This window comes from Kitasatospora atroaurantiaca, assembly GCF_007828955.1.
GTDB classification, from domain to species: domain Bacteria; phylum Actinomycetota; class Actinomycetes; order Streptomycetales; family Streptomycetaceae; genus Kitasatospora; species Kitasatospora atroaurantiaca.
This window is the reverse complement of the sequence record NZ_VIVR01000001.1, coordinates 1,141,396-1,372,081: the sequence shown is the minus strand read 5'-3', so window position 1 is coordinate 1,372,081 and position 230,686 is coordinate 1,141,396. Positions and strand designations below refer to the sequence as shown.

Genomic DNA, 230,686 nt, shown 5'->3' with positions numbered 1-230,686 from the left:
GACGATCGTCGTGCCGGACCCGGGCCCGGGCGAGGCGGTGGTCCGCGTACAGGCCTGCGGGGTGTGCCACACCGACCTGCACTACCGCGAGGGCGGTATCAACGACGAGTTCCCGTTCCTGCTCGGCCACGAGGCGGCCGGGATCGTCGAGACCGTCGGCGCCGGGGTCACCGAGATCGCGCCGGGGGATTTCGTCATTCTCAACTGGCGTGCGGTGTGCGGGCAGTGCCGGGCCTGTCGGCGCGGCCGGCCGCAGTACTGCTTCGACACCCACAACGCGAAGCAGCGGATGACCCTGCTCGACGGCACCGAGCTGTCCCCGGCGCTGGGCATCGGCGCGTTCGCGGAGAAGACCCTGGTCGCGGCGGGGCAGTGCACCAAGGTCGACCCGGCGGCCGCGCCGGAGGTCGCCGGGCTGCTGGGTTGCGGGGTGATGGCCGGGCTGGGCGCGGCGATGAACACCGGCGGGGTCGGCAGGGGTGACTCGGTCGCGGTGATCGGCTGCGGCGGGGTCGGCGGGGCGGCGGTGACGGGCTCGCGGCTGGCGGGTGCGGCCCGGATCATCGCGGTGGACATCGACGACCGCAAACTCGACACCGCCCGCCGTCTGGGCGCCACCCACACCGTCAACTCCCGTACCACCGACCCGGTCGAGGCGATCCGCGAACTCACCGGCGGCCACGGCGCCGACGTGGTGATCGAGGCGGTGGGGCGGCCGGAGACGTACCGGCAGGCCTTCTACGCCCGCGACCTGGCGGGGACGGTGGTGCTGGTCGGGGTGCCCACGCCGGAGATGACGCTGGAGATCCCGCTGCTCGACGTCTTCGGCCGCGGCGGCGCCCTCAAGTCCTCCTGGTACGGGGACTGCCTGCCCTCACGGGACTTCCCGATGCTGATCGACCTCTACCTGCAGGGCCGTCTCGACCTCGGGGCGTTCGTCAGCGAGACCATCCGGCTGGACGGTGTGGAGGAGGCGTTCGCGCGCATGCAGCACGGCGACGTACTCCGCTCGGTGGTGCTGCTGTGACAGTGCGGCGGTTCAGGGCAGCGGCTCGGCGTGGACCGGTGTCTGGGGTGACTGGTGCCCGCCGCTGGCCAGCATCCGGACCTCGCCGAGGTCGCTGATCTCGGCGACCACGATGCCGGAGGCGTCCGCATACACAGGGTGACCGCCCGGACCGCTGGCTCCGGTGGCCTCCACGACCACCACGTCCTGCGGTGCGTGCGCACCGGGAGAGCCGGGAAATGTCAGCGCGTAGCGCCGCCCTCGGGTCATTGAGCAGCCTCCTCACCGATCCCCCGACCCATCCTAGGCACGTGCCGGGCCGGAGTCCCACCCGGCGTCCGGCGTCCGGTGGACACCTGGGACCGTACGCGCGTTCCGCGCCGCGGGCGGGACGACGCGCAGGACGGTCTCTGAGCCGGCCGGACGAAGCGGGGACGGCGTGGCCGGGGCGGACACCTGGAACTCGATCGGCGGGTCGGTCGGATCAGGCGGAGGGCTGCCCGACGGACCCGAACCGCCGGCTCCAGAGCTGCACCTCCTCGTCGCCGATCTTGGCGAAGAGCACCGGCGGCACGGTGAAGCCGGTCCCGGCGGGCACGAAGTCCAGGGCCCGCGCCTGCTCGGCGTCGACCCAGGTCCCCGTCCTGCCGCCCGGCGCGAAGACGTCTCGCATGGCCCGGCTGCCGGCCGGGATGAAGGGCTCGGAGACGACCGAGTAGAGGTGGATGAGGTTCATCGCGGTGCGCAGCGTGCGGGCTGCTCCCTCGGGGTCGGTCCTGACCTCCGTCCAGGGGGCCTTGGCGTCCAGATAGGAGTTGCCGGCGCTCCACAGCGCGCGCAGGCTCTGCGCGGCCTTGCGGAAGCTGAGGGCGTCCAGGTGACTCTCGTACTCGGCGAGGAGCTCGGCGATCTGCTCGCCCAGCCGTGCCTCGGCCGCGCCCGCCGGGCGGCCGGCGGGGACCTGTTCGCCGAAGCGTCTGCGGCTGAAGGACAGCACCCGGTTGACGAAGTTGCCGAGGGTGTCGGCGAGGTCCTTGTTGACGACCGAGGCGAAGAGCTCCCAGGTGAAGCTGGAGTCGTCGGACTCCGGGGCGTTCGCGATCAGGAAGTAGCGCCAGTAGTCGGCGGGCAGCAGTTCGAGCGCGGCGTCGGTGAAGATGCCCCGGCGCCGGCTGGTGGAGAACTTCCCGCCGTAGTACGTCAGCCAGTTGAAGGCCTTGACGTGGTCGACCTTCTTCCAGGGCTGCCGGGAACCGATGATCGTCGCCGGGAACATCACGGTGTGGAACGGGACGTTGTCCTTCGCCATGAACTGCGTGTAGCGGACGTCCTCGGCCTGGTACCACCAGGACCTCCAGTCACGCACGTCGCCCGCCGCCGCGGCGTCCGCCCACTCCTTCGTCGCGCCGATGTACTCGATCGGGGCGTCGAACCAGACGTAGAAGACCTTGCCCTCGGCGGCCAGCTTCGGCCACACGTCCGCCGGGACGGGCACACCCCAGTCCAGGTCGCGGGTGATCGAGCGGTCGCGCAGGCCTTCGGCGAGCCACTTGCGGGCGATCGAGGAGGCGAGGACGGGCCACTGGCCGGCGGTGGCGTCGAGCCACTCCTCGACCTCGGGGGTCAGCCTGGACTGCAGCAGGAACAGGTGCTCGGTGTCGCGGACCTCCAGGTCCGAGCTGCCGCTGATCGCCGAGCGGGCGTCGATCAGGTCGGTGGGGTCGAGGACCCGGGTGCAGTTCTCGCACTGGTCGCCGCGGGCCTGGTCGTAGCCGCAGTGCGGGCAGGTCCCGATGATGTAGCGGTCGGGGAGGAAACGCCCGTCGGCGGGCGAGTAGACCTGGCGTACCGTCCGTTCCTCGATGAAGCCGTGCGCGTGCAGCGCGCGGGCGATGTCCTGGGTGATCTCGCGGTTCTGCGCGGAGCTGCTGCGGCCGAAGTGGTCGAAGGACAGCTCGAAGCCCTCGTACACGGCCCTCTGCCGGCGGTGGGCGTCGGCGCAGAAGTCGGCGACCGGCTGACCGGCCTCCTGGGCGGCGAGCTCCGCCGGGGTGCCGTGCTCGTCCGTGGCGCAGATGTACAGGACCTCGTGGCCGCGCCCGCGCAGGTAGCGGGCGTAGACGTCCGCCGGGAGCATCGAGCCGACCATGTTGCCCAGGTGCTTGATCCCGTTGATGTACGGGAGGGCGCTGGTGATCAGGTGCCGAGCCAATCCCTCCTCCTTTCCTGACCCTCTGAAACGATCTCCACGGCGACGATGGCGGCGTCGTCGCCCAGCCGGCCGCCCGCATGGGCGAGCAGGTCGCGTTGCAGGTGCTGCAGCAGCCCGGCGGGGCGCTGGTCGGCCCAGGCGGTGATCCGCTCGGTGAGCGGATAGAACTCCCGCGCGGCGTTACGGGCCTCGATGACGCCGTCGGTGTAGATCAGCAGCCGGTCTCCCGGCTCGAAGGCGAACACGTCGACGTGGTAGTCCGGCGTCACCAGCGCGCCCAGGCCGAGCGGCGGCGCCGGCCGCAGGGCGTCCATGGCGGTGACCTGGCCGTCGCGCAGCAGCAGCGGCGGCGGGTGTCCGCAGTTGACCACCTGCGCCTTGAGGCCGGTGTCCGGGATGTCCAGGATCACCGCGGTGATGAACGACTCCGTGGCGGCCTCCCCGTTGGTCAGTCCGGCGAAGTCCCAGCTGACGCTGCCGTCCAGATAGGCGGTGAGCTCGGGCAGCGAGGCCTGCAGGTGGGCGGCCGCGCGGAAGGCCCCCAGCAGCAGGGCGGCGTCGCCGAGCGAGGTCAGGCCCTTGCCCCGGACGTCACCGACGATCAGCCGGGTGCCGGTGGCGGTCCGGGCGGCCGCGTAGAGGTCGCCGCCGATCTGGGCCTCGTCCTCGGCGGCCAGATAGACCGAGGCGACCTGCAGGGCGCCGATGCGCTCAGGCAGCGGTCTCAGCAGTACGCGCTGCGCAGCCTCCGACACCGAGCGGACCTGGAGCAGCTCCTGCGCATGCCTGTCCCGGACGGCGCAGAAGAGCACCACGAGCGTGGAGACCACGACCAGGGCGGCGATCTGCGCCTCGTGGTTGGAGTTGGTGAGCCCGTGGCGCAGGGCACCGATCACCGTCAGGGCCGCCACCGAGAGCAGGCCGACCAGTGCCGTGAGCCGGGCCCCGGCGAAGGAGGCGGTGATCGCGGGCGCCACCACGAGCAGCGGGCCCAGATGGATCTGCGGCGGCGCCAGCAGGTCGATCACGGTGATCGCGACGATCAGGCCGAGCGGCAGCGCCACCATCGCGCGTCCGGGCCGCCACGACCGGTGGATGTCTGCCAAACGCCGCCTGAGCGCCACTCCTACTCTCTACACCCCGACCGGTCGTGCCGCACCGCAGGCGCCACGACCGTCGGCCGAGGTGTTTCCACTCGGATTCCGCGCGCCGGTTCCGCCCCGTCGGGCGCCGCGCGGAGGGGATGTTCACCCAGCCGCCGGTTGATGCTCACGCGAGAGAGGGGCGGGCCATCGCCCGGGCCTCCTACCGTTCGGGCATCAGGGCCGCCAGGTTCTCCCATCCTCCATCAGCGGCCGGTGCCGTCGGCGATGCGACGGTCAGGCGCGCCTCGTCGAGCGGACGACAGATGAACGTTCTCGACCATGTCTCCCCGGACTCCCTCCCACGCGTCGGTGCAGCGCGATCGCACCCCGCTGCGCCGACCCGGCCGCTGCGCGCGCTCGTGATCACGGGCAGTGTCGGCGCCGGCCACAACGGCGCCGCCTCCGAGCTGGTACGGCGGCTGGAGGCACGTGGCCTGGAAGCCACCTACCGCGACTATCTGGACGCTCTGCCGCGTCGCTACCAGCGCCTGCTTCGGGACGGGTACGCCTTCAGCGCGGGCCGCGCCCCGGGCGTGTTCGACTGGTTGTTCCGCAGCGAGGAGCGCGACTCGGTGGTGCGCTCGCTCACCATGCGCCTGTGCCGACTGGCCTGCCGGGAGCTGGCGGAGTGGGTCGGCCAGGACTACGACGTCGTGGTGACCACCTTTCCCTTCGCCGCCCAGAGCCTGGGCATGCTGAAGCAGGACGGTGTCCTCACCGCCCCCGCGGTCTGCTACCTCACCGACCCGGCGCCGCACCGGCTCTGGGTGCACCCCGGCGTCGACGTGCACCTGACCGTCACCCAGGCCACCGCCGCAGAGGGCACCGAACGCTACGGGGTGCCGATGACCGCGGCCGGCCCGTTGGCGCCCGCCGCCTTCGCGGAGCCGGTCGACACGGCGAGGCGGCAGGCGCTGCGTACGGGCCTCGGTGTGCCGCCGGGGCGCCGGATGGCCCTGCTGGTGACGGGTTCGATGGGGCTCGGCGATGTGATGGCCGGTGTCCGTGCGCTGCGGGCGGTGGACGGCACCGTACCCGTCGTGCTCTGCGGGCGGAACGAGCGCCTGCGGCGGCGGATCGCGCGGCTGCCCGGAGTCGTGGCCCTGGGCTGGCGTGACGACGTGCCGGCGCTGATGGCCGCCGCCGACGTGCTCGTGCACAACGCCGGCGGGCTGTCCCTCACCGAGGCGCTGGTCGCGGGGCTGCCGGCGGTGAGCTACGAGGTGCTGTCCGGGCACGGGCGGGCGAACGCGGCCACCCTGGCCCGCTCCGGGCTCGCCCCGTGGCCCCGGACCCCGGCCACGCTCGCGGAGGCACTGGAGCAGCAGGCCGCCCGGGGCCGGGTGCACCTGCCGGAACTGCCCGAGCACCAGCAGGCGGCGAACGTCGTGGACGCTCTGGCGCGCCGTCGGCGTGCCGAGGAGACCGCGGGCCCCGAAGTACGGGCGGCCTGACGACTGACGACACGTCAGGTCAGGACGCCCTCGGCGCGGGCTCCGGCTCCGGCTCCACCGCCTCGCGCTCGATCTCGTGCTCCCGGACCAGCCACAGGGCCAGGGCCGCGCCGGCGAAACTGAGCAGGGCGCCGAGCATCAGCACCGTGTTGAGGCCCGAGAGGAACCCCTCGCGGGCCGCGTCCGAGACCGCCTGCCGGGACTGCGGGGCGACCGTGGCGAGCACCTGCCCCAGGTTGCCCGACGAGGCGGCCTCGGCGAGCTCGCGCGGGTGCGAGCCGGTCGCGGACGGAGTCCCGGCCGTCAGCTCGCGGATCTTGTCGGTGCCGCTGCCGATGAGGATCGCCCCCCAGACGGCGATGCCCACGGCGATGCCGACCTGCCGGAAGGTGTCGTTGATGCCGGCCGCCATGCCGCTGTTCTCCTTGGGCACCACGCTCACGGCCACGTCCGCGATCACCGGGTTGATCAGCCCGACCCCCGCGCCCGCGATCAGGAATCCACCGAGCAGGGTCGTCCAGTCGGAGCTCGCCTCGATGCCACTCATGAGGAGCAGCCCGAGACCGATCGCCGCGAGGCCGATGCTGAGCATCACCCGCGCCTGCACCCGCGACAGGAGCACGCCGGCGATCGGCGCCACGACGAAGCTGAGCACGGTGATCGGCAGGTAGCGCACGCCGGCCTGGAAGGGGGAGAGACCGAGGTAGTTCTGCAGGTACAGCGTCAGATAGAGGAACAGCGCGAAGAGCGAGCTCGAGACCGCGAAAGCGGCGAGCTGGACGCCGGTGAACGCGCGCCGCCTGAACAGTCCCAGGGGAAGCATCGGCTCGGAGACGACCTGCTCGACCACGATGAACGCGACCATCAGGACCGCGGAGCCGACGAACAACGACACGATCAGGGCGCTGCCCCAGCCCTCCGCGTTGCCCCGGACCAGCGCCAGCACCAGCAGGAAGAGCGAGATGCTGAACGTCGCGACGCCGGCCCAGTCGACGTGGGTCGCGTTCGGGTCGCGGCTCTCGCGCAGCTTCAGGTAGGTGACGACCATCGCGGCCGCGCCGATCGGCACGTTGAGATAGAAGATCGACTCCCAGCCCAGCGAGTCGGTGAGCGCTCCGCCGATGAGCGGGCCGACCGCCACGGCGACCCCGATCGTCGCGCCGTACATGCCCATCGCCATGCCACGCTCGCGCCCGGCCGCGAACTCCTGAGCGACCAGGGCCAGCGACACCGCGAACATCACCGCGCCGCCCACGCCCTGGACGGCGCGCGCCAGATTGAGGAAGGTCGGGTTCGGCGCCACCGCGCAGAGCAGTGACGCGAGGGAGAAGATCGCCAGACCGGCGGCGAAGGTCCGACGGCGTCCCAGCCGGTCGGCGAGCGAGCCGGCCGTCAGCACCAGCGCGGCGAGCGTCAGCGTGTAGGCGTCGAACACCCACTGAAGGTCGGTGAAGCTGGCGTTGAGATCCTTGCGGATCGACGGCAGCGCCACGTTGACGACCGTGATGTCGAGCAGAAGCATGAAGGTCGCCACCGAGACGGCGATCAGGGTCCACCACTTGCGTTCCACGGAAGCCCGATCTCTGTGTCACACCTGCTGGGTTGCGTTGGTCACTGCTCCGACGGTACGCAACGGTGCCGCGGGATCGGTGGACGAACACGGCTCAGTCGTCCGCGTGCAGCTCCGCGGGTGTGGCGATGAGGTCGACCAGCGCCTCGGCGCGCAGCGCGGTCAGCGCGAGCGGTCGCCCGATCGCGTCCGCCAGCATCAGCCGTTGCAGCGCCTGGGCGCTGGTCATCGGCTCGCCGGCGGCGGTGAGCAGCAGGTCGCCGGGGCGCAGGCCGGCCCGGTCGGCAGGGCCGGCGGGGACGATCTCGACGATGCGCAGGCCGGTGCCCTGGCCGGTGCGTTCGCGGACGGCGGGCGGCAGCGTGGTGGGCACGCCGGCCAGGCCGAGGTAGGCGCGGCGGATGCGCCCGTCGGACAGCAGGGTGGCGATGATCTGACGGCTGGTGGCATTGATCGGGATGGCCAGGCCGACCCCGTTCCCGGCCACCGCCGTGGTGATGCCGACCACCTCGCCGGCGGCGGTGGCGAGCGCCCCGCCGGAGTTGCCGGGGTTCAGTGCCGCGTCGGTCTGGATCACGTCGTCGATCACCCGCACGGCGGTGCCGGCCCTCGCCGGGAGGGAACGGCCGAGGGCGCTGACGACGCCCGCGGTGACGGTGCCGGCCAGCCCCAGCGGGTTGCCGACGGCGACCACCAGCTGCCCGACGCGCAGCCCGTTGGCCTCGCCCAGGCGTACCGGCGGCGGTGTCGGGGCGTCGGCCCGCAGCACGGCCAGGTCCGACAGCGGATCGGTCCCGATCGCGTGGAACGGCGCGGTGGTGCCGTCTCCGAACGAGAGCGTCCCGGCGTCGGCATGCCCCACCACGTGCGCGTTGGTGAGCAGGAAGCCGTCGTCGGTGAAGACCACGGCGGAGCCGGTCCCGGTCGTGAACCACCCGCGGCGGCCTCTGCGGACGACCTGCAGGGCGGCCACGCGCGGGGTCAGCTCCTCGGCCACCGTCGTGACGATCCGGGAGTAGGAGTCGAGCGCGGCGCGCTCCCCGGGAGAGCGGTCGGGCTCGGAGAGTGTCTCGGACACCGCTCGGCCCTTCTGGTTGCTGTTACAGGCCCTCACCAGTAACAACGCTCTGCCTGCCAGACTTCCTGCGCGTGCCCCACCCGGCCACCCGGTGGGACGGACCGGGGTGCAGGGGCGGTGACCAGGTGGCAGCGTGGCTCGGAAGAACCCCCCCACCGGAGGCGCGCATGTCCACGAAACCCGTACCCGAGGGCTATCCCTGGCTGATGCCGTACCTGTACGTCGACGGTGCGGCTGCCGCGATCGACTTCTACCGCTCGGTGTTCGGGGCCACCGAACGCTTGCGCTTCGCCGCGCCGGGCGGCAAGGTCGGGCACGCCGAGCTGCAGATCGGTGATTCGGTGCTGATGCTCGCGGACGAGTCCCGGGAGATGGGCGCGCTCGGGCCGAAGACGGTCGGCGGTACGGCCATGTCGATCGTGATCTACGTCGCCGACGTCGACGCGGCCGTCGCGCAGGCCGTTGCCCTGGGCGCCAAGGTGCTCCAGCCGGTGGAGAACAAGTTCTACGGCGACCGCACGGGCCAGATCGAGGACCCGTTCGGCCACAAGTGGGACGTCTCCACCCACGTCGAGGACGTCCCGCCCGAGGAGCTGGCCAGACGGGCGGCGGAGATGATGTCGGGCGGCTGATCACCCCCGGGGGGTGCCTGCGCCCTGCCACTGCCAGCCGGCGAGCATCACGTCCAGATCCCGTAGCCGGTCCGGCCAGTCGAGCTGCGGTGCCGAGAGGCCGACGAGCAGTTGCCGGGTGCCGTTCTCGATCAGGACGAACCGGACGCGGTCCTCTCCCGGGCCCTGTCCGTCGAGCACCAGGGCCCGATGCCCGGCCACGGCGATCTCCCGGCCTCCCTTCGCCAGGATCTTCGCCTTGCTCTCCTCGAACGGGAACTGCTCCGTCGGCCGGGTCACCGACAGCTGCGCCCGTATGAGGGAGCCCTCCGGGCGGGCCCGCAGCTCTGCCCCGGAGTCGTCCGGCTGGGAGCTGACGTCGAACCAGCCGAGGGCCAGCCGGAAGCGGTAGTCCGCTGCTCCCACCCAGCCCTGGTCGCCGATCGAGGCCCCGGCCATCGCCGGCGGGTGTGCGCTCTCGTGCGCCACCGTGTGGCCGGTCAGGAAGAGGCCTGCGAGCACCGGCAAGCCCGCCGCCAGCGTGAGCACGCGGCCCCGAAGCGCCCACGGCCGGACGGGTGACGGGAGCCGGCCCGCCACCCGTCGGCGCAGGCCGAGCCACGCCGGCAGCAGGAGTACGCAGAGCACGCCCGTCACTCCCGGCACGAGCGTCAGCATGACGGTGTCGGAGGCGGGCGCGGTCAGGCACCCCCTGCTGGACGGGCGCAGCGCGAAGGCGCCGACACAGCGGCCGAGGACGGGCTGAACCGTCAGGGCGATCGCCCCCGCGGCCGCACACACCAGCGCCGCCACACCTCCGCGGACCAGTCCCGTACGGGGCGATCGCCCGGCCGCCAGCAGGCCGGTCAGCAGCGCGATCACATCGACGACCGCGATCAGCAGGAACTGGAAGCGGATGACGAATTCATTGCCCCACCGGTCCAGCAGCGGCAGCCGGTGCGCCTGCCAGGCCGCCAGCAGGACCAGTACCAGGACGGCGGCACCCGCGACGAGCCCCGCCCGCAGTCCTGACCGGAGCGCGGACCTCATCCCGTCGGCTCGTGGTGCCCGGACCTCGGTGCGGTGCCGCGCCCTCAACCGTCCGGCTGCCCAGGCACACGTGGCGCCGACGGCCAGCACACCGACGCAGCCCAGCAGAGTCGTCACCGCTGCGGAGTTGTAGGCCACCCCGGCCAGGACGAGGGGTTCCGTGAGATTGGACAGCGCGGCCTGCGGGCCTTCCCCGGAGAGCGGAGCAGTCGTCAGGAACCCCAGGTCGACCAGGCGCAGCACCACCGTGTAGGCGGCGGCCGCGAGCGCGACCGCCGCCAGATGGACGGCAGGCCTTCCGCGCGCCGCCTGTGCCGCTGCGGTGGTCCCACGGACCACCCAGCAGGTCACGGGCGCGGTGACGGCGACCACGAGCAAGGTCCAGACGGCCATCCACACCGGCAGACCGAGCGCGCTGACGGGTCTGAAGGCCGTCTCCAGGGAGAGCAGCGATCCGATCGTCAGGCCGACGGACAGCCCCGTGCTGAACGGCCACACCCGGCCGTCATCGGACAGCGCGTCAGGACCGGACTCGAGTCTCCAGCGCCCGCCCACGACGACCGCGGCCACCAGCACGGCCATACCCGCGTTCGCCCAGACGGCCCGGTGCGGATCCGGTTCCTGCAGCCAAGCCGCCCTGTTCAGACCGGACAGCCCGACCATGGCGATCAGGCCGATGCCCAGACCGCCCGGGAAGTCCTGCCCGAACAGTGGCGCGGACCCGCGCAGTGCTGCCAACCGCAGGGCCGGCGCCGGATGCAGTCTCGGGCGGGCCCTCCGTACCGGGGACGGCATGCCCGCGAGGACCCTCGGCAGGGCATCCCCGTCCGCGCCCCAGGCGGCGAGTCGCGCATCGGCCTGGAACTCCCTGGCCCGGACCAGCGCCGCCAGCAGCACCCCGGTCACCGCCAGCAGGCCGAGCGTCCGTAGGACGAACCCCGCTGTCAACCCTGGATCGATGGCGATGTGCGCGCAGAGCCAGACCGCCGCTCCGCCGACGACCAGGGTGAACGCGCCGGTCAGTGCCAGCGCGGCGTACGTCAGATCGACATCCCGGTTGCGCACGTGCGCGAGTTCGTGCAGGACGGTGGCCCGGAACGCCGCCGGGTCGGTGTGGAAGCGCACCACGAGACCGGCGCTGAGTACGACCGCTCGTCTCCCGGGCGGCCCGTGGACGAAGGCCGAGGGCACCGGGTCGAAGGGGCGGCTGAGGAACCGCACCCGCCCGGTACCGGCGACGCGCCGCAGCCGCTCCAGCTCGGCAAGGAGGAGCGCGGCGTCCGAGGGGTCGAAGCTCCGTAGCCGGTAGCGCCGGTGCAGCACCCAGGGATGCGCCGCGTACAGCAGGGCCGCCACCGCCAGCACGATGAGCAGGCCACCGACGAGCCAGCGCAGGAGGTCGGACTGCGCGGGAGCCACGCAGGCCTCCAGCGCCCCGAGGTCGGCACGGGAGGACGACGCCCACTCCGCGACGGAGGGGAGATCGGTGAGGCGGTCGGGCGGGGCGTTCAGCAGGTGGTCGGTGAGGCACTGACCCCACAACCGGGCCCAGTGCCTGCCCTGGGGGGTGAGCGCGAAGAGCCCTCGGAAGACGATCAGGGTCGATACCGCCACCTGCAGCGAGAGCAGCCCGAACAGAACGGACGTGACGGCGCGTCCGGTCGGCCGGAGCCCGGCCCTCACCTCACTCTCCGGGCGCAGCGGCGGGCGCGGGCGCGGCCAGAGCGCCGACGATGGCATCGGCGAGCAGGCGCTGCTGACCCTCGGTCAGGTCGAGGTCGGCCGCGCACCTGGCGGCCTCGGCGCGTACGAGAGCCAGCTCCTCGGCGGTGAACTCCACGGGGGCGGCCGGCTCCCGCCCCTCACCCCTGCCGAGGCGCAGGCGGATCCGGTGCAGCAGGTCCTTGGCTCCCTCGGCCGCCTTCTCCGCGGCCTTGGCGCTCAGTGCCGCCCACAGCTGGTGGCACGCCTCCAGCACCACCGGCGTCAGCAGGACGACGGCGGCGTCCAGGCCGAAGCCCAGCAGCGGATCCCGGTCGGCGCGGTCGAGCCGGACGCCACGTGCGAAGTACTCCTCGCTGAGCTGGGTGTACAGGGGCATCTCCCCGGGGGCGACGCCCCGCACCCCGGCCCTGCCCAGCGCCGCCACCAACTCCTTGTCCGACGACCGTTGCACTGCGCCCCCCAGGCGTGACAGTCAATAATCGTCCGATCGTATCCATCTCGGTGGGCCCCGGCAGGCGTTTCGTGAACCACCGCCACCTGCCCGCACGGCCCGGCCGCGCCCGCGCCGGGGCGCCGTCTACCCGCGTCGACCTGTGCCCGCCCCGGTGAAGACTGACGTGACCATGGCCGCTATAGTCTGGCCAGCCTCCCTCCTCCGGGCGGGAAGCTGTCTCACCGGAGCGGGGCCGGTGGGGTGCTGTCGGCGCGGTCCGCCGCCATGTCCCGAACCCCGGCACTGTGCGTCGACCACCCGGGAGAAATCGAAGATGACCCCCTCCACCAGCCGCCGCTGCGGCGCCATAGCCGCCGTCACCAGTGGTGTTCTTCTGCTGAGCGCCTGCGGCGCGGGCGATGGCAAGGCCTCACTGCGCGACCAGCTGCCCGAGGCGATCCGCAAGGCCGGGGTGATCCGGGTGGGCGCCTCGTTCACGGCGGCCCCGATGATCTTCCGTAACCCGCAGGGACAGCCGGACGGCCTCGACCCCGATCTCGCCGCGGCCCTGGAGAAGGTGCTCGACGTCAGATTCGAGTTCCAGGACGTCGGCCCCTTCGCGAACGTGCTCCCCGGGCTCCTGGACAAGAAGTACGACATCGGGATGTCGGGCATCACCGACACCCGCGAGCGCGAGCAGGGTGTCGACAAGAACAACAAGCAGGTCAACGACGGCGTCGACTTCGTGGACTACTTCATGGCCGGCTTCGGGATGGCGGTCGCCAAGGGGAACCCCGAGAAGATCTCCAAGCTCGACGACCTCTGCGGCAAGTCCCTCGTGGTGAAGAAGGGCACCATCCACGAGGATCTCGCGACCCGCCAGCAGAAGGCGTGCGAGCACCTGGGCAAGCCCCTCAGGATCCTGCCGGCGAACGCCGACGTGGAGGCCGTGGCCGATCTGCACGGCGGCCAGGTGGACGCATACCTCACCGACTACCCGAAGGCGCTGTACAACGTCCAGACCGTCGACGGCGGGCAGGCCTTCGACATCGCCGGTCCCCAGTTCCAGCCGCGGCCCTACGGGATCGCCGTCCGCAAGGGCGACAGCGTGCTGCGGGACGTCCTGACGAAGGCGATGAACTCGCTGGTCAGGGACAGTACGTACGCCGGCATCCTCGAGAAGCGGCAGCTGACTGCCGGCGCGATCCAGAACTCCGTCGTCAACGGGAGCAGCTGAACCACCCGCAGCACCTCGTCCGGCCGGTCGAACACCCGCTGGTTGGTGGACCCGGCCGCGACGTGCCCGTAGTGGTGGTCACATCTCCCGGAGCTGGGTGAGACGGATGTTGTTGCCGGACGGGTCGCGGAACCCGCAGTCGCGGCCGTAGGGCCGGTCGGTCGGCTCCTCGTTGAACTCGACGCCGCGTGCCGAGAGCTCCGCGTAGGCGGCGTCGCAGTCGTCGGTGGTCAGGAAGACGGTGCCGGCCGCGCCCTTGGCGGTCAGCTCGCGCACCTGGGCCTCGGTCTCGGCGTCGAGCACCGGAGGGCCGGGGATCGCCATCAGCACGATGGCCACGTCCTCCTGCCCGGCCGGGCTGACGGTGAGCCAGCGGAAGTTCCCCATCTCGGGGAGGGTGACGTCGGACCTGACCTCCAGACCGACGCTCTTGGTGTAGAAGGCGAGCGCTTCCTCCTGGTCGTGGACCCAGAGCTGCGCGGTGGCGATTCTGATCATCGGATCCTCCCGGTACGCGTTCTTTTCGGCGGTACCGTCACGCTATTCCGGGGCCCTGGGCACCGTCTTCTCGAAACGTGCGGTGTTGCGGGCGCCCGTAGGCGCGCAGCACGCAGCCCGGGACGATCGCGTGCGCGGCGGCCGGCGGGAACGCGGCCCGGTAGGCGGCGGGAGTCAGCCCGAACATCCGCGTGAAGCTGGTGGTGAACGACCCGAGGCTGTTCAGCCCCACGTCGAAGCAGATGGTGGCGATCGCCCGGTCGGTGGTCCGCAGCAGCGTGGCCGCCCGCTCCAGCCGCCGGGTCAGCAGGTACACATGCGGTGACTCCCCGAACGCACGCCGGAACTGGCGGCTGAAGTGCGCCCGGGACAGACCGGCCGCCGCCGCGAGCTCGGCGACCGTGAGCGGCTCGGCGTACCGGGCGTCGGCGAGGTCCTTGGCACGCAGCAGATGGCGGGCGGGGGGATGCGGGGCCACGAGGCCCCAGGGTAGTCAGCGCGAGGCCGGGTCCGTAGCGACGCTCGTCGTAAACCGGGTCGCCAGGTCGGGTCGGTCAGTGGCGGGCGTGCATCCGCGACCTACGGTGGAGCGATGCGACTCGTTCCCTGGTGGGCCCTGCTCTCATCCGCCGGCGCGCCCGTCGTTCTGATCGGTGGCTGGACGTTGGCGGACCTCCTCCGAGGGCCCGGCTACGACCCCGTCACCCAGACGATCAGCTCTCTGGCGGCCCAGGGAGCTCCCGGGCGCTGGCTGATGGTGGGCGCGCTGGCCGGGCTCGGAGCCTGTCACTTCGTCACCGCTCTCGGGCTGCGCGCTGCCTCGCTCGTCGGCCGGGCGGCGCTGGCCGGCGGGGGAGTGGCCTCGATCCTGGTGGCGCTGTTCCCGCAGCCGCAAGGTGGAGGCTCGCTACGGCACGGTGCGGCGGTGGGAGTGGGCTTCGCGCTCCTGTCGGTATGGCCGTGTCTGGCCGTGGACCGCAGCCGCTTCGCGCCCTGGGGGCTCAAGCCGGCCCCCTCGGTCCTGGTGACCGCGTCGATGCTGGCCGGAGCGATGTGGTTCATGCTCGCACTGCGCGATCACGGTGCGGCAGGCGTGGCCGAACGCGTGGTGACAGCCGCTCAGTCGTTCTGGCCGTTCATCGTCGCGGTCTCCTGCGTGCTCCACGCTTCCGCAATAGCGGCGGCAGCGGCAGCAGCCGGGCCGCGCCCGTCGGAAGCGGAGAACCATCGCCGCCCCTGGAGGCGGTGAGCGGGAGGGGCAAGGTCGCGCCGCGGCCCGGTCCCATGACGGGACGGCCGAGTGCTCGTCCCTCCTGACGGTGGGTCACCTGACCGGCAGAGGCCGGACGATCCGTCCGGCTGGATGACGGCGGTCGGCGCGGCTCGCGTCCGGAGCGCGGGCCGGTCCGGGGCGTTGAAGACTGGTGACGACACCGCCCGCCGCCCACGAACCCGCTGAGGACTCATGCTGCTCGGACTGTCCGCCACCCTGGTGGCGACCCTCTGCTACGGGCTGGCCTCCGTGTTCCAGGCCCGTGGAGCCAGGGCCGCGAGCGGTGAAGGCGGTCCGCGCCGACGGAGGCTGGCAGCGGTGTTCCGCTCGCGGTGGTTCCTGCTGGGTACGGCGCTGGACATCGCGGGCTTCGTGATGGTCGTGATCGCGCTGCGCCGGCTGCCCCTCTTCGTCGTCCAGGCGGTCACCGGGGCCAGCCTCGCGGTGACCGCGCTGGCGGCGATGTGGCTGCTCGGAATCAGCCTCGGCCGCCGCGACACCGCCGGTCTGTTCGCGGTCTGCGTCGGCCTCGTCCTCCTCGGCCTGGGCTCCGGCCCGGAAGGACACGCGGACGGCGGGACGGCCTTCCAGCTGGGGCTGCTCGCCGGGGCGGTCGGGACGGTCGCGGTCGGTCTGCTGCTGACGCGCGGGCGCGGCACCCCCGTCGCGGCGGCGCTCGGCTTTCTCGCGGGCATGGGCTTCGGCGTGGTCAGCCTGGCGGTCCGGGTGCTCTCGCCGGGCACCCCGCTCGGCGTGTTCACCGAGGCCGCCGCGTACGCCCTGGCGATCGGCGGTACCGCCGCGTACCTGTGGTACGCCCTGGCGCTCCAGCGGGGAGCGATGACGGCGGTGATCGCGGCGGTGATCGTGGGGGAGACCGTCGTCCCCGGGCTGATCGGCGTGGCCGTTCTGGGGGACCGGCCCCGGCCCGGCTACACGTGGGCGGCGGTGGCGGGCTTCGTCCTCGCCGTCGGCGGGACCTTCGCCCTCGCGCGCTTCGGAGAGCTGGAGTCCTGACCGTCAGCGGACCGCCTGCCCCCGGTTCCCCGCCCGAGGCGACGGGCGGCTCCGGCCGGGGCGTGCGATGGTGGCCGAAGGGGCACAGAGCGTGATCCGCCGACAGGGAGCGCAGGTGGGCGAAGTGAACGAGGGACTGTCGGGAACGCCCGCCGGCAGCTCGTCAGGCTCCGGGCGGGCGGTTCTCGGGACGCCCGGTCCTGCCGCCAGGATCACGACGGAACTGCCGGTCGCGCTGGTCACCGGCGCCTCCTCGGGCATCGGCCGCGCCACCGCCCTGCGGCTCGCCGCCCTCGGCTGGTACCCGCTGCTCTCCGGCACCGACCCCGAACGGCTCACGGAGATCGCCCGCCTCACCGGGGGCCACGCGATGGCCGGCGACCTGTGCCGTCCGGACGGTCCCGACCGGCTCGCCTCGTGGGCCCAGGCCGCCACCGGCCGGGTGGACGTGCTGATCGCCAACGCCGGCGTGGGCTGGCGCGGGCCCTTCGCCGGGATGCCGCCGGACGTACTGGAGCGGATGATCACGCTGAATCTGATCGCACCCCTCCAGCTGGCCCGGCTGCTGCTCCCCGGCATGACCGCCCGAGGGTCCGGCCGGATCGTTCTGGTGGGGTCCATCGCCGGCGCGGTCGGGGTCGGGGAGGAGGCCGTCTACACGGCGACCAAGGCCGCGCTGGGCATGTTCGCCGAGAGCCTGCGGTACGAGCTGCGGGGCACCGGGGTGCGGGTCAGCGTGGTCCTGCCCGGGGTGGTGGACACGCCGTTCTTCCGCCGACGCGGCAGCCCGTACGACCGCGCGTGGCCACGCGCGGTGACGCCCGAGCGGGTCGCCGACACGATCGTCGCCGGGATCACGGGACGCCGTGACCGGCTCTTCGTCCCGTGGTGGCTTCGGGTGCCGGAACGCGTCCACGGCGTCGCGCCCGGTCTGTTCGAGCGGCTGGCCGCGAGGTTCGGCTGATGCCGATGGGCCGCCCACCGACCCGGGTGCGGTTCACACCGATGGCCCCCGTGCTGCTCGCCGCCTCCGCCGTGGAGGCGGTCCATCTGGCACCGGCGGTGAGCCGGCTCGCGCCGGTCCGGAGGCTCGCCTGCCGCGAGCTGGCCGGGTACGGCCGGCCGACCCATGTGGCGCTGACCTTCGACGACGGCCCGGACCCCGAGGGCACCCCCCGGTTCCTGAAGCTGCTCGACCAGCTGGACGTCCGGGCCACCTTCTTCCTGCTCGGCAGCGAGCTGGAGCGGTCACCGGACCTGGGCCGGGAGTTGGTCGCCCGCGGGCACGAGGTGGCCGTTCACGGCTGGTACCACCGGGTGCCCTGGCGGCCGGCGGCCCGGCGCGACCTGGCCGAACTGACCCGCGCCGCCGATCTGATCGCCACGGTCTGCAGGCAGCCACCGCGCTGGTACCGGCCGCCGTACGGGGTGCTCACCCGCGGTCTGCGCGCCGCCGCGCGGCAGCTGGAGCTGCGGCCGGTGCTGTGGACCGCCTGGGGCCGGGAGTGGACGGCGGGGGCGTCCCCGGCCTCGGTCCACGCGACCCTCCTGCCGGAGCTGCGCGCTGGCGCGACCGTGCTGCTGCACGACTCGGACTGCACCTCGCCGCCCGGCTCGTGGCGCACTGCGCTCGGCGCCCTGCCGCGGGCGGTGGAGCGGTGCCGGGAACTCGGCCTGGAGGTCGGCCCACTGCGGGACCACGGGCTTCGCTGACCTGGACAGCCGGCGGCAAGCTGCCTCCGTCAGGCGAGACCCACCCGGGCCAGCGCGTCCGAGAACGCCTTCTCCCAGCCCGCCCGAGTCGGTGTGGCCGGAGCGGAGACACCCGCCCGGGTCAGGGCGGCCAGCGCGTTCCGAACCACCTCGTGCGGGCGGGCCGACGACACCTCCGCGTGGCCGAGTTCCAGCTCGTGCTGGAGGTTGTCCCGGCCATGGCCCTGGACCACGTCCAGCAGGAGCAGGGGGCGGCCGAGCGCCCGGGCCTCGCTGCAGGTGTCGCCCGAGCTGGTGACGACCAGGTCGGCGGCCGCCATCAGGGACGGGACGCGGTCGGTGAGACCGAAGGCGTGCACCCGGTGCTGTCGGCGCTCGAGATCCCGCAGCCGGGCCTCGAGGGCACGGTTGCGGCCCGCGACGGCGAGCACGTGCGGCCCGGCGGCGGCGAGCGCCTCGGCGGCCTCGGCCACCGGGCCGAGCCCCCAGGCACCCGACATCAGCAGGACGCATTCGGCGTCGTCGGGGATCCCGAACTCGGCCCGGGCCGCGGCGCGGGTGGGCGGGGTGTAGAAACCGGCTCGCAGGGGCGGCGGGACGACGGCGATCTCGGCGTCCGGCCGGTAGCGACGGACCCCGCAGGCGGCGACCTCCGAGGTGACCAGGAACATGTCGGTCTCCTCGTGCACCCACAGCCGATGCGGCGTCACATCCGTGCAGAAGACCATATGAACGGGGGCCGGACCGCGGCCGGCCCGGACCTGATTGACCGCCGAGGCGGCCGTGGCGAACACCGAGACCACGAGGTCGGCGGGCTCCTCGTCGAGCAGTCGGCGCAGCCGCGGAGCCAGTCGGCGGCGTGCGGCGGAGTCGGCGAGCAGGGCGAGCTGGTTCCCCGGTCGCAGCGCGGAGAAGTGGAAGGCGTCGTAGACGCCGGGCACGGCGAGCATCCGCCGGAACACGCCCTCGCCGGCGGCCCCGGCCGTCCGGCCCAGCAGCCGCATTGCGTCCCGGGTGCCGGTGGTCCAGCCTCGTTGGCTCAACGAGTCGGCGCAGGCCAGGGCCATCACGTCATGGCCCTGGCCGAGCGAGCCGGAGAGCAGCAGCGCGTGGGGCACGGAGTCTCCTCGGACGGTCCGTCAGTTGCTTCCGGGCTTTCCGGCCGGGGACCGGTACCACTCCAGGTAGCGCCGGACGCCCTCCTCGAAGGTGGTGGTCGGCGACCAGTCGAGCAGTCGCTTGGCCTTCGCGTTCGAGACCCGGCGGCCGTTGTGGTAGTCGGCGGTGCGGGCCGGGATGTGCTCGATCGTGGCCGTACCCAACAGCGACTGCACGGTGTCGGCGATCTCCCGGACCGAGACGGCGGTGTTGCCCTCCAGCGCGAAGGTCTGGTCCTGGGCCTCCGGGGACAGCGCGCGGACGTGTGCCTCGGCGAGGTCCTCGACGTAGACGTAGTTCCGGGTCTGGCGCCCGTCGCCGGCGATGGTGATCGGCTTTCCGGTCAGGGCGGCCTGAACGAAGCGGGCGACGACCAGTTCGTCGCGCATCCGCGGACCGTACGGGACGCCGTAGCGCAGGACGGTGAAGTGCTGGCCGTAGGTCTCGCGGTAGCTGTGCGCGATCAGTTCGGCGGACAGCTTGCCGGAGAGGTAGAGATGGCCGCCGCGGCTGAGGTCGATCGGGGCGTCCTCGGTCAGCTCGGCCTCGTCGCGGTCGGCCGCCGCGTGGACGGCGTCGTAGACCCAGACGGAGCTGGCCAGCACCACCCGGCTGGCGCCGCAGCGCCGAGCCGCCTCAAGGACGGAGGCGGTGCCCTCGACGTTGGCCCGCACGGCCTCGACCGGGGTCGCGACCAGCTGGTCCACATCGGCCATCGCGGCCAGGTGGAACACCACCTCACTGTCCGCCAGCGCGGCCGTCAGGCCGGGCAGGTCGAGGATGTCCACCCGGGCGTACTCGGCGTCCGGCCCGGCCCGGCGAGCCGCCGTGTCCACGACCACCACCTGGTGTCCGGCCGCCAGCAACCGGTCGACGACATGGGAGCCGATGAACCCGCAGCCCCCGGTGACAGCAATCCTCATGACGCCTCTCTCAGCCGGCTACGGCCGCGTATGCGGCAGACACGGCGGTCAGTACCTGGTCGACTTCGTCGTCGTGCATGTCGGAGTGGATCGGCAGGCAGACGTGCCGTGCGCAGACGTCCTCCGCCACCGGCAGCGGGCCGTCGGCGTACTCGGTGAGTACGGGTTGGTGATGCAGCGGCAGGTCGTAGACCTCGCCGGACAGCCGGACGCCGGATTCGGCGACGGCGGTCTTGAACCGCGTCCGGTCCACGCCGTGCGGCAGCAGGGCGATGTACTTGTAGAAGTTGCCGCGGCACTTCTCCGGCTCGGTCAGCGGTCGCAGGCCGTCCAGGCCCGCCAGCTCGGCGGTGTAGGTCCGGGCGACCCGGCGGCGGGCCTCGACGAAGTCCTCCAGGTGCCGCAGATGGACCTCGCCCACCGCGGCGTTCAGCTCGCTGAGCCGCCAGGCCGAGCCGTGCCGCACATGGTGGTTGGCGGAGAAGCTGCCCTTGCCCTGGTCGCGGTAGAGCCGGGCCTCGTCGCGGAACTGCTCGGACGAGGTGAGCAGCATCCCGCCCTCACCGCTGGTGGTCACCTTGGTGGGGTAGAACGAGAAGGCCCCGACCTGGCCGAAGGAGCCGGCGAACCTGCCGTCGTACGTGCAGCCGTGGGCGTGGGCGGCGTCCTCGATGAGCGCGATGCCCTGCTCGTCGCAGAGCCGGCGCAGCTCGTCGGTCTCCGGGGTGATCAGCCCGCCGATGTGGACCAGCACGACGGCCGCCGTCGACGGGGTGAGCGCCGCCTTGAGACCGGCCGCGCTCAGCGCGAAGGTCGAGGCCGACACATCGGCGAAGACCGGACGGCCGCCGGCGTGGATCACCGCCGCGGCGGTGGCGTAGAAGGTGTTGGCGGGGACGACCACGTCCCGGCCGGAGACCCCGACGATCCGGAGCGCGATCTCCAGCGCCGCCGTCCCGCTGGAGACGGCCACCGCGTGCGGTGCCCGATGCGCGGCGGCGAACGACGACTCGAACCGCTCGGTGTACGGCCCCAGGGTCAGTGCCCCACTGGTCAGGATCTCCGTGACGGCATCGGCGACCGCGGCCCGGTCCTGTGGCCCGAACACGATTCGTGCGGCGGGAACAGCCACACAGCACCTCCGACATCGAGCGGATATAACTGCCCAAAGCGGGCATACGGCTCGACGCTACCGCGATCACGGCGGGATTTCCGGGACGCTGAGAGAGAAGGACCCGCCTGGAGCAGCCGCCGGGCCGTCCAGGGCGTGCCCGAGACCGGACGAGATCGCCGGGGCCGTCCGTGGCACGCGCCCGACGCGCCCGACGCGCCCGACGCGCCCGACGCGCCCGACGCGCCCGACGCGCAGGCGACCATGCCCACGACGCGAAAAGGCGGACCGTGACCGGGGAGTCACGACCCGCAGATTTCGAACTGCACCACACCTGCATGCCGGCGTTGCCCGAACGAGCGCCGGCCGTAGGTCAGGCCTTCTTGACCACGCTCGACTTGAGCTGCATGGCGCCGAACCCGTCGATCTTGCAGTCGATGTCGTGGCCGTCGACTCCGTCGACCAGGCGGATATTGCGCACCTTGGTCCCCGCCTTGATTCCCGAGGGGCTTCCCTTGACCTTGAGGGCCTTGACGACGGTCACGGTGTCGCCGTCGCTCAGCACATTGCCGACGGAGTCCTTGACCACCCGTTCTCCGGAGCCACTCGCGTCATCCGCGGCGCCCTCGGCGGAAACCCATTCATTGCCGCACTCCGGGCACACCATCAGAGCGTTCATCTCGTAGGTGTACTCGCTGGAGCACTTCGGGCACGGGGGCAGGTTCTCACTCATTCCGCCAGGATATCCGAACTCCGGTACGGAGCCCTGCCGCGTGCACGGGTGACAACGGTGGGTTATGGCCGGTTTCACGAGAGAAGACCACCGGCCGATATCCAGCCCAATGGCGCGGGGCTGGCGCTTTGCCGGTAGTTGGAGCTCGAGTTCCGCCTGCCATTCTTCCCCTGCGAAATCCAGGGACTGTTCGGCAGGGCGAACAATGGCGTCCTTGGCCGGAGGCCGCCAAGAAGGACGAGCGCCGAAGCAGCGCGGCGAGGCGGCGTCCCGGGCGAGCGGAACGCCGCGGCCGGTCCGTCTGATCTGAGTACCCTGGCGCGGTGATGAGTGCCGACCTCCTGCTGCGGGCCCTGCACGACAAGGCCGAGCCGCCGCTGCGTCCGCTGCCGGAAGGAGTGGCCGAGCTGCTGCAGAGCCTGGAGGCTCCACCACGGCTTGCGGCCCACCTACGAGCCGTCCACGACGTGGCGCACCAACTCGTCGACTGGACAGGGCAGCGCCACCCAGGGCTGACCTTCGACCGCGAGGCGGTGCTGTTCGGGGCGGCCACGCACGACGTGGGCAAGGCGGTGCACGTTGCCGAGCTGTCCGGTGGCGGCTCGGCGCACGAGGAGGCCGGGCGTGAACTCCTGCTGGCCCGCGGCGTCACGTGCCGGGCCGGCCAACGCCCGGTCGGCGCGCCCTGCTCACTGGCGGGGCCGGTGAGCAGGGCGCGCAGGTGATCAGTGGTGTCCGGGCCGGCTCAGCAGGAGAGGTTGCTCCCGGTCGGGACGCCCAGGATCGAGGTGAAGTTCTGGTACGAGTTGATCCGGCTCTGCACCTGAGCGGGGTTGCCGCCGTTGCACTCCAGCGAGCCGTTGATGCTGCGGATCGTCTCACCGAAGCCGTACCCGTTGACCATCGCGTTGTGCGCGGTCATGGTGCCCGGGCCGTTCTGGGTGTTCCAGTACCAGAGGCCGGTCTTCCAGGCGACTGCGGCGTCGGTCTGCACCAGGTTGGGGTTGTTGAGCAGGTTGATGCCGAGTGCGTCGCCGGCGGCCTTGTAGTTGAAGTTCCAGCTCAGCTGGATCGGGCCGCGGCCGTAGTAGGCGGACTGGCCGGCCGGGCAGCCGTACGACTGCGACGTGTCGCAGTAGTGCGAGTAGTTGGCGGTGTTCTGCTCGACGATGTAGACCAGCCCGCCGGTCTCGTGGCTGACGTTGGCGAGGAACGCCGCCGCCTCCTGCTTCTTGACGGTGTCGGAGCCGGTGTTCGCGAAGCCGGGATAGGCGCTCAGTGCGGCGGTCAGGCCGGCGTAGGTGTAGAAGGAGTTCCGGTTCGGGAACATCTGGTTGAACTGCGCCTCGGAGACCACGAATCCGCCGGGGGCGGGCGGGGTCGTGGTGCTGCCGCCGGAGCAGCTGTACGGGTCCCAGTACCAGGTGCTGATGACCGGGTCGTAGCCCGGGTTGTCGTGCTCCGCTATGTAGAGGTTGCCGTCGGTGTAGCGCACGATGCTGCCGGTGGTGTACGTCTGGCCGGCCACCCAGGCGGGGTAGGTGCAGGACCCGGCGGGCGGGGTAGGCGTCGGGCTCGGCGTGCCGCCGCCGCAGCCGCCCTGGTCGGCCCAGACGCCCGAGCCGCCGGTGCTCGGCGTCTCGCCCTGGGTCCACCACTTCGCGGACCAGTTGTGGCCGCCGTAGGAGGCGCTCATGCCTCCGGTGTAGACGGCGGAGGCCGTCCAGGGCGACGCGCAGGTCGCCGCGAACGCGGACGAGGCCATCGGCAGGAAGGTCGCCAGGCCGACCGCGGCCGCGACGGCGGCCAGGAAGGCGATGATCCGCTGTTTGGAGCTGGTGCTCCGGTGCTTCGACACGTGCCACTCCTCGTGTGGGGGTTGCGAGCGGGGGTCGTGCCAGCACTCAATCGAAGTGGTCGATACCTGTCAATAGGTCTAGACCTTAAGTCATCCTTATCTGATGAACCGTCAGTAAAGTGTCTTCGCAGAGCCATTGGCCATTCGTTCGGATCTCTCCAGGACTTCCTACGCTCCGCGCGGTGGCCAAGGCCCAGCGGGCCGGTATGGGTGGGGCGCAACCGCTGCCGGAACAGGGACGTGCCGGAGTGACGTGGCTCAGGCCGGGAAGCCGTAGCGTCCGATCAGGCGGACGAACCTGGCCCAGGTGAGGACCTGCCGGTGTTCCAGCCCCGCGGCGGTGCGTCGGAAGGACACGACCTGCTCCTGGCCGCCCGGTCCGATGGGCTGCACCAGGCGGCCGCTGAGCCGAAGCTGCTCGACCAGCGGCGGAGGGACTTCGAGGAAGGCGGCCGAGACGATGACGGCGTCGTACGGGGCTCGCTCCGGCACGCCGCAACTGCCGTCCCCGGCGCGCAGCTCCACGTTGCGAATGCCCTGGTGGGCGAGATTCTGCCGCGCCTGTCGAACCAGGTCCGGCCACATCTCGATGCTCACGACGTCTGCGGCCAGACGGGCGAGCAGGGCGGTCTGGAAGGCCAGGCCGGTCCCGATTTCGAGGACATGTTCCGTCCCGGTGAGTTCCAGGCCTTCGATCATCCTCGCCGAGAGCGAGGGCTGCGTGGTCACCTGTCCGTGGGGGATCGGGATGGGCGTGTCGGTGTAGGCGAGTGCGACGTGGTGGGCGGGGACGAATCCCGCGCGGGGCGTCGCCCGCAAGGCGTCGAGCACGCGCTCATCGCTGATGCCGGCTCGCCGGACGGCCTGGACGAGGTCTTCGGGAGCGAGAGGGAGGTCTCGGGTCACGTCCGCTTCCCTTATGTCCGCCGGAGAGTCGGCACGCCGTCCGAACCAAGATCGATTCGGGTGCCGAAGCTGCGACTGACCCGGTCGAGAACCTCCTGTTCCCACTGGGAGTCTCCGTGCGAGGCGTGCTCAAGGCGCATCTTCCGTGCCTGTACGGGCACCATTCGTGCGCTGATCAGTTCTCCCGTGTCCGGCTCCACCGAGATGAAGTACAGCAGCCGCAGGTCGTCCCGGTACTGCTCGTAGCCGGAGATGCCCTCGTAGTCGTCGATGAAGTCGCCACAGCCGTAGAGGACGAGCCGTCCGCGGTAGACCTCGACGGGGCGGGGATGGTGCGAGGAGTGCCCATACACCACGTCGACACCGCGGTCGATCAGTGCATGCGCGAAGCGGATCTGAGCTCGGGAGACGCTGTAGCCCCAGTTGGACCCCCAGTGGATCGAGGCGACGACGACGTCGCCCGGCTGCTTGACCTGCTCCACTCGATCGACGATTTCGGCCGCGTCGGCGTCCGATGCCTCGGATACGACGTAGACGCCGGCCCGATCCTCGGCAGCGGCCCACGTCGACGGAATCCCGCTGGACGCCGTCCCGAACGCGAAGACCACCACCCGCCTGCCGCCGTCGACCGGGACGATCGCGGGTTGCCGTGCCGTACCGGCGTCCCTTCCCGCCCCCACCGTCTGCAGCCCCGCACTCGCCAAGACGCCGAGCGTCTCTTCGAGCCCGAGGTGGCCGAAGTCCAGTACGTGGTTGTTCGCCAGTACACAGACGTCGGGCCGGGCCGCTTCCAGGCACGGCAGGTTGGCCGGGGTCATCCGGTAGTGCACTTCCTTGCCCGGTGCGAAGTCGTCGCTCCGGGTGACGGACGTTTCCAGATTCAGCACCCGGACCTCGGGCGCGGCCTCGTCGAGCAGTCGCAGGGCCTCGCCCCAGGGCCAGGAGAAGTCGACCGGACAAGGGATCGGGCCGTTCGCAGTCTCCGCCGACTCGACGTAGTACCGCGCATCCCGGACGTACGGCTCCCGCAGCGTCGGGTCACCCGGGTGCGGCAGGATCTGGTCGATGCCGCGGCCGAGCATCACGTCGCCGCAGAGAAACAGGCTCACCGGGCCGGTGCTCATGGTTCAACGCTAGGCCCACCTCGGACCTGCTCGGGGTCAGCAGACGGCGGTGAGTGAGTCGACGAGGATGCCGAGTCCGTCCCTGGCCTCGTCCTCGCTCAGGGTGAGCGGGGGAGCCATCCGCAGGGTGTGGCCGTAGAGACCGCCCTTGCCGATGAGCAGGCCCCGCTCCTTCGACTCCTCCATCACCCGGCCGGCCAGCGAAGGGCTCGGGGCTCCCGTGTCAGGGTCGACCAGGTCGACGGCGAACATCAGGCCCTTGCCTCGGACGTCTCCCGCGACCGGAAGCCGTTCCGCCGCGGCCCGCAGGCCGTCGATCAGCATGCGGCCGATCCGGTGCGCGTGGGCCTGGAGGTCGTGGGCGAGCAGGTAGTCGAGGGTGGCCTTGGCCGCCGCCGTCGCGATCGGGTTGCCGCCGAAGGTGGAGATGCCGTAGGCGGGAAGGGCGTCCATCAGCCTGCCGTCGGCGACGACACCGCCGATGGCGAAGCCGTTCCCCAGGCCCTTGGCAAAGGTCATGATGTCGGGTGTCACGCCATGGGCCTGAATGCCCCAGAAGTGCTCTCCGGTACGGCCCCAGCCGGTCTGCACCTCGTCCGAGACCAGCAGGATCCCGTGCTGGTCCAGGATCTCCCGGTACGCGGTGAAGAGTCCGTCGGGTGCGGCGGTGAATCCGCCGACGCCCTGGACGGGCTCCGCGATCAGGCAGGCGACGTCGGTGGCGGTGGCCGTGTCGAGGACGTGCCGCAGATCGTCCGCGCAGAAGGCAAGGAAGGCCTCGTCCGACAGGTGCGGGAAGCGCGCGCGGTCGGTGCCGTGCAGATAGTGCACGTTGACGGGCGAGAGCGAGGAGTTCTTCCAACTCCGATTGCCCGTGACGGCCATGGCCCCGTACGAGCGTCCGTGGTAACTGTTGCGCATGGCAAGCACCTGGTCGGACCGGCGGGCGTTGGTGGCGAGCAGGAGCGCCGTCTCGGTTGCCTCGGTGCCGGAGTTGGTGAAGAACACCTTGGCGTTCGCGATGCCCGACAGCTCCGCGATCTTCTCGGCCAACTCCACCTGGGAGCGGATGAGATACAGCGTGGAGGTGTGCGCGACCCCGGTGCGCAGCTGCCGCTCGACGGCTTCCCGTACCTCGGGCACGTCGTACCCGAGCATGTTGGTGAGGATGCCGGCGAAGAAGTCGAGATAACTCCGCCCGTCGGAGTCCGTGACGCGGCACCCCTTGCCACTCACGATCTCGATCGGCTCGTCGTAGTAGAGCGACACCCACGACGGCATGACCGCACGATGACGGCTGAGCAGGTTCGACATGCGAGGCTCTCACTTTCCTTGCGACAGCGTCGACTTCGCGCCGGTCGAGCAGCCAGAACACCGAGCGGCCGGAACGCACGGACGCCTTCAGGCAAGCTACCCCAGACCCGGCCCGTACGACGGTCAATCGGGGCCGACACGGGGTCCCCGATACCCTCTGCGACCTGCGGTGACTCCGGAGCCACCCACGCCGGTCCGACGCGACTTCTGGTCATGCTCAACCGAGGACAGGCGTCGTGGCAGGGACGGGCACGCCGCAGGCCCGGGAGGGCTGGTGCTCTGCCCCGGACCTGCGGCGTGTGCTTCCGGCCTGCGGTCAGGCCGCCGAGTACCAGACCTGTGCGCCGGTGCCGTTGCAGGTCCACAGGTTCAGGGGGGTGCCCGGGACGGCGGTGGACCTCGGGTCGTCCAGGCACTTGCCGGACGGGGGGTTCAGCAGGTAGCCGGTCGGCGACAGCAGCCACTGCTGCGCCGTCGTTCCCGAGCACGGGGCGAGTTGGACCGTAGTGCCGTTGGTGCCGGCGGTGCCCGCGTCCAGGCAGGCGCCGGTGGAGGTGCGGAGGGTGCCGTCGTTGACGAGTTCCCAGTTCTGGGGCGGGGTGGGGGTGGTGCTGCAGGTGTGGAGGCTGACCGAGGTGGCGTTCTCGACTCCGCCGCTCAGGCAGTAGTTGGTCGCCTTGTTGGTGAAGGCGCTCCAGATCGGCTGCCCGCCGTACGGGTACCGCCAGTCCTGTCCGCTCGCGCCGCAGGTCCAGAGGATCAGCTGGGTGCCGTTGGTGGTCGAGGCGGCGGGGTCGGCCAGGCAGAGGCCGGACTGCGGGTTCATCAGACCCTTGGCGTTCTGCGTCCACACCTGTGCGCCGGTGCCGTTGCAGGGGTAGAGCTGGATCGGGGTCCGGTTGGTGAGCCCGCCGTTGGTGACGTCGAGGCATTTGCCGAGGGCCTTGACGGTGCCGTCGTTGCCGACGGTCCAGGTCTGGCCCGGCGTTGCGGCGCAGTCCCAGATGTCCGCGGGCATGCTGTAGTCGGCGGGGTTGGGTGCGTTGTTCCCGATGTCGAGGCACTTGCCGGGAAGGCCGGACGTCACGTTGCCGGTCGGGAGACCGGCGGCGGGCTGGTAGGAGAAGGAGGTGGCGGCCAGCCCCGTGCCACCGTTCCAGATCTCGAAGCCCGCCTGCACGGAGCAGAGTTCGCCGTTGCCGGGGACGTATCCGCGGACCACTGCGTCGGAGGTGATCGTCCGCAGGTTCAGGTCATAGACGGAGTTGGTCGGACTGGACATCAGGTAGCTGATCACCTGCTTGCCGCTGATGGCGTCCTGCCACTGGTAGACCTGGTAGGCCCGGCCGCCGAGGGTGACCTGCTGGGTGGCGCTGCCCAGCGGGACCGGGCCGCCCTGCCGGTTGAGCCAGATCATCAGCTCGTGCGAGGTCGTCGGGCCGCACCCGGCGCCGGCGTCCGCGTACCAGAGGTCGTACGCCACGTTGTACTGCCCGGCGGCGCCGGTGGTGGTCCGCCAGCTGGTCAGGGTGTCACCCATCGTGGCCACCGGCATGGGGAGCTCACCGGCCCGCGGCACGTACTCGATGCGCGTGTACGCGCCCGGCGCCCCGGGCCTGGTGTTGGTGGCGTTGGTGAGCGCGCTGCTGGTGACGGTGAAGTTCGCACCGCCGTCGCTGCTCATGCACACCTCGGCCGAGGAGTTCCACTCGTCGGGCATGATCCGGTACCGGCCGCCGCCCACGGTTGCCGAGCCGAACGGCCCGTTGACGGAGGTGCACAGCGATACCGCCGGGTCCGCCAACGCCGCTCCGGCCAGTCCGCCCTGCAGCCCGCCGACCAGTGCAAGCGTCACGACGACGGAACGCGCCCGTCGCCAGAGCGAGCGCCTGCCCGGGCGACGAAGATGGTGATGAAGCCTCAAGTCTGTTTCCCCCTAGGAGAGACGGTTCTGTCTCGACGGAGTCAGACACTAGTGCGAGGGGCTTCGGCAGCAGATGCAGGTCGGGGCCGCAGCCGTGGTCGTCGGTCGAGGCGGCAGCCGAGGGATGGTGGTACATGGCGCTCTCGGCCGGGGGCCTGGCACCTGACGGTCACGCAGGTTCCAGGACCCCCGACCCCCGGCCCGGCGGGAGCCGCTGCCTCTTTCAGACGGCGTCGGCGAGGGCGGGGGCGCCGTTCATGTTGATGGCGTCTGCGAGGGCGGGGGAGCCGTTCATGTTGATGGCGTCTGCGAGGGCGGGGGAGCCGTTCATGTTGATGGCGTCGGCGAGGGCCGGGGCGCCGTTCATGTTGATGGCAGCTGCGCCGGCGGGAACGGCCGTCACGACTGTGAGTGCGGTGAGTGCTGCGGCGATGGCAACGGCGGCGAGCTTGCGCATGGTGGTGCCCTTCGTCTGGGGTTGGTGGTTCGAGCCTTGCTCTACCGGGTTATGGCAGGGCGTCAGTGTGGTGGTCGCCTGCTGGTGGGCGTGTGCCGGGCGGTTCACTTTTCCTCGACCCGGTCGACCGTGCCGGTCTCCACGTCGTAGACGAGGCCGGCCAAGCGCATGTCGGTGGGGATGAGCGGTGTGTTGCGAAGGAGGTGAAGGTCTGCTCGCACCGCGGCGACCGGGTCCGTGAGGTGCTTGGCGTCGAGCTCGTCCTCGCTGACGCCGAAGATCTGTGCGGCGAGGGCGGCGTGCTCCGGTCGGGCAAGGCGGGAGGTGCCGCAGTCGGTGTGGTGCATGACGATGATCTCGATGTCCAGGTCCAGGTTCTCGACGAGGGCCACGGTGGCGAGGGTCGTCAGCGTCCGTAGCACGTCCGGTGTGACCCGGCCGCCCTCGTTGCGGATCACCACGGCCTCGTCGAGTCGCAGCCCCAGCACGTGGGCGGGGTCGACCCGGTGGTCGCAGCAGGTGATCAGAACGGTCTGGAGCGACGGCACCATGGACGAGGCGCGCCGGGGGTGGTGCTCGGCGTGTACCTGGTTCCGCTTCAGCAGTTCGCCGGTGACGGTCATGGGGATGTCCTCCTCGGTGATGGGCCGGCGAAAAGTGCCGTCCTCCGAGAGAGATCGTCTCCCGCGCTCACGTTTCTGCCGAGGGGCGGGATCGCCCTCTTCCGGGGGTAATCTCGCCATATGAATCACGTACCGTACCGAATCGGCGTCCTGGCCTTCAACGGGTGCTTCGCCTCGGAGGCGTTCGGATTCGCCGACCTGATGACGGTGGCGAACCAGGTTGCCGGGCACCTCCACGGCGACACGGCGCCCAGGTTCGAGGTCGCGATCGTGGCCGCCCGCCGCCGGGTGACCGCCTCCGGCGGTGTCCCCGTCGGCGTGGTCGCCGTGCCCACCTCGCTCGACCTCCTGGTCGTACCGGGCTTCGAGCTGCTCCCGGCCCAGGATCTGGATGCTCGGATGGGCGCCCTTGGCAGAGAGGTCGATGTGATCGGGCAGCTCGCCGGGCGCGGGGTGCCGATCGCGTCGATCTGTCTCGGGGCGTTCCTCCTCGGGGAGGCCGGGCTGCTCGACGGGCGCCGGGCGACGACCGCCTGGCTGTTCGCCCGGGCCCTGGCCGCTCGCTACCCGCAGGCGACGGTGGACGAGAAGGCCCTCATCGTGGACGACGCGGGGATCACCACCACCGGGGCCTTCAGCGCCGCTTTCGACCTCGCCATGCGGGTGATCACCCGTTCGTTGGGGGACGAGATCGCCCGGGTGACCGCCAGGGTCACCCTCGTACCCGACGGTCGCACCAGCCAGGCGCCCTACGTGGACGATGCGATCTCGGCCGTGCCCGGCCAGCAGTTCTCCGGCGAGGTGAAACGGTGGCTCGAGGCTCGGAGCTCGCAGCCCTACAGCCTGTCCGAGCTGGCGGCGGCCTTCCATGTGAGCACCAGGACGATGCTGCGGCGGTTCGCGGCCGAGACCGGCGAAAGCCCGCTCGGCCACCTCCAGCGTGTGCGCATCGGCATGGCGAAGGCACTCCTCGAGACCTCCGAGCTGCGCCTTGCGGACGTCATGGCGAAGGTCGGCTACCTCGACAAGGGCACGTTCCGGCGCCTCTTCACCTCGCACACGGGCATGAGCCCGGCCGAGTACCGCCGCCAGTTCCGCCGAGGCCCCGGTCGTGAACAGGCAGCAGGCCGTCGCCAACCTGAAGATCACGTCACAGAGCTTCGCCAGGCACCCGGTCCGGCCGACGGCGTTGGTTGATTGATCCGGCAGGTTCGATCGTCAAACTGTGTTCGATACCGGTACGGTGACGCCCTGTCAGATGGGCAGGCGAGGGGAGCGTGCTGGGTATGGAGCCATTGGCGGCGGATGATCCCGGGCAAATCGGTGACTACCGGTTGCTGCGTCGGCTCGGCGCGGGTGGGATGGGGCGGGTCTACCTCGGGCGGACGGCCGGTGGCCGGACGGTCGCCGTCAAGGTGGTGCACGCCGACTTCGCCGCCGACGCCGAGTTCCGGGCCCGATTCCGCCAGGAGGTCGCGGCAGCCCGGCTGGTGGGCGGTCAGTGGACGGCCCCCGTGCTGGACGCCGACACCGACAGCGAGCGCCCCTGGGTCGCCACCGGCTACGTTGCCGGGCCCGCACTCGCCGAGGCTGTACGGGAGACGATCGGCCATTCCACGGGTACCGTCGACAACCTCGGCGTCCAGTGTGCAGGCGCAGACGTCCTGTTCTCCACGTCGACCAGATCGATCACGGTGACCGAGTCGTCGGTCAGTACCGATCCCCTGTGTACCGCTCGACCGGTGCAGGTGACCTTCAGGCTGAACACCAGCGGCAGCCTGCAGGCGACCGCGCCGGGGCTCAACGGCGAGCTCATCAAGCAGGGCTAGCGCACCGAGCGTTCAAGCCGGACCACGATGCCCTTCGACGTCGGCGTGTTGCTGGTGTCGGCCACGCTGTCCAGCGGCACCAGGACATTGGTCTCGGGGTAGTACGCGGCAGCACAGCCGCGCGCGGTCGGGTAGGAGACCACACGGAGTCTCTCCGCACGGCGCTCCAGCCCGTCGTGCCAGACTCCCACCAGGTCCACCTGGTCGCCCGCGGACAGCCCGAGCGCGTCCAGGTCGAGGGGGTTCACGAGCACGATCCGGCGCCCGCCGTGGATTCCGCGGTAGCGGTCGTCCATGGCGTACGGGATGGTGTTCCACTGGTCGTGGGAGCGCAGGGTCTGCAGCAGGAGGTGCCCCTCGGGCGCGTGCAGCATCTCGAACCTGTTGCGGGTGAAGAGCGCCTTGCCGGTCGGGGTGTGGAACACCCCGTCGTTGACCGGGTTCGGAAGCCGGAACCCGCCCGGCGTGGCCACTCGTGCGTTGAAGTCCTCGAACCCCGGGACCACGCGGGCGATCCGGTCCCGGATCGTTCCGTAGTCCTCCTCGAACTGCTCCCACGGGATGGGCGGGCTCTCGCCGAGGGTCCGGCGTGCCAGCCGGCACAGGATCGCCACCTCGCTGAGCAGCTTCCCGGACGTCGGCTCAAGTCGCCCGCGGGAGGCATGCACCGTACTCATCGAGTCCTCGACGGTGACGAACTGCTCGCCGCCGACCTGGATGTCCCTGTCGCTCCGTCCCAGCGTGGGCAGGATCAGCGCGGTCTCACCGCAGACCGTGTGGGAGCGGTTCAGCTTGGTCGAGACGTGTGCGGTGAGCCGGCACTGCCGCATCGCCTTCTCGGTGACCTGGCTGTCGGGCGTGGCCCTGGCGAAGTTGCCCGCGACGCCGAGGAAGACCTTGGCGCGGCCCTCGAGCATGGCCTTGATGGACTGCACGGTGTCCCAGCCGTGTTTCGCGGGCGGGGTGAAGGCGAACTCGCGCTCCAGCGCGTCCAGGAACACCTGCGGCATCCGCTCCCAGATGCCCATGGTGCGGTCGCCCTGCACGTTGCTGTGGCCGCGCACGGGGCACACACCCGCCCCGGCCTTCCCGATGTTCCCGCGCAGCAGGAGGAAGTTGACGATCTCACGGATGGTGGCGACCCCGTGCTTCTGCTGGGTCAGCCCCATCGCCCAGCAGACGATGATCCGGTCGCTCGCCAGGACCCGATCGCGCAGTTCCTCGGTCTCGGCGCGAGACAGCCCGGTCGAGGTGAGCACGTCCTGCCAGGACAGGCTGCGGACGTGCTCGGCGAACTCGGTGAATCCGCTGGTCGAGGTCTCGATGAAGTCGTGGTCGAGGACGGTTCCCGGGGCGGCCTCTTCGGCCTCCAGCAGCAACAGGTTCAGCGCCTGGAACAGGGCGAGGTCACCGCCGAGGCGGATCTGCAGGAACTGATCGGCGATCCGAGTACCCCGGCCGATCAGGCCGCCGGGCTTCTGCGGGTTCTTGAACCGCAGAAGCCCGGCCTCGGGCAGCGGGTTCACGGCGACGATGCGGCCGCCGTTCCGCTTGGTCTCCTCCAGTGCGGAGAGCATCCGCGGGTGGTTGCTGCCAGGGTTCTGGCCGACGACGAGAACCAGGTCGGCGTGGTGGATGTCCTGCAGGCTCACGCTGCCCTTGCCGATGCCCAGCGTCTCGTTCAGCGCGGCGCCGCTGGACTCGTGGCACATGTTGCTGCAGTCGGGCAGGTTGTTGGTGCCGAACGCCCGGGCGAAGAGCTGAAGGAGGAACGCCGCCTCGTTGCTGACCCGGCCCGAGGTGTAGAACAGGGCCTCGTCGGGGGAGTCCAGCCGGCCCAGCTCCTCGGCGAGCAGACCGAGCGCGTCGTGCCAGCTGATCGGTTCGTAGTGATCCGAGCCGGGCCGTTTGACCATCGGTTCGGTGAGCCGGCCCTGCTGGTTGAGCCAATGGTCGGACCTCCGGCCGAGCTCGGAGACGGAGTGCTGCCGGAAGAAGTCGGCGGTGATCCGGCGTGAGGTCGCCTCGTCGTTGATGTGCTTGGCGCCGTTCTCGCAGTACTCGTTCCTGTGCCGTTGGTCCGGGCCCGGCTCCGGCCAGGCGCAGCCCGGGCAGTCCATACCCGCCGCCTGATTGAGGTTCAGCAACGTCAGCGCGGTCCGCCGGACCGACGTCTGCTCAAGCGAGTACGCGAGCGCATGCCGCACGGCCGGCACACCGGCCGCCCACGACTTGGGCGGGGTGACGGTCAGGCCTTCCTCGGTCTGCTCTTCGATCGGCGGCTTCTGCAAGGGGCTCACCTCGACGCTGAACAGCGGCTCTGCTCCCGCCGACGCGCTGCCGACCGGAGTCCGGTCGCCAACCTACCCGTGGAGGGAGCGGAGCGCCCCTCGCAGCGCTGCCCGGTGGGTGCTCAACCGCAGGGCCAGGTCGGGACCCGCGGGCGCGGTTGAGCTGCGCGGGGACGGACGTGCCCGCCGTGAATGGTGCCGCGCCAGGCCCCGGTCTCCCGTTCCCGCCCCTCGACGAACTCCTTGAACCGCTCCAGGTCGCCCTGGACCCGGCGGCGGACGACGCCGAGCACGTCACCGGCCCGCTCCGCGACACCCTTCGGCTCGAAGTCCACCCGCAGGGCGACCCAGCAGCGATCCACGTCCAGAGGCCGGAATGTCACCGTGCCCGCCTGACGAGGCCCGTCCAGACTCCGCCAGACCACGCACTCGTCCGGGCGCTGCTCGACGATCTCCGCATCGAACTCGCGGCTGAGCACGGCGAATCTCGTCACCCAGTGGGTCAGTGCCGATCCCAGCTGATCGACACGCTTCACCCCGTCCATGAACTGGGGAAAGCTCTCGAACTGGGTCCATTGGTTGTAGGCGCTGCGGACCGGGACGTTGACGTCGATCGACTCCCTGATGGTGGTCACGGCAGACCTGCCCCTCTCGGCCCCGCACGACATGTCACCGATTCTCGTGGGTTACCGATCGACCGGCCACCGGGGCATCATCCGGGTTGTACCGGTTTGCCGGGGGCGAGATGCTGAAAGCACGTTCCGCGGCAGTCTTCACCGGAAGAAGGTTGAGTGCGATGACATTTATCCAGCTCATTGAATACGACACCACGCAGAAGGCTCGGGTGGACGAGCTGATGGACGAGTGGCTGGCGACCACCGAGGGTAAGCGAACCGCCTCTCACGAGATGCTGGGCCAGGACCGCGACAAGCCGTCGCACTTTGTGAACATCGTCGAATTCCCCAGCTACGAAAGGGCCATGGCCAACAGCAACCTCCCGGAAACCCAGCACATAGCCGAGGAGCTGGCCAGCCTCTGCGACGGCTCACCGCGCTTCGTGAACTTGGACGTGATCAGGGAGGAACGGCTGTAGCGGCTGTTCGGCCGACGAGGGAGTTCAGGCCTTTCCCCGCCGGCCGGCGAGCGCAAGCAACGGGGCGCGGAGCTCGTGGACGCCGAACAACCACGCCGTGGTTCCGAAGACCACTACCGTCACTGAGCCGACGAGCAGGACGACGGGGAGGGGGTCAGGCCCGGCGAAGTGGGCGGCGCAGAGTGCCGCGCCTGTTGCGCACGCAGCTGCGGCGCACAGGCGGCTCAGCCGAGCGGCGACGCGGGTCAGCGTGACCGGGATGCCCCGGGCCCTGAGACCGCCGAGCAGCAGCGCGGCCGTCAAGGTGATCCCTACTGCGTTGCCTGCGGCGAGGCCGGGTGCCCCGTACCTGGGCGCGGTGAGCAGGCTGACGGCGGCCGTGACGGCGAGTCCGAGTCCCATCGCTGCCGTCGGGATCCATCCGCTGAGGTTCGTGCCCTGGCCCCCGGCCGGGGTGCTGTCGGCGAAGCGGGCCATGGGGCGGGCCGAGAAGAACGGGCGGGCCGTTGCCCCGACCAGGGCCTGGCCGAGGAGGCCGAGGCTGAAGATCCGCATCACTGCCGCGCTGGCGGAGGTGTCGGCCGCGTCGAAGGCACCGTGCTGGAAGAGGAGGGCCAGGATCTGCGGGGCGCAGGCGACCAGAAAGGCGGTTGCGGCCAGCGTGATCGCGCTCACCAGAACGAGGTCCTTCTCGACCTGGTCCCGTGCGCGCTCGGTGTCGCCCTCGGCCATGGCCCGGGCGATCAGGGGGAGCGTGATCGTACTGATCATCACCGCGATCGCCATGGGCATCTGGGCGACCTTCTCCGCATAGTTGAGGTGCGAGATGGTGCCCGAGGGTAGGCCGGAGCCCAGGTAGCGCTCGATGTAGACCTGGGACTGGCGGGTGAGGGCGAACGCCACCACCGGTACCAGTGCCTGGAGGCTCAGCGTGACCGCCGCAAGGGACCGGTCGGCACCGGGGCGCCGTTTGAGGGATGTCAACCGGCAGCAGCGTCGATGGAACGCGGGCAGGACGGTCACGACCATGAGGAGGCTGCCGACGGCCACCCCGAGGGCCGCAGCGCGAATACCGAGGCTGCCGTGGGTCAGGACCACCGTGATCAGGATGCCGGTGTTGTAAGCGGTGTAGACAGCGGCGGGGGCGGTGAAGTGCTGGTGGGCGCGTAGGCCGGCCGAGAGGTACCCGGCGAGACCGAAGAAGAACACGGTCGTTGCGGTGAACCGGGTGCACGTGACGGCGAGAGCCGGATCGTGGAGGCCCGGGGCGAGCAGCGCAACCACGGAGGGGGCACCGAGCCAGGTGACCGAGGACAGCAAGGTCAGGAGCAGGCACAGGCGTGGCAGGGTTGCCAGGACCAGGGCAGGGACGGGGTCCACAGGGCCTGCGGCCGTGACGGATTGCGGGTCGTGGGGGAGCGCCGGATGAGGATCCGGGCCTACCGGAGAGCGCCGCGAGGCGAGCGCGGCGCTGAAGGCGGGCAGCATCAGGAGAGGCATGGCACTGTCGATCAGCAGCGGTGCCGCCGTCTCCGGCACACTCCAGGCGACCAGGAAAGCGTCGGTTTCCCGGCCCGCGCCGAAATACCGGGCCAGCACCAGATCGCGAGCAAGTCCGAGCAAGGAACCGGCCACGCTCAGGACGGCGGTGATGCCGAAGGCGCGGGCGAGAGTCCGGGAGGGGTGCCCCGAAGCAGCCGGGGGCGGGGGCGCCGCGTCGGGTACAGGGTCGGGTTCGGGCGCTGCCGCGTCGCGTGACACCGGGGAGAGTGTCATCGGCGCTCTCCCGAGGCACTCGGGTCTTGGGGCGGACAAGGGGAAGGCTTACGCTCCGGAGCCACGATGCCGCGGGGGCAGCCCCTGCTGAGCCGGGACTCAGCGGTCTCATGCACCTGCGGTGGTCCTTCCGTCCTCGGTCGACTGTGCGTCAGGGTGCGCGGTGAAGCTGCGTCAGGGTGGTTGCGACGCTCGGCAGGCTTGACGGCGGACCGGCCTGCGGCCCGCCCCGCCAAGGTCAGGTTCGGCGCGGTGCGCGGAGATTGCGTAGCTGGGAGCGGACCTCTGCCAGCCACGGCAGGTGGGCGCGGGCGTGCCGCAGCGCGGCAGCGCGTAGCCGGACCGCGCTGCCGTAGACAGCGATCGCAGCTGTGCCGCCGAGGAGCAGGCGATCGTTGCGGGTCTTGCTGGGGCGCCACCGCTGTTTGTACGGTTCGGTACCGCGGAGCAGGTTGACTTCTGTTCGTCCGGTCTGTGTCGCAAGAGCCGCGCACTCACCCAGGAGCATGCCGGAGATGTCGAGGCGTTCGCGCGCCTTCGGGTGGACGCCGTACAGGTAGAGGCCGATCAAGCTGGGGCTGAGTACGGTGAGGTGACACGCGATCAGTTCGCCGTCCAGCAGGAACTCGTGCACCGCGACACGGTCGGCTGCCGCCATGGTCGTGGCGGCACGGGTCAGGTGCCCTGCAAACCGTTCGCGCAGATGCTCGGGTGTGGCTCCGCGGCCGCGCCACTGCAGCTCGTGCAGGCGCAACATGTCGGCGATGGCGCGCGGCATCTCCTCGGGCGGGGTGTGCCGTACGACGACTCCCTCGGAAGCGTTCCGACGGAGCTTGCGCCGGGTACGTTTGGCGGTCTGGGTGGACATGCGCTGCAGCACTTCTTCCATCGGCACGCCCGGCAGGTGCTGGCACAGCGAGTCGGGCAGCCGCTGCCGAGCACCCGGCCAATGAGTGACGAGTCGCTGGGTGGCTGCGGTGGGGCGGACCTCGCGCATGTCCAGCAGGGACCACGGACGGTGGATGGGAAGAGCGCGGACGAGCGCGGCGGCGGCTTCGTCGGCACAGGTGTCGTCGAGGAGGATGTCACCGAAGTCGCTGAGTCCGGCCCCGACGGGGACCAGGACAGGCAGCGGGCGCAGCATCAGCATCAGCGCTGCGGCAGCGACCAGCCGGCCTCGATGTCTTACCAGCACCAGGCGCAGGCGTCCTGGGCGACCGTAGGTCCGCCACCAGGAATCCAGCCAGGCGTGGCACTGGAAGGGGGTGGCCGTGGAGCAGCGGTCCAGCAGGTCGTCCCACTCCGTGGCCAGGTCGGTAAGGGCTTGGCCGTCCCGGCAGACCGAGACCGACCATTCCTGCGGGCCGGCCGGCGAGGGGAGGCGGTGAGCCGACGACGCGGTGGTCGGCGTGGCGGGGTCCGCGGGCTCCGATGTTCCGGCCGAGGGGGGTGCGGGGTACGCCGTCGGCTGGGAAGGGGCGGGCGGGGGCGACGGTGAAGCGGGGGCTGAGGGGCGGTGCGTCATGCAGAACTCCTGCCGGTCGGGCTCCGGGGCGTGAACAGTGGCTCGTCGGGAAGCCCCCCGCCGGGGAGGGCGGGATCGTCGGTGTCGGGTTGCCGCGTTCCGTCGTCGCGGTGGGACAGCTTCGCCAGGCGAAGGTCCCGCGCTACGTGACGGGCCTGCTTGGCACGCAGCCGCCAGCCGCCGTCGCGGTCCCCGACGTAGCAGCGGGGCAGCGCCCAGCAGCTGGTGAGGGCGGAGTGATCGATGGCGCAGGCGTGGTGGTAGCCCGCCGCACGGACGGCTGAGACCGCTGCGGCGTCCACTGCACCGTACGGGTAGCAGAAGCTGTTCACCGGGCGACCTGTGATCTCCTCGAGGATCTCCCGGCTCCGGACGGTCTCGTCGGCCAGCTCGGCGGCGCCGAGTCCCGTCATACGGACGTGGTTGAGGCTGTGCGAGCCGATCTCCACCCCCGCGTCAGCCAGTGACTTGACCTCCTCGCCGGTGATCAGCTCCTTGCGTGGCAAGTCCGCGTCCCAGGCGTTGTGCCCGCCGATGAGGCCGGCGACCACGTACACCGTGGCGCTGAAGCCCCGCGCGTCGAGAATCGGCAGGACATGCCGGGCGAAGTCCTGATAGCCGTCGTCGAAGGTGAGACCCACCAGGGAGCCGGCCTTTCCCTGAGCGCGGGCGCGCAGCAGCTCGGCCACGCCGACGCCACGCAGTCCGCGTCGGTGCAGCCATTCCATCTGCCGGGCGAACCGCTCGGGGCGGACCGTCAGCAGAGCCGGGTCCTCCTCGTAGGCGTCCACCGAGTGATACATCAGCACCCATGAGTTCCGTGGCGCATGAACCCGCGGGACATGCACCTTCCCATCGAGTGGCTCAGTGACCATCGCGGTCGTCTCCTCTTCCGGCGCGGGCCGACGGGTCTGGCGAGTGCCTCGACCACCCCCACATGGCTGGCGGTTCAAACGAGCGGTGGGGAGCCACGCCCCTGGTCGGTACGGTCAGGTCGGTGCGTGCTGCCCGGCGCGCGGCCACGTCAAGCTACCGCCGGGGCGGTCGACGGTTCACGTCCTTGCCGGGTGGCTCACTCCTGAGGAGGGAACTCTCACTCATTCGGGCCCCTGCGGGGCCTGTTGCCTCATCGATCTGACCGCCCTTCCTCCCATGGCCCGGCGGTCGGCGGGTCGTAACGGCAATCTCAAAAGCCGTCGACGGTCGGAGCGTTCCTGAGCGCCATCCTGCCGACCGTCGCCGGCAGCCTGCGCCGGCCGGTGGCCGAAACGACGCTGTTGTGCGTGGGCCTGGAGCGCGGCCACACTTGGCGTCGGCCACAACCCGGGTGAAGGCTGGGGGACATGGAGGCACCGCTGTTCGAGATGCTCGCCTGGCACGAGCTGGTCGAGGCGGAGCGGCAGCAGCCTGGTGGACGACTGTTCATCTCCGACTACAACGGCGGGCACCCGTTCGTGGAGGAGTACCTCGGCGAACTGGCTCGTACCCCGCCGTACCGGCTGGCCGACGTCACCCGCTACGCGGGCATCGACGAGGACTCCGCGCTCCGGTCGAAGATCGCCGAACTGCACCGGCGTCATGACGGCGTCGAGTACTCGCCCGGGCAGGTCATTCCGGCTGCCGGGTCCAGCGGCCTGCTCGGCACGTTCAGCCTCTGGCTCACGCTCTCCGGCATCAAGCGGGTGCACTACCTGCCGCCGGTGTACTACAAACTCGCCTATTTCTTCAGGACGTTCGGCATCGAGCCGGTGAAGGCCGCGCACCGTCACGCGCACCAGCCTGATCCGGATCTGAGGCTGCCCGATGAACGCACTGTGCTGATCATGACCGACCCTGTCTGGTACGCCGGACGGCGGGTGCCCCGACACCTGCTGGAGTACATCGGAGACTGGCAGCGCGACACGGGCTCGCTCGTGTTCGTCGACGGCACCTTCCAGTACATGCGCTGGGACGGCGAGTTGCGCGAGGACTCCGCACTGCTGCCGGCCGAGCAGACGCTGCGCCTGGTATGCCCGACCAAGTACCTGTCCATCCACGGCTACCGCTGCGCGCGCAACGACGCCGTGCCGCCGTCGAGCAGCCGCCACGGCTCGGGGTCGCTGTCCCACGCGGCGGTGTTCGCGTACTGTCCGCCCGCCACTGAAGCGAACCGGTTGACCACCGGCACCGTAGCGTCAAGATCCAGGCCGCTGCGGTACAGGGCAGCCAGCACCGAGACCTTCATCGTGCTGGCGGCGTCGTGCAGCGTATCCGCGTTCCGCAGCACCACCGGCTCGCCCTCGAGCGGTCCCGCGGCCACCGACAGTGTGCTCAACCCGGGCCTCCCATAGGACATGGTGCCGACGCGTACCGGCACCACCAGCACCACCGGCATCCGTACCCGCCGCACCGACCGCAAACCGGACGAGCCGACCCGGTCACCGTTGCCCATGGATCAACGAGGCCCGCATCCAGCAGGTCACCCCCGCTGACGGACAGACAGATCGAGGCATTGGCCACTGGGCTTGGCGATCTCGGCGACAGACCGCTCCGGGCCGAACTCGAGCGGAAGGCGCCGATCTACTACCCAACGAAGTATCCGAGGGGCGTATCGACCCATACGCACACGCCGCCGCTGCTGCGCGGGGAGTTGGTGCTGCGACAGTAGTTCGCCAGCACCAGTTGCCACCGCCCGCGGGCCGGTCACCCCGGCGGCCGGGCCGGTTCGGTCAGTCCCAGAGCCTGTCTAGGTCGAGGTGCAGCGCGCCCGTTCCGGTCCGTCCACCGAGAACGGCCAGGCCGTCCCCCGTCAGGGCCAGCGCGTCGATGTCACTCAGCAGCGGGACGCTTGTCATCCGGCCCTCGAACACCTGCCACAGGTGAAGCCTCCGGTCGGACTATACGACGGCCAGCACCAGTCCGTGCTTTCCGGTGTCGGCCACGGCGACCGCGGTCGGCACTGCCCTGCGCTGCTCCACCGGCACCCGCACCAGCGTACGTCTGGCACCGGCCGGCACGTCTGGCAGACCGGCGCGGAGGCGTTCGCCGAGGCACTTCCCTGGATGTCCCAGCAACTCGGCCTGCAAGGCACGCACCCGTGATGCGCTGAACCCCAGCGTTGCCCTGCTTCCGCCGCCCCGCCCTGTGGTTCGGGCCGTGGGCCGCCCGGTTGGCGATCAGTGAGACGGTGTCGCGCCCAGTCGAGCCAGGCGAGGTCCCGGAACTCGATGCCACCGCGGCCGAGCTCGGTGTACTCGGCGTGTTCCGCATCCTGGCGCCGTACTCGGGGTGGTCGGCCGGCGAGGTGTAGGTGTCGAAGTCAAGGTCGAGCACCCCGGCGAGGTCGGCGAGGTACACGTCGGGGCCGGGGTACATCACGGCGACGGGCGGAGGGCCGTCGATGTCGGTGACCGGAACCGGGTACTCGCCGGTCGAGTCGGGCCGGCCCAGGTGGAGCAGGCGGCGCGAATCGCCGCCGCCGACGAGCGGGAGGCACGGTCCGGGCAGCTTCTCGAGCTGGGCGCCTGACCAGAGCCTGCCGGTCGACCCTCGCCGCCGCGAGGTCGCACCGCATCGGTGGCCCCGAACCGCGCCCCACATCTGCACCGGGAGTGCGATCGCCGGACTGCGACATCCTTGCTCCCGTTCTGGTGATCATTCGTACGGTAGGGGCGGGAGCAGGGGCATGGAGTCGCTGAGAACGGCGCAGGCGGTCGCGGGTGTGCTGGTGTCGCTGCTCGGGGTGGCCGTCGCCGTAGGCTCCGTCCGCTGGGCGAGGCGGCATCGGCATGTGCTCACGACCGGGCTCGAGGCGCAGGCGGTGTGCCTGAACACCTACGTCGATGACGATTCGTCGCCGAGCCCGCACGCGATCCTGTCGTTCCGTACGCACGACGGCGCCGAGATCAGGGCGGCCGACAAGTCCGGACAGGCGCGCACCACCGGCGACGTGGTAACCGTGCGCTACCTGCCCACGGACCCGATGCGCGCGTACCCGGTGGACGCCGGTACCCGCGACACCGCCATCTCCTTGGTGGCCATCCTGGCGATCGCCGCGCTGTTCACGGCCGGCGGCATCGCCCTCTCGGTGGCCAGCCTCCACACCGGTTGAGCCCGTCCGAAGAGACAGCTGCTACTAGCGCCCGTCCAGCGCGGCCAGGTGCCGCTCGACCGACTCCACCTTGGCCGTCAGCCCGCCCGTGACCCCCGCCCGGTCGTCGATCTTGATCACCGTGCTGACCCGGTTGCTGTACGCCTTGACCGCGTCGATCGCCGCCCGGACCACGGGCATCACTTCGTCCCAGTCGCCCTCGATGCTGGTGAACATGGCGTCCGTCCGGCTCGGCAGGCCGCTCGCCCGCACCACCTTCACCGCGGCGGCCACCGCCTCCCCGACGTCCTCGCCGATCCCCAGCGGCGTCACCGAAAACGCGACGATCATTCCAGCCCTCACTCCCGAAACCCGGCCCTGACCCTGGATCAGCCCACTGTACGGGCAGCTCACTCCCTCTCGGTTCACATGGCGAGCGCGGCGTCGCGGACGTCCGCCCAGGGGGGCCGGCGCAGGGCGTGCAGTTCGGCCTTCCAGACATCGGGCTGGCCGAGCAGGGCACCGTTGGCGGTGATCAGCGCGGCGGCGAACAGACCGGGGGCGAGTTGCCCGTCGGCGGACAGCCGGCGGGCGGCGGCCAGGGTGTGCTCCGGCGCACCAGCCGCCTGCCATGGCGAAGGGCTGGGCAGCCGCTCTCGGCGACCACGCGGTCGCCCCGGCCCTGGCCGCCATTCACGAGGACTTGTCCGCCCAGTGGACCGTCGAGTCGCTGGCCGACCGGCTGGGCCTGTCCCGTGCGGCCTTCGCCCGCCGCTTCACCGCGCTCGTCGGCGGACCGCCCTTGGCCTACCTCACCCGCTGACGCATGACCACCGCCGCCAGGCTCCTGCGCGAGTCCGAGGTCCCGCTCACCACCGTTGCCGACCGCACCGGATAAGGCTCCGAGGACGCCTTCACCAAGGCCTTCAAACGCGAGTGCGGCCAAGCCCCCCGGCACCTACCGCCGCCATACCCCGCGCCGCCTGAACACCGCGCCCCGGCTTTGCCGCCGGCCGTCCCGTCGACGGCTGGACGGAAGGCCCCACCTCGACGGGTTGACGACCTGTCGGGAGCGAGCCCCGAGGCCGAACGGGCCAGGTGTTTCCCTTCCGTCGGACCGTTCGACCTACGGCGCCCATGGGTCGGGCATGGCAAGAGAGGCAGGGAAGGACGGGATGACCGGTGCGACGCTCCGGTGGCTGGAGACCTGCGGCGCGGACGGCGGCCGCCCGCCAATCGGACGGCAATCGGACGTCAAGTCGCACCGGTCATGCTCGTTCCCACCGGCGGAGGCGCCGGCGGGGACGAGGAGGACGCCATGACGGGTGACAGCAGTAGGGGCGGTCACGCGGTCGTCGCGGGGGCGGGGATCGGGGGGCTGCTGGCGGCCCGGGTGCTGTCGGAGACGTACCCGCGGGTCACGGTGGTCGAGCGGGACGCGCTGCCGAAGGGCGGGGTGCCGCGCCGCGGAGTGCCGCAGAGCCACCACGCGCACGGGGTGCTGTCCCGGGGCTTCGAGGTGCTGGAGGAGCTGTTCCCGGGCCTCGGCGAGGACTTGGTCGCCGAGGGCGCGTTGGTCCGGGACGCGCAGGCGGACGTGCGGTGGTTCAACGACGGGTACGAGCTGCGCCGGGCGCACTCCGGCCTGCCCTGCCTGATGGTGAGTCGACCCGCGCTGGAGCGGTACCTGCGCTCGAGGGTGGCGGCGCTACCGGGGGTGGAGATCCACGACCGGTCCGAGGTGCTGGAACCGGTGGCGGACGGGGACGGCACCCGCGTCACCGGGGTAAGGCTGCTGCGGGTCAACACCGAGCCCGAGACGTTGCCCGCCGACCTGTTCGTGGACTCGACCGGGCGCGGCAACCGCGGCGCGACCTGGCTGCGGGCCCTGGGCTACGAGCCGCCGGGGGAGGAGCGGGTCGACTCCCGGGTGGTGTACGTCTCCCGCGAGTACCGGCGCCGGCCGGGCGACGCCGAGGCGGACGCGTACGTGGTCGGCGCCTCGGCAGCGGCTCCGCGCGGCGGGGTCGCGCTCAGCGGCGAGGGGGACCGCTGGCTGGTGACCCTTTTCGGGATGAACGGCGACGACCCGCCGGTCGACCCGGAGGGCTACCACCGGTTCGCGGAGCGGCTGCCGGTGCCCGACCTGCACCGGCTCCTGGTGCGGCTGGAGCCGCTGACCGAGCCGCGGCTGATGCGCATCCCGGTGTCGATCCGGCGGCGCTACGACAGGCTCGACCGGTTCCCGCAGGGCTACCTGGTGTTCGGCGACGCGCTCTGCCAGTTCAACCCGTCCTATGGGCAGGGCATGACGGTCGCGGCCTGCGAGGCGGTCGCGCTGCGCGAGTGCCTGGCGCAGGGGAACGGCGACGCGGCGGCCCGGCGGTTCTTCCGGCGGGCCGCCGAGGCGGCCGACGTGCCGTGGGACATGTCGGTCGGAGGCGACCTGCGCTTCCCGTTCGTGGAGGGCCGGCGCACCCTGCGTGTGAAGCTCCTCAACCGGTACGTGGCCCGGCTGCACCAGGCGGCGGCCGAGGACTCGGAGGTCGGACGGGCCTTCCTGTGGGTGGCCAACCTGAAGTCGCCGCCGCAGCGGCTGTTCGCGCCGGGAGTGCTGAGCAGGGTGCTCCGGCGGCCGTCCGCCGCGGCGGCGCCGCCGCCGGCGCGGATGCCGGCGGAGTCGCGGTAACACGGGAAGCGATGGTGTCCGCGCCGTCCTGGGGGGGCTCACCGAGCAGCGGAGCCGACCCGATGTCAACCGCTCGTGCCCACGCGGGCGGCGAGTCCGGCACGAAATCGGGATCGTCCTCGTCCCACGACCGGGCTGCCCGCTGCCGAGGGAGCAGACCCACCACCGTCCGGCACGGTGGTCGTGTGCTCGGCCAGGGTGTCTGCCCGTCGGTCAGCACCACGATGACGTCCGGTCGGGGCCGCGCTCGTTCGCCGCTCGCGCCCCCCTTCTCGCCCCACCCCGCGGCCGTCGGACCGCTCCGACACCTCACCTCCACCCGCACCACCCGGCGGCTCGGTTCCGCTACCGAACTGCTCGGTGGCGGGGCCGGGCGGCACCTCCCGGCCACTCCGAGGGGGCTGCCAGGCTCCCCGTCCCACGCTCCGTGACTGTCGGGCTGTCTGCTTGCCTTTCGGCGAGGGTGGTTCGATCGCGTTGGTGAGGATCCGTGTTTTCGCCCGTGCGGTGGTCTGGTTCCCCGTACGTAACGTGACGTCACGAGCGAAATCGGCTCATAACGGGCGGGTCTTCTCGGGCCCGGATGACGGGCCGGTGCGGGGTGTGGGGTTGGGTGGGGTGGATGGTTGCGGGTGGGGGTGTTGGCGGTTCAGTGGGGGGTGGCTTGCCGGCTGGGCCTTGGCAGTGCTGTTCAGGGGGGCGGGGGTGGGGGTGTCATGGCCCAGCGGATGGTGGCGGTGAGGGCGTGGCCGGCGAGGGGGATGGCGGTGTGCTCGAGGAGGGGTAGCCGGGGCAGGCCGAGTTGGCGGCGGGCCCAGGTGGGTAGCAGGGTGACGGCGTTCGCCGCGAGAGCGGTGTACGGGGGGAGGGCGACCAGTGGTACTGGCGGGTGGAAGAGGATGAAGCGGGCGGCGTCGAGCGCTTCGGGGGTGGCGTGCAACTCGGGCCGGTAGGCCTGGAGTCGGGCGGCGAGCTCGGCCTGGGTGCGGGGTGGATCGAGTACGCCGAGGGCCGTGGCGACGGTGGCGGCGTCCGCGAGGTAGCCGTCGTAGCCGGCGTCGTCCAACGGGTGGGCGCCGTACGCGCGATGGGCGCGCAGGAAGCTGTCGACCTCGGCCGCGTGCACCCAGCCCAGCAGGTGCGGATCGGCCGCGTGGTACGGCTCGCCGCCGGCGGTCACACCGCGGATCTGCTGGTGTACCGCCCGTACGTGGTCGACCGCGTGCTGGGCGTCCTCGGCCGTGCCGAAGGTGGTCACGGCGAGGAAGGTGCTGGTTCGCTGGAGCCGGCCCCAGGGGTCGCCGCGGTATCCGGAGTGGCCGGCCACGGCGGCCATGGCCAGTGGGTGCAGGGACTGAAGGAGCAGGGCGCGCAGGCCGCCGATGAACATCGAGGCGTCGCTGTGGACGGTGCGGATCGGCCGGGTGGGGTCGAACCAGCGGGGGCCGGGCGTTTCGTGGATCCTGCGGCGCGCGGCCGGGCCCTGCTCACCTGCGACCCGCGCGAGGAGCTCCGCTCCCAGCCTGCGCCGCATCGCGGCGAGGCCGGGGATCTCGGGCTGGTGAGCGGTCACGCCTTGCACTGTAGGCCCGGCGGCGGCGGAGGGACAGAGCCCCCGTCCGGGTGGCAGTCAGGGGTCGAGTGCCGTGTTGGGGGCGTCGGTCTTACCGACGGACTGCTGCGCGCCGCGCCAGAACGGAAGGTGCCGCACTACGAGGCTTTCGGACTTGATGTGGTGTACCACGTGAGAAAGCGGACCGTGACGGCTGAATACCCATCGCTGACCCATGCCCTGGTGGAGGCGCTCGTGGACCTTGCTTGGTTCATCGAGAGCATGGACGACGAATAGATAGGTCCGGATGATGCCGTGAAGGCTTTGGAGGGCGTGGCCGCGGTGGTGGATCGAATGTCGGACGCCCAGCGTGCTGAGTTCCAGCAGGTGATTGAGGCAATGACTGCGACCGAGGCCGCCTCCGGGCGGCGCGAGTTCCTTGAAGCGTTCCCGGAGGGCTTCGGGCTCGTGGAATAGCCGACCCTGCCGCGCGGGACCACGGTGCCGTGTGGCCGCGCTGGCCCGGGGCCGGTGGACTCCCCGGCCGTGGGGCCCGATCATTCCGGCCCGCCGGTGATTGCCCGGGGTCGACCAAACCTGTTGGCCCCGACCGCCGGGCCCGCCATACTCGCGTGCCTGTGCGAACAGGGGGAGGGTCTATGGACACGTTCGCATGTGGGCGCTGCGGCGCCGTGCTGACCGCACCGGTGTCACGGGTCGCGCTTCCCGCGTACGCCCGCCTCACGTACGGCAACGGCCGGCACATGCCGGTGCTGATGGAATCGGGGACATACGCCGTCGATCCGGAGCCGTTCGGGCCGCCGTGGCGGCAGTGGAGCGAGATCTACGAGGGCGAGGCGGAGGCCCGCGGGGTGTTTGCGCCCGTCTACGCCCTGTCCTTCGGGGCACCCGGGCACATCGTTCTGGCCCCGGGCGACGCCCACGGCACCGTCCTGATCCCCGAGCGCAATGAAGGCTTCTGCTGTGGCCTCGACGGCCGCGACGGCCCGAACCTCGCCTGCGCCTGCTGCGGGCAGGAGGTGGCGACCCGGATCGACGACTGCTCCCTCTGGCAGGCGACCTGGCTCGAACCGACCGCCGCACGCCGCGTCCCCGCCGGCCCCGCCCGCCCGATCTTGGCCTGGCAGACCTTGGCGGAGGAACGGCGCAGCACCTCGCCGGTCGAGGCGAACGGGTCGTGGAGCCCCCGCTGGGAGACGGCGGCCTCGGTGACGCTGGCCCGCCTGGTGGCCGCCTCGGACGGCTCACCGGTCACCGTACCCGGCGGTCTCCTCGCGGACATCTTCCGCCGCTCCCTCGACGCCCTGCTCCCGCCGGGCGCGCCCGCCAGCGCGCAGCCCTGGCTGGACCGGGACTACCCGCTGCCGATCCCTCCCCGGACATCGCCGTGGTCCCGCAGCACCCGCAGACCGGCGAGCCATGGCCCACGCCCCCCGGCGTCGCCGCCGCGCCGCTCGCGGCGGACGTGTGGATGTACCTCGCCTTCCACAACGAACGCCTGCTCGTCCCCGCCACAGGCAAACTGCCTTCCAGCATCGAGCGCGACGACCCGCTACCACCGCACCCCTGGCGGCGGCTGTGGCCCGTCGAGCAGGTCTTCTTTCACACCCTGGCCCGCCTGCCCGCCGTCCGCCAACCGTGGCTGCGCGCCATCCACGACAGCGGCTCAGCACTGTTCCGCCCGCGCTGACAGCCGCGCCGCACGGCCGATTTCGAACTCACGTGCCGGGTATGTCTCCAGGGCTGGCCGGGGGCCGGTCGAGTAGTGACCGGCCGCCGCTTATGGATCCCCGGGCGCACCCCACCGTGCCCCCGGGGGACCTGCGCCCGCTTCAGGATGGAATTAGCTCATGGGAGGCAGCGCTGAAGCAGGATGGTGGCGTCGAGGACGGCGGCGGCGTCGCCGAGCTGACCGGGCTGAACACCCGCGCCGGCTGCCCGGCATGCGTGTTATCGACAGGTCGAACGAGGTTCTGAATCAAGGTGTTTGACCGTGATGGTGAGTAACGGATCTCGTCTCCTCCTCGGTCATGTAGATCGACTGAAATAGCCGAAACGGGTTCCGCGCGGCTGACAGTCGGCGGCCATATTGCAACCGTGCTCTCTGTGCCGGGAGTTGCTGTTCCCGTCGTTGTCGGAGGTGGCGGCTGTCCAGGTCGAAATAGGCCGGCTCCGAGGTCAGGGTGGAAGCGCGGTCGACCGTCGCCGGCGCCAGGTGCCCCGGCTGAGGCACCTGGTCGAGTCGGGTGCATGGCTCCTACCTGCGGTTCCCCGGCCGATCCGCCGAGTGCGGGACGGCGGGTCGTGCTCGCGCTGCGGGTGCGCCGGTTCGCCTGCCCGGATCGGTCGTGTCCGCGGCGGACGTTCGTCGAGCAGATCGAGGGCCTGACGCGCCGACAGAGGCGAAGCCTCTTCTACGATCAGCAGTCGTACCGGTGGACGGTGGGCAGGTCCGGGCAGGTGCGGCAGATGAAGACGTAGACGCCTCCCATGTCGCCCATGCACATCCCGTGGCTGTCCTCCTCCTTCGCGGGGTCGGGGGAGTGCTCCCAGCCGGAGCCCGGGCGGATGCGTTCCTCGACGGGGAGCCAGCGGCCGCATGATTCGCTCGCCGAGATGGTCAGCAGATGCTCCATCCGCCGACCGCAGGTGCAGTCAGGCCATCGCGGTGGCTGCGTCCAGCCCGGGTAACCGCCGACCTTGCTCTGGTTGGTGGTGAAAGCGTCGTAGTAGGAGATGCCGCAGGATTCCTCCATCTCGTCGCTCCACTCACCGACCCGATCCGAGAGCAATTCGGGCATGTCCCAGTTCGGGTACTCGATCGCCTCGGCGGGGTGCACGACACAAGGCCTGGGCACGTACTCATCGTCGAACTCGTACGGCCGAGGCACCTTGTCCAGCAGCGGCCGGGCGGCTGTCTCGGTGTCGGACCGCCAGAACAGCACCGGTACCGGCGACCACTGGTCGTGCTCGGAATGGATCAGCGGGCACCAGAGCACCTGGAGCAGATCGGTACCCGGCGGGAAGGCGAGTGCCGGGACGTCACGAGCGAGTAGCTGCAGCACGGGCACCATGGCAACAGCCTCCGGGCCGACCACCGCACAGCCGCGGGCAGGGTTGTAGTGATCAGGCGCGGCGCACGTCGGCCACGACTCGTCCGCCGGCCACAGCAGCGGTCCGCCGAGCGAGCTCTCCTCCCGAACGGGGGCACCGGCACGCGGGTAGAGCAGGGTGGTGCGCCGCGCGTGCGGGACGAGCTCTGGGAAGTGCTCCGCGATCTCGAGTGGAGCCGGTGGAACGGTAAGGCCCATGATCCCCTCCAGGTGGAAGCCGCATCGTAGCTTGAGTGGCAGACAGGCACTGGCGGGGTCAGCTACGGGTCGGCATGCCGCAGCGGTTCGACCCGAACGATCGATGCCCATTCCTTGACCCGACGGCTGGGTCTGATCATGCGACGACAGGAGAACGTCTCGGAACCCGTCTCGGGCGGTGTTCGCCGTGGCACCCGACGGTGAGACCGAAGAACTCCATCACGCAGCGTTTCTGGTCGAATTTCACCCTTTCATGCTGATAGATCCAGGTGATCCTCGCAGCGTGGCATTGCTGTGGTCATGCTCGGGTGTGCGACGTCCAACGAGAAGCCCAGGGGAGGAGGTGCCAGCCGTGGCGATCAGCCCTACAACGAGCGGAGATGTGCCCGCCACTTCGGATGGCGCGTCAGGCGGTCTGGCTTCGTGGATCCGCGAGAGCGGCGGGTTGGACCAGGCGATGACACGCGAATTGAGTGGGCTGCGGTTCGCGTTCTACGGCCGGGTCTCCACCGAGGACCAGCAGGACCCCGCCACCTCGCGTGCCTGGCAGCTGCTACGCGCCGAGTCCCTGGTCTCCGGCCACGGCCGGGTTGTCACGGAGTTCTTCGATGTCGGCCACAGCCGCTCCCTGCCCTGGGCCCGCTGGCCCGAGGCCGCCGCGCTCCTCGCAGCCCTCACCGATCCGGACCGGGGTTTCGACGCCATCGTCATCGGCTCCAGCGAACGCGCCTTCCACGGCAACCAGTTCACTGTCATAGCCCCGCTGTTCGAGCACTACGGGGTTGCCGTGTTGATCCCGGAACTGGGCGGCGCGGCCGATCCGGCGATCGCCGGCCACGAGGAACTGATGGTCCTGCTGGGCATCCTCGCCAAGCGCGAGGTCACTCGCGCTCGGATACGGGTCCGCTCCGCCATGACGGTTCAGGCACGCGACCAGGGTCGCTATCTGGGGGGACGGCCACCGTACGGGTATCGGCTGGTCGACGCGGGGCCCCACCCGAACCGGGCATGGGCTCTGCGTGGGGTGCGCATCCGGCGTCTGGATGTCGACCCGGAGTGCGGGCCGATCGTGAGGTGGATCTTCATTCAGCGCCTGGGAGGCCACAGCATCGCCCGGATCGCCAGGGCCCTCAACGACACGGCCATCCCGGGCCCTTCGGCTGCCGATCGCGACCGCACCCTCACCGGAGCGGCGAGCGGTGGAATGTGACCACGGTGCGGTCTGTGCTGGCAAACCCCCGTTACGCCGGCCGTCAGGTCTGGAATCGCCAGCGCACCGACCATGAGCTGATCAACCCGGACAACACCACCCTCGGCACCCGGGACGTCATGCGCTGGAACAGGCCCGAGGACTGGGCCATCTCCAGCCACCAGGAACACCCCGCGCTGGTGACCGAGGCCGACTTCGTCGCCATCCAGCACATCCGCGCCGCCCGCGAGACCGCGCCGGGCCGCACCTACCAACTGGCCGGAATCCTGCGTTGCGGTCTGTGCGGTCGGCGTATGGACTCCCACTGGGCGCATGAGCGCCCCCGCTACCGCTGCCGGCATGGTCACACCAGTGCCACCGCCGATCGAGGCCGACCACGCAATGCCTACCTTCGCGAGGACCGGGTCCTGGCCCACCTGCCCGCTCTTCTCCTCCGGCTCGCGATTGGCTCCCACGACCCGGACGCGACGCCCGCATCGCCGGGCAGCGGCCAGGTGGCTTCTGCCTCCGGCGCCGTCGAGCAGCTACGCGCCAGCGCCCTCACGCTGACCTACGACCCGGTGGGCAGGACCCTGACCGCCGACACCGAACAAGCAGAAAGGATTCTGATCGGCTGACAGCCCGCCCAGACGAAACGATGAGCTGAGGACGCTGCGGAACGACGAACGCCCGCACCCGGCCGAAGGCCGGGAACGGGCGCCGATCCACGCTGCCCGGAAACCGAGCACCGTGGGATAAGAGTGTGTCCGAGCTGTGTTGACCCATGCGCACATGCCGCTGCTGCGCGGGCAACGGGCACTGCCATAGCGGACTCGTTGCGGCCAGCCACAGTCCCACTACAGGCATGGTGCCCGCGTGGCAGGCGACGGGCAATGGGGGCAGCTCGGTTTCACCCGTTCGAGTGGGCTGGACGGGTCGCTGACCACCCGGCAATTGGCCTCACTTCCTGGCGGCGGTTGTATCAGCCACGGGAGGAGGGCTCGCGGCGGGAGGCGACGGTGTTCAGGGGGCCACAAGCGTGGTTTGTCATGGCGTCGGCTCAGCCGTCAGGATGTTCGGACATAGCGCAGAGCGGGAGGAACGTGCCCGGTATGGCCCGAGTGACAGTCAAGGTGCCGAGGCAACGAGCCCTGCCGCCGCTGGCACCTCCGGAGGCTGTCTCGTGGACTACAGGGCTGTTCGATGGTGGTTGGGCCGCCGTCTTCCTGCCCGAGGAAGTGGCCCGTCATGGACGGTTGTTCCTGTGGCGGCCCGCCGGCGCCCAGGCCGCTGCGGCGTCGCGGCCCGCGGTCGGCGTCGACGCACGCTCGGTCGAGCTGGTACTGCCGCATGGGCGTTCGGTGCGCCGCCGTGCCGTCCCGGGCTTCGCGGTCGAGGTCGCCGTGGCGCTGCCCGCGCTGCTGACCGCCGACCCCGGTCACCGTCACCCCTCCGTCGGCGCGTGGGCGGGCGCCGCGCGTTTCGCCCTGGCACTGCTCGGCGATGGCCGCCTCTATCCGGGGCTCAGCTCCGAGGGGTACGACACGTGGCGGGCCGGACCGTATGAGGCCGGGCACCGCCGGGCCCTAGACGAGTTGGTCGCATCCTTCCCCCCGCACGCCCACTGTCTGCCGCAGCCGGGGCCCGCGCCGCTGCGCATCGCCGAGCCGGCCCCGATGCTGCGGGCATTCTGCGACGCGGTGGCCGACACGCTGGCCCGCACGCCTGCCGCGCCGCTCGCGGTCGGTGAACTCCCCTATGTCTGGCGGGAAGTCCGCCCGCTGCCCCAACTGCGCTCCTGGGCCGAGGAGCTGGAGGCCTCGCTCGCCGCCGATGTCTCTGTGTCGCTCCGGGTGGACCCACCCGAGGGCCGCCGAAAGCAGTTCCGTGCCGTGCTCCAGCTCCACACCGCACAGGACCCCGCCCTGGTGGTCGAAGCGGGCCAGGCATGGGCCGATCCTTCGGCGGCCCAGCGGCTGCTCGGCCCGCGCGCCGAGACCGAGATGCTGCTGGCGCTGCGGCGCGGCGCCCGCGCCTGGGAGCCGCTGGGCCGGCTGCTCCGGGACGCCGCTCCCGACCAGTTGCGGTTGACCGACGACGAGGCGCTTGAGCTGCTGGGCGATGCCACCGACACGCTGGGCGCGGTCGGCATCGCCGTGCACTGGCCGCGCGAGCTGGTGAAGGCACTCACCGCGCAGGCGGTGATCGGGCAGCACACCGCCCCGGGCAGCACGGTCGGCGGTCTGCTCGACGCGGACTCGCTGCTCGAGTTCAGCTGGCAGATCTCGCTGGGTGGCGAGGAGTTGACCGAGGCCGAGATGGACGCCCTGGCCGAGGCGCGCCGTCCGCTGATCCGGCTGCGCGACCAGTGGGTGGTCGCCGATCCGCGCCTGGTGGCCCGCGCGAAGCGCCGGCGGATGGAACCGCTCAGCCCGATGGATGCGCTCACCGCCGCCCTGACCGGGGAAGTCGAGCACGAGGGCGAGCCCGTTCCCTGCGCGGCGGTCGGCGCGCTGGGCGAGCTGGTGGCCCGAATCCGCGACCCCGAGTCCAGGGCGCCGGTCGCGCAGCCACCCGCACTCAGGGCCACGTTGCGCGACTACCAGCGCCGGGGTCTGGCCTGGCTTGCGCAGATGTGCGAGATCGGGCTGGGCGGCTGCCTCGCCGATGACATGGGGCTCGGCAAGACCATCACCCTCCTCGCCCTGCACCTGCACCGCCAGGCCGACCCGGGGACGGCCGGACCTACCCTGGTGGTCTGCCCGGCCTCCCTGCTCGGCAACTGGCAACGCGAGGCCGAGAAGTTCGCACCCGGCACCCCCGTGCGCCGGTACTACGGCGGCGGACGGCACCTGGAGGACCTGGCCGGCGGCGAGATCGTGCTGGTGACGTACGGGGTGCTGCGCCGGGACCGGGAACGGCTGGCCGCGGCCGACTGGTCCCTGGTCGCCGCCGACGAGGCCCAGCACGTCAAGAACCCCTACAGCACCACCGCCCGCCAACTGCGCGCCCTGCCGACCAGAGCCCGCGTCGCGCTCACCGGTACCCCGGTCGAGAACAACCTCTCCGAGCTGTGGGCGCTGCTGGACTGGACCACGCCGGGGCTGCTCGGCTCGCTGCCGGCTTTCCGCGAACGCCACGCACGGCCGGTGGAGTCCGGCGAGGACGCAGGAGCAGCTGAGCGGCTCTCCCGCCTGGTGCGGCCCTTCCTGCTGCGCCGCAAGAAGACCGACCCCGGCATCGCCCCCGAGCTGCCGGCGAAGACCGAGACCGAGCGGATCGTCCAGCTCAGCACCGAACAGGCCTCGCTGTACGAGGCCATGGTGCGCGAGACCATGGAGCGCATCCGCGAGAGCGAAGGCATCGCGCGCCGCGGCCTGGTGCTCAAGCTGCTCACCGGACTAAAGCAGATCTGCAACCATCCCGCGCAGTACCTGCGCCAGGCCGGACCGCTCAACGGGCGCTCCGGCAAGCTGGACATCCTCGACGAACTGCTCGACACGATCCTCGCCGAGGGCGAGTCGGTACTGGTCTTCACCCAGTACACGCAGATGGCGATGCTGATCGAACGCCACCTGACGGACCGCGGGATGACGCCGCTGTACCTGCACGGCGGTACCCCGGTGGCCCGGCGCGAGGAGATGGTGGCCGCGTTCCAGGCCGGCGAGAACCCGGTCTTCCTGCTGTCGCTCAAGGCGGCCGGTACCGGGCTCAACCTCACCCGCGCGACCCATGTGGTGCACTACGACCGCTGGTGGAACCCGGCGGTCGAGGACCAGGCCACCGACCGCGCCTACCGGATCGGACAGGACCGTCCGGTGCAGGTCCACAAGCTGGTTGCCGAGGGCACCGTGGAGGACAAGGTGGCCCGGCTGCTGGAGGGCAAGCGCGCTCTGGCCGAGGCCGTGGTCGGCTCCGACGAGGTGGCGCTGACCGAGCTCGGCGACGATGACCTGGCCGAACTGGTGACCTTGAGGAGGCAGCCATGACGTCGGCCCGCCGAGCACCCACCCGCGGCGCCCGCGCGTTCGCGGCCACCTGGTGGGGCCAGGCGTGGGTGACCGCGCTGGAGGACTCCACCTTGGACTCCGGCCGCCTGGCCCGAGGCCGCACCTACGCCCGCAAGGGCATGGTCGGCGCGGTCGTGGTCGCACCCGGGCAGATGAAGGCCCCGGTGCAGGGCAGCCGTCCCAAGCCGTACCGCTCTTCCGTGCACGTTCCCGTACTGACGGACGGTCAGTGGGACACCCTGCTCGCCGCGATCGCCGCGCGGGCCGGGCATGTGGCCGCGCTGCTGGACGGCGAGATGCCCGTGGAGCTCGTCGAGGACGCGCGCAGCGCGGGCGTCCCCCTGCTGCCCGGGTCCGCCGAGCTCGACCCCGAGTGCTCCTGCCCCGACTGGGGTTACCCGTGCAAGCACGCCGCCGCGCTGTGCTACGCGATCGCCGCGCGTATCGACGACGATCCCTTCGTGCTCTTCGCCCTGCGCGGACGCGACCGCGAGCAGGTCTTCGCCGCACTTCGGGAGCGGCGGGCGAGCGAGCTGCCGACCGCTCAGCAGGTCCCGGCCGGGGTCCCGGCCGCTGCCGCGTACGCGCGCTGGGCGGAGGCGCCGCCCAGCCTGCCGGGGCCGCGCCTCCCCGAGGTCCGGTCCGCGGCGAGACCTGTGGAACCCCGGCTGCCGGTCGATCCCCCCGCCGACTCCGGGCTCACCCGCGCCGATCTCGAACGCCTCTCCGCCGACACAGCCGCCCGCGCCCGAAGGCTCCTCACCGGAGACCACTCCTGGCTGGCGCTGGCCCAGCGCCAGGACGCGGTACGCCTCACCGCCACCCAACGCGACCCCGGATGGTTCCACGCACTGCAGGCCGGTACCGGACTGCGCCCCATGGAGCTTGCCCGGCTCACCCGAGCCTGGCGCCACGGCGGCGCGGTCGGGATGGCCGTCGCCGAGGAACCCGGCCCCGCCGACCCGGCCGTCATGGCCTCGGCCCGCACGGCGGTGGCCGAGGCGCTGGCGGACATGGCCCCCGAGAAAGGCTCAACACCGCTGCGGGCCTGGCGCAACCGCCTCACCCTCGGCGACACCGGCCTCCAACTCCGCCTCGGCCCGGACGGCCGCTGGTACCCGTACCGGCACGAGAACGGCGATTGGTGGCCTTGCGCCCCGGCCGAAACCGACCCGGTCGCCGCCCTCACCACCGCCTGGGAACGCTGACTCCAGGACGCCGGACGTCTGCCTCGCCGTCCGCTCAGGGGATGGCGAGGAGGCCACGCCTGGTGGGATGGCGCGGGCGGCGCTCTGGTGGCCGAGCGGCGCGGTCCGGGTAGCCGACCCGGGCGGGGTGGGCCTCCGCCCAGGCCACACCCGACTACAGCGGGCCGATGGCCGGCTCCCAATCGGCCACCATCGCACTGTTGATCGACCGGCCGACCGAGGTGCAGGCGAGACGGCTGCACTAGGCGGGTGGACATCACTCCAACACAGCCGCCTTGCGCAGCAGCACGGACCGCTCACGGACGTTGCGGCACAGCCGGGCGGCGAGCTCCAGCTCGGCCCGGGCCTCGGCGGTCCGGCCGAGCCGGACCAGCAGTTCGCCGCGCACGCTCGGGAGCAGGTACGACCCCGACAGGCGGCCGGAGGCGACCAGTTTGTCGACCATGGACAGCGCCTGTTGCGGTCCGCTCGCCATCGCGACGGCCACGGCCCGGTTGAGCTCGACGACGGGGGAGGGAGCCACGCGGCCGAGCGCCTCATACAGGAGCACGACACGCTCCCAGTCGGTCTCCTGCACCGAGGGCGCCGTCGCGTGGCAGGCGGCGATTGCAGCCTGCAGGCCGTACGGTCCAAGGCCCCGCCCGACGGCCGAGGCCCGGCCGAGCGCCGCCAGACCACGACGAATCGCCGACCGGTCCCACAGGCGCCGGTCCTGATCCTCCAGGAGCACCGCCTCCCCATCGGGCCCGGTACGTGCCGGAAAGCGCGCGGCGGTGAGCTCGAACAGCGCGAGCAGCCCGTACACCTCCGGCTCACCGGACAGCAGGGCGGACAGCATCCGGGCCAACCGAAGAGCCTCGTACGCGAGATCAGGGCGCAGCAGCCGGTCGCCGGTCGTCGCCGTCGAGCCCTCCGTGAAGATCACGTACAGAACGCTCAGGACCCCGCCGAGCCGTCCTGGCCGCTCCTCGGACGGCGGCAGCTCGAACGGCACGTGCGCCGCGGCAAGCGTCTTCTTCGCCCGGGTGATCCGGGCCTGGACGGTCGGCACTGGCACGAGGAACGCCCGGGCGATCTCCTCACTGGACAGGCCGCCCACCACGCGCAGCGTGAGCGCCACCCGAGCCTCAGGCGCGAGCACCGGATGGCAGGACGTGAACATCAGCGCGAGGACATCGTCGTCGACCCGGTCGGGATCCCACGGCAGGTCGTCCGGCCGGCCGGGCGCGGCCACCGCGCCCGAGCTGAACTCGCCCTCGACCAGCTGGCCCGCCAGTATGGCGTACCGCTCGTCGAGTGCCGACTTGCGACGGAAGGCGTCGATGGCCCGCCGCCGCGCGGTCGCCAGCAGCCAGCCCACCGGGCTGGTCGGCGCACCGTCGCGCGACCAGGTGACCAGTGCCTCCGCCAGCGCCTCCTGCGCGACATCCTCAGCGAGCGCGAAGTCCCCGGTATAGCGGGCCAGCGCACCGACGATCCGTGCCGACTCGGCCCGCCAGACCGCCTCGACGGCCCGCCGCGCCGACTCGGCGCTCGGCGGGCCGCCGGCGGCCGCGGGCGTCAGATCTGGCCGGTCTGCTCGCGCCACGCGCGCTCCTTGATGATCCACTCGTTGTCCTGCGGGAACTCCTCGATGCCCGGCACACGACGGATCTCGCACTTCGAGCCGGGGAAGGCCGGGAGTCGCTTGGCCCACTCGACCGCTTCCTCCTTTGACGCGACGTCGATCACGTAGAAGCCGCCGAACAGTTCCTTCGTCTCGCCGTAGGGGCCGTCGGTGACCACCGGGGTCTCCCCGCTGAAGTCGACCACCACGCCCTGGGACGGGTCGTCCAGGCCCTCGGCGGCGACGAGCACGCCCGCCCGGATCAGCTCCTCGTTGAACCGGCCCACCGTCTCGAGCATCTCCTCGAAAGGCGTCTCCATCATCTTCGCGACGGACTCGTCCGTGCCTCGCATGATCAGCATGTACTTCGCCATCTTCCGTCTCCTTGATCGGGGGTCGCCTCTCGGCCCTCTCCACCCCAGGTCGAACAGCGCAGCCGCAGATCGACACGGCAGACGAACATGGACCATCTTCTTTCCGACAGACGCCTTCGTCCCACGCCAGTGCGAACACGTCCTCGATCGCAGCCCGAAGCTCCGCGACCTCGGGGCCGGCCGCACCGTTGGACCCGGCAGCACGGCAGCACGGCAGCACGGCAGCACGGCAGCACGGCAGCACGGCAGCGATGGAAGGCGAGAGGAAGTGGCGTGGGGAGGGTGGGGAATCCAGGCGAGCAGGTCTGATCATCCCTGAGCATGGGGTGGGGATTTTTCAACGAGCCCCATCAACGCCAGGCGAGCTGCTCGCCCCACGGGGCGTCCTCCTTGGGTTTGCGCGGTGGCGCGCTCACCCGGTCGGGGAACTCGTCGAGCTACGGCGGCCACTCAGCGTGCCCCGCAGCGGCGCTCTCCGACCCGTCCGCCTCCCAGACATCAACGACAACATGCGCAGGGCGCATCGGTCCCGGATCGTCCCTGCCCTGCCTCACGGCCATGTCGGCCAGGAACTCGGCATACGCCTGCGCGGACCCATCGAAATCGCCCTCAGCGTGCTCACCATGCCGCGTGGTGATCTCCACGTCCTCTGTCGACAACACGCGCACACGCGATCTGTACTTCGCCATCTCGTCCTCCGGCGGGGTGCCCCTCCTCGACCGTAGGGCCGGGGTTCGCGAGCTGCTCGGCGAGCTGTGTCGTTCACGCGCCTGGCTTGTCCCATTCCACACGCGCCACCGCATGCGGCGGGAAGGACACCCGCCCCCCGCCAGCGCGCTCGACGTGCACCCACCCGCGCTCGTCGATACGGACACTGCCCTTCACCGACTGCTCGGCCGTGACGCCGGGATTGACGTGGTCCGCCGCATGGACCAGATGCACTGTTGCGGGGTCCGCCTGAAGATCTGCCATCACCCGATTGTCAGAGCCAGACCATGAGACCGCCACCCGGGGCGCGGTAGGCGATGGCGCCGAGCGCTTGCTCAGTCCCAGGCGCACGAGCGTCGGTTATGGCCAATCTGCTCTCGCGTGAGGCTCCTGCACGGCCTGCCTTCCCTCCCAGACCTCCACCTCGATCTTCTTCGGGGAATGATCGCTCAGTGTCCTCGCAAAGTAGTCGCGGAGGTTGCGGGCGACATCCTGAGCACTGTCTTCACTACGGAACGGGTAGGGCACAGGATTGCCATCCTGGCCACTCCTGCGGCCGTGCTGATCAGTCACGTACAGGAGCCACGTGTATTCCGGCATGGAAACCTCCTTGGCGCCTCCCCCGCCAGCGGCCTGCTACTGCGGCCACCCAGCGTGCCCCTCGGGGCTTCCCTGGCCGTCCGGCTCCCAGACATCGGCAACAACACGCACGGCACGCATCGGCCCCGCATCGTCCTGGCCTTGCTTCAGAGCCCTGTCGACCAGGAAGTCGGCGTACTCCTGAGCGGACCCATCGAAATAGTCGGTGTACGGCAGAGCTGGCTGTGTGACCGTTTCGATGCCCTCTGCCGAGAGCATGCGCACTCTCCATCTGTATCTCGCCATGGCGGCCTCCGTCGGATCATGCCTCATCTCGACCGTACGACCATCGCGCTGAGGTGGCTCGGCGGATGCCGGCGGTGTCAGGTGCCTGCCGATCTCTCACCGTGACCGCCTCGTACGGGCTGCTCCGGTCGTTTCGGTGCAGCCTTCTTGGCAGTCGTCTTCCGAGCCGTGCTCTTCTTTGCGATTGCGCTGGGCACGGAACCCGTCCGTGTCGGCGGCCCCCACCGCTCACCCCACCCCCGACCAGCGGAAACCGCTATCCGGACCTCGATCTCCTATCGCTTGGCGTAGTCCGCGAAGCCCCGCCAGTCGATGACGACACACGGCTCATCGCCGACGATCCAGCCATCGTGGCCGGGCGGACAGATCACGAAATCTCCCGGTCCGTACTCCATTTCCTCGCCGTCATCCATGACGATCTTCATGCGGCCGGAGATGAAGTAGCCCATGTGGGCGGCCTGACAACTCTCGGTCTTGGTGATCGGCTTGACGTGCTTGGACCACTGCCAACCAGGTTCGAATACCGCCCGGCCCACAGGCCCCGCATCGAGGTTGACGAGAGCGAGCTCGCCCTTGCCCTCTTCGAATGGGCGGACTTCTTCGGGCGTATCCAAGCTCTTACGGACGAGACCAGCTATGACTGAGCCTCCCAAGTTGATCTTTGCCTTACGTTCATCGTCCCGGTCGGACAAACCCGCACCACCGGCATCTGCGCCCTCTCCTGGACTGCGCCATCAGCCTGAGCCGCCTACGGTGAGCACCATGAGCGAGCCCGACCTCACCCCAGCCGCCCAACAGCTCGCCAACGCCTACGCCCACACCGTCATCCTCATCGGTCGCTGCGGCGAAGCCACCCACGCAGCCGACTGGGCCACGCTGGCCGAACACGCCGACGCTCTCAGCATCGCAGCCGACGAACTCTCCGCCGCAGCCAGTGCCGTCACCCGCGACCCCACGTCCACGAGCCCCACGGAGTTCCATGAAGTGGCACGGGAAGCGATCCGCAGAATGCTGGCCGAACGATAGCCCCCAAGCACCCCTGAAGGGTCCTTACTGTCGGTACGGCGGTTGAGCTGCGATTTTGCGGGCGAGCGTGTTCTGGGCAGGACCGCCGGTCGTTGGTCTTCGACTGCTCTACTTGATCTCCTGCCGCGTGCTGGGCTGGCTGGCCCTGCTGGGCCGTTCCTCCGCCTGAACAACGCCGAGATCCTCGCCCTCCGCCACGGAGTCTCGGTACTGCGTCGCGAGGTGTACAGGCCGCAGATGTCCTGGGCGGACCGCGCTGTGCTCTCCGCAGTGGCCGGCCAGCTGCCGCCGGTGCTGCGTTGGCATCGGCTCGTTACTCCGGGCGCTGCTGTCCTGGCACCGGTATCTGGTGCGCTGGAAGGGCGAGCCACCGGCCAAGCTCGGCCGTCCGCCACTGCCCGAAGAGATCGCCGCGCTCATCAGGCGCCTGGCCAGGGAGAACCCGACCCTGGGGCCACGTCAGGATCCAGGGAGAGCTGCGGCAGCTCGGCCACTGGGTCGCCGCAGCCACGATCCGCCGAGTCCTGCGCCGCCTGGGCCTGCCGCCCGCACCCCAGCGGGTCGGTCAGTAGAGCTGGCGGACCTTCCGGCATACGCAGGCTCACACGCTTCTCGCCTGCGACGTCATGCACGTGGACACTGTCTTCCTCCAGCGCCTGTACGTCTTCTTCGTCATGGAGATCAAGATCAGGCGCGTCCACGTCCTCGATGTCACAGCACACCCCACAGGGGGAGTGGGTGGCCCAGCCCGCCCGGATCCTGCTGATGGGCCTGGGCGATAGAGCCGGCGACTTCCGGGTCCTCATTCGCGACCGCGACGCGAAGTTCACCACCGCCTTCGTTGCCGGCGTCCTCGCCGGCAACGGCACGACGGTGATTCCGGCCCGCCGCAGAGCCCGCGCTCGAATGCCTTCGCGGAACGGTGTATACGCTCCGTGCGCGCCGAATGCACCGACCGCCTCCTGATCACTGGCGAACGCCACCTGTGCGCCGTGCTCGGCCAGTACGCCGAGCACTACACACCGGAACAGCCCACCGCAGCCTCGACCTGCGCGCCCCGGATGACGAACCGAACGTCATCACCCTGCCCGCTACCGCGGTCAGGCGCCGCCGAGTGCTCGGTGGCCTGGTCAACGAGTACGCCGCCGCCTCGATCAGCCCGTCTCACGGCTCACATGAGAAGCCGATATCAGGCCTGATCGGCGTTTTGAAACGGTATAGGCAGGGTGGGCCGGTGTTGATCGACGCCCTTTTCGACGATGGTGATCTGGACGCGGCGTGGGAGGCCGCTCCCGGGCGGGCCGGTACTAGGAAGTGGCTGACCTCGGCTGACCAGGTGCGCGAGAGTCGGCCAGCGGAGGCGCCGGAGGCGTACCGCCGCAGCATCGCGCCGCTCAAGCAGGTCACTGGCGACGGCAACTCCAGGAGATGGCACGGTTCCTGCTGCAAGTCCGTTCCTGCCAGCGGGCGCTGGAAACGGAGACGGACTTCTCGGACTATCTCGCGGCTCTTCGTGCCGACCAGAAGCGCAAGCGCAATCTCATGAAGATCCTTGACCAGCATGGCCTGTGACACCTCGGCAGTGCGAGGGTCGCCGGAGTCGCAGTGTCGACCAGACGAGTACGGGCCCGGACGGGTATTCAGCTTTGGAGTCATTCGTCCGGGTTGACGGTCTCGCGGCCCAGGACGGCGTCCTCGGTGTGGCCATGCTCGGAGGTGCGACATGGGTCGTCGACCTGCGGAAGGTGTCGGCCGTAGCTGTGAGGCTTCGGGGAGAAGGTCGGCAGAGGATGAGTCAAGTGCGTTGATCGGTTGGGTCCGTGGGCGCGGCAAGCAGCCGTCGCGGGCGAAGCCGTCCGAGCCGGGCGGCTTGCGGTTCGCGTTCTACGGCCGGGTCCCCACCGAGGACCACCAGGACCCGGCCACGTCCCGGGCCTGGCAGCTGCAGCGGGCCGAGGCGGTCGTGTCCGGGCACGGGCGGATCGTGGCGCAGTACTTCGATATCGGCCACAGCCGGGTGCTGCCGTGGGCGCGCCGGCCGGAAGCGGCCGCGCTCGTTGCGGACCTAGCCGACCCGGACCGCGGCTTCGACGCCGTCATCATCGGCTCCAGCGAGCGCGCCTTTTATGGCAACCAGTTCACGGTGATGGCCCCGCTGTTCGAGCACCTCGGGGTGGCACTCTGGGTGCCCGAGCTGGGCGGTGTCGTCGACCCGAAGATCGCCGGGCACGAGGAGCTGATGGTCCTCCTCGGGATCCTCGCCAAGCGGGAGATCACCCGCACCCGGATCCGGGCGCGCACCGCCATGTTCGTCCAGACCCGCGACCAGGGGCGGTACCTGGGCGGGCGGCCGCCCTATGGCTACCGCCTGGTCGATGCCGGCCCCCACCCGAGCCGGGCCTTCGCACGCCGCGGACTGCGCTTGCAACGCTTGGACATCGACCCGCACACCGCTCCGATCGTGCGCTGGATCTTCGCCCAGCGTCTCGCCGGGCATGCCATCGCCAGGATCGCCAGAGCGTTGAACGACTCCGGCATCCCTTGCCCCTCCGCCTCCGACCCGGAGCGCAACCCGCATCGCGACGGCCGACGGTGGAGCGTCCCGACGGTGCGGGCGCTCCGGCCAACCCTCGCTACACCGGCCGACAGGTCTGGAACCGCCAGCGCACCGACCACGACCTGATCGACCCGGAGAACACCGCGCTCGGCCACCGCGACGTCATGCGCTGGAACACCCCGGAGGCCTGGGCCATCTCCCAACACCAGGCGCACCCGGCGCTGGTCACCGAGGCCGACTTCGTCGCCGTCCAGCACATCCGTGCCGCCCGAGAAGTAACACCGGGACGCACGTACCGGTTGGCCGGGCTACTGCGTTGCGGCCTGTGCGGCCGGCGGATGGACGCCCACTGGGCCCACCAGCGCCCCGGCTACCGCTGTCGGCACGGCCACACCAGCGCCTCCGCCGAACCCGGGCGGCCGCGTAATGCCCACGTGCGCGAAGACCGGGTCCTGGACCACCTGCCCGCCCTCGTCCTCCAGATCACTGCTTGCGACTACGGAGTGACCGTCGCATTATCGCCGCCCAGCAGCACCTCGCCGCCCACCGCCTTCGAGGCCGTCGAGCACCTGCGGATCAACGGCATCACGCTGGCCTACGACCCGGCGGCCAAGACCCTGATCGCCGACACCGAACGAGCAGAAAGGATCCTGATCGGCTGAACCCCCGTCGCCGAGCGATGAGCTGAGGACGGTGCGGAACGACGAACGCCCGCACCTGGCCGAAGGCCTGGAACGGGCGCCGATCCACGGTGCTCGGAAACCAAGCACGGTGGGGAAAGAGTGTGTCCGAGGCCCGACACAAACCATTTCCCCACATGCGTTCTCGCTGGTCAGCGACCTGCAGCTCGATCCGCCAGCGCCCCAAGGCGCGGAATCTGAGGCTGACTAGGGGGTGCTGGGGTTGCTCCTGGCGTGGCCTCCGACTCCTTCTACTGGGCTGCTCGCCACAGGTGAAGAGCTAGGCGCGGACTTCACTCGTACGGGTGGCGACGGGGAGGAGCTGGAGGACGGGTGGCCGCCCACGGGGCGGGCGGCGCCACAAGGGCTGCCATTGCCCGAAGTGATCCTGCGCGGTGACAGCCTGCTGTTCACCCTGCGTAGCCAGCCGGGCTGGGCCGATCGGGCGCCGGGTCCTGTGGGCAGAGGCAGCCTGGCTGGACTATGGGTTCTGGCACCCTGCGCCTGCTGTGCGGGCCCGGCGGGGACCGCTACGACCCCCGTCAGTGGTGGCCCGTCCGCTTGGCCCGGCGCCCCCGAACCTCTGCCAGACGGATGCTGGGGGTTACTCCCTTGAGACCGGCGGGGCACCGGCCGGTGCGCTGAACGGCAGCAGAATCTGGAGCACTGGGGCACCTGAGGCATGCAAGATCGCGCCAGCAGAGATCTCGGCCACGACGCTCCTCACGCCGAAGCCTGTCGAGCCCACTCGGACCGATTCGTATACCTGTTGCCGCCCTGACTGGCACGATAGGCCGCCGGGTGGTCCGCATCGGCGACGGTGCCGAACAAGGAGTGGTGCGTGGGGGCATCGTTGATCAACAACCGCTTTCTGCTGCTACCTCAGGCTGCTCGCGCAGGCGGTCAGTCTGAGGTTCGCAAGGCGGTCGACACCAGTAGCGCGGACGGGCACTTTGCCGCTGTGAAGCTGCTCAAGCAGCGTGACGACGAGGTCATCGAGATATTCCTGGAGCGCGAGACCAGGTCGCTGAAGGCTCTTCAGCACCCGAACATCGTGCGCATGCTCGACTCCGGCTGGGAGCCGACGCTGGGCCGGTACTTCATCGCGCTGGAGTGGGTCGACCGGAGCTTGAAGGACGAGCTGACTGCGGGAAGGCCAATGGGATGGCCGTCGTTCTTCAGCCGCATCGGCAAGCCCCTCGCCCAGGCTCTCGCGTACGCGCACGCGCACCAGATCGAGCACCGCGACCTCAAGCCGGGCAATGTCCTGATGGCCGAAGACGGCACCCCAAAGCTTGCGGACTTCGGTATCGCGAAGATCCGTTCAAAGGCCGAGATCACTGACGAGACGGTGGCCGGGTTCCGCTCGAACCTGTACACGCCACCGGAGCAAGCGGACACAATCCCATACGTGCGGGACGTCTACGGCTTCGGGGTCCTGGCCATCCAGCTCCTGTCGGGCGGCCGTGCGGCCGACTACCCCGACCTGGCCCCGGTCCTCGACGACCTCGACCTGGCAACCGAGTTTCGGACGATCCTGCACTCCTGCATCGACTTTGACCCGAAGAAGCGGCCCGCGAACGCCACCGTCCTCGAACAGCGGCTGCTGGAGGCAGAGCAGGTCTGCGGCAACCGTGCCGCCCGGCAAGCCAACTTTCTGTGGCTGAAGATGACCCGCCGCGCAGCGCAAGCCATCACCTCCTCCGCCGAGAACGCCGAGAACGCCGAGAGCGCCGAGCCCGACTGGCAACAGGCGAAGACGCAGTTCCTTGAGGACCTATCCGGCGCGGTCCACGTCGACTACGGCTACAACCCGCAGACCGAGCAGGTCGACAAGCAGACACTGCGTGTATTCGGCCGGTCCTGGTTCCTACGGCTGGTCGAGGACGAAGAGCAGAGGGACCGGTGCGTGATCGTCTCCGCGGAGGCCAGAGCGCCGGAGTGGATGGCCAAACGGCGCGAGCGGGCTGTGCTGCTGGGGCCAGTGGTCACCTGGACCTTCGACGACCCGGGGGAGGACCCCGCCTATGACGGCCTAACTCTGCTCCTGGATCGCCTCGAGGAAAATCTCGCGGTCAGATCGGAGACAGACAAGGCTGTCCAAGAGCACAACCTGGGCGACCTGTTCGCCGGTTGGCGGCGGCTGTTGGAGGCGCGCGAAGAGGTCGCTGCCGGGGGGCGCCAGACCCTGGAGTACGACCAGGTCAGCGGTACCGGTCGCAGCCGCGAGTTCCGCCTGGCCGTCCCGATCGACGCCTCCCTCGTCGGCGAGGAGTGGTCGGTAGCGGCGTACCCCCACAGTCGGCCCGTCGACCGCGGGGAGGTGACCGCGCAGACCGACGAAAAGCTGGTGCTCCGCTTCGCCCGGCCCGGTGTCCTGCCAACCCGCGGGGTACTCCTACCCTTCCTCGGGCCCAGCCAGGGCGCCTTGAACCGCCAACGCGACGCCCTCTCGAACGTGGCCGCCGGCCAGACCGCCAACCCACAGCTGCGCGAGATCATCGATAATCCCGCCGCCATCGCCGCGGCCCCACCGGCCGATGTCACGACCTGGTTTCGCCCTGACCTCGACAAGAGCAAGCGCGAGGTCGTTGCCCACTCGCTCGGCACACAGGACCTGCTGCTGGTCGAAGGGCCTCCCGGCACGGGCAAGACCACCGTCATCGCGGAGATCGTCGAGCAGACCCTCAAGCGCAACCACAACGCACGCATCCTCATCGTCAGCCAGACCCACATCGCCATCGACAACGCGCTTCGGCGCTTGGAGGAAGCCGGCATCAGCGGCCTGGTCCGACTCGGGCGCCCCGACGACCCCCGCGTCGCCGAGAGCGCACAGCCGCTTCTGCTGGACAGGCAAGTCAAACGTTGGACCCAGGGGGTGAGACAGCGCGCCGAGCGGCACCTTGACGGCATCGCCGCACGCAACGGCCTGGAAGGCCATCACCTCAAAGCAGCCCTGCTCCTGGAAGAACTGGCCTCCGTCGCCGCCAACCTCGCTCACGTCACCAGCCTGCTCGACACGCTCACCAACCAGCCCGCCCCCGACCGCACGACCACGGCACGCGAACTCGGCGAGGAGATCGTTACTGTCCGCGCCCGGCGCGACCAGCTGACCGACCAGCGCCGCGAGCTGTACACCGAGGCGCAGCGCTTCCTGATGGGCGAACTCACTCTGCGCGAAGACCTGACCACCGCCGAAGCCCGCGACGCGGTCGAAGTACTCGTCGGATCCGCCGGCATCGGCCAGGAGCTAATGAAACTGCTTCGCCTGCAGGGCGAGTGGCTGCAGCGAATCGGCACCGACCAGAACCTCATCACCGCGTTCCTGCGCACGCGGCAGATCGTCGGCGGCACCGCGCTCGGGTTCCTCGGCCACCCAGCCGCACGCGACCTCGAATTCGACCTGTGCATCTTCGACGAGGCGTCCAAGGCCACCGCCACCGAAGCCCTCGTGCCCCTGGCAAAGGCTAAGCGGTGGGTGCTCGTCGGTGACACCAACCAGCTCCCACCGATCGACGAGGACATCCTGCGTGACCCGAAGCTCATGGCCGACCACCAGCTGATCCCCGAACTTGTCACCACCACCCTGTTCGACTACCTGGCCCGGCACTCCACCTACCCCGTCAAGCACCTGTTGCGCGAGCAGTACCGCATGACACCAGCCATCGGAAACATGATCTCCACCTGCTTCTACGACAAGAAGCTCCTGTCGCCGAACGACCATGCGCTCCCTGGCTATGACCAGATCAACAAGCCCGTTCTGTGGCTCGACACTTCGAATCTGCCCACCCGGCGCGAGTCCGAGCGCAGCGCCTCCGAGACCAGCCTGTCCAATCGCGTCGAGGCGCAGCTGGCCATCCGCCGCCTGGAAGTGATCGACCAGGCGCTCGACAAGCAGATGATCAAAGCGCCAGGCGGCCGGAAGCTGGAGGTCCTGGTCATCGCCCCCTATGGGCGACAGGTGGAGGAGCTTGGCCGACGCGTGGCCTCCGTCAAGTTCAAACACCTCACCCTCGAGGTCTTGTCCGTCGATGCCGTCCAGGGCCGTGAATGTGACCTGGCCGTCTTCTCGGTCACCCGCAGCAACACCCGCGGCGAGTTCGGCTTCCTCGGGCAGCCCTACTGGCGACGCATCAATGTCGCGCTATCGCGCGCCCGCTTCGGCTTGATCGTGGTCGGCGACGCCGCCTTCTGCCGCAGCAAGCCCGGAGCCCTGCGCGACGTGCTCGACTACATGACCAGTCACCGAGAAGACTGCGAGGTCCGCGATGCCTACCTTTAACCAGGACAGCCTCCTCGCCGTCCGTTTCCACAACGCCCGCCCCGGCCTTGAGCTCGTCGCCATCGTCGACGCCGGCTTGCCCGTCGCCCTGGTCACCGCCGATATCCTCGCCCAGGACCGCAAACGCCTCCCACTGCTCGACGAGTTCGTGCTCCGCCTGGTCAACGGCAAGGTCACCACCGAGTCTGCGATCACCGGCCTGTTGGGCCTGCCTGAGCGCATGGTCAACCAGACCGTCGCCGAGCACTTCTCGGCCGACTACCTCACTTACTCTCTGCCCAGCCCAGCAACCGACCCCCGCAGCCGAACGCTGAGACTGACCCCCCGCGGGGAGCAGACCACACGCGAGCTGGCCGCGATCACCCCAGTGAGGGCCGACCAGCCCTTGGTCTACGACCAACTGCTGTGGCGGGCAAAGCCCTACGACCGTCACACCCTCATCCCTCGCCATCAGGCCAAGGACGACGGCATGCTGCTCCTGCCGGCCGCGCATGACCGTGAGGTGGAACTCGCCGACGTCTCCGCAGCCGATATCAACGCACTATTGCGCGAGCGGGGGATTACTGACCGGGATGTCCTGCAGGTGCGTGCCGTTTTCCAGGCCAAGGCCCGCCGGGTGATGCCGGCCAAGGTCCTGGTATACGCGGACGCCGACCGTACCGACATCCAGCTCGGCGTGGTCGTGGACGGAGAGTTCAGCCACGCCCACGAGCTGGCCCTGTTGGGACGAGGAGGCGCCAAGTCCCTTGGCATCACCGTAGATCCGGCACCCGAGCGGCCTGTCCTCGAACCCGAACTGGAAGAGGCCCGGGTCCCACTGCACGAGATCACCCAACGGCGGGCCGAGCAAGCCGCCGCCCAGTTCGGTGATCCCGCGCCCACGTCGGCCGAGCCGGCCGTAGCTGCCGTGCCGGAGATCCGCGCGATCGGTGTCTTTGAGCACCCCGAACTCCTCGACGAAGCCCTCACCCAGGCCCGGCACCGGCTCCTGCTGATCTCCCCGTGGATCAAGAACGCGATCATCACTACCGAATTCATCAGCAAGCTCGAGAAACGGCTCACCCGAAACGTCACCGTCCATATCGCCTATGGCTACGGGGAAAACGACACGAAGTCAGATCCGGCGGCCGTCCGCAGGCTCGAGAACCTCGCCGCCCGCTACCCGGACAGGTTCATCTTCGCCCGACTGAAGAGCACACACGCCAAGGTCCTTGTCTTCGACGACGTGTGGGTCACCACCAGCTTCAACTGGCTGTCCTTCCGCGGCGACCGAGACCGCACGTACCGCATGGAAGAAGGCAACCTGGTCCGCAGCCAGCAGCACACCGACGCCCAGTACAGCCGCTACCTTCAACTGATCGAACAGCAACGCAGGTAGAGCGTCCCTCCAGCGAACGAACGGTGTAACTTCAACCGCCGCCGACACTCGGCCCGGACCGTAGCCAACTAACTGGTGGCCCCGGACCTGACGCATTGTCACCTGGGGCGGTCGCTGCTTGAGCCAGCCCAGGCACGCGGAAACGGCCCGCCACTCAAGCTGACGATCCGTCATGCAAGATCGAGGCTAGCGCTCCCAGTCATCGATGATCGGAGGAAAGTCAACCTCATGCCAGGGGCGGATCCATTCTTGGAGGTAGCGCACGTCACTTGACGAAGGCACTGGATCAGCTTCCACCAAGCGGACAAGTGAGGGCATCACTACGGCATCGCCCAGAAGCAGGGCCTCACCTGACGAGAGCATCGGCAGCGACTCGGTAAGAGGGCCGAGCGAGTCGGGGATTAGCCGCTTTACGTAGTTCTGGTCCTCCGGGTTAGTCAGACGCATCGCCAGAAAATTGCTGCATTGCGAGAAGATTGTCTCGGAGATCTCAGACGGACGCTGGCTGACAATGGCCGCCGTAATGCCATACTTGCGGCCCTCCTTGGCGATCCGCTCAATAGCAGCACGAGCCGCATTGTATTTGGCGGGTCCGCCCTTCGGAACGTACTTGTGAGCCTCCTCGTACACCACTAGCAGAGGAGTGTCCGTCTTCAACTCAGGATGCGTCTTCTTGTAGTAGTAAGCGTAGTCGAACAGCAGTCGGGAGATAAGAGAGACCGTGATACTCAGTACCTCGAAGGGGACGCCGCTGAGGTCGATGACGGTAACGTTGGCTGAGGAGCCATGTGTGTATCCGGTGAACTGTCGCAAGGTCTGCTCGAGCGTACTTTTCCTTGCTCGATCGCCGAGCAGGAAGTCGAGCCGCCGATCGTGACGCCGATTTTCCAGGCGGGTGAGAAAGTTGTCCAGCTTGCCGAACAAAGGGCCTTGCTTTTGTTGGCCATTGCGAGATCCATCGACCATCTCCTCGTTCTTGTCACGAATATCCTGCAACACCTTGTCGATGTCGAAGTAGACGGGTGAATCGTAGTGAACAAGATCACGACGCGTGGAGTCATTGAAGTTCTCGCGTCGGTTCTCGGTGACGCCCCGCTTCAATACGGCGATCTGATTGTGCGACTGCTCTTCGTTGCTCTCGATGAACAGATCCTGGAGCTCTTCCGAACTCAGTAGCCAGTAGGGCAGGGTGAGAGTCTCGACATTCAGACGGTTCGCATTCGGGAAGGCGGTCTGATACTCGCTGTGGATATCGAAGATTACGATGTGACTGTTGTTGAGTCGGTACTCACCGTGTTTCTCGTGGTTGCGGAGGTCGATGGCTTCCTGAATAATCCTTGCAGTGGCGTGGGATTTTCCCGAGCCGGTTGATCCGACGATCGCGATGTGCCTGTTGAAGAACTTGTCGCCGTCCACGGGAACTTCGACATGGCGCTCGCGAGCCAGATGTGCGAACAGGAATCGCTTTTCTTTTGGGATGGTGTCATAGACCTTCTGGACGTCCTTCTGAGTGGCAACTTCGACCGACTTTGGTGGAATGGCGATGCTTCCGCCGCCGCGCTCAAAGGTTCCGTCTGAGTCGAGAAATCCCAACGGAACCGCCTCCACGATGTACACGCGCCGTCGGCTCTCTTCGTCCAACGAATCATTGGACGGTGCAGATTTTAGCTCGATTGAGAAGCTCTCGATAATGGCGATGATCGAGCAGTCGTTGCTGTCAAATACCCGCAGGTAGGAGCCGACCTTCACAGGCTCACCGCCGGAGAGTTCAGAAATGTCATTGACCGCGATCTTGATTCGATCGGGATATACAGCCACTACCTCTGCACTGGACACTTCAAGCTCCGTTCTCTATCCGAGAATCTTCTGGATATCTGCTACTTGCTCAATGAAGACGTGCTGGGTTCTGGCGGTGCGGTCAGGATCGGAAACCGGATCTGTCAAGTAAAAGTCGTGCACTTCCCGGTATCGTGCAAGGACGGTAACCTCGGGAAGGAGAGCGAAGTCGACGAGCTTGATGCCGAAGCCACGGCTCGGTGGTGTGACGAGGTCGACGACGCTGAACTGCGCACCCCCGTAGTTGAAGCCGTCGTCGAACTTGAGATCTGCGTCCCAGAGTGCACGTTTGACGTCTACCAGGTCCCTTACACCACGGAAGCAAAGGTAGGGCGCAGGCGATTGCCCAGCGTAGTAGCGACTTCGAATCCGGGCTGCCACATCCACCAGATCCTGGAGATGTGTTCCCACGCTGCACTCCACGACGAACAATCGCTGTCGATTGTGCACGTTGACGCCTCGGCTCTTGTACTGGTCCCGCAGCAGTTTGAGGTATTTTGTGTGTCCGTAAACCTGGGCGTAGCTGGCTTCGAAGACTGCACTGCGCGCATCGTTCACCACATCAATGAGCTGCTGCAGGTTCACCCGCCGCTCACCCTGCGGCTGAGAGAAGATCAGGTCCCGCAGGTGCCCGTGGATTACGGCATGCCAGTATGTTGCCTCGGACTCACTGCGAGCGCGCAATACCTTGGTAAGGCGGCTGAGTACCGTCTCGAACTGAGTCCGGTAGTCGGGTGCAAAATTGATCTGGAACGACTTGGTGAACATCTCCTTGGCGTCCTCCTCGTACAGGGAAGACTTCTCGCCTAGCAGTGAATCGAGCTCGTCTCGATTGATCATAATTACACTGCCAGGCGCACGGTCCAAGAAGTGGCAGTAGAGCGAGAATCGTGCGTCACGGTTCTGGGAAAACTGGTCCATCATCTGCAGAACCGGATTCGTGATAGATCGCAGTGAGAAGCGAGCGCTACGGTTCTTCACCTGGATATGGAAGTTTCGCACCCCAATATCCTGTGCGCCCTCGATCTCCACACTGCCGGTGTGGTTGTCGAGTATCTGTAGCAGCGAAGCGTCGAACTGGAAGGCGTACCCCTTGATCGCGTGGTAACCGCCATCACGGTCAGCGCCGGAAGACGCGCGACGGATCACTTTGTACCCCCGGTACCGATTTGCCTGGTCTGGGGGCAGAGTTCGTGCCGATGCCCGCCGTGACTCTAGTTGCAGATAGACGGCCATGGTACGTCCTGTGGTTTGCGCCGGCCTCGCCTTTCGGCCATCCAACAGCCCAGCAGCAGGGACCATCCTCAGCGTGACCTGAGTTGGCGTCATGCAACTGGTGCTCTCTGCGGCCGTCATGCTCGGTGGCGAGGCGAATCTTGCGGGCCGTGGGAGGTGATAGCCATGGCGGTGGGGAGCACAGTGCATGGCGCTGACGCGGCCGGTTGGCCAAGTGCCTTGATGGTGTGGGTGAGTGCGCGCAGTCGGGACCGTCGTGGGCGTGGCAGGTGGAGCAAGCCGGGACGGCGGTGTTGGGGCATGGGTGGATCGTGGCGCAGTACTTCGAGGTCGGCCGAAGCCGGGTGCTGCCATAGGCGCGCTGGCCGAGCGTGCGTTCTGGGCCTTGGCGGAGGAACTGATGGCCGATCAGGTTCAAGCGGGCACTATCACAGAGCGGTCGTACACGTAGAGTGCCTGGTCGGACTATCCCTCGTTCGGGTTCGTGCTCACAGTGATCCTGGGGTGGTGCTGTCTGTGCTCGTCATGCTCGGAGGTGAGGCGAATGCACTGAGCCTGCGGAGGTGATGGTCGTGGCGGTGAAGAGCCCAGCGCGTGATGCTGCGGCCGGTGGGTCAAGTGCCTTGACGGCGTGGGTGGGTGAGCGCAGCCGGGGTCGGTCCGGGGTGGGGGAGCGTGCGGCCGGAAAGTTGCGCTTCGCGTTCTACGGGCGGGTCTCCACCGAGGACCACCAGGACCCGGCGACGTCGCGGGCGTGGCAGTGGAGCGGGCCGGTGCGGTGGTGTCGGGACACGGGCGGGTCGTGGCGGAGTACTTCGACATCGGTCACAGCCGTGCGTTGCCGTGGGCGCGCCGGCCGGAGGCGGCGGCGCTGATCGCCGATCTCGCCGATCCGGAGCGCGGGTTCGACGCGCTGATCATCGGCTCCAGCGAACGGGCCTTCTACGGCAACCAGTTCGCGTCGATGGCCCCGCTGTTCGAGCACTTCGGGGTCCAGCTGTGGGTCCCGGAGCTGGGCGGCGTGGTCGACCCGCAGGTCGCCGGGCACGAGGAGCTGATGATCCTGCTGGGGATCATCGCGAAGCGGGAGATCACCCGCACCCGGATCCGGGTGCGCACCGCGATGCTCGTGCAGACCCGCGATCAGGGCCGCTACCTCGGCGGCCGGCCGCCCTATGGCTACCGTCTCGTCGACGCGGGCCTGCATCCGAACCGCGCTCTGGCCCGCCGCGGGGTGCGCCTGAACCGGCTGGACACTGATCCGCACACGGCGCCGGTGGTGCGGTGGATCTTCGCGCAGCGCCTGGAAGGTCACAGTGTCGCCCGGGTCACGAGGGCGTTGAACGACGCGGGGATCCCGTGCCCGTCCGCCGCCGATCCGGGGCGCAATCCGCACCGCGACGGGGGTGGTTGGCGGCTGCCGACGGTGGCCGCGATTCTGGCGAACCCGCGCTATACGGGCCGTCAGGTGTGGAACCGCCAGCGCACCGACCACGACCTCCTCGACCCGGACAACACCGCGCTCGGCCACCGCGAGGTCATGCGCCGGAACGAGCCCGAGGACTGGGCGATCTCCGACACACAGGCGCACCCGGCGCTGGTCACGGAGGCGGACTTCGTCACGGCCCAGGGCATCCGCGCGAGCAAGGAGACCGTCCCGGGGCGGACCTATCTGCTGGCGGGGCTCCTGGTGTGCGGTCTGTGCCAGCGGCGGATGGAGTCCTGCTGGTCCAACGGCCGTGCCGCCTATCGCTGTCGGCACGGCTACACCAGCGCCACACCCAAGCCCGGCCGGGCGCCCAACGCCTACGTACGCGAGGACCGGGTCGTGCCGCACCTGCCAGCCCTGTTGCTCCGGCTCGCCACCGTCGGCGGCCTGGAGAGCGAAGGCGCAGACGCTCGCCTGGCACCCACCGTGGCCGACGCGATCGAGTACCTGCGCAGCGGCGGCACCACGCTGACCTACGACCCCGCCGGCGGAACTATCACTGCCGGCACAGAACGAGCAGAGAGGATCCTGATCGGCTGACACACCCCCAACCTGGGAAGGCGAACGGGCCGGGAAACATCAAACGCCCGCACCAGACCGAAGGTCTGATACGGGCGCCGATTCACGCTGCCCGGCGAACCGGAAGCATGTACAAACTATGTGTCCGAGAGGGACACAAACCATTTCCCCACATGCGTTCTCGCTGGTCAGCGACCTGCAGCTCGATCTGCCAAGTGCCCCAAGGCGAGGAATCCTAGGCTAGCTCCGGTGATGAGCTGGCCCCGTGTGGCCCTGACTCCTTTCTACCTGTGCCGCGCGTCACAGGTGAAGGGCTGGGGGCGGACTTCACTCGTACGGGTGGCGACGGGGAGGCGCTGGGGGTGCGGCGTGCACCACCAATCTGCAACCTGCCGGCGAACCACTACCCGGCCGCAGGCCACGAGGGCGTCGTGCTCGGCGGCTGGCACGAGCCGCACGCCGAGCGGTAGCTGACAGGCCGGCGCCCGCGCAGTCACTCCTGTGGCGGTAGGTCACTAAGGGTGTCCCGCAATGATCTCTGACTGGAGGCCGTCCGGTGGACGGCTGCGGGGTGCGCGTTGGGCGCGCCGGGCCGAGGGACCTTGGCGGCGTCGCGGCGGCAGGCCGGAGAGCAGTAGTCCTGACGGACTTTGGTCAGCCGGGTAGCAGGTCCGCCGGCGCCGTCCATCGGCGCAGGGTGGCGTCGTCCGGGTCCGTGGTGAGCCAGGTGCCATCGCCGAGGCCGACGACGTGCTCGCCGACCGGGTGGGGGTAGTCGATCCGGCCGAGTGGGTGGAGGGTCCTGGCGTCCAGCAGCCAGTGTTCGGTACGGCCGTCGCCGTGGAGGAAGTCCTCGACCCCGGCCACGATCGTACGGGCGTCGACGAATGCGGCGCTGTTCCAGTCCGGTTCGGGGCCGACGGCCGTCGCGAGCTCGTCGGACCGCAGGGCGGCCAGCACGCTGCCGTCGAGGCGGTGCAGTTGGAGTGCACGGCCGCGGTGCGGGACGCTGAGGAAGGTCTCGGCGTCCGGGTGGATGTCGGTGGGCAGCCGATGGCCGTCGCCGATCTCGCGGACGGTGAAAGGTGGAGCGGTCCCAGTGGCCGAGGTAGGCGAGGGTGCTCTGCGAGCCCTGACCGGTGCTCAGGATCACGTGCTTCCCGTCGGGGTGGGCGAGGTGGTTCGAGGTCCCCGACCCGTAGTCGAGGGGGACCCGGCCGAGCACCGTGCCGTCCGCGGCGTCGAGGACCACCCACTCCTCCTGCACCCAGGGCCAGTCGTCGTCGGGCCTGTACAGCGGCAGGACGTGAGCCCAGACGAACCTGCCGTCCGGGCTCACCGCGCAGGAGGCCTGCGGCTCGCCCTGGGGGCAGAGGTCGGCGCCGGCGTGCCGGTGCGGATGGTGGCCCCAACAACCGTGCCGGTACTCCCAGCGGACGCGCCCGTCGGCCTCCAGGGCCAGCACCGAACGCTGGCCCGAGAGCGTGCGCGGTGTTGGTGACGTCGTCGGCAAGCGGACCAGCGCAGGACGTGCTCGGCGTCGCGGCAGGGTGCGCGACCAGCTGGCGGAGCAGGCGTCGGAGTCCGTGGCAGGTGAGGGCGATGAGGTCGTCCTCGGCCGGGACGGGGATGTCGTGCTCGATGGCGGTGGCGACGGCGAGGAAGGCGTAGGTGACCAGGGAGGCGGTGCCAGCTGCTCCAGGTGGTGACCTGGCCCTTGTCCAGTCCCGTCGCCTGTTTCGCGATGATCGCGGTGGCTGTCCTCGACTCCGCAGTCGGCCCAACCCCCGCCGACCAGCCCAAATGCGGAGCGGATCACGATCCACAGCTGCCGTGGCTGAGCGGCTGTCGTCAGGCGAACGGCTCCGACATCACCCAATCAAGTTCAAATAGTGGCCCTGTCGGTACATCAAATTTTCTCGCCAGACTCGACGAGCGCACGATAGTCGACCTTTCCATTGTCATTTCGAGGAAGGTCGTCGATTCGCATCCAGTGGCGCGGAATCATCACCTTCGGCAGGGAGGAGTGCAATAGTGCGAATATGTTCTCTTGGGAAATTTCTGACTCTGCGTTATAGTAGGCGACGAGTTGTGCGCCACCGCCACGGTATTCGGCAACGACTGCACACCTTAGTACGCCAGGGATACGGGAAACGGCCGCCTCAACTTCGTCCAGCTCGATGCGGACACCAGCGATCTTTACCTGTCTGTCAGCTCGGCCTAGACAGTAGGCGATCCCATTGCCAAATTTTGCGATGTCGCCTGTGCGATAGATGCGACCGGTACGGGAGGACGGATCGAACTCGTCTACGAAGAACGAGTCTCTGGTGCGCTCTTGATCATTCAGATACCCCGCGCCAACGGCATGCCCACCGATCCACAGCTCACCCGTTTCGCCGGGTTCGGCTGCACGCCATGTGCCGCCCTCGTCAGTTAGGAGATAAAAGGCAACATTGGGGACGGGTATTCCCACTGGCAGCAGCGGAGCCGCCAGGTCCGTCGATGTGACAAGGTGGAGTGCAACGTCATCGGAACATTCCGTTGAACCATAGGCATTGAAGAACCCCGCCTGCGGAAGTGTGCTTAGGACACCGCCGGCGAGCCCTGGGTCGAGCTTCTCGCCTGTCGAGATGAGGCACCGCAGACTCGGCAGAGCGGGCGCCGCGCTTCGGCGCCTGGCCTCGTGCACGATCCACCCGATCACAGTCGGCACCAACTCCATCACAGTAACCTCGGTCTGCGCAGCACTCGCCACCAGGTGCCGGGCGAACCGCATGTCGGCATCCGCAACGATTGAAACCGATCCGCCTACGAGTAGCACTGCAAGCATCTGCCAGATGGAGATGACATAGGCCGGGGAAGCGGTGAAGGCGACCCTATCGGAAGCCGTGAGGCGCAGCCTTGCCACCATGGACCAGAGATGGTTCATCAGCCCGAGCTGGTTGACGACCGCTCCCTTGGGGCGCCCGGTGGTTCCCGAGGTGTGGATGATGTAGCGCGGCTCGTTGTCAGCGACGACACGCGGAGCAATATGCGGTCCTACGTCGCCGCACATCACCGGCGCGGCGACCACGGGCACGTGAGCCTCGACTGCTGCCTGAGTGACCGTCGAGGCGAACACATTGTCGCTGCCATTCAGGAGTAGGCATCGGGGCTGCGCATGCCTGAGCACACCGGCTACCCGCGCCACGGGCCAGTCTGGAGCTAGCGGCAGATACGCCGCACCGAGGCTCTCGATGGCGAGGAACATCGCGATGGTGTCCGCACTCCGTGGACCGGCCACCGCGATCCGGTCGCCAGGCCCGCACCGCTCCGCGAGGAGGGCCGCTCGGATCTGGTCTACCCGTCGGGACAGCTGCTGGTAGGTGATCATTTCCGCACCCGTCACCACCGCCACGCGGCGCGGGTCCTTGGCCGCCAGCTCGCTGACGCGAACCCAGACGCCCGTCGAGGTGTCAACCTGACGCGATGACCTTAACGCACGGTCGGCCGCCAACTGCCGGGTTCCGGCGTGTAGCGGTAGCCGGCGCAGGCCGACCGCCGGAGACTGCTCCACCCTGGCGGCGGTGTGATGGTGACTCATAGGCACTCTCATCTCAAGGCGACCGCTGTGGTCCGCGCGTCCTTAGTTGAGCTCGACGGTCGGCATCGCGAACTGCGCCCGATAGAGGACGGAGTATGCACCGTCGGCAGCCAGCAGATCCGTGTGGGTTCCCTGCTCCACGATGGCTCCGTTCTCCATCACGACAATGGTGTCGGCGTCGCGAACCGTGGAGAGCCGGTGAGCGATGACGAAGCTCGTCCGCCCTCGGCTCAGCTGCGCCATCGCTCGCCGGACCAGCAACTCGGTTCGCGTGTCGACCGAGCTGGTCGCCTCGTCGAGCACCAGGATGGCCGGGTCGGACAGGAAGGCCCGGGCGATGGTGATCAACTGTCGTTCACCCGCACTGACTCCCGTGCTGTCGTTGTCAAGTACGGTGTCGTACCCGTTGGGAAGTGTGCGGATGAGGTGGTCGGCATGGGCGGACCGGGCAGCGGCCTCGATCTGCTCACGGGTAGCCCCCTCTCGGCCGTATGCGATGTTGTCGGCGATCGAGCCGGTGAAGAGCCAGGCGTCCTGAAGCACCACGCCGATCTCGGAACGGAGGGCGTTGCGCGACAAGCTGCGGATGTCGACCCCGTCGAGTGTGATACGGCCCCCCGTGACGTCGTAGAAACGCAGCAGGAGGTTGATCAGGGTCGTCTTGCCGGCACCCGTGGGGCCGACGATGGCAACCGTCTTCCCGGGCTCGACTGTGAGGGAAAGGTCTTCGATGAGAGGCTCGTCCGGCTCGTAGCCGAACGAGACGGATTCGAATGCGACAAGACCCTGCGAAGTGCCCTGGCGCAGCCGACGGCCGGTGTCCGGGACCTCCTCGGCAGCGTCCATCAGCTCGAAGACACGCTCCGCCGACGCGATACCGGATTGCACCACACCAGCGAGGCTGGTCACTTGGGTCAGCGGGCCGCTGAGCTGCCGCGAGTACTGGATGAACGCCTGCACGTCACCAATGGACATGGTGCCGGAGACCACTCGAAGGCATCCCACCACTGCCACGATCACATAGCCGAGATTGTTGATGAAGTTCATCATCGGCTGGCTGGCTCCACTGAGCAGCTGTGCTCGAAAGGCTGACCTGAAGAGCACTTCGTTGTGGTCACGGAAGGCTGTAGCCGACGCCTCGCTGCGGTCGAATGCCTTGACGAGGGCGTGGCTGTCGTACAGCTCCTCGACGTAGGCGTTCAACTGGCCTGTCGCTTTCCACTGTTCGGCGAAGCGGGTCTGCGCCCGCCTGCCGAGCAGAGCGGTGACGGCCATCGCTGACGGCACGACCACCACCGCGATGACCGCGAGCAGCGGGGAAAGCCAGAACATCATCACCAGGACGCCGACGATGAGCAGCAGCGAGTTGCTCAGCTGGCTCATCGACTGCTGCAACATCTGGACGACATTGTCGATGTCGTTCGTGATTCTGCTGAGGACCTCACCGCGCTTGTGCGAATCGAAATAGGACAGCGGGAGCCTGGCCAGTTTCGACTCTGCTTCTGCCCGTAGGCGATACGCGGAGCGCTGGATAGCTCTGGTCGCCTGCCGTCCCTGGAGGATCCAGCACAGTCCGGACAGGCCGTAGACGCCGAGAGCAATGGCCAGGATCGTGCTCACGGCGGCGAGATCACTGCTCCGCCCTGGGGTGAAGCCCGTCGACTGGAGCATGCCGGCGAGAGCGCTCTGCCCCTGCTGCCTCAGACGGTCGATCACGTCCGACTTGTCCATGCCGGGGTTTTGTCGTCCGATCACACCGGCCAGGACCAGATCGGTGGCCCGACCCAGCAGGAGGGGACCTATTACGTTCAGCGTGATGCTCGCCAGCCCGAGTGTGAGCATCGCGATGAACGGTCGCTGGATGCCGACCACGCCCAGCAGCCGCCGGGCGGTTGCCGCGAACTTGCTCCGGGGCGCTTCTGATGCGTCCTCCACTGAGTTGGCCTGCTCCTTTTGTGGCAGTCCGGCCCTCATGCGGTTCCCTCCTCTTCTAGTTGGGAGAGGACGATTTCCCGGTACACCGGACTAGTGACCAGCAACTCCTCGTGTGTTCCAGTCCCGGCCACCGCTCCCGATTCCAGGACCACGATCCGGTCCGCGTGCCGGATCGTGGCTACCCGCTGGGCCACGATGACTACCGCAGCATCGGTGACCTCCTCGGCCAACGCAGCCCGCAACTTCACATCGGTTGCGTAGTCGAGCGCCGAGAACGAATCGTCGAGGAGGTAGATCCGCGGACGGTGCACCAGCACCCGTGCGATGGCGAGGCGTTGCCGCTGCCCACCCGAGAAGTTGGTGCCGCCCTGTGAGACGACGGCGTCAAGGCGGCCGACAAGTGCCTCGACGAAGTCCCTCGCCTGCGCGACCTCCAGCGCGTGCCAGAGATCTTCGTCGGACGCATCGGGGCGCCCGAAACGGAGATTGGAGGCGACTGTGCCGGCGATCAGGGAAGCGGTTTGCGGCACGAAGCCCACGGCTCGCGACAGGGCTGAACGGTCAAGGCTTTGGACGTGCTCCCCGCCCACGAGTACCTGACCAGCCGTCGCATCGGCCAGTCGCGGAACGAGCCCGAGCAGTGTGCTCTTCCCGCTTCCAGTTGAGCCGACCACGGCGGTTATCTCGCCCGGCCGAGCGATCAGGTCCACGCCGCGCAATACGGCCTCCTGCGCCCCGGGATAGCTGAAGTGGATGTCGCGAAGATCAAGGTGCCCAGGCCGCGACATACGATCGACAGGGATCGACGCCGGCACGACACTGGATTCGGTAGCGAGGACCTCGGTGATGCGTTCGGCGCACACCTCGGCGCGCGGCACCATCATGAGCATGAAGGTGGCAGTGACCACGGCGACCAGGATGAGTGTCAGGTATCCCAAGAAGGCTGTCAGCGCCCCGATCTGCATGCCGCCGGAGTGAATCCGATAGGCCCCCAGCCAGACCATCAGCACGCTGAACAGGTTGACCAGCGTTGCTGCCGACGGAAACATCGCGGTCGTCAGCAGCCCGGCTCGTGCCGAGACCTCCGTCAGCTCCTCGTTGGCACGGGCGAACCGCTGCTGTTCGAAGGCGTCCCTGGTAAACGCACGGATCACCCGCATGCCGGTGATCTGCTCGCGCAGGACGCGGTTCATCACGTCCACCTGCCGCTGCATGCTTCTGAAGAGCGGTCGCAGGCGGCGGATGATGAGGAGCATGGGCAGTCCGAGCAACGGCATGACTACAACGAGGGCTGCGGCCATCGGCACATCCTGCCCGAGCGCGAGCACGACCCCGCCGACCGCTGTGATCGGAGCTGAGACGAGCCCGGTTAGGGTGGCCGAGACCAGTGTCTGAACTTGCTGGACGTCGTTGGTGGTCCGAGTGATGAGAGAGGGCGTACCGAAGCGGCCGACCTCCCGAGTGGAGAAGCTCTGCACCCGGTCGAAGATGGCCGCCCTGATGTCACGCCCGACAGCCATCGCTACGTAGGCCCCGTATCTCACCGTGCCGATCGCGCAGACGACCTGCAGAAGAGAGACGAGGAGCATGAGGCCGCCTCGCCGAAGGATGTACCCCGTGTCAGCGGTGAGCACCCCGCCGTCGATGATGTCGGCGCTGAGAGTGGGCAGATAGAGGAGGGCGACAGTCTGCACCGACTGCAGTGCCATGAGAACGGCGAGGTCACGTTGATATGGCCGCAGATAGGCGTGGACGAGGGAGACCAACGCCCGGGCTGAGGTCAGGCTGCCTTCGGTCCGGGTACGGCGCCGTGAAGGTAACTCCGCTGGCTGGGCCGTCATCGAGATCCTCCCCCCCGTGCCGGTTCCACAGCTCATCAGACCACCGCTCGTGGGCCAGGAACGGTACTGTGCGCCTTGAGCGATTCCCATCGCCGCTGGTCGAAGAGCCGCGCCGCGAAACTCTGTTCCCAGCGCTCGGGCTTTCCGTCGAGCACACCGTAGATCTCCAGGAGATCCGGGTCGGCGGGCTCGAACTCGGCTATCAGATCCGGCCGGACGTCATCGGGAAAGACTTGGGACGCGTAGTGCAATGCGTAGCGGACGCTGTTTCCGCAGCCGAAGCCCCGAACCCGCGTCGTCAGAGCCTCCAGTTGTTCCTCCGAGAGTCGCCGCAGCAGTAGGACAAGATCGAGGAACTTGAGAATCGTCAGGTCCTTGCCGATCTCTATGTACATCAGCGTCGTCGCCTCGACGTGCAGCTGAACGCACACGTCGATGATCTGGTCGACGGGATCGAGCTTGCGAGTGGGCTCCCCGAAGGCCACGGTGTCGACTGCGCCGGCCAAGAAGTCATCAGCCTCAGCCTTGATCCCGGAGTTCGGTTGGAACAGGTTGAAGCAGGGATCGAGTACGAAGACCTCGACATCATCACGCTGGGCGGGTTTGAGGTACGGCAGGGTCGAGTTGGTGAGGTTGACCTTCCAGACCAGCTGGGTCCGCCGGTCGAAGGGCACCACTTGCTCTGCGTTCCGTGAGAGGTGCCCCTGCTGATAGCCCAGTCCTTCGATGACCGAGGCGAACTCCGGCAGCGAGTCTCGACGTAGGAGCACGTCGAGATCGCCCATGCGCCGCAGACCGACATTGTGGTAGATGCCCTCAGTGAGCACCGGACCTTTGCGGATCGCGTAATCGAGGCCGGCTTCGTTGAGGCCGCGGATCACCTTGGCGTACTCGTCGCCGAGGGCCAGGTTCCGACGCCGGTTTCCCTCGTACGCGTAGGAGTAGATCCATCGGTACGGCGCGAGCGTGCGTCCGTCCGCTAAGTGGATCAGACGGTGCTTGATGAGGTTGCGTCCGACGAGCGGAAGAATTCCGTGCCGGGAGGCCTGGTCGAGGAAGAACCCCCAATCGAGATCCCGCCCACTCAGCGATAGGAACTGGTGTATCCGTCCCTGCTCAGCCACTGTGAGCTGCGGGCGGGCCAGTGCCAGCAGTAGGCGCGCCTCTGGTGGGATGTCACCCAGACGGCTGTGCGTCAGTGCCTCGTCTCCCATGGGGCTAGACATCCGCCGCTCCGTTCGTCTGTCGGTATCGGGGGCTGGTCTCGGTCGCACGGACTGGTGTTCCGGTCGTCTCGTCCTGGTAGCGCTCAGCCCGGACGATGACCCGGTGCAGGACCTCCACCACGCGGACTGGGTGAAGGCCGAATCCCGTCTCACCAGTCACCATGAGTGCGCTCGCGCCATCGAGGACCGCGTTGGCGATGTCCGACACCTCGGCCCGGGTGGGCAGTGCGCTCTGGCGCATCGAGTGCAGCAGTTGGGTCGCGACGATGGATGACTTTCCCTTGCTGACACATTCCGCAACGATCTGCTTCTGCGCCATCGGGACGTTCTCGAACGGAATTTCGACAGCCAGGTCGCCACGCGCGACCATCAGCCCGTCGAACGCTTCGGCCATCGCGGGGAGAGAGGCGAGGGCGTCGGGATGCTCGACCTTGCCGATAACGAGCTGGTCGGGAGCGAGGGAGTGCACCTCGTGGTAGTCGGCAGCCGAGCAGGCGAAGGAGAGTGCGACCAGGTCAACGCCAAGGGCGCGCGCGAATAGCAGGTCATCGGCGTCCCTGTCAGTGAGCCCTGGGGGCACGGTCGTAGCCCCAGGGATTGAGACCCCGCGCCCGGCTGTGACGGAGCCGCCCTGGACGACCACACAGTGCAGCTCGGTGGCGCTCGCGTCGGTGATGGTCAGGACGATAGCGCCGTCGTCGATCAGGACCTCAGCGCCTGGGAGTAGACGGTCCGGCAGCCACGGATACGTGGTCCAGGTGCGGTGCGACGTTACGTCGGTCGGCTTGCTCGAGAGCACCACTACCTCTCCGGGCGCCCACTCCGCCCGGCCGTCCGGCAACGCACCCAGTCGGTTCTTTCTCGCTTGAAGGTCCGCAAGGACAAGCACTGGCCGGCCGACGTTCGCCGCGATCTCACGAACGTTCCGGACTGAGGCCTCGTGCTGCTCACGGCTGCCGTTGCTCATGCTCAGGCGGATGACATCCACGCCTGCCTGCACCAGGCGGTCAAGGCAGGACCGTGTCTCGCTCACCGGGCCGAGCGTGGCGATGATCGCGGTCCGTCGTCCAGGGAAGCTGCTCAGCACAGTCGAAGGTCCTTTACGCTGCAGCGGTGGTACTCCCGGATGAAGCTCTCCGGGTCTGTCACCACGACCGGTGTCGCCCCATGAAGTACCCCAGTATCGGGAAGGTTGTTCACGAACACGATCTGATCGGGCCCCATGGATCCGGTGGTCCTCCCGTATTCGGCCAGCGCAGATTGGGTGTGTTCTGAGCGGAGAACAGGCTTGCAGCCGTCCGTCGGCTCATCGGACCACTCGAAGACGTCGTCGAACCGCAGTGAGTGTCGGCCCATGTACGGGCGGATGTCGATCAGATGCAGCTCGCCGCCGGTGAAGCCGACGACCGGCCCGTACAGGTGGGAGAAGAGCAGCGCATCGCGGTCGATATGGAATGCTTTGAAGCTCCAGCTGCTGCCGTAGAGCTCGATCGGGATGGCGCCGTCCGAGATGGTTCCCGTCTTGAGTCGGAAGTCTTTCTCGGGATCTCCATCGACGGTCCGCTGGCGGAAGACCTCCCAGACGGCCGAGAAGAGCGCCTGGTGGAAGGACCGGGCCCGCTCCAGCTCGAAGAACTCCAGCAGCCCGGTCACCAGGGCGGCGCCCGGGCCGATCTGGTCGTCATCCCTGATGAGGAGATCCGACACGGCACGGGCCAGAGCTGGTGGGATCTCGTTCGGCCGGATCGGAGCCGACAGGTAGTCGCCGAGCTTGACCTCCAAGCCGGCAAGCGGCTCCCGGTTTGAGGGATGTGTGTCCGCAAGCTTGTCAAGCGCGGATTTCCTTAAGGTCATCATGTCCGTACTTGAACCCATCGGTCTGTCCTCCAGATCACCCAGATCATCGGTTGACGTCAGCCAGTTCCGTGTCGTGCTCGGCAGACAGCACTTGGCTGAGGGACTCGCGGACCTCGTGAGAGGGCCGCGTGCCGTCGACCTCGCGCAGCAGCTCCCGTTCGGCAAAATAGGCGCGGAGCTTACCGCTCACGACGTGGTAATCCGCCAAGCGCAACTCGAATTTGGACGTGTCGTCATCCCGCCGCCTTATGAGGCCTCCTCCGCAGTCCGGGCAGGAAGCCGCTGTCGGATCGTCGGTCGTCCCCCCGCAGGTCGTGCAGAGCTGGCGGTTCGCAACACGCTCACGTGCCACGTCGTCTGGGACGTTCACGACAACGAAGCCGGTGACATGAATCCCCCGGCCCGCCACAGCGCGCAACAGATCCTCGCACTGCTGGAGGTCTCGTGGGTAGCCTTCCACTACGACGACCTGAACACCTGTCGGCAGGTTGTCGAGGAAGTGCATGAACTCCAGCAACACGAGCTCGTTGGACAACAGCTCCTGACGCAAGAGGGTTTCGCGCATTTCGAGCCCGAGGGGATGACCGGTCGCGGCCAGCTGAAGTCCGTAGTCCCGCACTCCGAATCGGGTCAGATCCGGGTCTTGCCGGTCGAGCGCGAGGAGCGCGGTCGACTTTCCGGCGCCAGGAGGACCGGTCACCAGTACGACCTTTGGAGGGGTGTCGTCCGGCACATCAGCCCCGCTCAGCTGCGTCTGTGTCGCGCTTGGCGTGCTCCGAGAACAACGCCCAGGCCCGATCAACCACTTGCTGGTCAGCGGTGACCCGTCCTTCAGCCACGTGCAGCTCCAGGGTGCGCAGGGTCGCGTACAGCCGGCGATCCGGATCCGCTAGCAGAAGCTCGGTCAGGTGGTAGAGCTGGTTGGTGTCGGCGGCCATTCGGACCGAGTCGGGGAACGCGTCAGCCATCAGCTTCGCCAGGTCCTGCGGGCCATTGTCGACAAGATAGACGGTGATCGGATCCGCGTAGAGGTACTCGATCGCCTCTGACCAGCCGTCCGTCTGACGGACGTTGGGGCTTCGGTGAGGGTCGTTCCCCTCCAGAATTCGAACCTTGCCGTCGTCCTCAATCAGGCATGCGAGCCCCTCAAGGTGACGGACCTGCGGACCGTTGTAGGTTCGCGCCGGGACATTCTTTCCCTGGCTGCTCTCGAACCGCTTTCCGAACACGTCGGCCCGAGACTGCTCGGGCAGGCTGATCGGCAAGCGAGAGAGCTTGCGCTGGTTCATTCGGCCTTCGACGATCAGGTTCTTGAAGTACACAAGAATGGTGCGACCATCCGGGAGGAGGATCTTCCGCTGATAGTCGTCCATCTCTGTGAGCTGCCCGCCTAGAGACTTGGCGAGCTTCTCAGTCGTCGTGTCGCCGTCGAGCAGAACCGATCGGACATAGCAGCCCACATCCTGAAGGCCCTCCTCTCCCAGCAGCCGGATGACTCGTGCGGCAGGCTCGACGCCGATGCGCTGAGCGTGGAACCAGTCCAGGCTGATGCGGATAGTAAAGTTGGCCTGCGCCAGATTCGAGGGACGAGTACGCCATGCGTCGACCAGGCTGCGCACACGCCGACGTGTCTCGTCTTCGTCCGCCGCAAAGTGCGCGCTGGTGATGAGCTCGATCTCTTCGAGATTCGGCGAGTCGATCTCGTTGACGAACCTCTCGCAGAATTCGGGCTCGACCATCGGCTCCCCGCCGCCGGACAGCACCGCCTTCCAGAGACCCATGCCGTTCATAAGTCGGAGCACAGGCCCCGGATCCCGGGCAACGCTGTATCTGGTCAACCGGTTTAGGGACATTGGGGCCGCATAGTTGCAGTGCCCACAGCCGACCGGGCACTCCGAGGACGGCCATACGTAGCAAGTGGAACCGGTCACCGGCCCATGCTCGGAGTACTTCGATAACGAGGCGATGAGCTCGTCGCGGCATTCGTCGAGCATCGAAGAACTATTCGGAGCCGAAGCGGAGGCCCCCTGCTTGAATAGCGACTCAGGCATCACTACACCCTCTCGTGAAATTGAATCTCCGCAGCTCTGACGGAAAATTCGGCTGCATGTTCACCCTGAGCGCCGATGATCACATTGATGATGCGAAAGAACGAGGGTCAAGCGACGCGAGGAACCTCGACGCATAATCAGAGTAATTAGTAGCAAGGGCTATTAGCGGATCACAGGTTCAGGGGAAGCGAATGGGGCTCCGCCTCTCCGCGTCAGTCGAATGCTGGCCGTCACGACGAGAGGCTCGGTTTCTGACCCCTATCAGATGCCCCAATTCGCCTCTCCGGCAGCATGCATGCGATCTTAGGCACACGATTCGCTTGCCTGCAAGGCCGTTGCAGGACCGATGAGAATCGGACAATCAAATCCAAACCGTCACTCATCGGTCCAGCTCACCCCAGGGCTAGATGGAAGATCGCTTGAGCCGAATATGTCGCCTATTGGGGGGTTTGGGGCAATGTAGAGGCGCTTGGAGTGCTGGTTGCGACCGGAGGGGAGTTCTATCCAGGGGCGGCGGACGTGCCATCCCTCAGATCACGTTTGAGGTCTGCCCGACCAGGGAGTTCAGCCCTGGCTGGCCGGACGGGCCGCAGGGTAAAACCACTGATCAGGAAGCTGGTTGAGTCTGCGGCTTGCACGGCTGGATCATGATCAAGTGAGATCTCAAACGCGGTCTCGGTGCCGGCCAATCGGATTGCGCGTGGAGCGCCCCTAGTTGCCGCTCACACGCCTGTGCGGACTCACCAGAAAATAGTTGACATACAGTCAAGGTCTGTCATTGGATGGCGTGATGGAGGTTGTCACTGCCTCAGCCAACACTCAGGAGCGTCAGCTGGCGGGGTGCGGTCCGAGGTCTGCTGGCGGCCGACGGCACACTCTTTTGACCTTGGGTAGTTCGAGGGGCACCGAGTGAACTTCACGTCCGGGCAGGTAATCCACGTGAGGACGACGGTTCCAGTAGTTCGGGGACGAGAGCAGGAGCAGCAGCTGTAACCGAGGCTCAGCCACACTTGTTCCATGGAATTTAGTCAACGGGGGTGACGGAAATTCAAAGCGATGCGATAGCGGCTGCCTACCGGGAAGCTCGATCAGTTCTGCCGGTGCTCAGGGCCCAGGCTGCCGCTACGGACAGCTCGGCTCGTTTTCCGGACGAGGCCGTTCAGCTGCTGCGAGCCAATGGCCTGATGGGCCTGCTTGTACCCCAGGAGTACGGCGGGAGCGGAGGGGACCTCGGTGACCTGATCGCCTTGGCCGGCATGCTGGCGTCAGCCTGTTCCTCGACGGCGATGATCTGGGCGATGCACTGCCAGCAGATCGACTGCATCGTGCAGTTCGGTTCGCAGCATTTGCGTGATGAGCTGCTGCCACGAGTGGCGTCGGGTGAGGTCTACCTTGCCTCCATAACGAGCGAACCCGGTAAGGGCGGCCATCTGCTCAGCGGACGGGCCGCGGTCGAGGGGGATGCCGAAAACCTGCGATTCGAGCGCGAAACGCCTATCGTCACCGGCGGAGCTCATGCGGAGGGCTTTCTCGTGACCATGCGTGAGTCGCCCGACGCGGCCGACCACCGTGTCACCCTGTTCTATGCCGACCGGCAGCAGCTGAGCCTGGAGTCTTTTGGTACCTGGGACACGTTAGGGATGCGGGGGACCGAGAGCCAGGGTATGCGTCTGGGGGGCTCGGTGCCGGCTCACCAAGTTATCGGTGAGCCTGGCGAGTTCAAGCGGGTCGCGATAGAAAGCATGATTCCCGCCGGGCACCTCGCCTGGTCTGCGATATGGCTCGGCACAGCACGGGGTGCGCTCTCCAATGTGCTGACCTTGGTGAGATCTCGCGGCAAGGCCCGTCACTCGGAACTGATGGCGGAGCGAATCGCGCGCGCCAGGATTGACATCGAGCTGGTCGCAGCGTATCTCGGTGTCGTCCGCGATGAGGTCCTGGTGCGTCGACGGGACAAGACATCACTGAGTAGTACATCCACGCAGATCCATCTCAATAACCTTAAAGTCGTCGCGTCGGAGATGACGTTTCGCGCTGTCGACCGACTGCTGGAGGTTGCCGGGCTTTTCTCCGGCTACAAAAAGGACTCGGTGATCCAGATCGAGCGGAACTTTCGGGATCTGCGCTCGGCGAGCTTGAACTACAGCAACGACCGACTACTGACGATGAACGGGGCCCTGACGCTGCTCGACCGCACGGTGACGCTTCTGCCCGAGAGCCTGATTGCGTCGAGTGAAACCGATATCTAATGAGGACGGAAAGCTGCTATGACGTGGTCGCGTGACTTCGATGAGATTCTCGGGCAGCATCTGCCGCTGAGCGGCGGAGTTGTCCCGGAGGACGCGCTGCTGGCTGATCTGGGGCTCGACTCGCTCGCCACGGTGAGTCTGGTAATGGACCTGGAGGACGGTTTTAACCTCTCGATTCCGGACAACCTGCTCGTCTCCGAAACCTTTGAGACGGCAGGCGCGCTCCGGGCGGTTATCTCGGACCTCCTCAAGGATTCGGTCGTATAGGACTCCCATACTCGGCGGGGCGATGGCTCCGCCGCGTTAGGCGGTACTGCCATGTCTGTGATCAGCACGGGCGGACTTCGCTGCGTCCGGCTGTCAGGCTTACGAGGAGTGGTAACACATGACGACTGATGACTCGATGGCCCCCCTGACCTTCGGCCAGCTGTCGGTGTGGCGGGTGTTGCAGACGTATCCGCTGGACCGCTGGTCGGAAACGTACATCGTTGCCGCCCTGCCGACTCCCCCTCTCAGCAGCTTCGACAAGGTGGAAGAAGCCGTTAACAGGCTGAGCGAGCGTCACGAGTCGCTGCGCACCAACTTTGTGGATACAGCTTCCGGCCCCCGGCAGGTCGTGCGACCGCACCGCAGGGTGCACGTGCAGTCCATCGAGAAGCCCGGTGCCACATCTGCGGAAGCCCTGGAGATCGCCTGGCAGCTGGCAGCCAGACGCTTCGACTGGGAATCCGAGTTCGGCTTCCGCTTCGCTGTACTGACGGATCGAGGCAAGCCGACTCACGTGCTCATAGTTCTCGATCACATCGTTGCCGATGGGTTCGGGTTCCGCAGGCTCCGCGCTGAGCTGTCGGCCATGTTGGGGGCGGACAATTCGGAAGGCGTGCACTGGCTGGCCGACCAGCCACCGCAACCTACCGCCCTCGCCCTAGCCCAGCGCTCTGACGGCTGGCGTCGGAAACGGAAGGCAGTCACTGGTTACTGGCAGGGGATGCTGGATGCTCTGCCGGCCACAACGTTCCCATTCGAGCCGCCTGCGGAGGACGTTCCAGGTCGGGTCGAGGCCGCCCTCCACTCCCCAGGCGCTCGCGTCGCGCTGGGGATCACTGCCGGGCGGGTAAAGGTATCGCCGCAGAGCGTACTTCTGGCCCTCTCCGCCCTGGCGATATCTACCGCGACCAGCGAAACGCAAGTCGTGCTGACCCTGCAGTCGAGCAACCGCTTCGACCGCCAGTGGCGTGGCGTGGTGAGTTCTATGAACCAATTCGTGCCTCTCGTCTTGGAAACCGGTCCGGCAGATCTGTCATTCGCAGAGTTTGCGGCACGCGTCCAGTGGGCCGGCCTTACAGCTTACCGGCATGGCTCTTACGACTTCGACGAGATCACGGACCTGGTTCGGCAGCAGCGCGGCAGAGAACTTGATTTCGACCATTTCTTCAACTTCACTGCGTATGACGTTAATCCCGTGTCGGCGGACCTGGCCGGCCCGTTTATTCCCGGCCGAATCGAGCGGACATCCAATTACCGCCAGATCGGCCCGCGCCTCAATATCAAGGTACACAGTGCGCCTGATATGCCCATCATTATCAGAAGTGACACAAAATTGATCCCAGAACCCAAGCTCCACTCCATGCTGACCTGGTACGACGAGGAGCTGCACCGCCTCGCCGGTGGTGCGGAGGGAAAACTGGGCGACATCCTGGCACGCTGTTCAAATCTTCTGGAACAGCCGTAACCCACTCGCGACCAGGCATTCATACCCACGTTAAGGCCCTGTGGCAGGGGGAGCGCACCGTCGTAGCCGGGCCAACGCAGCGCAGAACACGAGGAGTTCCATGGCTTCGACAGGCAAGCAGTCGCGACTCCTTCTGCCGGAGTTGTTCGAAGCCCAAGTGGCCCGCACGCCCGACGCCTTAGCGGTGGCCGACGGTCAGGAGTCGTTGTCCTATGCGGAGTTGAACGTCCGTGTGAACCGGTTGGCTCACCGCCTCATCGCTGCGGGCATCGGTCCGGAGCGGTTCGTGGCTATTGCTCTGCCTCGTTCCGTCGACCTGGTCGTGGCGCTCTTGGCGGTGCTCAAGGCGGGCGGCGCCTATCTGCCGCTGGATCCGGACTACCCGGCCGAGCGGCTGGCGTACATGCTCGACGACGCCGCGCCGGCCTGTGTGCTCACCGATACGGCGACGAGCGGTCGTCTCCCCGTCACTGGCGTGCCGTCAGTGTTCCTCGACACGCTGGACCTCAGCGGCTTCCCGGCCACCGACCCCGACCGGGCACGGGACCCGCGGCATCCCGCCTACGTCATCTACACCTCAGGCTCCACCGGCCGGCCCAAGGGCGTGGTCGTCCCTCACGGCGCAGTCGCTGCTTTCCTGTCCGCCATGCAGCAGGAGATACCTCTCACCTCGGATGACCGTCTTTTGGCCGTCACCACCGTCTCCTTCGACATCGCGGCGCTGGAGATTTATCTCCCGCTGGTCTCCGGGGCAGGCGTAGTTGTCGCAGGAAAGGACGACGTACGCGACCCGGCCGTCATCGCCTCGCTCTGCAGCCGGTTCGCCGTGACGGTGCTGCAGGGCACGCCTTCGTTCTGGCAGCCGCTGCTGGCTGAGCAGCAGCAGGTGATGAGCGGCATGCGCATTCTCGTGGGTGGGGAGGCCCTGTCGGTTCCTCTGGCTACAAGGATGACGAAGACGTCCGGCGCCGTTCTGAACCTTTACGGCCCGACCGAAACCACCATCTGGTCAACTGTCAAGCAGCTCACCGAGGTGGTCGGCACCCCGGCCATCGGGCGCCCCATCGCACGCACTCGCGCATATGTTCTGGATGGTGGTTTGCGGCCTGTTCCGGTTGGGGTGGCGGGTGAGTTGTACATCGCTGGGGCGGGTCTGGCGCGCGGGTATCTGGGGCGTCCGGCGCTGACAGCGGAGCGGTTTGTTGCTGATCCGTATGGTGCTGTTGGGTCGCGGATGTATCGGACCGGTGACCTGGTGCGGTGGAACGACGGTGGTGAGCTGGAGTATCTGGGCCGCACCGACCATCAGGTCAAGGTGCGGGGTTTCCGGATCGAGCTCGGTGAGATCGAAGCGGTCCTGGCCGGTCACCCCGATGTTGAGCGCGCCGTGGTGGTCGTTCGGGAGGATCAGCCTGGTGATCATCGGATCGCTGCCTATGTGCTGGCTGTGCCTGGCCGGACGGTCACGGTTGAGGCGTTGCGGTCGATCGCGGTGCAGCGGCTTGCCGGTTTCATGGTGCCTTCGGTGTTTGTGGTGGTGGATGCGTTCCCGTTGACGCCGAACGGGAAGCTGGATCGCGGGGCGCTTCCGGTGCCGGGGGTGTCGGCGGGTGTGGGTCGTGGTCCGCGGACGCCGCAGGAGGAGGTGCTGTGCCGGTTGTTCGCGGAGGTTCTGGGGCTGCCGGGTGTGGGGGTTGATGACGATTTCTTCGTGCTGGGCGGGCATTCGCTGCTGGCCACGCGTCTGGTGAGCCGGGTGCGGGAGGTGCTCGGGGTCTCGGTGGGGGTCGGTGCGGTGTTCCAGTGCTCCACCCCGGCCGGGTTGGCCGGGTGCCTGGGCTCTGGTGCCGATGACCGCCCGGTGCTGGAGCCGGTGGAGATCTCGGGACCGGTTCCGTTGTCGCCGGCGCAGCAGCGGCTGTGGTTCCTGAATCGGCTGGAGGGGCCGAACGCGACCTATAACCAGCCCGAGGTACTGAGGTTGGCGGGGCCGTTGGACGAGCGGGCGCTCGAGGATGCGGTCAATGATGTGATGGGACGTCATCAGCCGTTGCGGACCGTGTTCTACGAGGTGGACGGGCGTCCTTATCAGCGGGTAGTGCCGGTCGAGGAAGCACGTATCGCGTTGCCGGCGGTGGATGTGGGGTCCGGCGGCCTCGCGGCGTTGGTCGATGAGACGGCACGGGCCCCGTTCGACCTTGCGGGGGATCTGCCGTTGCGGGCAGTGCTGTTTCGGGAGAGCCCCGAGGAGCACACGCTTGTGCTGGTCATCCACCATGTCGCGACTGACGGCTGGTCAAATACCCCGTTGTCGCGGGACCTTTCGGCTGCGTACAACGCCCGGTGTGGTGGCGGGGTGCCGCAGTGGGAGCCGCTGCCGGTCCAGTACACCGATTACGCGCTGTGGCAGCAACGACTGCTGGGTTTGGATGAGAGTCCGTCCGCGGTCCGTGTCCGGCAGCTCGACTATTGGACGGGGCAGTTGGCGGAGTTGCCGACAACGCTCGACCTGCCGGCCGACCGCCCGCGCCCCGCCGTGCCCACCCATCGCGGCGGATCGGTACCGATCCGGCTCTCACCCGAGCTGACCGGTCGGCTCGCAGTGCTGGCACAGGCGTGCAACGCGACAGTGTTCATGGTCCTGCAGGCTGCTCTGGCAACGCTGCTGACGCGTCACGGTGCGGGGACGGACATTCCGATCGGGACTCCCACCGCAGGACGCGGCGACTCCCAACTCGACGACCACGTCGGTTTCTTCGTGAACACGCTTGTCCTGCGCAATGACACCGGTGGCAATCCCGCATTCCGCGCGCTGCTGGAACGTACGAGGGAGACCAACCTCCACGCCTACACCCACGGCGACCTTCCGTTCGACCAGCTGGTGACCGCACTCAACCCACCGCGCAGCACCGCTCACCACCCGCTGTTCCAGATCCTGCTCGCCTTCCAGAACAACACCCCACCCCAGTGGGACCTCCAAAACCTCACCACCACCACCCAAGCCATCGGATCATCCTCGGCGAAGTTCGACCTGAGCTTCTCGTTCGAGGAGCGGCGCGGGGCGGGTGACCACCCGCAGGCCATCGAGGGGACCGTCGAATACGCGACGGACCTCTTCGACAGGACCACCGTCGAAGCCATGGCCGACCGCTACCTACGTGTCCTGGAGGCCGTTGCGGCTGATCCTGACCTGCGTATCGGGGATATCGAGATCCTTGCTCCGCAGGAACGGCAGCGGATCCTGGTCGACTGGAACGACACCACCCGAGACGTTCCAAAGCTCTGCTTCCCGGAGTTCTTCGAAGCCCAAGTGGCCCGCACGCCCGATGCCTTAGCGGTGGCCGACGGTCAGGAGTCGTTGTCCTATGCGGAGCTGAACGCCCGCGCGAACCGGTTGGCTCACCGTCTCATCGCTGCGGGCATCGGCCCGGAGCGACTCGTCGCGGTCGCTCTGCCTCGTTCCGTCGACCTGGTCGTGGCGCTCTTGGCGGTGCTCAAGGCGGGCGGCGCCTATCTGCCGATCGACCTGACATACCCCGACGACCGCATCGGCTACATGCTCAACGACGCCGCGCCGACCGTCGTCCTGGCGACAGAAGAGTTCAGCTCCCGCTGGCCTGAGAGGGCCTTCAACTGCCTCGTGTTCGATGACGCCGAGCTGGTGGCGGACCTGACCGCAGCGTCGTCGGAGAATCCGATCGACGCCGACCGCACTTCGTACGTCTCACAGCTGACCGCTGCCTACGTCATCTACACCTCAGGCTCCACCGGCCGGCCCAAGGCTGTGGTCATGCCCACGGCAGGGCTCATGAACCTGCTCGTACAGCACTCTGTGACGTACCCCGGAGGACCGGGTGTCAGAACCGCTCAGTTCACCGCCATCGGATTCGACTTCTCCATGCAGGAGATCCTCGCCACACTAGTCATGGGCAAAGCACTGGTCATTCCCAGTGATGAGGTACGCAGAAGCTCGGAAGATCTCGCTATCTGGCTTGAGCAGCAGCGAATCAACGAACTCTTCGCTCCGAACCTCGCCATCGACGCCTTGGCCGAATCGGCCCACGAACTCGACCTCCAGCTTCCCGACCTGACTGACCTGCTCCAGGGCGGAGAGGCTCTGGTCCTGAGCGACCGACTACGCAGGTTCCTGCAGCGACGCTCCGGGCGCAGGATCCATAATGTGTACGGCCCCGCCGAGACCCATGCCATGACGCTTCACACGATGGCGGGCGAGATGGACCACTGGCCGCCGACGGCCCCCTTGGGAAAGCCATTCGGAAATGCCCGCGGCTATGTTCTGGATGGTGGTCTGCGGCCTGTTCCGGTTGGGGTGGCGGGTGAGTTGTACATCGCTGGGGCGGGTCTGGCGCGCGGGTATCTGGGGCGTCCGGCGCTGACAGCGGAGCGGTTTGTTGCTGATCCGTATGGTGCTGTCGGGTCGCGGATGTATCGGACCGGTGACCTGGTGCGGTGGAACGACGGTGGTGAGCTGGAGTATCTGGGCCGCACCGACCATCAGGTCAAGGTGCGGGGTTTCCGGATCGAGCTCGGTGAGATCGAAGCGGTCCTGACCGACCAGCCCAACGTTGCGCAGGCACATGTGACTGCCCAGGCTCTGCAAGAGGGGGACGGGACGGATAAGCGTCTCGTCGCCTATGTGGTGCCGGTGTCGGGAGGGGTGATTTCTTCTGCGGAGCTCCGGAGTCGGCTTTCCCGGGTTCTTCCGGGTTTCATGGTGCCTTCGGTGTTTGTGGTGGTGGATGCGTTCCCGTTGACGCCGAACGGGAAGCTGGATCGCGGGGCGCTTCCGGTGCCGGGGGTGTCGGCGGGTGTGGGTCGTGGTCCGCGGACGCCGCAGGAGGAGGTGCTGTGCCGGTTGTTCGCGGAGGTTCTGGGGCTGCCGGGTGTGGGGGTTGATGACGATTTCTTCGTGCTGGGCGGGCATTCGCTGCTGGCCACGCGTCTGGTGAGCCGGGTGCGGGAGGTGCTTGGGGTCTCGGTGGGGGTCGGTGCGGTGTTCCAGTGCTCCACCCCGGCCGGGTTGGCCGGGTGCCTGGGCTCTGGTGCCGATGACCGCCCGGTGCTGGAGCCGGTGGAGATCTCGGGACCGGTTCCGTTGTCGCCGGCGCAGCAGCGGCTGTGGTTCCTGAATCGGCTGGAGGGGCCGAACGCGACCTATAACCAGCCCGAGGTACTGAGGTTGGCGGGGCCGTTGGACGAGCGGGCGCTCGAGGATGCGGTCAATGATGTGATGGGACGTCATCAGCCGTTGCGGACCGTGTTCTACGAGGTGGACGGGCGTCCTTATCAGCGGGTAGTGCCGGTCGAGGAAGCACGTATCGCGTTGCCGGCGGTGGATGTGGGGTCCGGCGGCCTCGCGGCGTTGGTCGATGAGACGGCACGGGCCCCGTTCGACCTTGCGGGGGATCTGCCGTTGCGGGCAGTGCTGTTTCGGGAGAGCCCCGAGGAGCACACGCTTGTGCTGGTCATCCACCATGTCGCGACTGACGGCTGGTCAAATACCCCGTTGTCGCGGGACCTTTCGGCTGCGTACAACGCCCGGTGTGGTGGCGGGGTGCCGCAGTGGGAGCCGCTGCCGGTCCAGTACACCGATTACGCGCTGTGGCAGCAACGACTGCTGGGTTTGGATGAGAGTCCGTCCGCGGTCCGTGTCCGGCAGCTCGACTATTGGACGGGGCAGTTGGCGGAGTTGCCGACAACGCTCGACCTGCCGGCCGACCGCCCGCGCCCCGCCGTGCCCACCCATCGCGGCGGATCGGTACCGATCCGGCTCTCACCCGAGCTGACCGGTCGGCTCGCAGTGCTGGCACAGGCGTGCAACGCGACAGTGTTCATGGTCCTGCAGGCTGCTCTGGCAACGCTGCTGACGCGTCACGGTGCGGGGACGGACATTCCGATCGGGACTCCCACCGCAGGACGCGGCGACTCCCAACTCGACGACCACGTCGGTTTCTTCGTGAACACGCTTGTCCTGCGCAATGACACCGGTGGCAATCCCGCATTCCGCGCGCTGCTGGAACGTACGAGGGAGACCAACCTCCACGCCTACACCCACGGCGACCTTCCGTTCGACCAGCTGGTGACCGCACTCAACCCACCGCGCAGCACCGCTCACCACCCGCTGTTCCAGATCCTGCTCGCCTTCCAGAACAACACCCCACCCCAGTGGGACCTCCAAAACCTCACCACCACCACCCAAGCCATCAGCACAGGAATCGAAAGATTCGACCTCAGCTTCTATTTCGACGACCCGAGTACAAGCACCTCCGACGACCGCAGTCTAGGGGGGTACCTGTCCTACGCGAGGGATCTCTTCAGCCAGACCACGGTACTCAGGATCGTGAACCATTTCGAGCGTGTCCTGGAAGCCGTGGCCGCTGACCCTGACCTGCGTATCGGGGATATCGAGATCCTTGCTCCGCAGGAACGGCAGCGGATCCTGGTCGACTGGAACGACACCAGTCGAGACATGGTGCCGGGGACTCTCGACGGCCCATTCGAGATCCAGGCCGCCCGCACGCCGGATGCCACCGCTGTCGTCTTCCGCGGGCAGTCGTTGTCCTATGCGGAGTTGAACGTCCGTGTGAACCGGTTGGCTCACCGCCTCATCGCCGACGGCATCGGCGCGGAGCGGTTCGTGGCTATTGCTCTGCCTCGTTCCGTCGACCTGGTCGTGGCGCTCTTGGCGGTGCTCAAGGCGGGCGGCGCCTATCTGCCGCTGGATCCGGACTACCCGGCCGAGCGGCTGGCGTACATGCTCGACGACGCCGCGCCGGCCTGTGTGCTCACCGATACGGCGACGAGCGGTCGTCTCCCCGTCACTGGCGTGCCGTCAGTGCTCCTCGACACGCTGGACCTCAGCGGCTACCCGGCCACCGACCCCGACCGGGCACGGGACCCGCGGCATCCCGCCTACGTCATCTACACCTCAGGCTCCACCGGCCGACCCAAGGGCGTGGTCATCCCCCACAGCGCCATCGACAACCGGCTGCGCTGGATGCAGGCCGAGTACGGCCTGGCCCCGCACGACCGGGTGCTGCAGAAGACACCGTCGAGTTTCGACGTGTCGGTATGGGAGTTCTTCTGGCCACTGCGTGAAGGCGCCGCTCTCGTTGTCGCCGAACCGGGCGGCCACAGGGACTCCGCCTACCTGGCTCGCACCATACGTGAAGAGCGCGTCACAGTCTGCCACTTCGTCCCCTCGCTGCTGCTGGTCTTCCTCGCCGAACCCGACGCCGCCAATTGCGGCGGGCTGCGGCGAGTCTTTTGCAGCGGTGAGGCACTGCCCCGCGAAGCCGTCCATGAGTTCCACCGGACCCTGCCCGACGTACCGCTGCACAACCTCTACGGACCCACCGAGGCCGCCGTCGATGTCACCCGCCACACCTGTGTCGCGGGCGGCACCGGCCCGGTGCCGATCGGAAAGCCCGCCTGGAACACCCGGGTGTATGTCCTGGACACCACACTGCGCCCGTGCCCACCCGGCATCCCCGGCGAGCTCTACCTGGCAGGCGTCCAACTGGCCACCAACTACCACGCACAGCCGGCGCTCACCGCCTCCCGATTCGTTGCTGATCCGTATGGTGCTGTTGGGTCGCGGATGTATCGGACCGGTGACCTGGTGCGGTGGAACGACGGTGGTGAGCTGGAGTATCTGGGCCGCACCGACCATCAGGTCAAGGTGCGGGGTTTCCGGATCGAGCTCGGTGAGATCGAAGCGGTCCTGGCCGGTCACCCCGATGTTGAGCGCGCCGTGGTGGTCGTTCGGGAGGATCAGCCTGGTGATCATCGGATCGCTGCCTATGTGCTGGCTGTGCCTGGCCGGACGGTCACGGTTGAGGCGTTGCGGTCGATCGCGGTGCAGCGGCTTGCCGGTTTCATGGTGCCTTCGGTGTTTGTGGTGGTGGATGCGTTCCCGTTGACGCCGAACGGGAAGCTGGATCGCGGGGCGCTTCCGGTGCCGGGGGTGTCGGCGGGTGTGGGTCGTGGTCCGCGGACGCCGCAGGAGGAGGTGCTGTGCCGGTTGTTCGCGGAGGTTCTGGGGCTGCCGGGTGTGGGGGTTGATGACGATTTCTTCGTGCTGGGCGGGCATTCGCTGCTGGCCACGCGTCTGGTGAGCCGGGTGCGGGAGGTGCTCGGGGTCTCGGTGGGGGTCGGTGCGGTGTTCCAGTGCTCCACCCCGGCCGGGTTGGCCGGGTGCCTGGGCTCTGGTGCCGATGACCGCCCGGTGCTGGAGCCGGTGGAGATCTCGGGACCGGTTCCGTTGTCGCCGGCGCAGCAGCGGCTGTGGTTCCTGAATCGGCTGGAGGGGCCGAACGCGACCTATAACCAGCCCGAGGTACTGAGGTTGGCGGGGCCGTTGGACGAGCGGGCGCTCGAGGATGCGGTCAATGATGTGATGGGACGTCATCAGCCGTTGCGGACCGTGTTCTACGAGGTGGACGGGCGTCCTTATCAGCGGGTAGTGCCGGTCGAGGAAGCACGTATCGCGTTGCCGGCGGTGGATGTGGGGTCCGGCGGCCTCGCGGCGTTGGTCGATGAGACGGCACGGGCCCCGTTCGACCTTGCGGGGGATCTGCCGTTGCGGGCAGTGCTGTTTCGGGAGAGCCCCGAGGAGCACACGCTTGTGCTGGTCATCCACCATGTCGCGACTGACGGCTGGTCAAATACCCCGTTGTCGCGGGACCTTTCGGCTGCGTACAACGCCCGGTGTGGTGGCGGGGTGCCGCAGTGGGAGCCGCTGCCGGTCCAGTACACCGATTACGCGCTGTGGCAGCAACGACTGCTGGGTTTGGATGAGAGTCCGTCCGCGGTCCGTGTCCGGCAGCTCGACTATTGGACGGGGCAGTTGGCGGAGTTGCCGACAACGCTCGACCTGCCGGCCGACCGCCCGCGCCCCGCCGTGCCCACCCATCGCGGCGGATCGGTACCGATCCGGCTCTCACCCGAGCTGACCGGTCGGCTCGCAGTGCTGGCACAGGCGTGCAACGCGACAGTGTTCATGGTCCTGCAGGCTGCTCTGGCAACGCTGCTGACGCGTCACGGTGCGGGGACGGACATTCCGATCGGGACTCCCACCGCAGGACGCGGCGACTCCCAACTCGACGACCACGTCGGTTTCTTCGTGAACACGCTTGTCCTGCGCAATGACACCGGTGGCAATCCCGCATTCCGCGCGCTGCTGGAACGTACGAGGGAGACCAACCTCCACGCCTACACCCACGGCGACCTTCCGTTCGACCAGCTGGTGACCGCACTCAACCCACCGCGCAGCACCGCTCACCACCCGCTGTTCCAGATCCTGCTCGCCTTCCAGAACAACACCCCACCCCAGTGGGACCTCCAAAACCTCACCACCACCACCCAAGCCATCAGCACAGGAATCGAAAGATTCGACCTGAGCTTCTCGTTCGAGGAGCGGCGCGGGGCGGGTGACCACCCGCAGGCCATCGAGGGGACCGTCGAATACGCGACGGACCTCTTCGACAGGACCACCGTCGAAGCCATGGCCGACCGCTACCTACGTGTCCTTGAAGCCGTGGCCGCTGACCCCGACCTGCGTATCGGGGATATCGAGATCCTTGCTCCGCAGGAACGGCAGCAGATCCTGGTCGACTGGAACGACACCACCCAGGACGTCCCAAAACTCTGCTTCCCGGAGTTGTTCGAGGCGCAGGCAGTTGGCACGCCCGACGCCTTAGCGGTGGCCGACGGTCAGGAGTCGTTGTCCTATGCGGAGTTGAACGTCCGTGTGAACCGGTTGGCTCACCGCCTCATCGCTGCGGGCATCGGTCCGGAGCGGTTCGTGGCTATTGCTCTGCCTCGTTCCGTCGACCTGGTCGTGGCGCTCTTGGCGGTGCTCAAGGCGGGCGGCGCCTATCTGCCGCTGGATCCGGACTACCCGGCCGAGCGGCTGGCGTACATGCTCGACGACGCCGCGCCGGCCTGTGTGCTCACCGATACGGCGACGAGCGGTCGTCTCCCCGTCACTGGCGTGCCGTCAGTGTTCCTCGACACGCTGGACCTCAGCGGCTTCCCGGCCACCGACCCCGACCGGGCACGGGACCCGCGGCATCCCGCCTACGTCATCTACACCTCAGGCTCCACCGGCCGGCCCAAGGGCGTGGTCGTCCCTCACGGCGCAGTCGCTGCTTTCCTGTCCGCCATGCAGCAGGAGATACCTCTCACCTCGGATGACCGTCTTTTGGCCGTCACCACCGTCTCCTTCGACATCGCGGCGCTGGAGATTTATCTCCCGCTGGTCTCCGGGGCAGGCGTAGTTGTCGCAGGAAAGGACGACGTACGCGACCCGGCCGTCATCGCCTCGCTCTGCAGCCGGTTCGCCGTGACGGTGCTGCAGGGCACGCCTTCGTTCTGGCAGCCGCTGCTGGCTGAGCAGCAGCAGGTGATGAGCGGCATGCGCATTCTCGTGGGTGGGGAGGCCCTGTCGGTTCCTCTGGCTACAAGGATGACGAAGACGTCCGGCGCCGTTCTGAACCTTTACGGCCCGACCGAAACCACCATCTGGTCAACTGTCAAGCAGCTCACCGAGGTGGTCGGCACCCCGGCCATCGGGCGCCCCATCGCACGCACTCGCGCATATGTTCTGGATGGTGGTTTGCGGCCTGTTCCGGTTGGGGTGGCGGGTGAGTTGTACATCGCTGGGGCGGGTCTGGCGCGCGGGTATCTGGGGCGTCCGGCGCTGACAGCGGAGCGGTTTGTTGCTGATCCGTATGGTGCTGTCGGGTCGCGGATGTATCGGACCGGTGACCTGGTGCGGTGGAACGACGGTGGTGAGCTGGAGTATCTGGGCCGCACCGACCATCAGGTCAAGGTGCGGGGTTTCCGGATCGAGCTCGGTGAGATCGAAGCGGTCCTGGCCGGTCACCCCGATGTTGAGCGCGCCGTGGTGGTCGTTCGGGAGGATCAGCCTGGTGATCATCGGATCGCTGCCTATGTGCTGGCTGTGCCTGGCCGGACGGTCACGGTTGAGGCGTTGCGGTCGATCGCGGTGCAGCGGCTTGCCGGTTTCATGGTGCCTTCGGTGTTTGTGGTGGTGGATGCGTTCCCGTTGACACCGAACGGGAAGCTGGATCGCGGGGCGCTGCCCGCTCCTGGCTACGACCTGACCTCGTCGGGCCGGGCGCCCCGTTCACGCCAGGAAAAAGTGCTGTGCCGGCTGTTCGCGGAGGTACTTGGCCTGCCAAACGTCACTATCGATGACAACTTCTTCAACCTTGGCGGGCATTCGCTCCTAGGCATGCTCCTGCTCAGTCGCATCCGTACCGAACTTGGGGCGGATCTATCGCCGAAAGCCCTCTTCGCTTCGCCTGACGTGGTGGGCCTGGCCCGGAAGGTTTCTGCGGCCATGGAGACCGACGATGCTTATCCGATCCTTCTCGGTCTGCGGACAGCAGGGAGCCGGCCGCCACTCTTCGTCGTTCATCCGGCGGGAGGATTCGGGTGGGCTTACTCTCGACTCCTCGCGCATATCCCGGACGAGTACCCGGTCTACGCTCTCCAGGCCCGGGGGCTCGACGGACGCCGAGTTCTCCCCGCCACGATCGAAGAAATGGCGCGGGACTACCTCACCGAAGTGAAGAGGATCCAGCCACTGGGCCCCTACCATCTTTTGGGCTGGTCGTTTGGCGGCCACGTGGCGCATTCCATGGCGACACAGCTCCAGGAGAACGGTGCCGACGTCCAGTCTCTTGTGATGTTCGACAGCTATCCAAACTCCACGGTGGGCGGTCAGATTGTCTCCGACGAAGACGGGCTCGTTCTGCTGGCCATTGAGAACCTAGCGGGCGAAATCCCGCAGCAGCCGCATCGACTGGCCCGCGCCGATCTCATCCGCATGGTGCGAGAAGGGTTCCATCCCCTTGCCGATGCCACTGATCAGCAAGTGGAGGACGCCCTCGACGTCGGGGTCAACAATCTGGAGATCCTGCAGGAATTTTCCCCCGAGACTTTCGTCGGCGACCTCCTGCTTTTCGTTGCTCAGCGCGAGCAGGGCGCGTACGCCACTATCGGAAACACCTGGAGCAGTTTTATCACAGGTCGCGTGGAGTCCGTTCTTCTTGATTGCGGCCACCATGACATGATATCAACGGCAGCAACCGAGATCGGAAAATACCTGAGCGTATATCTTGACTCGCGCGCCTCCGAATAGACGAATCACAGGCACCTTGCAAAGTGACCGAAAAAGGAAGATGAAATGGCTCGGGAAACACTTCTTCTCGCTAGCGACGATATTCACCAACTCGTGGCGATCGTCGGGCGTGATCGGCTCATGGACCAGATGATCGAACGGCTGGAGTTTGCGTTTCGGGAATCCGACAGCGACAGTCTCCGTACGCCGCCGCGCGCGGGCTTCATTACCGGTGTACACCGTGCGGGCGTGCTGGAGTGGATGCCGCATCATGAACCTGGCCGCGCTGCCACGATCAAGCTCGTGTCCTATGCCCCGAACAATCCTGGCTATCATGGCCTGCCGACAATCCTCGGTACTCTCGCTCGCATCGACGACGAGACCGGGCACCTGCTGACCATCGCCGACGCGGTCTTGCCGACAGCGATACGCACGGGCGCGGCATCGGCAGTGGCCACGCGACTCCTCGCCCGCCCAGGCAGTAGCACGGTGGGTCTCATCGGGGCGGGCGCCCAGGCCGTGACACAGCTTCATGCGATCTCGCGCGTGCTCGATGTCAGCGAAGTGCTTGTCCACGATGTGAATCCGGATCACCGGCGCTCGTACCTCGAACGCGCCTCCTTCCTGGGTCTCGACATCAGGGAAGCCACCCTGGAGGAACTCGAGAGCAGGTCCGACGTCATCTGCACCGCAACCTCGGTGGACGTCAATGCCGGTCCCGTCCTACGGGGCGAGCGACTGAAGGACCACGTGCACATCAATGCCATAGGCGCCGACATACCGGGCAAGGTGGAGATCCCCCTCCAGGTGCTCAGATCGGCGTATGTGAGCCCGGACCACGTGCAGCAGGCCCAGCGAGAAGGGGAGTGCCAGCGCCTTGAGCGCGGCGAGATCGGCGCCGCCCTACCGGAGCTCTGCGCTGCACCGCATCTGGCGCACCCTCACAAGGAATCCCGGACAGTCTTCGACTCGACCGGCTTCGCGCTCGAGGACCATGTGGCCCTCGATGTGCTCATCGAACTTGCCGAGCTGCACGGCATCGGCACGGTAGTGCAGCTGGAAGCCGGTTCCTTCGACGCGCTCAACCCCTATGCCACTCCGCACAACAGCATCCCCGGCCAGGTGTCGAACAAGGGAATCCGGCAGCCGGAAGTCGACGAGTCGGCTGCTTCCAGCTTTCCCGGTCTGGCTCATCGCGACGATGAGATGACGGGAAGCCGAGCGTACGGGTCCATCCCGTTCGTGTAGCCGATCGGAGCACTTATAAAAAGGAGAAAGTATATGACCAACCCGTTCGAGGATCCGGAAGGCACGTACCTCGTGTTGACCAACGACGAAGGTCAGCACTCCCTCTGGCCCGCAGTCGTTGAGGTGCCTTCTGGGTGGACCGTCTTGCTGTCGGAGGCCGACCATCAGTCCTGCCTGGACTTTATAGAGAGGAGCTGGGTCGACATGCGGCCCAGGAGCCTGGTGGTGGCTATGGAAAGCGATGCGGGCTCAGAGCGCCTCTGACGCCGCAGGTGCCTCGGGACAGTCGGCGGAGAATTACCGTAGGCCGACCTCACGGGGTATGCGTGACCGCCTGCGCCTGGCCATCCGCGCAGATGGGTCTTCGAGGAATAATATTTGGAGAGAATCGCGCCTCTCCGCTGCCGCTAACGGCCATTGGGAAGGTGCAGTGGCGGTCTCTTTTCCTCGGGGTCATAGATCTGCTCCATGAGGGGACCTCATCAGCGGTCCCGGCGCTCTTCATCCGGAGCCGGCTCTGACCGGCATCAGGAAAGGCAACGCATGAGTGACACTGCCCCAGCTGAACTCGAGCTCTTCACCACCTTCTCATATTCGAAGGCGGACCAGCGCGATTATCTGACGCAGATTCGGCAGATCGCGCAGTGGAGTGAACAGGCCGGCTTTCACGGGACGCTCATCTACACGGACAACAGTACCGTTGACCCGTGGTTGGTAGGGCAGGAGGTCCTGCGGAGCACGGAGCGGCTGGCTCCCCTGATCGCGCTGCAGCCTGCCTACCTTCACCCATACGCCGCCGCGAAGATGATCGCGACCTACGGCTGTCTCTACGGTCGGCGAGTTTGTCTCAACCTTGTGGCGGGCGGCTTCCAGAACGACCTGGCCGCCCTCGGCGATCGGACACCGCACGATGAGCGCTATCAGCGTCTCGTGGAATACGCCCTGATTATCAAGGGGTTGCTGGCGGGTCCGGAGCCGGTGACCTTCGGCGGTCGGTATTACGCAGTGAAGAACCTGGCCATGACGCCGTCCCTGCCCCCGGCGATTCAACCTGGTATTCTCATCTCCGGCTCTTCGCCCGCCGGCCTGGCCGCCGCCGGGGCGATCGGCGCGACACCCATCAGGTATCCCGAACCGCTGAATGACAACTCCCCAGTAGACGTTGCCATCGGCGGAGTCCGTATTGGCATTATTGCCCGCGAGACCTCGGCCGAGGCCTGGCGTGTTGCCTTGGACAGGTTCCCGCCTGATCGCAGGGGCCGGATCATGCACACGATGGCCAAGAAGGTCTCGGACTCGCACTGGTACGCGCGGCTGTCGGACCTGGAGGAGCGCCCGGCGGGGCCGGACAGTCCCTACTGGCTCGGACCGTTCAGGAACTATCGGAGTCGCTGCCCCTACCTCGTGGGCAGCTACCAGGAGGTCAGTGCCGAGGTAGCGCGGTACATTCAGCTCGGCTGCCACACCTTCATCCTCGACGTGCCACGCAATGAGGAGGAACTCCAGTACACGGCTTTGGTTTTCGAGCAGGCTGCTGCCGCAGTGGCGGACATTGTGCGTGCTGACTGACTGCCGTGAGCGATGCGGGATCGTTTCGCCCGGATTCGAAGCGGCCGCGGCAGCCCGCGACCGCGCGACCCACTGACGTAGCGACTCCGGGTTGGCGCCCAGCTCCCGCGCCGCCACCGACGAAACACGCCGACCGCTGGACTCCACCAGCGCGACCGCATCCCGCTTGAACTCCCCCGACACTACCTCGCAGCACCCATGAGGACATCCTCTCCACGGACCCGAAGATCCGCTTCTCGGAAGTGTCCACAACCCGGGGTAGAGCCCAACGCTCGTTTTACCCCCCAGGCGTTGACGGTGGCGACCTCGACGATAAGCAGGGCCACGTCGTCGTGGTCGTCCGGGTGGCGCAGTGCGGTCAGGAGCCGGTCACAGACTGCTTCCAGGGGGAGCTGTGGGTCGGTGAGGGGTCTGCTGCTCAGTCCTGGCCTTGGACTGGATGTCGTGGAGCTCGAGGGGAGGAAAGTGAGCATGCGGCTGTCGCTGCGGGTGCAGGCTTTGATCGGGCACTGGCGACGTTCACTGAGCGCTTCGCCGCTACGAGGTCAGGCTGCACTGCGAGCCGTGCGAGCCGTGCGAGGCGGCAGCCGGCCGCGACATCGCGGTGATTGATCGCGCACCTGTCGGGCGCGGCTGCCGACCGGGCTTGAACGCGAGGAGGTCCCCGCCTTGCACCGGGGACTCTCCTCGCTGGCGGACTGTCAGCGCTGGGGCGCGATGAGTTCGAGGAGGCGTTCGCGCTGGCGGGGGCCGAGGCCCTGGACACGGCGGCTGTCGGAGATACCGACGTCGGTCATCAGTTTATCTGCGCGGACCTTGCCGACGCCGGGCAGTGACTCAAGCAGACGGCGGACGGGCGTCTTCCCGACGACCGTGTCCTCACGCTCCAGTACCTGGCCCAGGGTGACCTTGCCGTCCTTGAGCGAAGCTAGCAGCTCGCCGCGTTCGCGGCGGACGGCCAGCGCCTTGTTCAGCGCCTCCGCGCGGGCCTCGACGGTCAGTGTCGGCAGAGCCATGGACGTCCCTTCGTAGAACAGCAGATGGCCATCATCGTCCCACTACATGGGCGGTGACCAGCGGTTTGGCGGAGATCAGGAGAACTCGCCGGATGTCGCACACGACGCCGTCGCTCGCCCTGTCCCCCGGCATCAGGCCGTTGATCCGGTGTCAGAACCAGTGCGGGCGGTAGGCGCGGCCGACCTTGTTCGGGCAGTCGTCCGGCCAGGGCTTCTGGCAGGTCCGGGTCGTTCAGCGCAGCGAGTTCCAGCGCTGTCGGCTTCGCCCGGCCCCGTGTTGGCGCTGGATCTTCCGTTCCCGCTTCAGCTCGGCGGCCTCCTTGCGCAGAGCCTCGTTCTCCGCCTCCAACGAGGCAGCTGGGCGTGCTGGTTGAGCGCTCTTCGTGTTGCCTTGGTCCGCCGCGCGGATCCAGCTCCACGGTATCTCGGGCGGCGCCCAGGTCTGCGGCGACCGTGGTGCCCGTCCGCGAGCGGTACAACGCGACCGCGTCTGTCCGCCTTGAACTCCGGTAGGAGTGCTTCATCCCCACAGGGACTCCAATCTCCTGGACCATCAAGATCCAGTGCCTGTGTCCTCACAGCAGGGGAAGGCCCGGGCTCCTGTCATCGCGACCAGACGAATCTGTGCGGGGCGTTCGTTCCGATGTTGGACGGCCATGAGGGTGGGCCTTTCTGCGGCCGACAGTGCTGGCTTCCTCGCTTTGTCGGGGTTACCGGTGAAGCACGTCGCGCTTGTCGGCGCGGCTGTGGTTTCGCGCCGGGAGGTTCGTCATGACGACTGGAACCGATACCCGTTCCGTCCCGCGGTGGGTTGTCCGGCCGGAGGAGTCCGCCCGGCCGCTGGCGCCGGTGATGTGCTGTCGGTTTGCGTTCTATGGGCGGGTGTCGACGGAGGACAACCAGGATCCGGGGGCTTCGCGGCTGTGGCAGCTGGCGCGCGCGACGGCGTTGGTCGCTCCCGTTGGGGGAGTGGTGAGTGCGGAGTACTTCGACATCGGGCAGAGCCGCGCCTTGCCGTGGAAGCGCCGGCCGAGGGCGGCTGCCCTGTTGGGGGCGGTGGCTGACCCGGGTCGGGGTTTCGATGCGGTGGTGATCGGTGAGCCGCAGCGTGCCTTCTACGGCAGCCAGTTCGGGGCCACGTTCCCGCTGTTCGTCCACTACGGGGTGCCGTTGTGGGTGCCGGAGGTCGGCGGGCCGGTGGACCCGGAGAACGAGGCACACGACCTGGTGATGTCGGTGTTCGGGGGGATGTCGAAGGGGGAGCGCAGCAGGATCCGTGTCCGGGTGCGCAGTGCGATGGCGGCGCAGACGCGGGAGGAGGGCCGGTTCCTGGGCGGGCGTCCGCCGTACGGGTATGTGCTCGCTGACCTGGGGCCGCATCCGAATCCGGCGAAGGCCGCCGACGGCAAGCGTCTGCACGGCCTGGTCCCGGATCCGAGGGCCGCGCTGGTGGTGCAGCTGATCTTCCGTCTGTTCCTCGACGGGCTCGGCTATTTCGCGATCGCCGAGGTCCTGACCCGGATGGGCATCCCGTGTCCGTCAGCTGGCGATCCGGGCCGTAATCCCCGTCGCAGTGGTGCGGGGTGGGCGAAGTCGGCGGTGCGGGCGATCCTGCTCAACCCCCGCTACACGGGGCGTCAGGTGTGGAACCGGCAGCGCCGGGACGAGGTCCTGCTCGACGTCGACGAGGTAGGCCTGGGCTGCACCACCGTCGTACGCCGCAACCCGCCCCAGCGATGGGTGATCTCCGAGCATCCCGTCCACGAGGCGATCATCGACGACGAGACGTTCGCCCAGGTCCAGGACATCATCAACTCCCACGCCCACCTGGCCGGCCCGAACGGCATCCGCAGCTGCCCGCACCTCTATGTGCTGCGGGGCAGAATCCGGTGCGCACTCTGCGGGCACATGATGCAGGGCAACTGGGTGCGCGGCACGCCCTACTACCGGTGCCGCACCGCCGGCGAGTATGCCCTTCCCAGCTCCGCCGGCCATCCGCCGAACCTCTACCTCCGCGAGCAGTACATCACCGTGCCCCTGGACGCCTGGCTCAAGGGCGTTACCGCCCCGAGCCGCATCGAGGCCGTCATCGGAGTGCTCACCAATCCTGGCGTGGACCCCAGGCACGTCGCCGCTGCCAGACGCACCATCGCCGACTGCGACGCGAGACTCGCCACCCACCGCGCGGCCCTCGAAGCCGGCGCCGACCCGGCCGTCGTCACCCGATGGATCGCGCAGACCCAGGCTGTCCGCGCCGGCGCCGAAGCCGAACTCCATCCGTCGGCCGGCGCCAACAGCGACCGCCACCTCAGCCACGACCAAGCGGCCGATCTCCTGCGCGCCGCCCGCCGCGACATCACCGCCGCTCTGCCCAGCACCGATCCGGCCAAGCGAGCAGACCTCTACGAACGCCTCGACCTGACCCTGCTCTACAACCCGGAACAGCACAACGCCCGAGTCGAGATCAACCTCAACCAGTACACGCCACGCAGTGCTCCGCTCCTGCCCGTCCTGGCCGCCGACCTGTCACTGGACCGCTCAGGCCCAGTACCTGCCTCGCTGAGGCAGGGGACCGTCGCACTGCCCCTGGCCGCATGGGCAGAAGGCGCCGCAGATACTCCGACGGCTTTCACCGATATGAACCCCACGGCCGACCAGGAGAAGGCGCAGGTCAAAGCACCTATATCGAACGGCCATGCGATAAATCGGGAGACGATCTCACGCTCGCACCGACTTGAACCCCCACGGCGCCGAAAGAGAGAAACCGCAGGTCAGGGCTGGTCTGGCGAGGAATGCGCAGGGGCTATCCGTGCATAATCTTCATAATTAGCCGACTTGAACCCCCACGGGAAAAGCTGCAGGTCAGCGCGCTGCGCCGGACCAATGATGATCATGGTCGAGGCCCGAAAGAATCTCCAGAAATGACAAAACCCCTGGTCAGAGGCCTGATCAGGGGTTTTGTCGCGTGGTGTCCGAGGGGGGACTTGAACCCCCACGCCCGATAAAGGGCACTAGCACCTCAAGCTAGCGCGTCTGCCATTCCGCCACCCGGACAGGGTGTGTGCCTCGGGTTTCTTGCTGGGCCCCTTGGCGACAGAGAGAACACTACCAGGCCCCGGGAGTGCTTCTCACCTGCGTTTCTGTCACCGATGGGCGGGCGTTGCGGGTGCCACAGGAGGGAAACGGACAGATCGGCGCAAGTCAGACATGGGGCAGGTGTCCGGCCGTGTGGGTGGGGTGGTCGAGGTGGACGCGGTCCCGGCGTGGTGAATGTTCCGGCTGAGGTTCGAGCGCAAAGGGCACGGAATCTGTCGGAACTCGACCTTGGTCGGTCAGGACACGTCGGCGAGCGTCAAGTTCCAGTCGCTGCCCCGCCGCCCCCCGGTGCTCTCCTAGCCTCTGTTGACCAAGGGAGCCTTGAGCGGAACGCCCGATTCCCGAAGGGCCGGCGGTCCGGGCCGTCGGTGGTGGTTCCCATCACCCGCGTGAAGGGCGGCTTGACGTGGAACAGATCAGCGGGGCGGCCGAGCCCGTGACCAGACGGCCCGGGGCAGTGCCGGTCGAGGGGGTCTGGCGGTTCTCGGCGGTGGCGCACGAGGCCGCGGTGCCGCAGACCCGGCACGCGGTGCGTGACCGGCTGCTGGCCCAGGGAATGGCGGGGCTGCACTACCAGGAGCTGATCGACGATCTGCTCCTGATCGTCTCCGAGCTGGTCAGCAACGCCGTCACCCATGCCGCCGTGCTCTCGCCCTACCTCACCACGGAGCTGGCGATCGGCGGCGGCTGGGTGCGGATCTCGGTCGAGGACGGCCACCCGTACCGGCCCAAGGCCCTGGAGAGCGATCTGGGGCAGCTCGGCGGCCGGGGACTGCTGCTGGTGAAGAGCGTGACGCTGCAGGCCGGCGGGGTCTGCGACGTCGAGCGCACCGGGGAGGGCGGCAAGGTGGTCTGGGCCTCGCTGCCGCTCCCCGCCCCCCGCGAAGGGGAGGCGGACGGCGGTCCGATCAGCGCCTGGCAGCGCTGACGAGCCGGGGCCACCAGGCCGCCAGACCGTCAGACGAGGGCGACGCCTACCAGTCCCGTCCGGCGATCTCCCGGATGCCGGGGAGCGCGGCCTCGAAGACCGTACGGAACCACACCGAGAACGGGCGCTCGGCCTCCAGTGCCTTCAGCTCCTGCGCCGTGACGAAGCGGGTGTCGTCGACCTCGGCCGGGTCCGGCCGCAGCGGTGCGGTGATCAGGCCGACGAACAGGTGGTTCCACTCCCGCTCGATCAGTCCGGAGGCCTCGTCCGGCAGGTCGTAGCGGACCGTGCCGGCCTCGCAGAGCAGTGCGGGTGCGGCACCGAGCTCCTCGGCGGTACGCCGCGCGGCGGCCACGAACGGCTGCTCGTCAGGGTACGGGTGGCCGCAGCAGGTGTTCGACCAGACGCCGGGGGAGTGGTACTTGCCGAGGGCCCGGCGCTGCAGCAGCAGGCGCCCCTGACGGTCGAACAGGAAGACCGAGAAGGCCCGGTGCAGCCGGCCCGGCTGCTGGTGGGCCCAGAGCTTCTCCGCCGTGCCGATCGTCACACCCTCGTCGTCGACCAGTTCCAGCAGGATCTCCGATGCCGAAGGGGCAGAGGAGGTCGCCGAGGATGACGAAGAGGCCGAAGGGGAAGAGGAAGAGGGCACGGCGGCCACGTCCGTCTCCACGTCCAGCCCGGTGTCGATGTCCGACTCCGAGGCGAAGTGGGTCTGGCTGGTCGGTCGGCTCTCGGGCATGGGGCCTCTTTCGGCACGGGGACCGGAGCCGCCACCCGGGCGTGCGGGCCCGGATCCGCCCACCCGGTCCGGCGGTCGGCTTCGCGCCGCCGGTGGGCCCGCATTCGTCGGGATGCACCGTCGGCTTCGGGGGCCCAGTCTGCCGTATGGGCCGCGACCGAGTGTGCTGCGACGCACGTGAGGGCGGGGAAGGGTCGGATGACTAGGCAATATGTTCGATTCGTGATCGGGTTCGTCACGTCTGCTTCACCTTGTGTCTGCTGCCCTGTCAGGTCACGGTCCGGCAGCAGCCGGTGGGCGGCTTGAAGGGGAGGCCTGCGGTCCGGAATGATGATCCGTACGGTCCTGGGTCGTCAGCTGCGGATAAACCCTGCCGGCTGCCATTTCGAGGGCGAATCACCGGTCCGGTAGCCTCGATCGGTGCGCTGGGCCCGCCCCGGAAGCGCTCATCTCCGTACAGCTTCGCCGAACCACCGGACAACCCTGTCCAGCCCGCCTCGTCCTCGTCCCACCGCACAGCGTTGTGGCCGGACCGCACACCACCGCCAGGGAGTGAGTTCCGCTGTCCACTGTGATCGTGACCGGCCCAGAGCTGCTCGCGTCCGGAAGGCCCGCCGATCCCGGCCCCGGCTCGCGCGCCACTGCGACCATGTCGTCCGCCACCGTGCAGGTGGCACCCGCCCTCGAAGCGGACCTGGTCGCTCTCGGATTCAGCCGCATACTGCGGGCCCATGACGCCGAGCAGCTTGCCGCCCTGGTCGCGACGGCCGACCCGGCCGACCGCGTCGCCGTTATAGACGCGGGCTTCGTCGGCCACCGCCACGCGCTGCGCCTCGCGCTGACCGACCCGCGCTTCCCCGCCGCCGCCGTTCCCGGTGCCGTCGTGGTCTCCGGCGCCCAGGCCCGTACGGCCCTGGCCTCGGCGGCCCACCGCCTGACGGCCCACGGCCCGACGGCCGAACCGCGCCTCCCGCACCAGCGCGGCACGGCCCCCCGCGCCGCCGAGCGGAGCACAGACCGGAGCACCGAGTCGAGCACCGACCAAAGCACCGACCGGAGCACCGAGCCGTACGGCCCGCAGCCGCTCCCCGACGTGCTGGCCGGCGAGCTCGCCCACCACGGCATCCCCGTCCAGCGCCCCGAGCTCGGCACGCTGGTCGCCACCGTCCCCGCCAACGAGACCGAGCTGCAGGCCGCCCGCGCCGCCGTGGCCGAGGTGGACGAGGAGGCGGTCCGGCTGCGCCGGGCGGTGAAGGCCCGGGACGGCTTCTTCACCACCTTCTGCGTGAGCCCGTACTCCCGCTACCTCGCCCGCTGGTGCGCCAGGCGCGGACTGACCCCCAACCAGGTCACCACCGCCTCGCTGCTGGTCGCCCTGCTGGCGGCGGGCTGCGCCGCCACCGGCACCCGGCCGGGCTTCATAGCCGCCGGCGTCCTGCTGCTCGCGTCCTTCGTGCTCGACTGCACCGACGGCCAGCTGGCCCGCTACTCCCTGCAGTACTCCACCGTCGGAGCCTGGCTCGACGCCACCTTCGACCGCTGCAAGGAGTACGCCTTCTACGCCGGCCTGGCCCTCGGCGCGGCCCGTACGGGGGACCACGTCTGGGCGCTCTCGCTGGCCGCGATGGTCCTGATGACCTTCCGGCACAGCGTGGACTTCGCCTTCATGGCCGCCGACCAGGACACCGCCCGCAACCCGGTCACCCCGGGCGGCCCGGCCAAGTCCACCAACTCCAGCCCCACCGCCCAGCTCTCCAGCCGCCTGGACCGCGTCGGCTGGACGGTCTGGGCACGCCGGATCATCGTCCTGCCGATCGGCGAGCGCTGGGCTCTGATAGCCCTGCTCACCGCGGTCACGACCCCCCGCATCACGCTCACCGTCCTGCTCGTCGGCTGCGCGCTGGCCTGCTGCTACACCACGGCCGGCCGGGTGCTGCGCTCGGTGACCCGCCGCCGCCCCCGTGGGGACCAGGCGGCCCACGAGGTCGCGACCCTCGCCGACGGCGGGCCGTTGGCCGAGCTGCTGGCACCCGTCCTGCGCCCCGTCGCCCGCCGCCTGCCCGCCCTCGCGGTGCCGGTGCTGGCCGCCCTGGCCGCCGCCGGGCTGCCCGCCGCCGTGTACCTGTCCGCCGGCACCTGGCAGGCCGTGGCCGCCGCCGGCGGTTACGTCCTCCTCTCCGCCCTCGTGCTGGCCCGCAAGCTCAACGGCTCCCTCGACTGGCTGGCGCCCGCGTTCTTCCGGGCCGGTGAGTACCTGACCGTGCTGGCCCTCGCCCTGCGCCTGGACACCGGGGCCCTCCCGGCCGCGTTCGGGCTGGTCGCCGCGGTCGCCTACCATCACTACGACACGGTGTACCGCCTTCGCGGCGGCACCGGAGCGCCGGCCGGATGGCTGGTACGGGCGGCCGGCGGGCAGGAAGGCCGGGCACTGCTCGTCACCCTCGTCGCGGCGCTCGCCTACACCGGCAGCCCCGTCGGACCCGTCGGGCACCAGATCGCCGGGGCGGATGTGCTGCAGGGCCTTCTGGTGGCCCTGGCAGCCGTACTAGCCCTGGTTGTGGTCGCCGAGAGCATCCATTTCTGGGTGTTCGGTGACGCCACAGCAGAACACGATGAGTCAGGAGACACCGCATGATCGGCCTCGTTCTTGCAGCCGGCGCCGGCCGCCGGCTGCGCCCGTACACCGACACCCTGCCGAAGGCGCTGGTGCCGGTCGACGGGGAGCGGACCGTCCTGGACCTCACCCTCGGCAACTTCGCCGAGGTGGGCCTGCGAGAGGCCGCCATCGTGGTGGGCTACCGCAAGGAGGCGGTGTACGACCGCAAGGACGCCCTGGAGCAGAAGTACGGCGTCAAGCTCACCCTGGTCGAGAACGACAAGGCCGAGGAGTGGAACAACGCCTACTCCCTGTGGTGCGCCCGTGACCTCTTCGGCGAGGGCCTGCTGCTCGCCAACGGCGACACCGTGCACCCGGCCTCGGTGCAGCGCACCATGCTGGACGGCAACGACCGGCGGATAAAGGAGGGCAACGCCCCCGGCATCCTGCTCGCCCTCGACACGGTGAAGAAGCTGGCCGACGAGGAGATGAAGGTCGTCGTCGACCCGGTCACCGGCATGCGGAAGATCACCAAGCTGATGGACCCGGCCGACGCGACCGGCGAGTACATCGGTGTGACGATCATCAACCCGTCCGCCAAGGACGACCTGGCGAGTGCCCTGCAGGCGACCTTCGAGCGCGACCCGCAGCTGTACTACGAGGACGGCTATCAGGAGATGGTCAACCGCGGCCTGCGCATCGACGTGCAGCCCATCGGCCAGGTCTCCTGGGTCGAGGTCGACAACCACGACGACCTCTCCAAGGCGCGGGAGATCGCGTGCCAGTACTGACCCGGCTGGTCCCGTCGCCGGTCTTCGTCGAGATCCGGTCCGGGGCCCTGGACGCGCTCGGCGGCATCCTCGCCGACCAGCGCCTGTCCGCCTCCGGCCGGATCGCGGTGGCGATCAGCAACGGCTCCGGCACGGTGCTCCGGGAGCGGCTGGAACCGCTGCTCCCGGGCGCCGAGTGGTACGAGGTCGCCGACGGCAGCCTCGACAGTGCCGTACGTCTCGCGGACCAGATGCGGGCGGGCCACTTCGACGCCCTCGTCGGCCTCGGTGGCGGCAAGATCATCGACGCGGCCAAGTACGCCGCCGCCCGGGTCGGCCTGCCGCTCGTCGCGGTGGCGACCAACCTGGCCCACGACGGCATCTGCTCGCCCGTCTCGACCCTCGACAACGACGCCGGCCGGGGCTCCTACGGGGTGCCCAGCCCGATCGGGATCGTGGTCGACCTCGACGTCATCCGCGAGGCACCCAAGCGCTTCGTGGCGGCCGGCATAGGCGACGTCATCTCGAACATCTCCGCCTGCGCGGACTGGGAGCTCTCCCAGACCGTCACGGGTGAGCCGGTCGACGGCCTCGCCGTCGCGATGGCCCGCTCGGCCGGCGAGAACCTGCTCCGCCACCCGGGCAGCCTCGAGGACCAGGACCTCCTCACGGCGCTCGCGGAGGCCCTGGTACTGTCCGGCATCGCGATGAACATCGCGGGCAGCACGCGGCCCTCGTCGGGTGCCTGCCACGAGATCTCGCATGCCCTGGACGTGCTGTACCCCAAGCGGTCCGCCCAGCACGGCGAGCAGGTCGGCCTCGGTGCCGCCTTCGCCAGCTTCCTGCGGGGCGAGCGCGAGCTGACCGGCCTGATCGTGGACCGTCTGACGAGCCACGGCCTGCCGGTGACCGCAGCTCAGATCGGCTTCACCGAGGCGGAGTTCACCGAGGCGGTGCACTACGCTCCGAACACCCGCCCGGGCCGCTTCACCATCCTTGAACACCTCGACCTCTCCCCATCGGACATCAGGGACGCGTACGCCGACTATGTCAAAGCCGTCAACAGCTGACCGCCAGGGCCAGAGCCCCGCGGTCGACCTCACGGTCCGTCCCTCGATCGAGGAGCTGCGGGCCGTCATCCACCCGGAGGGGATGCTCCAGCGCCGCAGTGCGGAGCACTGGGCCGGGCGCTGGTACATGCGGAGCATCTCGCTGCGGATCACCCGGGTGCTCTCCACCGTGACGGTGATCACGCCCAACGGCCTGACCTACCTGATGATGTTCACCGGGATCCTGGCCGGCGCCGCGCTGGTCATCCCCGGCCTGGCGGGCGCCGTCCTCGGGGCGTTCCTGATCCAGGTCTACCTGCTGCTCGACTGCGTGGACGGCGAGGTCGCCCGCTGGCGCCGCCAGACCTCGCTCACCGGGGTCTACCTGGACCGGGTCGGCCACTACATGTCCGAGGCCGCGCTGCTCACCGGCCTCGGCCTGCGGGCCAGCGACCTCTTCCACCAGGAGGGCACCACCTCGGCCTGGCAGTGGGCCTTCCTGGGCACCCTGGCGGCGCTCGGCGCGATCCTGATCAAGTCCGAGACCGACCTGGTCGACGTGGCCCGCGCCCGCAGCGGCCTGACGGCCGTCGAGGACAGCGCCTCGGTGCCCCGCTCCGCGGGTGTCGCCAAGGCCCGCAAGGCGGCCTCCCTCCTGAAGTTCCACCGCCTGGTCGGCGCCGTCGAGGCCTCGCTGTTCATCCTGGCCGCCGGGATCGCGGACGCCGTGCAGGGCGAGCTGTTCTTCACCCGCCTCGCGGTGGTCGTGCTGGCCGCCATCGCCATGCTGCAGACGGTCCTGCACCTGCTCAGCATCGTCCTCTCCAGCAGGCTCCGATGAGCGCCGACGACTTCAGGCTGGGCGCGGTCATCATCACGATGGGCAACCGCCCCGCCGAGCTGAACGCGCTGATCGACTCCGTACTCCACCAGGAGGGCCCGGCCGTCGAGCTCGCCGTGGTCGGCAACGGTGCCCCGCTGCCGCCGCTCCCGGAGGGCGTCCGCCGCGTCGAGCTCCCCGAGAACCTCGGCATCCCGGGCGGCCGCAACGTCGGCATCGAGCTGTTCGGCGAGGACGGCCAGGAGGTGGACGCCGTCCTCTTCCTGGACGACGACGGGCTGCTCCCCGGCAAGGACTCGGCCCGGCTGCTCCGCGAGGCGTTCACCGCCGACCCGGCGCTCGGCATCGTCAGCTTCCGGATCGCCGACCCGGACACCGGCGTCACCCAGCGCCGGCACGTGCCCCGGCTGCGGGCCAGCGACCCGCTGCGCTCCTCCCGGGTGACCACCTTCCTCGGCGGCGCCAGCGCCGTCCGGAGCAAGGTGTTCACCCAGGCCGGGCAGCTCCCCGGCGAGTTCTTCTACGCGCACGAGGAGACCGACCTGGCCTGGCGGGCCCTGGACGCCGGCTGGTCGATCGACTACCGCGCCGACGTGGTGCTTCACCACCCGACCACCTCCCCGGCCCGGCACGCCTCGTACTTCCACAACGTGGCCCGGAACCGGGTGTGGCTGGCCCGACGGAACCTTCCGGGCCTGTTGGTGCCTCTCTACTTGGGAACCTGGTTGTTGCTCACCCTGGCCCGCCGCCCGTCCGGTGACGCGCTGAAGGCCTGGGTGGGCGGTTTCCGGGCAGGTTGGCGCGAACCCTGCGGTCCGCGACGGCCGATGCGATGGCGTACTGTATGGCGATTGACCAGGTTGGGCAGACCGCCAATCATCTGATCGCAGCAGCCGGCAGTCCCGCTGCCGGCCGGAATATCCCCCGTGATCCCTGTGGATCCGCCCGGTTCAAGCCGCTCCCCCGGAGTGGGCCGGATTCCCGATCCCGTGAAGGACGAATGTGTCGACAGTGAGTGACTCCGTCAGCCTCTCCGCGCCCGCGGGGTCTGACGCGAGCCTGACCCCCAAGCAGCTCGCGGCCAAGTACGGCCTGACGGTGAGCGGCAAGCGGCCGAGTCTGCCCCAGTACGTGAAGCAGCTGTGGGCCCGGCGCCACTTCATCGTGGCGTTCGCCACCGCTCGCCTGGTCGCGCAGTACACCACGGCCAAGCTCGGCCAGGTGTGGCAGGTGCTCACGCCGCTGCTGAACTGCGCGGTGTTCTACCTGGTCTTCGGCGTGATGATGAAGAGCCGGGACGGTATCCCGGACTACATCGGCTGGCTCTGCATCGGCGTGTTCATCTTCCAGTTCACCCAGAGCGCGGTGATGGCCGGTACCAGGGCCATCTCCGACAACCTCGGGCTGATCCGGGCGCTGCACTTCCCCCGGGCCTCGCTGCCGATCGCCTTCACGGTGATCCAGCTCCAGCAGCTGCTGATCTCGATGGTCGTCCTGGTGGGCATCGTCCTCTTCGTGCAGCCGCCCGGCCTGACCTGGCTGCTGGTCATCCCGGCGCTGATCCTGCAGTGCTTCTTCAACACCGGTGTCGCCCTGGTGATGGCCCGGATCGGGTCCAAGACCAGCGACATGGCGCAGCTGATGCCGTTCCTGCTGCGCACCTGGATGTACATCTCCGGCGTCATGTACAGCATCCAGGACGCGATCAAGCACTTCCCGCCGTTCGCCAAGCTGCTGCTGGCGATCAACCCGGCCACGATCTACATGGACCTGATCCGCTACGGGTTCATGCCGAACCACTACAACAAGGAAGCCCTTCCGCACCACGTATGGGCGATCGCCGGCGGCTGGGCCCTGGTCGCCGGGCTGATCGGATTCCTGTTCTTCTGGAAGGCTGAGGAGCAGTACGGCCGTGGCTGATATCGCAACTACCCAGATCCGAGGAGCAGCGCAGAACATGGCACGCCATGGGAAGTCCGACTCCCGAGTCCCCACCGTGATCGTGGACGATGTGCACATCGTCTACCGGGTGCACGGCGCCGGTTCCGGCAAGGGCAGCGCCACCTCCGCTCTGAGCCGGATCATCTCCAAGAAGCGCTCGCCCTCCATTCGCGAGGTGCACGCCGTCCGGGGCATCAGCTTCACGGCGTACAAGGGCGAGGCGGTCGGCCTGATCGGCTCGAACGGCTCCGGCAAGTCCACCATGCTGGCGGCCATCGCGGGTCTGCTGCCGACCGAGCGGGGCGGCATCTACACCAACGGCCAGCCGTCGCTGCTGGGCGTCAACGCCGCGCTGATGAACGACCTCACCGGTGACCGGAACGTCATCCTGGGCTGCCTGGCGATGGGCATGTCCCCGGAGGAGGTGAAGTCGCGCTACCAGGAGATCGTCGACTTCTCGGGCATCAACGAGAAGGGCGACTTCATCTCCCTGCCGATGCGCACCTATTCCTCCGGTATGGCGGCCCGTCTGCGCTTCTCGATCGCGGCGGCCAAGACCCACGAGGTGCTGCTCATCGACGAGGCGCTCGCCACCGGTGACCAGAAGTTCCAGAAGCGCAGCGAGGCCCGCATCCGCGAGCTGCGCGGCGAGGCCGGCACCGTCTTCCTGGTCAGCCACAACAACAACGCGATCCGGGACACCTGCGAGCGGACCATCTGGATCGAAAAGGGCGAGCTGATCATGGACGGCCTCACGGACGAGGTCGTCAAGGAGTACGAGAAGGCCAACCGCGCCTGAGCGGGCGGCCGGACCTCGGGGGCCGGTGTCGGGCACAACGCCCGGTACCGGCCCTTCGGCTGTGCGCAGGTGGCGCGCGGGTGGCCGGGCGCGTGTCCGATATGGGCCGATGGCCCGGAGCGGTGTAGAACGGGGGAGTGACGGCAGTGGCGGCTTCGGCCAAATCCGATAACCAGACAGACGGCGACACGCTGGACAAGGCCGGCCTGGAGAACTTCCCGGTCGCGCCGTTCTTCCTGCCCGCCGCCTGGCGCGCCGACCTGATGGCGGTCTACGGCTTCGCCCGGCTGATCGACGACGCCGGCGACGGCGACCTCGCCCACCCCGCCGAGGTGGCCCGCCTGCTGGGCGTCAAGGTGCCCGTCGCCCCTCCGGCCCCGCCCGGCCCGCCGACCGAGGCCGAGGCCGAGTTCCGCCTCGCCCTGCTGGACGGGCTGGAGCGCGACCTGGACCGCGCCTTCGGCAACGGCACGGAGCCCCCTCGCCACCCCCTGATGCGCGCCCTCGTCCCGCTGGTCGACAAGCACGCGCTCACCCCCGAGCCCTTCCGCCGCCTGATCGAGGCCAACCGCGTCGACCAGACCACCGCCCGCTACGCGACGTACCGGGACCTCATCGGCTACTGCACGCTGTCCGCCGACCCGGTCGGCCGGCTGGTGCTGTCGATCGCCGGGGTCTCCACCCCGGAGCGGGTCGCGTACTCGGACGCGGTCTGCAGCGCGCTCCAGGTGGTCGAGCACCTCCAGGACGTTGCCGAGGACCTCGGCCGAGGCCGGATCTACCTCCCGGCCGAGGACCTGGAGCGCTTCGGCGTCACCGAGGCCGACCTGGCCGCGCCCACCGCGAGCCCCCGGGTGCGGGAGCTGGTGGCCTTCGAGGTCGACCGGGCCCGGACCCTGCTCGATCATGGCGCGCCGCTGGTAGGTACGGTTCGGGGGAGGCTCCGACTGCTCCTGGCGGGATTCACCGCGGGCGGGTACGCGGCCCTGGCGGCCATCGAGGCCGCCGGGTACGACGTCCTGGCCCACCAGGCGAAGCCCGACAAACGCCGCCTCGCAGTGAAGGCGGCGAGACTCTTCGCGAAGGGAAGGTGAACGCCCGAGTGGCGGCATCACCACTGGCGTCCGCTCCGGTCATGGCGGCGTACCGGTACTGCGAGGCGGTCACCGCCCTGCAGGCCCGCAACTTCAGCTACGGCATCCGGCTGCTCCCGGAGGCCAAGCGGCTCGGCATGTCCGCGCTCTACGCCCTGGCCCGCCGGGTCGACGACATCGGTGACGGCGACCTGCCGGCCGAGCGCAAGGCCGAGCAGCTGCTGCGCACCCGTGAGCTGCTGGACGAGATCAGGGCCGGCGCCGTCAGCGAGGACGACACCGACCCGATCAAGGTCGCCCTGGCCGACGCCGCCCGGCGCTTCCCGATCCCGCTCGGCGGCTTCGACGAGCTGATCGACGGCGTGGAGATGGACCTCAAGGGCGCCGAGTACCGGACCTTCGAGGACCTCAAGGTCTACTGCCGCTGCGTGGCCGGCTCGATCGGCCGCCTCTCGCTCGGCGTGTACGGCTGCGAGGACCCGAAGCTGGGTGCCGAGTACGCCGACACACTGGGTCTCGCCCTGCAGCTCACCAATATCCTGCGCGACCTGCGAGAGGATGCCGTCAACGGCCGGACCTACCTGCCGACCGAGGACCTCGTCCGCTTCGGCTGTGAGCAGGGCTTCGCGCTGTCCGAGCCGCCGGTGGGCGCGGACTTCACCGGCCTGATCGCCTTCGAGGCCGAGCGGGCCCAGCGCGCCTTCGAGGAGGGGCTGCGCCTGCTGCCGATGCTGGACCGCCGCAGCCGCGCCTGCACCGCCGCGATGGCGGGCATCTACCACCGGCTGCTCGGCCGGATCGCTGCGGATCCCGGGTCGGTGCTGCGCGGCCGCGTCTCGCTGCCCGGCTGGGAGAAGGCGTACGTGGCGCTGTCCGGGCTCGCCGGAGGGCGTTCTTGATTCTCTCGCGAGTTATGTCACGCTGTGTCAGCGCGGAATCACAGCAGGGTGGACGCGTGTTGTCAATGGGCGGAACGAGAAACGGCAGGGGGAGGGTCCGATGACGGCATCCAGCACCCGCACCGCTGTCGTGATCGGCGGCGGCCTGGCGGGGATCACGGCCGCGCTGCGGCTGGCCGAGGCCGACCACCGGGTCACCCTGGTGGAGACCAGGCCCAGGCTCGGCGGCCTCGCCTTCTCCTTCCAGCGCGGCGACCTGACGGTCGACAACGGGCAGCACGTCTTCCTGCGCTGCTGCACCGCCTACCGCGGTCTGATCGACCGGCTGGGTGCGGGCCGTCTGGTGGATCTTCAGCCACGCCTCGACGTCCCCGTCCTGGGGGTGTCCGAGGACGGCCGCCGCACGCTCGGACGGCTGCGCCGGGCCGGCCTGCCCGTCCCGCTGCACCTGGCCGGCAGCCTGGCCACGTACCCGCACCTGGGCCCGGCCGACCGGCTGCGGGTGGTCCGGGCCGCGCTCGCGCTCAAGGCACTCGACCTCGCCGACCCGGCGCTGGACGAGATCTCCTTCGGTGACTGGCTGCGACGGCACGGCCAGACCCCGGCCACCCTGGCGGCCATGTGGGACTTGGTGGGCGTGGCCACGCTGAACGCCACCGCCGACCAGACCTCGTTGGCGCTGGCCGCGATGGTCTTCAAGACCGGCCTGCTCTCCGACCCGGGCGCCTCCGACATCGGCATGGCCTCGGTGCCGCTCGGCACGATCCACCACGACGCCGCGCGCGCCGAGCTGGAGCGCCTGGGCGTACGGGTCCTGCTGCGCGCCCGGGCCGTCGAGCTCAAGCCCGCCGTGCAGCACGCCGTCCGGCTGGAGAGCGGCGAGCTGCTCACGGCCGACACGGTGGTGCTGGCCGGTGCGCAGGACGCGGCCGCCGCGCTGCTGCCGCCCGGCGCGATCGAGCGGCAGGACCGGCTCGCCGAGCTGGGCACCGCGCCGATCCTCAACGTGCACGTGGTGTACGACCGCAAGCTGCTGCGCCGACCGTTCTTCGCGGCACTCGGCTCGCCCGTGCAGTGGGTCTTCGACCGGACGCCGCACTCGGGTCTCTCCGTCCCCGGCGCCCAGTACCTCGCGCTCTCGCAGTCCGCCGTGCAGGACGAGATCGACCTGCCGGTCGCCGAGCTGCGGGCCCGCTACCTCCCCGAGCTGGAGCGTCTGCTGCCGGCCGCGCGGGAGGCCGAGGTGCTCGACTTCTTCGTGACCAGGGAGCGCACCGCGACCTTCGACCCGGCCCCGGGTACGGCGGCGCTGCGACCGGGAGCCCGTACCGACGTCCCCGGCCTGCTGCTCGCCGGGTCGTGGACGGCCACGGGGTGGCCCGCGACCATGGAGAGCGCCGTCCGCAGCGGCCACGCGGCGGCGGATGCGGCGCTGGCCGCCACTGCCTCATCGACCACAGGCCGCCTGCCGGTCGACCGAGGCGACGGGAGGTGGCCCCGATGACCGCGGGCCCCATCAGCACCGACACCGGCAGCACTGGATTCGAACCTGGCCGGGAGCCCGCAGTGGCCCGGCGACCTCAGGGAGAGGGAACGTACGTGGAGCCTCGCACCGGCAACGCCGCATCCGTGAAGGACGCTCCTTCGGTGCCCGAGCTGCTGGCGCGTGGCCGGACGCTGTGCACCCCGCCGCTGCGCGCGGCGGTGGCGCGGCTGGCGGCGCCGATGGACACGGTGGCCGCGTACCACTTCGGCTGGATCGACCGCGACGGCACGCCGGTCGCGGGGGACGGCGGCAAGGCCGTCCGCCCGGCGCTGGCCCTGCTCTCCGCCCAGGCCGTCGGCGCTCCGGCCGAGGCCGGCGTGCCGGGCGGGGTCTCCGTTGAACTGGTGCACAACTTCTCCCTCCTTCATGATGATCTGATGGACGGTGACGAGACCCGACGGCACCGGGCCACGGCCTGGACGGTCTTCGGTCCAGCTCAGGCGATCCTGGTCGGCGACGCGCTGGCCACCCTGGGCACCGAGGTCCTGCTGGACGCTGCCGTCACCGGGGGCGCGAGTGCCGCCGACGCGGCCCGCGCCGTCCGCCTGATCACCTCCGCGACCCGGAAGCTGATCGACGGACAGGCCATGGACGTCGCCTTCGAGCAGCGCGACGTGGTGACGGTCGAGGAGTGCCTGGAGATGGAGGGCGGCAAGACCGGTGCTCTGCTCGCCGCCGCCTCGGCGATCGGCGCGGTGCTGGCCGGGGCCGACGACCGTACCTCCGCCTCGCTGCAGCGCTACGGCCACCACCTCGGCCTGGCCTTCCAGGCCGTGGACGACCTGCTCGGCATCTGGGGCGAGACCGAGGTGACCGGCAAGCCGCACTGGGGCGACCTGCGCCAGCGCAAGAAGTCGCTGCCGGTGTGTGCGGCGCTCGCCGAGGGCGGCGCCGCCTCCCGTCGGCTCGCCGAGCAGCTGGCCGACCCGGTGGGCCGCGGTGAGGAGAGCGAGCACGTGCTCGCCGCCCGCGCGGCGCTGATCGAGGAGGCGGGCGGCCGTTCCTGGACCCGGGACGAGGCCCGCCGCCAGCACAGGACCGCCCTCGCCGCTCTGGACGAGGTGCCGATGGCCGACGAGGTGCGCGAGCACTTCGTCGCACTCGCCGAATTCGTGGTGGTACGAGAGAGGTGACGTCAAGTTGACAGCAACCGCGGACGGCCGGCTCGACCCAGAGTACGAACCCGAGCCGGTCGCGGTGGGTGACCGGCCACCGGTGCCCGAGCGGCTGAACGGCCGCAAGGCGCCGGTGGCCGGGTCGGCCCCGCCGCTCGGGTCGCGACGGTGGGAGCCTGACGGATCGCAAGCGGTACGACAATCTGACGAGACTGGGCCGGATGAGCCCACTCCCGGTGAGCCCACTCCCGCGGAAGCGCTCGCCAAGGCCGCCGCGCACCTGCTGTCACTGCAGAGCCCCGACGGCTGGTGGAAGGGCGACCTGGAGACCAACGTCACCATGGACGCCGAGGACTTGTTACTGCGTCAGTTCCTCGGAATCCGCACCGAAGAGCAGACCGATGCCACCGCCGCCTGGATCCGCTCGCAACAGCGCGAGGACGGCACCTGGGCCACCTTCCACGGCGGCCCGCCCGAACTCTCCACCACCGTCGAGGCGTACGTCGCGCTCAAGCTCGCCGGTGACGACCCGAAGGCCCCGCACATGCAGGCGGCGGCCCGGCACATCCGCGCCAACGGCGGCATCGCCGCCACGCGGGTGTTCACCAGGATCTGGCTCGCCCTGTTCGGCTGGTGGCCGTGGGAGAGGCTCCCCGAGGTCCCCCCGGAGATCATCTTCCTGCCCAAGTGGCTGCCGCTGAACATCTATGCCTTCGGCTGCTGGGCCAGGCAGACCATCGTACCGCTGGCCGTGGTGTCGGCTCACCGCCCGGTCCGGCCGGCTCCGTTCGCACTGACCGAACTCCACACCGACCCCGCCGACCCGTACCCGCTGCGCCCGCTCGCCCCGCCCACCGGCTGGGACGGCCTCTTCGAGCGGCTCGACCGGCTGCTGCACGTCTACCACCGGTACGCCGTGCGCCCGCTGCGGCGGCTGGCGCTGGCCCAGGCCGGCCGGTGGATCGTCGAGCGGCAGGAGGCGGACGGCTGCTGGGGCGGCATCCAACCACCGGCCGTCTACTCCCTGATCGCCCTTCAGCTGCTCGGCTACGACCTCGACCACCCGGTCATGCAGGCCGGGATCGCCTCCTTCGACCGGTTCACCGTCCACACCGAGGACGGCCGGCGCTGGATGGAGGCCTGCCAGTCCCCGGTGTGGGACACCTGCCTGGCCACCATCGCCCTGCGCGACGCCGGGCTCCCGGCCGACCACCCCGCGGTGGTCCGGGCCGCCGACTGGATGCTCGGTGAGGAGATCACCAAGCGGGGCGACTGGGCGGTGAAGCGGCCGCACCTGGCGCCCGGCGGGTGGGCGTTCGAGTTCGAGAACGACAACTACCCCGACATCGACGACACCGCCGAGGTCGTCCTCGCGCTGCGCCGCGTCACCCATCCGGAGCAGCCGCGGCTCGACGGTGCGGTCCGCCGTGCCACCGAGTGGACCCTCGGCATGCAGTCCAGGAACGGCGCCTGGGGCGCCTTCGACGTCGACAACACCAGCACGCTCCCCAACAAGCTGCCGTTCTGCGACTTCGGCGAGGTGGTGGACCCGCCGTCGGCGGACGTCACCGCGCACATGGTCGAGATGCTCGGCGAGCTCGGGATGGCGGCCGACCCGCGCACCCGGCGGGGCCTGGCCTGGCTGCTGAAGAACCAGGAGGCCGACGGCTCCTGGTTCGGCCGCTGGGGCACCAACTACATCTACGGCACGGCCTCCGTCCTGCCCGCCCTGGTGGCGGTCGGGCTGCCCACCCGCCATCCGGCCGTCCGCCGGGCCGTCCGCTGGCTGGAGGACCGGCAGAACGAGGACGGCGGCTGGGGCGAGGACATGCGCTCGTACCAGGACCCGGCGAGCTGGTCCGGGCGGGGCGAGTCCACCGCCTCACAGACCGCCTGGGCACTGATCTCGCTGCTCGCGGCCGGCGAGGGGACGGACGGCTCGCGGAGCGAGGCGGTCGAGCGGGGCGTACGGTGGCTGGTCCGGACCCAACTTCCCTCGGGCAGCTGGGACGAACCCCAGTTCACCGGTACCGGCTTCCCATGGGACTTCTCGATCAACTACCACCTCTACCGGCTGGTCTTCCCGGTCACGGCCCTCGGCCGGTACCTCCACGGCAACTCATTGGGCGGTGGTCGGAAATGAGAGCGAAGGAAGGTTTTCGCTGTCACCGCGGGGGAGCCGGGGGCGTGCGATGACCGCTGCGCCGCTGTTGGTGGTCTGCGCCCTCGGGCCGGAGGTCTGGGCGCTGCGCGGCGGGGACTGGTCGGGCGCCGCGGGCGGCCCGCCGGTCCTGGCCCGTACGGGGATGGGCCGCAGTCGCGCCCGGCGCAGCCTCGGCCACCTGCTCGCCCAGGACAGCTACGGCGCGCTGGTGGTGGCCGGCTTCGGTGCCGCGGTCGGGCCCGGCGTGCAGCCGGGCGACGTCATCGTGGCGGACGGTGTACGCGACTCCGAGGGCGGGTACCACCCGCTCGACTCCGCCAAGCCGCTGGCCAAGGCCCTGCAGGCGCGCGGGCTGACCGCTCACACCGGCCTGCACCACACCGCCGACCACGTGGTGCGCGGCGCCGAGCGCCGGGCCCTGTACGCCCAGGGCGCCTTGGCCGTGGACATGGAGGCGGCCGCGGTGCTCTCGGCCCGGGCCGAGCTGCGCCCCGCCCTGCCCGCCGCCGTCCTGCGCGTCGTGGTCGACACGCCCGAGCACGAGCTGCTGCGCCCGGGCACCCTCCCCGCCGGCCTGCGCGCTTGGCGGGCCCTGCGCGCCGCCGTACCGGCCCTCACCGAGTGGTACCAGCAGACTGCCGCACCTCACGAACCCCAGCCCTCGACGCTCCCTCAGGAGGCGAGCTAGTCATGGCCATGCCGCTGCGCCAGACCGTACGCGTCAGCACGTACCTCATGCAGCAGAAGCTTCTCAAGCGGCGGGACAAGTTCCCGCTCATCGTCGAGCTGGAACCGCTGTTCGCCTGCAACCTCGCCTGTGAGGGCTGTGGCAAGATCCAGCATCCGGCCGGGGTGCTCAAGCAGAGAATGCCGGTGGCCCAGGCGGTCGGAGCCGTACTGGAGTCGGGTGCGCCGATGGTCTCCATCGCCGGCGGTGAGCCGCTGATGCACCCGCAGATCGACGAGATCGTCCGGCAGCTGGTCGCCCGCCGCAAGTACGTCTTCCTCTGCACCAACGCGCTGTTGATGCGCAAGAAGCTCGACAAGTTCACGCCCTCGCCGTACTTCGCGTTCGCCGTCCACATCGACGGGCTGCGGGAGCGGCACGACGCCTCGGTGGCGAAGGAGGGCACCTTCGACGAGGCGGTGGAGGCGATCAAGGAGGCCAAGCGGCGGGGCTTCCGGGTCACCACCAACAGCACCTTCTTCAACACCGACACCCCGCAGACCATCATCGAGGTGCTGGACTACCTCAACGACGAGCTCAAGGTCGACCAGATGATGATCTCTCCGGCGTACGCCTACGAGAAGGCCCCCGACCAGGAGCACTTCCTCGGTGTGGAACAGACCAGGGAGCTCTTCAAGAAGGCCTTCTCCGGGGGCAACCGCGGCCGCTGGAGGCTCAACCACAGCCCGCTCTTCCTGGACTTCCTGGAGGGCAAGGTCGACTTCGAGTGCACCGCCTGGGGCATCCCCAACTACTCGCTGTTCGGCTGGCAGCGCCCCTGCTACCTGATGGCCGACGGCTACGTTGCCACCTACCAGGAGCTGATCGAGAAGACCGACTGGGCCAAGTACGGCCGAGGCAAGGACCCGCGCTGCGAGAACTGCATGGCGCACTGCGGCTACGAACCGACCGCCGTCCTCGCCACCATGGGCTCCCTGAAGGAGTCGCTGCGGGCGGCCCGCGAGACCATCGGCGGCCCGCGCTGAGCCCGGGGCCGCCCGGCACGCCGTAGCAGGGCGAGCCGGGCGGCTCAGGACAACAGGCGCGCCGCCCGCCGTGGCCGCAGGCTGAGTACCGACAGTCATCGCCCTGAACCGAGCCGCGAGGTGAAGCCATGTCACTCCTGCCCACCATCAAGGGGCCTGCCGACCTCAGACGCCTCTCCCAGGCCGACCTCCCGCTGCTGGCCGACGAGATCCGCGAGTTCCTGATCGACGCCGTCACCAGGACCGGCGGACACCTGGGCCCCAACCTGGGCGTCGTCGAGCTCACCATCGCGCTGCACCGGGTCTTCGACTCGCCGTACGACCGCATCCTCTGGGACACCGGGCACCAGGCGTACGTCCACAAGTTGCTCACCGGCCGTCAGGACTTCTCCCGGCTGCGGGCCAAGGACGGGATCTCCGGGTACCCGTCGCGGGCCGAGTCCGAGCACGACCTGATCGAGAACTCGCACGCCTCCACCGCCCTCGGCTACGCGGACGGCCTCGCCAAGGCCCACCAGCTGCTCGGCCAGCCCGACCGGCGGACCGTCGCGGTCATCGGCGACGGCGCGCTCACCGGCGGCCTCGCCTGGGAGGCGCTCAACAACATCGCCGAGGCGACCGACCGGCCGCTGGTCATCGTGGTCAACGACAACGAGCGCTCGTACGCCCGCACCATCGGCGGCCTCGCGCACCACCTCGCCACGCTGCGCACCACCCAGGGCTACGAGCGCTTCCTCGCACTGGGCAAGGGTGCGCTGCAGCGGACGCCGCTGGTCGGCCAGCCGATCTTCGATGCGCTGCACGGCGCCAAGAAGGGCTTCAAGGACGCCTTCGCGCCGCAGGGCATGTTCGAGGACCTCGGGCTCAAGTACCTCGGGCCGATCGACGGACACGACATCGGCGCGGTGGAGCAGGCGCTGCGCCAGGCCAGGCACTTCGGCGGCCCGGTCATCGTGCACTGCCTCACCGTCAAGGGCCGCGGCTACCGGCCCGCCGAGCAGGACGAGGCCGACCGCTTCCACGCGGTGAACGCCATGGACCCGTACACCTGCCTGCCGATCTCGCCGTCGGCCGGGTCCTCCTGGACCTCCGCGTTCGGCGCGGAGATGGTGGAGCTCGGTGCGGAGCGGCCCGACGTGGTCGCGATCACCGCCGCGATGCTGCAGCCCGTCGGGCTGGCCAAGTTCGCGCAGGCCTACCCCGGCCGGATCTTCGACGTCGGCATCGCCGAGCAGCACGCGGTCGCCAGCGCGGCCGGGCTGGCGACGGGCGGGCTGCACCCGGTCGTCGCGGTGTACGCCACCTTCCTCAACCGGGCCTTCGACCAGGTGCTGATGGATGTCGCCCTGCACCGCCTCGGCGTCACCTTCGTGCTGGACCGGGCCGGCGTCACCGGGAACGACGGCGCCTCGCACAACGGCATGTGGGACATGTCGATCCTGCAGGTCGTCCCTGGCCTGCGGCTCGCCGCGCCCCGCGACGCCGAGCAGCTGCGCGCCCAGCTGCGCGAGGCGGTCGAGGTGCGGGACGCGCCGACGGTGGTGCGGTTCCCGAAGGGTGATCTCGGGCCCGTGGTCCCCGCCCTCGACCGGATCGGCGGGGTCGACGTGCTGCAGCGCACCGGGCCGGAGCCGGAGATCCTGCTGGTCGCCGTCGGCGCCATGGCCCCGGCCTGCCTGGATGCCGCAGCCCTGCTGCTCGCCGAGGGCTTCACGGCCACGGTGGTCGACCCGCGCTGGGTCAAGCCGGTCGACCCGGCGCTGGTCGAGCTGGCGGCCGCCCACCGCCTGGTGGTCACCGTCGAGGACAACGGCCGGGTCGGCGGCGTCGGCGCCGCCATCGCACAGGCCATGCGCGACGCGGAGGTCGACACCCCGCTGCGCGACCTGGGCATCCCGCAGCACTTCCTCACCCACGCCTCGCGCGGCGAGATCCTGGAGGAGATCGGCCTCACCGGCACCGGTGTCGCCGCTCAGGCCGCCGTCTTCGCCAAGCAACTCCTACCGATCCGAGGAGCGAATCAGCACCATGCCGGCTGACCACGGTTTCGACCTGTCCGCGTTGATCGCCGAACGCGGCGCAGAGCGTTACGAGTTGCACGCCCGCTATCTCAACCCGCAGCTGCCCCGGATGCTGCACACCATCGGGTTCGACAAGTACTACGAGCGGGCGGAGGGGCCGTACTTCTACGACGCCGAGGGGAACGAGTACCTCGACATGCTCGCGGGCTTCGGCATCTTCGCGCTCGGCCGGCACCACCCGGTGGTCCGCGAGGCCGTTCAGCAGGTGATGGACCTGGGCCTGCCCGACCTGACCCGCTTCGACTGTCCGCCGCTGCCCGGCCTGCTCGCCGAGCAACTCCTGTCGTACGCGCCGGGGTTGGACCGGGTCTTCTTCGGGAACAGCGGCACCGAGGCGGTCGAGACCGCGCTCAAGTTCGCCCGGTACGCCACCGGTCGGCCGCGGGTGCTCTACTGCGACCACGCCTTCCACGGCCTCACCACCGGCTCCCTCTCGGTCAACGGCGAGAACGGATTCCGCAAGGGATTCGACCCGCTGCTGCCCGACACCGCCATCCCGCTCGGCGATCTCGGGGCGCTGGCCCGGGAGTTGAAGAAGGGCGATGTGGCGGCGCTGATCGTCGAGCCGATCCAGGGCAAGGGCGTTCAGGCCACGCCGCCCGGCTGGCTGGCAGCGGCCCAACAGCTGCTCCACGAGCACAAGGCGCTGCTGATCTGCGACGAGGTGCAGACCGGGATCGGCCGGACCGGCGAGTTCTTCGCGTACCAGCACGAGGAGGGCGTCCTGCCGGACCTGGTCTGCGCGGCGAAGGCACTATCCGGCGGGTACGTGCCGATCGGCGCCACGCTCGGCAAGAGCTGGATCTTCGAGAAGGTGTACTCCTCGATGGACCGGGTGCTGGTGCACTCCGCCAGCTTCGGCTCCAACGCGCAGGCCATGGCGGCCGGGCTGGCGACCCTGCATGTGATGCGGGACGAGAAGGTGGTCGAGAACGCCCACCGGGTCGGCGGGTTGCTCCGGGAGCGGCTGACGGCGCTGGTCGACCGGTACGAGCTGCTGGCCGACGTGCGCGGGCGCGGGCTGATGATCGGCATCGAGTTCGGCCGGCCCAGGTCACTGAAGCTGCGCACCGGCTGGGCGGCGCTGCAGACGGCCCGGAAGGGGCTGTTCGCGCAGATGGTGGTGGTGCCGCTGCTGCAGCGGCACCGGATCCTCACCCAGGTGTCCGGGGACCACCTGGAGGTCATCAAGCTGATCCCGCCGCTGATCATCACCGAGCGTGAGGTGGACCGCTTCATGGACGCCTTCACCGAGGTGATGGACGACGCCCACCAGGGCAGCGGTCTGATGTGGGACTTCGGGCGGACGCTGGTCAAGCAGGCGGTCGGGAGCCGGTGAGCGGTGCGGGGTGGGCGCAGGGCCCACCCCGCTCGGTTAGGACCTGTCTGACAATTCCCGCCGGGCGCGACGCGAATTGTCAGACAGGGACTAGACCGGCGGCTCGACGGTGGTGAAGTAGCCGCCGAGCAGCCGGGCGTCGGCGTGCGCCGGGTCCAGCTCGCCGTGCTCGGCGAGGATCTCCGCTGCGTACGCCTCGGCGTCGTCCTGCGGCTCGTAGCCGAGCGCGCGGGCGGACGAGAGGTCCCACCAGGCACGGGTGTTGGCGCTGATGCCGTTGACGACGGTGTGGCCGACGCCGGGTGCGGTGAGGGCGGCGTGGATCAGGCGGGTGCAGTCGGCGGGGCTGAGCCAGGTGGCCAGCGCCCGCGGCGAGCGCGGCTCGGGGAAGCAGGAGCCGATCCGGATCGACACCGTCTCCACGCCGTACTTGTCGGCGTAGAGCGAGGCGAGGCCCTCGCCGAAGACCTTGGAGAGGCCGTAGTAGGTGTCCGGGCGCGGCGGGATGTCGCTGCCGATCAGGCCTTCGCCGGTGAGCGGGGTGAAGCCCACGGCGTGGTTGCTGCTGGCGAAGACGACGCGCTTCACGCCCTCCTGGCGGACGGCCTCGTAGAGGTTGTAGGCGCCTTCGATGTTGCTGCCGAGGATGTTGGCGAAGGAGTCCTCGAGCGCGATGCCGCCGAGGTGGACGACGGCGTCCACACCCCGTACGGCCTCGCGGACGGCGGCGGCGTCGCGGAGGTCGAAGGCGAGCGAGTCGGGGGCGTCGGGGACGGGCTTGACGTCGGCGAGCCGCAGCCGGTAGCCGTACGGCGGAAGTTGGGTGCGCAGGAAGGTACCGATGCCGCCGGCTGCGCCGGTCAGCAGGATCGTCTGTGTCATCATCAATTCCTATTTATGGTACTGGCCTTGATGTAGTCAAGGTCGAAGTCGTCGCCGAGTCCGGGCCGCTGGGGCAGCCGGACGATGCCCTCGTCGTCGATGGCGTCGACGATGGAGTTCAGGTGCGGGGGCACCTCGTCGAAGTCGAAGTGCGGGTGCAGAAGGCCTCGTTCGTACCACCGGCCGTTGGTGGTGGCGCCGAGCAGGGAGAGGTTGCCGGAGCCGTTGCCGTGCACCTCGCAGTCGATGTTGAAGGCCTCGGCGAGGTGCAGCGTGCGTACCGCCGCGGTGATGCCGCCGACGTCGGTGGTGCCGGTGCGTAGGATGTCGCAGGCGCCGGCGGTCACCCACTCGGCCCGGGTGAAGTTCTTGCCCCAGGAGGTCTCCGGGCCGATCACCGGGATGTCGAGCTGCTCGGCCAGCCAGCGGTACGAGGAGATCGAGGCCTCCTCCATGGGCTCCTCGAACCAGTAGTAGTCCAGCTCCTGGAGTGCCCGGCCGAGCTTGAGCGCCTCGGTACGGGAGTACCAGTGGTTGGCGTCCAGCATGAGTTCCACGCCGGGCCCGACCGCCTCGCGGACGGCGGTGCAGGCCGCGATGTCCAGCGCCACCGAGGGCGCGCCGGCCACCGGGGGCATCCAGGTGTGCAGTTTGATCGCCCGGTAGCCGCGTTCGACCAGGTGCACGGCGAAGGCCGCGAAGTCGGCCGGCGTGGCGAGTCCGCCAGGTGTCTCGTCCCCGCACATGGTGGAGGCGTAGGCGGGGACCGCATCGCGGGCTCCACCGAGCAGCTTCCACACCGGCAGACCGAGGCGGTGTCCGGCGAGATCCCAGAGGGCGAGGTCGACGAAGCCGAGTGCCCGGTCGGTGAGCCCGCCGTGGGCGCCGCGCTGCTTGCGGGCCAGGGAGGTCCACAGGCGCTCGCGGTCCAGCGGGTCCTGGCCGAGCAGGGCAGGGCGGATGTACTTGTCCAGGACGGTGGGCCGCAGATGGTCCGGCTGGACGAGGACGCGGCCCGACGCCCCATCGGTGTCGGTGATGGTGAGCAGGGCCTCGCACACCTCGTGGGCCGGCGAGGGGTGGCGGTGGCCGTGGGCGTCGACGGCGGTCTTCGCGACGGTGGTGAAGACCGCCACCTCGATGTGCTCGATGGTCGAAGTCATCGCGGATCAGCCGTTCTTGGCCTTGTAGTCGGACTGGGCCTTGGTGAAGGCGTCCGCGACGCCCTTGGCGAAATCGGCGGCCGAGAGCTTGCCGAGCAGCACCTTCTGGAAGTTGGGCTCGGCGTCGGTCTTGGTGATCTTCGAGTACTGCGGGAGGTACACCGGCGGCTGGACGAGCTTGGTGCCGGCGGCGTTGAGCAGGTCGCCGGCCTGCTTGGTGATTCCGGACTTGGTGTACCACTCGTCGGCGCACGCCTCGGTGTTGGCGGGGATCTGGCCGACGTTCTGGTTCCAGTAGCTGTTGGACTCGTGCGAGTCCAGGAACTCGATGAACTTCCAGGCGGCGTCCTGGTGCTTGCTGTTCTTGAACAGCCCAAAGCCGTCCACCGGGTTGGCCAGCACCGCGCTGCCGCTCGGCCCGGCGGGCAGCAGGGTGCCGGCCACCTTGTCGCCGAGGGCGGTGCCGACGTCCTTGGTGGAGCCCAGGTTGTGGTGCACCATCAGCGTCTGGTTGGCCTGGAACTGGGCCAGCATCTGCGGGTAGGCGTTGGAGACGTCGGCCTCGGGGGTGGTGTTCTTGTACTGGGCGACGATCTTCTCGATCAGCTCGACGTTCTTCGGATCGTCCACCGTGGACCTGCCGTTGGCGTCGAACATGCTGCTGATGCCGGAGTAGGCGTAGGCCTCGGAGAGCACCTGGAAGACCGAGCCGGAGCCGCCGCGGATGGTGAAGCCGTACTGGTTCTTGCTCTTGTCGGTGAGCTTGGCGGCATCGGCGAAGAGCTCGTCCCAGGTCTTCGGCGCGGTGAGGTTGGCCGCCTTGAACTTGTCGGTGCGGTACCAGAGCACATCCTGGTTGCCGGAGGACGGCAGTTGGAAGAGCCCCTTGCCGCCGCTCGCACTCTTCGAGGTGGCGAGGAAGTTCGCGGAGATCTTGCCGTTCAGCGGGCTCTTGGCATAGCGCTCGTCGAGCGGGGCGAGCGCCTTCTGCGCGGTGAGGGAGGCGAGCAGCGCGGTGGTCACGCCGCCGACGTCCGGGGTGCTGTTGGAGGCTATGGCGGTGTTGTACTTCTCGGCGACCTCGGAGCTGGTGACGCCGACGTACTTGACGGTGATGTTCGGGTTGGCCTTCTCGAACTCGTCGATCAGGTGCTGGAAGAGCGGCGTTCTCGCCGGTCCGGCGTTGTTGTCCCAGAACGTGATGGTGCTCTTGCCCCCGGCGTCGGCGGAGGAGCCGGAGGAGCCGCAGGCGGTCAGGAGACCCAGGGCGGCGAGGGTGGCGGCGGCGGTGCGCAGAGTGCGGGACATGGGTGGGGTCCTGTCTGTGTGCGGGGGAAGGTGCGCTCAGCCCTTGACGGCGCCGGCGCTCATGCCTTGGACGAGGTACTTCTGGACGAACGCGAAGACCAGCACCACCGGGACGGCGGCGACCACCCCACCGGCGGCCAGCGCGCCGAAGTCGACGGTGTTCTCGCCGATGGTGGTCTGCAGCCCGACCGGGACGGTCTGCAGCTCGGGGTCGTTGAGGAACATCAGGGCGAAGAGGAAGTTGTTCCAGCTGCCGATGAAGGCGAACGAGCCCACGGCCACGATCCCGGGCCGCAGTAGCGGCAGCACGACGGCGAGGAAGGCGCGGATCCGCCCGCAGCCGTCCACCATCGCGGACTCCTCCAGCTCGACCGGGACGTTCCTCACGAAGCCGCTCATCAGGATCATGGCGAGCGGGAGCTGGAAGGTGGTCTCGGCGATGATCAGGCTCCACCGGGAGTTGATCAGGTCGAAGGTCTGGAAGATGTTGAACAGCGGGATCAGCATCATCGCGCCCGGTACGAACTGGGTGCAGAGCAGCGCCAGCATGAAGGCCTTCTGTCCCCGGAACCGGAACCGGGCCAGCGCGTAACCGCCCATCAGCGCGAAGAAGGTGACGAAGACGAGGGTGAGCAGGGCGATCCAGACGCTGTTCCGGAAGAAGACCTGGAAGCCCATCCCGTTCCAGACGGTGTCGAAATGCTCGAAGGTGAGCGGCCAGGGCAGCAGAGAGGTGGAGCCGGCCGGGCGGAGAGCGAAGAGCAGCATCCAGTAGAACGGCACCACGGTGAAGACCAGATAGAGAGCCAGCGGCAGGAAGAGCCGCAGCACGCGGCCCTGGCGGGGGGTGGCCTTCGGCCGGGCCGTTCGGGGCGTTGCGATGGTGATGGTGGAGGTCGTCACTTCTCGCCACCGAACTTGCTGAGCCGCAGGTAGAGGATCGAGCAGAACAGCAGGATCACGAAGGCCGCCGTGGTGAGTGCCGATCCGTACCCGAAGTCGTAGGACTTGCGGGCGAGTTGGGCCACGTACAGCGGGAGGCTGGTGGTCGCGCCGGCCGGGCCGCCGTTGGTCAGGGTGTAGAGCAGGTCGACGTTGTTGAACTCCCAGACCGAGCGCAGCAGTGTCGCCAGCACGATGGCGTCCCGCAGGTGGGGGAGTGTGACATGGAAGAAGCTGCGGACGCGACCGGCGCCGTCCATCGAGGCCGCCTCGTACAGCTCCCTGGGGACGGACTGCAGGTCGGCCAGGATGAGGATGGCGAAGAAGGGCACGCCGCGCCAGAGTTCGGCGACCACCGCGGCGCCGAAGACGGTGTCGGGATTGCCGAGCACCGAGGTGCCCTGGCTGCCGATGCCGACCTCGGAGAGGTAGTGGAAGACCCCGGTGGCCGGGTTGTAGAGCAGCATCCAGATGCTGGTGGTCAGTACGCCGGAGACGGCCCACGGCGAGAAGACCAGGGCCCGGGCCACCGCCCGGCCGACGAAGGTCTCGTTGACGATCAGCGCGAGCGCCAGACCCAGCAGCAGCTGCAGCGCCACCTCGGTGGCGACCCACTTGGCCGAGAAGGCCAGGCTGCCCCAGAACTGGCTGTCGCCGAACATCCTGCTGAAGTTGTCGAGGCCGACGAAGGCGTCGTCGTACGGCTCGTTCACCACATGGTGCTGCAGCGCGTAGTAGACGACGCTGCCGACCGGGAAGACGAGGAAGGTCGCGAGCAGCAGGATCGTCGGGGCTATGAGCGCGTAAGGCGCCAACGCCCGGCGCAGCCGGGGGCCGCGGTTGTGGTTCGGGACGGCGAGAGCCACGGCTGAGCTCGCCTCCTCTCTTCCCGGAGGCCGGGTCAGGGGCATGAAGGGTGGGAATCCGCGAGCGTCCACGGCGACACGCTCATGGACGCTGTTCACATGCTTGGACACCCTAGGTTTGCCATGACTTGGCGTCAACCCCTTGCAGCGGCTGGGAAAACATCCCATTTCGAGTCGCTTGCGAAGCCCGGTGTTCACAGATGTGGACTTGGGTCATGATGATGTATAACGCTGTCGACCCGTTCCACCGCCCCCATTGGAGAGCGACCCGCCATGCCCGATACCGCCACTCCCATCGCCGACCGCCTCGACGGTCTCCTCTTCTTCCCCGTCACCGCCTTCGCCGCCGACGGTGGCGTGGACATCGACACGTTCCGGGCGCACGTCCGCGCCCGCCTCGACAACGGTGCCGCCGCCGTCTTCGCCGCCTGCGGCACCGGCGAGTACCACGCGCTCGGGCTCGACGAGTACGAGGCTGTCATCGCCGCCGCGGTCGAGGAAACCGCTGGTGCGGTACCGGTTGTGGCCGGTGTCGGCCACGGCACCGCCCTCGCCCTGGAGTTCCTGCGGCGCGCCGAACGGGCCGGCGCGGACGGCGTCCTCGCCCTGCCGCCGTACCTGATCACGCCCTCCCAGGAGGGCCTGCTGCGGCACTACACCGCACTCGCCGAGGCCACCGAGCTGGAGATCATCGTGTACGCGCGCGACAACGCCGTGCTCGACCCGGCCACCGTGGTCCAACTCGCCGAGCTGGACAACATCGTGGGCTTCAAGGACGGCATCGGCGACCTCGACCGGATGCAGCGCATCGTCAGCGCCGTACGCGCCGCCCACCCCGACCGGCCGTTCCGCTACTTCAACGGCCTGCCCACCGCCGAGCTCACCGGCCTCGCCTACCGGGGCATCGGCGTCACCCTCTACTCCTCCGCAGTCTTCTGCTTCGCGCCGGACCTCGCGCTCGCCTTCCACAAGGCGCTGAACAACGGGGACGACGACACCGTCAACCGGCTCCTGGACGGCTTCTTCGGGCCGCTGGTCGAACTGCGCAACCGGGGGCGCGGCTACGCGGTCTCGCTGGTCAAGGCCGGCGTCCGACTGGACGGGCTCGATGTCGGCCCGGTCCGCTCGCCGCTCACCGAGCCCGCCGACGAGCACGTCGAGCAGCTCGCCGCACTGGTCAAGCACGGCCGCACCCTGCTCTGAACCCTCCGGGTGTCCGGCTCCGGCCGGGCACCCCCGCCTCTCCTGGAGTTGCCGTGCGGACTGCCGCTTTCCTCTACCCCTGGGACGTCGTGGGTGACCCGGACGCCCCGCGCCGGCTCGCCGAACTGGGCGTCCAGCAGGTCACCCTGGCTTCGGCGTACCACTCGACCCGTGCCCTGACGCCTCGCCACCCCTCCCGCCGGATCGTGACCGCGCGGCACTCCGCCGTCTACTTCCCCACCTCCTCGACCCGCTGGCGGGGCAGACGGCTGCGCCCGTACGCCCAGGGCTGGATTCCCGGCCCGGACCCCTTCGGCGAGGCTTCCTCCGCACTGCTCGCGGCTGGTTTTGAGGTGCACTCCTGGGTGGTGCTCGCGCACAACTCCCGTCTGGGAGAGGAGAATCCACGCTGCACGGTGGAGAACGCCTACGGCGAGAACTACCCCTGGGCGCCGTGCATCGCGCAGCAGGAGGTGGTCGACTACTGCGCGGACCTCGCAGCCGAGGCCGCCGCGCGGCCCGGCGCGAGCGGCGTCGAGCTGGAGTCCTGCGGCTGGTACGGACTGGCGCACCTGCACGCGCACGACAAGATCGCCGGCGTCCGACTCGGCCCGGCTGGGCAGTTCCTGATGTCACTCTGCTTCTGTGCGGCATGCCGAAGCGGATACGCCCGCCCTGACGCGCTGCGAGGGGCCGTCCTGGCCGGGCTCGAGCCGCTGTGGCGCGGCGCCGAGGAGCCCGAGGGCGCGAGCGAGTGGGAGCGGATCGAGAGGCTGCTCGGCGCCGACCTCGCCGAGGAGGCCCTTGCTCACCGGACGGCGGCAGCGCGGCGGTTCCAGCGGACCGTGATCGAAGCCGTCCGCGCAGCCGCCGACGCCGACTTCCGCATTCTGCTGCACGCGGACCCGGCCCCGTACCGCTGCGGCCCCAACCCGGGCGTCGAGGCCGACTGGCTGCTCGGGCTCGCCGACGGCCTGGTGCTGCCGAACCCGTCCGCCACCCTCCCGGCAGCCACCCCGCACCGCCGCCCGGGGACCACCCTCGCGGCCAACCTGGGCATCGTCGCCGGGATGGGCGGGAGCCCCGCAGCCCTGGCAGCTGTGCCCGGCGCGGACGAGCTCCGGCTCTACCACGCGGGCCTCGCCTCGGACGCGGACCTGTCGGCCGTCGCGGCCGCACTGAGGGGCTGACGTACGAAGGACGTGAAGTGGCGCGATGACCGGCCGGTCATCGCGCCACTTCACGTCGCCCGGCACGGCCGGCTGTTGCTCAGCTCGAAGACGGCCAGTGGAGTCGGTCGTCCGCGACGGCATCGTCCAGGCGACGAAGACTGCCCGGCGGCAGTAGCCGCTGCCGGTGCAGCTCCTGGGCGACCAGCCTGGCGACCTCGATCGCTCCGTGGGCCTGGAAGTGCGTGTTGTCGGCCGCTCCCGTGGGGTAGTTGGGGCTCAGCCCGGCGGCCAGCCAGAGGAAGTACAGCTTGGTGGCCTCCGCCCCCAGCTGCTCCCAGCGGGAGAGGCTGAGCGCCTGAAGGTCGATCAGCGGTACCTTCTCCCGTGCCGCCAAGTCCCGCATGGCCTGCGGATACAGCCCGTGCGAGGCGTACGCACGGCCCTGCGCGTCGAAGCGCCGGCGTTCGACGGAGGTGACCAGCACGGGCAGAGCGCCCCGCTGCCGTGCGCCGTCCAGGTAGCGCCGCAGGTAGTCCTGGTAGGTGGTGTAGGGGTCGGTGCCGCGGGCCGGGTCGGTGACCTTCTCGTCGTTGTGGCCGAAGGAGACCAGCAGCCGGTCGCCGGGCCGGATGTCGGCCAGGATGCCGTCGAGCAGGCCGAGGTCGTAGAAGCTCTTCGAGCTCGCCCCGGACAACGCCCGGTCGTCGACGGCCAGTCGAGGCGTCGCGAAGACCGGCAGTGCCTGACCCCAACCGGCCCTGGGTGCCTCGGTGGAGTGGTAGACGGAGGCGGTGGAGTCGCCCGCCACGTACACCGTGGCGACTCGGGGTGCGGCGGAGGCCTTCGACGTCCCGAGCGCGGCGATCAGGGGCGCTACCGCAGCGGCGCGGGCGAGCGCGCGGCGGGAGATGTTCGTCATTCTCAGCTCCAGGGTCGCCAGTTGTCGCTGCCGAGCAGGTACGTCTCGCGGGTGTGGAGGGCGGCCTGGCTCTTCGTCAGCCGAGGGCGGTTGGCCGGCACGGTGATCACCGCACCGGGCCCCGAGTTGGCGTACTCGGCGAAGCGCTGACTCTGCCACGGGTAGCTCGACGACATGTTGGCGTACGGCGCGGCGGCGTTGATCCCGGCCTCGATGACGCTCTGACGGATGGTCAGCATCGGCCAAGCGGTGGTGTCGCTGCCGGGGACCCATGGGCGGGCCAGGCAGTATGCGCCGACGGGGGCGGTACTGGTGAAGGTGCACTGGGTGATCAGGTAGCCGCGCGGGTTGGCCCGCGCGGTGCTGGGGGCGAAGACGAAGCCCTGCGGGGTGAAGGCGATGTCGGCCCGGTTCAGCGTCCGCAGCTCGCAGTGGTCGAAGACGGCGGTGGCCCGTCCGAAGACGAAGTCGACGTCGCCCTCGATGTAGCACTTCTGGTAGTACTGCCGGGCGAAGACGGAGAGGCCGAGCGAGTCGGCGTAGAGGGTGTCCTGGTGCCCCAGGAACCGGCAGCGGTAGAAGGCCGACCGGTCGCCCATCACCTTCACCGCTACCGCCTGGGTGCCCGTCACGCCCGGGTGGTCGGCGCGCAGCCAGTCGTTGGCGAAGGTGATGTCGCGTGCGGTGAAGCCGTCGGCCTGCAGGGTCACCGTGGCGCTGCCGGTGGTGCCGTAGGTACCGCCGCCGGGCTTGGCGGTGCCGGCCGCGTTGTCGTACACCACCACGACGTCGGCGGCCTTGCCGGTGCCGCCGAGCAGGGTCAGGTACGGGCGGGAGAGCGGGACGACGACGACCTCGCGGTAGGTGCCGGCGGCCAGCACGATCGTCCAGCCGGTGCCGGGCGTGGTGCCGGTCGGGGTGGCGGAGACGGCGGCCTGCACGGTGGTGTGGTCGCCGCCGCCGGCCGGGTCGACGTACAGGGTGCGGGAGTTGAGGCGGGCGACGGGCGAGCCGTACGCGCCCCACTTGGCGGGTGCGGCGGCCGCCGGGGTGGCGAGGCCGGCGCTGAGCAGGGCGGCGGCGGAGGCGAGCAGGACGGTGCGACGTGTGGGCATGGGCAGCGGCTCCGGTCGGGGGTGGGCCCCGGCGCGTTGGGGGCGCGCCGGAGGCCGGGGGAGGGGTGGCTCAGAGGTGGCCGGAGCCGGCCGAGGCGGTCACCAGGCCGGGGACGGCGGAGGCGGCGTCAACGGCCGTCCGCAGGGTGGGCGTCCAACCGGCGCTGGTGCCGAGCTTCTTGCTGGAGTTGGCGGTGTTCCAGGCGGAGATCAGGTCGGTGGTGGTCCCGTTGACCGAGTTGCCGCTCGCGGTCAGCGCGGTGCCTCCCCAGTTGTAGAGCACCTTCGACGCGGCGGTGCCGGACGGCAGCTTGAAGTAGTTGTTCTGCGCGATGATCTGCGAGGACTTGCCGACGCCGATGCTGTAGCTGTAGTCGCCGGACTTGGGGACGAAGTAGTTGTTGTAGACGTCCACCTGGCCGAACCGCACCCGGGGTGAGCGCTCGACGGTGTTCTGCCACAGGTTGTGGTGGAAGGTGACCCGCAGGTGGCCCGAGTCGACGGTCGAACTGTCGCTGTTGCCGACGAGGTTGGTCTTGTCGTGGTCCTTGAAGGCGTTCCAGGACGCGGTGACGTAGTCGGCGCCCTTGACGATGTCCAGCTCGCCGTCGTGCACCTGGTACGGCCGCTTGAAGTACAGCGGCTGGTTGGAGTCGGGGTTCGAGCCGTCGGTGAAGGTGTTGTGGTCGACCCAGATGTGCGTGGCGTTGTAGAGCGTGACGCTGTCGTACATCGAGTTCCAGTTGCCGCTGGAGCCGTCGGTCGGGTCCCACTGGGGGAAGCAGTCGGCGGCGTCCTCGAAGGTCAGGTTGCGGATGATCACGTTGTCGACGTTCTTCACCTGCAGGCCGCCGCCGAGCAGCCTTCCGCCGTTGACGCCGACGATGGTGGTGTTGGCGCCGACGTTGATCTGCACCTTGTCGGCCTGGAGCTTCTGCGAGGCGGCGCGGGCGGTCTCCTGGGTGCCGGACGGCACCTTGGAGGTGCCCCAGACCGAGGGGTCGTACGCGGCGAGGTACTTGGCCAGCGTGTAGCCGCCGGTGGTGTAGGCGGAGCAGCTGAGGTGGTTGCCCGCGTCGTCGGTGTTGAGGTCGATCGTCCCGGAGACGTAGATGATCTTCGCGGTGGCGTTGCCGCCGTTCGAAGAGTTCTTGCCGCCAAGCGCGGCGACCAGCTGGGCCCGGGTCTTCACGGTCACCGTGTGGGTGGCGTCGGCCTTGGCGCCGCCGGAGGTGCCGGTGGTGGCGGAGCCCCAGCCGTCCTTGGCGGCGAGAGCGGTATGGCCGAGGTCGGCGGCCCGGGCCGGGCCGGCGGCGAAGGTGGCGCAGAGCGCCGTGGTGGTGAGCAGCGGTCCGGCGAGGCGGACGGCGCGGGGGATGCGCATGGCAGGGCTCCTCGTGGAACGGCGGGTGGGGAATGCGCGGGCGATACGCTCCGACAAGCCGTTCATCGATGTGAACGGCAGTCGCATCCATGGCCGGACACTAGAGAGGGCTGCGCGACCCTGTCAATGGGTGGCGCCGGACCGGAAACGGCCGGGCCCCGCACCACAAGGTGCGGGGCCCGGCCGGGATGTGACGGAATGTCAGAGGTGTCGGGTGGCCAGCGTCAGCCGGTCGCGGGCGTCGAACAGGGCGTCCCGGATCATCTGCTCCCGCCCGGGTGTGAGCCGCGCGATCGGCACCGACACGCTCACCGCGTCCCGCGCCGGCGTCCGGTACGGGATGGCGATGCCGAAGCAGCGCAGGCCCAGCGTGTTCTCCTCGCGGTCGATCGCGTAGCCGCGCTCGCGAATCTCGTGCAGCTCCTCGATCAGCTTCTCGCGGTCGGTGTGGGTGTGCTCGGTGAGCGGCTCCAGCTCGGCCGGGAGGAGCTGCCTGATCCGTTCGTCCGGATGGGTGGCCAGCAGCGCCTTGCCGTGCGAGGTGCAGTACGCGGGAAGGCGGCGGCCGATCCGGGTGAACGGGCGCAGGCTGTGCTGGGACTGGCGGGTCGCCAGATAGACCACGTTCGTCCCGTCGAGCCGGGCCAGGTGGATGGTCTCGCCGGTGTCCTCCGCCAGCCGGTCCAGGGTGGGCCGGGAGGCCGCCACCACCTCGTCGCCGTCGATGTACGAGCTGCCCACGAGCAGCGCGCGAACCCCGATCCCGTACCGGGTGCCGGTGGCGTCCGTCTCGACCCAGCCCAGCTCGACCAGGGTGCGCAGCAGCATGTACAGACTGCTCTTCGGATAGCCGGTCTGCTCCTGGACCTCGGCCAGGCTGTGCATGCCGGTGTTGCCGGCGAAGTACTCCAGCAGCTCGACGGTGCGTACCGCGGACTTCACCTGGGCGCCGCCGCCGAGGGCGGAGTTGGTCGGCGAGGACATGCCCTTGACCCCTTCTGTTGCGCGGCGTAGTGTCCCGCGAGTTCAAATAGTCGTATGGCGTTCAGCATACTGAACAGATCCAGGGTGTGGGACCGGGGTGGTCCGACTCGCGCTGCATCAGTCCCGCGCAGCGGACGCTACCCGACCGGCACCTCGGTGAGGAGGCCCGCGCAAGTGCAGTCCGACGCAGTGAAGCCCGACGCAGTGCAGCCCGAGGCAGTGCAGACCGTTCCGGTGTGGAGCGCCGATCCGCGGACCGGTGAACAGCGCGCGCAGGTGGCGGTCGAGGCCGGACCGCCGGACGTCGACCGGGCGGTACGCGCCGCCGCGGCGGCCGAACCCGCGCTCGCCGACCGCGCCCTGCGTGCCGCCCTGCTCCGGGCTGCGGCGGAGCGGCTGGAGTCGGCCGCCGAGGAGGTCATCGCCACGGCCGACGCCGAGACCGCACTCGGTGTGCCCCGGCTCACCGGTGAACTCGCCCGCACGACCTACCAGTTGCGGGCCTTCGCGGACATCGTGGACGAGGGCGCCTTCCTGGATGTCGTGATCGACCACGCCGACCCGGCCCTCGCCCGGCCCGACCTGCGCCGGATGAAGCTCCCGCTCGGTGTGGTCGCCGTCTTCTCCGCGAGCAACTTCCCGCTCGCCTTCAGCGTCCCCGGCGGTGACACCGCGAGCGCCCTGGCGGCAGGCTGCCCAGTAGTGGTCAAGGCTCACCCCGACCACCCCGCCACCGGCGAGCTCTGCGCCGGGCTGATCCGGGAGGCCGCGCGCGCGATCGGCGTGCCGGAGGGCGTTCTCGGCCTGGTCCACGGCCTGGAGGCCGGACTGGAACTCGTCCGCCACCCGCTCACCGCCGCGGTCGGCTTCACCGGCTCGGTGCGGGGCGGGCGTGCCCTGCACGACGTGGCGGCCGCGCGGCCGCGGCCGATCCCCTTCCACGGCGAGCTCGGCAGCCTGAACCCGGTGCTGGTCACCGAGCGAGCCGCCGCCACCCGGGCGGAGGAGCTCGGTGCCGGCCTGGCGGGCTCCTTCACCCTGGGCAACGGCCAGTTCTGCGTCAAGCCCGGGCTGGTCCTGGTCCCTGCCGGGGAGCCCGCCCTGGAGAAGGCCCTGGTCGCAGCCGCCGGGCAGGCTCCGGCCGGGCCGCTGCTGGATCCCCGGATCCGCGAGGCCTTCCTGGCGGGCGTGGAGCAGCGAAGCGCGTTCCCCGGGGTCGAGGTGCTGCTGGCCGCCGGCTCGGCCCCCGTCGAAGGCGCACCGCTGGCCGTCCGCGCCGGGGTGCTCGCGGTGGCGGCCGCGGAGCTCCGCGAGGAGCTCCTCGAGGAGTGCTTCGGCCCGCTCACCGTCCTGGTCCGCTACTCGGGCACCGAGGAGCTGGCCGCGGTACTCGACCGGCTCGCCGGGAATCTCACGGCCACCGTCCAGCTCGCCGCCGACGAGCGTGGGCCCGAGGCTGCCGCCCTGCTGCAACGCCTGGTACCGCTGGCCGGGCGGCTGGTGGTGGACGGCTGGCCGACGGGTGTCGCCGTGGCTCCGGCGATGCACCACGGCGGGCCCTACCCCGCGACCACCAGTACCTCGACCTCTGTCGGCGGTACGGCGATCGAACGCTGGCTGCGGCCGGTCAGCTACCAGAACGGCCCGCCGGAGCTGCTGCCGCCCGAGCTGCACGACGCCAATCCGCTCGCAGTCCCGCGCCGGGTGGACGGGCGCCGCGAGAGCTGACGGATCGTCACAGTTCCGTCCGGCGGCGTCGGATCACCACGCAGAGGTCCACCAGCGCGAAGATGGTCAGCAGTCCGCAGCAGACCGCGAAGCCGATCAGCGTGCTCTGTCTCGGCGTGCTGCCGGGCGTCGTACGGGCGGCCCACACCGCGAAACCCGCCGTCGCCAGCGCGAAGAGCGGGGTGAAGGTGACGGACAGCAGGAACCGGAGCTTCAGGTCGCTGCGGGCGGTGGCCGGTTCGGTGCCGCTGTGCCACTGCCGTGGAGTCTTCGCCGGACGCATTGCCTGATCGCCTCCGCCCCGCCGGTCTACGATTCCAGCGTACGTCCGGCGATGGAGAGGGGCAGTGGCAGTGGAGCAGGAGAGCGACTACGTCGGCCTGCCGGTCGAGGAGGCCAGGGCCCTGGCCGTCGAGCGGGGCTGGGAGCTCGTGCGGCTGCTGGAACCCGATGCGCTGATCACCATGGAGTACCGCGAGGGGCGGCTCAACTTCACCGTCCGCGAGGGTGTGGTCGAGCGCTGCTGGACCGGCTGATCACTTGTGGGCCGAACACCCGTGACGGCCGGTCATCGGCCCGGTGCCCGCCAGAGCGCGGTGATCCGCTCGTCGGCGGCGGCGAGGAGTGGTTCGACCAGGGGCAGCGCCAGCAGCACCAGCACGCCCGCCGCCCAGCCTGCGAAGACGTCCGACACCCAGTGGGTGCCGAGGTAGACGGTGGTCAGCCCGATCGAGACGGCCGTCAGGCCGGCCAGTACCGTGCCGAGGCGGCGCCAGCGGACGGCCAGATAGGCCAGCACGCCCCAGGTCACCACGGCGTTGGCGGTGTGCCCGGAGGGGAAGATCGTTCCGCCCGAGAAGAGCTCGGGGGAGCCGATGTAGTGCGCGTAGTGCGGCCCGAGCCGGCCGGTGACGATCTTCACCCCGCCGACCGTGATGTTCAGCAGCAGCAGCGCCGCCCCCATCACCAGCAGTGGCCGAGCCGTCCGGGTCCGGTACGAGCGCCACCCCAGCCAGAGGCAGGCGACGATCGCGGAGGGCCCGCGCTGGCCCGCCACGATCCAGATGTTCAGCAGCGGCTGGACGTCCGGCCAGCGCTTGTACGGCCTGAGCTGCTTCAGGGCCCAGTCGAGGTCCACCAGCGTGGTGTCGCACACCACGGCGACCACGACGAGAAGGTAGATCAGACCGGTCAGTCCGAAGAGGATGGCGTGGCGGCGGCTCATCGGCGGCCATCCGGCCTCGGGGGCGCCTGTCTCGGGGGATGGCGCATACCTGGTGTCGGAGGGTCGGGTCTGGGCTCGCACGGCCTCGACACTACCTTCTGGACCTGCGAGGACCCGGCCCGGTCCGGGATCCGTCACGCGGCTGTGACCCGTCTCTCTCCGCGAGCTCCGGCGCGTGCCCTCGGCCCGTTCGCCCGAGGGGGACGGCCGCTTCCGCAGGGTGGGGGGCCTGCGGAAGCGGCCGCCGGAGCGGCTAGCAGTGGAACTTGGCCGCCGCCCAGTCACCGTGGTCGCCGGTCTTGGTGCCGACCGCGGTGATCTTCAGATGGACCCGGTCCGCCGCGCCGAGCGGCACGGTGATGGCCAGCGGTGCCGACTGCCAGGTCACCGTGGGCGAGGTCCAGAGGGTCTTCCCGTCGGCCACCACCGAGAAGGTCACGTCGCCGTAGCCGTTGATCTCGTCGTCGATGCCGACGGTCGCGGTGAAGGACGAGCAGCGCCCGCCGGTGAGGATCTCCAGATCGGAGTCGGCGTGCGCGCCGATGCCCTTCTGGAAGACGGTCCCGTTCAGCGTGATCGGGTGGCCGTCCGCCGCACCGGTCTCGCCGTTGCTGCGGTCCCGCTCGGCCGGGCCCCAGCCGTTGGCCTGGGTCAGCCAGGGCAGGTCGCTCGCCCAGACGTCACCCGCCGGTCCGCCGCCGGGACCGCCGACCGCGCTGGCGCCGTCCAGCACCAGCTGGAAGGCCGCCGAGGTGCTGATCGCCGCCGTCTTCACCTGGACGACGCCCGTACGGTCGGCCGCGTCGTACCACCAGCCCTCGCCGGCCGCGTCGAAGGCCGCCTTGCTCGTGAGCTTCGGCAGCGCCCGCCCGCCGAGCGTGACCTGGCCGGGTGCGGTGGTGCTGTGCACGCTGAACAGGTACGGCCGCGCGGCCTGCTTGCCGGTGAAGTCACCGACGCTCGCCGAGACGTCGATCCGCACCTGGCCGGCCCCGCTGGTGGGGGCGTTCACCTCGGCGGTCTGGGTGGCGGACTTCCCCTGGCGGTGCTGCTTGGTCACCCCGTCGTCCTCGTAGAGGCTGAAACTGCTGTGCCCCTGCGGGTAGACGTCCCAGGCGAGCGGCGAGGCCGCCGTCCGGTCCAGGTAGGAGCTGATCCCGGGCCACATCGGCACCGCGGCTCCCGCCTTCACGAACAGCGGGAGCGTGTCGAGCGGCGCGCTGTACCCGTTGACGGTGGTCGGCCCCTGGTAGGTGCGGCCCGACCAGTAGTCGACCCAGGTGCCCTTGGGCAGGTAGATGCCGTCGCGCACGGAGCTGTCCGCATAGACGGGGGCGACCAGGAAGTCCTCGCCGCTGAGGAACTCGTACTTCGCGGCGTCGGTGGCCGTCACCGGGTCGTCCGGGTACTCCAGCGCCAGCGGCCGCACCGGTCCGACGCCCGTACGGTTCGCCTCGGCGGCGTAGCTGTACATGTAGGGCAGCAGCGACTCCTTGAGCTTCAGGTACTTCCGGTTGATCGAGGTGTAGGGCTCGCCGTACCGGTACGGCTGCTTGTCGCTCGGCGCCCAGCCGTCCATCGACATCACGGCCGGCAGGAAGGACTTCCACTGCAGGTCGCGGGTGTAGGTCTGGGGACTGCCGCCGAAGATGCCGTCCACGTCACCGGTGTTGTACGCCATGCCGGACATGGTGGCGCCGGCGTAGGTCGGGATCTGCCAGCGGATGTAGTCCCAGCTGCCGGACTGGTCGCCGCTCCACTGGACCCCGCAGCGCTGCGCCCCGGACCAGCTCTCGGGTGCCCAGGTGAAGCCGCGGGCGTCGCTGTTGTCCTCGATGCCCTGGTAGGCGGCCTTGCAGCCGTCGAGGGCGAACTTGTAGCCGTTGCCGACCCAGGCGACGTCCAGCTTGGCGATCCGCTGGCCCGCCTTCACCTGGTCGGCGAGCCGGCTGAGGCCGTTCTCCGTCCAGAGGCCCAGCTGCATCTTGCGCTGCTGGAGGCCCTGGGCGGTCTCGGCCAGGTTCTCGTATCCGCAGCCGTAGCCGTCGTTGACCAGCATCCAGCCGTTGGGCATGTCGTTCTTGACGTAGTCGTCGGCCACCTTGAGCGCGTCCAGGGTGTGCCGCTCGCCCCGGTTGGCGTTGTGCAGGTAGCAGTCCGAGTCGCCCATCTCCAGGCCGTAGACGGGCGGCAGGAACGGTTTGCCGGTGAGCGAGGTGTACTGGCCGATCACGTCCTTGGCACCGGCTCCGGCGAAGTAGTACGCGTCGAAGCGCATCTCCTGCTCGGTGGTGGTGACCGGGTCGTTGAAGGCGTAGGTGCCGGGGGCGTAGGTGTTGCGGAAGACCCCGTAACCGGCCGAGGAGAGGTAGAACGGCACCGAGTTGGGGTGCCCGCCCTCGTTCCAGTTGTAGTCGACGCCGATCTGGACGGTCTTCCCCCGGTGGGAGAAGGAGCCGTTCTGCTCACCGGCGCCGAAGTACTGCTCGGTGGCGCCCCTGGCCAGGGTCTGGGTGGTGGCCTTGCCGTCCCAGGACAGCGGCTTGGACTCCTCCCAGACCTTCGTCCCGTCGGCCCGGTACAGGGCGAACCGCAGCGCCGCCTTGTAGACCCGCAGGGTGACCTTGCCGGTGGATATCTCGTAGCGGTCGCCCGCGTCGCGCCAGCTGGTGGCGGGCGGGGCGCCCTGCGGCAGGACGACGTCCGAGCCGGTGGGGTCGGTGAAGGGGCCGTTGGGGGACAGCTCGATCCGGAAGACCTGGTCGGTCACGAAGCTGACCCGGGCCTTGGCGGTGCCCGCGGAGACGGCGTACACCGCACCGTTGGCGCTGAATCCGGTGACCGCACCGGCGGTGCCGGCCGCCGCGGCGGCGGGGGTGGACAGGGCCGGGGAGACGGTGGCCCCGGCCAGGGCGAGTACGGCGGCTAAGGCCACGGAGGCGGGCCGCATTCGCCAGGCTTGCAAAGTTCTGCGCATATGCACCTCTCATCATGCAAGAACGAGCACTGATGAGCAGGTATAGCGCACCGAGTGGCGCTTGACCACACCCCCGCGGGCGCGGAACGCACTCAGGCCCCGCCGGGGGGCGGGGCCTGAGTGGTGAGTGAGTGGGTTGATCAGGGCAGCACACGTTCGACGGCTGCGGCGCCGTACTTCGCGAGGTCCTGCCGGGCCTTCTCGATGAGTGCCGGGGTGGGCGTGCGCCCCGAGGCCATCACGAGGTCCTCGGGGTCGACCGGGTGTTCGGCACCCGTGTGCAGCAGATGGTCCGGCGTGGGGTAGGAATCGACGTCGGTGGGCTCGTTCATGCAGTGCCTCCCGGGGAATCCGAGCGCCGGCCGGGCCCGACCCGGTCGGTCGCCGTGCCTGTCGCAGGTGACAGGTCTCCGCACCCCGAGTGTCCACCCGGACGGCCCCGAACGCACAGTGGCGCGCCTTGCGATCAGTTCTGAGCTGCCCGGTCGGCTACGCCTTGGGGTGGAAACGCAGGCGTAGCAGCCGTACCCAGGGCGACCGGCGGGACGGCTGAGGCGGTCGGCCGGTGACCTCGCGCTGGATGTTGTCGAACAGGTCGTGGAGCAGGGCCTCGTGCAGCCACCGGATCGCCAGCGGCCACAGCAGGCGCATTCCGCCCTCGACTCGCCCCTCGGCGGTGTGGACGACCTGACAGCGCTCCGGTCCGTCGGTGACGACCAGGAACTCGTGCCAGCCGCTGAGGCCGAGCCCGGGGGCGAAGGTGAACCGCACCCGTCGCCCGGGCTCGTACTCGCTCACGGAGTACCGGATCCTGCCGTGCCCACCGCTCGACCCGACGGCGAGACCGGCGTCGAGGCGCAGGGGCGACCAGGCGGGGACGGGCCAGATCCGGTCCTGCGGTGTGCTCAGCAGGGCCAGGAGGGCGCCCACCTCCGCAGCGGGTGCGTCGATCGTGCGGCGCTGGGTGTTCTGCACGTTTCCTCCTCGGCGCGCCTCCATACGGCGGCGTATGGAATGGACCGTACGCTAGCGTATGGACATGGAGCAAGAGCGACGACGGCTGACCGCGGACGACTGGGCGGCGGCTGCGCTCACGGCACTCGGGGAGGGCGGGCTCGCCGCGGTGGCCGTCGAGCCGCTGGCCGCGCGGCTCGGCACCACGAAGGGCAGCTTCTACTGGCACTTCGCCAATCGGGAGGCGCTCGTCGTCGCCGCGCTCTCGCTCTGGGAGGAGCGGTTCACCGAGGCGGCCATCGCGGCGCTGGCCACCGAGCCGGACCCGGTGGCCCGATTGCGCATGCTGTTCACGCGGGTGAGCGAGGACGCGGGGGAGAACGCCGTGGCCGTCAACGTGCTCGCCTCGGCCGACCACCGGCTCGTCGCGCCCGTGGTGCGCCGCGTGGTGAAACGGCGGATCGACTACATCGTCGGGCTGTTCGAGGAGATCGGCTTTCCGCCGGACGTCGCGGTCCATCGCGCGACGCTGGGTTACACGGCTTACGTCGGTCACGACCAGCTGGCCGCCCGGTTGCCGGGGGTGCTGCCGCTGGACGACGCCGATCGGCTGGCAGGCTACATCGACTCCGTGCTCGACCTCCTGCTCCACGACGCCCCGAGTTGTCAGAGGCTCCGCCAGTAGGCAACCGATCAGCCACGAAAGGGGCGCGGGGAACTGCGCGAGATCGGAAGGCAACGGCCTGTGCCCTACCGCTTCGCGCAGTTCCCCGCGCCCCTGAAAGATTGCCGAGCTGCCTGTCGGCGGAGGCGCTCAGTCGAGCGGGCCGCCCGCGACGTAGATGACCTGGCCGGAGACGAATCCGGCGCCCTCGCTCGCGAGGAACGAGATGGTGTGCGCGATGTCCTCCGGCACGCCGACCCGGTTGACCGGGATCTGGGTGGCCGCGGCCTGCTTGAAGGCCTCGAACTCCATGCCCACCCGCGCGGCGGTGGCGGCCGTCATGTCGGTCGCGATGAAGCCGGGGGCGACGGCGTTGGCCGTGATGCCGAACTTGCCGAGCTCGATGGCCAGGGTCTTGGTGAAGCCCTGCAGGCCGGCCTTGGCGGCGGAGTAGTTGGCCTGGCCGCGGTTGCCCTGGGCCGAGGAGGAGGACAGGTTGACGATGCGTCCGAAGCCGGCGTCCACCATGTGCTTCTGGACCGCACGGGTCATCAGGAAGGCGCCCCTGAGGTGCACGTTCATGACGGTGTCCCAGTCCGACTCGGACATCTTGAACAGCAGGTTGTCGCGGAGCACCCCGGCGTTGTTGACCAGGACGACCGGCGTGCCGAGCTCGGCCGCGATCCGGTCCACGGCCGCCTGGACCTGCTCGGCGTCGGACACGTCGGCCCCGACGGCCAGCGCCCGGCCGCCCGCCGCGACGATCTTGTCGACGGTGTCCTTGCCCGCAGACTCCTCCAGGTCGACCACGGCGACGGCGTACCCGTCGGCGGCCAGCCGCTGAGCGGTCGCGGCGCCGATTCCGCGCGCCGCGCCGGTCACGATCGCGACGCGGGGGCTGGTGCTCTGCTCGGTCATTCTCGTACTCGTCTCTCTCGGTGGGGTGACGGGCCCGGCCGCCACCGGGGGAACGGCCCTACCCGGAAGGGTGGTGATGAGAGCGCTGCGCGGACACCCTACCGGCGGGTAGCGTTCCGGACCAGAGTGCAGAGTCGCAGGTGACAGAGGGTAAGGGTGATCGTCGGCGGACTTCTGATCGAACGAGTGGTCGTGACCGCGACATGCGGCGGAAATATGCCAACTTCACCGAACAAGCGTCTACTATTGGCCCCCGCCTGCCAGCGCGGGCCGACCGTTTGTATAGTGTGCGCCAGCAGCCACCGGCTGCACGGCTGGCGTGCCTACCCTCACAGCGTGGCGCTCACTCGCCGTTACTGCCCCGCCCGGGTGTCCCACACACACCGGGTGTGACATCGGGACGGATTCATGGTGCTGGGGGAGATCCCGACGACCCGCGTGACCGGTCGACTGCAGCAGTCGCCCGGACACCTCATCCGCGTGGCCCAGCAGGTGCACACCCGCTTGTGGTCCGAGCACGTCGGAAACGAGCTGACGGCTCCGCAGTTCGCCGTCCTGCTCGCGCTGGCGCTCGAACCAGGCGCGGACCAGCGCACCGTCGGTGAGCGGGCCTCGCTCGACAAGGCGACGATGGCCGAGATGGTCGCCCGGCTGGTCCGGCGCGGCCTGGTGCTGCGCCGTCGTGACCCGGCGGACGGCCGGCGCAAGCTGCTGGCCCTCTCGCAGAACGGTGCACAGGCAGTCCGTGAGGCCACCGGCGGAGTGGTCCGCGTGCAGCGCACGCTCTTCGAGCCGCTCAGCCCGGACGAGCAGCTCGAACTCGTCCGTGTGATGGCCAAGATAGCCCGGCTGGAGCCCGCCGCCGTGGCCGCACTGACCGACGCCCGCCCGCTGCTGGACGCCCAGCGCGCGGTCGGGTACCTGATCCGGGTCAGCCAGCAGGTGCACACCAAGCTGTGGTCCGAGAAGGTCGGTTCCGACCTGACCGCGCCGCAGTACGCGGTGCTGGACGCGCTCGAGTCGGAGCCCGGGGCGGACCAGCGCACCGTCGGCGAGCTGGCCTCGCTGGACAAGGCGACGATGGCCGAGATGGTCAGCCGGCTGGTCCGGCGCGGCCTGGTGCTGCGCCGCCGGGACCCTTCGGACGGGCGGCGCAACCTGCTCTCGCTCTCGCCGGCCGGTCAGGACCTGCTGCACCGCTCGGCGGCCGGGGTGCGGGAGGTGCAGGAGCTGCTGCTCTCCCCGCTGGAGACGCACGAGCACGAGACCGCGATGGTGCTGCTCGCCAAGGCGGCCCGGCTGTAACGATTCGCCTGAATTCGTCCCGGCAGTAACGATTTGCCAGGCCGGCAGAGAGGCCGTCACCCCTGCGGGTGACGGCCTCTCTGCCGTCGGGGCGTCAGTTCCAGTCGAAACCCTGCGGGTCCGGGCCGAGGCGCTTGCCGGTCTCCACCGTGGCGATCGCGGCCAGGTCGTCGGCGTCCAGCTCGAATCCGGCCACGTCGAGGTTCTCCCTGATCCGGGAGGGCGTCACGGACTTCGGGATCGCGATGATGCCGCTCTGCAGGTGCCAGCGGAGCACCACCTGGGCCACCGTGCGGCCGTGCTTCTCGGCGATCTTCGCCAGGACGGGCTCGCTCAGGAGCGACTTGCCCTGGCCGAGCGGGCTCCACGCCTCCGTCGCGATGCCGTGCTTGGCGTGGTACTCGCGCAGCTCGGCCTGCGGGAAGTGCGGGTGCAGCTCGACCTGGTTGAGGACCGGTACGACCGAGCTCTCCTGCAGCAGCACGTCGAGCTGCTCGGGGCCGAAGTTGGAGACACCGACCGACCTGACCCGGCCGTTGGCGGCCAGCTTCTCGAAGGCCTTCCAGATGTTCAGGAAGCTGCCGTGCATCGGGCGCGGCCAGTGGATCAGGTACAGGTCGACGTAGTCCAGGCCGAGCTTGGCGAGCGACTCGTCGAAGGCCCGGAGCACCGCGTCCTGCCCCTGCTGGCCCGACCAGTCCCTGGTGCCCGAGTTCCACAGCTTGGTGGTGATGTACAGCTCCTCGCGGGGCACGCCCGCCTCCGCGATCGCCTGGCCGGTGCCGGCCTCGTTCTCGTAGATCGCGGCGGTGTCGATGCTCCGGTAGCCGGCCTCGACGGCGGTGCGGACCGCCGTCGCCGCCTCGGCGTCCGGCACCTGCCACACCCCGAAGCCGAGCTGCGGGATCCGGGTGCCGTTGTTGAGGGTGACGTTGGGGATGGTGCTCACTGGAAGGGGTGCCCTCCGGATCGTCGAATAGTGCCGGACGGGACCAACCCCGGCCTGGCCCGTTTTGTTCCCGGACGGCGGTGCTTCACCGGAACCGGTGAATGTTCCGCGGCCCTGACACTCCGTAAGGCCTGACGAAGCCGGACACGGCTCGGGTTCCGGGAAAACCTGTTGCGTACGTCACTTCGTGCCCGGCAGGCTCGATGCCCATGACGTCCTGACCAGTACTCCGCCGTCGCCACCTTCCCGCCCTGGCTGCGCATCGCGCCGGGCGGCCCCGCCGCGCCCGCGATCCGGGCCGCGCTCGAGCACCCCCTGCCCGTACCACCCCGCAACGGAGCGTCATGCCGCTCAGACCTCTGCCGATGCCCGATCCCGGCAGTCCCGATCTCACCTCACCGCTCGCCTTCCTGCGCTGGCTCCAGCGCAGCCAGCGCCGCGGCCAACTGCTCGCCACCTGGTGGGGCGTCCTGGAGATGGGCTGTCAGGCAGCCCTCCCGCTGGCGCTCGGCCTGGGCATCCAGGCCGCCGTGGACGGCGACACCGCGGGCATCTGGCGGGCCGGCGGCCTTGCCCTCGCGCTCGCCGTCCTGCAGTCCGTCGGCGGCGTCTGCCTGCACCGCCAGGCCGTCTGGAACTGGATCACCGCAGCCTCCCAGGTCCGCCAGCTGGTGGCCCGCCAGGCCTCCCGCCTCGGCGCCGGCCTCTCCCGGCGGATCGCCACCGGTGAGATCGTCGCCGTGAGCAGCGGCGACGTGGAGAAGATCGGCTGGTACGTAGAGCTGATCGCCCGGGTGCGCGCCGCCGTGCTGGTCTGGCTCGGCGTCAGCCTGGTCGTGCTGGTCGACCAGCCCCTGCTGGGCGTCGCCGTGCTGCTCGGCGTCCCCGTCCTGGCCGTCTCCGTCTGGCCGCTGCTCGCGCCCTTCGAACGCCGCTACAGCGAGCAGCGCGCCCTCGGCGGCAAGGCCACCGAGCTCGCCGCCGACACCGTGGCGGGCCTTCGTGTCCTGCGCGGCATCGGCGGCGAGGAGCTGTTCCTGGAGCGGTACCGCGCCGCCTCCCAGAAGGTCCGCGGCGCCGCCGTCCGCAGCGCGCGGATCTGGGCCCTGATGCAGGCTCAGCAGGTGCTGCTGCCCGGCCTGTTCGTGGTCGGCGTCACCTGGTACGGAGCCGTGCTCGCCGTCGACGGGCGGATCGGCGTCGGCGAGCTGGTCGCCGTGTACGGAGCGACGGCCTTCCTGGCCGCCCCGCTGCGCATCCTCGGCGAGGCCGCGCACGCCTGGAGCGTCGCCCGGGTCTCGGCCGGCCGGGCCACCCGGGTGCTCGGCCTGAGCCGGACGGCCGACGAGTCAGGGATCACCGAGTCCCTGGCCGGGCCCCTCGGCCGGCCCGGGCGGGCCGACCTGCACGACCCGGTCACCGGTCTCACGGCCCGCGCCGGCCGGCTCACCGCGGTGGTCTGCGGCGACCCGGACCTCGCCGGTGAGCTGGCCGCCCGCCTCGGCGGCCATGTCCCGCTCGCCGAGGGCGAGCAGGCCGAGCCCTCGGTGAAGCTGGGCGGCGTCCCGCTCGACGCGGTGCCGCTGGCCGAGGCACGGGCGGCCGTGCTGGTGCACGACAAGGAGCCGGTGCTGCTCTCCGGCACCCTGGCCGCGCTGTTCGACGTGCCCGCCTCCGGGCGGATCGCGCCGGCCGACGCGATGGCGGCCGCCCAGGCGGACGACGTACTGGAGGCCCTGGTCGACGGCTCGCCCGAATGCGGGGGAGACGCGATGCAGGCCCGGGTCACCGAGCGCGGCCGCTCGCTCTCCGGCGGTCAGCGGCAGCGCCTGGCGCTGGCCCGATCGCTGGTCGCCGACCCGCCGGTGCTGGTCATGGACGAGCCCACCAGCGCGGTGGACGCCCACACCGAGTCCCGGATCGCGGCCGGCCTGCGCAAGATCCGCAGTGAGCGGACCACGGTGGTCTTCGCCACCAGCCCGCTGCTGCTCGACCAGGCCGACACGGTGGTCCTGATCCACGAGGGCAGGGTCGCCGCCAGCGGCAGCCACCGCGAGCTCCTGCACACCCATCAGCACTACCGGGCCGTGGTCACCCGCGAAGAGGATCCCATCAAGGAGACGGTATGAAGCCCCCCGCCATCCAGGAGCGCGGGCCGGCCACGATGCTGCCCGTCGGCTCGCCGTCCGCCGTGCGCGCGTACGTGCGGCTGCTCGCCCGCAGGCACCGGGCGGGCTTCGGGGCCGTGATCGCCCTGCACACCGTCTCGACCGTCGCGGGCCTGGTCGGCCCGTGGGTGCTCGGCTCGCTGGTCCAGGAGCTCAGCGCCGGGACGGCGGAGGGGAAGATCCTCTCGGCCGTCGGCTGGTACCTGCTCGCGCTGCTCGTCCAGTCCGCCTTCATGGGCTGGTCCCGGCTGCGCGGCGGGGTGCTCGGCGAGGAGGTGCTGGCCGATCTCCGGGAGGACTTCCTGGTCCGCTCGGTCGCCCTGCCGCCGGGCGTGCTGGAGCGGGCCGGCACCGGAGACCTGGTCTCCCGGGGCACCACCGACATCGACCGGCTCTCCAAGTCGGTGCGCGAGGCCGTCCCCGAGCTCGCCGTGGCCCTGGTCTCGGTGGTCCTGGTGCTCGGCGCCCTGGTCGTCACCTCGCCGCTGCTCGCCCTCACCGCCGTGGTCGGCCTGCCGCTGCTGCTGCTCACCTCCCGCTGGTACTTCCGGCGAGCCCCGGAGTCCTACCGCGCCGAGTCGGCGGGGTACGCGGCGGTCAACACCGTGCTGGCCGAGACGGTGGATGCCGGGCGGACGGTCGAGGCGCTGCGCCTCGGTGACGAGCGGGTCCGTCTGACGGACCGCAAGATCGCGGAGTGGCTCAGCTGGGAGCGGTACACCATGTGGCTGCGCACCCTGTGGTTCCCGAGCGTGGACGCCACCTACGCCCTTGCGGTGCTCGCCACCCTGACCCTCGGCGGCGTCTACACCGTGAAGGGCTGGATCGACGTCGGCCAGCTGACCACCGGGGTGCTCTACGCCCAGGCGCTCACCCACCCCGTCGACCTCATCCTGCGCTGGTACGACGAGCTCCAGGTCGGCCAGGCCTCGCTGGCCCGGCTGGTCGGCGTCCGCGAGGTCGAGGACCCGGAGACCGACGAGGACAGCCACCCGAAGGGCCGTCAGGTCACCGCCTCCGAGGTCCGCTTCGGCTACCGCGAGGGCGCGGACGTGCTGCACGGCATCAGCCTGGACGTCGCCCCTGGCAGCCGGGTCGCCCTGGTCGGCCCGTCCGGCGCGGGCAAGTCGACCCTGGGCCGGCTGCTCGCGGGCATCTACGCCCCGGGCCGGGGCAGCGTCACCCTCGGCGGCGCACCGCTGGCCAGGATGCCCGCCGAGCGGGTCCGGGCCCAGGTCGCGCTGGTCAACCAGGAGCACCACGTCTTCGTCGGCACCCTGCGGGACAACCTCAGGCTCGCCCGGCCGGACGCGGACGACACCGAGCTGCGCGCGGCGCTGGACGCGGTGGACGCCGGCGAGTGGGCGGACGCGCTGCCCGAGGGGCTGGACACCGAGGTCGGCTCCGGCGGTACGGCGCTGACACCCCCGCAGGCCCAGCAGCTCGCGCTGGCCCGGCTGGTGCTGGCCGACCCGCACACCCTCGTCCTGGACGAGGCGACCTCGCTGCTCGACCCGCGTGCCGCCCGGCACCTGGAGCGCTCGCTGTCCCGGGTGCTGGAGGGGCGGACGGTGATCGCGATCGCCCACCGCCTGCACACCGCGCACGACGCGGACGTGATCGCGGTGGTCGAGCAGGGCCGGATCAGCGAGTACGGGGCCCACCCCGAACTCGTGGCGGCCGGCGGCCCGTACGCGGCGCTCTGGCGCTCCTGGCGGGACGAGGGGTAACCCGCACGGGTGCACCCCGCTACGCCGCCCGGGTCAGTCCCGGGCGGCGTCGGCCGGGGTGAGCCCCCGAGCGGCGCAGACTGCCCGTGTGACCAAGACTTCAGGCGGTTCGTCATCACGCGGGTCCAGGAAGGGCGAGATCGCGGGCATCCCGAACAGGGTGATCGCGATCGGGGTGATCGTGATCCTGGCGGTCTGGTTCCTGTTCGCCAACCTCGAGAGGGTGAAGATCCAGTTCTGGGTCTTCACCGTCACCGCCCCGCTCTGGATCGCCCTGCTGGCCACCCTGGCCGCGGGCGCTGTGCTCGGCTGGCTCCTCAAGGGCCGGAGCGAGAGGTAGACCCCGTCTCGACGGTGGGGACGGGTCTTCCCCCGGAGCCGCAGTAGCGGGACACTTGAACACTTAAGGGGCTGACGGGATGTTGGCCCGGCATCCCAAGTTCTGCTTATGATTTCGGTGTGTTCGACTCACGGCACATCAGGACCTTCCACGAGGTCGTCAGCACCGGTTCCTACTCGGCGGCCGCCCGTGCCCTCGGCTACACCCAGCCCGCCATCACCCAGCAGATGAAGGCGCTGGAACGCTCCGTCGGCGTACCGCTCTTCACCCGGGCCGGCCGGGGGCTGCGTCTCACCGAGGCCGGCGAGGCACTCTCCCGGCACGCCGAGGTGATCCTCGGCAGTCTCAACGCCGCCCAGCAGCAGCTCGGCGCGCTCTCCCGGCTGCGCGCCGGGCGGGTACGGCTCTGCGCCTTCCCCAGTGCCAACGCCACCCTGATCCCCGAGGCGATGGCCCGGCTGCTCGCCGAGCACCCCGGCGTCCGGGTCGAGCTGCTCGAGGCCGAGCCGCCGGACTCGGTGCAGCGGCTGCTGCGCGGCGAGTGCGACATCGCGCTGGCCTTCAGCTACCCCGGTGCCTCGGGCGAGACCCCGTCCGAGCTGGTCGAGATCCCGCTGATGGAGGATCAGCTGACCATCCTGCTGCCGGTCGGCCACCAGCTCGCCCGGCGGCACGCCGTACGGCTCGCCGACCTGGCGCAGGAGCGCTGGATCGCCGGCTGCCCGCGCTGCCGCGCCAATCTGCTGCAGGTCTGCGCGGAGGAGGGCTTCGCCCCGGACGTCGTCTTCACCACCGACGACAACCTCGCCGTGCAGAGCCTGGTCGCGGCAGGCGTCGGCATCGCCCTGATGCCCGCCCTGGTCCTCTCCTTCATGTGCCACCGCAAGGTCACCGGCCGGCTGGTCGAGCCGCACCTGCGCCGCCAGGTCTGCGCGTACGTGCTGCGCGAGCACCTGCGGGTCCCGGCCACCGCACTGGTGCTGGACGAGCTGCGCCGCGCGGCGGCGGCGCGAGTGGGCTGCTGATCCATAAGCGGTAGTTGGCGGAGCGCGAAAGAACTGTCGTTGGACGTGATGGGCCGACCGCCTGGACGCTCCACCCATGACAACTTCCGCCACCGTCGGCACCGACGAGCGCACAGAGCGTATGCACCGCCTGGTCGGCGAGCTGCGCGAAGTCGTCGGGCGCGGCCTGCCCCCCGACCTGACCGCCTACCTGGCCGGCGAGAAGCTCGCGCCCCACCTGGGCGCCGCCGACCTGCTCACCGACGCCCAGCAGGTGGGCGACCCAGACCGCTACCGCCAGCACATCGTGCACGCCGAGGCGGACGGCAGCTTCTCCCTCGTCGCCCTGGTCTGGCTGCCCGGGCAGCGGACGGCCATCCACGACCACGTCTCCTGGTGCGCGACCGGCGTCCACCTCGGCCAGGAGAGCGAATGCCGCTACCGGCTGATCTCCGACGGCCGCACCGCCCGCCTGGTCGCCACCGAGGACGTGCTCAACCGGCAGGGCGTGGTCTGCGGCTTCGCCCCGCCCGGCGACATCCACCGGGTGCAGAACTCCGGCACGACCACCGCGATCTCCCTCCACGTCTACGGCGCGGACATCGCCCGGCTCGGCAGCAGCGTCCGCCGGGTCTACCAGCTCCCCGCCGACGAGCGGTGACCGCGCCGTGGCACTGACCCTCCGGACCGTGGCCCGCCCGGTCGCCCCCGCCGCCGTCCGACGGAACGGCCCCGGGCTGGCCCTGGCCGCCCTGGGCGTCGCAGCCGCCTGGACCGTCCACGCGGTGCTGCCGGCCGTCCCCCGGCTCACCGCCGCCGTGGTGCTCGGGGTGGCGGTCGCGCACCTGCCGGGGCTGCGCCCGCTGGTCCGCGGCGCGGCCCGCCCGGGGCTCTCGCTGGCCGGCAAGCGGCTGATGCGGGCCGGCATCGTGCTGCTCGGCCTCAAACTCAGCCTGAGCGACGTGCTCGGGCTCGGCTGGGCCACGGTGGCGATGGTGCTCGCCGTCGTCGCGGCGACCTTTTTCGGCACCTGCTGGCTGGGTCGGCGCCTCGGCCTGCGCGGTGACCAGCCGCTGCTGGTGGCCACCGGCTACTCGATCTGCGGCGCCTCGGCGATCGGCGCGGTCAGCCAGGCCGCCGGCAGCGACGAGGAGGACGTCGCGACCTCGGTCGCCCTGGTGACGCTCTGCGGCACCCTCGCGATCGCCGTACTTCCGCTGCTGCAGCACCCGTTGGGGCTCGGGGGTGCGGAGTTCGGGCGCTGGGTCGGGGCAAGTGTGCACGACGTCGGGCAGGTGGTCGCCACCGCGCAGAGCGGCGGGGCGGACGCCCTGCGCGAAGCCGTCCTGGTCAAGCTGATGCGGGTCATGCTGCTGGCGCCGCTGGTCGCCGGGGTGGCGCTGGCAGTCGCCCGGCGTAAGGGCCCGTCGGGCGGAAAGGCCGGCCGGCCGCCGCTGGTGCCGCTCTTCGTGCTCGGCTTCCTCGCGATGATCGCGCTGCGCACCTGCGCCACCGTCCCGGACGGGCTGCTCACCCTGGCGCAGACCGGTCAGGAACTCCTGCTGGCGGCAGCGCTGTTCGGCCTGGGCAGCGCCGTCCACCTCCCCTCGCTGGCCCGTACGGGGGGCAGGGTCGCTGCGCTCGGGCTGGCCTCCTGGGTGGTGGTGGCCGGGGTCTCGTACGCGGGAGTGCTGCTGACCACCTGAGCAGTCGGCTGACGGTGCGTCCGGCTGGGTTAAAGTCGGATCGGGTACGATCACCGACAGCTCGAAGGACCGCCATGCCTGTACTCCCCGACCGGGACGGACTGGACGCCCCCGTCACGCTCGACCGGCGCGAGGGGCCGTACGGCGAGGTGGTGTTGAGGCAGCGCGGCGGGCATTTCGAGATCATCGCCAACGGCTGCTTCCTGATGGACACCGCCGACGGCCGCTCCGAGCGGCTGCTGATGCAGGCGGCCCTGGACGAACTCACGGTGGACCGCCCGTCCGTGCTGATCGGCGGCCTGGGGGTGGGCTTCTCGCTCGCGTACGCCGCCGCCGAGCCGCGCTGGGGCCGGATCGCGGTGGCCGAGCGCGAGGGCGCGATCATCGACTGGCACCGGACGGGACCGCTGGCCGCCTTCTCGCAGCATGCTCTGGACGACCCCCGGGTGGCGGTGCTGCACACCGATCTGGTCGCGTACCTGGCCGGCGACGGCGAGACGTACGACGCGCTCTGCCTCGACATCGACAACGGCCCGGACTGGACGGTCACCGACTCCAACGCCGGCCTCTACGGGACGGACGGGCTCGCCGCCGCCCGGCGACGGCTCGCACCCGGCGGGGTGCTGGCGGTGTGGAGCGCCCAGCCGTCCGCCGCCTTCGAGAAGGCGCTGCGGACGGCCGGCTTCCGGGACGTGCACACGCTGGAGATCCCGGTGCGGCGCGGCGTGCCGGATGTGGTGCACCTGGCACGCCGCGCCTGAGGGCTTGGACCGACCGGTCTTACTTCAGCCCGTTGTCCACCGCGGCCATCAGCTCGCCGCTCGCCGTGTCACCGTCGAAGGACCAGACCATCGCCCCGGCCAGCCCCTGGGACTTGATCCAGGCCGTCTTGCGGGCGATCTCGGTCGGGTCGTCGTAGGTGTAGAAGACCGAGCCGTTGTAGATGTACGCGAAGCCGGCCGTGGTGTCCCGATAGATGGTGTAACCACCGGTCGTGGCAAGGTCCTTGAGCTTGTGGTAGTCCTCGTACCCGGCCTCGTAGGTGCCGGGCGCGGGGCCGGTGCCGTTCTGGAACAGGCCATGCGTGCTGCCCGCCGGGACACCCGTCCAGCCGCGCCCGTAGAACGGGATGCCGAGCGTCAGCTTGCTCTTCGGGGCGCCGCCCGTCAGATAGGCGTTGATGGCGATCTCGGAGCTGAACTTGAAGGTGCTCGGGTCGTTCGCCGGGAGCTTGATGGCCGACTGCTGGTTGGCCATCGTCTCCCAGGCGCCGTGGTAGTCGTAGCCCTGGACGGTGGCGAAGTCGAACTGGCCGAACAGGCCCGGGATGTCGATGCCCGCGGAGATCTTGGCCGGGTCGGCGGGAAGGAAGGCGCTCAGGGTGTAGTGCTTGCCGTTGGTGGCGCCCAGCGCGTCCAGCTGGCGGCGGAACTCCTGGGCCAGCAGGGTGTAGTTGGCCTTGTCGGCGGGCTTGTAGATGTTGCCGAGGTGGCCCTCGGAGTTCGGCCACTCCCAGTCGAGGTCGATGCCGTCGAAGATGCCGGCCGCCGCGCCCGTACCGCCGCGACCGTCGATCACCGGCAGGTTGCCCTTGAGGTAGAGGTCGATGCAGGAGCTGACCAGCGCCTTACGGGAGGCGTCGGTGGCGGCGGCGTCGGAGAACCACTTGCTGTAGGACCAACCGCCCAGCGAGATCTGGATCTTGAGGTTGGGGTACTTGGCCTTGAGCTGCTTGAGCTGGTTGAAGTTGCCCGCCAGCGGCTGGTCCCAGGTGTCGGTGGTACCGGCCACCGAGGTCCCGGCGTCCCAGCCCTTGCCGAAGTCGGCCCAGGCGTCACCGGCGCCGTCACCCGCGTTCGGGTCGGAGTCGTTGCCGGCCGCCTTGTTGGTGATGAAGCACTTCTTGCTGGTCGGGTCGATGTTGGCGAAGGCGTAGTTGAGCGTGGTCAGCCGCCCGGCCGAGCCGGAGGTGTCGAGCTGCTTCACGCTGTACCCGCGGGCGTAGATGCTCCACTGGGTGAAGTAGCCGATCTTCAGACCGGCCGAGGTGCCGCCCCCGGTCTGCGTACGGCCGGCCACCGCGGCGGAGGCGGCGGAGGTGTTCCCGGCCGCGTCCCGGGCCTTGACGGTGAAGCTGTACGAGGTGTCGGCGGCCAGCCCTGAGACCGTCGCCGAGGTGCCGGTGACGGTGGTGGCGAGCGCGGAGCCGTTGTACACGTCGTAGGCCGTGACGCCCACGTTGTCGGTGCTGGCCGCCCAGCTCAGCGAGATGCTGCTGGAGCTCGTGCCGGTCACCGTGGGCGTGCCGGGTACGGTCGGCGCCTGGGTGTCCGGAGTGGTCGGCTGGGTGGTCGCGGAGACCGGACCGGCGGCGGCCGAGCGGTTCCCGGCCGCGTCGAAGGCCTGGACGGTGAAGCTGTACGTGGTCCCCGCGGTGAGCCCGCTGACCGTGGCGCTGGTGCCGGTCACGGTGGCCACCTTGGTGGTGCCCCGGTAGACGTCGTAGCCGGCCACCCCGACGTTGTCGGTGCTGGCCGTCCAGGACAGGCTCGCCGAGGTCTGGGTGGTGCCGGTGACCCTGAGACCGCCGGGCACACTCGGCGCGGTGGTGTCGCTGCCGCCGCCGGATCCGTCGCAGGGCCGGCCGTTCAACTTGCAGTTGAGCAGCGGGGTGTAGGCGCCCGAGTAGGCGATGTTGAAACCGAAGTTGTACGAGGCGCCCGGCGCGATGGTGGTCTGCCAGCTCGGGTTCTTGACCGTCACGTGCGAGGCGGCGGTGGTGTACGTGGCGTTCCAGAGCGAGGCGACGCTGTTGTTCGCCGGGAGGTCGAACTCCAGGGTCCAGCCGTTGATGGTGCTGGTGGTGCCGTTGTTGATGGTGTAGCTGCCGCCGTACCCGGTGCCCCAGTCCTGGTCCTTGGCGAAGGTGGCGGTGGCGCCGGCGGCATGGGCCGTGCCGGCCGGCAGGGCCACCGCGATCAGCGGGGCGATGAGTGCCCCGGCGGCGAGCAGCGGGAGGCTGATCCGACGTCTGCGCATGGTTGAGCTCCTGTCCGGGAGCGTCCGGCCGTCAGTGGGCCGTCGGCTCCTCTACCCGTGGGGAGGTGTCAGGTGCGAAAGGTGCTGCGCACTCCGGCTGTTGGGGCAGCGCGGAGCGCAGGTCCCGGGCCGTCGGGTTGCCGCGGAGGTCCTGTGTCATTGGAGGGTAGGGATACGGCGGTGCGCTGGCAATAGGTCTGGACCACCAATGCCGTGGACCTGACAGTATGTCCTCAGGCCCACGGCACTGACGGTACGTCAGCCAGCGTCCGGAGGAATCCTGGCCGAGCGGGCACGGCGTCCGCACTGCTGGGGCCCGGGCCGGAGTTCGGGGCTGGCGCTCGGCATGGCGCTCGGCATGGCGGTCCTGGGGGCAGCATCGGTGCCGCCGTCTACCGCAGCGAGCTGCCCGGCGTGCCGGACGCTGCCTGCGAGACCCTGGACGGTGCGCTCGCGGTCGCCGGCCACCTGTCCGGCGAGGCGGGATAGGCCCTGGTGCACTCCGCCCGCGCGTCGTTCACCGGATGACCGGAGGATGCCCCCGCTTATGACACCATGACGACACTGCAGATAGCGGAGGATGCCGGGCGCGCCCGGTACACCTACCGGCTGCGCATGTCGTCCACCGCGCTTGCCGCGCTTGAGGGCGAGTGGGGACGCTGCCGGTGGGTCTGGAACGAATGCGTGGCCAAGTCCCGGCAGACCCACATCTGGAACCGCAACCGGCCCGACGGCGCGGACAAGCGGACATGCGGTCCGGCGCAGCTCGACAAGATGCTGACCGAGGCCCGAGCCGCGATGGGGTGGCTGCGCGAGGGCAGCTCGGTGCCGCAGCAGCAGATCATCCGGGACTTCGCCAGGTCCCGCGCGAAGGCGCAGAAGGACATCAAGGCGAAGCTGCCGGTTCGGCAGCGGGCCGGGATGCCGAAGCCGAAGAAGAAGCGCGAGGCGCTTCCGAGCCTGAACTTCACCCGGCGGGGTTTTCGGATCAAGGACGGCCGTCTTCATCTGGCGGGCGGCGTCGTGCTGGTGGTGGTGTGGTCGCGGGACCTTCCCGCCGACCCGTCCAGCGTGCGCGTCTACCAGGACAGCGTCGGACACTGGTACGCCAGCTTCGTTGTTCCCGCCACCACCGAGCCGCTGCCCGCCACGGGCCGTGTGATCGGCATCGACTGGGGGGTGAAGGAGACCGCGACCACCACCAGCGACCTGCACGACCTCCCCCACGCCGAACACGGCAGGAAGGCACAGGCGAAGCTGACCCGGTACGACCGGATGATGGCCCGGCGCAAACCCGCCGAGGGCCGGCCCGGATCGAAGGGATACAAGCACGCCAAGCGCCGGCGCGCGAAGCTGCACAAGAAGGTCGCCAACCAGCGCCGGGACACCGGACGCAAGTGGGCCAAAGCCGTCGTCCGCGACCACGACGCAATCGCCGTCGAGGACTTCAAGCCGAAGTTCCTCGCCAAGTCCACCATGGCCAAGAAGGCTGCTGACGCCGCCATCGGCGCAACCAGGACGGCCCTGATCGAGATGGGCCGCAAGCACCACCGGACCGTGCACCTGGTCCACCCCGCGCACACCACGATGGACTGCGCGCACTGCGGAGCGAGAGCCAAGCACGCACTGCCGCCGGGAATGCGCACCTACACCTGCACCGCGTGCGGAGTCTCCTCCCCAAGGGACAAGAACTCCGCACACGTGATGCTTATCAGGGCTGGTCTGTGCCCTGCTGGCGTTGATCGTGGAAGACCCGCCGCAGCGTAGCTGCGGAAGGCATCGTGAGTCAGAAATCCCACGGCGAGAAGCTGGACCCCCCGGCTTCAGCCCGGGGAGCAGTCAACAGCGGGATGCACGGAGCGGCCGTGGCCGCCGCCGTGGTGATGGCGGCCGCCGCCCTCACCGCCGCGGCGATGTCGCTCTACCGGCATGTGCCCGGCAAGGAGGACCTGTTGACGCTGATGATGGACGAGGCCCTACGGTACGAACCGCTGCCCGCGCTGCCTCCGGGCTGGCGGGCCGGGCTGGAGAGCGTGGCCCGTCTGCAGTGGGACGCCTACCGGAAACACCCCTGGCTGGCCGAGGTGATGTCCTTCACCCGACCGGTGGCGACCCCGCACGCGGCACGCCACACCGAGCGGGCGATGAGCGCGGTGGACGGGCTGGGGCTGCCGCTGCCCGAGGTCGTGCGGATCGCCGTCGTGCTGGCGGCCTTCGTCCGGGGGCTGGCGGTGAACTTCGAGGCCGAGGCCGAGGCGGAACTGGAGAGCGGGCTGACGGCGGATCAGTGGATGGAGGCCCACGGGGACACGGCGCTCAGCGCGGTCACCCAGACCGACGAGTTCCCGATGTTCCAGCGCCTGGCCGGCCTGCCCGAGATCGATCTCAGCCTGGACACCCTCTTCGAGTTCGGCCTGCAGCGCCTGCTCGACGGCGTCGGCGAGTTCATCGCCGAACGCACGGCGGCCGGGGGGCAGTAGCTGCCACCCGGCCGCCGGAGCCGAAACCGGAACTCAGCCGAAGGGGTTGTGCGCCGGAGGCTCCGGTGCGGCCGGGGCCGCCGGAGCAGCGGGAGCGGCCGGAGCGGACAAAGCGGCGAAGGGGTTGAAGTCCGGCGGCGGGATGCGGACCGGGGTGCCCTTGCCGGGCGCGGCCTCCTCGGCGTCGGCCGCAGCCTCAGCCGGAGGAGCGGGCGGCGCGAAGGGGTTGAAGTCCGGCGGCGGTACGCGCACGGGCGTGCCCTTGCCCGGCCCCGGGGGCGCCGCGGGTGCGGCCGGCGCGGGCACCGAAGGCGCGAAGGTGGGGGCCGCCACGGTCGGTGCCGCCGGTGCCGACGAGCCCGTGGTCACCGTGCCGAACGGATCCAGCGGCTGGTTGTTCGTCACCGTGCCGAACGGGTCCACGGCCTGGGGCTGGGGAACCGGTGCGGCGGCCACCGGGGCCGGAGCGGCGGCGGCAGGAACAGCCGAGGTGGTCGAGGCCGCGAAGGGGTTGAAGTCCGGTGGCGGTACGCGCACCGGCGTGCCCTTGCCGGGAGCGCCCTCCTCGCCTGCGGCCGGCGCCTGGGCCGGGGGAGCGGGCGGCGCGAAGGGGTTGAAGTCCGCCGGAGGCACCCGGACCGGCGTGCCCTTCAGCGGCGGCTGCTCGGCCACGGCAGGCGTCGGCGGCACGGCCGGAGGGAACGACGGCACGGGCGGCGCGGCCACCGGCTGCGCCGGGACCTCCGCCTGGGCCGAGGGCTGAGCGAAGGGCTCGGCGTACGGCTCGGCCGTCGGCTCGGCCGTCGGCTCGGGGTACGGCTCCACGTACGGCTCGGCCTGGACCTGCGAGGCGGGCTGGGCGGCGACCACGCCGTCCCACCCCAGCTGCACGCTCTTCAGGGTCTCGGCGAACGCGGCCGCGTACAGCTCCCAGTCCTCCGACTGGACCGTGCCGAGCTGAACGGTCAGCACCGAGACGCCGTCCGGCAGCGGGAGGAAGGCCTCCGCCACCGAGCTCACCGCCCACTGCTGCTGCCCGTCGCGCGTCAGGGAGGCCGGCACCGGCGCCGTCCTGGACTCGACCAGCACCGCGGCCGGGCCGGCCGGGAGCAGCACCGTCCAGACCTCCGCGTGCGGCCGGGCGTCCGCCAACTGGGTTGCCAGCTCGCCGACCTGGCCGGGGCGGCGGGTCAGCGAGACGACCAGCGAGGCGTGGCTCGGCCGGCCGTCGACCCGCAGCGCGGCGATACCGGCGAAGACCGCGTTGGCCGAGCGGAGCGGCTGCGCCAGCGCGGCGGTGAGCACGGCCCACTCCTTGCGGGCGACGCTGTCACCACCGGCGAAGAGCTCCTCGGTCACCTCGGCCAGCTGCGCGGCCCGAGCGCTGCTGTTGCCCCGAGGGGCCAGCGGGTGGAAGACCGACGGAACCACCAGCCGGACCTCGACGCCCGCACCCGTCGACAGCTCCTCGGGAGCGGCGATCTCCCGCTCCGAGGCCAACTCGGCCAGCACGGCAGGGAAGGGCGGGCGCAACTTGTCGTCGGAGCTCTCCGCCGTGACGGGAAGCTGGAACTGCTCGGCCGAGAGGCCGTCAGCAGAGGCGAACACGCCGCGCACCGCGCCGCCGCCGTACCGGGCCAGCAACTCCGCGGCGGCACCGGTGTCGGGCTGGGCCGGACGGGCCGTACTGCCCTCGACGACCGTACCGAGACCGCGGACCGTCAGCAGGCCGGGCCCGCCGCGGCTGAGCCGCAGACCGAAGAGTGCGGCGGCCGAGGGGTGGGCGGTGCGGCGGAAATTGGTCAGGGAGGCGGCCGGGTAGTGCGTTGCCCGCTCGGCGAGCAGCGTCTCGGCCAGCACGTCAAGCGTGGCCCCGATCCGCTCCGCGCTCGCGAAGCCGTCCTGAGTCATGGTGCTGAGCCCCCCTCGCTCTCGAGCAGAAATTCCGTCCACTTTCTATCAGAAACCGCTGACACTCCGGCACACGGCCGTCCTTCGGAGTACGGGCCAACCACAGGGGCGCGGGAACTGCGCGACCAGCCCTCTACGTCGCTGCACGGTTGCGCGCGCAGTTCTCCCCCAGCCTTCGGCCGGGAGGTGCCCCCACGCGCCCCTGCTGTGGTTGCCCTGAGCTGATTGGTCCTACGCCGTGGCCAGGCGCCCCAGGGTGTCCGCCAGGCCGGGGACCGTGAGGAGGCCGGTCAGCTCGCGGACCAGGCGGCCGGTGGGACCGTCGGGCTGCTCCGCCGCGAAGAAGCCCGCCAGCTCGGCCGCCAGCGCCGGCTCGCGGGCGGCGGTCAGCGTCAGGGCCGCCACGAACTCCTGGACCAGCTGCAGCTGGAGCTCCTCACTCGGCACGGCCCGCTCGCCGAGCCACTCCAGCGAGGTGATCTCGGCGTTGGCGATCCAGGCCCGGACGGTGCGCCGCAGGCCCGCGCTCGGCTCCGCGATCGCCAGGTGCGACAGGATCTGGTCGTGCGCGGCCCGCCGCACCTCGTCGATCACCGCATTCGTCCCCGGGCTGGCCGCCACCGATCCGCCGCGCAGCAGGGCGGCGAAGCCCGGCCCATGGCTGTTGACGAAGTCCAGGTACCGCCCCATCACCCGGTACAGCCGCTCCGACAGCGGCCCCTCGGCCGGCTCCTCGAAGCGCCCCGCCAGCTCCTGCCCGGCGCGCCGCAGCGACTCCTCGTAGAGCGCCTGCTTTCCCGGGAAGTAGTGGTACACCAGGGGCCGGGAGGCCCCGGCCGCCGCTGCGATGTCGTCGATCGACACCTCCTCCGGCGGATGCTTGCTGAACAGCTCCAGTGCGACCGCGATCAGCTGCTCCCGCCGCTCGTCGACACTCAGCCTGCGCCGCGGCGTCCGCTCTGCAGCGGGCCGCTCGTCCTCGGACCGATCCGCCACCGGCGGTGTACGGGAAGCCATGGCGCTCACCCTATCCGGCTCCCGCCCCGGCACCCGGGCCGGGCGGAGGACGCCGGGACGAGGACGGCGAAGATGACGAAACTCTGACGTACGAGCCTCCGGCCTGGCCCCGGAGCCGCTGACCTGGTCGAATCGGTGTGTGACTGAATCCACCGGAGCACCGGTCGGGCGGCGGGTGGTCCTCGGCATGCTCGGGCTCGGGGTCGCCGGCGCGGCGGCCGGGCCCTATCTGCAGCGGGCCGTCGAGAGCGTGACCAGCAAGGACCCGACGGGGCTGAGCGACCTGCTGCCCGGTGGCGGCGGCTTCCGCTACTACTCCGTGGTCGGCTCGGTGCCGACCCGGACGGCCGCCGACTACACGCTCACCGTCGACGGCCTGGTGGACCGCCCGGCCACCTACCGGCTGGCCGATCTGCAGGCGATGCCGCAGCGCCGGATCGTGCACGACGTGCAGTGCGTCACCGGCTGGCGGGTGCCCGGCACGCCCTTCGAGGGCGTCCGGCTGGCCGACCTGCTCGACCAGGTGGGCGTCCGGCCGGGGGCCACCGCCGTCCGGTTCAGCTGCTTCGACGGGACGTACACCGAGAGCCTGACCCTCGATCAGGCCCGCCGGGACGACGTGCTGGTCTGCCTGCGAATGCAGGACAGGCCGGTGAGCCACGAGCACGGCGGCCCGGTGCGGCTCTACGTCGCGCCGATGTACTTCTACAAGTCCGCGAAGTGGCTCTCGGGCATCACCCTCACCCCCACCGTCCAACCCGGCTACTGGGAGCACTACGGCTATGACGTCGACGCCTGGGTCGGCCGCTCCAACGGGCGCGACGATGCCCCGACCGGCTGACTCCCCGGGGCTGGTGCCCCGGTTCACCCGCGCCGAGCGCTGGGTCCACCGGGCCACCGCCACCCTGATGCTCGTCTGTCTGGCGACCGCCCTCGCCCTGTACTACCCGCCGGTCTCGCAGCTGGTCGGCCGCCGCCGGCTCGTGGTGGTCGTGCACGAGTGGTGCGGCCTGGCCCTGCCGGTGCCGCTGCTGCTCGGACTGGCCTCCCGCGCGCTGCGCGCCGACCTGTCCCGGCTGAACCGCTTCGCCCCGTACGACCGGGCCTGGCTGCGCGCCGTACGCCACCGCTCGTTCCATCGCCGCTCGGGCAAGTTCAACGCCGGGCAGAAGCTGTACGCGGCGTGGACGGCCGGCGCGGTGCTGGTGATGCTCGGCAGCGGGCTGCTGATGTGGTTCACCAATGTCGCCCCGCTGGTCTGGCGCACCGGCGCCACCTTCGTCCACGACTGGCTGACGCTCGCACTGGCCGTGGTGATCGCCGGACACCTCTACCTGGCTGCCAGGGACCCGGAGGCCAGGCGCGGCATGCGCACCGGCAGCGTGGACGAGCTCTGGGCGGTCCGCGAGCACCCCGACTGGGACCCCGCGGCAGAGGCTCAGGCCGACCGGAACTCCAGGTAGCGCCGGTAGGCTTCGCGGCCGTCCGGGACGAACTCCCACTCCGCCAGCCGCTGCCCGAGCTCCTCCTCGGTCAGCCAGCCGTGCCAGGCGACCTCCTCGACCTGGGGCGAGACCGGGCCGTCCCAGACCGCCTCGTACATGTCGCACCACCAGGAGAGCGGGCCCTTCTCGAAGAGGAACTTGAACAGCGGGCGCGGCTCGATGCCGCTGACCCCGAGTTCCTCCTCGGCCTCCCGCACGGCGGCGCTCGCATAGGTCTCCCCGGCGCCGACCACGCCGCCGACGAAGCAGTCGTAGGCGCCCGGTGCGAAGAGCTTGGTGTCCGTCCGCCGGTGGGTGAAGACCCGGCCCTGCGGGTCGCGGACCAGGATGAAGACGCAACGGTGCGTCAGCCCCTGCCGGTACACCTCGCCGCGCGGGGCCGTCCCGATGACCCGGTCCTGCGCGTCCACCACGTCCAGCAGCTCTTCAGCGGGGTTCGTCATGCGGCACACGGTACCGACTCGGCGCCCGCCGGACGGTCCGACTATCGTTCGAACCGGAGACGTACGAGCACGAAGGCGGCACGCAGTGGTGGAGATCTGGGGCGAGGCGGCGGAGGGCTTCGAGCCCGTACGGGAGGCTTTCGCGCAGAACTTCCGCGACTACGGCGAGCTCGGCGCGGCCTTCGCGCTCTACCTGGACGGCCGCAAGGTGGTCGACCTCTGGGGCGGCGACGCCAGCCCCGAGGTCGGTGGGCGGCCCGCTCCGGCCGTCGCCTGGACGGCGGACACCGCGCAGGTGCTTCGCTCGGTCACCAAGGGCCTGACGGCGGCCGCCGCACTGCACCTCGTCCAGCAGGGGCGGCTGGACCTCGACGCGCCGGTGGCCTCGTACTGGCCCGAGTTCAAGGCGGCCGGCAAGGAGCGGGTGCCCGTCCGCTGGCTGCTCTCCCACCAGGCGGGGCTGCCCGCGCTGGACGTGCCGCTGCGGGTCGAGGACGTGATCGCCTGGGAGCCCGCCACGGCCGCCGTCGCCGCACAGGCCCCGGCCTGGGAGCCGGGCACCGCGCACGGTTACCACCCGTACACCTTCGGCTGGCTGGTCGGTGAGGTGGTCCGCCGCGCGAGCGGGCGCAGCGTGGGCCAGTACTTCGCCGAGGAGATCGCCCGCCCGCTCGGCCTCGACCTGTGGATCGGCCTGCCGGCCGCCGCCCGGCCCAGGGTGGGCCGGCTGGTCGACCTGCCCGCGCCCGAGGCCGCCCACGCGGGCCCGAGCGGCCTGAAGGTCCGGCCCAAGCAGGCCGTGGTGAACGCCTATCAGGATCCGTACTCGCTGACGGCCCGTGCGTTCGCCTCGGTGCGCCCGGCCGTGGACCTCAACGACCCGGCCGTGCAGGCCGTCGAGATCCCCGGCGCGGGCGGCATCGGCACCGCTCGCTCGGTCGCCCGCTTCTACGCGGCGCTGATCGGGGCGGCCGACCGGCACGGCGGCGCCCCCGGTGAGCTGATGCCGGCGCTGTTCGGCCCGGAGCTGCTCCACGAGGCGATCGGGCCGGCCGTCAGCGGCCCGGACAAGGTGCTGATCATCAACACCTCGTTCGGACTGGGCTTCTTCCGGCACGGCCCGACCTCGCCGATGTCCTCACCGGCGGCCTTCGGCCACCCGGGACGTGGCGGTTCCCTGGGCTTCGCCGACCCCGAGCTGGGGATCGGCTTCGGGTACGTCACCAACGGCATGCAGCCGGGCGTGACGGGCGACATCCGCTCGCGGACCCTGATCGCCGCCGTCCGCAAGTGCCTGGCCTGAGCCGCCGCGCAGACGCCCACCCCTTGACGCCCAGGCCGTGGTCGCGCAGCCACTCCAGCTGACGCCGCTCCTGCGAGGCCTGGCCGCCGCCGTGGTCGGCGAACTCCCAGACCTCGATCTCCCGCTCCCCGCCGTACCGGTTGTACGAGGCGAACACGGTGGACGGCGGGCAGACCGGGTCCATCAGTCCGACGCTGAACAGCGCCGGAGCGCTCGCCCGCGAGGCCAGGTGGACACCGTCGAAGTAGGAGAGCGTACGGAAGGTCTGCGCGACCTTGTCCCGGCTGTGCCGGCGCAGGTAGTCGGTGATCTCCGGGTACGGGCCGGAGCCGGCGACCTCGACCGCCCGCCGGAAGTGCTGCAGGAACGGCACGTCGATCATGGCACCCGCCACCAGGCCGTCGGCCAGCGCGGCGGCGGCCAGCGCGACCCCGCCGCCCTGGCTGGCGCCGCTGACGACGACCCGGTCGGCGTCCACGACGTCCAGTCCGCGCACGGCGTCCACGGCTCGGACGGCGTCGGTGTACAGCCGCCGGGAGTGTTCCGACGAGGCGTCAGATCAGGCCGCGCCGCGCCGCCCAGACCGCCGCCTGCAGCGGGGTCCGGACGCCGATCCGGTCGCAGAGCACCCGGATCCGGCGGCGCAGCGTCCGGCTGGAGGTGGCGAGCCGGCGGGCGATGGCGTCCAGCGGCAGGCCCTCCGCGAGGAGCAGCAGCAGCTGGTGCTCCTCCGGCGCGAGCAGTCCGGCCGCGTGCCGGTGCGGCGCGGGGGGAGCGGTTCGGGTCCGGTTGACCGTTGCGATGGGATGCATGGTGGCCTCCTTGCCACGGGGCGTCAGTCGTTCGTCAGGATCGGCAGCTCGGCGCCGTCCCGGAGGTACAGCGGAATGCGGTCCAGCGGAGCGTCGGCCGTCACGGTCCGCCCGCCCGGGTGGATCTCGCCCGTCCAGGCGTCGTGCCAGTCGGCGCCGGCGGGCAGGTACACCTCGCGCTCGCGCGCGCCGGCCTCGGTGACCGGCGCGACCAGCAGGTCGGGCCCGAGCAGGAACTGGTCCCCGACCTCCCAACTCGCCCGGTCGGACGGGAACTCCAGGAACAGCGGGCGCATCGGCGGCACCCCGGTCGCGGCGGTGTGCCGCATCTGCGCCAGCAGGTACGGGCGCAGCCGCTCGCGCAGGTGCAGGTAGGAGCTGAGGATGCCGTACGCCTGCTCCCCGTACGACCAGACCTCGTTGGGCCCGCCGGTCATCTCGGGGCCGAGCTTCATCCACGGCTCCCGGTAGCCGTGCAGGCGGAACAACGGGCAGAACGTGCCGTACTGGAACCAGCGCACCATGACCTCGCGGTACGCCGGGTCGTCCGGGTCACCGCCGTGGAAGCCGCCGATGTCGGTGGTCCACCACGGGATGCCGGAGAGCATCACGTTGAGCCCGGCCTTGATCTGGTCGCGCAGGGTGGCGAAGTCGGTGCCGATGTCGCCGGACCACAGCGCTGCTCCGTAGCGCTGCGCACCGGCCCAGGAGGAGCGGTTGAGCGTGACCACCTCGGTCTCGCCGGCCGCGTGCATGCCCTCGTAGAAGGTGCGGGCGTTCTCGCGCGGGTAGAGGTTGGCCACCTCCAGGCCCGGGCCCGCGTGGTAGCGGAGGTTGGCCTGGTGGCCGGGGTTGATCTCGGGCTCGCAGGCGTCCAGCCACCAGAGCTTGATGCCGTGGGCGAGGTAGTTCCGTCTGACCTTCTCCCAGACGAACTCCCGGCCCTCCGGGTGGGTCGCGTCGTAGAAGGCGACCTGGACGGTGGACGCCACCCCCTTGTCCGGCCACTCGGCGTGCGCCATCGGACCGTACTCGGTGCCGATCAGCAGGCCCCGGCGCTCCAGCTCGGCGTGGTTCTCGCTGAGCGGGCTGACGGATGGCCAGACCGAGACCATCAGCTTGACGTCCATCTCCTCCAACTCCCGCACCATGGCGTCCGGATCGGGCCACTCGGCCGGGTCGAGCTTCCAGTCGCCCAGGTGGGTCCAGTGGAAGAAGTCGTTGACGATGACGGAGAGGGGAAGCCCGCGCCGCCGGTACTCCCGGGCCACCGCGAGGAGTTCGTCCTGGGTCCGGTAGCGCAGCTTGCACTGCCAGAACCCGGCGGCCCAGCCGGGGAGTTCGGGGGAGTGGCCGGTGGCGTCGGCGTACCGGGCGAGCGAATCGGCGGGCATACCCGCGGTGATCCAGTAGTCGAACTGCCGGGCGCTGTCGGCGACCCAGCGAGTTCCGTTGACGGCGAGCTCGACCCGGCCGACGGCCGGGTTGTTCCAGAGCAGCAGGTAGCCCCGGTCGGAGAGCAGGACGGGGATGCTGACCTGGGCGTTGCGCTGCACCAGGTCGACGGTCGCGCCCTTCTGGTCCAGCAGGCCGTGGCGGTGCTGGCCGAGGCCGTAGAGCTTCTCGCCCTCGTACGCGGCGAAGCGCTGCTCCAGGCGGTGGTAGCCGTTGCCGGTGGGGCTGTAGAGCCGGGCGCCGGGCCACCAGAAGTGGGCGGGCTGCTCGGAGAGCAACTCGCTGCCGTCGGCGGTCCGCAGGAAGCGTACGACGCCCCGGTCCGTCACCTCGGCGGTGATGGCGCCGTTGACGATCCGGCCGACGGCGCCCTCGATCTTGAGAACGGCCTCGGCCTGCGGAGCCTCCGGGAGCAGGGCACCGGGCAGGTCCGGCTGGATCCTGCCGCCCCGGACGGCGCGCACCCGGACCGCGTCCGGGCCCCAGGGCTCCAGACGCAGGGTCTCCAGATGGCCGTGCCACTCCAGCGCGCCGGCGGCCTCGCGCAGCACTCCGGGTGCCTCGGGCTTCTCCGGCGGGGGGACGGGCAGGGGGTGCTTCACGGGGGCTCCTGGGTGCGCGCGGGCAGGGCGGGGCGCGCCGTCGGCCGGGCGGGGCGGGACGGCGGGCGGGATCGGTGGGTACGGGCGCGGGGTGCGCCCGTGGGCCGGGGGTGGTGATCGGCGATGCGCGCGAGGGGCCCGTGGGAACTGATGGTGCGTCAGGAGATCTGCGGGGCGGGCCCGCTGCTCTCCCGGACGGTGAGGGTGGGGCCGAGCAGGGTGAGGCCCGAGGTCTGCTGTCCGGCGGCCTGGGCCATCACCAGCTCGACCGCCCGGCGGCCCATCTCCTGGGCGGGGATGGAGACCGAGGTGAGCTGCGGGGCTGAGTGGAGGGCGACGTCGTCCGGGCAGATCGCGACCACCGAGACGTCCTCGGGGACGGCCCGGCCCGACTGCCGGAGCTGGCTGAGCAGATGGGGCAGTGCGGTCTCGTTCTGGACCACGAAGCCGGTGGTGTGCGGGCGCTCCTCGAGGATGCGGGAGAGCGTGCCGCTCGCCGCCTCGTGGCCGTTGCCGCAGGGGCGGTGCAGGTAGCTCAGGCCACGCGCGGAGGCCTGCTGCCGGAAGCCCGCGAGCGTGCGCTCGGCGAACCCGGTATGCCGCCGGTAGACCGACTCCGCCGCGCCGATCAGTGCCACCTCGCGGTGGCCGAGATCGGCCAGGTGGTCGGCGGCCAGCCGGCCCGTCGCCTCGAAGTCCAGGTCGACGCAGGTCAGCCCGGTGGGGTCGGCCGGCAGCCCGATCAGGGCGGCCGCCGCGCCGGTCTGCCGCAGCAGCGGGATCCGCTCGTCCTCCAGCTCGACGTCCATCAGGATCATCGCGTCGGCGAGCCCGCTGCCCGCGATCCGCTTGACGGCGGACGGGCCCTCCTCGCTGGTGAGCAGGAGGACGTCGTGCGCGTACCGGCGGGCGGTGGTCGTGATGGCGATGGCGATCTCCATCATCACCGGCACGAACATGTCGGTGCGCAGCGGGATCATCAGCGCGATCACGTTCGACCGGTTGCTCGCCAGCGCCCGGGCCCCCGCGTGCGGGTGGTAGCCGAGTTCGGCGATGCTGCGCTCGACCCGCAGCCGGGTGTCCTGGGAGATGGACCGCTTGCCGCTGATGACGTACGAGACCGTACTCGGGGACACCCCGGCGTGCCGGGCGACCTGGGCGAGCGTGACCATGTGGTGCTCCATCTCGCGACGCTGCCGGGCGCCGGGTGGTGAAGCGCTTCGACAATGTCCTGTGTGCGGCTCGATGCTGTCCTGCCCGGAGAGCTTAGAGAGGCACTTGGACTGTGTCCAGACCCGCTGTCGAAGCGCTTCACCAATCCGATCTCAGGCCTGGCCGGTCTCGAAGCGGCTGATCTTCCCGCCGTCCGTCACGGTGAACCGCCATGCCGTGCGCATCTCGCCCCAGGTCTCGTTGCGGTAGTTGGCGACCAGGGCGAGGCCGCCGTCCGACTCGGACCGCACCTCGATGTGGCCGTGGGAGGAGAAGATCTCCTTGTCGATCCACTCCTGGACGTCGCGGTCCGACCCGTCGTCGGACATCGTCGCGTCCGGGGTGAGCAGGCCCAGGAAGGCCTCGCGGTCGCCGGCGTTGATCGCGGCGACGAGGGCGCGGACGGCGGGGTTCGAGAGTTTCGCCGTGGCGATGGTCATCTGCTGTCTCCTTACGGATGATGGGGCGACAGCACCGTCGCACAGGGTGAGTGCCCGCGCACTCCGCGCTGCTCCGACCGGAGGTGCGGCTTCGGCCTTCCCCGATCTGTCACCGTACGTGTGCTTGGATCCCGATATGGCGGAATCCCGACCGGAAGGGAGCCCTGGGATGGGGCCGGCCGAACTGCTCGTCCTGACGTTCCCGCAGGAGACCATCACCGCGCCGGCCGCGGCGGCGCTGGTCAAGCTGCGCACCGCCGGGGACATCCGGGTGATCGACTCACTGGTCGTCACCCGCCATGCCGACGGCGAGGCCACCTACGGTGAGCTCGCGGACTTCGAGCACCTGAAGGGCGTCGTCGCGGGCGGCAGGCACGAGCTGCCACTGATCGGCCCCGAGGACGCGCAGGAGGCGGCCGAGCTGCTGGAGCCCGGCACGGTGGCGCTGCTGGTGCTGATCGAGCACGTGTGGGCCCAGGAGGCGGCCGAGGCTCTGCGGGCGGTCGGTGGGCGGATCGCCTCGGGCGTCCGGATCCCGCCGGAGAACATCGAAGAGGCCGTACGCGTCGCCCGGGCGCGCGTCGCGGCCGGAGAGTGAGGACTCATGTTCCGACCCATGCGCCCGATCCGGCCGGTCCGCGCCGTCCGCCCGCCGGGGGCGCCGCTGGTGCGCGGCCTGGTGGTCGGCGGAGCCGCGTACGCCGCCGGGCACAGCGCCGCCCGGCCCGACCTCGGGGCCCGCTCCGACCTCGCGGCCCGCTCCGATCTCGCGGCCCGGCTGACCGAGCTGGGGCAGCTGGTCCAGCAGGGACTGCTCACCCCGGAGGAGTTCGCCGTGGCGAAGGCGCAGCTCCTCACGGGGTGAGCGCGTACCGGCTAACGCCCCAGGGCCTGGGCCTCCGCATCCGTCAGCAGCCGTGAGCGGGTCAGGAAGCGCAGGCCCGTCGGGCTCTCCAGGGAGAAGCCGCTGCCCCGGCCGGGCACCACGTCGATGGTGAGGTGGGTGTGCGACCAGTACGCGTACTGGTCGCGCGCCATCCAGACCGGGACGGGCTCCAGCCCGTCCACCAGCAGCTCGCCGAGCAGGTGGTCGGCGGCCGAGGTGAGGAACTCCCCGGCCGGGTAGCACATCGGCGCGGAGCCGTCGCAGCAGCCGCCGGACTGATGGAACATCAGCGGCCCGTGCTCACCGCTCAGCCGCCGCAGCAGCTCGGCCGCCTCCGGCGTCACGGCCACCTGGGAGGGACGCATCCTAGAAGAACCCCAGCGCCTGCGGCGAGTAGCTGACCAGCAGGTTCTTGGTCTGCTGGTAGTGCTCGAGCATCATCTTGTGGTTCTCCCGGCCGATCCCGGAGTTCTTGTAACCGCCGAACGCGGCGTGGGCGGGGTAGGCGTGGTAGCAGTTGGTCCACACCCGCCCGGCCTGGATGGCCCGGCCCGCGCGGTAGGCCACGCTGCCGTCCCGGCTCCAGACGCCCGCACCCAGCCCGTACAGGGTGTCGTTGGCGATCCCGATGCCGTCCTCGAAGTCCTCGAAGCGGGTCACCGCGACCACCGGGCCGAAGATCTCCTCCTGGAAGATCCGCATGCTGTTGTCGCCCTCGAAGACCGTCGGCGCCACGTAGTAGCCGCCCGACAGCGCCCCGCCGAGGTCCACCCGCTCACCGCCCGCCAGCACCTTGGCGCCCTCGGCCTGGCCGATGTCGATGTACGAGAGGATCTTCTCCAGCTGGTCGTTGCTCGCCTGGGCACCGACCATGGTGTCGGTGTCCAGCGGGTTGCCCTGGCGCATCGCCCGGACCCGCTCCAGGCCGTCCCCCAGGAAGCGGTCGTAGACCGAGGACTGGATCAGCGCCCGGCTCGGACAGGTGCACACCTCGCCCTGGTTGAGGGCGAACATCGCAAAGCCCTCCAACGCCTTGTCGTAGAAGGCGTCCTGCTGCGCGGCGACGTCGGCGAAGAACAGGTTCGGGCTCTTGCCGCCGAGCTCCAGGCTGACCGGGATCAGGTTCCCGCTCGCGTACTGCATGATCAGCCGGCCGGTGGTGGTCTCGCCGGTGAAGGCGATCTTGCGGATCCGGGGGCTGGCGGCGAGCGGCTTGCCGGCCTCCACCCCGAAGCCGTTCACCACGTTCACCACACCCGGTGGCAGCAGGTCGGCGACCAGCTCCATCAGCAGCAGGATCGAGGCGGGAGTCTGCTCGGCCGGCTTGAGCACCACCGCGTTGCCGGCCGCCAGCGCCGGGGCCAGCTTCCAGATGGCCATCAGCAGCGGGAAGTTCCACGGGATGATCTGCCCGACGACGCCCAGCGGCTCGTGGAAGTGGTAGGCGACGGTGTCCTCGTCGATCTGCGAGAGCCCGCCCTCCTGGGCCCGCAGTGCCCCGGCGAAGTAGCGCAGGTGGTCGATCGCCAGAGGCAGGTCGGCGGCCAGCGTCTCGCGCACCGGCTTGCCGTTCTCCCAGCTCTCGGCGACCGCCAGCTCCTCCAGGTGCTCGGCCATCCGGTCGGCGATCCGCAGCAGGACCTGGGCCCGCTCGGCCGGCGAGGTCCGGCCCCAGGCGGGGGCGGCGGCGTGTGCGGCGTCGAGGGCCGCCTCGATGTCCTCGGCGGTGCCGCGCGCGACCTCGCAGAAGACCTGGCCGGTCACCGGGGTGGGATTCTCGAAGTACTGCCCGCGCACCGGGGGCGTCCACTCACCCCCGATCCAGTGCTCGTACCGGGCACGGTAGTTGACGACACTGCCGGGCTGACCCGGGGGCTGGTAGACCGTCATGGCGTGGGTGTCTCCCTGCTGCGAAGGGCGCCGCCCCGGCCCGCCCGGGGAGACGCGAGGGGCCTCGTCGGAGGCCCGGCGGAAGGATCTGACACGTGCTCAGCGCGGGGGAGTCCGTCCCCCGCGCTGCACAGTAGCCGCGTGCTGCCCGGCCCGCCATGGTGCGTGGTGGACCGCCGGTCGAGGCTCAGCCCAGCTCGTACCGGCCCGTCCGCGCCTCCCACCGCAGATAGCCGGCCAGCCAGTTCGCCAGCCCGTCGGCGTACCGCCGGGCGGCCGCCCGTTCGGACTGGTCCAAGGCCAACCAACGGTAGGCATCGGGGAGTTCGGATCTCAGTTCGGTGAAGCGGTCGATCATCAGCTGCGCCTCCGCGAGCACCACCGAGCCAGCTTCCTCCGCCGGGCAGCCGCGCTCCTGCTGGACGATCATCACCAGGTTGCAGACGTCGCCGCGCGGCGCCTCCATCGGGAACGAGCGGACGTCGTTGCTCAGCGAGGGGATGTCGGCGGCGAGCTGGCGAAGCTGTCGGAGCAGCGGGTGGTGGAAGACCGTCTGGGGCACCTCGAACCGGCCGAGGCGTTCGATCATGTCGAAGATGGTCTCCATCGCCGCCGTTCCCCGACGGAGCATCAGATATGCCTCCCGATCGGGAATTTGGCCAGAAATTCGTCCTGCGGCCTCGGAGGGGTGGCACGCGAAGTACCATTCCCAGTTGTACGCGGCGCGGGCCCGCCAGCGGGGTGGCATGCCCTTGATGCTTCGTCGCCACAGGTCCGCGAAGGCGCGCTCGACCGCCGAGGTGCCGGCCGGGCGGGCGCCGTGCACGATTGCGGTGAGCCGGTCGCAGATCCGGGCGACCTGGTCGGGCCGGCGGCCGAGGGGGCCGTCGAACTGGTCGTCGAAGAGGAAGTAGAAGCCCATGAGGTCGGTGGCCAGGCCGAGATCCTCGGCCGAGCATTCGGGGTAGCTCACCGCGGCGAGTTCGGCGACGTCCCAGTGGGCATAGGTGAACTCGTTGGTACCGGTGGCCAGTTCGCGGTGGCGGCGGAGCCACTCCTGGTGGTGGGCGGCGGCCTGGGCGTGATGGGGGCTGCGACGGTGGGGGAACGAAAGCTCAAGTGAGGTGTCGTCGGACATCGGACTCCCGGCGCTGCTGAAGGTTCGGTGCTGTGCCTGGTGTTTCCCTGCGTTCTGTACGTGGCAATGATCAACTGGGCCCACGCGGGCGAAGAGTATCTGATCGGATCATCAGACGTTAGAGGTATCAGGGCATTTGCCCGTGGCACCCGGCTCGAACCCTACAAGTGTCTCCGGCCTGCGCGAATGCCTCCCATGGGGGCGCGCACGGCGCTAGTCTCGGCTTGAGGACGACGGATCGGCGAGGCGGAGGCGCGGCAGTGGCCGAACAGCAGAGCGAGCTGAAGGGTGAGGGCGAGCACGGGCAGGGCGCCGGAGAGCCTCGGACGGCCCTGCACGAGCGCGACTCGGAGCTCCGCTCGGCCGAGCAGGCACTCACCAAGCTGTGCCGGGAGTTCGAGGCGGGCGGCACCGAGATCGGCGAGCTGCTGGTGTTCTCGGCCCCCGGCGGCTTCGGCAAGACCTCCGTACTGGACGAGGTCCGACGGCTGGCCAAACTCCAGAAGTCCTGCACCGTCCTCTCCGGCCGTGGTGGCGAGCGCCAGATCAAGGAACCGTTCCACGTCCTACGGCAGTTGCTCCTCCCGGTGCTCGGCGGCCTGACCGAGGCCGAGCGCGGCGAGGTGTTCGGCGGCTGGTACGGCATCGTCGGCCCGGCCGTCGGGCTGGTGCCGCCCTCCGGCGAGGTGGAGCGGCTCGACCCGCAGGGCGTCCGCGACGGACTCGACTACGTCCTCACCCAACTCGCCCCACGGCGGGCGCCGTTGGTGATGGTGGTCGACGACCTGCACTGGGCCGACCTCGAATCGCTCACCTGGCTCGCCTCGTTCGCCGTCCGGGCCCGGCATCTCCCGGTCCTGCTGGTCTTCGCCCACCGGGACGAGTTCACCGACGAGGCCCGGGTCTACCAGCAGCAGATCGAGGCCCGGGCCGAGCGGCACCACCAGCTCCGTCCGCTCAACCCCGCCTCGGTCGCCGAGCTGGTCTACGACGTCCTCGGCCCGGAGGCCGACGACGCCTTCTGCCGTCAGGTCTGGGCCGTCACCGGCGGCAACCCGCACGACACCGAGCGGCTGCTGCGCGAGGTCCGTGAGCAGTGCCTCGACCCGATTGAGGAGAACGCCCCGCGGCTGCACGATCTCGCCGCCGCCGCCAAGGGCATGACGCTCCAGTACTGGCTGGAGAAGCTCGGTCCGACCACCCTGCGGTTCGCCTGGGCCGCCGCGCTGCTCGGCACCGACATCAAGCAGAGCCTGGTGTCCAGCATCTCCGCCCAGGGCCCCGCGGAGACCGAGGAGTCCATCCGCAGGCTGCGCAAGCACCGGGTGCTCTTCACCAACCCCAGCGGCCGGCTGGACTTCGTCCACCCGCTGATCGGCACCTCGATCTACCAGTCGATGCCGTCCGGCACCCGCACCGGTATGCACGGCATCGCCGCCACGGCGATCGAGAACGCCGGCGGCACCCTGCTGGAAGCCTCGAGGCACCTGCTGGAGACCCACCCGGAGGGCGACGACCTGATCGTCCGGAAGCTGCGCAAGGCTGCCGCCGAGCACCTGGCGATGGGTGCGCCGGAGGCCGCGCAGCGCTGTCTGCGCCGTGCGCTCGACGAGCCGCCGGAGGACGACGTCCGCGCCGAGGTGCTGTACGAGGCCGGCTGCGCGGCCCTGCTCACCGACCCGCCCGCGACCGTCAACCAGCTCAGGCTGGCCCTGGACCTGGAGGACGGGCTCAGCCCCGAGCTGCGGGTCGACGCGACGTTCCGGCTCTCCGAGGTGCTCGCCCACGCGGGCGAGCTGATCGCGGCGGCCGACGTCTGCCAGGCGGAGGCCGACCGCACCCCGCCCGGCCCCGGCAAACTGCGCCTGCAGGCCGCCCACTTCATGTGGGCCGCGTTCCAGCGCGACGAGGAGGACGGCCCCGACCGCTCGCGCCGGCTCAAGGACCTCTCCCTGACCCTGACGGGCCGTGACACGCCGGAGCGAGCGGTGCTGGCGATGCGCGCCTGGGACCTCACCCTGCGCGGGAAGTCGGCCGTCCAGGCACTGGAGCTGGCCGAGCAGGCGCTGGACGACGGCAAGTTGCCGGAGGGCCTCGGCTGGACCGGCACCACCTGGGGCTTCGAACTGCCCGCGCTGATCGGCCTGACGTACACCTACACCGACCAGCTGGCCCGCGCCGAGAAGCTCTTCTCGGAGGCCATCCTGGAGTTCGAGGTGGCCGGCTGGTCCGGTGCGCACCGCGGTTTCGCGTACTTCCTGATGGGCCTGGTCCGCTTCCGGCGCGGATTCCTGGCCGAGGCCGAGGACTTCCTGCGCCGGGGTCTGCGGCTCTCCGAGCGGATCGCCCCGGACATCCCGCTGCAGTGGGACATCGTCGGCGTGCTCGCCGACACCCTGCTCGCCCGCGGCCGGACGCAGGAGGCCTGGGACCTCGCGCAGAAGTACCGCTTCGCGCCGCCCTACCACCCGACGGCGATGGTCCTGCCGGACGCGCCGACGCTCTACGGCAAGCTGCTGCTGGCCAAGGGGGACACGGCGGGTGCGATCGCCGCGTTCACCGAGGTCGGTGCGCAGCTGGATGCCCGGGGCTGGCACAACACCGTCTGGGCGCCCTGGCGCGGGCACCTCGCGCTGGCTCTCGCGGCCGAGCGGCCTGACGAGGCGCGCAAGGAGGCCGAGTGCGCCGTCGAGGAAGCCCGGGAGTTCGGCTCCGCCTCGGCGATCGGCGCGGCCCTGCGCCTGCAGGCGGCCGTGTGAGACGGCACCCGTGCGGTCGAGCTGCTGCAGGAGTCCGTCCGCTGGCTCACCCAGTCCCCGGCCGGCTATGAACTCGCGTTCGCGCTGGTCGACCTGGGCGCGGCGCTGCGGCGGACGGGCCGGCTCGCGGACGCCGCCGAGTACCTCTACCAGGGCATGGAGCTCGCCCAGAACTGCGGCGCCGACGGGCTGGTGGCCCGCGCCCGCAAGGAGCTGGCCACCTCGGGCCTGCGGCCCAACCGCCTGCGCACCCTCAGCAAGGACGCGCTCAGCCAGCCCGAGTGGGACGTCGCCGAGCTGGCCGTCCAGGGTGTCCCGCCGCAGCGGATCGCCGAGCGGCTGGGCGTCCAGCTGAGCCTGGTCCACCGCCGGCTGGCCGCCGTCCACCGCAAGGCCGGCACCGGCCCCGAGGGCCTGGCCTCGGCCCTCGGGTTGCCGGAGCCGGAGCCCGGGCAGTCCGACTGACCGGCCCGGGTGGCCGACCTGGGCACGCCGAAGGTCGTAACGGCCGTCGGCGGGCCCGGCCGGGCTAGGCTGCTCCCAGCACGACAAGATCGCTCAGATTCGAACATATCTCGAACCGGGGTGACCGTGCCGGAATGCGGCCACCAGTGAGGAGCGGGCCATGGCGGGGTCGGCAGAGTCCACCGAGGTGCGGCGGAAGCCGTTCGACACGAGCGGCGCGGGCGCGGCCATCGAACGCTGGACGCTCCGCAGCGGCCCGATCGAGGCCGTCGTCCTGACCCTCGGCGCGACGCTGCACGCCGTCACCGCCCCCGACCGCTCCGGCAGCCGGGCCCAGGTGCTGCTCAGCTCCGACGACCTGGGCGCCGTCCTGGGCCCGGCCCGGCACTACGGCACCACCGTCGGCCGCTACGCCAACCGGATCGCCGGCAGCCGTATCACCCTGGACGGCGAGGACCACAGGCTCGCCCCGACCGGCAACGGCGTCACCCTGCACGGCGGGCCGGACGGCTTCGCGAGCCGGATCTGGCAGGCCGAGGAGATCCCCGGCGGCGTCCGCCTCCAGCTGCACAGCCCGGACGGCGACCAGGGCTTCCCCGGTGCGCTGGACGTCTCGGTCTCCTACACGCTCGCGGCCGCCACCCTGTCGATCGACTACCGGGCCGTCACCACCCGCCCCACCGTGGTCAATCTGACCAACCACGCCTACTTCAACCTCGCGGGCGAGGGCAGCGGCGACGTCCTCGGGCACCTGCTCACCCTGGACGCCGACCGGTACACCCCCGCCGACGAGCGGCAGATCCCGCTGGGCCCGTACGAGCCGGTGGCCGGAACCCCCTTCGACTTCACCACCGCGCGCCCGGTCGGCAAGGGCATCAACGACGACCACCCGCAGCTGCGCGGCCCGGGCGGCTACGACCACAACTGGGTGCTCCGCGCCCGCCCCGCGGACGGCACCCCCGCTCGCGCCGCCTTCCTGGAGGACCCGGGCAGTGGGCGCACGCTGGAGGTCCTCACCACCGAACCGGGCGTGCAGGTCTACACGGCCAACAACTTCCAGGGCGCGGTGACGGGCGCCCGCGGTGTCCCGTACGGGCCGTACGCGGGGATCGCCCTGGAGACCCAGCACCACCCGGACTCGCCGCACCAGCCGTCCTACCCGAGCACGGTGCTGCGCCCGGGGGAGGAGTTCCGGTCCACCACCGTGCTCCGCTTCGGCGTGAGCTGACCGGCCGGTCCGAGGGGCCTTAGAGCCTCCGGCAATCGGGGGGCGGCGTCGCGGGCCGGTAGCTCTCGCCTGGACCGCGTTGTCGTCGGTCGCCGTAGCTCCGCTGCTATTCCGCCCCAGCCTTCGGCCGGGAGGTGCCCCCACCTCCGCCTTGCCGGACTCGGCTCTCGCCCCTCCCTCCTTGCCCGCCTTCGGCCAGGAGGGGCCCATCCTCACCCACCCCCCGATTGCGGGAGGCTCTTACACCGGCCCGGCCTGCTGTGGCTGCAAGGCTTCTTGCGGCCACTCTCGGTAGGGATGCCACCCTGCGGGCCCGGGCGAATCGGACAGAATGCGGCAATCCGATCGTCTGTCCACTACCATGCGGCAACGTGCAGGACACGCGCGCGTAACGATCGCAGGATCTTGCAGAAACTTGCTGCAAGACCTTTCCGCAGCGATTGCATCGCTGTTACGTTCCTCCCCAAGCCCGACGGCCGCAACGGCGCAGTCGGCACGGGACAGCCATTATGCGCCGTCCTCCACCATCTCGGGCACCCCCACCTTTCTAGGAGTTCTCATGCGGCGTGGCATCGCGGCCTCTGCCCTCGTTGCGGCCCTCGCGGTCTCGATGGCAGCCTGTGGCAGCAGCGGCTCCGGTTCTGACAGCAAGGCCGACAGCGGCCCGGTCACCATCACCTACTGGGACACCTCCAACGCCACCAACGAGGCGCCGAACTACCAGGAGCTGGTCAAGAAGTTCGAGGCCGCCAACCCGAACATCAAGGTCAACTTCGTCAACGTCCCGTTCGACCAGGCGCAGAACAAGCTGCAGACCGCCATGGGAGCCACGGGGGCCCCGGACGCCTTCCGCGCCGAGGTCGGCTGGACCTCCGCCTTCGCCAAGGGCGGCTACCTCGAGCCGCTCGACGGCACCCCGGCCGTCGCCGACGCCGCCGCCTTCCAGCCGAGCCTGATCCAGCAGGCCAAGTACGACGGCAAGATCTACGGTGCGCCGTTGGTCACCGACACCCTGGGCCTGCTCTACAACAAGGCGCTGTTCGCCAAGGCCGGCATCACCAAGGCCCCCGCCACCTGGGACGAGCTGAAGGCCGACGCCGCGCTCCTCAAGGACAAGGCGGGCGTGGACGGCTTCTTCATGCGGGCCGGCGACGGCTACTACGCGATGCCGTTCCTCTACGGCGAGGGCACCAACATGGTGGACGCCGCGGGCAAGAAGATCACCATCTCCTCGCCTGAGGCCGCCAAGGCCGTCGAGACCTACAAGACCATGTTCACCGCGCCCGGCACCGTCAAGGCCGACGTGACCACGGACTCGTACGCCCACATGATGGACGCCTTCAACAGCGGCAAGGTCGCGGCGATCATCCAGGGCCCGTGGGAGATCACCAACATCTACAAGGGCTCGGCCTTCGCCGACAAGGCCAACCTCGGCATCGCCGCCGTCCCGGCCGGTTCCACCGGCAAGGCGGGCGCCCCGACCGGCGGTCACAACGTCTCGGTCTACGCCGGCTCCGACGCCGCCCACAAGGCCGCGGCCGAGAAGCTCGCCGGGTTCCTGACCTCCGCCGAGAGCCAGACCTTCCTCGCGCTGAAGAACTCCACCCTGCCGACCCGCGCCGACGCGTACACCGCCGAGGTCAAGGCCAACCCGGGCATTGCCGGCTTCCAGGCGATCCTCTCGAGCGCCCAGCCGCGCCCGGAGCTGCCCGAGTACAGCTCGCTCTTCGGCTCGATCGGCACCAACCTCGGCAAGATCGTGCAGAACCAGTCGAGCACCCAGGCCGGCCTGGACGCCACCGCCGTCGACTACGCGAAGCTGCTCCCCGGCTTCGGCAAGTAAGCACCCCGAGCCGCTCGGCCCGCCCCTCACCGGGTGGGCCGGGCGGCCTCCGGCCGTCGGCCCGTCAGGCCACCCCCGTACGAAAAGCAGTCGCCGTAGCGAGGCGGCGGACCTCCCGAAAAGGTGTCAAGAATGGCAGTCGCCGTGCAGGGCGCTCCCAGCAAGGGCAGCCGTGACCGCGAACCGCGTCCCGGTCTCGTGCAGCGCGTCAAGCTCTCGTACAGCAAGTACTGGTACGCGTACGCGATGGTCGCGCCCGTCGTCATCGTGCTGGGCGTGCTGGTCGGCTACCCGCTGATCAACGGCATCTACCTGACGCTCACCGACGCCAACAGCCTCAACTCGGCGCGCACCATCGGCGTCAAGCACATCCCCGCCAGCTACCACTTCATCGGCCTGCACAACTACGCCGACGTGCTCTGGGGCCCCGGCTCGTACGACCGGTTCTGGTCGCACTTCGTCTGGACCATTGCGTGGACGGTCATCTGCGTCACCGTCACCTACGCCACCGGGCTGGGCCTCGCCCTGCTGATGAACCAGAAGCTGCGCGCCCGCGGCCTCTACCGGCTGCTGCTGATCCTGCCCTGGGCGGTGCCGACCTTCGTCACCATCTTCTCCTGGCGGCTGATGCTCGCCGACGGCGGCGTGGTCAACGCCGTCCTCGGCTCGGTCGGTCTGCCCGAGCCCTCCTGGCTCGCCGATCCGCTGGCCCAGAAGGCCGCCGCGATCATCGTCAACACCTGGGTCGGCGTGCCGTTCATGATGATCTCGCTGCTGGGCGGCCTGCAGTCCATCCCGGCCGAGCTCTACGAGGCTGCCGAGATGGACGGTGCCACGCCCTGGCAGCGGTTCCGCCACGTGACCCTGCCCGGTCTGCGCAGCGTCAGCAGCACGGTCGTGCTGCTCGGCGTGATCTGGACCTTCAACCAGTTCGCCGTCATCTTCCTGCTCTTCGGCGCCGGCGCCCCCGACGCGCAGATCCTGGTCACCTGGGCCTACCGCCTCGGCTTCGGCCAGCAGCCCCGGGACTATGCCCAGTCGGCCACCTACGGCGTGCTGCTGCTCTCGATCCTGATCGTCTTCACCAGCTTCTACCGCCGTTGGCTGGCCCGGAACGAGGAGGCGGCCGGATGACGACCGTCAGCCCCACGCAGCCCAGTGACCACGACGAGGCAGGCAAGCAGATGACCGCCACCACCGAACGACCCGCCACCACCCCCGCAGAGCCGGTACCGGCAGCCCGGCCGGCCAAGTTCCGCCGCCGCGGCGAGAGCAGCCCGCTGGTCTCCGCGCTCTCGCACGGCGCCCTGGTCGTGGCCAGCCTGATCGCGCTCTTCCCGGTCCTCTACATCGGGTTCATCTCGCTCGGCCCGGACAAGATGGACTACCTGCACCCCGGAGCCATCTTCGACAAGGCGACGCTGTCGAACTACTCCAAGGTGCTGTTCGACACCGACTTCTTCACCTGGTTCGGCAACTCGGTGATCGTGGCCGGCGGTACCACCGTGTTCGGTGTCCTGGTCGCGGCGACCACCGGCTACGCCGTTTCCCGGATGCGCTTCGCCGGGCACCGCCAGCTGATGTGGACCCTGCTGGTCACGCAGATGTTCCCGATCGCCGTGCTGATCGTGCCGATGTACACGATTCTCTCCGAGCTGCAGCTGCTGGACGGCTACCTCGGCCTGATCATGGTCTACTCGGCCACCACCGTCCCGTACTGCGCCTGGCTGCTCAAGGGCTACTTCGACACCATCCCGGTGGAGATCGACGAGGCCGGCCGGGTCGACGGGCTCAGCCCCTTCGGCACCTTCTGGCGGCTGATCATCCCGCTGGCCCGCCCGGGCCTGGCGGTGGCGGCCTTCTACTCCTTCCTCACCGCCTGGGCCGAGGTCGCCTACGCCTCGACCTTCATGCTCAGCTCCGGCAAGTACACGCTCGCCGTCGGCCTTCAGACCTTCATCAGCCAGTACGAGAGCCAGTGGAACCTGATGGCCGCCACCTCCGTACTGATCGCCATCCCGGCCGCCCTGGTGTTCTACCTGGTGCAGCGTCACCTGGTCGCCGGCCTCACCGCCGGTGCCGCGAAGTCCTGATCGTCAAGCAAGTCTGACGTACCGTCAGTCAAGCTTCTCCTTCTGCCTGTTGCCGCGAACCGGCCGCCCGACCGAGGGCGGCCGGGACGACACCTAGTCCCCAAGGGATGACTGTCCATGACCCAGAACCTGGCCGACACCTCCCGGCCCGCCGCCGTCGTCCCCGCTCCCGCCGCCGGCGCGGTCGCAGCGAACGCGGGCGAGTCCAGAGGCTGGTGGCGGGATGCGGTCATCTACCAGGTGTACCCGCGCAGCTTCGCCGACTCCAACGGCGACGGCATGGGAGACCTGCCCGGCATCCGCAGCCGCCTGCCCTACCTGCGGGACCTGGGCGTCGACGCGGTCTGGCTCTCGCCGTTCTACGCCTCCCCGCAGGCCGACGCCGGCTACGACGTCGCCGACTACCGTGCGGTGGACCCGATGTTCGGCAACCTGCTGGACGCCGACGCCCTGATCCGCGACGCCCACGAGCTGGGCCTGCGGATCATCGTGGACCTCGTCCCCAACCACTCCTCGGACCAGCACGAGTGGTTCCAGCGCGCCCTGCGCGAGGGCGAGGGCTCCGCGCTGCGCGAGCGGTACCACTTCCGCCCCGGCAAGGGCGAGAACGGTGAACTCCCGCCGAACGACTGGGAGTCCATTTTCGGCGGCCCCGCCTGGACGCGCTCGAAGAACCCCGACGGCACCCCCGGCGACTGGTACCTGCACCTGTTCGCCCCGGAGCAGCCCGACTTCAACTGGGAGAACCCGGCCGTCGCCGACGAGTTCCGCTCGATCCTGCGCTTCTGGCTGGACATGGGTGTGGACGGCTTCCGGATCGACGTCGCCCACGGCCTGGTCAAGGCCGAGGGCCTGCCCGACCTGGGCGCGCACGACCAGCTCAAGCTGCTCGGCAACGACGTGATGCCGTTCTTCGACCAGGACGGCGTGCACGAGATCTACCGCACCTGGCGCACCATCCTCGACGAGTACCCCGGCGACCGGATAGCCGTCGCCGAGGCCTGGACCCCGACCGTCCGGCGCACCGCCAACTACGTCCGGCCCGACGAGCTGCACCAGGCCTTCAACTTCCAGTACCTGGGCACCTACTGGGACGCCACGGAGCTGCGCGAGGTCATCGACGTCTCGCTGGACGCGATGCGCCCGGTCGACGCCCCCGCCACCTGGGTGCTCTCCAACCACGACGTCACCCGGCACGCCACCCGCTTCGCCAACCCGCCCGGCGGCACTCAGATCCGCACCGCCGGCGACCGCGAGCTCGGCCTGCGCCGCGCCCGCGCCGCCACCCTGCTGATGCTGGCGCTGCCCGGCTCGGCGTACGTCTACCAGGGCGAGGAGCTCGGCCTGCCGGACGTCACCGACCTGCCGGACGAGGTCCGCCAGGACCCGTCCTTCTTCCGCCAGGCCGGCCAGGACGGCTACCGCGACGGCTGCCGCGTCCCGATCCCGTGGTCCGGCACCGAGGCCCCGTACGGCTTCGGCCCGACCGTGGGCGGCCCGAGCTGGCTGCCGCAGCCCGCCGCGTGGGCCGGCCTGAGCGTCGAGGCCCAGACCGGCGACCCGACCTCCACCCTGGAGCTCTACCGCAGCGCGCTGGCCGTCCGCCGCGAGCACCCCGCGCTGGGCGCCGGCACCGAGGTCACCTGGCTGGACTCCCCGGAGGGCGTCCTGATCTTCGGACGTCAGGGCTCCTTCGTCTGCACCGTGAACACCACGGGTGAGCCTGTCCGGATAGCGGCACCCGGTCGTATCCTGCTGTCCTCCACCGAGGCTGTCGCGGTGGACGGGGAGACGGTCCTGCCGGCTGACAGCACCATTTGGTGGGCGGTCTGACATGGTTGCAATAGGCTCTGGGATCGTGACTACGGCGCGACTCTCGGACATCGCGGCGCAGGCGGGGGTCAGCGAAGCGACCGTCAGCCGCGTCCTCAACGGCAAGGCGGGCGTCTCCGCCACCACACGGCAGACCGTGCTGGCGGCGCTCGACGTCCTCGGCTACGAGCGGCCCACCCGGCTGCGCCAGCGCAGCGCGGGCCTGATCGGCCTGATCACCCCTGAGCTGAGCAACCCCATCTTCCCGGCGCTGGCCCAGGTCATCGAGCAGGTGCTCAGCCGGCACGGGTACACGCCGGTGCTCTGCACCCAGACGCCCGGCGGCTCCACCGAGGACGAACTGGTGGAGATGCTGGTCGAGCGGGGGGTCGCGGGCATCGTCTTCGTCTCCGGCCTGCATGCGGACTCCACGGCCGACCACGACCGGTACGCGAAGCTGACCGGCCGCCAGGTGCCGTTCGTGCTGATCAACGGCTACAGCGAGAAGATCGCCGCACCGTTCATCTCGCCGGACGACCGCGCCGCGATGTGGATGGCGGTGCAGCACCTGGTCGAGCTCGGCCACGAGAAGATCGGCCTGGCCGTCGGCCAGCGCCGGTACGTCCCGGTGCTGCGCAAGATCGAGGGCTTCACCGCGGCCGTCCAGGAGCTGCTGGGCCGCACGCCCGAGGAGGCCGAGGGGCTGGTCCACCACACGCTGTTCAGCGTGGAGGGCGGGCACGCGGCGGCCAACGCGCTGCTCGACAAGGGCTGCACGGCGATCGTCTGCGGCAGCGACATGATGGCGCTCGGCGCGATCCGCGCGGTGCGCCAGCGCGGCCTCTCGGTGCCGCAGGACGTCTCGGTGGTCGGCTTCGACGACTCGCCGCTGATAGCGTTCACCGAACCGCCGCTGACCACCATCCGCCAGCCGGTCGAGGCGATGGCCACCGCCGCGGTGGACGCCCTGCTCGAGGAGGTCGGCGGGAACCCGGCGCAGCGCGCCGAGTTCATGTTCCAGCCCGAACTGGTGATGCGCGGCTCCACCGGGGCCAACCCGAAGTAGACCGATCAGCTGAACGGCCCTGCGGAGCAGCTGCTCCGCAGGGCCGTCGTGCTGTGTCCGTGCCAGCCTTGGATCATGAGATCCGAGCAGACCGCGGAGACGGCAGCGAAGCCCAGGCCTCCCGTGACGGAGGCCTGACCGATGGGCGACTGGTACCGGCAGGAGATCCTGGACCCGGGCAAGCAGCCGCTGCTCTTCCTGCTGCTGGGCTTCCTCGGGGCGTTCTTCTTCATCCGGCTCAGCGTGCGGATGATCCGGGCCGAGGTGTCCTGGTGGCCGGGGAACGTGGCGTCAGGCGGGCTGCACATCCACCACGTGGTCTTCGGCGTGGTCTTCATGATCATCGCCGGCCTCGGGCTGGCCTCGCCGGTCGGCGACAAGAGGCCCTGGGCCGAGATCGCGGGCGCACTGTTCGGCATCGGCACGGCGCTCGTACTCGACGAGTTCGCGCTGATCCTGCACCTGCGGGACGTCTACTGGTCCGAGGAGGGCCGGCTCTCGGTGGACACCGTGGTGCTCGGCGCGGCGGTCTGCGGACTGCTGCTGCTCGGCGCGGCACCGTTCGGTGTCGACCAGGCCTCCACGGACGGCGCCCCGGCCTCCGGCTGGACGTACGCCGGCACGGTCGTCGTCAACGCCGGCTTCGCGCTGGTCGCGCTCAGCAAGGGCAAGGCCTTCACCGGGCTGATCGGGATGCTGGTGCCCATCTTCGCGGTGGTCGGGGCCCTCCGGCTGGCCCGCCCCGGCTCGCCCTGGGCGCGGGCCCGCTACCCGGAGGGCAGTCGGAAGGACGCCCGGGCCCGGGCACGCGAACAGCGCGAGGGCTGGCAGCGCCGTCTGCGCATCAGGGTCTACGACGCGATCGCGGGCAAGCCGTCCGTCGGTGAGTGATGCTGCGGGGTGCCCCAGGGGCGTGCGGAACTGCGCGAAGCGGGAGGGCGCAGGTCGCTGCCTTCCGGTCTCGCGCAGTTCCCCGCGCCCCCTGGGGTAGCCCGATCCTGAGCGGTTGCCCGCTCTCAGCCCTCCTGGGCGATCGGCTTCGGGCTGTCGGCGCGCTGCGCGTCGGCGGCGTCGCCGGTACGGGCCTCGGTGCGGCGACCCCTGGCCAGGAAGTCACGGACGATCAGCTCGACCGCGTCCTGCGGGTTCTTCGTGCCGGAGAGCAGCATGACCTCGATCGCGAGGTCGGCATCGAGCGTGACGGTGATCTGGGCCATGGCGACTCCTCCTCGGGGCAGGAGAGCAGCATGCCCCGCCCGGCCGGGCGGGGACAGGGGACTGCCCCCGGAGACGACCAGTTCTCCGGGGGCAGTGTCCTGCGGGTACTTCCGAGGCGTCAGATCCGGCCGGCGAAGTCCGGGGCCCAGTTGCTGATGGTCTCGGTCCTCACGCCGGCGCGCGGGTTGGCGGCCTCGACGTACTTGCCGTCACCGACGTAGAGGGCGACGTGGTGGACGCCGGAGTTGCTGCCGTTGCTGGACCAGAACAGCAGGTCGCCCGGCTGCAGGTTGTCCAGCGAGACGCGGGTGCTGGCGTCGGCCTGGTCGGCGGCCACGCGGGGCAGCGCGATGCCGGCCGCGCGGAAGGCCGCCTGGGTCAGGCCGGAGCAGTCCCAGCCGCCGTTGCTGCTGCCGCCGTAGACGTACGCCTGGCCGACCTTGGAGAGCGCGAAGTTGATCGCGGCGGCCTTGCTGCCGGTCACGTTCGAGGCCTTGACCGCGGAGGTCGTGGCGCGCTTGGCCGTGGTCGTCGTGGTGCTGTGCTTCGGCGCGGCGGCCTGCGGAGCGGCCTGCTGCGGGGCGGCGGCCGTGGTGGTCGTCGTGCCGAGCGCGAGCTTCTGACCGGGGTAGATGAGGTCCGGGCCCGAGGTCAGCAGCGACTTGTTGAGGTCGTACAGCTTCTGCCAGCCGCCCTCGACGTTGTTCTTCTGGGCGATGGTCGACAGCCAGTCGCCGGACACCACGGTGTAGGTCTTGTCCGTGGTGGTGGTGGCCTTGGGGGCCTCGGTCTTCGGCGCGGCGGCCTGCGGGGCGGCCTTGGGGGCAGCGGCGCGGGTCTCGGAGCGCGACGCCGCGGCGGAGGACGAGGAGGAGCTGGTGTCGACCTGGGCGGGGGCGCCGCCCTTGGTCAGACCGGCCTTGACGGAGCAGACCGGCCAGGCGCCGGGGCCCTGGTCGGCGAGGACCTTCTCGGCGACGGAGATCTGCTGGGCCTTCGTGGCCTGGTTCGCCTGGGCGGCGTACTGGTGACCGCCGTACGCGGCCCAGGTGCTGGAGGTGAACTGCAGACCACCGTAGAAGCCGTTGCCGGTGTTGATGCTCCAGTCGCCGCTGCTCTCGCACTGGGCGACCTTGTCCCAGGTGGAGACGGGGGCGGCCGAGGCGGCGCCGGCGGTGAAGCACGGGATCGAGAGACCGAGGCCGACCACGCCGGTGGCGGCGATCAGTCGGCGGGTACGCGTGGTGGCGTTGACGGGCAGCATGAAGATGCGTTCCTCTCCCACGCCTGCGAGGTGAGCTGTCGGATTCGGGCTGGAGTTGCCCGGCCGTGCTGAGCACGGCTTCACCCCAAGCCCCGAGTCGGTCCGAGGACCGCCTCCGGGCGACTTACCTGGTTCCCCCGCCCCTGCCGTGGTGCGTTTCTGCGTTGCCGACTCACCCGGCGGCAGGACTCGGCGTTCCGGATGAGTGGGTCCGTGTGACCACGAACAGGGGAGCACGTTAGACAGACTTAAGTTGAAACTGCAAACACCTGTGACCTGGGTCACAGATCGTTTCCGGTAGCTTCGTGTCCGAACTTGATTGGTCGGCCCGGTCGGAATCGGCCGCTTTCGAGCAAATCCCCAGCCCCCTCCGGGACTTGCCTATGCTTCAGACGACGGAGCCGGTATGCGGCCTGGGGGAGGGCTAGTCGATCATGGCGCTTCAGGAGGAACCACCCGAGCCCGGTCCAGGGACCAAAGACCCCCGCCGGGTGGGTCGCAGGAGGGTCCTCGCCTGGCTGGCCGTCGGCACGGTCGCCGCCGCCGTCGGCGCCGAGGAGGTGCTTCGCCGCTCGCTGGGCGACTCGGAGCGCCCGGCAGCGACCCTTGAGACCCCGGCCGCGGCGACCCACGCCCACAGCGCACCGCCGCCGCCGAGCCGGCCCGCGCCCACCCTCGACCAGAGCGGACGCCGCTGGTCCGACCCGGCCGGCTGGGGCGGAGCCGTACCGGGGCCGGGGACGGCCGTGAGGATCACCGACCGGGTGGTGCTGGACACCGACGCGAGCGTCGCCGCGCTGCTGATCGAAGCTTCCGGCTCCCTGGTCTTCGCCGCCGAGAAGACCATCACCCTCAGCTCGGCCGGCAACGTCGAGGTGAAGGGCGGCCTCGCCCTCGCACCCGCCGACACGGCCGTGCACACCCTGCGCTTCCCCGGCGTCGACGAACGCCGGTTCAAGGGCGGCGGTATGACGCTCGTCGACACCGACACCGGCCTCTGGGTCACCGGCGCCGGCTACCTCCGGCTGGACGGCGCCGCCAGGACGGCCTGGGTCCGGGCCGCAGGCCCGCTGAAGGCCGGTGACACCGCCATCACCCTCGCCGCCGCCCCGACCGGCTGGCGGGTCGGTGACGAACTCGCCGTCACCCCCACGGCCGCCCCCGACACCGAGGGCTTCTCGGCCCAGTACGACCTACGGACCATCCAGCAGATCAGCGGAGCCACCGTCACCCTGGATGCGCCCCTGCACTACGCCCACCCCCGGGTCGCCACCGGAGGCGGCGTCACCGTCGGCGCCGAGGTGCTCAATCTGACCCGCAACGTCCGCGTCGAGGGCACCGCCGAGGGCCGCGCCCATGTCCACCTCACCAGCTCCCGCCCTGCCGACGTCCGGCACGCCGCACTGCGCTGGCTCGGCCCTCGTAACGCGGGCAAGGAGAAGTGGAACGGAGCACCCGTCACCGAGCCCGTCCTGGGCCGGTACGGGCTGCACTTCCACATGCTCGGCGACAGCAGCCGGGGGACGGTGGTCGAGGGCGTCGTCGTCCGTGACGCCGGCAGCCATGCCTTCGTCCCGCACGCCAGCCACGGCATCACCTTCCGAAGCTGCATCAGCCACAACACCTGGGAGGACGCCTACTGGTGGGACGGCCCGCTGGACACCCGTACCCCGCAGGGCCCGTCCGACGAGATCGCGTACGAGTCCTGCGTGGCCTCCCGGACGGTCTTCGAGCCCAACCCCCGCGCCTACCGGCTGACCGGCTTCAGCCTGGGGGCGGGCACCGGAGGCGTCGCAAGGGACTGCGTGGCCGTCGGCGTCCAGGGCGCCACCGGGGCCTCGGGCTACGAGTGGCCGGAAACCAGCGAGGGGGTCTGGACCTTCGAGCGCTGCCTCGCCCACAACAACCTGCAGAACGGCATCTTCGTCTGGCTCAACGCCCAGCACCACCACACCGTCGGCCAGTTCGTGGCGTACCACAACGGCGGCTGGGGCATCGAGCACGGCGCGTACCTCAACGACTTCGACTACTCGGCGAGCGTCCTCTACGGCAATGCGGCCGGGGGAGTGGCCCTGCACTCGCTCGGCCGGGACAAGGGCACCGTCTTCGACGGGCTGCTGATCGACGCCGCCGGGCAGTCCGACTATGCGATCGCCACCGCCAAGCACCAGCTGGCCGGTGAGACGGTCACCATCAGCCGCTGCCGGCTGACGGGCTACCGCAAGGCGGGCGTCGCCTTCCGGGCCACCACCGACGGCGTGCCGGACGACGTGGCCGTTCTCGACTGCGAGTTCGGCGGCAACGAGCTCTGGCTCGACCCGGATTCGCCCGCACCGAAGAGCATCGTGCTGCGCAGGGCGGGCGAGCAGCAGGCCGTCCAGGTCCGCAAGCCGGACGTCGGCGGCGGCGCCGCCCCGAAGTGGAACGCGAGCACCGCTCCGGCAGCGGTCAGCACGGCGCCACGCGCGGTGCTGACGCCCTCCCTCAGGCTGAAGGACGCGGCGGCCCCGACCGCCCGTCTCAACGCGTGAGAGGGGCCTCCGGACGGGGGCCCCTCTCACGGCGGTGGATCACTCGGAGGGCTGCTCCTCGACGGGGGCCTCGCCCGGCGCCGTGATGTTGAGCGCGGCGAGGTAGGTCGAGGCGACCAGCTGGCCGATGGTCGGGTAGGCGCCGAGCGGCGCGGCGCTCGGGCAGCCGGTCTCCTCGGCGGCCGCGGCGAGCAGCTCCGGGTCGGCCTCGGGGCCGATCACCAGCGGGGCCAGCGCGGGGCGCTGGGAGCCGGTGGCCCTGAGGTGCTCGACGGCGGCGGCGACCGAGCCGGGGACGTCCAGGGCGGCGGCCACCACGGGCACCGCCAGGCGGGCCGCCAGCAGCACACCGGTGATCCCGGCGGCCGCGGCCGAGTCCTCGCCGCCGACGGTGGTCAGGACCACGCCGTCCGCCGAGGTGGCGATGGCGAACAGCCTGGCCCGGTCGGCGCGGGCCAGCCCGGCCTCGGAGAGCCGTACGTGGACCGCCTCGGACAGCAGCGGGTGCGGGCCGAGGACGTCGGTGACGATGGCGCCGGTCCCGGCGGCCAGCTGGTGCAGCTCCGTCAGGAAGCCGTGCGGGCCGGGCAGCAGCGGCACCAGGACGGGCGCGGGCAGCCCGGCCTCGGCGGCCTGGGCGAGCAGCCCGGCGACGGTCGGAGCGTCGTCCTGGTCGCCGTCCGCCAGATAGGCGGCGGCGGCCTCGATGCCCGGCTGCTCGCCGCGCACGATGGAGAGCAGCTCCTCTACGACGGGGCGGGTCTCGGGCCCGGCCGTGGCCGGGACGGCCAGCACCAGCGCCGGGGAACCGGTCGGGACCTCCGGGCGCTCGGGACGGCGGTGGCGCCCCCGCGCACGGGAGCCTGGAGTGCGGACGGGCAGTGGCGCGCCCGGGATGGCTGCGGTGCTCATGGCGGAGATCGTAGGACATTCGGGCGTCCGAGCTGCAGTCGGATCCCAGGACTGGACAATCGGCCAGGGCGTTATCCGGACATTCTCGGCCAAATCCTCTGAGCTGCCTGCTGACGCCGCGTCTCATGGGATCGCCGCCAGATCCGGGGAGTGATGTGTCTCACACTCGCGTCAGGTGACGGACTGTGAGCCGTGGCCGGCGGCGTGAAGATCAACGCGGGGGTGGGGCCTCGGTACGGGCTGTCATCGGGGCCTCTGCGATTCGACCGGCTTTGTCCGCTTACGTGGCGTCAACTGCCTTGGAAGAAGCGGAGTTCCCGGCTCCCCGGCACCGGCGAATGCACGCGCAATGTCCCGTGCTGATGCACGTGCACTGGAGTTATCATCACGTCAAGTGAGGCGAACGCCAGGCAGGTCGGGAGAATTCAATGCAGAAGACGTACAACGGCATGGCGGCTGCGGACCTCGAAGGCGTGGTCTGGCAGAAGAGCCGGCACAGCAATTCGCAGGGGAACTGTGTCGAGTTCGCCGCGCTGCCGGGGGGTGACATCGCGATGCGCAACTCGCGCTTCCCGGACGGTCCTGCGCTGATCTACACCCGGGCCGAGATAGCGGCGCTGCTGCTCGGTGCGAAGGACGGGGAGTTCGACCACCTGGCGGCCTGAGCCGGGCCGCCGTCAACTTCCTTACACAACGGCCGTCGTGGGCACTCCTCGCCGCGACGGCCTTCGTCGTTTCCGGTGCCGGGTGGCGTCCCCGTACCCGGTGAGGCTCCGTACCGGGTCGGGTTCCGGGCCCGGTCAGGCGGAGCGGCGGTGCCGGCCGGAGGGCTCGCCGGTCTCGGAGCCGGCCTCGGCCTCGAAGAGGGCCCAGACCACCTTCCCCGCGCCGGCCAGCGGGTGCCAGCCCCAGGAGCGGCTGAAGGAGTCCACCAGGTGCAGCCCGCGGCCGGACTCCGCCACGAAGTCGGCCTCCCGGGCCACCGGCCCGTTGCTGCTGGGGTCGCTCACCGCGCAGACCACCTGCGGGGAGCGGTGCACCAGGCTTATTCGGATGGGCAGCCGGGCGTCGGCGGCCTGCTGGGGGCCCGGCTGGACGGGGAACCGGCTGGGCTCGACCGCTGGCTGGACGTCCCGGCGGGGTTCGAGCGCGTGCCGCAGTGCGTTGGTCACCAACTCGGAGGCGACCAGGGCGACATCGTCGAAGAGATCGCCAAGGCCCCAGCCCTGGAGGGTGGATCTGGCGAACTCCCGCGCGGTTCTGACGGCTTCGAGGCGAGGGGCGAGGGTACAGGTGACCACGTGGGGGTCGACCGCGAGGGCCGTACCGGTGCTCATGAAGAGCTCCTCCCATAAGGGGGCGGACACGGCTGGACCCGCCGGGGTCATGCCGGTCACCTCCGACTCGCTAGGCCGCGCGGCCGCCTCCTCGACGAGCCACACCCGCACACGCGAGCCCAGCCGCACACAGGTGCGGCTGGGTGGGTGTGCGGTATCGCGCGTGGGGTCGACGCGGAGCCCGCGGGATTGCCAGGGATGTGCAGGTGCACGTGCACCATGGTCCTCTGCGCTCACTGCAGATGCAAGAGTCGATTCACGTGCAGTCGCACTATTGGCATATGCAAGCGCCGAATGCACGTGCATGATGGTGGGTCTGATGCAGAACTGGTAGATCGTTGTGCCAGTACCGGCACCCAGAGCGCTCAACTGATGGCAGACTGTGCGCTGTTTGCCCATGGTGGAGGTTTCGACGGCATGACCACAGTTCAGCCCGGCGGTGGCTCGATGGTGCGCCGAATCCTCCTCGGCTCCCAACTGCGCCGTCTGCGCGAGGGCCGGGGCATCACGCGGGAGGACGCCGGCTACCAGATCCGCGCCTCCGAGTCGAAGATCAGCCGCATGGAGCTCGGCCGCGTCAGCTTCAAGGAGCGCGACGTCGCCGACCTGCTCAGCCTCTACGGGGTGAACGACGGAGCCGAGCGCGAGGCCCTGCTCGGCCTGGTCCGCGAGGCCAACAAGTCCGGCTGGTGGCACAGCTTCAACGACGTTCTGCCGGGCTGGTTCCAGACCTATGTGGGTCTTGAGGAGGCCGCCGCGCTGATCCGCACCTACGAGGTGCAGTTCATCCCCGGCCTGCTCCAGTCCGAGGAGTACGCCCGCGCGGTCTTCGGCCAGACCCGGCCGGTGATCAGCGACGAGGAGCTCGAGCGCCGACTCAGCCTGCGGATGCGCCGCCAGAAGCTGTTGACGGACGGCCAGAGCCCCCGCCTGTGGGCCGTCATCGACGAGGCCGCACTGCGCCGCCCGGTCGGCGGGCCCAAGGTGATGCGCGCTCAGGTCCAGTACCTGATCGACATCGCCCAGCAGCCCAACGTGGTCGTCCAGGTCATGCCGTTCCGCTTCGGCGCGCACGCCGGCGAGAGCGGGGCCTTCTCGATCCTGCGCTTCCCCGAGCAGGACCTCGCCGACGTGGTCTACCTGGAGCAGCTGACCAGCGCGCTCTACCTGGACAAGCGCGACGACGTCGACGCCTACATCCAGGTCATGGAGCGGCTCTGCGTCGACAGCCTCACCCCGGACCAGACCATAGACCTGCTCACCGCCATCCTCGCCGAGCGCTGACGGTACGCCGGGTCTCACCCGGACGGATGACCACGGCCCCCGAACCACCCGCTCGTAGCGGCCCGTTCAGAGTCGGACCGGCTGCAGCCGCGGCGGCGCGTCCGGCTGCGGCGGCACGCCCAGCTCCCAGGCCAGGCCGTAGCGGGAGAACAGGTCCGCCCGGATCGGCGCCAGCGGGATGGCGGCACCGGGCAGCAGGACGCCGATGCAGCCGCCCATCAGCGCGCTGCGCAGGACGGCGTGCTCGGCGACCGGATCGGCGGCGCCCCAGCGCCTGAGCAGGTCCTGGAGGATCGCACCGAGCTGCTGCTGCTCCGGATCCTTCACGAACGCGCCCACATCCGGGTCCAGGATCAGCGCGAGGTGCGAGCGCATCACCCGCGGATGGTCCATCGCCAGCCCGAGGACGGCGTCGATCGCGCGGGCCAGCCGGGCGTCCGCTCCGGCGTCCGGGGGCAGTTCGTCGAGCGCGGCGGCCAGCTCCAGGTGCATCAGCCGGTGGGTGGCCGCCTGCATCAGGAGTCGTTTGCCGTCGAAGTAGTACGAGAGCAGCCCCCGTGCGAGCCCTGCCCGCTCGGCTATGTCACCGAGCGTGGTTCTGCCGTATCCGCGCTGGTCGACCAGCTCGACGGTGGCCCGCATGATCCGTCGACGGGAGCGTTGGCGCATTTCCTCGTTGACCGATTCCCCGCGAGGTGCCATCGTGTCAGCTCCGTACGTTGGTTGGCTCCCGGCCAATATACTGGCGGGGCCAGGGCCGGTGCTTCCCGTACCCGGAGACTCCCGTACCTCGGAGCCTCAGGGGAGGGCGCGCAGCGGCCCCGTACGGAGAGCCGGCTCCACCAACACGGGGGTTTGGTGGAGCCGGCTCCCACCGGGCGGCGAGGGGTCGACGGCCCGGGTGCGACGTGACGGGTTCTCAGCGGTCCGCCAGCACCTCGGCGGGCACCGACGGGTAGTCGTAGTCCGGCACCGAGACCGGGGCCTTGCGGCGGTCGAGCACCGCGCCCGCCAGGGTCACCAGCAGACCGATCAGCGCGACCCCGGTGATCAGCAGAAGCGCCGGGCGGTAGCCGTCCAGCTGCGCCTGCGGACTCTCGCCACCGCCGCTGCCCGCCGTGATCACGGCCGTGGCGGCGGCCAGCACGATCGCACTGCCGACCTGGAAGGCGGTGTTCACCAGGCCGGAGGCCAGGCCCTGCTCCTCGTCCGCGACGCCGTTGGTGGCGGCGATGTTGACGGAGGGGAAGGCCAGCGCGAAGCCGATGCCGAGCAGCACCATGCTGGGCAGGACCAGGCCCACGAAGCTGCTGTGCTCGTCCAGCCGGAGGAAGAGGCCGTACCCGGCGGTCAGGGCCAGGACCCCGATCGGCAGCAGTCGGGCGGTGCCGAAGCGGTCCACGATGGCGCCCATCCTGGTCGCCGAGAGGGCGACCAGAGCGCCGGCCGGCAGGAAGCCGAGTGCCATCTCCAGGGCGGACCAGCCGAGCAGCCGCTGCAGGTACAGCGTGGCGATGAACTGGAAGCCCGCGTAGGAGCCGAAGATCGAGAGTGCGGCGATGTTGGCGCGGCTGACCCCGCCGTTACGGAAGATGCCGAGGCGGACCAGCGGGTGCGCGGTGCGCTGCTCGATCAGCAGGAAGGCGGCGGCGAGGACGGCGACGGCCGCCAGCGAGCCGATGGTGCGCAGGCTCGCCCAGCCGGCGCTCTGTGCCTCCGTCACGGTGAACACCAGCAGGAGCAGGGCGCCGGTGCCGGTGATCGCACCGGCCACGTCGTACCCGCCGGAGCCCCGCTCGGGGCCGGCCTGACGGGGGAGCAGCCGGATGGCGACGACCAGGGCGATCAGGGCGACCGGGACGGGCATCAGGAAGGTCCAACGCCAGCCGGCCGAGGTGAGCAGGCCGCTGAGCACCAGACCGAGCGAGAAGCCGCTGGCACCGCACGTGGTGTAGATGCTCAGCGCGCGGTTGCGGGCCGGGCCCTCGGCGAAGGTGGTGGTGATGATGGAGAGCCCGGCGGGGGCGGTGAACGCGGCCGACACGCCCTTGAGGAAGCGGGCCGCGATCAGCAGGCCGCCGTTGTCCACCAGGCCGCCGAGCAGGGAGGCTGCGGCGAAGACGGCGAGCGCGATCAGGAAGACCCGGCGGCGGCCCAGCAGGTCGGCCGCCCGGCCGCCGAGCAGCAGCAGGCCGCCGTAGCCGAGGACGTAGCCGCTGACCACCCACTGCAGCGCGGAGGTGGACAGGTGCAGATCGGTGCCGATCGAGGGCAGGGCGACGCCGACCATCGAGACGTCGAGGGCGTCGAGGAAGAGTGCTGCGCAGAGGACGACGAGGGTGCCCCACAGGCGTGGGCTCCACCGGTCGCCGCCGTGGACCGACGAGGCGTCAGAGGTCGTGAGGGGATCTGGGGTTGGTGTGGACTGCCGGGCTGTGGTCATGGGGAGGAGACTACATGCATGTGCAATCAATGCAAGCGGATTTAATGCCCCTGCATTAAATGCTCGAACATGTGCTAGCCTGAGCGCGTGCCTGAACTCGATGCCACCGCACTCGACGCCGCGCCGTCCGACGCCCCCGAGGCGGACCTCGTCGCCGGCTGGCGGGACCTGCTGGCCCGCCACGCCGCCGCCTCCTGCGCGCTGGACCGCGAACTGGGGGAGCGGCACGGCCTCGGCATGAGCGAGTTCGAGGTGCTGGAGCGGCTGGCCGAGGACGAGCAGCGTGGGGCGGGCGACCAGAATCTGCGGGTCCAGGACCTCGCCCACACCGTGCACCTGAGCCAGAGCGCGCTGTCCCGGCTGATCGGCCGGCTGGAGAAGGCCGGACTGGTCGAGCGGGCCCTGTGCCAGGTCGACCGGCGCGGCATCTACGTGACCCTCACCGAGGCCGGCCGCGAGCGCTACCGCGCCGCCAGACCACTGCACCGCGAGGTGCTCGCCCGTACGCTCTCCGGGAAGCCCGGTACGGGCTGCTGAGCCCTCGCGCGGACGTTCAGAGCCCGGACGTTCCGAGCAGTGCCGTCAGCCCGGGCGCGGCGGCGAGCAGGACGGCCGCGGCGGGCGCCGCGAGCGCGGCGAGCGTCAGGCGCAGCCGGCGGTTCACGGGCAGCCGGGGCTCACCGGCCAGCAGCCGGTCCACCCGGTTCGGGGTCTGGGCCAGCAGGTGCGGCGGGCAGGAACCGAACACCCCCCGGCCGGAGTTGAGTTCGACCAGAGCCAGTGCGGTGGTCAGCCGGCCGTGACGCCGGGCCGCCCGGTCGTCGGCCGCCAACTCCACCAGTTCGCCGACCTGGTCGCGGAAGGCGCTGAACACGCCGACCCCGGGGAATCCGGTGGCGAGCGCCTCGGCGCACTGTGCCAGCCAGTGGTGACGTGCCCGGACGTGCCCGCGCTCATGGCTCAGCACGGCGGCCAGCTCACGGTCGCTGAGCTGCTGCAGCGCACCCGTGGTGACCACTAGCCGGGCGTCGGGGCCGGGCAGCGACCAGGCCTCCGGGCGGACGTTCTCCAGCACCACCAACTGCTCGCGGGCGGTCCGGCCCGCCGCCAGTCCTTTCGGCAACTCGGGCGCACGATCGCTCAGTTCGGCGTGCCGGTGGCCGCGCAGCGCCCGTGCCGAGCGGACTTCACGGGTCAGCGAGACGGCCGTCCACAGCCCGCCCGCAGCCAGCAGCGCGGCACACAGCCGCCCCCAGCCCTCGGCACCCGCCAGGCCGTACGCGGCCTCGACCCCGCTCGGCGCGCCGGCGAACACGGCCTCGCGCAGCGCGGGCAGCGCGGCGGTGGTGGCGAGCAGCAGACTGAGCAGACAGCAGAGCAGAACGGCGACCACCAGGCACTGCCAGGCGCACAGCGCCAGCACCGGCTCACGCCCGGCCCAGCGGGCCCGGGCCAGCAGACCCGGCGCCACGGTGGACAGCAGCAGTCCGAGCAGCAGCAGGCTCAGCAGGGCTGTCATGGCAGGTGCTCCCCCAGGAGACACGGGAGCGCGGCATTGCGCTCGGTCCAACCTATGCGCTGCCGACGGCCCCGGGGAACGGGTTCCGCACGCCAGTGACCAACACCACGCCGACGGCCTGTCAGAGGCTCCGCCCCCAGGTGGGCACCCGATCAGGTCGGTGCACCTCAGGGGCGCGGGGAACTGCGCGAGATCGGAAGGCAACGGCCTGCAGCTCCCGCTTCGCGCAGTTCGTCGCGCCCCTGTGGTTGACGCGCTGCCTCACCTCTCGATGACTGGTCCCGCTCGGGGCCCCGCGGCTGCCGAAGCCGCGTCGGTCACATCGTCAGGAGCATGGCGAACATCCCGATCCCCATCGCCAGCCGGCACGCCCGGGACACCTCGGCGCCTGCCACCCGTACCGGCCCGGCCGGCGTGCTGAGCAGTCGGCTGCCGGCCCACAGGGCGTACGTCCCGAAGTAGAGCAGCAGCACTCCCGTGAGCAGCGGAAGACCGGCGGGCGCGCCGTGGTGGGCGTGCGCGGGCGCGCTCGCCATGGCGAGCGCCATGTACGTCATCGCGAGCGCCCCGATCGCATGGTGCAGTCGGTGGGCGCGGAGCCCGGTGGCGGCCGGCCGGGCGGCCGCCACCAGCAGGGCGGCGGCGAGCAGTCCGTACGGCCAGCCCCAGAGGATGCCGGGCCGCAGGACCATCCCGGCCATGCCCAGGCCCATCAGGGCCTCGGCGGCATCCGACTCCCGGGCCGGCCACCGTCCGGTGCCCGGACCGGACGAGGTGCACGCGGCCGCCACGCCCCGAAGACGCGTCAGACAGTAGACGCCGGAGGCGGTGGCCAGGACCGCCAGCAGCCAGGTGACGACGGCCGGACCGTGCATCGGTGCCCCTCTCGACCGGTGCGTGCGGGACTTGCGTCCACGATCACCGATCAGGGGTCGGCGCAGCAGGGCGCGCACAGGGGCGCACGGAGGTGCCTGCCTGCGTCAACTGCTGGGCGCGAGCCTCCCGGCCGCCACGATCCGGCTGAGGAACTGCCGGGTGCGCTCCTGCTGCGGGTCGCCGAAGACCTGCTCGGGCGGGCCCTGTTCGAGCACCACGCCGGCGTCCAGGAAGCAGACCTGGTCCGCCACCTCACGCGCGAAGCTCATCTCGTGGGTCGACAGGACCATCGTCATGCCCTGCTCCTTGAGATCGCGCACCACCGCGAGCACCTCGCCGACCAGCTCCGGGTCGAGCGCGGCGGTGATCTCGTCCAGGAGCAGCAGCCGCGGCCCGGTGGCCAGCGCCCGGACGATCGCCACCCGCTGCTGCTGGCCGCCGGAGAGCCGGTCCGGGTACTCGGTGGCCTTCGCCGCCAGCCCGAGCCGGTCCAGCAGCTCCAGTGCCTTCGCCTCGGCCTCGGCCCGGCCGAGGCCGTGCACCCGGCGCGGGGCCAGCGTGATGTTGTCCAGCACCGTCATGTGCGGGAACAGGTTGTACGCCTGGAAGACCACGCCGATCCGGCGGCGCACCGAGTCCTCGTCGGCCCGTGGGTCGGTGATGTCCTCCTCGTCCAGGAAGATCGCGCCGTCGTCGAGGGTCTCCAGCAGGTTGGCGCAGCGCATCAGCGTCGACTTGCCGGAGCCCGAGGCGCCGATCAGTGCGGTGACGGAGTGCGTCGGCACGGCGAGGTCGATGTCGCGCAGCACGACCTGCTCGCCGAAGGACTTGCGGACCGACTCCAGCCGCAGCACGGGGGTGGTCATACGGCACCTCCCTGGTGCTGACGGCGGTTCATCCGGGCCGTCGTCCAATCGGTGAACCGGGTCATCGGGATGGTCAGCGCGATGAAGACCAGGGCCGAGACCAGGTACGGCGTGTAGTTGAAGCTCTGCGAGGTGATGATCTTCGCCGCGTAGACCGCGTCGATCACACCGCCGATGGAGACCAGACCGGTGTCCTTCTGCAGCGAGACCAGGTTGTTCAGCAGCGGTGGCACCACCCGGCGCACCGCCTGCGGCAGCACCACGTACCGCATCGCCTGGGCGTTGCTCAGCCCCAGCGAGCGGGCCGCCGCGCGCTGGCTCGGGTGCACCGACTGGATGCCCGCGCGGAACACCTCGGAGACGTACGCCGAGTACGTCAGCACCAGCGCCGCCCCGCCGAGCACCAGCGGATCCGTCGTCACACCGGTCAGCCTCAGGGCGGGCACGCCCGTGATCATGATGAGCAGGCAGATGATCATCGGCAGGCCGAGGAAGAAGTCCACGTACGCCGTGGCCAGCAGCCGCACCGGCAGGAACACCGGTCCGCGCAGCGTGCGCAGCAGCGCCAGCAGCAGCCCGAACACCAGGATCAGCGCCCCGCAGACCACCATCAGCTCAAGGTTCACCCGAAGGCCCTTGAGCACCTCGGGCAGCGCCTGCCGCGCGTAGTGCGCGTTGAAGAAGGTCTCCCGGGTGCGCTCCCAGCCGGGTGAGCTGACGATCACCAGCCAGAGCACCAGCGCGGTCGCGGCGGTACTGACACCGGCGATCAGCGCGGAGCGCCGGGCACGCCTGCGCCGGTACGCCTCCCGGGCGAGCCGGCGGGCGGACGGGCGGTACGGGGTCTCCGTACCTTCGATCATTTCGGCGTCCGTCGTCACTTCAGCACCGGGGCGGAGACGGCGTCGGAGAGCCACTGCTTCTCGAGCTTGGCGAGCGTGCCGTCGGCGCGCAGCGCGTCCACCGCCTGGGTGACGCAGCCGGTCAGCGCGCTGCCCTTGTCCAGCACCAGGCCGAACTGCTCCGCACCGCTGCCGCTGCCCTCGAGCTGTCCGACGACCTGAGCGTCGGTCACCTCGGCCCCGGTGATGTAGAAGGCCGTCGGCAGGTCGACGACCAGGGCGTCGATCTGACCGTTCTTCAGCGCCGTCTTCGCCAGGTCGTTGTCGTCGAAGACCGCGGGCTGGGCCGAGGGCTTGATCCGGTCGGTGATGGTGGCCAGGCTCGTGGTGCCCACCTGCGCACCCAGCTTGGCGCCCTTCAGGTCCGCCAGGCCCTTCGCGCCCGCGACCTTGGAGCTCTTGAGCGCCACCACGGCCTGTCGCACGTCGTAGTAGCCGGAGGAGAAGTCGACCGACTTCTTGCGCTCGTCGTTGATCGACACCTGGTTGATGTCGAAGTCGAAGTCCTTGGCCCCCGGGGCGAACGCCTTGTTGAAGGGGCTGACCACCCAGCTGACCTTGTCCTTGGGGTAGCCGAGCTTCTCCGCGACGGCGAAGGCCACCGCCGACTCGAAGCCCTTGCCGTTCTCCGGCTTGTCATCCGAGAACCACGGGTCGTACGCCGGCTTGTCCGTGCCGACCGTCAGGGTGCCCGCCTTCTTGGTGCCCAGCGCGCCCTTGGCGCAGCCGTCGGCGGCCGGGGCGGCCGCGTCGGTGGTCCTGGCGTCCTGCGGCGCGCAGGCGGTCAGGACCGCGGCCGCGAGGAGCAGGGCGGCGAGTGCCGCCGGACGGAGAGCGCGCGAGGCAGAGGCAGGGGTCATGGCAGGACTCCAGGAGCGAGGAAGTGGGAGCGCGGACGGATGCCGTCGGGAAGAGTGCCCACCGTGCGCGGTGAAGACACCGGATCTCCCGGTGGCGGCGCTGCGGGGCAAGAGGCATGGTCGGCGTACGGCACCGTCTCCGCGGTGCCTCCCGAGCCGGGCGTCAGCGCCGGCAACAGCCGTGCGCGCGACAACAGGAGCACACCCGGAGCAGGTCGAGGTGGCGGACCGCCACGGGATTCACCGCCGGGAGCATGGCGGGAGATTCGCATCCCGCCGATACATCTGTCCAGATCATCCGTACGGGTGTCCAGATAGCGGACAGCGGGGCCGCGCAGCGATACGAGATCCGTCCCCCCTTGAACAGGAGAACCTTTCGAACCTATGGTGTCTATGTCGAAATAACTCCTGTCTAAGTGAGTCTCAGATGAAGAATCTCTCGCCAAGGCTCGCTGTGGCGGTCGACCTTCCCGTTGACGCCCCGGCTGAGCAGTCCACCCACGCGGCCCACCCCGCCTGGCTGCGGCTCAAGGACGCCGTCGAGGCGCTGCGGCCCCTCCAGTCCAAGGACGGCTCCATCGACCTGTCCGCCGTCCAGCGGAGCACGGTCGACCCCCTGGTCGACACCGTGCTCTCCGCCGTCGAGGAGCTCGCCCCGCTCTTCCCGCACGACGCGGACTACCTCACCGCCGTCCGCGCCGACCTGCGCAAATGGGCCGACACCGGGTACCGCGAGCCCGACTTCCTCGACTCGCTGCTCGCCTTCCAGCCCGCCGCGCAGCGCGAGGACGGCCTCGAGCACCTCGTGGTCTTCCCGATGTACACCCAGAACGGCAACCCGGACCGCAACCTCGAGGCCGTCCTGCTCAAGGTGGTCTGGCCCGACTGGCTGGCCGAGCTGGAGCGCACCCGCTTCGACAACCCGATGTTCGTGCCGATCACCTTCACGGACTTCACCGCCGGTTACGACACCAACTCCGCCGTGCTCTTCCCGGAGACCGTGGCCGTCCGCCAGGCGCCGGAACGTTTCACCTGGGGCGGCATCTTCTGCGACCGCGAGGCCGCCCGCTTCCGCGCCGTCACCACCAGCGCCGTCGAGCTGCTCGGCCTGGAGATCCCCGCCGACGCCGCCGGCCTGCTCGAGGACCAGCAGCGCGCCCAGCAGACCTTCGTCCTGTGGGACCTGGTCCACGACCGCACCCACAGCCACGGCGACCTGCCGTTCGACCCCTTCATGATCAAGCAGCGCAGCCCGTTCTGGATGTACGGCCTGGAGGAGCTCCGCTGCGACCTGACCGCCTTCAAGGAGGCCGTCCGCCTGGAGGCCGAGGGCTACACCCAGGGCCGCGACGTCCAGTACGCGATCCTCTTCGACCGGATGTTCCGCTTCCCGGTCAGCGGTGACCGCGTGCGCAACTACGACGGCATGGGCGGCCAGCTGCTCTTCGCGTACCTGCACAAGCACGACGCGCTGCGCTGGCGCGACAACCGTCTCACCATCGACTGGGACCGCGTCGCCGAGGTCACCAACGCCCTCTGCGGCGAGATCGAGACCCTCTACCGCGAGGGCATCGACCGGCCGAAGACCGCCCACTGGATCGCCGCGTACCAGCTGGTCTCCAAGTACCTCACCCCGCACCCGGCCTCCACCTGGGCCAAGGGCCCCGAGGCGCTCCCGCTCGGCACCGCCGACGGCAAGGCCCTCAACAAGGCCCTGTGCGACGCCGTCCTGCCGGACGAGTTCCCGCTCAGCATGTTCTACGAGGCCCTCTCCAAGAAGCTGAGCGGCGTCATCGCCGCCACCACCGGCATCACCGGCGCCGGCCTGCAGGGAGCCGCCGCATGAGCGCCCTCACCGGGAAGGTCGTCGCCGTCGCCGGGGCCAGCGGCCCCGCCGGCCAGGCCGTGATGCGCCGCCTCGCGGCCGACGGCGCCACCGTGATCGGCGCCGACATCGACCCGCAGCGCCTCGACGCGGCGCTGGACTCCGTCCGCACCGCCGTTCCCGGCGCCAAGGTCAGCGGCCAGGTCATCGACCTGCTCGACCCGCAGGAGGTCCACGACTGGGCCGACCACCTGGAGGCCGAGCACGGCCACGTCGACGGCGTCTTCCACCTCGTCGGCGGCTGGCGGGGCAGCAAGACCTTCTTCGACACCCGGATCGACGACTGGGACTTCCTGCACGACACCGTGGTGCGCACGCTCCAGCACACCTCGCTGGCGTTCCAGCCCGCGCTGGTCCGCAGCGAGTCCGGCCGGTACGCGATCGTCTCGGCGTCCTCGGCCCACAAGCCGACCGCCGGCGGGGCCGCCTACGCCGCCGCCAAGGCCGCGAGCGAGGCCTGGACCCTCTCCATGGCGGACTCCTTCAAGAAGGAGACCACCTCCGAGGACGGCGAGCCCACCGCCGCGGCCGCCATCCTGGTGATCAAGGCCCTGGTCACCCCGGAGATGCGGACCGAGAAGCCGGAGGCGAAGTTCGCCGGCTTCACCGACACCGCCGACCTCGCCGACACCCTGGCGGGCCTCTGGGACCGCCCCGCAGCAGAACTGAACGGACAGCACCTGTGGCTGACAGCCCGATGACCTCTCGTACCGACGCAGTACGGCGGCACGACCCCGCCGTCCGCGGCTTCGCCAGCGACAACTATGCGGGCGTGCACCCGGAGATCCTGGCCGCGATCGCCCTCGCCAACGACGGCCACCAGGTCGCCTACGGTGAGGACCAGTACACCGAGCACCTGCAGACGGTGTTCCGTAAGCACTTCGGCGACAAGGCCGAGGCCTACCCCGTCTTCAACGGGACCGGCGCCAACGTCGTGGCCCTCCAGGCGCTGCTGCCGCGCTGGGGCGCGGTCGTCGCCGCCGAGAGCGCGCACATCAACGTCGACGAGTGCGGAGCCCCCGAGAAGATCGCCGGTCTCAAGCTCCTCACCGTCCCCACGCCGGACGGCAAGCTCACCCCCGAGCTCATCGACCGGCAGGCCTGGGGCTGGGGCGACGAGCACCGCGCGCAGCCGCTCGCGGTCTCCATCACCCAGAGCACCGAGCTCGGCACCCTGTACACCGCCGAGGAGATCAAGGCGATCTGCGACCACGCCCACGAGCACGGCATGCTCGTGCACCTGGACGGCTCGCGCATCGCCAACGCGGCCGCGTCGCTCGGCCTGCCGCTGCGCGCGTTCACCACGGACGCCGGTGTGGACGTGCTCTCCTTCGGCGGCACGAAGAACGGTCTGCTGCTCGGCGAGGCCGTCGTCGTGCTCAACCCCGAGCGGGTGCGGGACCTGAAGTACCTGCGCAAGATGTCGATGCAGCTCGCTTCGAAGATGCGCTTCGTCTCCGTCCAGTTCGAGGCCCTGCTGGCCGGCGACCTCTGGCTGCGCAACGCCGCGCACTCGAACGCCATGGCCAAGCGACTGGCCGATGCCGTCGAGAACATCGACGGTGTGACCATCGTCCGGCCCGTCCAGGCCAACGCGGTCTTCGCCCTGCTGCCGCGCGAGGTCAGCGAGCGCCTGCAGAAGCGCTACCGCTTCTACTTCTGGAACGAGCACACCGGCGAGGTGCGCTGGATGGCCGCCTTCGACACCACCGAGGCCGACATCGATGCGTTCGCCGCCGCGATCGCAGAGGAGATGGGCCGGGTCTGACGGGCCCCTCTCTCGATACGCCGCACGACCCCGGCACGGACTTCCCGTGCCGGGGTCGTGTGCGTCCGTCAGTACCCGGCGGGCGGGCGGTTGGGGTCGGCCTGCTGGACCTTGGTCGTGAGGTTGTGGCCGTCGCGGGCGACTTTGTAGGTGTCCATGACGTAGTTCATCGACGCGGCGATGTTCGCCACCCCGTCGTAGATGTGATTCGACGTGCCCGGTTGGTGATAGGTCGCGAACGTCGGGGGGATGCACTGCACCACGCCGCGGGAGCAGTAGAGCGGGCAGTCGTCCGACTGGAGTGGGCCGTGCGCATTTCGGTCGTTGGTGTTGACGGCATTGAAGAAGTAGGTGGACTCACGGACGGCGATCGTCATGTAGCCGTCGAATCACCCGTTCACCGGAAGCCCCATGAGGTCGCAGGCCTCGCGGATGGCGGCGCTCGTGCTGCCGTCCACGACCTTGTCGTAGACCACGTCCGACAGCGGAATCCCATGGCCTTGCGCGTCGTCCTGCGGGGTCGTCCCGTCGACGACGGAGAAGAGGCCGCTCTCCCTGCCGAGCCTGGCGAGAGAGCCGGCGCCGGGGATGCCGTCCGCATCACTGCCGCTGAAGCCGAACGACTGTTGCAGACGGCTGTACGCGTTGAGGGTCAGAGTGCCGAACGAACCGTCGACGAAGCCCGGGTCCAGCAGCCCCCGGGCGGCTAAGGCCTGCTCGACCGGCTTCACGTCGCCGGGGAACACCCCGGCCCCCTGGGGAGCCGGCGGGTCGACCCGCGCAGCCTTGACCACGTGCGAGACATCGATCTGGGTCACCTCATCACCTTCCTCGGTCACCCCTGTCTCGACTCTACGGCGGGGTGGCCGACTCGACTTGTCCAGCGGGACGGCTCCGAGCGGGGGACGGGGGTGCAGGGGCGCACTCGGGTGGCTGTTGGGTCATTCGAAGGATTCAGCCGCACCGGAAGCACTGGGTCCGCTACCCACGGGGCAGCCGTGGCCCGGGCGGATTTGCTTGTGGGGGCGCGGGCCCCGTACAGTTCCGGAGTCGCACCGCGAGGGGCGAAGAAAAGCGGGTCTGGTGAGTGAAACTCCGGAAAACGGGGCGGAAATCATCTGATAAGCTTGAAACACGAAAGAACGAAGCGCCCGGAGAGACACGAGAGTGTTTTGAAGGAAGTGTCCGTTCCTTGAGAACTCAACAGCGTGCCAAAAGTCAACGCCAGATATGTTGACATCCCCGGCCTGGACTTCGGTCCGGGTTGGAGATTCCTTTTGAAGTAAAAACACAGCGAGGACGCAGTGCGCGGGATCACCCTATTCCGGTGGTTGCCGTGCCGCTCAACGCGAGTGTCTCACCCGATTACGGGTAAACATTCACGGAGAGTTTGATCCTGGCTCAGGACGAACGCTGGCGGCGTGCTTAACACATGCAAGTCGAACGATGAAGCTCTTCGGAGTGGATTAGTGGCGAACGGGTGAGTAACACGTGGGAAATCTGCCCTGCACTCTGGGACAAGCCTTGGAAACGAGGTCTAATACCGGATATGACCTGCCTCCGCATGGGGGTGGGTGGAAAGCTCCGGCGGTGCAGGATGATCCCGCGGCCTATCAGCTTGTTGGTGGGGTAACGGCCCACCAAGGCGACGACGGGTAGCCGGCCTGAGAGGGCGACCGGCCACACTGGGACTGAGACACGGCCCAGACTCCTACGGGAGGCAGCAGTGGGGAATATTGCACAATGGGCGAAAGCCTGATGCAGCGACGCCGCGTGAGGGATGACGGCCTTCGGGTTGTAAACCTCTTTCAGCAGGGAAGAAGCGCAAGTGACGGTACCTGCAGAAGAAGCACCGGCTAACTACGTGCCAGCAGCCGCGGTAATACGTAGGGTGCGAGCGTTGTCCGGAATTATTGGGCGTAAAGAGCTCGTAGGCGGCCTGTCGCGTCGGATGTGAAAGCCCGGGGCTTAACCCCGGGTCTGCATTCGATACGGGCAGGCTGGAGTGTGGTAGGGGAGATCGGAATTCCTGGTGTAGCGGTGAAATGCGCAGATATCAGGAGGAACACCGGTGGCGAAGGCGGATCTCTGGGCCATTACTGACGCTGAGGAGCGAAAGCGTGGGGAGCGAACAGGATTAGATACCCTGGTAGTCCACGCCGTAAACGTTGGGAACTAGGTGTTGGCGACATTCCACGTCGTCGGTGCCGCAGCTAACGCATTAAGTTCCCCGCCTGGGGAGTACGGCCGCAAGGCTAAAACTCAAAGGAATTGACGGGGGCCCGCACAAGCAGCGGAGCATGTGGCTTAATTCGACGCAACGCGAAGAACCTTACCAAGGCTTGACATATACCGGAAACGGCTAGAGATAGTCGCCCCCTTGTGGTCGGTATACAGGTGGTGCATGGTTGTCGTCAGCTCGTGTCGTGAGATGTTGGGTTAAGTCCCGCAACGAGCGCAACCCTTGTTCTGTGTTGCCAGCATGCCTTTCGGGGTGATGGGGACTCACAGGAGACTGCCGGGGTCAACTCGGAGGAAGGTGGGGACGACGTCAAATCATCATGCCCCTTATGTCTTGGGCTGCACACGTGCTACAATGGTCGGTACAAAGGGCTGCGATGCCGCGAGGCGGAGCGAATCCCAAAAAGCCGGCCTCAGTTCGGATTGGGGTCTGCAACTCGACCCCATGAAGTTGGAGTTGCTAGTAATCGCAGATCAGCATGCTGCGGTGAATACGTTCCCGGGCCTTGTACACACCGCCCGTCACGTCACGAAAGTCGGTAACACCCGAAGCCGGTGGCCTAACCCGTAAGGGGAGGAGCCGTCGAAGGTGGGACCAGCGATTGGGACGAAGTCGTAACAAGGTAGCCGTACCGGAAGGTGCGGCTGGATCACCTCCTTTCTAAGGAGCACATAGCCAGACTCGAGCGAACGCCTCGAGTTGGTTGCTCATGGGTGGAACGTTGACTATTCGGCACGCTCGGTTGATGGCCGCCAGTACTGCACTTCGGTGCGTGGAAGACGGTTCATGGGTCGGGTGTGTCGGGCACGTTGTTGGGTCCTGAGGGAACGGCCGTCATGGTCGTTGCTTCAGAGATGCCGGTCCCACTGACAGCGCTCCTGGTGAGCGTCGTAGGTGGGTGACTGGTCGTTGTTTGAGAACTGCACAGTGGACGCGAGCATCTGTGGCCAAGTTTTTAAGGGCGCACGGTGGATGCCTTGGCACCAGGAACCGATGAAGGACGTGGGAGGCCACGATAGTCCCCGGGGAGCCGTCAACCAGGCTTTGATCCGGGGGTTTCCGAATGGGGAAACCCGGCAGTCGTCATGGGCTGTCACCCATACCTGAACACATAGGGTATGTGGAGGGAACGCGGGGAAGTGAAACATCTCAGTACCCGCAGGAAGAGAAAACAACCGTGATTCCGGGAGTAGTGGCGAGCGAAACCGGATGAGGCTAAACCGAGATGGTGTGAGACCCGGCAGGGGTTGCCGTTTCGGGGTCGTGGGAGTGAGCTTGATCGGTCTGCCGGCCGGTCGGCGAGTCAGAAACCGTTGGTGTAGTCGAAGGACATGCGAAAGGTCCGGCGTAGAGGGTAAGACCCCCGTAGACGAAACATCAGCGGCTTGCTTGCTCATTTCCCAAGTAGCACGGGGCCCGAGAAATCCCGTGTGAATCTGGCGGGACCACCCGCTAAGCCTAAATATTCCCTGGTGACCGATAGCGGATAGTACCGTGAGGGAATGGTGAAAAGTACCGCGGGAGCGGAGTGAAATAGTACCTGAAACCGTGTGCCTACAAGCCGTGGGAGCGTCGGACATGCAGTTTACTGTGTGTCTCGTGACTGCGTGCCTTTTGAAGAATGAGCCTGCGAGTTTGCGGTGTGTAGCGAGGTTAACCCGTGTGGGGTAGCCGTAGCGAAAGCGAGTCCGAATAGGGCGTCTGAGTTGCATGCCCAAGACCCGAAGCGGAGTGATCTAGCCATGGGCAGGTTGAAGCGCGGGTAAGACCGTGTGGAGGACCGAACCCACCAGGGTTGAAAACCTGGGGGATGACCTGTGGTTAGGGGTGAAAGGCCAATCAAACTCCGTGATAGCTGGTTCTCCCCGAAATGCATTTAGGTGCAGCGTCACGTGTTTCTTGCCGGAGGTAGAGCACTGGATAGGCGATGGGCCTCACCGGGTTACTGACCTTAGCCAAACTCCGAATGCCGGTAAGTGAGAGCGTGGCAGTGAGACTGTGGGGGATAAGCTCCATGGTCGAGAGGGAAACAGCCCAGAACACCGACTAAGGTCCCTAAGCGTGTGCTAAGTGGGAAAGGATGTGGAGTCGCAGAGACAACCAGGAGGTTGGCTTAGAAGCAGCCACCCTTGAAAGAGTGCGTAATAGCTCACTGGTCAAGTGATTCCGCGCCGACAATGTAGCGGGGCTCAAGCACACCACCGAAGTCGTGTCATTGCAGCAATACCCCCAACGGGGGCTGTGATGGGTAGGGGAGCGTCGTGTGCCGGGTGAAGCAGCGGTGGAAACCAGTTGTGGACGGTACACGAGTGAGAATGCAGGCATGAGTAGCGATACAAGAGTGGGAAACTCTTGCGCCGATTGACCAAGGGTTCCTGGGTCAAGCTGATCTGCCCAGGGTAAGTCGGGACCTAAGGCGAGGCCGACAGGCGTAGTCGATGGACAACGGGTTGATATTCCCGTACCCGCTTTGAAGCGCCAACGCTGAACCAGGTGATGCTAAGGCCGCGAAGCCGGCCCGGAGTCTTCGGACAAAGGGACGTGGTGGAGCCGCCGGACCAAGTCTGCAGTAGGTGAGCGATGGGGTGACGCAGGAAGGTAGTCCAGCCCGGGCGGTGGTTGTCCCGGGGTAAGGGTGTAGGACGCAAGGTAGGCAAATCCGCCTTGCACATAGTCTGAGACCTGATGCCGAGCCGATTGTGGTGAAGTGGATGATCCTATGCTGTCGAGAAAAGCCTCTAGCGAGTTTCATGGCGGCCCGTACCCCAAACCGACTCAGGTGGTCAGGTAGAGAATACCGAGGCGTTCGGGTGAACTATGGTTAAGGAACTCGGCAAAATGCCCCCGTAACTTCGGGAGAAGGGGGGCCGGATCTGGTGAGGGAACTTGCTTCCTGAGCTGGGGCCGGCCGCAGAGACCAGCGAGAAGCGACTGTTTACTAAAAACACAGGTCCGTGCGAAGCCGTAAGGCGATGTATACGGACTGACGCCTGCCCGGTGCTGGAACGTTAAGGGGACCGGTTAGTCCGATTTCGGTCGGGCGAAGCTGAGAACTTAAGCGCCAGTAAACGGCGGTGGTAACTATAACCATCCTAAGGTAGCGAAATTCCTTGTCGGGTAAGTTCCGACCTGCACGAATGGCGTAACGACTTCTCGACTGTCTCAACCATAGGCCCGGTGAAATTGCATTACGAGTAAAGATGCTCGTTTCGCGCAGCAGGACGGAAAGACCCCGGGACCTTTACTATAGCTTGATATTGGTGTTCGGTTCGGCTTGTGTAGGATAGGTGGGAGACTTTGAAACCCAAACGCCAGTTTGGGTGGAGTCGTCGTTGAAATACCACTCTGGTCGTGCTGGATGTCTAACCTGGGTCCGTGATCCGGATCAGGGACAGTGTCTGGTGGGTAGTTTAACTGGGGCGGTTGCCTCCTAAAGAGTAACGGAGGCGCCCAAAGGTTCCCTCAGCCTGGTTGGCAATCAGGTGTTGAGTGTAAGTGCACAAGGGAGCTTGACTGTGAGACCGACGGGTCGAGCAGGTGCGAAAGCAGGGACTAGTGATCCGGCGGTGGCTTGTGGAAGCGCCGTCGCTCAACGGATAAAAGGTACCCCGGGGATAACAGGCTGATCTTCCCCAAGAGTCCATATCGACGGGATGGTTTGGCACCTCGATGTCGGCTCGTCGCATCCTGGGGCTGGAGTAGGTCCCAAGGGTTGGGCTGTTCGCCCATTAAAGCGGTACGCGAGCTGGGTTTAGAACGTCGTGAGACAGTTCGGTCCCTATCCGCTGTGCGCGTAGGAGTGTTGAGAAGGGCTGTCCCTAGTACGAGAGGACCGGGACGGACGAACCTCTGGTGTGCCAGTTGTCCTGCCAAGGGCATGGCTGGTTGGCTACGTTCGGGAGGGATAACCGCTGAAAGCATCTAAGCGGGAAGCCTGCTTCGAGATGAGCACTCCCACCTCCTTGAGAGGGTAAGGCTCCCAGTAGACGACTGGGTTGATAGGCCGGATGTGGAAGCCCTGTAAGGGGTGGAGCTGACCGGTACTAATAGGCCGAGGGCTTGTCCTCAGTTGCTCGCGTCCACTGTGTTGTTCTGAAACAACGACCCCACACCAGGTCACGGTGTGGTGCGGTCAACGGTTTCATAGTGTTTCGGTGGTCATAGCGTGAGGGAAACGCCCGGTTACATTCCGAACCCGGAAGCTAAGCCTCGTAGCGCCGATGGTACTGCAGGGGGGACCCTGTGGGAGATTAGGACGCCGCCGAACAATCATTCACAGAAAGCCCCCTCCCGGGAACGGGAGGGGGCTTTCTGCATTTCCCGAGCCGGCTGCCCGAAGCCGCCCGACAATGGCTCAGAGTGACTGGGGTTCCGCGGTGAGGGCGCCACCGGCGTTGCCGGTGTTGACCACGCCCTGAGGCTCGATCAGCAACGCCGCAACCTCTCCCGTGGCGCGCGGGCAATGCTCGACGCCCCGGGGGACGATGAACATCTCCCCGGGGCCGAGCTCGACGTCCTGGTCCCGCAGTTGGATCGTCAGCTGCCCGTCGAGGACCAGGAACAGCTCGTCGGTGTCGTCGTGCGTGTGCCAGACGAACTCACCCTGGATCTTCACGACCTTGATCTCGTAGTCGTTGAGCCGGCCCACGGTCTTCGGGGACCAGTGCTCCGAGAACAGCGCGAGCTTGTCCTGCAGGTTGACCTTCTGCGGCTTGTCCATGGGTGACACTCTCGCCGCGCGGTCGGTCGAACCGCAACGGCTTCCGTTACTTCTCGGCGCGGCGCTCCGCCTTGGCGGCGGCCTCGGCCTCCTCCGCGGCCTCGGCGACCTCCAGGGTCGGCGCGGTGCCGCCGAGGTGGGCGGGGAGCCACCAGGAGTCCTCGGGGCCGGCCGGGGTGCCGGGGTACTCGCGCTGGGCCTTGTCGAGCATCTCGCTCATGGCGGCGCGGAGGCGGCGGGTGACCATGACGGGCTTGTCGCCGGGGGCGAGCTCGATGGGCTCGCCGATCATGATGGTCACCGGGACGTGGCGCTTGGTCAGGGTCTTCGGGCGGCCCTTGGTCCACAGCTGCTGGGTGCCCCAGAGCACCACCGGCAGCAGTGGGGCGCCGGAGTCGGCGGCCATCCGGGCGGCGCCGGTCTTGAACTTCTTCAGCATGAACGAGCGGCTGATGGTCGCCTCGGGGAACACCCCGACCACCTCGCCGGCCTTGAGGGCCTTCACGGCCTCCTCGTATGCGGGCTGGCCGTCCGTCCGGTCCACGGGGATGTGCTTCATGCCGCGCATCAGGGGGCCGGAGACGCCGTGCTTGAAGACGTCGTCCTTTGCCATGAAGCGGGTCTTGCGCCTACCGCCCTTGTAGGCGCCGAGGCCGGCGAAGAGGAAGTCGAGGTAGCTGATGTGATTGCTCACCAGCACCGCGCCGCCCTCGGCGGGGATGTTCTCCGCTCCCACGATCTTGATGCGGACATCGAGCGCGCGGAAGACGGTGAGCGCCGCCCCGATCACCGGCGGGTACACGAACTCTGCCACGGTAAGCCCTACTTCCCACGGGCCTGGGGCCCGGTCGGTCCGGTGGTTCCCGAGGCGCGGGTGGGGCCGACCGAAGGCGCGGCACGCCGCGGCGGCCACGGGTGATACACGCAGATGATCCCCCGAAGGAGTGCTTTCTGTCACCTGAGCGCGTCCGGCGGGTGATACATGCCGCATGGGTGGCCGCCGCACGGGCCCACGGGCTTGGTCCGCAGGCCGGTCCGGCCTACCGCCCGGTGGTGCCGAGCCGGGCCTGGCCGCGCCGCAGCAGCAGATACATCTCGCAGCCCAGGCAGTAGCCGAAGGCGGCGTTGAGGAACGCGGCGCCGAGGGCGAAGGCGGTGGCCGTGAGGCCGAGCCAGGACAGACCTGACAGATAGCCGACGGTGCCGATCACCGCGAACGCGAGGCCCACTCCCTGCGCGAACCGGGGCGGGCGGGCGTCCTCCAGTTCGCGGGGCGCGCCGAGGCGGGGCCTTACCAGGGTGCGGTACAGCCAGCCGTACGGCGAGTACTGCAGGCCGGCGAGACTGCCGACGGCGAAGACGACGGCCTGGGCGGCGAGCAGCCGGCCGCTACCGGTGATCAGTACGGCGGCGAGGACGACGGTGGTGAGGACGGCGGCGAAGCGAGGGCCGCGCGGGTCGATCTGCATGGGGACTCCGGGGCAGAGCGGCGGGAAGAAAGGGGGGAGGGATGGGAGAGAGCGGTCAGCGACAGCGCGACGCGGTGGCCCGGCACAGGTCGACCACGCGGCGGCTGGTCAGCCGCGGCCCGGGTCGGTGTCGGTGTCGCTCGAGGGAGTCCACGGGCGTGATGGTACTGCCGTCCGGCACGCTGTTTCGACACCCGGACACCCCCCGATCCCCTTTGTACGCCCGCCCCCACGCCCCGCCCCCGCGGTGAAGTGCCGCACACTGGAGCGATGACCGGCTTGGTGGTGTGTGTTGCGGTGCTCGTGCTGGCGAGCGCGTTCGGGCTGCTGCGGGCCTGGCGTGACGGGAGGCTGCGGGTGCGCACGAAGGACGGGGCCGTCCGGCTCTCGGAGGCGGAGCTGGGGGAGGAGCTGGGGGCGCGGGCCACGCTGGTGCAGTTCTCTACGGCGTTCTGCCAGCCCTGCCGGGCGACCCGCCGCGTTCTGGCGGAGGTCGCCGAGATGGTGGACGGCGTGGCGCACGTCGAGATCGACGCCGAGGAGCGCCTCGAGTTGGTACGGCGCCTGGACATCCTGCGGACTCCGACCGTCCTGGTGCTGGACGCGACCGGACGGGTGATCCGCCGGGCGGCCGGGCAGCCGCGCCGGGCGGATGTGATCGCGGCGCTCGGCGAGGCGATATGAAGCCGGCCAAGGACTGTAGGACTGCCGGGCTCAAGGACTGAGGGACCGTCCGGCCAGGTGAATCTTGTCAAGACCGTTCAATCTCACAGTCGATCTGCTGCCCAGTCAGGTGGTCCCGGGCCTCGGCTGAGGCAGGATGGGCGCAGACGGCAGTGCAGCCGTCCCGTACCCCTCTCCGCCAGCGCGGACGGGAGGTGCGGGACGCTCGGCCGGGACCCGGCAGCGCTAAGCTACTGGCCAGTAGTGACGGCTAAGCTACTCGCGAGTATGCTGCCAGGAAGTTCCGGACGGGCACAGGAATACGCTGCCCGGAGTGGGCCTGGAGTGCGCCTTTCCCCAAGGCGGCCCAGTACCCGCTTGCACAGCCGCAGCCGCCGGACGAGACCAGTACAGGAGACAGGCCGTGAGCTTGAGGATCGTTGTCTGTGTGAAGTACGTGCCCGACGCGACCGGTGACCGTCGCTTCGCGGACGACACCACCACCGACCGGGAGGGCGTGGACGGCCTCCTGTCGGAGCTGGACGAGTACGGCGTGGAGCAGGCGCTGCGGATCGCGGAGGCGCACGGTGATGCCGAGGTGACCGTGCTGACCGTGGGGCCGGACGATGCCAAGGACGCGCTGCGCAAGGCGTTGTCGATGGGTGCGGACAAGGCCGTTCACGTGAACGACGACGACATCCACGGTTCGGACGTGATCGCCACCTCGGGGATCATCGCGAAGGCGCTGGAGAAGACCGGGTTCGACCTGGTGGTCGGCGGCATGGCCTCGACCGACGGCACGATGGGTGTGCTGCCGGCGCTGCTGGCCGAGCGCCTGGGGGTGCCGCAGGTGACCCTGCTGTCCGAGGTGACGGTCGAGGGGACCACGGTGAAGGGCCGCCGGGACGGCGACGCGGCCACCGAGGAGCTGCAGGCGGAGCTGCCCGCGGTCATCTCGGTCACCGACCAGTCCGGTGAGGCCCGCTACCCGTCCTTCAAGGGCATCATGGCGGCGAAGAAGAAGCCGGTCACCGAGTACGACCTGGACGACCTGGGCATCGACGCGGGCGAGGTCGGCCTGGCCGGCGCGTGGACCGCGGTGGAGACCATCACGGCCCGCCCGCCGCGCACCGCGGGCACCATCGTCAAGGACGAGGGTGAGGGCGGCAAGCAGCTCGCCGCCTACCTCGCCGCCCAGAAGTTCATCTAACCGACCGCCGTTAGCGCCAATTTCACGATCGATCAGGAGCAACGAATCATGGCTGAGATCCTGGTTCTCGTGGACCACGCCGACGGTGTGGTCCGCAAGCCGGCCCTGGAACTGCTGACCCTGGCCCGCCGCATCGGCGAGCCCGCCGCGGTGGTGCTGGGCGCCGGTGCGGCCGCCGCCGACATCGCCGCCAAGGCCGGCGAGTTCGGCGCGGCCAAGGTGTACGTCGCCGACGGCGCCGAGTTCGCCGACCAGCTGGTCGTCCCCAAGGTCGACGCGCTCGCCCAGATCGCCAAGGCCGCCGACGCGGCCGCGGTGCTCGTCACCTCCTCCGGCGAGGGCAAGGAGGTCGCCGCACGCGTCGCGCTGCGGCTGGGTTCGGGCATCATCACCGACGCGGTGGACCTGGAGGCCGGCGACGGTGGTCCGGTCGCCACCCAGTCGGTGTTCGCCGCGTCGTTCCAGGTGAAGTCGAGGGTGTCGCACGGCGTGCCGGTGATCACGGTGAAGCCGAACGCGGTGGCCCCCGAGGCGGCCCCGGCGGCCGGCGCGGTGGAGAACGTCACGGTGGCGTTCACCGGCAACGCGGCCACGGTCGTCGCCCGCACCCCGCGGGTCTCCTCCGGCCGCCCCGAGCTGACCGAGGCCGCGATCGTGGTCTCCGGCGGGCGTGGCGTGGGTGCGGCGGAGGGCTTCGGCGTGGTCGAGGAGCTCGCGGACGCGCTGGGCGCGGCCGTCGGTGCCTCGCGGGCCGCGGTGGACGCGGGCTGGTACCCGCACACCAACCAGGTCGGCCAGACCGGCAAGCAGGTCTCCCCGCAGCTGTACGTCGCGGCGGGCATCTCCGGCGCGATCCAGCACCGGGCCGGCATGCAGACCTCGAAGACCATCGTGGCCATCAACAAGGACCCCGAGGCCCCGATCTTCGAACTCGTCGACTACGGCGTGGTCGGCGACCTGTTCACCGTCCTCCCCCAGCTCACCGCCGAGGTCAAGGCCCGCAAGGGCTGACCGGCGCAGTCGGCTCAGCTGACAGAAGGGCGCGGTTCCCCGTTCGGGGGACCGCGCCCTTCGGCGTTCCGACGCGGCCCCCGAAACGCCCATCGGTGTTCCCGGCCCGGCGGCCGAGCCACCGCGTAGAGTCCGGAGGCATGGGACTGCTGACGGCACTTGAGGGTGCGTACGGCGATGCCGCCGACGCGCTGCGGATCGACGGGTACGCGATGTCGCGCGAGCAGCTGCTCGGCGCGGCGACGGCGGTGGCGGACCGGGTGGCGGGCGCGCCGGCGCTCGCCGTACTGGCCCGGCCGACGGCCGAGACGGTGGCGGCCGTGGTGGGCGGCCTGCTCGCCGGCGTACCGGTCGTGCCACTCCCGCCCGACTCCGGGCCGAAGGAGCGGGAGCACATCCTGCGGGACTCGGGGGCGACGCTGCTCGCGGGCGGCGCGGCCGAGGAGGGGCTGGAACCGGTACCCGTGGAGCTGACGGCGCGTTCGGGGAGCTCGTACGCCGAGCCCGCGCCGGAGCGCACGGCCTTCGTGCTCTACACCTCGGGCACCACCGGCGCGCCCAAGGGTGCGCTGATTCCGCGCTCGGCCGTCGCAGCCGGGCTTGACGGGCTCGCGGACGCCTGGCAGTGGACGGCCGAGGACACGCTGGCGCACGGACTGCCGCTGTTCCACGTGCACGGCCTGGTGCTGGGCGTGCTCGGCGCCCTGCGGACGGGAAGCCGCCTGGTGCACACCGGCCGGCCCACGCCGGAGGCGTACGCCGCGGCGCGGGGCAGCCTGTACTTCGGGGTGCCCACCGTCTGGTCCCGGATCGCGAACGACGCGGAGTCGGCGGCGGCACTGCACTCGGCGCGGCTGCTGGTCTCGGGCAGCGCACCGCTGCCGGTGCCGGTCTTCGAGCGCCTGGTGGCGCTCACCGGCCAGGCCCCGATCGAGCGGTACGGGATGACCGAGTCGCTGATCACCGTCAGCACCAGGGCAGACGGCGAACGCAGGCCGGGGAGCGTCGGTCTGCCGCTGGACGGCGTACGGACCCGGCTGGTCGGCGAGGACGGCGCACCCGTCCCGCACGACGGCGAGACGGTCGGCGAGCTGCAGGTCGCCGGGCCGACCCTGTTCGCAGGGTACCTCCACCGGCCGGACGCCAACGCGGAGGCCTGGACGGCCGACGGCTGGTTCCGGACCGGCGACGTCGCGGTGATCGGCCCGGACGGATTCCACCGGATCGTCGGCCGGGCCTCGGTCGACCTGATCAAGAGCGGCGGCTACCGGATCGGCGCCGGCGAGGTGGAGGCCGCCCTGCGCGACCACCCGGCCGTCGCCGACGCGGCGGTGGTCGGCGCGCCGGACACCGACCTCGGGCAGGCCGTGGTGGCGTACGTGATCGCGGACGGGCCGGTGACGGGCGACCAGCTCACCGCCTTCGTGGCCGAGCGGCTGTCCGTGCACAAGCGGCCCCGCCGCGTGGTGCTGGTCGACGAGCTGCCGCGCAACGCCATGGGCAAGGTGCTGAAGAAGCAGCTGCTCGACCTGGCGTGAATCGACCTGGCGTGAGAGCACCGCGTGGTTGCGGCTGACACATGCCGCACGGCCGGGAAGTGACGGTGCGGCGGGCGGCCAGGTATGGGCAAGGGGCGGGCGCGGGTACCACCTGGGGTGGCGCAGGCCGGGCGTACGGCCCGCGCCACCCCGAGCGGTGGGCGCCGGGGCGAGATGAGGGCAGGGGACGCTGTGATCGTCTGGGTCAATGGCACATTCGGGGCGGGCAAGACGAGCGCCTGCCGTGAGCTGGTGGAGTTGCTGCCCGGGAGCCTCCTGTACGACCCGGAGCTGGTCGGGTACGGGCTGCGCCGGATGCTTCCCGCGGACCGGATGTCGCCGGTCTCCGACTTCCAGGACCTGCCGTCCTGGCGGCGGTTGGTGCCCGAGGTCGCGGCGGCGCTCCTCAGCGAGGTCCCCGGCCCGCTGGTGGTGCCGATGACCCTGCTGCGCGAGGACTACCGGGACGAGATCTTCGGCGCGCTCGCCGCGCGCGGGCTGGCGGTGCACCACTTCGTCCTTGACCCTGAGGAAACGATCCTGCGCCAACGCATAGCCGAACGGGAGGAGTGCCCGGACGATCCCGACGGTAGCGCCCGGGTGCGAGAGTGGTGCCGGGAGCACCTCTCGCAGTACCGGTCCGCCAGACGCTGGCTCAGCCGGGACGCACAGCTGGTCGACACCGGCGACCTGACCCCGCGCCAGACCGCCGAGCGCCTGGCCGAGCTGGTCAAGGACGGCGCCGCCCGCTGTCCGATCGTGCAGAGTGCCGACTCGACGGGCGACACGGTGGCCGCGGCCGTGCTGCTCTTCGACGAGCAGGACCGGGTGCTCCTGGTGGACCCGGTCTACAAGCCCTCGTGGGAGTTCCCGGGCGGGGTGGTCGAGCGTGGCGAGGCACCCACGGACGCGGCGCTGCGCGAGACGGCGGAGGAGCTGGGCCTGCGTCTGGAGGCGCCCGCGCTGCGGCTGCTCGCGGTGGACTGGGAGCCGCGGACCGGCCCGCGCCAGGGCGGCCTGCGGCTGGTCTACGACGGCGGCCGGCTCGACGACGCCGCGAGGGCCGGGCTACGGCTGCCGGCCGAGGAGCTGCGCGGCTGGCGGTTCGTCACCTTGGACGAGGCCGCGGGCCTGCTGCCCGCCGGGCGCCTGCGCCGGCTCGCCGCCGCGCTCGACGCGCGCGAGCGCGGGGAGCTGCGCTACCTGGAGGCCGGGCTGCCCGCGGCCGTCGGCGCAGCCGCGGCGGGCTGACGGTCGGGCCTGCCGGTCGGACGGACGGTCGGACGGTCGGTCGGGCGGTCGGGCGGGCACGTGGCCCGGTGCGCGGGCACGGGCGCCTTCGCAGGGCAGGATGGGCGTATGCCGTTCACGCTCAGCCATCCCGCTGCCGTTCTGCCGCTGCTCAGGGGTGCGGCCGGCCGGGGGCCGTTGATCGCCTCCGCCCTCGTCGCCGGGGCGATGGCACCGGATCTGCCGTACTTCGCCGACTCGCTGCTGCCCGGCAGCTACCGGCACGGCGCGGTGACGCACCGGTGGTGGGCGGTGCCGACCGTTGACGTGGCGATCGCGGGCGGGCTGGTGGCGGCCTGGCATGGGTGGGTACGCGCTCCGCTGCTGGCCCTCCTCCCCGGTCGCTGGGCGGCGGCCGCCGAGGCGGTCACCGCGCCCTCGGGCCGCGGGGACGGCAGCCCGGCGTGGTTCGCCGTATCCGCCGCCGTCGGGGCGGCCACGCACGTCGGCTGGGACTCCTTCACCCACGAAGACCGGGCCGGGGTCAGGGCGTTCCCCGTACTGAACCGTCCGCTCGCGGGGGTGCCGCTCCACACCGTCCTGCAGTACGCCAGCTCCGCCGTCGCACTCGGGTACGTCGCGCGCTACGCCGTACGGGTGGCGGCCGAGGCGGACACCGCCCGGCCACCCGGGACGCACCGCCCGCACCCGGCCGTGCGCCGGGCCGGGGTCGCGGCGATGGCCGGGGCGACGGCGGCCGGGGCGGCTCACCGGCTCACTCGGAGCGACCGCGAGCGGATCGCCGAGTTCTGCTTCGGCGGCGGCGCCGGCCTCGCCGTGGGCGCGGTGGCGTACGCGACGACGGCCCGGCTGTTCCGGACCGTGTCGCGGCGCCGCCGCCACGCCTCCGCCTAGGCGTTCGCCTTCGTCAGCTCCGCGTAGCGGCGGAGGAACAGTGCCTCGGCGAGGGCCATCCGCTCCAGCTCCACCGGGTCCACGCTCTCGTTGACCGCATGGATCTGGGTGGTGGGCTCCTCCACGCCGATCAGCACGATCTCCGTCTGCGGGTAGAGCGTGCGCAGCGTGTTGCAGAGCGGGATGGAGCCGCCCTCGCCGGACGCGACCATCGCGACCCCGAACGCCTCCTGCATCGCCTCGCCCATCGCCTCGTACGCCGGGCCCGAGGTGTCGGCGCTGAACGGCTCGCCGCCGCTGAGCCGGGTCACCCTGGCCTGCGCACCGAACGGGACGGCCGCCTCCAGGTGGGCGACCAGGGCGTCCTGAGCGCCCTTCAGCTCCATGCCCGGCGGGATCCGCAGGCTGACCAGGGCCTTCGCGCTCGCCTGGACGGAGGAGGTCGCGCCGATCACCGGTGGCGCGTCGATGCCCAGGACGGTCACCGAGGGCCGGGCCCAGAGCCGGTCCGCGACGCTGCCGGTGCCGGTCAGGGCGACCCCGTCCAGCACCTTGGCGTCGTCCCGGAACTTCGCGTCCGGGTACTCCACTCCCGGCCAGGTCTGGTCGGCCCGGAGTCCCTTCACCGCGACGTCGCCGAGCTCGTCGTGCAGGGTGGCGAGGACGCGGACCAGCGCCTGCAGTGCGTCCGGGGCGGCGCCGCCGAAGGCGCCCGAGTGCAGGTTGCCGGCCAGTGTGGAGACGGCGATCTCGACCACGGTCATGCCGCGCAGCGAGGCGGTCACGGTGGGCAGGCCGGGGGCGAAGTTCCCGGCGTCGCCGATCACGATCACATCGGCGGTGAGCAGCTCGGGGTGGGCCTCGGCGTAGCGCTCGAGACCGCCGGTGCCCTGCTCCTCCGAGCCCTCGACGATCACCTTCAGGCCGACCGGGAAGGCGCCGTCGACCTCGCGCAGCGCCCGCAGGGCCGTCAGGTGCATCAGGATGTTGCCCTTGCAGTCGGCCGCGCCGCGTCCGTACCAGCGGCCGTCACGCTCGGTCAGCTCGAACGCCGGGCTCAGCCAGCCACTCTCGTCCAGCGGCGGCTGCACGTCGTAGTGCGAGTACAGCAGCACGGTCGGCGCGCCGGCCGGGCCCGGCAGCTCGGCGTACACCGACTGGGTGCCGTCGGGGGTGTCCAGCAGCCGAACGCCCGTCAGGCCCTCCGCGGCGAAGGCCTCGGCGACCCAGCGAGCGGCCTTCTCGCACTCCTCGACCGGGAACTGCCGGGGGTCGGCGACGGAAGGGAAGGCCACCAGCTCGGCCAGGTCGGCCTTGGCGCGCGGCATCAGGGATCGGACGGCCGCCGCCAGGGGCTGCTGGGTCATCAGCTTCTCCGAGGGGTGTTCGGGGAACGGAAGGGTGATTGATTCCACGATCATAGGCATCGGGTGCGGAGGAGGCTGGCGGCCGGGCGGGGCGTGCCCACTAAGATTGCTGCCCGTGACTGACTCCGGTAGCTCCCTCGGCCAGGACCGCCTCGACCGCCCCACCGACTCGGCCGACTCCGCCGGTCCCGAGACCGACTCCGTCGCCCACGACTCCGGGTCCGCCGGGCCCGACCCGCTCGACGGCGTCTGGGACGTGGTCGTGGTGGGTGCGGGACCGGCCGGTTCCTCGGCCGCGTACGCCGCTGCCCTCCAGGGCCGCCGTGTGTTGCTCCTCGACAAGGCCGAGCACCCCCGCTACAAGACCTGCGGCGGCGGCATCATCGGCCCGTCCCGGGACAGCCTGCCGCCGGACTTCAAGCTGCCGCTGCAGGACCGGATCCACGCGGTCACCTTCGCGCTGGGCGGCCGGTTCACCCGCACCCGGCGCTCGAAGCGGATGCTCTTCGGCCTGGTCAACCGCGACGAGTTCGACCTGCGCCTGGTGCAGGCCGCCGAGCAGGCCGGTGCGGTGCTGGTCACCGGGGTCACCGTCAGCGGCGTCGAGCAGCAGGGCAGCGACCAGCGGACGGTGGCCGTCACCACCGCGGACGGGCGGCGCATCGAGGCCCGCGCGGTGGTCGGCGCGGACGGCAGCGCCAGCCGGATCGGCCGGCACGTCGGGGTGACGTTCGACCAGATCGACCTGGGCCTGGAGGCCGAGATCCCGGTGCCGGAGTCCGTCTCCCGGTACTGGTCCGGCCGGATCCACCTCGACTGGGGCCCGCTGCCGGGCTCGTACGGCTGGGTCTTCCCGAAGACCGACTCGGGGACGCTCACCGTGGGCGTGATCTCGGCACGCGGCGACGGCGAGCGGACCAAGCAGTACCTGGCCGACTACATCCGGCAGTTGGGCCTGTCCGGCTTCACCCCGAGCATCGAGTCCGGCCACCTGACCCGCTGCCGTGCCGAGGACTCGCCGCTCTCGCGCGGCCGGGTCCTGGTCGCCGGCGACGCGGCCGGCCTGCTGGAGCCGTGGACGCGCGAGGGCATCTCGTACGCGCTGCGCTCGGGCCGGCTGGCGGGCGAGTGGGCGGTGAAGGTCGCCGAGGCGAGCGGCCCGGCCGACGT

192 protein-coding genes, 1 tRNA gene, 3 rRNA genes, 5 pseudogenes and 1 riboswitch (2 of these 202 running past the window's edge) are annotated in these 230,686 nt (G+C 69.8%); of the genes and pseudogenes, 104 read left to right on the top strand and 97 right to left on the bottom strand.

Translation table 11 applies throughout. The annotated features are described in order from the left end of the window. Positions 1-1,027, top strand: partial view of an S-(hydroxymethyl)mycothiol dehydrogenase gene (locus FB465_RS06165; protein WP_145788290.1) — the 3' portion only. 59 nt of this gene lie to the left of the window's left edge; 1,027 of the gene's 1,086 nt are visible here — the last part of the coding sequence; its start codon lies off the left edge, out of view; its stop codon occupies positions 1,025-1,027. 12 nt (positions 1,028-1,039) lie between these two features. On the opposite strand, the gene FB465_RS06160 is transcribed toward FB465_RS06165, so the two are convergent. The 3 genes from FB465_RS06160 to FB465_RS06150 form a co-directional block, all read right to left on the bottom strand. Continuing rightward, positions 1,040-1,276: a DUF6296 family protein gene (locus FB465_RS06160; protein ID WP_145788289.1), complete on the bottom strand. Its 237-nt coding sequence runs from the start codon at positions 1,274-1,276 to the stop codon at positions 1,040-1,042. A gap of 214 nt (positions 1,277-1,490) precedes the next feature. Continuing rightward, positions 1,491-3,218, bottom strand: a complete 1,728-nt coding sequence (metG, locus tag FB465_RS06155; RefSeq protein WP_145788287.1) for a methionine--tRNA ligase — start codon at positions 3,216-3,218, stop codon at positions 1,491-1,493. Further along, the gene (locus FB465_RS06150) at positions 3,203-4,285 is read right to left on the bottom strand and encodes a PP2C family protein-serine/threonine phosphatase (protein WP_145797169.1); all 1,083 of its coding nucleotides are present in this window, start codon (positions 4,283-4,285) and stop codon (positions 3,203-3,205) included. Before FB465_RS06150 ends, metG begins: the two co-directional genes overlap by 16 nt. Positions 4,286-4,626: 341 nt before the next feature. On the opposite strand from FB465_RS06150, the gene FB465_RS06145 reads away from it, so the two are divergent. Next, complete coding sequence (locus tag FB465_RS06145) at positions 4,627-5,817, top strand: MGDG synthase family glycosyltransferase (RefSeq protein WP_170290510.1); 1,191 nt, start codon at positions 4,627-4,629, stop codon at positions 5,815-5,817. A 19-nt stretch (positions 5,818-5,836) separates the two neighbouring features. On the opposite strand, the gene FB465_RS06140 is transcribed toward FB465_RS06145, so the two are convergent. Together FB465_RS06140 and FB465_RS06135 are read right to left on the bottom strand one after the other, a co-directional pair. Beyond that, a complete protein-coding gene (locus FB465_RS06140) occupies positions 5,837-7,387 on the bottom strand; it encodes an MFS transporter (RefSeq protein WP_145788283.1) in 1,551 nt (516 codons plus the stop codon). Positions 7,388-7,481: 94 nt separating this feature from the next. After that, positions 7,482-8,465 carry a S1C family serine protease gene (locus tag FB465_RS06135; protein ID WP_145788281.1) on the bottom strand — a complete coding sequence of 328 codons (984 nt, stop codon included), beginning with the start codon at positions 8,463-8,465 and terminating at the stop codon, positions 7,482-7,484. A 167-nt stretch (positions 8,466-8,632) separates the two neighbouring features. Between FB465_RS06135 and FB465_RS06130 the strand changes: the two genes are divergently transcribed. Further along, positions 8,633-9,097: a VOC family protein gene (locus FB465_RS06130; protein WP_145788279.1), complete on the top strand. Its 465-nt coding sequence runs from the start codon at positions 8,633-8,635 to the stop codon at positions 9,095-9,097. On the opposite strand, the gene FB465_RS06125 is transcribed toward FB465_RS06130, so the two are convergent. After that, entirely contained in the window at positions 9,098-11,809 is a 2,712-nt protein-coding gene (locus FB465_RS06125) for a M48 family metallopeptidase (RefSeq protein ID WP_170290509.1), read from the bottom strand. A 1-nt stretch (position 11,810) separates the two neighbouring features. After that, positions 11,811-12,302 carry a hypothetical protein gene (locus tag FB465_RS06120; RefSeq protein WP_145788276.1) on the bottom strand — a complete coding sequence of 164 codons (492 nt, stop codon included), beginning with the start codon at positions 12,300-12,302 and terminating at the stop codon, positions 11,811-11,813. Between the two features lie 316 nt (positions 12,303-12,618). On the opposite strand from FB465_RS06120, the gene FB465_RS06115 reads away from it, so the two are divergent. Continuing rightward, the gene (locus FB465_RS06115) at positions 12,619-13,521 is read left to right on the top strand and encodes an ABC transporter substrate-binding protein (protein ID WP_170290508.1); all 903 of its coding nucleotides are present in this window, start codon (positions 12,619-12,621) and stop codon (positions 13,519-13,521) included. Positions 13,522-13,599: 78 nt separating this feature from the next. Here the strand turns inward: FB465_RS06115 and FB465_RS06110 are convergent, their stop codons facing one another. Together FB465_RS06110 and FB465_RS06105 are read right to left on the bottom strand one after the other, a co-directional pair. Then, complete coding sequence (locus tag FB465_RS06110; protein ID WP_145788272.1) at positions 13,600-14,019, bottom strand: VOC family protein; 420 nt, start codon at positions 14,017-14,019, stop codon at positions 13,600-13,602. 37 nt (positions 14,020-14,056) lie between these two features. Further along, positions 14,057-14,497: a helix-turn-helix transcriptional regulator gene (locus tag FB465_RS06105; RefSeq protein ID WP_145788270.1), complete on the bottom strand. Its 441-nt coding sequence runs from the start codon at positions 14,495-14,497 to the stop codon at positions 14,057-14,059. 114 nt (positions 14,498-14,611) lie between these two features. Between FB465_RS06105 and FB465_RS06100 the strand changes: the two genes are divergently transcribed. The 4 genes from FB465_RS06100 (at position 14,612) to FB465_RS06085 (ending at position 18,022) form a co-directional block, all read left to right on the top strand. Beyond that, positions 14,612-15,268, top strand: a complete 657-nt coding sequence (locus FB465_RS06100) for a DUF998 domain-containing protein (RefSeq protein WP_145788268.1) — start codon at positions 14,612-14,614, stop codon at positions 15,266-15,268. A gap of 216 nt (positions 15,269-15,484) precedes the next feature. Then, complete coding sequence (locus FB465_RS06095) at positions 15,485-16,309, top strand: DMT family protein (protein ID WP_211785732.1); 825 nt, start codon at positions 15,485-15,487, stop codon at positions 16,307-16,309. 124 nt (positions 16,310-16,433) lie between these two features. Continuing rightward, on the top strand, positions 16,434-17,273 hold the full coding sequence (locus FB465_RS06090; protein ID WP_246192537.1) for an SDR family NAD(P)-dependent oxidoreductase: 840 nt from the start codon (positions 16,434-16,436) through the stop codon (positions 17,271-17,273). A 5-nt stretch (positions 17,274-17,278) separates the two neighbouring features. Continuing rightward, positions 17,279-18,022 (top strand): polysaccharide deacetylase family protein, encoded by a 744-nt coding sequence (locus FB465_RS06085; protein ID WP_246192536.1) that lies wholly within the window; start codon positions 17,279-17,281, stop codon positions 18,020-18,022. A 29-nt stretch (positions 18,023-18,051) separates the two neighbouring features. Here the strand turns inward: FB465_RS06085 and FB465_RS06080 are convergent, their stop codons facing one another. The 4 genes from FB465_RS06080 to FB465_RS06060 form a co-directional block, all read right to left on the bottom strand. Next, positions 18,052-19,140, bottom strand: a complete 1,089-nt coding sequence (locus FB465_RS06080) for an MGDG synthase family glycosyltransferase (RefSeq protein WP_145788264.1) — start codon at positions 19,138-19,140, stop codon at positions 18,052-18,054. Between the two features lie 21 nt (positions 19,141-19,161). Beyond that, complete coding sequence (locus tag FB465_RS06075; protein ID WP_145788263.1) at positions 19,162-20,103, bottom strand: NAD-dependent epimerase/dehydratase family protein; 942 nt, start codon at positions 20,101-20,103, stop codon at positions 19,162-19,164. Between the two features lie 10 nt (positions 20,104-20,113). Beyond that, positions 20,114-21,235: a DegT/DnrJ/EryC1/StrS family aminotransferase gene (locus FB465_RS06070; protein WP_145788261.1), complete on the bottom strand. Its 1,122-nt coding sequence runs from the start codon at positions 21,233-21,235 to the stop codon at positions 20,114-20,116. Between the two features lie 352 nt (positions 21,236-21,587). Further along, the gene (locus FB465_RS06060; RefSeq protein ID WP_145788257.1) at positions 21,588-21,947 is read right to left on the bottom strand and encodes a zinc ribbon domain-containing protein YjdM; all 360 of its coding nucleotides are present in this window, start codon (positions 21,945-21,947) and stop codon (positions 21,588-21,590) included. Between the two features lie 326 nt (positions 21,948-22,273). Here FB465_RS06060 and FB465_RS06055 point away from each other — a divergent pair. Beyond that, positions 22,274-22,597, top strand: a pseudogene (locus FB465_RS06055) (phosphohydrolase); the annotation flags it as partial. Positions 22,598-22,692: 95 nt separating this feature from the next. Here the strand turns inward: FB465_RS06055 and FB465_RS06050 are convergent. From FB465_RS06050 to FB465_RS06020, 7 genes are all read right to left on the bottom strand, one after another. After that, complete coding sequence (locus FB465_RS06050) at positions 22,693-23,805, bottom strand: glycoside hydrolase family 19 protein (RefSeq protein ID WP_342791783.1); 1,113 nt, start codon at positions 23,803-23,805, stop codon at positions 22,693-22,695. A gap of 258 nt (positions 23,806-24,063) precedes the next feature. After that, on the bottom strand, positions 24,064-24,711 hold the full coding sequence (locus FB465_RS06045) for a protein-L-isoaspartate(D-aspartate) O-methyltransferase (protein WP_145788255.1): 648 nt from the start codon (positions 24,709-24,711) through the stop codon (positions 24,064-24,066). A gap of 11 nt (positions 24,712-24,722) precedes the next feature. Then, on the bottom strand, positions 24,723-25,835 hold the full coding sequence (locus FB465_RS06040; RefSeq protein ID WP_145788254.1) for a CapA family protein: 1,113 nt from the start codon (positions 25,833-25,835) through the stop codon (positions 24,723-24,725). Positions 25,836-25,871: 36 nt separating this feature from the next. Next, positions 25,872-27,116, bottom strand: coding sequence for an aspartate aminotransferase family protein (locus tag FB465_RS06035; protein ID WP_246192535.1), 1,245 nt, complete (start codon positions 27,114-27,116; stop codon positions 25,872-25,874). Between the two features lie 349 nt (positions 27,117-27,465). Beyond that, a complete protein-coding gene (locus FB465_RS06030; protein ID WP_145788250.1) occupies positions 27,466-29,004 on the bottom strand; it encodes a ricin-type beta-trefoil lectin domain protein in 1,539 nt (512 codons plus the stop codon). Positions 29,005-29,296: 292 nt separating this feature from the next. Further along, positions 29,297-29,530, bottom strand: a complete 234-nt coding sequence (locus FB465_RS06025; RefSeq protein WP_145788248.1) for a hypothetical protein — start codon at positions 29,528-29,530, stop codon at positions 29,297-29,299. Between the two features lie 104 nt (positions 29,531-29,634). Continuing rightward, positions 29,635-30,153 carry a carbonic anhydrase gene (locus FB465_RS06020; RefSeq protein WP_170290507.1) on the bottom strand — a complete coding sequence of 173 codons (519 nt, stop codon included), beginning with the start codon at positions 30,151-30,153 and terminating at the stop codon, positions 29,635-29,637. Between the two features lie 120 nt (positions 30,154-30,273). On the opposite strand from FB465_RS06020, the gene FB465_RS06015 reads away from it, so the two are divergent. Together FB465_RS06015 and FB465_RS06010 are read left to right on the top strand one after the other, a co-directional pair. Next, positions 30,274-31,350 (top strand): GlxA family transcriptional regulator, encoded by a 1,077-nt coding sequence (locus tag FB465_RS06015; protein ID WP_145788245.1) that lies wholly within the window; start codon positions 30,274-30,276, stop codon positions 31,348-31,350. An 89-nt stretch (positions 31,351-31,439) separates the two neighbouring features. Further along, positions 31,440-31,754: pseudogene (locus tag FB465_RS06010) on the top strand (serine/threonine-protein kinase); the annotation flags it as partial. Between the two features lie 224 nt (positions 31,755-31,978). Here the strand turns inward: FB465_RS06010 and FB465_RS06005 are convergent. Together FB465_RS06005 and FB465_RS06000 are read right to left on the bottom strand one after the other, a co-directional pair. Continuing rightward, positions 31,979-34,273, bottom strand: a complete 2,295-nt coding sequence (locus tag FB465_RS06005) for an FdhF/YdeP family oxidoreductase (protein WP_145788243.1) — start codon at positions 34,271-34,273, stop codon at positions 31,979-31,981. Between the two features lie 122 nt (positions 34,274-34,395). Beyond that, a complete protein-coding gene (locus tag FB465_RS06000) occupies positions 34,396-34,908 on the bottom strand; it encodes an SRPBCC family protein (protein WP_145788242.1) in 513 nt (170 codons plus the stop codon). A gap of 161 nt (positions 34,909-35,069) precedes the next feature. Here FB465_RS06000 and FB465_RS05995 point away from each other — a divergent pair, with 161 nt between their 5' ends. After that, positions 35,070-35,366 (top strand): hypothetical protein, encoded by a 297-nt coding sequence (locus FB465_RS05995; RefSeq protein ID WP_145788240.1) that lies wholly within the window; start codon positions 35,070-35,072, stop codon positions 35,364-35,366. A gap of 24 nt (positions 35,367-35,390) precedes the next feature. Here the strand turns inward: FB465_RS05995 and murJ are convergent, their stop codons facing one another. The 3 genes from murJ to FB465_RS05980 form a co-directional block, all read right to left on the bottom strand. Then, the gene (gene murJ / locus FB465_RS05990; protein WP_145788238.1) at positions 35,391-37,142 is read right to left on the bottom strand and encodes a murein biosynthesis integral membrane protein MurJ; all 1,752 of its coding nucleotides are present in this window, start codon (positions 37,140-37,142) and stop codon (positions 35,391-35,393) included. A 238-nt stretch (positions 37,143-37,380) separates the two neighbouring features. Next, entirely contained in the window at positions 37,381-38,667 is a 1,287-nt protein-coding gene (locus FB465_RS05985) for a GNAT family N-acetyltransferase (RefSeq protein ID WP_145788236.1), read from the bottom strand. Next, positions 38,664-39,470, bottom strand: a complete 807-nt coding sequence (locus tag FB465_RS05980; RefSeq protein ID WP_246193144.1) for a polysaccharide deacetylase family protein — start codon at positions 39,468-39,470, stop codon at positions 38,664-38,666. The genes FB465_RS05985 and FB465_RS05980 overlap by 4 nt, the downstream gene beginning before the upstream one ends. A gap of 540 nt (positions 39,471-40,010) precedes the next feature. Here FB465_RS05980 and FB465_RS05975 point away from each other — a divergent pair. Beyond that, a complete protein-coding gene (locus tag FB465_RS05975; RefSeq protein WP_145788232.1) occupies positions 40,011-40,997 on the top strand; it encodes an aminotransferase class I/II-fold pyridoxal phosphate-dependent enzyme in 987 nt (328 codons plus the stop codon). A gap of 378 nt (positions 40,998-41,375) precedes the next feature. Here the strand turns inward: FB465_RS05975 and FB465_RS37435 are convergent, their stop codons facing one another. After that, positions 41,376-41,501 (bottom strand): hypothetical protein, encoded by a 126-nt coding sequence (locus tag FB465_RS37435; protein WP_281292326.1) that lies wholly within the window; start codon positions 41,499-41,501, stop codon positions 41,376-41,378. 42 nt (positions 41,502-41,543) lie between these two features. Beyond that, positions 41,544-41,741, bottom strand: a complete 198-nt coding sequence (locus tag FB465_RS05970; protein ID WP_145788230.1) for a hypothetical protein — start codon at positions 41,739-41,741, stop codon at positions 41,544-41,546. Positions 41,742-41,833: 92 nt separating this feature from the next. On the opposite strand from FB465_RS05970, the gene FB465_RS37430 reads away from it, so the two are divergent. Continuing rightward, entirely contained in the window at positions 41,834-41,956 is a 123-nt protein-coding gene (locus FB465_RS37430; RefSeq protein WP_281292325.1) for a hypothetical protein, read from the top strand. 375 nt (positions 41,957-42,331) lie between these two features. Continuing rightward, a complete protein-coding gene (locus FB465_RS05965) occupies positions 42,332-42,757 on the top strand; it encodes a DUF3592 domain-containing protein (RefSeq protein ID WP_145788228.1) in 426 nt (141 codons plus the stop codon). 24 nt (positions 42,758-42,781) lie between these two features. Here FB465_RS05965 and FB465_RS05960 read toward each other — a convergent pair whose 3' ends face one another. Then, entirely contained in the window at positions 42,782-43,087 is a 306-nt protein-coding gene (locus FB465_RS05960) for an MTH1187 family thiamine-binding protein (protein ID WP_145788226.1), read from the bottom strand. A gap of 283 nt (positions 43,088-43,370) precedes the next feature. On the opposite strand from FB465_RS05960, the pseudogene FB465_RS05955 reads away from it, so the two are divergent. Both FB465_RS05955 and FB465_RS05950 read left to right on the top strand, forming a co-directional pair. After that, a pseudogene (locus FB465_RS05955) lies at positions 43,371-43,631 on the top strand (helix-turn-helix transcriptional regulator); the annotation flags it as partial. Positions 43,632-44,006: 375 nt separating this feature from the next. Next, on the top strand, positions 44,007-45,425 hold the full coding sequence (locus tag FB465_RS05950) for an FAD-dependent oxidoreductase (protein WP_170290506.1): 1,419 nt from the start codon (positions 44,007-44,009) through the stop codon (positions 45,423-45,425). Between the two features lie 58 nt (positions 45,426-45,483). Here FB465_RS05950 and FB465_RS36740 read toward each other — a convergent pair. Further along, positions 45,484-45,678 (bottom strand): annotated as a pseudogene (locus tag FB465_RS36740) (DUF2201 family putative metallopeptidase); the annotation flags it as partial. A 438-nt stretch (positions 45,679-46,116) separates the two neighbouring features. After that, positions 46,117-46,959, bottom strand: coding sequence for an oxygenase MpaB family protein (locus FB465_RS05940; RefSeq protein ID WP_145797164.1), 843 nt, complete (start codon positions 46,957-46,959; stop codon positions 46,117-46,119). Between the two features lie 168 nt (positions 46,960-47,127). On the opposite strand from FB465_RS05940, the gene FB465_RS36735 reads away from it, so the two are divergent. Both FB465_RS36735 and FB465_RS36730 read left to right on the top strand, forming a co-directional pair. Beyond that, positions 47,128-47,274 carry a hypothetical protein gene (locus FB465_RS36735; RefSeq protein WP_246192534.1) on the top strand — a complete coding sequence of 49 codons (147 nt, stop codon included), beginning with the start codon at positions 47,128-47,130 and terminating at the stop codon, positions 47,272-47,274. An 18-nt stretch (positions 47,275-47,292) separates the two neighbouring features. Next, positions 47,293-47,454 (top strand): hypothetical protein, encoded by a 162-nt coding sequence (locus FB465_RS36730; RefSeq protein WP_246192533.1) that lies wholly within the window; start codon positions 47,293-47,295, stop codon positions 47,452-47,454. A gap of 409 nt (positions 47,455-47,863) precedes the next feature. On the opposite strand, the gene FB465_RS37680 is transcribed toward FB465_RS36730, so the two are convergent. Next, on the bottom strand, positions 47,864-48,280 hold the full coding sequence (locus tag FB465_RS37680) for a hypothetical protein (protein WP_342791782.1): 417 nt from the start codon (positions 48,278-48,280) through the stop codon (positions 47,864-47,866). A gap of 105 nt (positions 48,281-48,385) precedes the next feature. On the opposite strand from FB465_RS37680, the gene FB465_RS37675 reads away from it, so the two are divergent. Further along, complete coding sequence (locus FB465_RS37675) at positions 48,386-48,688, top strand: hypothetical protein (protein ID WP_342791781.1); 303 nt, start codon at positions 48,386-48,388, stop codon at positions 48,686-48,688. A gap of 730 nt (positions 48,689-49,418) precedes the next feature. Here the strand turns inward: FB465_RS37675 and FB465_RS05925 are convergent. Further along, a complete protein-coding gene (locus FB465_RS05925) occupies positions 49,419-50,309 on the bottom strand; it encodes a DUF1963 domain-containing protein (protein ID WP_145788224.1) in 891 nt (296 codons plus the stop codon). 352 nt (positions 50,310-50,661) lie between these two features. Here FB465_RS05925 and FB465_RS36725 point away from each other — a divergent pair, with 352 nt between their 5' ends. From FB465_RS36725 to FB465_RS05910, 4 genes are all read left to right on the top strand, one after another. Further along, a complete protein-coding gene (locus FB465_RS36725; RefSeq protein ID WP_246192532.1) occupies positions 50,662-51,519 on the top strand; it encodes a recombinase family protein in 858 nt (285 codons plus the stop codon). A gap of 14 nt (positions 51,520-51,533) precedes the next feature. Then, complete coding sequence (locus tag FB465_RS36720) at positions 51,534-52,136, top strand: recombinase zinc beta ribbon domain-containing protein (protein WP_246192531.1); 603 nt, start codon at positions 51,534-51,536, stop codon at positions 52,134-52,136. Between the two features lie 474 nt (positions 52,137-52,610). Then, on the top strand, positions 52,611-55,487 hold the full coding sequence (locus FB465_RS05915) for a DEAD/DEAH box helicase (RefSeq protein WP_145788223.1): 2,877 nt from the start codon (positions 52,611-52,613) through the stop codon (positions 55,485-55,487). Further along, positions 55,484-56,716 carry an SWIM zinc finger family protein gene (locus FB465_RS05910; protein ID WP_145788221.1) on the top strand — a complete coding sequence of 411 codons (1,233 nt, stop codon included), beginning with the start codon at positions 55,484-55,486 and terminating at the stop codon, positions 56,714-56,716. Before FB465_RS05915 ends, FB465_RS05910 begins: the two co-directional genes overlap by 4 nt. 256 nt (positions 56,717-56,972) lie before the next feature. Here FB465_RS05910 and FB465_RS05905 read toward each other — a convergent pair whose 3' ends face one another. The 5 genes from FB465_RS05905 to FB465_RS05885 all read right to left on the bottom strand — a co-directional run bounded on the left by FB465_RS05905 (position 56,973) and on the right by FB465_RS05885 (position 60,927). After that, entirely contained in the window at positions 56,973-58,304 is a 1,332-nt protein-coding gene (locus FB465_RS05905; protein WP_145788219.1) for an RNA polymerase sigma factor, read from the bottom strand. After that, complete coding sequence (locus FB465_RS05900; RefSeq protein ID WP_145788217.1) at positions 58,277-58,696, bottom strand: YciI family protein; 420 nt, start codon at positions 58,694-58,696, stop codon at positions 58,277-58,279. The genes FB465_RS05905 and FB465_RS05900 overlap by 28 nt, the downstream gene beginning before the upstream one ends. Positions 58,697-59,458: 762 nt before the next feature. Further along, positions 59,459-59,668, bottom strand: a complete 210-nt coding sequence (locus FB465_RS05895) for a hypothetical protein (protein WP_145788215.1) — start codon at positions 59,666-59,668, stop codon at positions 59,459-59,461. Positions 59,669-60,040: 372 nt separating this feature from the next. Further along, a complete protein-coding gene (locus tag FB465_RS05890) occupies positions 60,041-60,262 on the bottom strand; it encodes a hypothetical protein (RefSeq protein WP_145788214.1) in 222 nt (73 codons plus the stop codon). Between the two features lie 302 nt (positions 60,263-60,564). Then, entirely contained in the window at positions 60,565-60,927 is a 363-nt protein-coding gene (locus tag FB465_RS05885) for a cupin domain-containing protein (protein ID WP_145797163.1), read from the bottom strand. Positions 60,928-61,051: 124 nt separating this feature from the next. Here FB465_RS05885 and FB465_RS05880 point away from each other — a divergent pair, with 124 nt between their 5' ends. The 7 genes from FB465_RS05880 (at position 61,052) to FB465_RS05860 (ending at position 70,212) form a co-directional block, all read left to right on the top strand. Next, on the top strand, positions 61,052-61,315 hold the full coding sequence (locus tag FB465_RS05880; RefSeq protein WP_145788212.1) for a hypothetical protein: 264 nt from the start codon (positions 61,052-61,054) through the stop codon (positions 61,313-61,315). Positions 61,316-62,053: 738 nt separating this feature from the next. Further along, on the top strand, positions 62,054-62,281 hold the full coding sequence (locus FB465_RS36715; protein WP_246192530.1) for a hypothetical protein: 228 nt from the start codon (positions 62,054-62,056) through the stop codon (positions 62,279-62,281). A 462-nt stretch (positions 62,282-62,743) separates the two neighbouring features. Next, the gene (locus tag FB465_RS35615) at positions 62,744-62,887 is read left to right on the top strand and encodes a hypothetical protein (RefSeq protein WP_170290432.1); all 144 of its coding nucleotides are present in this window, start codon (positions 62,744-62,746) and stop codon (positions 62,885-62,887) included. 232 nt (positions 62,888-63,119) lie between these two features. After that, positions 63,120-63,998 carry a recombinase family protein gene (locus tag FB465_RS37425; RefSeq protein WP_281292324.1) on the top strand — a complete coding sequence of 293 codons (879 nt, stop codon included), beginning with the start codon at positions 63,120-63,122 and terminating at the stop codon, positions 63,996-63,998. Beyond that, positions 63,908-64,534 carry a recombinase zinc beta ribbon domain-containing protein gene (locus FB465_RS37420; RefSeq protein WP_281292323.1) on the top strand — a complete coding sequence of 209 codons (627 nt, stop codon included), beginning with the start codon at positions 63,908-63,910 and terminating at the stop codon, positions 64,532-64,534. Before FB465_RS37425 ends, FB465_RS37420 begins: the two co-directional genes overlap by 91 nt. Before the next feature lie 859 nt (positions 64,535-65,393). Then, positions 65,394-68,834 carry a serine/threonine-protein kinase gene (locus FB465_RS05865; protein ID WP_246192529.1) on the top strand — a complete coding sequence of 1,147 codons (3,441 nt, stop codon included), beginning with the start codon at positions 65,394-65,396 and terminating at the stop codon, positions 68,832-68,834. After that, the gene (locus FB465_RS05860) at positions 68,821-70,212 is read left to right on the top strand and encodes a phospholipase D-like domain-containing protein (protein WP_145788210.1); all 1,392 of its coding nucleotides are present in this window, start codon (positions 68,821-68,823) and stop codon (positions 70,210-70,212) included. The genes FB465_RS05865 and FB465_RS05860 overlap by 14 nt, the downstream gene beginning before the upstream one ends. A gap of 186 nt (positions 70,213-70,398) precedes the next feature. Here FB465_RS05860 and FB465_RS05855 read toward each other — a convergent pair whose 3' ends face one another. Then, on the bottom strand, positions 70,399-72,048 hold the full coding sequence (locus FB465_RS05855; RefSeq protein ID WP_170290505.1) for an ATP-binding protein: 1,650 nt from the start codon (positions 72,046-72,048) through the stop codon (positions 70,399-70,401). Between the two features lie 15 nt (positions 72,049-72,063). Beyond that, on the bottom strand, positions 72,064-73,284 hold the full coding sequence (locus FB465_RS05850) for a hypothetical protein (protein WP_145788208.1): 1,221 nt from the start codon (positions 73,282-73,284) through the stop codon (positions 72,064-72,066). A 754-nt stretch (positions 73,285-74,038) separates the two neighbouring features. On the opposite strand from FB465_RS05850, the gene FB465_RS05845 reads away from it, so the two are divergent. Together FB465_RS05845 and FB465_RS05840 are read left to right on the top strand one after the other, a co-directional pair. After that, positions 74,039-75,313 carry a recombinase family protein gene (locus FB465_RS05845; RefSeq protein ID WP_246192528.1) on the top strand — a complete coding sequence of 425 codons (1,275 nt, stop codon included), beginning with the start codon at positions 74,039-74,041 and terminating at the stop codon, positions 75,311-75,313. Positions 75,314-75,582: 269 nt separating this feature from the next. Continuing rightward, positions 75,583-75,762, top strand: a complete 180-nt coding sequence (locus tag FB465_RS05840) for a hypothetical protein (RefSeq protein ID WP_145788207.1) — start codon at positions 75,583-75,585, stop codon at positions 75,760-75,762. Positions 75,763-75,946: 184 nt separating this feature from the next. On the opposite strand, the gene FB465_RS05835 is transcribed toward FB465_RS05840, so the two are convergent. From FB465_RS05835 to FB465_RS05795, 9 genes are all read right to left on the bottom strand, one after another. Beyond that, positions 75,947-76,252, bottom strand: coding sequence for a hypothetical protein (locus FB465_RS05835; protein ID WP_145788205.1), 306 nt, complete (start codon positions 76,250-76,252; stop codon positions 75,947-75,949). A gap of 949 nt (positions 76,253-77,201) precedes the next feature. Then, positions 77,202-78,875 carry an amino acid adenylation domain-containing protein gene (locus FB465_RS05830; RefSeq protein ID WP_170290504.1) on the bottom strand — a complete coding sequence of 558 codons (1,674 nt, stop codon included), beginning with the start codon at positions 78,873-78,875 and terminating at the stop codon, positions 77,202-77,204. Between the two features lie 42 nt (positions 78,876-78,917). Continuing rightward, on the bottom strand, positions 78,918-80,849 hold the full coding sequence (locus FB465_RS05825; RefSeq protein ID WP_145788201.1) for an ABC transporter ATP-binding protein: 1,932 nt from the start codon (positions 80,847-80,849) through the stop codon (positions 78,918-78,920). Beyond that, entirely contained in the window at positions 80,846-82,519 is a 1,674-nt protein-coding gene (locus FB465_RS05820; RefSeq protein ID WP_211785945.1) for an ABC transporter ATP-binding protein, read from the bottom strand. Before FB465_RS05820 ends, FB465_RS05825 begins: the two co-directional genes overlap by 4 nt. Before the next feature lie 167 nt (positions 82,520-82,686). Further along, positions 82,687-83,865: a nucleotidyltransferase family protein gene (locus FB465_RS05815; protein WP_170290503.1), complete on the bottom strand. Its 1,179-nt coding sequence runs from the start codon at positions 83,863-83,865 to the stop codon at positions 82,687-82,689. Positions 83,866-83,869: 4 nt separating this feature from the next. Next, positions 83,870-84,964: a pyruvate kinase gene (pyk, locus tag FB465_RS05810; RefSeq protein WP_145788195.1), complete on the bottom strand. Its 1,095-nt coding sequence runs from the start codon at positions 84,962-84,964 to the stop codon at positions 83,870-83,872. After that, positions 84,958-85,659 (bottom strand): hypothetical protein, encoded by a 702-nt coding sequence (locus FB465_RS05805; protein ID WP_145788193.1) that lies wholly within the window; start codon positions 85,657-85,659, stop codon positions 84,958-84,960. Before FB465_RS05805 ends, pyk begins: the two co-directional genes overlap by 7 nt. 118 nt (positions 85,660-85,777) lie before the next feature. After that, positions 85,778-86,467, bottom strand: a complete 690-nt coding sequence (locus tag FB465_RS05800) for an adenylate kinase family protein (RefSeq protein WP_211785731.1) — start codon at positions 86,465-86,467, stop codon at positions 85,778-85,780. A gap of 1 nt (position 86,468) precedes the next feature. Next, on the bottom strand, positions 86,469-87,524 hold the full coding sequence (locus tag FB465_RS05795) for a hypothetical protein (protein WP_211785730.1): 1,056 nt from the start codon (positions 87,522-87,524) through the stop codon (positions 86,469-86,471). A 1,298-nt stretch (positions 87,525-88,822) separates the two neighbouring features. On the opposite strand from FB465_RS05795, the gene FB465_RS05790 reads away from it, so the two are divergent. The 7 genes from FB465_RS05790 (at position 88,823) to FB465_RS05760 (ending at position 106,755) form a co-directional block, all read left to right on the top strand. Further along, a complete protein-coding gene (locus FB465_RS05790) occupies positions 88,823-90,034 on the top strand; it encodes an acyl-CoA dehydrogenase family protein (RefSeq protein WP_246192527.1) in 1,212 nt (403 codons plus the stop codon). An 18-nt stretch (positions 90,035-90,052) separates the two neighbouring features. Beyond that, complete coding sequence (locus tag FB465_RS05785; protein WP_145788191.1) at positions 90,053-90,301, top strand: phosphopantetheine-binding protein; 249 nt, start codon at positions 90,053-90,055, stop codon at positions 90,299-90,301. A 118-nt stretch (positions 90,302-90,419) separates the two neighbouring features. After that, entirely contained in the window at positions 90,420-91,766 is a 1,347-nt protein-coding gene (locus FB465_RS05780; RefSeq protein WP_145788190.1) for a condensation domain-containing protein, read from the top strand. A gap of 100 nt (positions 91,767-91,866) precedes the next feature. Beyond that, positions 91,867-103,959: a non-ribosomal peptide synthetase gene (locus FB465_RS05775; RefSeq protein ID WP_145788187.1), complete on the top strand. Its 12,093-nt coding sequence runs from the start codon at positions 91,867-91,869 to the stop codon at positions 103,957-103,959. 45 nt (positions 103,960-104,004) lie between these two features. Next, positions 104,005-105,186: an ornithine cyclodeaminase family protein gene (locus FB465_RS05770; RefSeq protein ID WP_145788186.1), complete on the top strand. Its 1,182-nt coding sequence runs from the start codon at positions 104,005-104,007 to the stop codon at positions 105,184-105,186. A 33-nt stretch (positions 105,187-105,219) separates the two neighbouring features. Next, a complete protein-coding gene (locus FB465_RS05765; protein ID WP_145788184.1) occupies positions 105,220-105,450 on the top strand; it encodes an MbtH family protein in 231 nt (76 codons plus the stop codon). A 279-nt stretch (positions 105,451-105,729) separates the two neighbouring features. Beyond that, a complete protein-coding gene (locus tag FB465_RS05760) occupies positions 105,730-106,755 on the top strand; it encodes an LLM class flavin-dependent oxidoreductase (protein ID WP_211785729.1) in 1,026 nt (341 codons plus the stop codon). 36 nt (positions 106,756-106,791) lie between these two features. Here FB465_RS05760 and FB465_RS36700 read toward each other — a convergent pair. Both FB465_RS36700 and mihF read right to left on the bottom strand, forming a co-directional pair. Beyond that, positions 106,792-106,938, bottom strand: a pseudogene (locus FB465_RS36700) (transposase); the annotation flags it as partial. A 518-nt stretch (positions 106,939-107,456) separates the two neighbouring features. Then, on the bottom strand, positions 107,457-107,771 hold the full coding sequence (gene mihF / locus FB465_RS05750; RefSeq protein ID WP_145788180.1) for an integration host factor, actinobacterial type: 315 nt from the start codon (positions 107,769-107,771) through the stop codon (positions 107,457-107,459). Positions 107,772-108,503: 732 nt separating this feature from the next. On the opposite strand from mihF, the gene FB465_RS05745 reads away from it, so the two are divergent. Continuing rightward, positions 108,504-110,588: a recombinase family protein gene (locus FB465_RS05745; protein ID WP_211785728.1), complete on the top strand. Its 2,085-nt coding sequence runs from the start codon at positions 108,504-108,506 to the stop codon at positions 110,586-110,588. A 149-nt stretch (positions 110,589-110,737) separates the two neighbouring features. On the opposite strand, the gene FB465_RS05740 is transcribed toward FB465_RS05745, so the two are convergent. After that, positions 110,738-110,825, bottom strand: a tRNA-Leu gene (locus FB465_RS05740). Between the two features lie 448 nt (positions 110,826-111,273). Here FB465_RS05740 and FB465_RS05735 point away from each other — a divergent pair. Further along, positions 111,274-111,795 (top strand): ATP-binding protein, encoded by a 522-nt coding sequence (locus FB465_RS05735; RefSeq protein ID WP_145788178.1) that lies wholly within the window; start codon positions 111,274-111,276, stop codon positions 111,793-111,795. Positions 111,796-111,841: 46 nt separating this feature from the next. Here FB465_RS05735 and idi read toward each other — a convergent pair whose 3' ends face one another. Further along, positions 111,842-112,534, bottom strand: coding sequence for an isopentenyl-diphosphate Delta-isomerase (gene idi / locus FB465_RS05730; protein ID WP_145788176.1), 693 nt, complete (start codon positions 112,532-112,534; stop codon positions 111,842-111,844). Between the two features lie 718 nt (positions 112,535-113,252). Between idi and FB465_RS05725 the strand changes: the two genes are divergently transcribed. The 16 genes from FB465_RS05725 (at position 113,253) to FB465_RS05650 (ending at position 132,481) form a co-directional block, all read left to right on the top strand. Continuing rightward, on the top strand, positions 113,253-115,169 hold the full coding sequence (locus FB465_RS05725) for a DUF5941 domain-containing protein (protein WP_246193139.1): 1,917 nt from the start codon (positions 113,253-113,255) through the stop codon (positions 115,167-115,169). Next, the gene (locus tag FB465_RS05720) at positions 115,166-115,921 is read left to right on the top strand and encodes a phosphocholine cytidylyltransferase family protein (RefSeq protein ID WP_145788175.1); all 756 of its coding nucleotides are present in this window, start codon (positions 115,166-115,168) and stop codon (positions 115,919-115,921) included. Before FB465_RS05725 ends, FB465_RS05720 begins: the two co-directional genes overlap by 4 nt. After that, complete coding sequence (locus FB465_RS05715; RefSeq protein ID WP_145788173.1) at positions 115,909-116,970, top strand: iron-containing alcohol dehydrogenase family protein; 1,062 nt, start codon at positions 115,909-115,911, stop codon at positions 116,968-116,970. The genes FB465_RS05720 and FB465_RS05715 overlap by 13 nt, the downstream gene beginning before the upstream one ends. A gap of 82 nt (positions 116,971-117,052) precedes the next feature. Beyond that, positions 117,053-117,790: a CDP-alcohol phosphatidyltransferase family protein gene (locus FB465_RS05710; RefSeq protein ID WP_211785944.1), complete on the top strand. Its 738-nt coding sequence runs from the start codon at positions 117,053-117,055 to the stop codon at positions 117,788-117,790. Further along, entirely contained in the window at positions 117,787-118,674 is an 888-nt protein-coding gene (locus tag FB465_RS05705) for a glycosyltransferase family 2 protein (RefSeq protein ID WP_145788171.1), read from the top strand. The genes FB465_RS05710 and FB465_RS05705 overlap by 4 nt, the downstream gene beginning before the upstream one ends. A 118-nt stretch (positions 118,675-118,792) precedes the next feature. Beyond that, a complete protein-coding gene (locus FB465_RS05700) occupies positions 118,793-119,710 on the top strand; it encodes an ABC transporter permease (RefSeq protein ID WP_145788169.1) in 918 nt (305 codons plus the stop codon). Between the two features lie 37 nt (positions 119,711-119,747). After that, on the top strand, positions 119,748-120,530 hold the full coding sequence (locus tag FB465_RS05695) for an ABC transporter ATP-binding protein (RefSeq protein WP_145788168.1): 783 nt from the start codon (positions 119,748-119,750) through the stop codon (positions 120,528-120,530). Positions 120,531-120,667: 137 nt separating this feature from the next. Further along, a complete protein-coding gene (gene hpnC / locus FB465_RS05690) occupies positions 120,668-121,624 on the top strand; it encodes a squalene synthase HpnC (protein WP_425461132.1) in 957 nt (318 codons plus the stop codon). 41 nt (positions 121,625-121,665) lie between these two features. Next, positions 121,666-122,523, top strand: a complete 858-nt coding sequence (gene hpnD, locus FB465_RS05685) for a presqualene diphosphate synthase HpnD (protein WP_145797154.1) — start codon at positions 121,666-121,668, stop codon at positions 122,521-122,523. Between the two features lie 100 nt (positions 122,524-122,623). Beyond that, positions 122,624-124,027: a hydroxysqualene dehydroxylase HpnE gene (gene hpnE / locus FB465_RS05680; protein WP_145788164.1), complete on the top strand. Its 1,404-nt coding sequence runs from the start codon at positions 122,624-122,626 to the stop codon at positions 124,025-124,027. A gap of 62 nt (positions 124,028-124,089) precedes the next feature. Then, on the top strand, positions 124,090-125,202 hold the full coding sequence (locus FB465_RS05675; protein ID WP_425461240.1) for a polyprenyl synthetase family protein: 1,113 nt from the start codon (positions 124,090-124,092) through the stop codon (positions 125,200-125,202). Between the two features lie 7 nt (positions 125,203-125,209). Further along, on the top strand, positions 125,210-127,327 hold the full coding sequence (shc, locus tag FB465_RS05670; RefSeq protein ID WP_246192524.1) for a squalene--hopene cyclase: 2,118 nt from the start codon (positions 125,210-125,212) through the stop codon (positions 127,325-127,327). Between the two features lie 49 nt (positions 127,328-127,376). Further along, on the top strand, positions 127,377-128,036 hold the full coding sequence (locus tag FB465_RS05665; RefSeq protein ID WP_145788161.1) for a 5'-methylthioadenosine/S-adenosylhomocysteine nucleosidase family protein: 660 nt from the start codon (positions 127,377-127,379) through the stop codon (positions 128,034-128,036). Between the two features lie 2 nt (positions 128,037-128,038). Further along, positions 128,039-129,061 (top strand): adenosyl-hopene transferase HpnH, encoded by a 1,023-nt coding sequence (gene hpnH, locus FB465_RS05660; protein ID WP_145788159.1) that lies wholly within the window; start codon positions 128,039-128,041, stop codon positions 129,059-129,061. 128 nt (positions 129,062-129,189) lie between these two features. Then, positions 129,190-131,100 carry a 1-deoxy-D-xylulose-5-phosphate synthase gene (gene dxs, locus FB465_RS05655; RefSeq protein WP_145788157.1) on the top strand — a complete coding sequence of 637 codons (1,911 nt, stop codon included), beginning with the start codon at positions 129,190-129,192 and terminating at the stop codon, positions 131,098-131,100. Next, positions 131,090-132,481 carry an aspartate aminotransferase family protein gene (locus FB465_RS05650; RefSeq protein WP_145788155.1) on the top strand — a complete coding sequence of 464 codons (1,392 nt, stop codon included), beginning with the start codon at positions 131,090-131,092 and terminating at the stop codon, positions 132,479-132,481. Before dxs ends, FB465_RS05650 begins: the two co-directional genes overlap by 11 nt. A 90-nt stretch (positions 132,482-132,571) precedes the next feature. On the opposite strand, the gene FB465_RS05645 is transcribed toward FB465_RS05650, so the two are convergent. Genes FB465_RS05645 through FB465_RS05625 form a run of 5 tightly spaced genes read right to left on the bottom strand, consistent with a single transcriptional unit; the run spans position 132,572 to position 137,687 of the window. Beyond that, positions 132,572-133,369, bottom strand: a complete 798-nt coding sequence (locus tag FB465_RS05645; RefSeq protein ID WP_145788153.1) for an NAD-dependent epimerase/dehydratase family protein — start codon at positions 133,367-133,369, stop codon at positions 132,572-132,574. Continuing rightward, positions 133,366-134,526: an enolase C-terminal domain-like protein gene (locus tag FB465_RS05640; protein WP_145788150.1), complete on the bottom strand. Its 1,161-nt coding sequence runs from the start codon at positions 134,524-134,526 to the stop codon at positions 133,366-133,368. Before FB465_RS05640 ends, FB465_RS05645 begins: the two co-directional genes overlap by 4 nt. A 6-nt stretch (positions 134,527-134,532) precedes the next feature. Further along, positions 134,533-135,834, bottom strand: a complete 1,302-nt coding sequence (locus tag FB465_RS05635) for an ABC transporter substrate-binding protein (RefSeq protein WP_145788148.1) — start codon at positions 135,832-135,834, stop codon at positions 134,533-134,535. A gap of 36 nt (positions 135,835-135,870) precedes the next feature. After that, on the bottom strand, positions 135,871-136,737 hold the full coding sequence (locus FB465_RS05630) for a carbohydrate ABC transporter permease (RefSeq protein ID WP_425461131.1): 867 nt from the start codon (positions 136,735-136,737) through the stop codon (positions 135,871-135,873). Further along, positions 136,734-137,687 carry a carbohydrate ABC transporter permease gene (locus FB465_RS05625; protein ID WP_145788146.1) on the bottom strand — a complete coding sequence of 318 codons (954 nt, stop codon included), beginning with the start codon at positions 137,685-137,687 and terminating at the stop codon, positions 136,734-136,736. The genes FB465_RS05630 and FB465_RS05625 overlap by 4 nt, the downstream gene beginning before the upstream one ends. Before the next feature lie 228 nt (positions 137,688-137,915). Between FB465_RS05625 and FB465_RS05620 the strand changes: the two genes are divergently transcribed. Continuing rightward, on the top strand, positions 137,916-138,845 hold the full coding sequence (locus FB465_RS05620; RefSeq protein WP_145788145.1) for a 5-dehydro-4-deoxyglucarate dehydratase: 930 nt from the start codon (positions 137,916-137,918) through the stop codon (positions 138,843-138,845). A 53-nt stretch (positions 138,846-138,898) separates the two neighbouring features. Further along, the gene (locus FB465_RS05615) at positions 138,899-140,035 is read left to right on the top strand and encodes a hypothetical protein (RefSeq protein ID WP_145788142.1); all 1,137 of its coding nucleotides are present in this window, start codon (positions 138,899-138,901) and stop codon (positions 140,033-140,035) included. Positions 140,036-140,114: 79 nt separating this feature from the next. Here FB465_RS05615 and FB465_RS05610 read toward each other — a convergent pair whose 3' ends face one another. From FB465_RS05610 to FB465_RS05595, 4 genes are all read right to left on the bottom strand, one after another. Beyond that, positions 140,115-140,936 carry a rhamnogalacturonan acetylesterase gene (locus tag FB465_RS05610; protein WP_145788140.1) on the bottom strand — a complete coding sequence of 274 codons (822 nt, stop codon included), beginning with the start codon at positions 140,934-140,936 and terminating at the stop codon, positions 140,115-140,117. A 2-nt stretch (positions 140,937-140,938) separates the two neighbouring features. Then, on the bottom strand, positions 140,939-142,051 hold the full coding sequence (locus FB465_RS05605) for a pectinesterase family protein (RefSeq protein ID WP_145788138.1): 1,113 nt from the start codon (positions 142,049-142,051) through the stop codon (positions 140,939-140,941). A 70-nt stretch (positions 142,052-142,121) separates the two neighbouring features. Then, complete coding sequence (locus FB465_RS05600; protein WP_145788137.1) at positions 142,122-143,435, bottom strand: pectate lyase family protein; 1,314 nt, start codon at positions 143,433-143,435, stop codon at positions 142,122-142,124. 201 nt (positions 143,436-143,636) lie between these two features. Continuing rightward, a complete protein-coding gene (locus FB465_RS05595) occupies positions 143,637-144,419 on the bottom strand; it encodes an IclR family transcriptional regulator (protein ID WP_145788135.1) in 783 nt (260 codons plus the stop codon). 219 nt (positions 144,420-144,638) lie between these two features. Between FB465_RS05595 and FB465_RS05590 the strand changes: the two genes are divergently transcribed. Next, positions 144,639-146,147, top strand: a complete 1,509-nt coding sequence (locus FB465_RS05590; RefSeq protein ID WP_145797151.1) for an aldehyde dehydrogenase (NADP(+)) — start codon at positions 144,639-144,641, stop codon at positions 146,145-146,147. Positions 146,148-146,154: 7 nt separating this feature from the next. On the opposite strand, the gene FB465_RS05585 is transcribed toward FB465_RS05590, so the two are convergent. Then, the gene (locus tag FB465_RS05585; protein WP_145788133.1) at positions 146,155-146,430 is read right to left on the bottom strand and encodes a DUF6343 family protein; all 276 of its coding nucleotides are present in this window, start codon (positions 146,428-146,430) and stop codon (positions 146,155-146,157) included. A 64-nt stretch (positions 146,431-146,494) separates the two neighbouring features. Between FB465_RS05585 and FB465_RS05580 the strand changes: the two genes are divergently transcribed. After that, complete coding sequence (locus FB465_RS05580; protein ID WP_145788131.1) at positions 146,495-146,683, top strand: I78 family peptidase inhibitor; 189 nt, start codon at positions 146,495-146,497, stop codon at positions 146,681-146,683. A gap of 32 nt (positions 146,684-146,715) precedes the next feature. Here FB465_RS05580 and FB465_RS05575 read toward each other — a convergent pair whose 3' ends face one another. The 4 genes from FB465_RS05575 to FB465_RS05560 form a co-directional block, all read right to left on the bottom strand. Further along, a complete protein-coding gene (locus tag FB465_RS05575) occupies positions 146,716-147,372 on the bottom strand; it encodes a phosphatase PAP2 family protein (protein ID WP_145788130.1) in 657 nt (218 codons plus the stop codon). Between the two features lie 253 nt (positions 147,373-147,625). Continuing rightward, positions 147,626-150,322 carry an NPCBM/NEW2 domain-containing protein gene (locus tag FB465_RS05570; protein ID WP_145788128.1) on the bottom strand — a complete coding sequence of 899 codons (2,697 nt, stop codon included), beginning with the start codon at positions 150,320-150,322 and terminating at the stop codon, positions 147,626-147,628. Between the two features lie 167 nt (positions 150,323-150,489). Continuing rightward, a complete protein-coding gene (locus FB465_RS05565) occupies positions 150,490-150,681 on the bottom strand; it encodes a hypothetical protein (protein WP_145788126.1) in 192 nt (63 codons plus the stop codon). Between the two features lie 157 nt (positions 150,682-150,838). Next, a complete protein-coding gene (locus FB465_RS05560) occupies positions 150,839-151,324 on the bottom strand; it encodes an SRPBCC family protein (protein ID WP_145788125.1) in 486 nt (161 codons plus the stop codon). Between the two features lie 64 nt (positions 151,325-151,388). On the opposite strand from FB465_RS05560, the gene FB465_RS05555 reads away from it, so the two are divergent. Further along, entirely contained in the window at positions 151,389-151,988 is a 600-nt protein-coding gene (locus FB465_RS05555; protein ID WP_246192522.1) for a TetR/AcrR family transcriptional regulator, read from the top strand. A gap of 129 nt (positions 151,989-152,117) precedes the next feature. On the opposite strand, the gene fabG is transcribed toward FB465_RS05555, so the two are convergent. Continuing rightward, positions 152,118-152,885, bottom strand: a complete 768-nt coding sequence (fabG, locus tag FB465_RS05550) for a 3-oxoacyl-ACP reductase FabG (RefSeq protein WP_145788121.1) — start codon at positions 152,883-152,885, stop codon at positions 152,118-152,120. A 408-nt stretch (positions 152,886-153,293) separates the two neighbouring features. Between fabG and FB465_RS05545 the strand changes: the two genes are divergently transcribed. Next, entirely contained in the window at positions 153,294-154,190 is an 897-nt protein-coding gene (locus tag FB465_RS05545) for a MarR family winged helix-turn-helix transcriptional regulator (protein WP_145788119.1), read from the top strand. A gap of 94 nt (positions 154,191-154,284) precedes the next feature. Here FB465_RS05545 and FB465_RS05540 read toward each other — a convergent pair whose 3' ends face one another. Beyond that, the gene (locus tag FB465_RS05540; RefSeq protein ID WP_145788118.1) at positions 154,285-155,139 is read right to left on the bottom strand and encodes an aldo/keto reductase; all 855 of its coding nucleotides are present in this window, start codon (positions 155,137-155,139) and stop codon (positions 154,285-154,287) included. A gap of 344 nt (positions 155,140-155,483) precedes the next feature. On the opposite strand from FB465_RS05540, the gene FB465_RS05535 reads away from it, so the two are divergent. From FB465_RS05535 to FB465_RS05505, 7 genes are all read left to right on the top strand, one after another. Further along, a complete protein-coding gene (locus FB465_RS05535; RefSeq protein ID WP_145788116.1) occupies positions 155,484-157,268 on the top strand; it encodes an ABC transporter transmembrane domain-containing protein in 1,785 nt (594 codons plus the stop codon). Continuing rightward, positions 157,265-159,037 (top strand): ABC transporter ATP-binding protein, encoded by a 1,773-nt coding sequence (locus FB465_RS05530; protein WP_145788114.1) that lies wholly within the window; start codon positions 157,265-157,267, stop codon positions 159,035-159,037. The genes FB465_RS05535 and FB465_RS05530 overlap by 4 nt, the downstream gene beginning before the upstream one ends. Before the next feature lie 88 nt (positions 159,038-159,125). Next, positions 159,126-159,377: a lipopolysaccharide assembly protein LapA domain-containing protein gene (locus FB465_RS05525; protein WP_145788112.1), complete on the top strand. Its 252-nt coding sequence runs from the start codon at positions 159,126-159,128 to the stop codon at positions 159,375-159,377. Positions 159,378-159,496: 119 nt separating this feature from the next. Then, positions 159,497-160,402: a LysR family transcriptional regulator gene (locus tag FB465_RS05520; RefSeq protein WP_145788111.1), complete on the top strand. Its 906-nt coding sequence runs from the start codon at positions 159,497-159,499 to the stop codon at positions 160,400-160,402. A gap of 76 nt (positions 160,403-160,478) precedes the next feature. Then, a complete protein-coding gene (locus FB465_RS05515) occupies positions 160,479-161,042 on the top strand; it encodes a cysteine dioxygenase family protein (RefSeq protein ID WP_145788109.1) in 564 nt (187 codons plus the stop codon). Positions 161,043-161,055: 13 nt separating this feature from the next. Further along, a complete protein-coding gene (locus FB465_RS05510) occupies positions 161,056-162,087 on the top strand; it encodes a YeiH family protein (protein ID WP_246193137.1) in 1,032 nt (343 codons plus the stop codon). Between the two features lie 74 nt (positions 162,088-162,161). Continuing rightward, a complete protein-coding gene (locus FB465_RS05505; RefSeq protein ID WP_145788107.1) occupies positions 162,162-162,848 on the top strand; it encodes a spermidine synthase family protein in 687 nt (228 codons plus the stop codon). A 19-nt stretch (positions 162,849-162,867) separates the two neighbouring features. On the opposite strand, the gene FB465_RS05500 is transcribed toward FB465_RS05505, so the two are convergent. Further along, on the bottom strand, positions 162,868-165,126 hold the full coding sequence (locus FB465_RS05500) for a glycosyl hydrolase family 18 protein (protein ID WP_145788105.1): 2,259 nt from the start codon (positions 165,124-165,126) through the stop codon (positions 162,868-162,870). Between the two features lie 555 nt (positions 165,127-165,681). On the opposite strand from FB465_RS05500, the gene FB465_RS05495 reads away from it, so the two are divergent. Together FB465_RS05495 and FB465_RS05490 are read left to right on the top strand one after the other, a co-directional pair. Further along, positions 165,682-166,893: an RNA-guided endonuclease InsQ/TnpB family protein gene (locus FB465_RS05495; RefSeq protein WP_145788103.1), complete on the top strand. Its 1,212-nt coding sequence runs from the start codon at positions 165,682-165,684 to the stop codon at positions 166,891-166,893. Positions 166,894-166,907: 14 nt separating this feature from the next. Then, complete coding sequence (locus FB465_RS05490; RefSeq protein WP_145788102.1) at positions 166,908-167,606, top strand: TetR/AcrR family transcriptional regulator C-terminal domain-containing protein; 699 nt, start codon at positions 166,908-166,910, stop codon at positions 167,604-167,606. A 33-nt stretch (positions 167,607-167,639) separates the two neighbouring features. On the opposite strand, the gene FB465_RS37415 is transcribed toward FB465_RS05490, so the two are convergent. Beyond that, complete coding sequence (locus FB465_RS37415; RefSeq protein WP_145788099.1) at positions 167,640-169,517, bottom strand: hypothetical protein; 1,878 nt, start codon at positions 169,515-169,517, stop codon at positions 167,640-167,642. Between the two features lie 231 nt (positions 169,518-169,748). After that, positions 169,749-170,534 (bottom strand): TetR/AcrR family transcriptional regulator, encoded by a 786-nt coding sequence (locus tag FB465_RS05480; protein ID WP_145788097.1) that lies wholly within the window; start codon positions 170,532-170,534, stop codon positions 169,749-169,751. Between the two features lie 187 nt (positions 170,535-170,721). Between FB465_RS05480 and FB465_RS05475 the strand changes: the two genes are divergently transcribed. Both FB465_RS05475 and FB465_RS05470 read left to right on the top strand, forming a co-directional pair. After that, positions 170,722-171,375, top strand: a complete 654-nt coding sequence (locus FB465_RS05475) for a molybdopterin-dependent oxidoreductase (RefSeq protein WP_145797149.1) — start codon at positions 170,722-170,724, stop codon at positions 171,373-171,375. Beyond that, positions 171,359-171,997, top strand: a complete 639-nt coding sequence (locus FB465_RS05470; RefSeq protein ID WP_170290502.1) for a cytochrome b/b6 domain-containing protein — start codon at positions 171,359-171,361, stop codon at positions 171,995-171,997. The genes FB465_RS05475 and FB465_RS05470 overlap by 17 nt, the downstream gene beginning before the upstream one ends. On the opposite strand, the gene FB465_RS05465 is transcribed toward FB465_RS05470, so the two are convergent. Next, positions 171,973-172,482: an NUDIX hydrolase gene (locus FB465_RS05465; RefSeq protein ID WP_145788093.1), complete on the bottom strand. Its 510-nt coding sequence runs from the start codon at positions 172,480-172,482 to the stop codon at positions 171,973-171,975. The genes FB465_RS05470 and FB465_RS05465 overlap by 25 nt on opposite strands. Before the next feature lie 85 nt (positions 172,483-172,567). On the opposite strand from FB465_RS05465, the gene FB465_RS05460 reads away from it, so the two are divergent. Further along, a complete protein-coding gene (locus FB465_RS05460; protein WP_145788091.1) occupies positions 172,568-173,785 on the top strand; it encodes a serine hydrolase domain-containing protein in 1,218 nt (405 codons plus the stop codon). Here the strand turns inward: FB465_RS05460 and FB465_RS05455 are convergent. The 5 genes from FB465_RS05455 to FB465_RS05435 all read right to left on the bottom strand — a co-directional run bounded on the left by FB465_RS05455 (position 173,703) and on the right by FB465_RS05435 (position 178,306). Next, positions 173,703-174,314, bottom strand: coding sequence for an acetylxylan esterase (locus FB465_RS05455; RefSeq protein WP_145788089.1), 612 nt, complete (start codon positions 174,312-174,314; stop codon positions 173,703-173,705). The two genes, FB465_RS05460 and FB465_RS05455, sit on opposite strands and share 83 nt — an antisense overlap. Positions 174,315-174,339: 25 nt before the next feature. Further along, positions 174,340-174,597, bottom strand: coding sequence for a DNA-binding response regulator (locus FB465_RS36690; protein ID WP_246192520.1), 258 nt, complete (start codon positions 174,595-174,597; stop codon positions 174,340-174,342). A 23-nt stretch (positions 174,598-174,620) separates the two neighbouring features. Beyond that, positions 174,621-176,654 (bottom strand): glycoside hydrolase family 31 protein, encoded by a 2,034-nt coding sequence (locus FB465_RS05445; protein ID WP_246192519.1) that lies wholly within the window; start codon positions 176,652-176,654, stop codon positions 174,621-174,623. 158 nt (positions 176,655-176,812) lie between these two features. Beyond that, positions 176,813-177,838 (bottom strand): LacI family DNA-binding transcriptional regulator, encoded by a 1,026-nt coding sequence (locus FB465_RS05440; protein WP_145788087.1) that lies wholly within the window; start codon positions 177,836-177,838, stop codon positions 176,813-176,815. A gap of 141 nt (positions 177,839-177,979) precedes the next feature. After that, positions 177,980-178,306, bottom strand: coding sequence for a nuclear transport factor 2-like protein (locus tag FB465_RS05435; RefSeq protein ID WP_145788086.1), 327 nt, complete (start codon positions 178,304-178,306; stop codon positions 177,980-177,982). A gap of 169 nt (positions 178,307-178,475) precedes the next feature. On the opposite strand from FB465_RS05435, the gene FB465_RS05430 reads away from it, so the two are divergent. Together FB465_RS05430 and FB465_RS05425 are read left to right on the top strand one after the other, a co-directional pair. Beyond that, on the top strand, positions 178,476-178,904 hold the full coding sequence (locus tag FB465_RS05430; protein WP_145788084.1) for a DUF6325 family protein: 429 nt from the start codon (positions 178,476-178,478) through the stop codon (positions 178,902-178,904). Positions 178,905-178,910: 6 nt separating this feature from the next. Further along, positions 178,911-179,171, top strand: coding sequence for an SHOCT domain-containing protein (locus FB465_RS05425; RefSeq protein WP_145788082.1), 261 nt, complete (start codon positions 178,911-178,913; stop codon positions 179,169-179,171). Between the two features lie 11 nt (positions 179,172-179,182). Here FB465_RS05425 and FB465_RS05420 read toward each other — a convergent pair whose 3' ends face one another. The 3 genes from FB465_RS05420 to FB465_RS05410 all read right to left on the bottom strand — a co-directional run bounded on the left by FB465_RS05420 (position 179,183) and on the right by FB465_RS05410 (position 182,220). Next, positions 179,183-179,557, bottom strand: coding sequence for a DUF779 domain-containing protein (locus tag FB465_RS05420; protein WP_145788080.1), 375 nt, complete (start codon positions 179,555-179,557; stop codon positions 179,183-179,185). A 1-nt stretch (position 179,558) separates the two neighbouring features. Further along, a complete protein-coding gene (gene exaC, locus FB465_RS05415) occupies positions 179,559-181,082 on the bottom strand; it encodes an acetaldehyde dehydrogenase ExaC (RefSeq protein WP_145788077.1) in 1,524 nt (507 codons plus the stop codon). Positions 181,083-181,269: 187 nt separating this feature from the next. Next, complete coding sequence (locus tag FB465_RS05410; RefSeq protein WP_145788075.1) at positions 181,270-182,220, bottom strand: terpene synthase family protein; 951 nt, start codon at positions 182,218-182,220, stop codon at positions 181,270-181,272. Positions 182,221-182,480: 260 nt separating this feature from the next. On the opposite strand from FB465_RS05410, the gene FB465_RS05405 reads away from it, so the two are divergent. From FB465_RS05405 to FB465_RS05370, 9 genes are all read left to right on the top strand, one after another. After that, positions 182,481-184,979: an ATP-binding protein gene (locus FB465_RS05405; protein ID WP_342791780.1), complete on the top strand. Its 2,499-nt coding sequence runs from the start codon at positions 182,481-182,483 to the stop codon at positions 184,977-184,979. 156 nt (positions 184,980-185,135) lie between these two features. Next, on the top strand, positions 185,136-185,444 hold the full coding sequence (locus FB465_RS37670; protein ID WP_342791779.1) for a hypothetical protein: 309 nt from the start codon (positions 185,136-185,138) through the stop codon (positions 185,442-185,444). A gap of 160 nt (positions 185,445-185,604) precedes the next feature. Beyond that, positions 185,605-186,672, top strand: coding sequence for an aldose epimerase family protein (locus FB465_RS05400; RefSeq protein ID WP_145788074.1), 1,068 nt, complete (start codon positions 185,605-185,607; stop codon positions 186,670-186,672). Positions 186,673-187,231: 559 nt separating this feature from the next. Further along, positions 187,232-188,515: an extracellular solute-binding protein gene (locus FB465_RS05395; protein WP_145788072.1), complete on the top strand. Its 1,284-nt coding sequence runs from the start codon at positions 187,232-187,234 to the stop codon at positions 188,513-188,515. A gap of 132 nt (positions 188,516-188,647) precedes the next feature. Continuing rightward, complete coding sequence (locus FB465_RS05390; protein ID WP_145788070.1) at positions 188,648-189,649, top strand: carbohydrate ABC transporter permease; 1,002 nt, start codon at positions 188,648-188,650, stop codon at positions 189,647-189,649. A gap of 50 nt (positions 189,650-189,699) precedes the next feature. Further along, positions 189,700-190,608 carry a sugar ABC transporter permease gene (locus FB465_RS05385; RefSeq protein ID WP_145797146.1) on the top strand — a complete coding sequence of 303 codons (909 nt, stop codon included), beginning with the start codon at positions 189,700-189,702 and terminating at the stop codon, positions 190,606-190,608. A 117-nt stretch (positions 190,609-190,725) separates the two neighbouring features. Next, positions 190,726-192,441, top strand: a complete 1,716-nt coding sequence (locus tag FB465_RS05380; protein ID WP_145788069.1) for a glycoside hydrolase family 13 protein — start codon at positions 190,726-190,728, stop codon at positions 192,439-192,441. Between the two features lies 1 nt (position 192,442). Next, on the top strand, positions 192,443-193,486 hold the full coding sequence (locus FB465_RS05375) for a LacI family DNA-binding transcriptional regulator (RefSeq protein ID WP_145788067.1): 1,044 nt from the start codon (positions 192,443-192,445) through the stop codon (positions 193,484-193,486). 141 nt (positions 193,487-193,627) lie between these two features. Continuing rightward, complete coding sequence (locus tag FB465_RS05370; RefSeq protein WP_145788066.1) at positions 193,628-194,377, top strand: hypothetical protein; 750 nt, start codon at positions 193,628-193,630, stop codon at positions 194,375-194,377. Positions 194,378-194,502: 125 nt separating this feature from the next. On the opposite strand, the gene FB465_RS05365 is transcribed toward FB465_RS05370, so the two are convergent. After that, the gene (locus tag FB465_RS05365; RefSeq protein WP_145788064.1) at positions 194,503-194,703 is read right to left on the bottom strand and encodes a hypothetical protein; all 201 of its coding nucleotides are present in this window, start codon (positions 194,701-194,703) and stop codon (positions 194,503-194,505) included. Between the two features lie 119 nt (positions 194,704-194,822). After that, entirely contained in the window at positions 194,823-195,989 is a 1,167-nt protein-coding gene (locus FB465_RS05360) for a transglycosylase family protein (protein ID WP_145788062.1), read from the bottom strand. Beyond that, positions 195,974-196,134, bottom strand: a riboswitch (cyclic di-AMP (ydaO/yuaA leader). Its footprint overlaps the gene before it by 16 nt. Positions 196,135-196,459: 325 nt before the next feature. Here FB465_RS05360 and FB465_RS05355 point away from each other — a divergent pair. Further along, entirely contained in the window at positions 196,460-198,499 is a 2,040-nt protein-coding gene (locus FB465_RS05355; protein WP_145788061.1) for a hypothetical protein, read from the top strand. Between the two features lie 39 nt (positions 198,500-198,538). Here the strand turns inward: FB465_RS05355 and FB465_RS05350 are convergent, their stop codons facing one another. Next, positions 198,539-199,411 (bottom strand): sirohydrochlorin chelatase, encoded by an 873-nt coding sequence (locus FB465_RS05350; RefSeq protein ID WP_211785726.1) that lies wholly within the window; start codon positions 199,409-199,411, stop codon positions 198,539-198,541. A 428-nt stretch (positions 199,412-199,839) separates the two neighbouring features. Between FB465_RS05350 and FB465_RS05345 the strand changes: the two genes are divergently transcribed. Beyond that, positions 199,840-200,076, top strand: a complete 237-nt coding sequence (locus FB465_RS05345; protein ID WP_145788058.1) for a DUF397 domain-containing protein — start codon at positions 199,840-199,842, stop codon at positions 200,074-200,076. A 135-nt stretch (positions 200,077-200,211) separates the two neighbouring features. Here FB465_RS05345 and FB465_RS05340 read toward each other — a convergent pair whose 3' ends face one another. Further along, the gene (locus FB465_RS05340) at positions 200,212-200,748 is read right to left on the bottom strand and encodes an ATP-binding protein (protein ID WP_145788056.1); all 537 of its coding nucleotides are present in this window, start codon (positions 200,746-200,748) and stop codon (positions 200,212-200,214) included. Between the two features lie 417 nt (positions 200,749-201,165). Between FB465_RS05340 and FB465_RS05335 the strand changes: the two genes are divergently transcribed. Further along, entirely contained in the window at positions 201,166-202,032 is an 867-nt protein-coding gene (locus FB465_RS05335) for a helix-turn-helix domain-containing protein (RefSeq protein ID WP_145788054.1), read from the top strand. 66 nt (positions 202,033-202,098) lie between these two features. Here the strand turns inward: FB465_RS05335 and FB465_RS05330 are convergent, their stop codons facing one another. Beyond that, positions 202,099-202,734: a TetR/AcrR family transcriptional regulator gene (locus tag FB465_RS05330; protein ID WP_145788052.1), complete on the bottom strand. Its 636-nt coding sequence runs from the start codon at positions 202,732-202,734 to the stop codon at positions 202,099-202,101. Positions 202,735-202,951: 217 nt separating this feature from the next. Next, entirely contained in the window at positions 202,952-204,475 is a 1,524-nt protein-coding gene (locus FB465_RS05325) for an MFS transporter (protein ID WP_145788050.1), read from the bottom strand. An 87-nt stretch (positions 204,476-204,562) separates the two neighbouring features. Here FB465_RS05325 and FB465_RS05320 point away from each other — a divergent pair, with 87 nt between their 5' ends. After that, the gene (locus FB465_RS05320; protein WP_246192518.1) at positions 204,563-205,012 is read left to right on the top strand and encodes a MarR family winged helix-turn-helix transcriptional regulator; all 450 of its coding nucleotides are present in this window, start codon (positions 204,563-204,565) and stop codon (positions 205,010-205,012) included. A gap of 16 nt (positions 205,013-205,028) precedes the next feature. Here the strand turns inward: FB465_RS05320 and FB465_RS05315 are convergent, their stop codons facing one another. The 5 genes from FB465_RS05315 to FB465_RS05295 all read right to left on the bottom strand — a co-directional run bounded on the left by FB465_RS05315 (position 205,029) and on the right by FB465_RS05295 (position 209,498). Beyond that, positions 205,029-205,994, bottom strand: a complete 966-nt coding sequence (locus FB465_RS05315; RefSeq protein WP_145788049.1) for a M56 family metallopeptidase — start codon at positions 205,992-205,994, stop codon at positions 205,029-205,031. A gap of 317 nt (positions 205,995-206,311) precedes the next feature. Further along, entirely contained in the window at positions 206,312-206,869 is a 558-nt protein-coding gene (locus tag FB465_RS05310) for a DUF5134 domain-containing protein (RefSeq protein WP_145788047.1), read from the bottom strand. 105 nt (positions 206,870-206,974) lie between these two features. Beyond that, the gene (locus FB465_RS05305) at positions 206,975-207,736 is read right to left on the bottom strand and encodes an amino acid ABC transporter ATP-binding protein (RefSeq protein WP_145788045.1); all 762 of its coding nucleotides are present in this window, start codon (positions 207,734-207,736) and stop codon (positions 206,975-206,977) included. Next, complete coding sequence (locus FB465_RS05300) at positions 207,733-208,599, bottom strand: amino acid ABC transporter permease (protein WP_145788043.1); 867 nt, start codon at positions 208,597-208,599, stop codon at positions 207,733-207,735. The genes FB465_RS05305 and FB465_RS05300 overlap by 4 nt, the downstream gene beginning before the upstream one ends. A gap of 14 nt (positions 208,600-208,613) precedes the next feature. Continuing rightward, entirely contained in the window at positions 208,614-209,498 is an 885-nt protein-coding gene (locus FB465_RS05295; protein ID WP_145788041.1) for an ABC transporter substrate-binding protein, read from the bottom strand. 427 nt (positions 209,499-209,925) lie between these two features. Between FB465_RS05295 and FB465_RS05290 the strand changes: the two genes are divergently transcribed. The 3 genes from FB465_RS05290 to FB465_RS05280 are packed head-to-tail and all read left to right on the top strand — an operon-like array spanning position 209,926 to position 213,151. Beyond that, on the top strand, positions 209,926-211,344 hold the full coding sequence (locus tag FB465_RS05290; protein ID WP_170290501.1) for a DUF6421 family protein: 1,419 nt from the start codon (positions 209,926-209,928) through the stop codon (positions 211,342-211,344). Then, positions 211,341-212,084, top strand: coding sequence for an SDR family NAD(P)-dependent oxidoreductase (locus FB465_RS05285; protein ID WP_145788039.1), 744 nt, complete (start codon positions 211,341-211,343; stop codon positions 212,082-212,084). Before FB465_RS05290 ends, FB465_RS05285 begins: the two co-directional genes overlap by 4 nt. Beyond that, the gene (locus tag FB465_RS05280; RefSeq protein WP_145788038.1) at positions 212,081-213,151 is read left to right on the top strand and encodes a threonine aldolase family protein; all 1,071 of its coding nucleotides are present in this window, start codon (positions 212,081-212,083) and stop codon (positions 213,149-213,151) included. The genes FB465_RS05285 and FB465_RS05280 overlap by 4 nt, the downstream gene beginning before the upstream one ends. 68 nt (positions 213,152-213,219) lie before the next feature. Here FB465_RS05280 and FB465_RS05275 read toward each other — a convergent pair whose 3' ends face one another. Both FB465_RS05275 and FB465_RS05270 read right to left on the bottom strand, forming a co-directional pair. Next, positions 213,220-213,528, bottom strand: a complete 309-nt coding sequence (locus FB465_RS05275) for a lysozyme family protein (protein WP_145788036.1) — start codon at positions 213,526-213,528, stop codon at positions 213,220-213,222. 12 nt (positions 213,529-213,540) lie between these two features. Continuing rightward, positions 213,541-213,969, bottom strand: coding sequence for a peptidoglycan-binding domain-containing protein (locus FB465_RS05270; protein ID WP_145788034.1), 429 nt, complete (start codon positions 213,967-213,969; stop codon positions 213,541-213,543). A gap of 560 nt (positions 213,970-214,529) precedes the next feature. On the opposite strand from FB465_RS05270, the gene FB465_RS05265 reads away from it, so the two are divergent. The 3 genes from FB465_RS05265 to rrf all read left to right on the top strand — a co-directional run bounded on the left by FB465_RS05265 (position 214,530) and on the right by rrf (position 219,660). Next, positions 214,530-216,053, top strand: a 16S ribosomal RNA gene (locus FB465_RS05265). Between the two features lie 285 nt (positions 216,054-216,338). Further along, positions 216,339-219,460, top strand: a 23S ribosomal RNA gene (locus FB465_RS05260). A gap of 83 nt (positions 219,461-219,543) precedes the next feature. Continuing rightward, positions 219,544-219,660, top strand: a 5S ribosomal RNA gene (gene rrf, locus FB465_RS05255). Together the 16S, 23S and 5S rRNA genes form the textbook arrangement of a ribosomal RNA operon. A gap of 87 nt (positions 219,661-219,747) precedes the next feature. Here rrf and FB465_RS05250 read toward each other — a convergent pair. The 3 genes from FB465_RS05250 to FB465_RS05240 form a co-directional block, all read right to left on the bottom strand. Next, positions 219,748-220,113 carry a cupin domain-containing protein gene (locus FB465_RS05250; protein WP_145788032.1) on the bottom strand — a complete coding sequence of 122 codons (366 nt, stop codon included), beginning with the start codon at positions 220,111-220,113 and terminating at the stop codon, positions 219,748-219,750. 46 nt (positions 220,114-220,159) lie between these two features. After that, on the bottom strand, positions 220,160-220,927 hold the full coding sequence (locus FB465_RS05245; protein ID WP_145788030.1) for a lysophospholipid acyltransferase family protein: 768 nt from the start codon (positions 220,925-220,927) through the stop codon (positions 220,160-220,162). 226 nt (positions 220,928-221,153) lie between these two features. Continuing rightward, positions 221,154-221,582, bottom strand: a complete 429-nt coding sequence (locus tag FB465_RS05240) for a DUF4395 domain-containing protein (RefSeq protein WP_145788029.1) — start codon at positions 221,580-221,582, stop codon at positions 221,154-221,156. Positions 221,583-221,852: 270 nt separating this feature from the next. Here FB465_RS05240 and FB465_RS05235 point away from each other — a divergent pair, with 270 nt between their 5' ends. The 6 genes from FB465_RS05235 (at position 221,853) to FB465_RS05210 (ending at position 228,149) form a co-directional block, all read left to right on the top strand. Continuing rightward, positions 221,853-222,266 carry a TlpA family protein disulfide reductase gene (locus FB465_RS05235; RefSeq protein ID WP_145788027.1) on the top strand — a complete coding sequence of 138 codons (414 nt, stop codon included), beginning with the start codon at positions 221,853-221,855 and terminating at the stop codon, positions 222,264-222,266. A gap of 403 nt (positions 222,267-222,669) precedes the next feature. Continuing rightward, positions 222,670-223,455: an electron transfer flavoprotein subunit beta/FixA family protein gene (locus FB465_RS05230; RefSeq protein ID WP_145788025.1), complete on the top strand. Its 786-nt coding sequence runs from the start codon at positions 222,670-222,672 to the stop codon at positions 223,453-223,455. Between the two features lie 48 nt (positions 223,456-223,503). After that, positions 223,504-224,466: an electron transfer flavoprotein subunit alpha/FixB family protein gene (locus FB465_RS05225; RefSeq protein WP_145788023.1), complete on the top strand. Its 963-nt coding sequence runs from the start codon at positions 223,504-223,506 to the stop codon at positions 224,464-224,466. Between the two features lie 140 nt (positions 224,467-224,606). Beyond that, complete coding sequence (locus FB465_RS05220; RefSeq protein ID WP_145788021.1) at positions 224,607-226,004, top strand: acyl-CoA synthetase; 1,398 nt, start codon at positions 224,607-224,609, stop codon at positions 226,002-226,004. 192 nt (positions 226,005-226,196) lie between these two features. After that, on the top strand, positions 226,197-227,255 hold the full coding sequence (locus FB465_RS05215) for an NUDIX hydrolase (RefSeq protein WP_145788019.1): 1,059 nt from the start codon (positions 226,197-226,199) through the stop codon (positions 227,253-227,255). Between the two features lie 108 nt (positions 227,256-227,363). Further along, positions 227,364-228,149, top strand: coding sequence for a DUF4184 family protein (locus tag FB465_RS05210; protein ID WP_145788017.1), 786 nt, complete (start codon positions 227,364-227,366; stop codon positions 228,147-228,149). On the opposite strand, the gene FB465_RS05205 is transcribed toward FB465_RS05210, so the two are convergent. After that, positions 228,146-229,516, bottom strand: a complete 1,371-nt coding sequence (locus FB465_RS05205; protein WP_145788015.1) for a dipeptidase — start codon at positions 229,514-229,516, stop codon at positions 228,146-228,148. The two genes, FB465_RS05210 and FB465_RS05205, sit on opposite strands and share 4 nt — an antisense overlap. A gap of 115 nt (positions 229,517-229,631) precedes the next feature. On the opposite strand from FB465_RS05205, the gene FB465_RS05200 reads away from it, so the two are divergent. Beyond that, a protein-coding gene (locus tag FB465_RS05200; protein ID WP_145788013.1) for a geranylgeranyl reductase family protein crosses the window boundary here: on the top strand, positions 229,632-230,686 show its 5' portion. 241 nt of this gene lie beyond the right edge of the window; only the first 1,055 of its 1,296 coding nucleotides appear in the window; the start codon lies at positions 229,632-229,634; its stop codon lies beyond the right edge, outside the window.

What these genes read in the sequence shown, in the direction of transcription:
- FB465_RS05650 (WP_145788155.1), top strand. Translation starts at nt 131,090, where the DNA reads ATGCCGGCTGACCACGGTTTCGACCTGTCCGCGTTGATCGCCGAACGC.
- FB465_RS05275 (WP_145788036.1), bottom strand. Translation starts at nt 213,528, where the DNA reads ATGACGATCGCCGTCCGTGAGTCCACCTACTTCTTCAATGCCGTCAAC.
- FB465_RS05235 (WP_145788027.1), top strand. Translation starts at nt 221,853, where the DNA reads ATGACCGGCTTGGTGGTGTGTGTTGCGGTGCTCGTGCTGGCGAGCGCG.
- FB465_RS06060 (WP_145788257.1), bottom strand. Translation starts at nt 21,947, where the DNA reads ATGAGTGAGAACCTGCCCCCGTGCCCGAAGTGCTCCAGCGAGTACACC.
- FB465_RS05385 (WP_145797146.1), top strand. Translation starts at nt 189,700, where the DNA reads ATGACCGCCACCACCGAACGACCCGCCACCACCCCCGCAGAGCCGGTA.
- hpnE (WP_145788164.1), top strand. Translation starts at nt 122,624, where the DNA reads ATGACGGCATCCAGCACCCGCACCGCTGTCGTGATCGGCGGCGGCCTG.
- FB465_RS05880 (WP_145788212.1), top strand. Translation starts at nt 61,052, where the DNA reads ATGAGCGAGCCCGACCTCACCCCAGCCGCCCAACAGCTCGCCAACGCC.
- FB465_RS05425 (WP_145788082.1), top strand. Translation starts at nt 178,911, where the DNA reads ATGTTCCGACCCATGCGCCCGATCCGGCCGGTCCGCGCCGTCCGCCCG.
- FB465_RS06075 (WP_145788263.1), bottom strand. Translation starts at nt 20,103, where the DNA reads ATGAGGATTGCTGTCACCGGGGGCTGCGGGTTCATCGGCTCCCATGTC.
- FB465_RS05210 (WP_145788017.1), top strand. Translation starts at nt 227,364, where the DNA reads ATGCCGTTCACGCTCAGCCATCCCGCTGCCGTTCTGCCGCTGCTCAGG.
- FB465_RS06100 (WP_145788268.1), top strand. Translation starts at nt 14,612, where the DNA reads ATGCGACTCGTTCCCTGGTGGGCCCTGCTCTCATCCGCCGGCGCGCCC.
- FB465_RS06085 (WP_246192536.1), top strand. Translation starts at nt 17,279, where the DNA reads ATGGGCCGCCCACCGACCCGGGTGCGGTTCACACCGATGGCCCCCGTG.
- FB465_RS05795 (WP_211785730.1), bottom strand. Translation starts at nt 87,524, where the DNA reads ATGAACGGCATGGGTCTCTGGAAGGCGGTGCTGTCCGGCGGCGGGGAG.
- FB465_RS05335 (WP_145788054.1), top strand. Translation starts at nt 201,166, where the DNA reads ATGACCACAGTTCAGCCCGGCGGTGGCTCGATGGTGCGCCGAATCCTC.
- FB465_RS05770 (WP_145788186.1), top strand. Translation starts at nt 104,005, where the DNA reads ATGGCTCGGGAAACACTTCTTCTCGCTAGCGACGATATTCACCAACTC.
- FB465_RS05910 (WP_145788221.1), top strand. Translation starts at nt 55,484, where the DNA reads ATGACGTCGGCCCGCCGAGCACCCACCCGCGGCGCCCGCGCGTTCGCG.
- FB465_RS05985 (WP_145788236.1), bottom strand. Translation starts at nt 38,667, where the DNA reads ATGACGCACCGCCCCTCAGCCCCCGCTTCACCGTCGCCCCCGCCCGCC.
- FB465_RS05340 (WP_145788056.1), bottom strand. Translation starts at nt 200,748, where the DNA reads ATGAGCACCGGTACGGCCCTCGCGGTCGACCCCCACGTGGTCACCTGT.
- FB465_RS06020 (WP_170290507.1), bottom strand. Translation starts at nt 30,153, where the DNA reads ATGACCGTCACCGGCGAACTGCTGAAGCGGAACCAGGTACACGCCGAG.
- FB465_RS05465 (WP_145788093.1), bottom strand. Translation starts at nt 172,482, where the DNA reads ATGACGAACCCCGCTGAAGAGCTGCTGGACGTGGTGGACGCGCAGGAC.
- FB465_RS05960 (WP_145788226.1), bottom strand. Translation starts at nt 43,087, where the DNA reads ATGATCGTCGCGTTTTCGGTGACGCCGCTGGGGATCGGCGAGGACGTC.
- FB465_RS05530 (WP_145788114.1), top strand. Translation starts at nt 157,265, where the DNA reads ATGAAGCCCCCCGCCATCCAGGAGCGCGGGCCGGCCACGATGCTGCCC.
- FB465_RS06025 (WP_145788248.1), bottom strand. Translation starts at nt 29,530, where the DNA reads ATGCGCAAGCTCGCCGCCGTTGCCATCGCCGCAGCACTCACCGCACTC.
- FB465_RS05895 (WP_145788215.1), bottom strand. Translation starts at nt 59,668, where the DNA reads ATGGCAGATCTTCAGGCGGACCCCGCAACAGTGCATCTGGTCCATGCG.
- idi (WP_145788176.1), bottom strand. Translation starts at nt 112,534, where the DNA reads ATGCCCGAGAGCCGACCGACCAGCCAGACCCACTTCGCCTCGGAGTCG.
- FB465_RS05390 (WP_145788070.1), top strand. Translation starts at nt 188,648, where the DNA reads ATGGCAGTCGCCGTGCAGGGCGCTCCCAGCAAGGGCAGCCGTGACCGC.
- FB465_RS05825 (WP_145788201.1), bottom strand. Translation starts at nt 80,849, where the DNA reads ATGAGGGCCGGACTGCCACAAAAGGAGCAGGCCAACTCAGTGGAGGAC.
- FB465_RS35615 (WP_170290432.1), top strand. Translation starts at nt 62,744, where the DNA reads ATGGCACGGTTCCTGCTGCAAGTCCGTTCCTGCCAGCGGGCGCTGGAA.
- FB465_RS05470 (WP_170290502.1), top strand. Translation starts at nt 171,359, where the DNA reads ATGCCCCGACCGGCTGACTCCCCGGGGCTGGTGCCCCGGTTCACCCGC.
- FB465_RS05300 (WP_145788043.1), bottom strand. Translation starts at nt 208,599, where the DNA reads ATGATCGAAGGTACGGAGACCCCGTACCGCCCGTCCGCCCGCCGGCTC.
- FB465_RS06015 (WP_145788245.1), top strand. Translation starts at nt 30,274, where the DNA reads ATGAATCACGTACCGTACCGAATCGGCGTCCTGGCCTTCAACGGGTGC.
- FB465_RS05325 (WP_145788050.1), bottom strand. Translation starts at nt 204,475, where the DNA reads ATGACCACAGCCCGGCAGTCCACACCAACCCCAGATCCCCTCACGACC.
- FB465_RS05760 (WP_211785729.1), top strand. Translation starts at nt 105,730, where the DNA reads ATGAGTGACACTGCCCCAGCTGAACTCGAGCTCTTCACCACCTTCTCA.
- FB465_RS05780 (WP_145788190.1), top strand. Translation starts at nt 90,420, where the DNA reads ATGACGACTGATGACTCGATGGCCCCCCTGACCTTCGGCCAGCTGTCG.
- FB465_RS05330 (WP_145788052.1), bottom strand. Translation starts at nt 202,734, where the DNA reads ATGGCACCTCGCGGGGAATCGGTCAACGAGGAAATGCGCCAACGCTCC.
- FB465_RS05280 (WP_145788038.1), top strand. Translation starts at nt 212,081, where the DNA reads ATGACCTCTCGTACCGACGCAGTACGGCGGCACGACCCCGCCGTCCGC.
- FB465_RS05500 (WP_145788105.1), bottom strand. Translation starts at nt 165,126, where the DNA reads ATGCGCAGACGTCGGATCAGCCTCCCGCTGCTCGCCGCCGGGGCACTC.
- FB465_RS05820 (WP_211785945.1), bottom strand. Translation starts at nt 82,519, where the DNA reads ATGGCACTGCAGTCGGTGCAGACTGTCGCCCTCCTCTATCTGCCCACT.
- FB465_RS05290 (WP_170290501.1), top strand. Translation starts at nt 209,926, where the DNA reads ATGAAGAATCTCTCGCCAAGGCTCGCTGTGGCGGTCGACCTTCCCGTT.
- FB465_RS05695 (WP_145788168.1), top strand. Translation starts at nt 119,748, where the DNA reads ATGGCACGCCATGGGAAGTCCGACTCCCGAGTCCCCACCGTGATCGTG.
- FB465_RS06150 (WP_145797169.1), bottom strand. Translation starts at nt 4,285, where the DNA reads ATGGTGGCGCTGCCGCTCGGCCTGATCGTCGCGATCACCGTGATCGAC.
- FB465_RS05240 (WP_145788029.1), bottom strand. Translation starts at nt 221,582, where the DNA reads ATGCAGATCGACCCGCGCGGCCCTCGCTTCGCCGCCGTCCTCACCACC.
- FB465_RS06035 (WP_246192535.1), bottom strand. Translation starts at nt 27,116, where the DNA reads ATGCCGTCGTGGGTGTCGCTCTACTACGACGAGCCGATCGAGATCGTG.
- FB465_RS05850 (WP_145788208.1), bottom strand. Translation starts at nt 73,284, where the DNA reads ATGGCCGTCTATCTGCAACTAGAGTCACGGCGGGCATCGGCACGAACT.
- FB465_RS05205 (WP_145788015.1), bottom strand. Translation starts at nt 229,516, where the DNA reads ATGACCCAGCAGCCCCTGGCGGCGGCCGTCCGATCCCTGATGCCGCGC.
- FB465_RS05575 (WP_145788130.1), bottom strand. Translation starts at nt 147,372, where the DNA reads ATGAGCCGCCGCCACGCCATCCTCTTCGGACTGACCGGTCTGATCTAC.
- FB465_RS05285 (WP_145788039.1), top strand. Translation starts at nt 211,341, where the DNA reads ATGAGCGCCCTCACCGGGAAGGTCGTCGCCGTCGCCGGGGCCAGCGGC.
- FB465_RS05375 (WP_145788067.1), top strand. Translation starts at nt 192,443, where the DNA reads ATGGTTGCAATAGGCTCTGGGATCGTGACTACGGCGCGACTCTCGGAC.
- FB465_RS05720 (WP_145788175.1), top strand. Translation starts at nt 115,166, where the DNA reads ATGATCGGCCTCGTTCTTGCAGCCGGCGCCGGCCGCCGGCTGCGCCCG.
- FB465_RS05605 (WP_145788138.1), bottom strand. Translation starts at nt 142,051, where the DNA reads ATGCCCACACGTCGCACCGTCCTGCTCGCCTCCGCCGCCGCCCTGCTC.
- FB465_RS05775 (WP_145788187.1), top strand. Translation starts at nt 91,867, where the DNA reads ATGGCTTCGACAGGCAAGCAGTCGCGACTCCTTCTGCCGGAGTTGTTC.
- FB465_RS05585 (WP_145788133.1), bottom strand. Translation starts at nt 146,430, where the DNA reads ATGCGTCCGGCGAAGACTCCACGGCAGTGGCACAGCGGCACCGAACCG.
- FB465_RS05435 (WP_145788086.1), bottom strand. Translation starts at nt 178,306, where the DNA reads ATGACCATCGCCACGGCGAAACTCTCGAACCCCGCCGTCCGCGCCCTC.
- FB465_RS05310 (WP_145788047.1), bottom strand. Translation starts at nt 206,869, where the DNA reads ATGCACGGTCCGGCCGTCGTCACCTGGCTGCTGGCGGTCCTGGCCACC.
- FB465_RS05925 (WP_145788224.1), bottom strand. Translation starts at nt 50,309, where the DNA reads ATGGGCCTTACCGTTCCACCGGCTCCACTCGAGATCGCGGAGCACTTC.
- FB465_RS05430 (WP_145788084.1), top strand. Translation starts at nt 178,476, where the DNA reads ATGGGGCCGGCCGAACTGCTCGTCCTGACGTTCCCGCAGGAGACCATC.
- FB465_RS06115 (WP_170290508.1), top strand. Translation starts at nt 12,619, where the DNA reads ATGACCCCCTCCACCAGCCGCCGCTGCGGCGCCATAGCCGCCGTCACC.
- FB465_RS05900 (WP_145788217.1), bottom strand. Translation starts at nt 58,696, where the DNA reads ATGGCGAAGTACATGCTGATCATGCGAGGCACGGACGAGTCCGTCGCG.
- FB465_RS05350 (WP_211785726.1), bottom strand. Translation starts at nt 199,411, where the DNA reads ATGAGCACCGCAGCCATCCCGGGCGCGCCACTGCCCGTCCGCACTCCA.
- FB465_RS05705 (WP_145788171.1), top strand. Translation starts at nt 117,787, where the DNA reads ATGAGCGCCGACGACTTCAGGCTGGGCGCGGTCATCATCACGATGGGC.
- FB465_RS05915 (WP_145788223.1), top strand. Translation starts at nt 52,611, where the DNA reads ATGGCCCGAGTGACAGTCAAGGTGCCGAGGCAACGAGCCCTGCCGCCG.
- FB465_RS05305 (WP_145788045.1), bottom strand. Translation starts at nt 207,736, where the DNA reads ATGACCACCCCCGTGCTGCGGCTGGAGTCGGTCCGCAAGTCCTTCGGC.
- FB465_RS05950 (WP_170290506.1), top strand. Translation starts at nt 44,007, where the DNA reads ATGCTCGTTCCCACCGGCGGAGGCGCCGGCGGGGACGAGGAGGACGCC.
- FB465_RS05225 (WP_145788023.1), top strand. Translation starts at nt 223,504, where the DNA reads ATGGCTGAGATCCTGGTTCTCGTGGACCACGCCGACGGTGTGGTCCGC.
- exaC (WP_145788077.1), bottom strand. Translation starts at nt 181,082, where the DNA reads ATGACGGTCTACCAGCCCCCGGGTCAGCCCGGCAGTGTCGTCAACTAC.
- FB465_RS05410 (WP_145788075.1), bottom strand. Translation starts at nt 182,220, where the DNA reads ATGTCCGACGACACCTCACTTGAGCTTTCGTTCCCCCACCGTCGCAGC.
- FB465_RS05480 (WP_145788097.1), bottom strand. Translation starts at nt 170,534, where the DNA reads ATGGCTTCCCGTACACCGCCGGTGGCGGATCGGTCCGAGGACGAGCGG.
- FB465_RS05400 (WP_145788074.1), top strand. Translation starts at nt 185,605, where the DNA reads ATGGCGGGGTCGGCAGAGTCCACCGAGGTGCGGCGGAAGCCGTTCGAC.
- FB465_RS05535 (WP_145788116.1), top strand. Translation starts at nt 155,484, where the DNA reads ATGCCGCTCAGACCTCTGCCGATGCCCGATCCCGGCAGTCCCGATCTC.
- FB465_RS05545 (WP_145788119.1), top strand. Translation starts at nt 153,294, where the DNA reads ATGGTGCTGGGGGAGATCCCGACGACCCGCGTGACCGGTCGACTGCAG.
- FB465_RS05395 (WP_145788072.1), top strand. Translation starts at nt 187,232, where the DNA reads ATGCGGCGTGGCATCGCGGCCTCTGCCCTCGTTGCGGCCCTCGCGGTC.
- FB465_RS05345 (WP_145788058.1), top strand. Translation starts at nt 199,840, where the DNA reads ATGCAGAAGACGTACAACGGCATGGCGGCTGCGGACCTCGAAGGCGTG.
- FB465_RS05365 (WP_145788064.1), bottom strand. Translation starts at nt 194,703, where the DNA reads ATGGCCCAGATCACCGTCACGCTCGATGCCGACCTCGCGATCGAGGTC.
- FB465_RS05380 (WP_145788069.1), top strand. Translation starts at nt 190,726, where the DNA reads ATGACCCAGAACCTGGCCGACACCTCCCGGCCCGCCGCCGTCGTCCCC.
- FB465_RS05940 (WP_145797164.1), bottom strand. Translation starts at nt 46,959, where the DNA reads ATGCGGCGCAGGCTGGGAGCGGAGCTCCTCGCGCGGGTCGCAGGTGAG.
- FB465_RS05635 (WP_145788148.1), bottom strand. Translation starts at nt 135,834, where the DNA reads ATGTCCCGCACTCTGCGCACCGCCGCCGCCACCCTCGCCGCCCTGGGT.
- murJ (WP_145788238.1), bottom strand. Translation starts at nt 37,142, where the DNA reads ATGACACTCTCCCCGGTGTCACGCGACGCGGCAGCGCCCGAACCCGAC.
- FB465_RS05860 (WP_145788210.1), top strand. Translation starts at nt 68,821, where the DNA reads ATGCCTACCTTTAACCAGGACAGCCTCCTCGCCGTCCGTTTCCACAAC.
- dxs (WP_145788157.1), top strand. Translation starts at nt 129,190, where the DNA reads ATGTCACTCCTGCCCACCATCAAGGGGCCTGCCGACCTCAGACGCCTC.
- FB465_RS05505 (WP_145788107.1), top strand. Translation starts at nt 162,162, where the DNA reads ATGCCTGTACTCCCCGACCGGGACGGACTGGACGCCCCCGTCACGCTC.
- FB465_RS05890 (WP_145788214.1), bottom strand. Translation starts at nt 60,262, where the DNA reads ATGCTCTCGGCAGAGGGCATCGAAACGGTCACACAGCCAGCTCTGCCG.
- FB465_RS05250 (WP_145788032.1), bottom strand. Translation starts at nt 220,113, where the DNA reads ATGGACAAGCCGCAGAAGGTCAACCTGCAGGACAAGCTCGCGCTGTTC.
- fabG (WP_145788121.1), bottom strand. Translation starts at nt 152,885, where the DNA reads ATGACCGAGCAGAGCACCAGCCCCCGCGTCGCGATCGTGACCGGCGCG.
- FB465_RS05440 (WP_145788087.1), bottom strand. Translation starts at nt 177,838, where the DNA reads ATGGAGCACCACATGGTCACGCTCGCCCAGGTCGCCCGGCACGCCGGG.
- FB465_RS05625 (WP_145788146.1), bottom strand. Translation starts at nt 137,687, where the DNA reads ATGCCCCTGACCCGGCCTCCGGGAAGAGAGGAGGCGAGCTCAGCCGTG.
- FB465_RS06040 (WP_145788254.1), bottom strand. Translation starts at nt 25,835, where the DNA reads ATGAGCACCGGCCCGGTGAGCCTGTTTCTCTGCGGCGACGTGATGCTC.
- FB465_RS05830 (WP_170290504.1), bottom strand. Translation starts at nt 78,875, where the DNA reads ATGAGTCACCATCACACCGCCGCCAGGGTGGAGCAGTCTCCGGCGGTC.
- FB465_RS37670 (WP_342791779.1), top strand. Translation starts at nt 185,136, where the DNA reads ATGGAGCTCGCCCAGAACTGCGGCGCCGACGGGCTGGTGGCCCGCGCC.
- FB465_RS05710 (WP_211785944.1), top strand. Translation starts at nt 117,053, where the DNA reads ATGCTCCAGCGCCGCAGTGCGGAGCACTGGGCCGGGCGCTGGTACATG.
- mihF (WP_145788180.1), bottom strand. Translation starts at nt 107,771, where the DNA reads ATGGCTCTGCCGACACTGACCGTCGAGGCCCGCGCGGAGGCGCTGAAC.
- FB465_RS05315 (WP_145788049.1), bottom strand. Translation starts at nt 205,994, where the DNA reads ATGACAGCCCTGCTGAGCCTGCTGCTGCTCGGACTGCTGCTGTCCACC.
- FB465_RS05640 (WP_145788150.1), bottom strand. Translation starts at nt 134,526, where the DNA reads ATGACTTCGACCATCGAGCACATCGAGGTGGCGGTCTTCACCACCGTC.
- FB465_RS05565 (WP_145788126.1), bottom strand. Translation starts at nt 150,681, where the DNA reads ATGAACGAGCCCACCGACGTCGATTCCTACCCCACGCCGGACCATCTG.
- FB465_RS05420 (WP_145788080.1), bottom strand. Translation starts at nt 179,557, where the DNA reads ATGCGTCCCTCCCAGGTGGCCGTGACGCCGGAGGCGGCCGAGCTGCTG.
- FB465_RS05495 (WP_145788103.1), top strand. Translation starts at nt 165,682, where the DNA reads ATGACGACACTGCAGATAGCGGAGGATGCCGGGCGCGCCCGGTACACC.
- FB465_RS06160 (WP_145788289.1), bottom strand. Translation starts at nt 1,276, where the DNA reads ATGACCCGAGGGCGGCGCTACGCGCTGACATTTCCCGGCTCTCCCGGT.
- FB465_RS37415 (WP_145788099.1), bottom strand. Translation starts at nt 169,517, where the DNA reads ATGACTCAGGACGGCTTCGCGAGCGCGGAGCGGATCGGGGCCACGCTT.
- FB465_RS05980 (WP_246193144.1), bottom strand. Translation starts at nt 39,470, where the DNA reads ATGTATCACTCGGTGGACGCCTACGAGGAGGACCCGGCTCTGCTGACG.
- FB465_RS05295 (WP_145788041.1), bottom strand. Translation starts at nt 209,498, where the DNA reads ATGACCCCTGCCTCTGCCTCGCGCGCTCTCCGTCCGGCGGCACTCGCC.
- FB465_RS06130 (WP_145788279.1), top strand. Translation starts at nt 8,633, where the DNA reads ATGTCCACGAAACCCGTACCCGAGGGCTATCCCTGGCTGATGCCGTAC.
- FB465_RS36690 (WP_246192520.1), bottom strand. Translation starts at nt 174,597, where the DNA reads ATGCATCCCATCGCAACGGTCAACCGGACCCGAACCGCTCCCCCCGCG.
- FB465_RS05665 (WP_145788161.1), top strand. Translation starts at nt 127,377, where the DNA reads ATGACCGCTGCGCCGCTGTTGGTGGTCTGCGCCCTCGGGCCGGAGGTC.
- FB465_RS05620 (WP_145788145.1), top strand. Translation starts at nt 137,916, where the DNA reads ATGCCCGATACCGCCACTCCCATCGCCGACCGCCTCGACGGTCTCCTC.
- FB465_RS05600 (WP_145788137.1), bottom strand. Translation starts at nt 143,435, where the DNA reads ATGCGCATCCCCCGCGCCGTCCGCCTCGCCGGACCGCTGCTCACCACC.
- FB465_RS05765 (WP_145788184.1), top strand. Translation starts at nt 105,220, where the DNA reads ATGACCAACCCGTTCGAGGATCCGGAAGGCACGTACCTCGTGTTGACC.
- FB465_RS37680 (WP_342791782.1), bottom strand. Translation starts at nt 48,280, where the DNA reads ATGTCCGCGAGGAGACCGCCGGGTACGGTGACCGGTGAGCCGTCCGAG.
- FB465_RS05515 (WP_145788109.1), top strand. Translation starts at nt 160,479, where the DNA reads ATGACAACTTCCGCCACCGTCGGCACCGACGAGCGCACAGAGCGTATG.
- FB465_RS05475 (WP_145797149.1), top strand. Translation starts at nt 170,722, where the DNA reads ATGCTCGGGCTCGGGGTCGCCGGCGCGGCGGCCGGGCCCTATCTGCAG.
- FB465_RS06110 (WP_145788272.1), bottom strand. Translation starts at nt 14,019, where the DNA reads ATGATCAGAATCGCCACCGCGCAGCTCTGGGTCCACGACCAGGAGGAA.
- FB465_RS05610 (WP_145788140.1), bottom strand. Translation starts at nt 140,936, where the DNA reads ATGACGAACATCTCCCGCCGCGCGCTCGCCCGCGCCGCTGCGGTAGCG.
- FB465_RS06095 (WP_211785732.1), top strand. Translation starts at nt 15,485, where the DNA reads ATGCTGCTCGGACTGTCCGCCACCCTGGTGGCGACCCTCTGCTACGGG.
- FB465_RS37435 (WP_281292326.1), bottom strand. Translation starts at nt 41,501, where the DNA reads ATGACAAGCGTCCCGCTGCTGAGTGACATCGACGCGCTGGCCCTGACG.
- FB465_RS05570 (WP_145788128.1), bottom strand. Translation starts at nt 150,322, where the DNA reads ATGCGGCCCGCCTCCGTGGCCTTAGCCGCCGTACTCGCCCTGGCCGGG.
- FB465_RS05975 (WP_145788232.1), top strand. Translation starts at nt 40,011, where the DNA reads ATGGAGGCACCGCTGTTCGAGATGCTCGCCTGGCACGAGCTGGTCGAG.
- hpnD (WP_145797154.1), top strand. Translation starts at nt 121,666, where the DNA reads ATGGCGGCGTACCGGTACTGCGAGGCGGTCACCGCCCTGCAGGCCCGC.
- FB465_RS05555 (WP_246192522.1), top strand. Translation starts at nt 151,389, where the DNA reads ATGGAGCAAGAGCGACGACGGCTGACCGCGGACGACTGGGCGGCGGCT.
- FB465_RS05595 (WP_145788135.1), bottom strand. Translation starts at nt 144,419, where the DNA reads ATGTCCTCGCCGACCAACTCCGCCCTCGGCGGCGGCGCCCAGGTGAAG.
- FB465_RS06145 (WP_170290510.1), top strand. Translation starts at nt 4,627, where the DNA reads ATGAACGTTCTCGACCATGTCTCCCCGGACTCCCTCCCACGCGTCGGT.
- FB465_RS05785 (WP_145788191.1), top strand. Translation starts at nt 90,053, where the DNA reads ATGACGTGGTCGCGTGACTTCGATGAGATTCTCGGGCAGCATCTGCCG.
- FB465_RS05995 (WP_145788240.1), top strand. Translation starts at nt 35,070, where the DNA reads ATGACATTTATCCAGCTCATTGAATACGACACCACGCAGAAGGCTCGG.
- FB465_RS05220 (WP_145788021.1), top strand. Translation starts at nt 224,607, where the DNA reads ATGGGACTGCTGACGGCACTTGAGGGTGCGTACGGCGATGCCGCCGAC.
- FB465_RS05965 (WP_145788228.1), top strand. Translation starts at nt 42,332, where the DNA reads ATGGAGTCGCTGAGAACGGCGCAGGCGGTCGCGGGTGTGCTGGTGTCG.
- FB465_RS05815 (WP_170290503.1), bottom strand. Translation starts at nt 83,865, where the DNA reads ATGGGAGACGAGGCACTGACGCACAGCCGTCTGGGTGACATCCCACCA.
- hpnH (WP_145788159.1), top strand. Translation starts at nt 128,039, where the DNA reads ATGGCCATGCCGCTGCGCCAGACCGTACGCGTCAGCACGTACCTCATG.
- FB465_RS05370 (WP_145788066.1), top strand. Translation starts at nt 193,628, where the DNA reads ATGGGCGACTGGTACCGGCAGGAGATCCTGGACCCGGGCAAGCAGCCG.